This is a genomic window from Paraburkholderia tropica, assembly GCF_914484835.1.
Lineage (GTDB): Bacteria > Pseudomonadota > Gammaproteobacteria > Burkholderiales > Burkholderiaceae > Paraburkholderia > Paraburkholderia tropica_A.
The window spans coordinates 1-230,686 of the sequence record NZ_CAJZAR010000101.1; the positions used below are offsets into that span (position 1 = coordinate 1).

188 protein-coding genes, 8 pseudogenes and 1 riboswitch (1 of these 197 cut by a window edge) are annotated in these 230,686 nt (G+C 63.4%); of the genes and pseudogenes, 82 read left to right on the forward strand and 114 right to left on the reverse strand.

The annotated features are described in order from the left end of the window. Window positions 1-342 precede the first annotated feature (342 nt). From LDO54_RS35580 to LDO54_RS35635, 13 genes and pseudogenes are all read left to right on the forward strand, one after another. Entirely contained in the window at window positions 343-693 is a 351-nt protein-coding gene (locus LDO54_RS35580) for a hypothetical protein (protein WP_224017259.1), read from the forward strand. 684 nt (window positions 694-1,377) lie between these two features. After that, window positions 1,378-1,497: pseudogene (locus LDO54_RS38965) on the forward strand (hypothetical protein); the annotation flags it as partial. Window positions 1,498-1,539: 42 nt separating this feature from the next. Next, window positions 1,540-1,767 (forward strand): hypothetical protein, encoded by a 228-nt coding sequence (locus LDO54_RS35590; RefSeq protein ID WP_224017856.1) that lies wholly within the window; start codon window positions 1,540-1,542, stop codon window positions 1,765-1,767. A 139-nt stretch (window positions 1,768-1,906) separates the two neighbouring features. Further along, entirely contained in the window at window positions 1,907-4,246 is a 2,340-nt protein-coding gene (locus tag LDO54_RS35595) for an AAA family ATPase (RefSeq protein WP_224017261.1), read from the forward strand. Beyond that, complete coding sequence (locus tag LDO54_RS35600) at window positions 4,227-5,555, forward strand: McrC family protein (protein WP_224017263.1); 1,329 nt, start codon at window positions 4,227-4,229, stop codon at window positions 5,553-5,555. Before LDO54_RS35595 ends, LDO54_RS35600 begins: the two co-directional genes overlap by 20 nt. A gap of 266 nt (window positions 5,556-5,821) precedes the next feature. Then, window positions 5,822-6,322 carry a GNAT family N-acetyltransferase gene (locus LDO54_RS35605; protein ID WP_224017265.1) on the forward strand — a complete coding sequence of 167 codons (501 nt, stop codon included), beginning with the start codon at window positions 5,822-5,824 and terminating at the stop codon, window positions 6,320-6,322. A gap of 5 nt (window positions 6,323-6,327) precedes the next feature. Continuing rightward, window positions 6,328-6,555, forward strand: a pseudogene (locus tag LDO54_RS35610) (VOC family protein); the annotation flags it as partial. 254 nt (window positions 6,556-6,809) lie between these two features. Further along, window positions 6,810-8,543: a SulP family inorganic anion transporter gene (locus tag LDO54_RS35615; protein ID WP_224017267.1), complete on the forward strand. Its 1,734-nt coding sequence runs from the start codon at window positions 6,810-6,812 to the stop codon at window positions 8,541-8,543. Between the two features lie 49 nt (window positions 8,544-8,592). Continuing rightward, window positions 8,593-9,741, forward strand: coding sequence for a DUF2252 domain-containing protein (locus tag LDO54_RS35620; protein WP_253074440.1), 1,149 nt, complete (start codon window positions 8,593-8,595; stop codon window positions 9,739-9,741). Between the two features lie 7 nt (window positions 9,742-9,748). Next, window positions 9,749-10,024, forward strand: a complete 276-nt coding sequence (locus LDO54_RS38860; RefSeq protein ID WP_253074441.1) for a DUF2252 family protein — start codon at window positions 9,749-9,751, stop codon at window positions 10,022-10,024. 47 nt (window positions 10,025-10,071) lie between these two features. Then, on the forward strand, window positions 10,072-10,512 hold the full coding sequence (locus tag LDO54_RS35625) for a potassium channel family protein (RefSeq protein WP_224017295.1): 441 nt from the start codon (window positions 10,072-10,074) through the stop codon (window positions 10,510-10,512). Between the two features lie 178 nt (window positions 10,513-10,690). Further along, the gene (locus LDO54_RS35630) at window positions 10,691-11,317 is read left to right on the forward strand and encodes a DUF47 domain-containing protein (RefSeq protein ID WP_224017298.1); all 627 of its coding nucleotides are present in this window, start codon (window positions 10,691-10,693) and stop codon (window positions 11,315-11,317) included. 175 nt (window positions 11,318-11,492) lie between these two features. Continuing rightward, complete coding sequence (locus tag LDO54_RS35635) at window positions 11,493-13,160, forward strand: Na/Pi cotransporter family protein (RefSeq protein WP_224017300.1); 1,668 nt, start codon at window positions 11,493-11,495, stop codon at window positions 13,158-13,160. A gap of 81 nt (window positions 13,161-13,241) precedes the next feature. Here LDO54_RS35635 and LDO54_RS35640 read toward each other — a convergent pair whose 3' ends face one another. Further along, a complete protein-coding gene (locus LDO54_RS35640; protein ID WP_224017302.1) occupies window positions 13,242-14,141 on the reverse strand; it encodes a LysR family transcriptional regulator in 900 nt (299 codons plus the stop codon). A 206-nt stretch (window positions 14,142-14,347) separates the two neighbouring features. Between LDO54_RS35640 and LDO54_RS35645 the strand changes: the two genes are divergently transcribed. From LDO54_RS35645 to LDO54_RS35660, 4 genes are read left to right on the forward strand one after another with little or no spacing between them, the layout of a single operon-like run. Further along, the gene (locus LDO54_RS35645; RefSeq protein ID WP_224017304.1) at window positions 14,348-15,457 is read left to right on the forward strand and encodes a porin; all 1,110 of its coding nucleotides are present in this window, start codon (window positions 14,348-14,350) and stop codon (window positions 15,455-15,457) included. A 59-nt stretch (window positions 15,458-15,516) separates the two neighbouring features. After that, window positions 15,517-16,653, forward strand: coding sequence for an alpha/beta hydrolase (locus LDO54_RS35650; RefSeq protein WP_224017306.1), 1,137 nt, complete (start codon window positions 15,517-15,519; stop codon window positions 16,651-16,653). Continuing rightward, on the forward strand, window positions 16,650-18,014 hold the full coding sequence (locus LDO54_RS35655) for an MFS transporter (RefSeq protein ID WP_224017309.1): 1,365 nt from the start codon (window positions 16,650-16,652) through the stop codon (window positions 18,012-18,014). Before LDO54_RS35650 ends, LDO54_RS35655 begins: the two co-directional genes overlap by 4 nt. Further along, a complete protein-coding gene (locus LDO54_RS35660) occupies window positions 18,011-19,090 on the forward strand; it encodes an alpha/beta hydrolase (RefSeq protein ID WP_224017311.1) in 1,080 nt (359 codons plus the stop codon). The genes LDO54_RS35655 and LDO54_RS35660 overlap by 4 nt, the downstream gene beginning before the upstream one ends. Window positions 19,091-19,124: 34 nt before the next feature. Here LDO54_RS35660 and LDO54_RS35665 read toward each other — a convergent pair whose 3' ends face one another. The 13 genes from LDO54_RS35665 to LDO54_RS35725 all read right to left on the reverse strand — a co-directional run bounded on the left by LDO54_RS35665 (window position 19,125) and on the right by LDO54_RS35725 (window position 32,824). Further along, window positions 19,125-20,561, reverse strand: coding sequence for an amidohydrolase family protein (locus tag LDO54_RS35665; protein WP_224017312.1), 1,437 nt, complete (start codon window positions 20,559-20,561; stop codon window positions 19,125-19,127). Between the two features lie 59 nt (window positions 20,562-20,620). Next, window positions 20,621-21,463, reverse strand: a complete 843-nt coding sequence (locus LDO54_RS35670) for an ABC transporter permease (RefSeq protein WP_224017821.1) — start codon at window positions 21,461-21,463, stop codon at window positions 20,621-20,623. 26 nt (window positions 21,464-21,489) lie between these two features. Further along, window positions 21,490-22,293: an ABC transporter ATP-binding protein gene (locus LDO54_RS35675; RefSeq protein WP_224017314.1), complete on the reverse strand. Its 804-nt coding sequence runs from the start codon at window positions 22,291-22,293 to the stop codon at window positions 21,490-21,492. Between the two features lie 2 nt (window positions 22,294-22,295). After that, window positions 22,296-23,330 (reverse strand): aromatic ring-hydroxylating oxygenase subunit alpha, encoded by a 1,035-nt coding sequence (locus LDO54_RS35680; protein ID WP_224017316.1) that lies wholly within the window; start codon window positions 23,328-23,330, stop codon window positions 22,296-22,298. Between the two features lie 39 nt (window positions 23,331-23,369). Then, window positions 23,370-24,305, reverse strand: coding sequence for an ABC transporter substrate-binding protein (locus LDO54_RS35685; protein WP_224017823.1), 936 nt, complete (start codon window positions 24,303-24,305; stop codon window positions 23,370-23,372). A 500-nt stretch (window positions 24,306-24,805) separates the two neighbouring features. Continuing rightward, window positions 24,806-25,438 carry a glutathione S-transferase family protein gene (locus LDO54_RS35690; protein WP_224017318.1) on the reverse strand — a complete coding sequence of 211 codons (633 nt, stop codon included), beginning with the start codon at window positions 25,436-25,438 and terminating at the stop codon, window positions 24,806-24,808. An 8-nt stretch (window positions 25,439-25,446) separates the two neighbouring features. Continuing rightward, window positions 25,447-26,631 (reverse strand): Rieske 2Fe-2S domain-containing protein, encoded by a 1,185-nt coding sequence (locus LDO54_RS35695; protein WP_224017320.1) that lies wholly within the window; start codon window positions 26,629-26,631, stop codon window positions 25,447-25,449. Continuing rightward, entirely contained in the window at window positions 26,624-27,541 is a 918-nt protein-coding gene (locus LDO54_RS35700; RefSeq protein WP_224017322.1) for an aromatic ring-hydroxylating oxygenase subunit alpha, read from the reverse strand. Before LDO54_RS35700 ends, LDO54_RS35695 begins: the two co-directional genes overlap by 8 nt. Window positions 27,542-27,581: 40 nt before the next feature. After that, the gene (locus tag LDO54_RS35705) at window positions 27,582-28,787 is read right to left on the reverse strand and encodes a BMP family ABC transporter substrate-binding protein (RefSeq protein ID WP_224017324.1); all 1,206 of its coding nucleotides are present in this window, start codon (window positions 28,785-28,787) and stop codon (window positions 27,582-27,584) included. A gap of 13 nt (window positions 28,788-28,800) precedes the next feature. Beyond that, entirely contained in the window at window positions 28,801-29,616 is an 816-nt protein-coding gene (locus LDO54_RS35710) for an alpha/beta fold hydrolase (protein ID WP_224017326.1), read from the reverse strand. Beyond that, window positions 29,613-30,599 (reverse strand): isopenicillin N synthase family dioxygenase, encoded by a 987-nt coding sequence (locus tag LDO54_RS35715; RefSeq protein WP_224017328.1) that lies wholly within the window; start codon window positions 30,597-30,599, stop codon window positions 29,613-29,615. The genes LDO54_RS35710 and LDO54_RS35715 overlap by 4 nt, the downstream gene beginning before the upstream one ends. 150 nt (window positions 30,600-30,749) lie before the next feature. After that, window positions 30,750-31,703 carry a LysR family transcriptional regulator gene (locus LDO54_RS35720; RefSeq protein ID WP_224017330.1) on the reverse strand — a complete coding sequence of 318 codons (954 nt, stop codon included), beginning with the start codon at window positions 31,701-31,703 and terminating at the stop codon, window positions 30,750-30,752. 125 nt (window positions 31,704-31,828) lie between these two features. Next, window positions 31,829-32,824 (reverse strand): helix-turn-helix domain-containing protein, encoded by a 996-nt coding sequence (locus tag LDO54_RS35725; RefSeq protein ID WP_224017332.1) that lies wholly within the window; start codon window positions 32,822-32,824, stop codon window positions 31,829-31,831. Between the two features lie 205 nt (window positions 32,825-33,029). On the opposite strand from LDO54_RS35725, the gene LDO54_RS35730 reads away from it, so the two are divergent. Beyond that, window positions 33,030-34,712 carry an ATP-binding protein gene (locus LDO54_RS35730; protein ID WP_356792615.1) on the forward strand — a complete coding sequence of 561 codons (1,683 nt, stop codon included), beginning with the start codon at window positions 33,030-33,032 and terminating at the stop codon, window positions 34,710-34,712. 490 nt (window positions 34,713-35,202) lie between these two features. Here LDO54_RS35730 and LDO54_RS35735 read toward each other — a convergent pair whose 3' ends face one another. Then, window positions 35,203-36,036, reverse strand: a complete 834-nt coding sequence (locus tag LDO54_RS35735; protein WP_224017333.1) for a helix-turn-helix transcriptional regulator — start codon at window positions 36,034-36,036, stop codon at window positions 35,203-35,205. A 542-nt stretch (window positions 36,037-36,578) separates the two neighbouring features. Here LDO54_RS35735 and LDO54_RS35740 point away from each other — a divergent pair. Then, window positions 36,579-37,634, forward strand: coding sequence for a VirK/YbjX family protein (locus LDO54_RS35740; RefSeq protein WP_224017335.1), 1,056 nt, complete (start codon window positions 36,579-36,581; stop codon window positions 37,632-37,634). Between the two features lie 93 nt (window positions 37,635-37,727). Here LDO54_RS35740 and LDO54_RS35745 read toward each other — a convergent pair whose 3' ends face one another. From LDO54_RS35745 to LDO54_RS35765, 5 genes are all read right to left on the reverse strand, one after another. Further along, entirely contained in the window at window positions 37,728-39,200 is a 1,473-nt protein-coding gene (locus tag LDO54_RS35745; RefSeq protein WP_224017337.1) for an NAD-dependent succinate-semialdehyde dehydrogenase, read from the reverse strand. Between the two features lie 42 nt (window positions 39,201-39,242). Further along, complete coding sequence (locus LDO54_RS35750; RefSeq protein ID WP_224017339.1) at window positions 39,243-42,209, reverse strand: FAD-binding and (Fe-S)-binding domain-containing protein; 2,967 nt, start codon at window positions 42,207-42,209, stop codon at window positions 39,243-39,245. Between the two features lie 63 nt (window positions 42,210-42,272). After that, window positions 42,273-43,064: a 4-hydroxy-2-oxoheptanedioate aldolase gene (gene hpaI / locus LDO54_RS35755; protein ID WP_224017340.1), complete on the reverse strand. Its 792-nt coding sequence runs from the start codon at window positions 43,062-43,064 to the stop codon at window positions 42,273-42,275. Continuing rightward, window positions 43,039-44,373, reverse strand: coding sequence for an MFS transporter (locus LDO54_RS35760; protein ID WP_224017342.1), 1,335 nt, complete (start codon window positions 44,371-44,373; stop codon window positions 43,039-43,041). The genes hpaI and LDO54_RS35760 overlap by 26 nt, the downstream gene beginning before the upstream one ends. Window positions 44,374-44,435: 62 nt before the next feature. Further along, the gene (locus LDO54_RS35765) at window positions 44,436-45,983 is read right to left on the reverse strand and encodes a UxaA family hydrolase (protein ID WP_224017344.1); all 1,548 of its coding nucleotides are present in this window, start codon (window positions 45,981-45,983) and stop codon (window positions 44,436-44,438) included. A gap of 221 nt (window positions 45,984-46,204) precedes the next feature. Here LDO54_RS35765 and LDO54_RS35770 point away from each other — a divergent pair, with 221 nt between their 5' ends. Continuing rightward, window positions 46,205-47,224 carry a LacI family DNA-binding transcriptional regulator gene (locus tag LDO54_RS35770; protein ID WP_436975769.1) on the forward strand — a complete coding sequence of 340 codons (1,020 nt, stop codon included), beginning with the start codon at window positions 46,205-46,207 and terminating at the stop codon, window positions 47,222-47,224. A gap of 126 nt (window positions 47,225-47,350) precedes the next feature. On the opposite strand, the gene LDO54_RS35775 is transcribed toward LDO54_RS35770, so the two are convergent. The 3 genes from LDO54_RS35775 to LDO54_RS35785 form a co-directional block, all read right to left on the reverse strand. Then, window positions 47,351-48,535, reverse strand: a complete 1,185-nt coding sequence (locus LDO54_RS35775; protein ID WP_224017348.1) for a porin — start codon at window positions 48,533-48,535, stop codon at window positions 47,351-47,353. A 96-nt stretch (window positions 48,536-48,631) separates the two neighbouring features. Next, on the reverse strand, window positions 48,632-49,966 hold the full coding sequence (locus LDO54_RS35780) for an MFS transporter (RefSeq protein WP_224017349.1): 1,335 nt from the start codon (window positions 49,964-49,966) through the stop codon (window positions 48,632-48,634). 553 nt (window positions 49,967-50,519) lie between these two features. After that, the gene (locus LDO54_RS35785; protein ID WP_224017352.1) at window positions 50,520-51,386 is read right to left on the reverse strand and encodes a LysR substrate-binding domain-containing protein; all 867 of its coding nucleotides are present in this window, start codon (window positions 51,384-51,386) and stop codon (window positions 50,520-50,522) included. Between the two features lie 105 nt (window positions 51,387-51,491). Here LDO54_RS35785 and LDO54_RS35790 point away from each other — a divergent pair, with 105 nt between their 5' ends. The 3 genes and pseudogenes from LDO54_RS35790 to LDO54_RS35800 all read left to right on the forward strand — a co-directional run. Beyond that, complete coding sequence (locus tag LDO54_RS35790) at window positions 51,492-52,091, forward strand: LysE family translocator (RefSeq protein WP_224017354.1); 600 nt, start codon at window positions 51,492-51,494, stop codon at window positions 52,089-52,091. A gap of 368 nt (window positions 52,092-52,459) precedes the next feature. Then, on the forward strand, window positions 52,460-57,541 hold the full coding sequence (locus LDO54_RS35795; RefSeq protein WP_224017356.1) for an ATP-binding protein: 5,082 nt from the start codon (window positions 52,460-52,462) through the stop codon (window positions 57,539-57,541). Window positions 57,542-57,714: 173 nt separating this feature from the next. Continuing rightward, window positions 57,715-57,900, forward strand: a pseudogene (locus LDO54_RS35800) (helix-turn-helix domain-containing protein); the annotation flags it as partial. A 107-nt stretch (window positions 57,901-58,007) separates the two neighbouring features. Here the strand turns inward: LDO54_RS35800 and LDO54_RS35805 are convergent. Then, entirely contained in the window at window positions 58,008-58,355 is a 348-nt protein-coding gene (locus LDO54_RS35805) for an H-NS histone family protein (RefSeq protein ID WP_224017357.1), read from the reverse strand. Window positions 58,356-58,550: 195 nt separating this feature from the next. Between LDO54_RS35805 and LDO54_RS35810 the strand changes: the two genes are divergently transcribed. Beyond that, entirely contained in the window at window positions 58,551-59,180 is a 630-nt protein-coding gene (locus LDO54_RS35810; RefSeq protein WP_224017359.1) for a TetR/AcrR family transcriptional regulator, read from the forward strand. Window positions 59,181-59,411: 231 nt separating this feature from the next. Here the strand turns inward: LDO54_RS35810 and LDO54_RS35815 are convergent, their stop codons facing one another. The 10 genes from LDO54_RS35815 to LDO54_RS35860 all read right to left on the reverse strand — a co-directional run bounded on the left by LDO54_RS35815 (window position 59,412) and on the right by LDO54_RS35860 (window position 69,014). Next, entirely contained in the window at window positions 59,412-59,951 is a 540-nt protein-coding gene (locus LDO54_RS35815; protein WP_224017361.1) for a hypothetical protein, read from the reverse strand. A 348-nt stretch (window positions 59,952-60,299) separates the two neighbouring features. Then, the gene (gene scpA / locus LDO54_RS35820; RefSeq protein ID WP_224017362.1) at window positions 60,300-62,369 is read right to left on the reverse strand and encodes a methylmalonyl-CoA mutase; all 2,070 of its coding nucleotides are present in this window, start codon (window positions 62,367-62,369) and stop codon (window positions 60,300-60,302) included. Between the two features lie 6 nt (window positions 62,370-62,375). Then, complete coding sequence (locus LDO54_RS35825) at window positions 62,376-63,251, reverse strand: Pnap_2097 family protein (RefSeq protein WP_224017364.1); 876 nt, start codon at window positions 63,249-63,251, stop codon at window positions 62,376-62,378. After that, entirely contained in the window at window positions 63,235-64,533 is a 1,299-nt protein-coding gene (locus LDO54_RS35830) for an MSMEG_0569 family flavin-dependent oxidoreductase (RefSeq protein WP_224017365.1), read from the reverse strand. The genes LDO54_RS35825 and LDO54_RS35830 overlap by 17 nt, the downstream gene beginning before the upstream one ends. Window positions 64,534-64,553: 20 nt before the next feature. Next, complete coding sequence (locus LDO54_RS35835) at window positions 64,554-64,835, reverse strand: MSMEG_0570 family nitrogen starvation response protein (protein ID WP_224017367.1); 282 nt, start codon at window positions 64,833-64,835, stop codon at window positions 64,554-64,556. A gap of 28 nt (window positions 64,836-64,863) precedes the next feature. Beyond that, window positions 64,864-65,892 carry a sll0787 family AIR synthase-like protein gene (locus LDO54_RS35840; RefSeq protein ID WP_224017368.1) on the reverse strand — a complete coding sequence of 343 codons (1,029 nt, stop codon included), beginning with the start codon at window positions 65,890-65,892 and terminating at the stop codon, window positions 64,864-64,866. Further along, the gene (locus LDO54_RS35845; RefSeq protein ID WP_224017370.1) at window positions 65,892-66,419 is read right to left on the reverse strand and encodes an MSMEG_0567/Sll0786 family nitrogen starvation N-acetyltransferase; all 528 of its coding nucleotides are present in this window, start codon (window positions 66,417-66,419) and stop codon (window positions 65,892-65,894) included. Before LDO54_RS35845 ends, LDO54_RS35840 begins: the two co-directional genes overlap by 1 nt. After that, a complete protein-coding gene (locus tag LDO54_RS35850; protein WP_224017371.1) occupies window positions 66,416-67,537 on the reverse strand; it encodes an MSMEG_0568 family radical SAM protein in 1,122 nt (373 codons plus the stop codon). The genes LDO54_RS35845 and LDO54_RS35850 overlap by 4 nt, the downstream gene beginning before the upstream one ends. Then, entirely contained in the window at window positions 67,488-68,513 is a 1,026-nt protein-coding gene (locus LDO54_RS35855) for a Nit6803 family nitrilase (RefSeq protein ID WP_224017373.1), read from the reverse strand. The genes LDO54_RS35850 and LDO54_RS35855 overlap by 50 nt, the downstream gene beginning before the upstream one ends. An 18-nt stretch (window positions 68,514-68,531) precedes the next feature. Beyond that, the gene (locus LDO54_RS35860) at window positions 68,532-69,014 is read right to left on the reverse strand and encodes an MSMEG_0572/Sll0783 family nitrogen starvation response protein (RefSeq protein ID WP_224017375.1); all 483 of its coding nucleotides are present in this window, start codon (window positions 69,012-69,014) and stop codon (window positions 68,532-68,534) included. A gap of 378 nt (window positions 69,015-69,392) precedes the next feature. On the opposite strand from LDO54_RS35860, the gene LDO54_RS35865 reads away from it, so the two are divergent. Then, window positions 69,393-70,784 carry a PLP-dependent aminotransferase family protein gene (locus tag LDO54_RS35865; protein WP_224017381.1) on the forward strand — a complete coding sequence of 464 codons (1,392 nt, stop codon included), beginning with the start codon at window positions 69,393-69,395 and terminating at the stop codon, window positions 70,782-70,784. Between the two features lie 36 nt (window positions 70,785-70,820). On the opposite strand, the gene LDO54_RS35870 is transcribed toward LDO54_RS35865, so the two are convergent. Next, window positions 70,821-71,225: a DUF934 domain-containing protein gene (locus tag LDO54_RS35870; RefSeq protein ID WP_224017382.1), complete on the reverse strand. Its 405-nt coding sequence runs from the start codon at window positions 71,223-71,225 to the stop codon at window positions 70,821-70,823. Further along, the gene (locus LDO54_RS35875) at window positions 71,222-73,012 is read right to left on the reverse strand and encodes a nitrite/sulfite reductase (protein ID WP_224017384.1); all 1,791 of its coding nucleotides are present in this window, start codon (window positions 73,010-73,012) and stop codon (window positions 71,222-71,224) included. The genes LDO54_RS35870 and LDO54_RS35875 overlap by 4 nt, the downstream gene beginning before the upstream one ends. A gap of 388 nt (window positions 73,013-73,400) precedes the next feature. Here LDO54_RS35875 and LDO54_RS35880 point away from each other — a divergent pair, with 388 nt between their 5' ends. Then, complete coding sequence (locus LDO54_RS35880; RefSeq protein WP_224017385.1) at window positions 73,401-74,816, forward strand: PLP-dependent aminotransferase family protein; 1,416 nt, start codon at window positions 73,401-73,403, stop codon at window positions 74,814-74,816. A 98-nt stretch (window positions 74,817-74,914) separates the two neighbouring features. Further along, window positions 74,915-75,607, forward strand: a complete 693-nt coding sequence (locus LDO54_RS35885) for a cysteine hydrolase family protein (RefSeq protein WP_224017387.1) — start codon at window positions 74,915-74,917, stop codon at window positions 75,605-75,607. Between the two features lie 32 nt (window positions 75,608-75,639). Here LDO54_RS35885 and LDO54_RS35890 read toward each other — a convergent pair whose 3' ends face one another. The 6 genes from LDO54_RS35890 to LDO54_RS35915 all read right to left on the reverse strand — a co-directional run bounded on the left by LDO54_RS35890 (window position 75,640) and on the right by LDO54_RS35915 (window position 81,138). Continuing rightward, on the reverse strand, window positions 75,640-76,482 hold the full coding sequence (locus tag LDO54_RS35890; RefSeq protein WP_224017388.1) for an ABC transporter ATP-binding protein: 843 nt from the start codon (window positions 76,480-76,482) through the stop codon (window positions 75,640-75,642). Next, entirely contained in the window at window positions 76,479-77,336 is an 858-nt protein-coding gene (locus LDO54_RS35895; RefSeq protein ID WP_224017390.1) for an ABC transporter permease, read from the reverse strand. The genes LDO54_RS35890 and LDO54_RS35895 overlap by 4 nt, the downstream gene beginning before the upstream one ends. Then, window positions 77,323-77,967, reverse strand: a complete 645-nt coding sequence (locus tag LDO54_RS35900) for a hypothetical protein (protein ID WP_224017392.1) — start codon at window positions 77,965-77,967, stop codon at window positions 77,323-77,325. The genes LDO54_RS35895 and LDO54_RS35900 overlap by 14 nt, the downstream gene beginning before the upstream one ends. A gap of 284 nt (window positions 77,968-78,251) precedes the next feature. Continuing rightward, complete coding sequence (locus LDO54_RS35905) at window positions 78,252-79,022, reverse strand: creatininase (protein WP_224017394.1); 771 nt, start codon at window positions 79,020-79,022, stop codon at window positions 78,252-78,254. 95 nt (window positions 79,023-79,117) lie between these two features. After that, the gene (locus LDO54_RS35910; RefSeq protein WP_224017396.1) at window positions 79,118-80,128 is read right to left on the reverse strand and encodes a fatty acid desaturase family protein; all 1,011 of its coding nucleotides are present in this window, start codon (window positions 80,126-80,128) and stop codon (window positions 79,118-79,120) included. A 5-nt stretch (window positions 80,129-80,133) separates the two neighbouring features. Continuing rightward, window positions 80,134-81,138, reverse strand: a complete 1,005-nt coding sequence (locus LDO54_RS35915) for an ABC transporter substrate-binding protein (protein ID WP_224017397.1) — start codon at window positions 81,136-81,138, stop codon at window positions 80,134-80,136. Between the two features lie 55 nt (window positions 81,139-81,193). Next, a riboswitch (guanidine-I (ykkC/yxkD leader) is annotated at window positions 81,194-81,306 on the reverse strand. A 299-nt stretch (window positions 81,307-81,605) separates the two neighbouring features. Between LDO54_RS35915 and LDO54_RS35920 the strand changes: the two genes are divergently transcribed. Then, the gene (locus LDO54_RS35920) at window positions 81,606-82,370 is read left to right on the forward strand and encodes an SDR family NAD(P)-dependent oxidoreductase (RefSeq protein ID WP_224017399.1); all 765 of its coding nucleotides are present in this window, start codon (window positions 81,606-81,608) and stop codon (window positions 82,368-82,370) included. Between the two features lie 90 nt (window positions 82,371-82,460). Here the strand turns inward: LDO54_RS35920 and LDO54_RS35925 are convergent, their stop codons facing one another. After that, complete coding sequence (locus LDO54_RS35925) at window positions 82,461-82,760, reverse strand: hypothetical protein (RefSeq protein ID WP_224017400.1); 300 nt, start codon at window positions 82,758-82,760, stop codon at window positions 82,461-82,463. Between the two features lie 535 nt (window positions 82,761-83,295). Here LDO54_RS35925 and LDO54_RS35930 point away from each other — a divergent pair. Next, window positions 83,296-85,026, forward strand: a complete 1,731-nt coding sequence (locus LDO54_RS35930; protein ID WP_224017402.1) for a site-specific integrase — start codon at window positions 83,296-83,298, stop codon at window positions 85,024-85,026. A gap of 1 nt (window position 85,027) precedes the next feature. On the opposite strand, the pseudogene LDO54_RS35935 reads toward LDO54_RS35930, so the two are convergent. Together LDO54_RS35935 and LDO54_RS35940 are read right to left on the reverse strand one after the other, a co-directional pair. Beyond that, window positions 85,028-86,101, reverse strand: a pseudogene (locus tag LDO54_RS35935) (IS3 family transposase). Further along, window positions 86,043-86,432, reverse strand: a complete 390-nt coding sequence (locus tag LDO54_RS35940) for a helix-turn-helix transcriptional regulator (RefSeq protein ID WP_224017404.1) — start codon at window positions 86,430-86,432, stop codon at window positions 86,043-86,045. Before LDO54_RS35940 ends, LDO54_RS35935 begins: the two are co-directional and overlap by 59 nt. A 475-nt stretch (window positions 86,433-86,907) precedes the next feature. Between LDO54_RS35940 and LDO54_RS35945 the strand changes: the two genes are divergently transcribed. Further along, the gene (locus LDO54_RS35945; protein ID WP_224017406.1) at window positions 86,908-87,927 is read left to right on the forward strand and encodes a GlxA family transcriptional regulator; all 1,020 of its coding nucleotides are present in this window, start codon (window positions 86,908-86,910) and stop codon (window positions 87,925-87,927) included. Between the two features lie 419 nt (window positions 87,928-88,346). On the opposite strand, the gene LDO54_RS35950 is transcribed toward LDO54_RS35945, so the two are convergent. The 9 genes from LDO54_RS35950 to LDO54_RS35990 all read right to left on the reverse strand — a co-directional run bounded on the left by LDO54_RS35950 (window position 88,347) and on the right by LDO54_RS35990 (window position 100,064). Continuing rightward, window positions 88,347-89,366: a cellulase family glycosylhydrolase gene (locus LDO54_RS35950; RefSeq protein WP_224017408.1), complete on the reverse strand. Its 1,020-nt coding sequence runs from the start codon at window positions 89,364-89,366 to the stop codon at window positions 88,347-88,349. Between the two features lie 109 nt (window positions 89,367-89,475). After that, complete coding sequence (locus LDO54_RS35955) at window positions 89,476-90,576, reverse strand: hypothetical protein (protein WP_224017409.1); 1,101 nt, start codon at window positions 90,574-90,576, stop codon at window positions 89,476-89,478. Next, entirely contained in the window at window positions 90,566-91,876 is a 1,311-nt protein-coding gene (locus LDO54_RS35960) for a lipopolysaccharide biosynthesis protein (RefSeq protein ID WP_224017411.1), read from the reverse strand. Before LDO54_RS35960 ends, LDO54_RS35955 begins: the two co-directional genes overlap by 11 nt. A gap of 12 nt (window positions 91,877-91,888) precedes the next feature. Then, the gene (locus LDO54_RS35965) at window positions 91,889-93,043 is read right to left on the reverse strand and encodes a polysaccharide pyruvyl transferase family protein (protein ID WP_224017413.1); all 1,155 of its coding nucleotides are present in this window, start codon (window positions 93,041-93,043) and stop codon (window positions 91,889-91,891) included. After that, window positions 93,043-94,296: a glycosyltransferase gene (locus tag LDO54_RS35970; RefSeq protein WP_224017415.1), complete on the reverse strand. Its 1,254-nt coding sequence runs from the start codon at window positions 94,294-94,296 to the stop codon at window positions 93,043-93,045. The genes LDO54_RS35965 and LDO54_RS35970 overlap by 1 nt, the downstream gene beginning before the upstream one ends. Next, a complete protein-coding gene (locus tag LDO54_RS35975; protein ID WP_224017417.1) occupies window positions 94,296-96,584 on the reverse strand; it encodes a polysaccharide biosynthesis tyrosine autokinase in 2,289 nt (762 codons plus the stop codon). The genes LDO54_RS35970 and LDO54_RS35975 overlap by 1 nt, the downstream gene beginning before the upstream one ends. Before the next feature lie 65 nt (window positions 96,585-96,649). After that, on the reverse strand, window positions 96,650-97,129 hold the full coding sequence (locus LDO54_RS35980; RefSeq protein WP_224017419.1) for a low molecular weight protein-tyrosine-phosphatase: 480 nt from the start codon (window positions 97,127-97,129) through the stop codon (window positions 96,650-96,652). Continuing rightward, complete coding sequence (locus tag LDO54_RS35985) at window positions 97,126-98,193, reverse strand: polysaccharide biosynthesis/export family protein (protein ID WP_224017421.1); 1,068 nt, start codon at window positions 98,191-98,193, stop codon at window positions 97,126-97,128. The genes LDO54_RS35980 and LDO54_RS35985 overlap by 4 nt, the downstream gene beginning before the upstream one ends. A gap of 494 nt (window positions 98,194-98,687) precedes the next feature. Beyond that, window positions 98,688-100,064 carry an undecaprenyl-phosphate glucose phosphotransferase gene (locus LDO54_RS35990; protein ID WP_224017423.1) on the reverse strand — a complete coding sequence of 459 codons (1,377 nt, stop codon included), beginning with the start codon at window positions 100,062-100,064 and terminating at the stop codon, window positions 98,688-98,690. A gap of 1,117 nt (window positions 100,065-101,181) precedes the next feature. On the opposite strand from LDO54_RS35990, the gene LDO54_RS35995 reads away from it, so the two are divergent. Then, entirely contained in the window at window positions 101,182-101,628 is a 447-nt protein-coding gene (locus tag LDO54_RS35995; protein ID WP_224017425.1) for a hypothetical protein, read from the forward strand. A gap of 457 nt (window positions 101,629-102,085) precedes the next feature. Here the strand turns inward: LDO54_RS35995 and LDO54_RS36000 are convergent, their stop codons facing one another. From LDO54_RS36000 to LDO54_RS36010, 3 genes and pseudogenes are all read right to left on the reverse strand, one after another. Next, on the reverse strand, window positions 102,086-102,229 hold the full coding sequence (locus LDO54_RS36000) for a hypothetical protein (RefSeq protein ID WP_224017427.1): 144 nt from the start codon (window positions 102,227-102,229) through the stop codon (window positions 102,086-102,088). A 132-nt stretch (window positions 102,230-102,361) separates the two neighbouring features. Then, window positions 102,362-102,905: pseudogene (locus LDO54_RS36005) on the reverse strand (DDE-type integrase/transposase/recombinase); the annotation flags it as partial. 79 nt (window positions 102,906-102,984) lie between these two features. Continuing rightward, entirely contained in the window at window positions 102,985-103,752 is a 768-nt protein-coding gene (locus LDO54_RS36010; RefSeq protein WP_224017429.1) for a hypothetical protein, read from the reverse strand. A gap of 280 nt (window positions 103,753-104,032) precedes the next feature. Here LDO54_RS36010 and LDO54_RS36015 point away from each other — a divergent pair, with 280 nt between their 5' ends. The 3 genes from LDO54_RS36015 to LDO54_RS36025 all read left to right on the forward strand — a co-directional run bounded on the left by LDO54_RS36015 (window position 104,033) and on the right by LDO54_RS36025 (window position 106,568). Then, on the forward strand, window positions 104,033-104,785 hold the full coding sequence (locus LDO54_RS36015) for a putative quinol monooxygenase (RefSeq protein WP_224017431.1): 753 nt from the start codon (window positions 104,033-104,035) through the stop codon (window positions 104,783-104,785). A 323-nt stretch (window positions 104,786-105,108) separates the two neighbouring features. Further along, complete coding sequence (gene ssuD / locus LDO54_RS36020; protein ID WP_224017433.1) at window positions 105,109-106,236, forward strand: FMNH2-dependent alkanesulfonate monooxygenase; 1,128 nt, start codon at window positions 105,109-105,111, stop codon at window positions 106,234-106,236. 59 nt (window positions 106,237-106,295) lie between these two features. Continuing rightward, window positions 106,296-106,568 carry a hypothetical protein gene (locus LDO54_RS36025; protein WP_224017435.1) on the forward strand — a complete coding sequence of 91 codons (273 nt, stop codon included), beginning with the start codon at window positions 106,296-106,298 and terminating at the stop codon, window positions 106,566-106,568. A 69-nt stretch (window positions 106,569-106,637) separates the two neighbouring features. Here the strand turns inward: LDO54_RS36025 and fabI are convergent, their stop codons facing one another. The 10 genes from fabI to LDO54_RS36075 form a co-directional block, all read right to left on the reverse strand. Beyond that, entirely contained in the window at window positions 106,638-107,420 is a 783-nt protein-coding gene (gene fabI / locus LDO54_RS36030; RefSeq protein ID WP_224017436.1) for an enoyl-ACP reductase FabI, read from the reverse strand. A 28-nt stretch (window positions 107,421-107,448) separates the two neighbouring features. Next, entirely contained in the window at window positions 107,449-108,630 is a 1,182-nt protein-coding gene (locus LDO54_RS36035; protein WP_224017438.1) for an acetate/propionate family kinase, read from the reverse strand. 3 nt (window positions 108,631-108,633) lie between these two features. Further along, the gene (locus LDO54_RS36040; protein WP_224017440.1) at window positions 108,634-109,572 is read right to left on the reverse strand and encodes a phosphate acetyltransferase; all 939 of its coding nucleotides are present in this window, start codon (window positions 109,570-109,572) and stop codon (window positions 108,634-108,636) included. Next, window positions 109,569-111,938, reverse strand: coding sequence for a DUF3141 domain-containing protein (locus tag LDO54_RS36045; RefSeq protein WP_224017442.1), 2,370 nt, complete (start codon window positions 111,936-111,938; stop codon window positions 109,569-109,571). The genes LDO54_RS36040 and LDO54_RS36045 overlap by 4 nt, the downstream gene beginning before the upstream one ends. Before the next feature lie 434 nt (window positions 111,939-112,372). Further along, complete coding sequence (locus LDO54_RS36050) at window positions 112,373-112,579, reverse strand: DUF3562 domain-containing protein (RefSeq protein WP_224017444.1); 207 nt, start codon at window positions 112,577-112,579, stop codon at window positions 112,373-112,375. 36 nt (window positions 112,580-112,615) lie between these two features. After that, window positions 112,616-113,293: a carbonic anhydrase gene (locus LDO54_RS36055; protein ID WP_224017446.1), complete on the reverse strand. Its 678-nt coding sequence runs from the start codon at window positions 113,291-113,293 to the stop codon at window positions 112,616-112,618. A 17-nt stretch (window positions 113,294-113,310) separates the two neighbouring features. Beyond that, entirely contained in the window at window positions 113,311-114,627 is a 1,317-nt protein-coding gene (locus LDO54_RS36060) for a DUF2254 domain-containing protein (protein WP_224017448.1), read from the reverse strand. A 70-nt stretch (window positions 114,628-114,697) separates the two neighbouring features. Beyond that, complete coding sequence (locus LDO54_RS36065) at window positions 114,698-115,387, reverse strand: response regulator transcription factor (protein WP_224017450.1); 690 nt, start codon at window positions 115,385-115,387, stop codon at window positions 114,698-114,700. Between the two features lie 399 nt (window positions 115,388-115,786). Next, window positions 115,787-116,962 (reverse strand): monovalent cation:proton antiporter-2 (CPA2) family protein, encoded by a 1,176-nt coding sequence (locus LDO54_RS36070; RefSeq protein WP_224017452.1) that lies wholly within the window; start codon window positions 116,960-116,962, stop codon window positions 115,787-115,789. Between the two features lie 346 nt (window positions 116,963-117,308). After that, the gene (locus tag LDO54_RS36075) at window positions 117,309-119,669 is read right to left on the reverse strand and encodes a CHASE2 domain-containing protein (protein WP_224017454.1); all 2,361 of its coding nucleotides are present in this window, start codon (window positions 119,667-119,669) and stop codon (window positions 117,309-117,311) included. Window positions 119,670-120,175: 506 nt separating this feature from the next. On the opposite strand from LDO54_RS36075, the gene LDO54_RS36080 reads away from it, so the two are divergent. Beyond that, window positions 120,176-120,931, forward strand: a complete 756-nt coding sequence (locus LDO54_RS36080; protein WP_224017833.1) for an EAL domain-containing protein — start codon at window positions 120,176-120,178, stop codon at window positions 120,929-120,931. A 19-nt stretch (window positions 120,932-120,950) separates the two neighbouring features. Here the strand turns inward: LDO54_RS36080 and LDO54_RS36085 are convergent, their stop codons facing one another. From LDO54_RS36085 to LDO54_RS36095, 3 genes and pseudogenes are all read right to left on the reverse strand, one after another. Further along, window positions 120,951-121,163, reverse strand: a complete 213-nt coding sequence (locus LDO54_RS36085; RefSeq protein ID WP_224017456.1) for a hypothetical protein — start codon at window positions 121,161-121,163, stop codon at window positions 120,951-120,953. Window positions 121,164-121,482: 319 nt separating this feature from the next. Continuing rightward, on the reverse strand, window positions 121,483-122,283 hold the full coding sequence (locus LDO54_RS36090; protein ID WP_224017458.1) for an OmpA family protein: 801 nt from the start codon (window positions 122,281-122,283) through the stop codon (window positions 121,483-121,485). 103 nt (window positions 122,284-122,386) lie between these two features. After that, a pseudogene (locus LDO54_RS36095) lies at window positions 122,387-125,419 on the reverse strand (YadA-like family protein); the annotation flags it as partial. An 834-nt stretch (window positions 125,420-126,253) separates the two neighbouring features. Between LDO54_RS36095 and LDO54_RS36100 the strand changes: the two are divergent. Further along, on the forward strand, window positions 126,254-126,985 hold the full coding sequence (locus tag LDO54_RS36100; RefSeq protein WP_224017460.1) for a response regulator transcription factor: 732 nt from the start codon (window positions 126,254-126,256) through the stop codon (window positions 126,983-126,985). 133 nt (window positions 126,986-127,118) lie between these two features. Here the strand turns inward: LDO54_RS36100 and LDO54_RS36105 are convergent, their stop codons facing one another. Further along, a complete protein-coding gene (locus tag LDO54_RS36105) occupies window positions 127,119-127,826 on the reverse strand; it encodes a response regulator transcription factor (protein WP_224017461.1) in 708 nt (235 codons plus the stop codon). 59 nt (window positions 127,827-127,885) lie between these two features. Next, on the reverse strand, window positions 127,886-130,411 hold the full coding sequence (locus LDO54_RS36110) for a CHASE2 domain-containing protein (protein WP_224017463.1): 2,526 nt from the start codon (window positions 130,409-130,411) through the stop codon (window positions 127,886-127,888). Between the two features lie 322 nt (window positions 130,412-130,733). On the opposite strand from LDO54_RS36110, the gene LDO54_RS36115 reads away from it, so the two are divergent. Beyond that, window positions 130,734-131,594 (forward strand): EAL domain-containing protein, encoded by an 861-nt coding sequence (locus tag LDO54_RS36115; RefSeq protein WP_224017465.1) that lies wholly within the window; start codon window positions 130,734-130,736, stop codon window positions 131,592-131,594. Window positions 131,595-131,677: 83 nt separating this feature from the next. Here the strand turns inward: LDO54_RS36115 and LDO54_RS36120 are convergent, their stop codons facing one another. The 5 genes from LDO54_RS36120 to LDO54_RS36140 all read right to left on the reverse strand — a co-directional run bounded on the left by LDO54_RS36120 (window position 131,678) and on the right by LDO54_RS36140 (window position 139,108). Then, a complete protein-coding gene (locus tag LDO54_RS36120; RefSeq protein ID WP_224017467.1) occupies window positions 131,678-132,670 on the reverse strand; it encodes a beta-ketoacyl-ACP synthase III in 993 nt (330 codons plus the stop codon). Window positions 132,671-132,747: 77 nt separating this feature from the next. Then, window positions 132,748-133,077 (reverse strand): acyl carrier protein, encoded by a 330-nt coding sequence (locus LDO54_RS36125; RefSeq protein WP_224017469.1) that lies wholly within the window; start codon window positions 133,075-133,077, stop codon window positions 132,748-132,750. 18 nt (window positions 133,078-133,095) lie between these two features. After that, window positions 133,096-136,965, reverse strand: a complete 3,870-nt coding sequence (locus tag LDO54_RS36130) for a type I polyketide synthase (protein ID WP_224017471.1) — start codon at window positions 136,963-136,965, stop codon at window positions 133,096-133,098. Window positions 136,966-136,997: 32 nt separating this feature from the next. Beyond that, window positions 136,998-138,287, reverse strand: coding sequence for a crotonyl-CoA carboxylase/reductase (gene ccrA / locus LDO54_RS36135; RefSeq protein ID WP_224017473.1), 1,290 nt, complete (start codon window positions 138,285-138,287; stop codon window positions 136,998-137,000). A gap of 62 nt (window positions 138,288-138,349) precedes the next feature. Beyond that, on the reverse strand, window positions 138,350-139,108 hold the full coding sequence (locus LDO54_RS36140) for an SDR family NAD(P)-dependent oxidoreductase (RefSeq protein ID WP_224017475.1): 759 nt from the start codon (window positions 139,106-139,108) through the stop codon (window positions 138,350-138,352). Window positions 139,109-139,131: 23 nt separating this feature from the next. Here LDO54_RS36140 and LDO54_RS36145 point away from each other — a divergent pair, with 23 nt between their 5' ends. From LDO54_RS36145 to LDO54_RS36155, 3 genes are all read left to right on the forward strand, one after another. Beyond that, window positions 139,132-140,382 (forward strand): carboxymuconolactone decarboxylase family protein, encoded by a 1,251-nt coding sequence (locus LDO54_RS36145; RefSeq protein ID WP_224017477.1) that lies wholly within the window; start codon window positions 139,132-139,134, stop codon window positions 140,380-140,382. Between the two features lie 68 nt (window positions 140,383-140,450). Next, the gene (locus LDO54_RS36150; RefSeq protein WP_224017835.1) at window positions 140,451-140,921 is read left to right on the forward strand and encodes a MaoC family dehydratase; all 471 of its coding nucleotides are present in this window, start codon (window positions 140,451-140,453) and stop codon (window positions 140,919-140,921) included. Between the two features lie 174 nt (window positions 140,922-141,095). Continuing rightward, window positions 141,096-141,605 carry a hypothetical protein gene (locus LDO54_RS36155; protein ID WP_224017479.1) on the forward strand — a complete coding sequence of 170 codons (510 nt, stop codon included), beginning with the start codon at window positions 141,096-141,098 and terminating at the stop codon, window positions 141,603-141,605. Window positions 141,606-141,632: 27 nt separating this feature from the next. On the opposite strand, the gene LDO54_RS36160 is transcribed toward LDO54_RS36155, so the two are convergent. The 3 genes from LDO54_RS36160 to LDO54_RS36170 form a co-directional block, all read right to left on the reverse strand. Next, the gene (locus tag LDO54_RS36160; protein WP_356792662.1) at window positions 141,633-142,103 is read right to left on the reverse strand and encodes a Fur family transcriptional regulator; all 471 of its coding nucleotides are present in this window, start codon (window positions 142,101-142,103) and stop codon (window positions 141,633-141,635) included. Window positions 142,104-142,225: 122 nt separating this feature from the next. Further along, entirely contained in the window at window positions 142,226-143,302 is a 1,077-nt protein-coding gene (locus LDO54_RS36165) for a hemin-degrading factor (protein WP_224017483.1), read from the reverse strand. Between the two features lie 31 nt (window positions 143,303-143,333). Beyond that, window positions 143,334-145,691 carry a TonB-dependent hemoglobin/transferrin/lactoferrin family receptor gene (locus LDO54_RS36170; protein ID WP_224017485.1) on the reverse strand — a complete coding sequence of 786 codons (2,358 nt, stop codon included), beginning with the start codon at window positions 145,689-145,691 and terminating at the stop codon, window positions 143,334-143,336. A gap of 657 nt (window positions 145,692-146,348) precedes the next feature. Between LDO54_RS36170 and LDO54_RS36175 the strand changes: the two genes are divergently transcribed. The 4 genes and pseudogenes from LDO54_RS36175 (at window position 146,349) to LDO54_RS36190 (ending at window position 151,496) form a co-directional block, all read left to right on the forward strand. Further along, a complete protein-coding gene (locus LDO54_RS36175) occupies window positions 146,349-147,056 on the forward strand; it encodes a gluconate 2-dehydrogenase subunit 3 family protein (RefSeq protein WP_224017487.1) in 708 nt (235 codons plus the stop codon). 65 nt (window positions 147,057-147,121) lie between these two features. Then, window positions 147,122-148,894, forward strand: a complete 1,773-nt coding sequence (locus LDO54_RS36180) for a GMC family oxidoreductase (RefSeq protein WP_224017489.1) — start codon at window positions 147,122-147,124, stop codon at window positions 148,892-148,894. Between the two features lie 3 nt (window positions 148,895-148,897). Next, complete coding sequence (locus LDO54_RS36185; RefSeq protein ID WP_224017491.1) at window positions 148,898-150,271, forward strand: c-type cytochrome; 1,374 nt, start codon at window positions 148,898-148,900, stop codon at window positions 150,269-150,271. Between the two features lie 45 nt (window positions 150,272-150,316). Beyond that, a pseudogene (locus LDO54_RS36190) lies at window positions 150,317-151,496 on the forward strand (porin). Window positions 151,497-151,553: 57 nt separating this feature from the next. Here LDO54_RS36190 and LDO54_RS36195 read toward each other — a convergent pair. After that, a complete protein-coding gene (locus LDO54_RS36195; protein ID WP_224017493.1) occupies window positions 151,554-151,970 on the reverse strand; it encodes a nuclear transport factor 2 family protein in 417 nt (138 codons plus the stop codon). Window positions 151,971-151,975: 5 nt separating this feature from the next. Further along, window positions 151,976-152,941 (reverse strand): alpha/beta hydrolase, encoded by a 966-nt coding sequence (locus tag LDO54_RS36200; RefSeq protein WP_224017495.1) that lies wholly within the window; start codon window positions 152,939-152,941, stop codon window positions 151,976-151,978. A gap of 602 nt (window positions 152,942-153,543) precedes the next feature. Between LDO54_RS36200 and LDO54_RS36205 the strand changes: the two genes are divergently transcribed. Beyond that, window positions 153,544-154,086, forward strand: a complete 543-nt coding sequence (locus LDO54_RS36205) for a DUF2844 domain-containing protein (protein ID WP_224017497.1) — start codon at window positions 153,544-153,546, stop codon at window positions 154,084-154,086. A gap of 89 nt (window positions 154,087-154,175) precedes the next feature. Then, window positions 154,176-155,561: a DUF3443 family protein gene (locus tag LDO54_RS36210; protein ID WP_224017499.1), complete on the forward strand. Its 1,386-nt coding sequence runs from the start codon at window positions 154,176-154,178 to the stop codon at window positions 155,559-155,561. A 165-nt stretch (window positions 155,562-155,726) separates the two neighbouring features. On the opposite strand, the gene LDO54_RS36215 is transcribed toward LDO54_RS36210, so the two are convergent. Together LDO54_RS36215 and LDO54_RS36220 are read right to left on the reverse strand one after the other, a co-directional pair. Then, window positions 155,727-157,091 (reverse strand): MFS transporter, encoded by a 1,365-nt coding sequence (locus tag LDO54_RS36215; protein ID WP_224017501.1) that lies wholly within the window; start codon window positions 157,089-157,091, stop codon window positions 155,727-155,729. Between the two features lie 62 nt (window positions 157,092-157,153). Next, on the reverse strand, window positions 157,154-157,804 hold the full coding sequence (locus LDO54_RS36220; protein WP_224017503.1) for a 4-carboxy-4-hydroxy-2-oxoadipate aldolase/oxaloacetate decarboxylase: 651 nt from the start codon (window positions 157,802-157,804) through the stop codon (window positions 157,154-157,156). A gap of 90 nt (window positions 157,805-157,894) precedes the next feature. Between LDO54_RS36220 and LDO54_RS36225 the strand changes: the two genes are divergently transcribed. After that, a complete protein-coding gene (locus LDO54_RS36225; RefSeq protein ID WP_224017505.1) occupies window positions 157,895-158,788 on the forward strand; it encodes a LysR family transcriptional regulator in 894 nt (297 codons plus the stop codon). A 61-nt stretch (window positions 158,789-158,849) separates the two neighbouring features. Here the strand turns inward: LDO54_RS36225 and LDO54_RS36230 are convergent, their stop codons facing one another. From LDO54_RS36230 to LDO54_RS36245, 4 genes are all read right to left on the reverse strand, one after another. After that, window positions 158,850-160,112 (reverse strand): MFS transporter, encoded by a 1,263-nt coding sequence (locus tag LDO54_RS36230; RefSeq protein ID WP_224017506.1) that lies wholly within the window; start codon window positions 160,110-160,112, stop codon window positions 158,850-158,852. A gap of 134 nt (window positions 160,113-160,246) precedes the next feature. After that, the gene (locus LDO54_RS36235) at window positions 160,247-161,110 is read right to left on the reverse strand and encodes an amidohydrolase family protein (protein WP_224017508.1); all 864 of its coding nucleotides are present in this window, start codon (window positions 161,108-161,110) and stop codon (window positions 160,247-160,249) included. 177 nt (window positions 161,111-161,287) lie between these two features. After that, entirely contained in the window at window positions 161,288-162,502 is a 1,215-nt protein-coding gene (gene hmpA, locus LDO54_RS36240) for an NO-inducible flavohemoprotein (RefSeq protein WP_224017837.1), read from the reverse strand. Window positions 162,503-162,657: 155 nt separating this feature from the next. Next, the gene (locus tag LDO54_RS36245; RefSeq protein WP_224017510.1) at window positions 162,658-162,867 is read right to left on the reverse strand and encodes a hypothetical protein; all 210 of its coding nucleotides are present in this window, start codon (window positions 162,865-162,867) and stop codon (window positions 162,658-162,660) included. 262 nt (window positions 162,868-163,129) lie between these two features. On the opposite strand from LDO54_RS36245, the gene LDO54_RS36250 reads away from it, so the two are divergent. After that, window positions 163,130-163,543: a helix-turn-helix transcriptional regulator gene (locus tag LDO54_RS36250; RefSeq protein ID WP_224017512.1), complete on the forward strand. Its 414-nt coding sequence runs from the start codon at window positions 163,130-163,132 to the stop codon at window positions 163,541-163,543. A gap of 147 nt (window positions 163,544-163,690) precedes the next feature. Further along, entirely contained in the window at window positions 163,691-163,879 is a 189-nt protein-coding gene (locus LDO54_RS36255; RefSeq protein ID WP_224017514.1) for a hypothetical protein, read from the forward strand. 54 nt (window positions 163,880-163,933) lie between these two features. On the opposite strand, the gene LDO54_RS36260 is transcribed toward LDO54_RS36255, so the two are convergent. Further along, the gene (locus LDO54_RS36260) at window positions 163,934-164,842 is read right to left on the reverse strand and encodes a LysR family transcriptional regulator (RefSeq protein WP_224017516.1); all 909 of its coding nucleotides are present in this window, start codon (window positions 164,840-164,842) and stop codon (window positions 163,934-163,936) included. A 134-nt stretch (window positions 164,843-164,976) separates the two neighbouring features. Here LDO54_RS36260 and LDO54_RS36265 point away from each other — a divergent pair, with 134 nt between their 5' ends. The 12 genes from LDO54_RS36265 to LDO54_RS36325 all read left to right on the forward strand — a co-directional run bounded on the left by LDO54_RS36265 (window position 164,977) and on the right by LDO54_RS36325 (window position 179,267). Next, a complete protein-coding gene (locus tag LDO54_RS36265) occupies window positions 164,977-165,927 on the forward strand; it encodes a hydroxymethylglutaryl-CoA lyase (protein ID WP_224017518.1) in 951 nt (316 codons plus the stop codon). Window positions 165,928-165,937: 10 nt separating this feature from the next. Beyond that, on the forward strand, window positions 165,938-167,089 hold the full coding sequence (locus LDO54_RS36270; protein ID WP_224017520.1) for a CaiB/BaiF CoA transferase family protein: 1,152 nt from the start codon (window positions 165,938-165,940) through the stop codon (window positions 167,087-167,089). A 106-nt stretch (window positions 167,090-167,195) separates the two neighbouring features. Next, a complete protein-coding gene (locus LDO54_RS36275) occupies window positions 167,196-168,635 on the forward strand; it encodes an MFS transporter (protein WP_224017522.1) in 1,440 nt (479 codons plus the stop codon). Window positions 168,636-168,888: 253 nt separating this feature from the next. After that, window positions 168,889-170,094: an aromatic ring-hydroxylating oxygenase subunit alpha gene (locus LDO54_RS36280; RefSeq protein WP_224017524.1), complete on the forward strand. Its 1,206-nt coding sequence runs from the start codon at window positions 168,889-168,891 to the stop codon at window positions 170,092-170,094. 3 nt (window positions 170,095-170,097) lie between these two features. After that, window positions 170,098-171,546, forward strand: a complete 1,449-nt coding sequence (locus tag LDO54_RS36285; protein ID WP_224017526.1) for an aldehyde dehydrogenase family protein — start codon at window positions 170,098-170,100, stop codon at window positions 171,544-171,546. Between the two features lie 11 nt (window positions 171,547-171,557). Beyond that, complete coding sequence (locus LDO54_RS36295) at window positions 171,558-172,946, forward strand: FAD-dependent oxidoreductase (RefSeq protein ID WP_290371178.1); 1,389 nt, start codon at window positions 171,558-171,560, stop codon at window positions 172,944-172,946. A 27-nt stretch (window positions 172,947-172,973) separates the two neighbouring features. Then, on the forward strand, window positions 172,974-174,290 hold the full coding sequence (locus LDO54_RS36300) for an NAD(P)/FAD-dependent oxidoreductase (RefSeq protein ID WP_224017528.1): 1,317 nt from the start codon (window positions 172,974-172,976) through the stop codon (window positions 174,288-174,290). Between the two features lie 5 nt (window positions 174,291-174,295). Next, entirely contained in the window at window positions 174,296-174,709 is a 414-nt protein-coding gene (locus LDO54_RS36305; protein WP_224017530.1) for an ethanolamine utilization protein EutQ, read from the forward strand. Between the two features lie 166 nt (window positions 174,710-174,875). Next, entirely contained in the window at window positions 174,876-175,772 is an 897-nt protein-coding gene (locus LDO54_RS36310; RefSeq protein WP_224017532.1) for a LysR substrate-binding domain-containing protein, read from the forward strand. Window positions 175,773-176,036: 264 nt separating this feature from the next. Then, a complete protein-coding gene (locus LDO54_RS36315) occupies window positions 176,037-177,431 on the forward strand; it encodes an MFS transporter (protein ID WP_224017535.1) in 1,395 nt (464 codons plus the stop codon). A 76-nt stretch (window positions 177,432-177,507) separates the two neighbouring features. After that, on the forward strand, window positions 177,508-178,839 hold the full coding sequence (locus LDO54_RS36320; RefSeq protein WP_224017537.1) for a M24 family metallopeptidase: 1,332 nt from the start codon (window positions 177,508-177,510) through the stop codon (window positions 178,837-178,839). A 47-nt stretch (window positions 178,840-178,886) separates the two neighbouring features. Beyond that, the gene (locus tag LDO54_RS36325; protein ID WP_224017539.1) at window positions 178,887-179,267 is read left to right on the forward strand and encodes a CBU_0592 family membrane protein; all 381 of its coding nucleotides are present in this window, start codon (window positions 178,887-178,889) and stop codon (window positions 179,265-179,267) included. 134 nt (window positions 179,268-179,401) lie between these two features. Here the strand turns inward: LDO54_RS36325 and LDO54_RS36330 are convergent, their stop codons facing one another. Beyond that, a complete protein-coding gene (locus LDO54_RS36330) occupies window positions 179,402-179,866 on the reverse strand; it encodes an Lrp/AsnC family transcriptional regulator (protein ID WP_224017541.1) in 465 nt (154 codons plus the stop codon). A gap of 94 nt (window positions 179,867-179,960) precedes the next feature. Here LDO54_RS36330 and LDO54_RS36335 point away from each other — a divergent pair, with 94 nt between their 5' ends. After that, window positions 179,961-180,593, forward strand: a complete 633-nt coding sequence (locus LDO54_RS36335) for a LysE/ArgO family amino acid transporter (RefSeq protein ID WP_224017543.1) — start codon at window positions 179,961-179,963, stop codon at window positions 180,591-180,593. 26 nt (window positions 180,594-180,619) lie between these two features. On the opposite strand, the gene LDO54_RS36340 is transcribed toward LDO54_RS36335, so the two are convergent. After that, window positions 180,620-181,510 (reverse strand): LysR family transcriptional regulator, encoded by an 891-nt coding sequence (locus LDO54_RS36340; RefSeq protein ID WP_224017545.1) that lies wholly within the window; start codon window positions 181,508-181,510, stop codon window positions 180,620-180,622. 150 nt (window positions 181,511-181,660) lie between these two features. Between LDO54_RS36340 and LDO54_RS36345 the strand changes: the two genes are divergently transcribed. The 3 genes from LDO54_RS36345 to leuD are packed head-to-tail and all read left to right on the forward strand — an operon-like array spanning window position 181,661 to window position 184,657. After that, entirely contained in the window at window positions 181,661-182,563 is a 903-nt protein-coding gene (locus tag LDO54_RS36345; RefSeq protein WP_224017547.1) for an alpha/beta fold hydrolase, read from the forward strand. Between the two features lie 2 nt (window positions 182,564-182,565). Beyond that, entirely contained in the window at window positions 182,566-184,002 is a 1,437-nt protein-coding gene (leuC, locus tag LDO54_RS36350; RefSeq protein WP_224017549.1) for a 3-isopropylmalate dehydratase large subunit, read from the forward strand. Further along, window positions 183,995-184,657, forward strand: a complete 663-nt coding sequence (gene leuD, locus LDO54_RS36355) for a 3-isopropylmalate dehydratase small subunit (protein WP_224017551.1) — start codon at window positions 183,995-183,997, stop codon at window positions 184,655-184,657. Before leuC ends, leuD begins: the two co-directional genes overlap by 8 nt. Here the strand turns inward: leuD and LDO54_RS36360 are convergent. After that, entirely contained in the window at window positions 184,654-185,574 is a 921-nt protein-coding gene (locus LDO54_RS36360) for a LysR substrate-binding domain-containing protein (protein ID WP_224017560.1), read from the reverse strand. The genes leuD and LDO54_RS36360 overlap by 4 nt on opposite strands. 157 nt (window positions 185,575-185,731) lie before the next feature. Between LDO54_RS36360 and LDO54_RS36365 the strand changes: the two genes are divergently transcribed. The 10 genes from LDO54_RS36365 to LDO54_RS36410 all read left to right on the forward strand — a co-directional run bounded on the left by LDO54_RS36365 (window position 185,732) and on the right by LDO54_RS36410 (window position 199,022). Further along, window positions 185,732-186,814 carry an ABC transporter substrate-binding protein gene (locus LDO54_RS36365; protein WP_224017562.1) on the forward strand — a complete coding sequence of 361 codons (1,083 nt, stop codon included), beginning with the start codon at window positions 185,732-185,734 and terminating at the stop codon, window positions 186,812-186,814. 45 nt (window positions 186,815-186,859) lie between these two features. Then, on the forward strand, window positions 186,860-187,930 hold the full coding sequence (locus LDO54_RS36370) for an ABC transporter ATP-binding protein (protein WP_224017564.1): 1,071 nt from the start codon (window positions 186,860-186,862) through the stop codon (window positions 187,928-187,930). After that, entirely contained in the window at window positions 187,917-188,789 is an 873-nt protein-coding gene (locus tag LDO54_RS36375; protein ID WP_065062471.1) for an ABC transporter permease, read from the forward strand. The genes LDO54_RS36370 and LDO54_RS36375 overlap by 14 nt, the downstream gene beginning before the upstream one ends. 10 nt (window positions 188,790-188,799) lie before the next feature. Beyond that, window positions 188,800-189,597, forward strand: coding sequence for an ABC transporter permease (locus LDO54_RS36380; protein ID WP_224017566.1), 798 nt, complete (start codon window positions 188,800-188,802; stop codon window positions 189,595-189,597). Beyond that, entirely contained in the window at window positions 189,594-190,766 is a 1,173-nt protein-coding gene (locus LDO54_RS36385; RefSeq protein WP_224017568.1) for an NAD(P)/FAD-dependent oxidoreductase, read from the forward strand. The genes LDO54_RS36380 and LDO54_RS36385 overlap by 4 nt, the downstream gene beginning before the upstream one ends. A 40-nt stretch (window positions 190,767-190,806) precedes the next feature. Then, window positions 190,807-191,169 (forward strand): (2Fe-2S)-binding protein, encoded by a 363-nt coding sequence (locus LDO54_RS36390; protein ID WP_224017570.1) that lies wholly within the window; start codon window positions 190,807-190,809, stop codon window positions 191,167-191,169. Continuing rightward, the gene (locus tag LDO54_RS36395) at window positions 191,159-192,580 is read left to right on the forward strand and encodes an FAD-dependent oxidoreductase (protein ID WP_224017572.1); all 1,422 of its coding nucleotides are present in this window, start codon (window positions 191,159-191,161) and stop codon (window positions 192,578-192,580) included. The genes LDO54_RS36390 and LDO54_RS36395 overlap by 11 nt, the downstream gene beginning before the upstream one ends. Further along, window positions 192,573-193,763 carry an NAD(P)/FAD-dependent oxidoreductase gene (locus LDO54_RS36400; protein ID WP_224017574.1) on the forward strand — a complete coding sequence of 397 codons (1,191 nt, stop codon included), beginning with the start codon at window positions 192,573-192,575 and terminating at the stop codon, window positions 193,761-193,763. The genes LDO54_RS36395 and LDO54_RS36400 overlap by 8 nt, the downstream gene beginning before the upstream one ends. Before the next feature lie 57 nt (window positions 193,764-193,820). Beyond that, a complete protein-coding gene (locus tag LDO54_RS36405; RefSeq protein WP_224017576.1) occupies window positions 193,821-194,180 on the forward strand; it encodes a RidA family protein in 360 nt (119 codons plus the stop codon). Window positions 194,181-194,768: 588 nt separating this feature from the next. Continuing rightward, a complete protein-coding gene (locus LDO54_RS36410; RefSeq protein WP_224017578.1) occupies window positions 194,769-199,022 on the forward strand; it encodes an autotransporter domain-containing protein in 4,254 nt (1,417 codons plus the stop codon). 64 nt (window positions 199,023-199,086) lie between these two features. On the opposite strand, the gene LDO54_RS36415 is transcribed toward LDO54_RS36410, so the two are convergent. The 14 genes and pseudogenes from LDO54_RS36415 to LDO54_RS36480 form a co-directional block, all read right to left on the reverse strand. Then, on the reverse strand, window positions 199,087-199,227 hold the full coding sequence (locus LDO54_RS36415; RefSeq protein WP_224017580.1) for a hypothetical protein: 141 nt from the start codon (window positions 199,225-199,227) through the stop codon (window positions 199,087-199,089). Between the two features lie 262 nt (window positions 199,228-199,489). Further along, complete coding sequence (locus LDO54_RS36420; RefSeq protein ID WP_224017582.1) at window positions 199,490-200,815, reverse strand: histidine-type phosphatase; 1,326 nt, start codon at window positions 200,813-200,815, stop codon at window positions 199,490-199,492. Between the two features lie 39 nt (window positions 200,816-200,854). Further along, window positions 200,855-203,050, reverse strand: a complete 2,196-nt coding sequence (locus LDO54_RS36425) for a TonB-dependent siderophore receptor (protein WP_224017584.1) — start codon at window positions 203,048-203,050, stop codon at window positions 200,855-200,857. A 166-nt stretch (window positions 203,051-203,216) separates the two neighbouring features. Then, window positions 203,217-203,636: an ExbD/TolR family protein gene (locus LDO54_RS36430; protein ID WP_224017585.1), complete on the reverse strand. Its 420-nt coding sequence runs from the start codon at window positions 203,634-203,636 to the stop codon at window positions 203,217-203,219. After that, entirely contained in the window at window positions 203,636-204,400 is a 765-nt protein-coding gene (locus LDO54_RS36435) for a MotA/TolQ/ExbB proton channel family protein (RefSeq protein ID WP_224017586.1), read from the reverse strand. Before LDO54_RS36435 ends, LDO54_RS36430 begins: the two co-directional genes overlap by 1 nt. A 25-nt stretch (window positions 204,401-204,425) precedes the next feature. Further along, window positions 204,426-205,184 (reverse strand): energy transducer TonB, encoded by a 759-nt coding sequence (locus LDO54_RS36440; protein WP_224017588.1) that lies wholly within the window; start codon window positions 205,182-205,184, stop codon window positions 204,426-204,428. A 211-nt stretch (window positions 205,185-205,395) separates the two neighbouring features. Beyond that, on the reverse strand, window positions 205,396-206,244 hold the full coding sequence (locus tag LDO54_RS36445) for an inositol monophosphatase family protein (protein ID WP_224017590.1): 849 nt from the start codon (window positions 206,242-206,244) through the stop codon (window positions 205,396-205,398). Continuing rightward, entirely contained in the window at window positions 206,241-207,350 is a 1,110-nt protein-coding gene (locus LDO54_RS36450; protein WP_224017592.1) for an ABC transporter ATP-binding protein, read from the reverse strand. The genes LDO54_RS36445 and LDO54_RS36450 overlap by 4 nt, the downstream gene beginning before the upstream one ends. After that, window positions 207,347-209,128 (reverse strand): ABC transporter permease, encoded by a 1,782-nt coding sequence (locus tag LDO54_RS36455; RefSeq protein ID WP_224017594.1) that lies wholly within the window; start codon window positions 209,126-209,128, stop codon window positions 207,347-207,349. The genes LDO54_RS36450 and LDO54_RS36455 overlap by 4 nt, the downstream gene beginning before the upstream one ends. Further along, the gene (locus LDO54_RS36460) at window positions 209,118-210,200 is read right to left on the reverse strand and encodes an ABC transporter substrate-binding protein (RefSeq protein WP_224017596.1); all 1,083 of its coding nucleotides are present in this window, start codon (window positions 210,198-210,200) and stop codon (window positions 209,118-209,120) included. The genes LDO54_RS36455 and LDO54_RS36460 overlap by 11 nt, the downstream gene beginning before the upstream one ends. A 30-nt stretch (window positions 210,201-210,230) precedes the next feature. Next, window positions 210,231-211,247 carry a LacI family DNA-binding transcriptional regulator gene (locus LDO54_RS36465; protein ID WP_224017598.1) on the reverse strand — a complete coding sequence of 339 codons (1,017 nt, stop codon included), beginning with the start codon at window positions 211,245-211,247 and terminating at the stop codon, window positions 210,231-210,233. 205 nt (window positions 211,248-211,452) lie between these two features. Beyond that, window positions 211,453-211,623 (reverse strand): annotated as a pseudogene (locus tag LDO54_RS36470) (MBL fold metallo-hydrolase); the annotation flags it as partial. Between the two features lie 18 nt (window positions 211,624-211,641). Beyond that, on the reverse strand, window positions 211,642-211,968 hold the full coding sequence (locus LDO54_RS36475; RefSeq protein ID WP_224017600.1) for a hypothetical protein: 327 nt from the start codon (window positions 211,966-211,968) through the stop codon (window positions 211,642-211,644). A gap of 7 nt (window positions 211,969-211,975) precedes the next feature. Then, window positions 211,976-212,491 carry a sugar ABC transporter gene (locus LDO54_RS36480; protein WP_224017602.1) on the reverse strand — a complete coding sequence of 172 codons (516 nt, stop codon included), beginning with the start codon at window positions 212,489-212,491 and terminating at the stop codon, window positions 211,976-211,978. 165 nt (window positions 212,492-212,656) lie between these two features. Between LDO54_RS36480 and LDO54_RS36485 the strand changes: the two genes are divergently transcribed. Then, the gene (locus LDO54_RS36485; protein ID WP_224017603.1) at window positions 212,657-213,550 is read left to right on the forward strand and encodes a LysR substrate-binding domain-containing protein; all 894 of its coding nucleotides are present in this window, start codon (window positions 212,657-212,659) and stop codon (window positions 213,548-213,550) included. A 23-nt stretch (window positions 213,551-213,573) separates the two neighbouring features. Here the strand turns inward: LDO54_RS36485 and LDO54_RS36490 are convergent, their stop codons facing one another. Then, window positions 213,574-214,776 (reverse strand): MFS transporter, encoded by a 1,203-nt coding sequence (locus LDO54_RS36490; RefSeq protein ID WP_224017605.1) that lies wholly within the window; start codon window positions 214,774-214,776, stop codon window positions 213,574-213,576. A gap of 106 nt (window positions 214,777-214,882) precedes the next feature. Between LDO54_RS36490 and LDO54_RS36495 the strand changes: the two genes are divergently transcribed. Then, window positions 214,883-215,788, forward strand: a complete 906-nt coding sequence (locus tag LDO54_RS36495) for a LysR family transcriptional regulator (protein ID WP_224017607.1) — start codon at window positions 214,883-214,885, stop codon at window positions 215,786-215,788. Between the two features lie 46 nt (window positions 215,789-215,834). Here the strand turns inward: LDO54_RS36495 and LDO54_RS36500 are convergent, their stop codons facing one another. The 4 genes from LDO54_RS36500 to LDO54_RS36515 form a co-directional block, all read right to left on the reverse strand. Further along, complete coding sequence (locus LDO54_RS36500) at window positions 215,835-217,391, reverse strand: methyl-accepting chemotaxis protein (protein ID WP_224017610.1); 1,557 nt, start codon at window positions 217,389-217,391, stop codon at window positions 215,835-215,837. Between the two features lie 200 nt (window positions 217,392-217,591). Continuing rightward, entirely contained in the window at window positions 217,592-218,896 is a 1,305-nt protein-coding gene (locus LDO54_RS36505) for a c-type cytochrome (protein WP_224017612.1), read from the reverse strand. A gap of 5 nt (window positions 218,897-218,901) precedes the next feature. Then, the gene (locus tag LDO54_RS36510; RefSeq protein ID WP_224017614.1) at window positions 218,902-220,671 is read right to left on the reverse strand and encodes a GMC family oxidoreductase; all 1,770 of its coding nucleotides are present in this window, start codon (window positions 220,669-220,671) and stop codon (window positions 218,902-218,904) included. A 64-nt stretch (window positions 220,672-220,735) separates the two neighbouring features. Next, the gene (locus tag LDO54_RS36515; RefSeq protein ID WP_224017616.1) at window positions 220,736-221,737 is read right to left on the reverse strand and encodes a gluconate 2-dehydrogenase subunit 3 family protein; all 1,002 of its coding nucleotides are present in this window, start codon (window positions 221,735-221,737) and stop codon (window positions 220,736-220,738) included. Between LDO54_RS36515 and LDO54_RS36520 the strand changes: the two genes are divergently transcribed. From LDO54_RS36520 to LDO54_RS36530, 3 genes are all read left to right on the forward strand, one after another. Then, window positions 221,724-222,257: a MarR family transcriptional regulator gene (locus LDO54_RS36520; protein ID WP_224017618.1), complete on the forward strand. Its 534-nt coding sequence runs from the start codon at window positions 221,724-221,726 to the stop codon at window positions 222,255-222,257. The genes LDO54_RS36515 and LDO54_RS36520 overlap by 14 nt on opposite strands. Then, window positions 222,254-223,444: an MFS transporter gene (locus LDO54_RS36525; protein WP_224017620.1), complete on the forward strand. Its 1,191-nt coding sequence runs from the start codon at window positions 222,254-222,256 to the stop codon at window positions 223,442-223,444. The genes LDO54_RS36520 and LDO54_RS36525 overlap by 4 nt, the downstream gene beginning before the upstream one ends. A 321-nt stretch (window positions 223,445-223,765) precedes the next feature. Beyond that, entirely contained in the window at window positions 223,766-224,557 is a 792-nt protein-coding gene (locus LDO54_RS36530) for an MHYT domain-containing protein (protein WP_224017622.1), read from the forward strand. A 136-nt stretch (window positions 224,558-224,693) separates the two neighbouring features. On the opposite strand, the gene LDO54_RS36535 is transcribed toward LDO54_RS36530, so the two are convergent. The 3 genes from LDO54_RS36535 to LDO54_RS36545 all read right to left on the reverse strand — a co-directional run bounded on the left by LDO54_RS36535 (window position 224,694) and on the right by LDO54_RS36545 (window position 227,780). Then, window positions 224,694-224,999: a hypothetical protein gene (locus tag LDO54_RS36535; protein WP_224017624.1), complete on the reverse strand. Its 306-nt coding sequence runs from the start codon at window positions 224,997-224,999 to the stop codon at window positions 224,694-224,696. A 94-nt stretch (window positions 225,000-225,093) separates the two neighbouring features. After that, window positions 225,094-226,794 (reverse strand): methyl-accepting chemotaxis protein, encoded by a 1,701-nt coding sequence (locus LDO54_RS36540; RefSeq protein WP_224017626.1) that lies wholly within the window; start codon window positions 226,792-226,794, stop codon window positions 225,094-225,096. 32 nt (window positions 226,795-226,826) lie between these two features. After that, window positions 226,827-227,780: a chemotaxis protein gene (locus LDO54_RS36545; RefSeq protein ID WP_224017628.1), complete on the reverse strand. Its 954-nt coding sequence runs from the start codon at window positions 227,778-227,780 to the stop codon at window positions 226,827-226,829. Between the two features lie 823 nt (window positions 227,781-228,603). Between LDO54_RS36545 and LDO54_RS36550 the strand changes: the two genes are divergently transcribed. Beyond that, the gene (locus tag LDO54_RS36550) at window positions 228,604-229,524 is read left to right on the forward strand and encodes a proline dehydrogenase family protein (protein ID WP_224017630.1); all 921 of its coding nucleotides are present in this window, start codon (window positions 228,604-228,606) and stop codon (window positions 229,522-229,524) included. A gap of 151 nt (window positions 229,525-229,675) precedes the next feature. After that, window positions 229,676-230,686 carry the 5' portion of a lysozyme inhibitor LprI family protein gene (locus LDO54_RS36555; protein WP_224017639.1) on the forward strand. Its footprint extends 162 nt past the window's final position, so only the first 1,011 of its 1,173 coding nucleotides appear in the window; its start codon is at window positions 229,676-229,678; the stop codon falls past the right edge of the window.

Sequence of the window (230,686 nt, forward strand, 5' to 3'; positions counted from 1 at the left end):
TTCCACACGGCCTCGGCCAGGAGGAGACGATGATTCCTTGCCGCCGAACGGCCCGTTTAAGTGGCAAATCAGTCACTTACGTCGCCCGGCGATCTAAACGCAGGATGCAGGTCAACACCATCAGCTGAACACGGGCTCGACACTTTGTCGCATGGGCAGGCTTATATACTTCCGGGACTTCCGGGACTTCCGGGACTTCCGGGACTTCCGGGACTTCCGGGGGCCAGCTTGCCGGCGACGGATTGGGACACGTTCTGAAAGCATAGATTGGTCCGATGGACAGAACGAAAACGAAAAAGCAGACCAGCCCAGACTAACGCTGGGGGACAATCGAAGGGGAGCATGGAAACTGGAAACGTTTCAGCAATCATCTCAGCTACCGCGGGCATCAGTGGGGTGCTACTCGGTAACTCGTTTGTAGCGGTCAAAGAATGGCTGGTCGGCCGGTCCAAGCGTCAGAAAGACACGGCGTACCTCGCCATCATCGTCGTGTCCCACCTAGAACGGTTTGCCAGTGGTTGCCTTCATGTCGCCCTTGATGACGGCACCGAATCTGGCCGACCCGCTGGTAACAACGGTGATGGATATGTGCCGACAGTCAGGCTGCCTGAATTTCAGCCGCTGGACATTGGCGTTGAATGGAAGGTGCTACCGCAGCAACTCATGTACTCGATCCTTCTGCTTCCCGACTAGCAGGAGCAAATCCAGAACAAGCTCGCGGGGATTCAAGAGTTCGACGACGACTATCGGGACCATACCGAATACTTTTGGGCTAGACGGCGTGACTATTCCGAACTAGGGCTCCAATTCCGACCTCGCGCGGCGTCTTCGCAAGTACGCAGGGATGCCCATTGAAGAGCCGAAACTGGGCGTATGGTGTCGCGATCAAGAATTGAGAGACCAGATTGTAAGGATCGACGACAAGCGGAAAGAAGCCGAGCGTCGCATCGCCGAGTATCGGAAGAACCAGACAGGCTTGGCGGCGCCGTAACGCCTGCCAGCCGGCGGCCGGTAGAAAACGGATTTACAGTGTGGCTCGGCTGCCAATAGTCCCGGCCATAACGGGTCGCTTCCGAGCGCGCGATCGACATTTGACTGAACAGCGTCAAAAACCGCAACGGGTCGGCAAGCAATGGCAATGTCAGGCGGTAGTCAGCCAAAAGCTGGCAGTCTCTGCCTCCCCTTGGACGGCCGCTTCAAGCAGCTGGAAGCAGACATCTGGACCGGCCTACTTGATAATTGCAGGTTCTTTAGCCGAACACGAAGACCTCTGAGTTCGACGTAGACTGTCTGCCGAGACATAGCGAGGCTTTTTTTCACGGCTATCAGATAATTTCCATTTGTTAGCATTCGAAAAACTACAGGGTAGCTGGCGCCATGAGACTTAAGTCATTCCGAGTTCGTAACTACAGATCTATCAACGACAGTGGGGACGTTACTGTTTCTCGCATCACTGCTCTTCTAGGACGAAACGAGAGCGGCAAGTCCAACCTCCTTCGTGCCTTGCACAGCCTGAACCCGATTGCAGGATTCGAAGCCTTGAAACCCATCAAGGACTTCCCACGCCGCACAGAGGCAGGGTTGGCTGACCTCGGTATTCCATTTCACAAGACGCGACCGACACGCTTGTTCCTCAAGAAGATGGCGTCGGAACCCGAGAAGGTTGTTCCCGACCAAAGTCTTGAACGATTTGCAGCGCTATTCACGTTAATCAACGGGCGACTCGACAAGCTGATTGATCGAAATGCCAAGCCTTTCGAAGGTTAGATAAATCGTTGGTGAGCCGTGCCTATGCCACGCTTATTAGACGCGTTGCAACGCTTCGCCTAGTTCTCGACGATTTCAAGCACAAATCGGCCTACAAGCCCATCTGCCCTCCTACAAACCAAAGGCCACCGTATTTCCCATGTCCCTAGCGAATCTGGACCCAAGCATCTTCGCTGAGCTGCAAAAGCTGGCTCAGAGCGCCACCTCCTCCGCAGCCTTACCAGCCCAATCCTGGATCGATGAACAGACCACTCTTTTTCGCGACAACTTCGGCCCGGCGGTATTGGAGCGCACAGACGGCGAACCTCTCCTTCAACTAATGCATGGCCGCCAAAATCCCAACACGCCTTGCATGGCCTACTGGCTAGAATTCAAACAGGACGAGCAATTCAAGGGCAATGAGTTCGGAGGCATCCGTGGTGGCTCGTCATTCAAGTTCGGCATCTATCAGCGCGACGCCGACGGTGCGTGGATTACCGGCTCACCCAAAGGGCAAAACGTGCTATCGGTCGACCGCGCCATCGAAATCGCCCGCAAACAACGCAAGGAACTCATCGACGCCGCCAACGTGCTCGCTCGATTCGATCCCGCCGACGCCTCCGGCGCCGTCTACGAGCGCCTAGACATCGATATGCGTGCCGCCGCGCCCACCTTGTGCGGTGCGGTCTGGGCGCACAAATACTGGTTTCTGAATTTCCCGGATAAGATCGACGGATATCATTCACCTCGGGTTCAGCGCTACCACCTGCTCAAGTTGCTGCAGCTGCCGGCCGACAATATCGGACTTCGCAACAACGACGCGTCGTTGTTCGTTTGCGCCGGCCAGTTCGTGCAGATCGCGCGTGCGCTTGTCATTCCGGTCGCCGCGTTGTGCATTCTGTTGAATCAGCGCAACGGCGGCATACATCGCTACTGGAGAGTAGGCACGACGATCGGAACCTCGGGTGACAGCGTGTGGCCGGAAATGCGCGACGGCGGTTACGTTTCAATCGGCTGGGTTGATGAGGTGTTCGATCTGACGGCCGACCTCGCGAAGCTGTCGAAGTCCGCTCTCAAAGAAGCGATCACCAAAATGCTGCTGCCGGGCGCGACCAATGCAGGCGTCGCAAAACGCAAAGCAGGTGAGATTACCAACTTCGCGAGCAGTATCAAGGATAACGATATCGTCGTCGCGACCGAGGGCAATACGATACGGGGCATCGGACGCGTCACCGGTGCCTATCAATACGATGACAAGTTGCGCTTTCCGCATACGCGCGCGGTCGAATGGCTGTCGCTCGACGAATGGAACATGCCAGAAATCGATGGTCCGCGCACCACGGTGTTCGAGCTTGGCAAGAATCCGAACAACATCATCAAGATCGAGCGGCGTCTCTCCGAACATCCGCTTCTGGATCAGCCCACAGTGTCTGCGCCCCGAGCAGGCACCAGCGCGGAACCGAACAAGCAACTTCCTCCGCTCGATCCGTTTGAGGCGAGAATCGACGGCAATCTCCGTCGCAAGGGACAGGTCGTGCTATACGGGCCACCGGGCACGGGCAAGACGTATCGCGCGCTTCGGGTCGCCCGCGAATTGGCCGCGCGTCATGCGTTCGGCAAGACGTGGGACGCGCTCGACGATGCCGGGCGCCAGCGTATCGACGGGGAACAAGGCTTCGTGCGCATGTGCACGTTTCATCCGGGATGGGGCTACGAGGACTTCGTCGAAGGGCTGCGTCCGCGCGTCAACGAAAGCGGCACGATGGTCTTTGAGCCGGACGACGGCGTGTTCAAGCGGCTGTGCAAAGACGCCGCCCGCGCGCAGGGGCAGAACTTCTTTCTCGTCATTGACGAAATCAACCGAGGTGACCTGCCGCGAATTTTCGGCGAATTGTTGACGACCATCGAGCTTGATAAGCGTGATACCCGCGTGATCCTACCTGTAACGCGAGCGCCGTTCTCGGTGCCGCGCAATGTGTTCATCGTCGGCACGATGAACACTGCAGACCGCTCGATCTCGTTGCTCGATGTGGCATTGCGCAGGCGTTTCGGCTTTGTCGAACTGATGCCGGACAGTTCGTTGCTGAAAAATCGCCGCGTCGGCCGACTCGCGCTCGATGTATGGCTCGATGCGCTCAATAAGCGGTTGCGGCGTCACCTGAAGCGCGATGCTCGAAATCTGCAGATCGGCCAGGCTTATCTGCTGTCGTCATCGATGACATCCGTCAGCGATTTCGCCCGCGTGCTACGCGACGACATCATTCCGTTGCTCGAGGAATACTGTTACGACGATTTCTCGACGCTGAAAGACATTATCGGTCACGAGCTTGTAGACGTGGACAATAGCCGGATTCGCGAGGAACTGTTCCTGCCGAACCGCGATAACGAACTTATCGATGCGCTTTCGTTCTCCGAAATGCAGGTGGATGCGTCCATCGAAGACGACGATGAACCGGTCGACAGCGACGAGGGCGACGCCGATGCAGCAGACTCCGAGTGACGAAGCGGCGAATCTCAGCAGGCTCACGATTGAACTGAATGAATGGGATACGGTTGATCCGCGGCGTAATCCGCGGCTTGAGAAGCTGACGTTTGCTGATCGTGTGCAGTGGCGCGCCTTCGCAGAATCGCTGCGTGGAAAGATCGATATTCACGAACGCTACGACGGCATCACCATCGAGACGACGTCTTTTGTTGGACGGGTGGATGTTGGGCCGTTGCGCATCGTTGTGCGCCCAAAGCTGCCTGCTATGCCGCTTACCCATCTGCTGCGTTACGCTTATGGTCTGCGCGATCTGCGCCTAATCGAGGAAACTCGTTCACCCGTAAATCGGGACGGCATGCAGGATTTGTTAATCGTGCTGCTAATGGGCGAGATCGAAGAGCTGTTGCATCGCGGATTGGCTCGTCGGTATGTATCTACGGATGAGCGGCGTACTAGCCCGCGCGGACAGATTTTGGTGGACACGATCATTCGGCGAGGTGGCGTGATCGAAGCTGCGTTGCCGTGCCGGTACTATGAGCGTGACACGGACTGGACCCTTAACCGAATTCTTCGCACGGGTTTGGGGGTGGCAGCGAGCATGACCGGGGATCGTGAGTTGCGCCGGCGCTTACAGAAACTGTCGGTGCATTTTGGTGACGTGAGCATGATGCCACGGCTTCGCATCGAGGATATCGCTCGTGCTGAGCAGGCTCTCACGCGGTTGACCGAGGCCAGTCAGTCCGCGCTGACGTTGATACGACTCTTGCTTGAAATGCAGGGTGTCGTACTCGAACATGCTGATGGACAGAGCAAGACGCCCGGTTTCTTGTTCGATATGAATCGGTTCTTTGAGCAGTTACTGTCACGGTTTCTTGGTGAGCATTTAGTTGGTGCGACGGTGGAAGATCAACGGAGGATTCGAGGTATGTTTTCCTCGACGAGTCGTAGGACGCCATCGCCACGGCCTGATTACGCGCTTGTGCGTGGCAAACGGTTGCAAGGCTTCTACGATGCTAAATACCGTGAGCTGTGGCGGTCGAAGCTGCCTACCGAATGGCTGTATCAGTTGACTGTTTATGCGCTTGCATCGCCGTCAACGAACAGCGTGCTCTTATATGCGTCGATGGCTGCGGATCCGCGCGATGAGGAGATTCTGATTCGCCAGCCCTTGGTTGGGACGGGGAAAGCTCTTGGGGCAGTGATTTTGCGGCCGGTGCCGTTGGAACGGCTGGCGGCGCTTGTTGGGGCGGGGGCTGACGCGGAACGCGTGAATGCACGACGTCGGTTCGCGGAGCGGCTTGTTAGTTTGTCGGTCGAGAGTTAATCCTGTGGTTGAGCAGGGCAGGCGATTCAAACATCGATTCAAACGGCACGATCGGCCGAATTCACTTCGAAAGCGGACGGAGATGAATCGGGCCTGAATGACCGAGACGGCTCGCGCTGAGCCGGTCCGCCGCCGCAGCGTTCCTGCGCTACGCATGAATCAGTACCCGGCCACATCGACACATTCGTACGGACTGCATCGATTGTTGGCGATCGTCACCTTCGAAATGTCAGAATCTCGTGTTTCCGACTGATGATAGGTTCCAGATGCAACCCACCTTCGAAACCCGCCGCCTGGTGATTCGTCCCCGCACGCTGCTGGATACCGACGAGTTTCTGGCCATGGATTGCGACCCGGAGGTAACGCGTTTCGTGGACGGCCCGTGGGGTGACAGCCAACGGCATCGGGACTTCATTGAGACCCGCACGCTCGCCTCTTACCCACCGGGAATGGGCTATTGGACAATCAGGAATCGAAGTGACGCGTCCGAGTTCCTTGGGTGGATTCTTTTGATCCCCACGGACGCCCGTGACCCGGAAGTCGAAATAGGGTGGCGTTTGCCCCGCAAAGCCTGGGGATCGGGTATCGCCACTGAGGCAGCATTTCCGGTCCTTCAACACGCGACCGCAACACTCGGTTTGGCTACGGTGGTCGCAGAAATCGACATCTTGAACCTCGGATCGCTTCGAGTCGCCGAAAAGCTTGGTTTAACACGAAGGGGGGAGGTGATTGATCACGGCAGGCGAAGTGCTCGATATACGACGTAGCGGGGTTCGCCACAGAAGGAGGCTCCAGCACCCCGGTGTCGGACCTGTCGATTGAAGCGGACGATACGGACGCAGCACTTGACCGCATTAAGGCTGCGGGCATTGCCATCGAATATGGTCCGGTTGACGAACCTTGGGGCGTCTGTCGGTTCTTCGTTCGCGATCCATTCGAGAAACTGGTTTCCGCTCAGCGCCGACCACATCCGAACGAGCTAAAAAATAACCGGCCATAAGCAGCCACTTCCCCCCGCAACTGCCCGCCCACTCAGATGTCTGAAATACATCAATAAGCAGCCATCCCGTCTGTAACAACGAACGCAACACAGCGGTCGAGCAGGGCAATTTCGCCAACGCATTTCCACAACGATCGGCCATCACCCTATTGGACCTAAGTCCTATTGCGCCACGCGCAAGTCTGCCAAATATTGTTGGCACGACGACGGACCAGACGCCTGACCGGATTGCAGGCCAATACCGAGGTGAGGCAATGAAACCAGCGGCTTCTGCGGGGTCTGCCCCGCATCGACTGCCCCTTTTGCAGGGGCTTTTGCCGTTCAGTTCAGCGCAACTTCCGCACGACATCGTGGCGGGGATCACGCTTGCGGCGCTCGGCATTCCCGAGGTAATGGGCTATACGAAGATCTCGGGCACGCCCACTGTCACGGGCCTTTACACCATCCTCCTGCCGCTCGTGGCGTTCGCGATCTTTGGTGCATCGCGCCAACTGGTCGTCGCCGCGGATTCCGCCACGGCCGCCATTCTTGCGGGTACGCTAACGGCCGTCGCCGCGCTGGGCAGCAAAGAATATGTCGGCCTGACCAGTACCGTCGCCCTGACGGTGGCCGTAATGCTGGTATTTGCGCGGGTCTTCCGTTTGGGGTTTCTGGCCGACTTTCTTTCTCGCAGCGCGTTGATCGGCTTTCTGACTGGCGTGGGCATCCAGGTCGCGGCTGGCGAGCTTGCGGGGCTGATTGGACTCGCGAAACAGGGACATGGTCCGCTGATGCAGATCGTGTCCGTGGTCCAGCGCGTTGCCGAGGCGAACTATCCGACCACGATACTTTCGATTGCGGTCCTGGCCGTCATCATCGGTTGCAAACGATTTGTGCCCCGCGCGCCGGGAGCGCTGATCGCGGTTATCGGATCAATCGTGGCAAGTGGCGTATTCGACTTCGCCCGGCACGGCATTGCCATCACCGGTGAAGTGCCGGGCGGGCTTCCCTCGTTGTTTCTCCCGCCGCTGCATACGAACGAAATCAACCAGGTATTGGCGACCGCCGCCTCGTGTTTCATCGTCATCATCGCGCAGAGCGCAGCGACTGCACGCGCATACGCCAATCGCTACAACGAGAAGGGCGACGACAATGCCGACATCATCGGGCTTGCGGCGGCGAACGCCGCTGCCGCGTTCACCGGCACCTTCGTCGTCAACGGGAGTCCGACCAAAACCGAGATGGTCGACGATGCTGGGGGCCGCACTCAGGTCGCCCATCTGACCACGGCGGTCATCGTGCTGCTGGTCCTGCTGTTCCTCACGAAGCCGCTGAGTCTTTTGCCGGCGGCTGTCTTGTCGGCCATCGTGTTCATGATCGGCGTGAAGCTGATCGACGTGAAGGGCATGACCGAGCTTTATCGCATGCAGAAGGACGAATTTATCGTCGCGCTGCTCACGGTGTGCGTGGTCGTGTTCGTCGATGTGATGCACGGCATTCTCGCTGCCATCGTGATGTCGCTAATTGCCCATGCCCGAAACAGCTACCATCTGCGCACACGCGTGCTCACGCGCAGTCCGGCCGGGCAGTGGGTGGCGCATCGTGTCGAACCGAATGTGCTGGCGGCGCCTGGCATGGTCGTCTACCGGTTCGAAGCCGATCTGTTCTATGCGAACGCCGGTCGTTTCTCGGAGGAAGTGCTCAGGCTCGTCAATGAGGCAAGCGCGCCATTGCGTTGGGTGATCCTCGATGCGTCGGAAATCAACAACATCGACTACACCGCCTGCAAGACCTTGATTCAGCTCGGAGGCGAACTCGACAGGCGCGGCGTGGGGTTCGCAACCGTTGCACTTCCAACTGGCGTTCGGCACGAGCTTGAACGGTATAAGGCGCTGCGCGCGCAGGACATTCATCGCGAGATCTTTGCAACCGTCGATGCCGCGATCGCCACGCTCAGCAATCGATCAGCAACGGCTCCGCCGTCCGCGCCGGGCGCCAGTGCCGGCTGAACCCACGCCTGTCGGCAATGCGCAGGAAAGCAGGAAAGGGGAGTCACACGTGTCTGAGATCGCCGCAGCGAAGCGCAAGCAATCCGCGAAAGAACCGGCCGATCCGGGAACATGGGCGGCGCATGAAGATCCGTCCGCCTTGTTCGCGGGACGCGGCTCGTTGGCCTCGCGCATCCAGCAGGGCAAAGCGGCGCGTGCGAAAGTGCCGCGTGCGACGCTCGCTGAATGCAGGACAGATGGCCGCGATCCTCTCGTGTTGCTCGCCGCTTCCAATGTGGGGCGGGTGCCGGAGTTGATACCCATTCGCTACGGGCGCATGGTGGCGAATCCGTTCGCGTTCTATCGCGGCGCGGCGGCGGTGATGGCCTACGATCTGTCGAAACTGCCGCATTCGGACGTCAACGTCCAACTGGGCGGCGATACCCACCTGGCGAACTTCGGGCTGTTCGCGAGCCCCGAGCGGCGCATGCTGTTCGGTCCCAACGATTTCGACGAAACGCTGCCCGGCCCATTTGACTGGGATGTGCGCAGGCTCTCCGCGTCGTTTGTGATCGAAGCGCGCGAACGCGGACTCGCGATGCGTGAGCAGCGCGCGGTCGTGCGCCGGCTCTGCGAGACGTTTCGGCAACGGATCGCCGAGTTCAGCCGCATGGATACGCTCGACGTCTGGTACTACCAGTTCAGGGCAGCGAGCATGCTGGAGATTGCCGGTTCGCTGGAGGAAAGGAGAAAGGAACTCGCCGTCATTACCAAGGCTAGCCGGCAGTCGTCCCGATCGGTGATGACGCATGCGACCGAAGTCGTCAACGGCAAGCTGCGCATCAAGGACGTGCCGCCGCTCGTGTATCACATTCCCCTTGAGAGTCCGCACGATCATAAGCAATACGATGCAATGGTGAGGCGTTTTTTCGCCGACTACCGGTTGACACTGCCCGACGACAGGCGCGCGCTCTTTGATCGCTACGAGCTGGTGGATGTCGCCATTCGCGTCGTTGGCGTGGGGTCGGTCGGGACGCGCTGCTACCAGTCGCTTTTCATGGCCGATGGCGCATGCCCCTTGTTTCTGCAGTTGAAAGAGGCGCGCGCTTCGGTGCTGGAGGGATATTTGCCGCCCAGCCGTTTTCCCAATCACGGGCAGCGCGTCGTGAACGGACAGCGTCTGCTGCAATCGGCCAGCGACATTTCACACCGGCAATGACTTCTATGTGCGTCAACTGCGCGACATGAAGGGCGCATTCGATTTCTCCACATTCGATATCCATGATCTCGACGAATACGCCGTCTCGTGCGCTCACGCGCTGGCCCATGCGATGGCGAAAGCGGGCGACCCCGCGTTATTGCTCGGCTATATGGGAAAGTCGGACGCGTTCGACGAAGCCATCGAGCGATTCGCGCTCGCTTATGCCGAGCAAAACGAAGCGGATTGGACGGCTTTAAAGACGGCGGTCAAGTCGGGAGGTATCCAGGTCATTCGTGAGTGATGCGAGAGCGCACGGGCACCGGAGTCGGCTCGATTACGGAGTCAATCATGTTGCACAACGTACTGGTCGCCACCCCGGTCATGCTGCTGTGCCTGCTGCTGCAAGGCGCGGTCGTGACCATCTGCCTGCGCCGATACGCGGGGCTGCGGCATGCTTACCAGGGCAAGGAGCCGCTATGGATGGATGCGTTCCTGTTGTCCGCTGTGATGCTGCTGACCTTGCTCTGCAACTTCGCGCAGATGGCGATCTGGGCGGCGCTGTTCATGGTCCTGGGCGAGTTTTCCGACTTCGTCACGGCGCTATACCATTCCGGTGTCAACTTTTCCACGCTCGGCTATGGCGATATCGTCATGTCCAGGCACTGGCGCATGCTCGGACCTATTGAAGCTGCGAACGGCATCTTGATGTTCGGTGTCTCGACGGCTGTGATGACGGCTGTGGTCATGGACGTGATCAAGTACCACGGGGCGCGTTTGAGGCAGGAGTAGCGATGTAGAGGCTACACGGAAAATGCGCTAATTTATCTTATGTTAAATAAACCAACCGAATAACCCCCTCACCGATCCCCGGCATTTTGGCGTAACAGAACCCGGCAAAAATGACGGTAATATGTGTCACTTTTGCGACGGCGCGAGCGGCGCGCCGTCGAATCCGAGGTGATGCCCTATGTTCGGCCGGTTCATGCCCAGAGACGGTAATTTCTTCGAGATCTTCAATGCTCATGCCCGTTATATCGTCGACGGCAGTCATGCGCTCGAAAGACTGATCGAGCACATCGACGACGCGGAGCGACACCGGCGGAATATAAAAATCATCGAGAAATCCGCAGACAAACTGACGCGTGACTGCAACGACCTGTTGCACAAGACATTCATCACGCCACTGGATCGCGACCAGATCCAGCATCTGATCAATACGCTGGATGACATCATCGACGTGATTGAAGACGTCGCGAACACGATCACGCTGTACGACGTGCGAGCGCTGCCCGACGATGCGATCGAGTTTGCGCGTCTGAGCACACGAACGGCGATTCAGGTTCAGCAGGCAGTCAGCCTGCTTTCCGACATGAAACAGGCTGATCAAATCCTGCAGTGTTGCAAGCAAATCGACGAACTCGAATCGGAAGTCGACAGATTGCTGCGTATCGCGATTTCGCGGCTGTTTCGCGAGGAAGACGATGTCAAGACGCTGATTAAACTGAAAAGCGTCTATGAACTGCTCGAGACCATTACCGATAAATGCGAGGTCGCTGCCAAAATCATTCAGGGTATCGTGCTGGACAACGCCTGAACGTATTTCCAGATACCGCAAGATCAATCGCCATTCCCCCGCTTCAACCCGCCAGACGCCGATTTTTTATCCCCTCGAATAATCCCAATCTGTGTAACACTAGTGTCACATCCAGGCGCCAATCGCCAGGCGCCCTTCAACCGGGCCCATAAGTCATGCTGTAACGTCGCCTATCGTGTTGATCCTTCTGAATCTGCTTTCCGGCGTGTCGCTTCTGGTGTGGGGCACGCACATCGTCCGCACCGGCATTCTGCGCGTGCTTGGCGCCGATCTTCGTGCGATCCTCGGGCGCAGCACGGGTAGCCGGCTCAAGGCCTTCCTCGCCGGTCTGGGCGTCACCAGCCTCGTGCAAAGCAGTAACGCCACGGCGGTCATCATTTCGTCGTTCACCGCGCAAGGCATGGTGTCGCTGGCGAGCGGGCTGACCATCATGCTGGGCGCCGACGTTGGCACCGCACTCATGGCGCGGGTGCTGACACTCGATCTCTCGTGGCTGTCGCCGCTGCTGATACTCGTCGGCGTACCGCTTTTTCTCACGCGCAAGCAGACGCGCGTCGGTCAAACGGGGCGCACGCTCATCGGGCTCGGTTTGATCCTGCTGGCCCTTCATCTGATTGTGGAAGCCGCGCAGCCCATGATGCAGGGCACCGGCGTCAGGGTGATGTTCAGCGCCCTGACCGGCGACACGATGCTCGATGCGCTGGTCGGCGCGGCCTTCGCGATGCTCTCGTATTCGAGCCTCGCCGCCGTGCTTTTGACGGCGACGCTCGCCTCTTCCGGCGTCATTTCGCTGAAGGTCGCATTGTGTCTCGTGGTCGGCGCCAATCTCGGCAGCGGTCTGCTCGCGCTGATGAGCGCGTTGCCTCAAAACGCCGCTGCCCGCCGCCTCGCTGCGGGCAGCTTCGCATTCAAGCTGCTCGGCGCGGTGATTATCCTGCCGTTCGCCTCGTTGCTCGCACGCGCATTGCCGGTCCTCATTGCGAATCCGCGCGAGGCCGTCGTCGGCTTCCATCTGATCTACAACACCGTGCGATGCTGCGCCTGTCTCACCATGGTCGACCGGGTCGCCGCCATCAGCCGTCGGTTGTTGCCGGACCGCCCATTGGTCACCGGCGAACTGCGCCCGCTGCATCTCGATCCCGCCGGGCTCGCGACGCCGGGCCTCGCGCTCGCCAACGCATCGCGCGAAGTGCTGCGGATTGGCGATATCGTCAGCGTGATGCTGGAGAACGTCTCGGAACTGCTCAGAAGCAACGATCTCGCCGTCGCGCGCGAAACGATGCGGATGGACGACGACGTCGACCAGTTGTACGCCGAAGTGAAAAACTATCTGACGCTGATCTCGCGTGAACAGCTGGATGAAGCCGAGAGCCGCCGCTGGACGGACATCATTTCCCTCACGATCAATCTCGAACATGCAGGCGATATCATCGAGCGCATCGTGAGCGACATCGAAGAGAAAAAGATCTCCCAACGGCTCGCATTCTCCGAGCAAGGGTTGGGAGAACTCGACGATCTGCACGCGCGTCTGGTGAGCAATCTGCGGCTCGGACTGTCGGTGTTTCTGAATAACGATTTGCGTTGCGCGGAACAGCTTCTGGCCGAGAAGGAACGTTTTCGCGATCTGGAGCGCGTGTATTCGCACAAGCATCTGGACCGGCTTGCGGGACAGTCGCTTCGCAGCGTGGAAACCAGCGCCTTGCATCTGGATCTGATCAGCAACATGAAGCGGCTGAATTCGCTGTTCTGCTCGACGGCCTATCCCGTACTCGACGCGGCAGGCGCCCTGCATGAAACCCGGCTGCGCAAGCGTTCGCTGGACAGTCTGCACACGAAGGAGTGACGCAGCGCACAACGCAGCGACCGTGCAGCGGGTACACGCAGACGTACCTCATTCGCGTAGCACACGCGCCCTTGCGCGCGCTCACCGCGCTCGCGCAAACTCCACAAACCGGTCCGCTGCCGGGTTGTGCATCGTCGACGGATGCGCGAGATGCAGCGGCGCGCTGAGTCCATGCGCGCGGCTCAGCGGGCAAAAGACCACGTTGCCGTGATCGTAGTGCCGCATCGACGCCGGGACCAGCGTCACGCCCAAACCCGCCGCGACCATATGAATGCCCGTAAGCATGCGCGGCACCTCGCGCGCGACGTGCGGTAGAAAACCCGCGCGCTTGCAGGCGGCGAGAAAATCCGCGTACATGCCGGGCGCGCCGGGACGCCGCACGAGGATGAAATCTTCGTGCGCGAGCGCTTCCAGCGGCAGTGCGGGCGGCTCGCCCTCACCGCTCGCGAGCAGCGCATGTCCACGCGGCAGCACCACTACCATCGGCTCGTCGAGCAACTGGACGAACGACAGTTCGGCGGGCGTTTCCACGGGCTTGCGCAGAAAAGCCACGTGAATCTGGCGCGCGAGCAGACGCTCGATCAGCTCGGCGGCGTTGAGTTCCGCGAGTTCGATTTCGATGCCCGGCTGCGCCGCGCCGAAGGCGCGAATGATCTCCGTCGTGAGCGGATGAAAGCCCGCCGAACTCGTCAGGCCGATCGCGATCGTCCCCAGTTCGCCGCGCGCGATCCGGCGTGCGTGCGACACGCCCTGCTGCAAGCTCTCCAGCACGAGCGTGGCGGTCTGCGCGAACGCTTCCCCGGCTGGCGTGAGTTCGACGCCGCGCGGCATGCGCACGAACAGCTCGCAGCCCACTTCTTCCTCCAGCAGCCGGATTTGCTGCGAAAGCGGCGGCTGCTGCATCGCCAGCCGCTCGGCGGCGCGCGTGAACTGACGTTCCTCGGCGACGGCGAGGAAATACCGCAAATGGCGTAGCTCCATCGTTTCAGGCTTCCTGACTCTGTGACGGGATCGGCGGGCGGAGCCGCGGCGCGGCTCCCATATTTTTAACGTATGGGAGGGTCATCGAATCGATATTTTACATCTATCGGTCGCGCCACTACGATGCGTGGACTTCGCCCGAACGCACTCGCGATGCGGCGAAGACCAACCACGCAACGACGTCACAACAACAATCGGAGACCACCATGAAAAAGCACACCGCTGCCGCGGCCATTCTCATTTCGGGCTGGAGCGCGGCCCACGCGCAAGGCGAAATCGACGAGGCGCTGCAACTGGCGACCGGCGGCGCGGGCGCGAGCGCGGGCTCGGTCACGCTCTACGGCGTGATCGACGCGAACGTCGAATTCCTCTCCCACGCGAGCGCCACGGGCGGCTCGCTCGTGCGCGAAAACTCGGGCGGCATTCACAACTCGCGCTTCGGCGTGCGCGGCAGCGAGCCGCTCGGCGGCGGCAACAGCGCATGGTTCGTGCTGGAGTCGGGCTTCAACAGCAACGACGGCACGCAGGCGACGGCGGGCACATTGTTCAACCGCACCGCCGCCGTCGGCTTGTCGAACGACCGCTTCGGCTCGCTGTCGTTCGGCCTGCAATACACGGCGATGTACGACATTCTGTTGCGCTACGATCCGATGTCGTTTGCGCAGCAGTACACGTGGTTCCCGACGACAGGCTCGTCCGACGACTTCGCCTTTCGCGCGCGCAACAGCAATTCGGTCAAATACGTGGGCCGCCTGGGCGGTTTGACGGCCATCGCCGACTACAGCTTCGGCGGCGACGCCGACTCGTTCCAGAGCAGCGCCGCGTACGGCGGCGGACTCGACTACGATGGCGGCAGCTTCGGCGTCGCCCTCGCCTACGACTACCGCAACGGCGCGATCAATTCGAGCGGCAAGTGGACGAAGTCGCGCAACTACAGCGTGTCGGCGCGTCAGAGCATCGGCGCGATCGAACTGCTCGGCGGCTACGAACACTATCTGTACAACCCGACGAAAAGCGCATCGGAATCGCAGGCGCTGCTGTTTGCGGGCGCGCGCTATCCCGTGATGCGTCATCTCAAGTTGACGGCCGCGTATTACTACGACCTCAACAAGACGCCCGGCACCTCGAACACGTGGATGGGCGTGCTGAGCACGCAGTACGAACTGTCGAAGCGCACCTCGCTGTACGCGACCGTTGCCTACGCACAGGCGACGCGCTACGCGGATGGCACGTACACGCCGGTCGGCACCAGCGACAGCACGGCCTTCGGCCCGAACCAGACCGGCGTGACGCTCGGCATGTTTCATCGCTTTTGATGTTCGCAACGCCCGTGCAACGCGCGGATCGCACGCAACCGTTTGATGGAGTGGTACGCATGACACGAAATCCTGAGGGGCCGCCGCCGCGCGATGTGGCTGCGCAATCGCCCGCCCGCACCAAGGCGTTTGCGCGCATCGCGTTCGCCACGGCGGCGTCGGTTGCCGTGGCGCTCGCCTTCACCGGCGCGCCCGCGCACGCGGCGCTCGCCGACGCCGCGCACGTCTATTCGCCGCATCTGCGGCCCGTTGCGCACATCTCGGACACGCGCATGCGCATCGACACGCCGGGCGGCCCCGCCGAATTCGCGCTTTACGTCTCGCGCGACTGGGACCAGCCGCAGCCCGGCGTGACGCGCGCGATCATCGTGATTCACGGCAAGCTGCGCAACGCCGACACCTATTTTCACAGCGCCGAAGCCGCACGCGACGCCGCGGCGGCCCAAGGCGCGAACACGGCCGGCACGCTGCTGATCGCGCCGCAATTCCTCGCGACGCTCGACTTCGCGGGCCGCGACAAACCCGCCGATCTGCTGCGCTGGGACGCCAACGGCTGGATGGCCGGCGACGCCGCCGTCGCGCCGCAAGCCGTGAGTTCGTATGCGGTGCTCGACGCCATCGTCGCGCGGCTCGCCGACCGCACGCGCTTTCCCAACCTGCGCCACGTGATCTTTGCGGGCCACTCGGGCGGCGGCCAGGTCGTGCAGCGCTACGCCGTCGCGGCGCGCGATCTCGGCGCGCTCGCGCAGGCTGGCATCGACGTGCGTTACGTGGTGTCGAGCCCGTCGACGTATGCGTATTTCGATGCCGAACGTCCCACGCCCGTCGACGCCCGCGCCTGCCCCGATTTCGATACGTGGAAATACGGCATGCAGCAACGCCCCGCTTACCTCGCCGACCGCACGCCCGCGCAACTCGAAGCCGCGTATGCGCGGCGCCGCGTGACGTATCTGGTCGGCGGCAAGGACGACGATCCGCAGCAAAAGGCGCTCGACCGCAGTTGTCCCGCCGAGGCGCAAGGCCCGCAGCGGGTCGCGCGCGCGCAGGCGTACTTTCGCTATTTGCAGGCGCGCCATCCGCAGGGCTTCGAGCAGACGCTGCATGTCGTGCCGGGCGTCGGTCATAACGGCGCGCGCATGTTGACGTCGGCGTGCGCGCTCGCGGCGATGTTCGATACGCCGGGGTGCGCGCCATGAGTTCACTTCGTTCTTCGCCCGCTGCGCCGGCTGCACCCACTGCGCTGAACGCGCTGTCTCCCACCATGGTCCGCCGCGCGATCTTTTCCTCGGTGCTCGGCAACGGACTCGAATGGTTCGACTTTCTGATCTACGCGTACTTCTCGAAGATCATCGCGCAGGTCTTTTTCCCGGCGGGCAGCGGCTTTCTTTCGCTGATGCTCGCGCTCGCGACCTTCGCGATCGGTTTCGTGGTGCGGCCGTTCGGCGGCATTCTGCTCGGCCTCTACGCGGATCGCGCGGGCCGCAGCCGCGCGCTCTCGCTGATCATCATCTCGATGGCGGTCAGCACGCTGCTGATGGGCCTCACGCCCGGTTACGCGCATATCGGCCTCGCCGCGCCCGCGCTGATCATCTGCGCGCGGCTGCTGCAAGGGCTCTCGGTGGGCGGCCAGTTCGCGACCGCCTCGGCGATGCTCGTCGAGTACGCGCCGCCCGGACGCAAGATGTTCTACGGCAGCTTCAACATGTCGGCGCAGTCGTTCGCGCTGCTGCTTTCCTCGGGCACCGGCTATCTGCTGACGACGCAACTCACGCACGCGCAACTCGTCGCGTGGGGTTGGCGCGTGCCGTTTCTCTGCGGTGCGCTCGCGGGGCCGATTGGCTTTTATATCCGCCATCGCGTCGCCGAATCACCGGAATTCGTCGAGCTGCGCGCGCACGAAGGCAAGCCGCCGCGCGTCACGTTGCGTCAGTTCTTCCGCGACAACGGCCGCGCCGCGCTCTGCGCGATGGGCGTGATCGCCGTCGGCGCCGCGACCAACTACGTCTGGCATTCGTATATGGCCGTCTACGTCGAGCGCGAGTTGCACTTGCCGCTCGCCGTTGCCTTGCGCGGCGCGTTCTTCTGCGGCGTGCTGAACCTGTTCCTGTTTCCGATCGCCGGATGGTTGATGGACCGCTTCGGCGCGTACCGGCTGTTCTATCCGGTGACGATCGCGTGGATGGCGTGCGCGTATCCGCTGTTCGTCTACGTGGTCGCCGCGCCGTCGGCCGGACGGCTGTTCGTCGCGCAGGTGATCTCGACGGTCTTTCTCGCCGCGATGTCGGCCGGTCACCCCGGCATGCTCGCGACGCTCTTTCCGGTGCGCAGCCGCTCGTCGGGCGTCGCGCTCTCGTACAACGTCGCGGTGACGCTGTTCGGCGGACTCGCGCCGTTCACGATCACCGGACTCACGCGTCTCACGGGTTCGAGCCTCACGCCCGCGTTTTATCTGATTTTCGCGGGGCTGTTCTCGCTCGTGCTGGTGGCGGCGTCGCGACGCGGCCACCGTGGCGCCGACGACAGCCGCCTCGCCTCGCCACGGAGCCCTGCTGCATGACCTCGCCCACCGCTCACGACCGCGCCGAAGACTTCGCCACGGACAGCGCCACGGACAGCGCCACGGACAGCGCCCACGACGAACGCGCGCCGAACGAACGGCCCGTCGCCGTGATCGCGCCGCTGCATCTCGACGTCGACACCGCGCGCGGACGCGGCACGGTGCCGCTCTACGCGTCCGGCACCTGGGGCGCGCAGCGCAACGACGCCACGCGCGCCGTGATCCTGCTGCACGGCCGTTTGCGCAACGCCGACGCCTACTTCGAACTCGCGCAACGCGCGCGCGCGGGCGCGGCGGCGAGCGGCAACAGCACGGCAAGCGACACGCTGCTGCTCGTGCCGCAATTCCTCGCCGATGCCGACATCGACGCGCATCGCCTGCCGCCTTCGACGCTACGCTGGGACTGGACCAGCTGGATGGGCGGCGACGATGCGCATGGGCCCGCGCCGCTCAGTTCGTTCGACGTCGTCGATGCGCTGCTGGCCGCGCTCGCCGATCCGCTGCGCTTTCCGGCGCTGCGCGAAGTCGTGATCGCCGGGCATTCGGGCGGCGCGCAGGTCGTGCAGCGCTACGCGGTGCTCGCGGCTGGCGACGCGGCGCTTGCCGCGCGCGGCGTGGCGCTGCGTTATGTGATCGCGAATCCGTCGTCGTATGTGTATTTCGATGCGCAGCGGCCGGACGGCGCAGGCGGGTTCGCGCCGTTCGACGCCGCGCGCTGCCCCGGCTTCAATCGCTGGAAGTACGGGCTCGACGCGCTGCCGCCTTACGCGCACGCGACCCAGGCAAGCGGCGCGCCGCTCGATCCGCGCACGCTCGAAGCTCAGTACGCGCGCCGTCGCGTGACCTTGATGCTCGGCGAGCGCGATTGCGATCCGGCGCATCCCGCGCTCGACCGTTCGTGCGAAGCGATGACGCAAGGCGAGCATCGGCTTGCACGCGGCCGCGCGTGGGCGCAATACATGCGCGCGCGGCATCCTGATGCGAGCGCGCACACGACTCACGAGATCGCGGGCGCGGGCCACGACGCCGATGCGATCTTCGGCTCGCCAGCGGGACGCGCGGCGTTGTTCGGCTGAGCGTGTTCACGCCGCGCCCGCCCGCTGATTCCACTCACACCTGCGCCATGAGCGCGCGCACGGCATCGCGCGCTTCGCGGCCGAGTGCCGCCATGTCGAGATCGGGAATGGCGTCGTCGACCACCACGGCCCGGCCCGCCGCGAACAGCGCCTTCAACGCGGGCCGCCCCCCGCTCGCGACCGGACCGATCGCCGGATCGTGCAGGCCGAAGTAGCGCGGATCGTCGAGCCGGTAGATCGCGAGGTCGGCCGGCGCACCGGGCGCGATGCGGCCCAGCTCCGTCAAGCCCAGCACGTCCGCGCCGCCCGCCGTGCCCCAGTGGATCACGTCCTCCACGCTCGCCGCGTGCGCCCCGCCCTCGAAGCTGCCGCCCGCATACGCCGGGCGTGCCGCCATGCCCGCGCGGGCGCGCTGCGCGAGCCACGTCATGTGCACCTCCGAGATCATGTCGGCGGCCTCGTTCGACGCCGCGCCGTCCACGCCGATCGAGACCGGCGCGCCCGCCTCCGCCAGTTCGGTCAGCGGACAGATGCCGCTGCCGAGCCGCCCGTTGCTCTGCGGACAATGCGCCACGCCCGTGCGCGTCTGGCCGAGCATGGCGATCTCGTCGGCGTCGAGTTTGACGAGATGGGCGAACCAGACGTCGTCGCCGAGCCAGTCGTATTCGCCGCAGAACGCCACCGGCGAGCAGCCGTGCATCGACCGCGCGCTGTCCTGATACGAAACCGTCTCCGACAGATGGCTGTGCAGGCGCAAGCCCAGCCGCCGCGCGAACGCCGCGCTCTCGCGCATCTGCTGCGGCGAAATCGAATAGAGCACCGTGGTCGGCGCCATGACGACGCGCCTTGACGCGCGCGGCGACGGATCGTGATAGCGCGCGGCCAGCCGCTCGATATCGGCGAGATAGTCGTCGAAGGACTCGGGGCGCAAGGCCGTCGGCAACTCGGCCTCAAGCTGGCGCGTGCGCGTCGCGCCGCCGCGCAGCAGCACGAAGCGCAGGCCCAGCCGTTCGGCCTCTTCGAAAAGAATCGCCGAGCTGTCGAACGGCATCTGCGGGTAATAGAGGTAGTTGTGGTCCGCGACCGTCGCGCAGCCCGAGCGCGCCAGTTCGATCAAGCCGATGCGCGCCGCCAGCCGGAACCGCGCTTCGTCGAAACCGGCGCGAAAGCGGTACGGCGTGGCCGCGAGCCAGGGCGTGAGGCTCGCGTCGAGCCCCGCGCGATCGCCCTTGAGCAGCGACTGGAACAGATGATGGTGGGTGTTGACCCACGCCGGATAGATCACGCAGTCGCTTGCGTCGATCACGCGCTCGCCGGGCAGCGGCGCGAGCGCGCCAATCGATTCGATGCTGTCGCCGCGCAGGCGGATGTCGGGACCGGCGAGCCGCGTCGCTTCGCCCGCGCGCGGGTCGCCGCCCGTCATGATCGCGGCGGCATGACGGATCAGCGTGGTGGGAATCGTGGATGTCATCGGGGACGCCTCATGAAAATGCCGTTGCGTTGTTCGTTGCTTGTTCGTTGCTTGTGGGTTTACAGCTCGCTCTCGTGCCAGCCGCGCAGACACACGCGCGACAGCCACACGGTCATGCCGAACAGCAGCACGCCCGTCACGGTGATCAGCAGCAGCGCCGCGAACAGACGCGGAATGTTGAGCTGAAAGCCCGCTTGCAGGATCTGGTACGCGAGCCCCGCCCCGCTGCCGCCCGTGCCCGCGACGAACTCGGCCACCACGGCGCCGATCAGCGAAAGTCCGCTGGAAATACGCAGCCCGCCGAAGAAATACGGCAGCGCGCTCGGAATGCGCAGGCGCACGAGCGTCTGCCAGCGCGTCGCGCGATGAATCCGAAACAGATTGACGAGCCCCGGATTCACGCTGCGCAGCCCGAGCGCCGTGTTCGAGATGACCGGAAAGAGCGCCACCAGCATCGCGCAGACGACCAGCGCCGCCGTCGTGTTCTTCACCCAGATGATGATCAGCGGCGCGATGGCCACGACCGGCGTGACCTGCAACAAGACCGCATACGGGAACAGGCTCGCCTCGATCAGCGGACTCTGCACGAACAACAGCGCGATCGCCACGCCGAGCACCGTCGCCACGGCGAAGGCGAGCAGCGTGATCTTGAGCGTCGCGAGCAGGCTCGCGAACAGCATCGGCCAGTCCTGCACGAGCTGCTGCACGATCGCCGCCGGCGACGGCACGAGGTACGCCGGCACCGCGCCGAGCGTGCACCACGCCTGCCAGATGCCGAGCATCAAGAATCCCACGCACCAGGGCGCCAGCGCGCGCGCTACGCCAGGGCGACGCAGCAGCGGCACGCGCTCGCGCGCGGAGGATGTCGCGGTCGTGGCGATTTCACTGCCTGCGCGCGCCATGCGCATCGGCTGCACGGATTGTCCGCTCATGATTGCACCTCGCTGTCCTCGTCGATCTGCGACGCGGCGTGCGCGTCGGAAATGCGTTTCGAAAGCGCACACGTATGTTCGACGAACGGCGCGCTGATGCGCCAGGCGTCGTCGCGTGCGGCGGGTCCGTCGATCGGCACGTCGGCGATCACGCGGCCCGGCCGCGCCTGCATGACCACCACGCGGCTCGACAGAAATACCGCTTCCTGAATGCTGTGCGTGACGAACACCACCGTCATCGCGCGGCGCTGCCAGAGCGCGCGCAGATCGCTGTCGAGCCGGTTGCGCGTGAATTCGTCGAGCGCGCCGAAGGGTTCGTCGAGCAGCAGCAGATCGGGCTCCGTGACGAGCGCGCGGGCCAGCGACGCGCGCATCTGCATGCCGCCCGACAACTCGCGCGGCCGCGCGGCGCAGAACTTGCCGAGCCCCACGCCTTCGAGCGCCTCGCACGCGCGCGCCTGCGCCTCGCGGCGCGGCACGCCCGCGAGATCGAGCGGCAGCCGCACGTTGTCGGCGACCGTGGCCCACGGCATCAAGGTCGCTTCCTGAAACACGAACGAGAGCCGCCGCCCCGGTGCGCCCACCGTCTCGAACGGGCCGCCCCACCAGCGCAGATGGCCGTGCGTGGGCGTTTCGATGCCCGCGAACATCTTGAGCAAGGTGCTCTTGCCGCAACCCGACGGCCCCAGCAGCGAGACGAACTCGCCCGGCTCGATGTCGAGCCGCACATCATCGAGCGCGACGGTGCCGTTCGGATAGCGCTTGTCCACGCGCTGCACTGCAAGCAAGGGAATCGACATGGTCACACCTCCGTTTCGATGCGGAACACTTCGCGCTCGCCATGCGTTTCGAGCAGCTTGAGCAGCATGCGGCGCATCAGCAGGCCGGGCTGATCCGATTCCATGTGGCACTCCTGCTGACGCCGCACGTCGATGCAGGCGTCGTAATCCGTCGCTTCGAGAATGTCGCGGTCTTCGTCGGTGATCGGGCGGTCCCAGTCGATTAGCTCCTGCGTCGAGCACGCGTCCTCGGTGTCGTTGCGATAGAGCCATTGCGACAGCATGATCGTGCGGTCGTCGATCGGCGTCGCGCAGTTGTAGATGATGTGATGCACCCCGCTCGCCGGATACACGCAGCCGAAGCGCCGCGCGAACGGCATGAACCAGCGGTTCAGCAGATGGCGCTCGGTGATCTCCTCGGTCGTGCCGGTGATGCGATGGCTCGCGGCCGGATTGCGCACGGGCACGTGCGTTTCGGCTTCGAAGCCCCAGTCGTTGGGACGGAACTCGTATTTCGACGGCTTCGGGCTGCTGAACAGGCCGAAGTTCGCCTTGTGCACGAAGCTGAAATGCGAGTTGTCGAAGGAGTTTTCCATCATGCGCAGCGGGCTCGTTTCCCAGCGCTCGTAGAACTGCAGGATGCGCCGATAGCCGCCCGCAGTTTCCTCGGGAAAGTCGGGAATGGGCTGCAACGGTTCGTCGAGCGCGACCCACGCGTAGCCGTAGCGCGCCTCGCAGCGATACGCGGGTACGACGGCGCGCGAGGGAATGGCGGTGCCGTCGTTCTGCGGAATCTTCACGCAGCGGCCGCTGCAGTCGTAGGTCCAGCCGTGATAACCGCAGGCGATGTTGCCGTCGTCGTCGACGAAGCCTTTCGAGAGTTTCGCCGTGCGATGGCAGCAGCGGTCGCGCAGCGCGTGCGGCTGGCCGTCAGCGCCCTTCCAGAGCACGATCGGTTCGCCGAGCAGCGTGAACGGTTGCGGGCCCGCGTCGAGTTGCGACAGCGGCATGATGGCGTACCAGAAGCGGCGCAGAACTTTCTGTTGCGTGACGAGCATGGGGTTGTCCTCGTGTTGTTCTCTTGGTGTGCAAGACCTTCAGGGCATGACCTTGAGGGTGTCGACGAACTGGAGCGTGTAGGCGTTGCGGTAATCCGTATCGGACTTCAACAGGCCCGCGTCGACCATGTAGTCGTAGGTGCGTTTCCAGCGTGCGTCGGTCATGGCGCCGATGCCGAGCGTCGCGGCGTCGCCGCCGGTGACGAGCCGCAGCTTCTTCATCTGCGCCACGCCGTAGGCGAGTTGCGCGTCGCTCATCTGCGGGTTGTCCTTCTTGATGAGCGCGTTGCCCGGCGCGGGATCGTTGAGATAGCTTTTCCAGCCTTCCATCGACGCCTTCACGAAACGCGCGACCAGCTCGGGCTTGTGCTTGAGCGTGTCGCGCATCGTCACGATCGTGGTGTTGTACGGCGGATAGCCCGCGTCGGCGAACAGGAAGAAGTGGGTTTTCACGTGCGCCGCGTCGGCCTGAAAGGTCTCCGAGGTGGGATAGGCCTGCATGGCCACGTCGCGGTCCGCGTAGAACGGTTGCAGGTTGAACGTGTAGGGGCGCGCCTGGGCGTCGCTGTAGCCGTACTTCGCCTTGAGCCACGGCCACCAGCTCGTGCGGCCCGAGCCCGCGACGAGGATCGTCTTGCCCTTGAGATCGGCGAGCGTTTTCACGTCGTCGTGCGTGAGCATGCCCTGCGGATCGAACTGGAACGACGCGGCCACCGTCGTGACGGGAATCTTCGCTTCGACGGCCGACAGCACCTGGAAGTCGTAGCCGAGAATGAAGTCGGCCTGGCCGCCCGCCAGCAGTTGCAGCCCGTTGACCTGCGGGCCGCCCATGCGAATCGTCACGTCGAGTCCGTACTTCTTGTAGATGCCGGTCGCGACGGCCTGATAGAAGCCGCCGTGCTCCGCCTGCGCATACCAGCTTGTGAGGAGCGTGACGTGATCGTCGGCGCGGGCGATGGTCGGCAAGGTCGTCATGAAAACCGGCGCAAAAACGCCGAGAAAACGCGCGAGCCGAAGCCAGCGCGCAACGCGAAGCAGATTGCTCATGGAGGCACTCCGGGTGCTGTGGGGAATGATGGCGCGAAGCCGATCCGCGGCGCGTGCAAGCGCCGGTTCGGCAACGTCGTGGTGATGAATCGTTTGGGGCCGTTGCATCGCTCGCTCCTTGTTGGCGGAACCCGACGGTTCCGGTCAAACGCCGATCGATGATCGGCGTGGGCGCACGATGCGCCCCAAGAGCAATGCCCCACGGTGCCGGCTGCCTCGAAGGCCGTGCCGGTCGCTAGCCGCTTCTACTCTGTACCGTGTTTCAAGCGAGCTTCGTGCCAGCTATGCACGAAACGCCGCACTCCTGCAATGACGGGGCGCAAAGCGCTGCGTGCGCAACGTCGTCGCCGCTGGCGGCACCTCGGCTGGGCATCGAAGCACCAGCGGCGTGCGTCCATGCCCGCTCACCCGCGAGGCTGCCGCCGCGTTCAATGCTCCGCATACACGCCCGCCATCGTCACGAAGCCTTCGAGACGCTTGATGCGCGTACACCATGTTGCGAGCGACGGATAGTCGATCGTGTCGATCTGCGCTTCGTCGAGCAGCACGACGGGCGCGAAGCACGCGATATCGGCGATCGTCGGCGTGCGGGTCGAACAGAGGAACGGCGCGCCCATCGCCTCGTTGAACCAGCAGGTCTCGTCGAGCAGCCGCAGCAAGGGCCGCGCTTCGCGATCCGCGCGAGGCAGCGGCGCGCCCACGTCGTGGAGCACGTGCTCGCGGCGCGTGAACACGATGTGCGAGAGCCGCGTCGCCACGCCGAGCCAGCGCTGGATCGCGGCGTGCGTTCGCGCGTTGTGTTCGGGCAGCCACGTGCGGTTCGCGTCGTATCTCGCCGCCAGCCAGACGAGGATCGCGTGGGCGTCGGCGAGCGTGGTGCCGTTGTCCTGCAACACCGGCAACGCGCCGAGCGGACTCAGCTCGCGAAACGCGGGCGCATCCTGCTGGCGCGATGGATAGCGTTCGACGCGGCTGCGCTCCGCGTCCAGCCCGAGCAAGCCCAGCAGCAGTCGCGCCTTGTAGCTGTCGCCGCAGAGTTCGTCGTCGTGGAGTTTGAGCATGGGCGGCCTCACAGGTCGAGCGTCAAGGTGGGCGTGCGCGCGCGCGAGACGCACACGAGCATGCAGTCGCCGGCGGCGCGTTCGCGCGCGTCGAGCCACACGTCGCGATGCAGCGGCTCGCCGTCGAGCACGGGCGTCAGGCAGGTGCCGCAGACGCCCTGCTCGCACGACGTCGGCACTTCGACACCATGAGCGCGCAGCGCGTCGAGCAGGCTCGTACCGGCGGGCACGTCGACGCTGCCGCCGCTGCGTGCGAGATGCACGGTGAATGGGCGGTCTTCTTCGCTCGATGCGTGGCTCGATGCGCCGATGGCCGGTGAAATCGCGCTTGGTGCGGCGTCCATGCGCACGAGCGGCATCGTGACGGCGACGGGCGATGGCTGCGCGCGTGGTGGACGGTTTTGCGCGGACGCTTCGTTGGATGCATCGGCCTGCGCTTCTGCCAGCGTTTCACTCGCCGCTTCGAGCGCATCGCGCATGGCATTGAGCCGGACCTGATGTGCGCGCTGGAGCGCGAGCCGTTGCTCCACGTCGAAGTCGCCAGGCACGACGCCGTGCACGCGCGTCTTGCCCGCCCGCGCGGGTTGCAGCACGAAGATCGCCGAACACGCCGCGCCGTCGAGCGACTCGATCGTGAGCGTGCCGCGTTCGCATTCGAAGGCGGCGCATTCGGCGGCATCGGCCTGCGGCAGCACATAGGCGGACAAGGCGCGCTTCACGCTTGCGAGATCGGCGTCGATCGTCGTGCTGCGCAAGGGCACGCAGGCTGGCGGCTCGGCGGCGGCGAGCGCGTCGATGGGCGGGAACGCCGCCGTTGACGCACCCTCCGCGCCCTCCACGCTTGGGCACGTCCACACGAAACCGTAGCGCTCGATCGCGGGCCACGTCGTCACGTGAATCGGCGGCGCGCTCGCCTGCGGATGCGCGGGCACCGCGCGGCACGCGCCCTCGCCGCTCGCGAACCGCCAGCCGTGATACTGGCATTGCAGCGTATCGCCGCGATGATGACCGAGCGAAAGCCGCACGCCGCGATGCGGGCAGCGGTCTTCCCACACATTGACGCGCCCGTCGTCGGCACGCCAGACGACGAGGCCCTCGCCGTGCAGTTCGGTGCGATGAATCGCGCCATTGTCCAGCGCGCCCGCCGCGCACAGCGCGTACCAGCGCGCCGGTTCCTGCCTGCGCTCAACCATGCTGCGCTCCTTGTGACGGTGAGTCCGTCGTGCCTTCGGTCGTCCCATACGTCACGCCGCGAGCGCGCAGCCAGCGCCGATACGCCACCGACATCGCATCGGCCAGCACCGGATGTTCGCTGCCCGCCGTCAGCGGCAGGCGCTTGGGCACCTGGTTGACGAGAATCTTGATGTCCTGCGCGAAAATCGTTTGCTGAAAGCCGCGCAAGGCTTCGTCGGGGCTCGCATCGTCGAGATAGCTCATGACCGTGTGCGCCACGCACCACTCTTCGTCGAGCGGCTGCACGAACAGCGCGATGACGTCGAAGCGCTCGGGCTGCGGCGGACAGGTCTTGTACAGCACGGCGATATACGGCCGCGCCACGCGATAGACGTACTGCACGTCGAGCGCGGCATCGGCGGTCATCGCCGCGCGCGGCTGATAGAAACGGCAATCGCGCGCATAGAGTTCGTCGTTCGCCTCGTCGTGCTCGATGCGATACGGCGCGACTTCGGTGTAAGGCTCGACGCCCAGATAGCCCGTATGCACGAACGGAAAATGGCCCATGTCGAGAAAATTCTCGACCGCGCGCAGACCGCTCACATGCACGCGAAACGCACCGGCGTGCAGCAGGCGGCGATCCGGCTCGGCGGTCTCAGGAATCGCGACGATGTCCGCGCGCGGCTCGCCGAGGCATGCCCACACCACGCCATGTCGCGCACGCGCGTGACACGGCGTGCCGAGGTCGAGCCGCGTCACGCGCGGCGCATTCGACCCGTCCGGCACGTTCGACGAACCATCGCCAGGCTCGACATACAACTCGACGCCCAACAGCCGCGTGCGCCCCGCTCGCAGGCCGTCGAGCGCGGCCACCGGATGCCAGTCGTTCCAGATCAGCGCGTCGCGCGCTGCGTCGCTTAACGTATCCATCTGCGCGTCTCCCAGTTCCTTTTTCGTGGTGCGCGCAAGCTCACTGCGCGAGGCTGCCCTGCACGCCGTCGACGAACCAGTCGAGCCGGTTGGCGTCCGCCGCCGACAGCGCCGTGCCCGCCGCCACGCGCGTCTGGCCCTTCTGATCCTTGATCGGCCCGGCGAAGGGATCGAGCGTGCCCGCCACGAGCGCGGCGCGGCGTTCCGCCAGCTTGCTCAGCGCCTCGGGCGGCACGGCCTGCGCGTTGACGTGCACGAGATCGGTGATGCCCTCCTTCACGCCCCAGTACACGGGCTGATTCGTCCACGTGCCCTGGCGCACCGCCTCGATCGCCTTCACGTAATACTTGCTCCAGTCGTAGGCCACCGAGCCCAGATGCGCGTGCGGCCCCCATTGGCTCATGTCCGAGTCCCAGCCGAACGCGTGAACATGATGCGCTTCGGCCACGCTCATCGTCGCCGTCGAGTCGGTGTTCTGCATCAGCACGTCGGCGTTCATGCCGATCAGCGTTTCGGCGGCCTGGCGCTCCTTGCCCGGATCGAACCAGCTGCTGATCCACACGACCTTCACGACCGTCTGCGGCGCGACCGAACGCGCGCCGAGCGCGAAGGCGTCGATATTGCGGATGACCTCGGGAATCGGCACGGAACCGACGAAGCCCAGCACATGCGTCTTCGACGTGTAGCCCGCGAGCACGCCGGCCAGGTACGCGGATTCGTAGACCTTGCCGTTGAAGTTGCCGAGATTGCGCGCGCTCTTGTAGCCCGAGCAATGCAGGAACACGGTGTCGGGATAGTCGCGCGCGACTTTCATCATCGCGTCCATGTAGCCGAACGAGGTGCCGATCACGACCTTGTCGCCCTTCGCCGCGCGGTCGCGGAACACGCGTTCGGCATCGGCGTTTTCGGGGACGTTCTCGATCCGCTTGAGCTGCATTTCGCCGCCGAGCACCTTCTGCGCGGCGCTGATGCCGCGTTCGTGCGCATAGGTCCAGCCCGCATCGCCGGGATTGCCCAGATAGACGATCGATACGTCGAGCGGCGCGCCGGCGGCTTGAGTCGTTGGGACCGCTTGCGCGGCGCTGGCGCCGAGCGGGCCCGCGAGCGTGGCCGCGACGATCGCAACGAGCGAAGCGGACCAGCGTGCCAATGTCGGCACGGCGGCGGGCGCGGCGCGGCGCAGGGTTGACGGTGCAGCGGAAGGCGAAACGTTGAGACAGGCGTTAAGGCTGGCGGGCGTCGTCATGTGGGCGTTCCATTCAGGGCGCGAGGTGAGGAAGCGGAGCGTGCGGTGCAGACAGGTCTTGATGCGTGATACCGAGTTCGGCGAGCGTTTCGCAGACGATCCGTGCGAGCGCGTCGGGCTGCGCCAGTTGCGGAACGTGGCCGCATTCGAGCGTGCGCACGCGCGCGCCGGGCACCAGCGCCTGCATGCGGCGCTGCAAGGGCAAGAGGACGGAGCGGTCGAGCGTCGCCTCGACGTAGACGCGCGGCACGCGGCCAAAGCGCGACGCGCTGAGCGTCGCGACGAGCGCGCGGCCGCCTTCGGCCTGCGGCGTGAGCAGGCTGGCCGCGCGCCGCGCCGCGTCGGGCGGGCAATCGTGCAGAAAGATCTCCAGCGCGGCGTCGGCGGGCACACGCGACACGCGGCCGTCGTCGCTCCAGACCAGGTAAGGCGCGATGCCGCTCGCGTTCTCGACGTCGGCGCTGGCCGCATCCACCAGATCGCCGTAACCCATGCCCGACGGCAGCATCATCCCGGCGACGTAGACGATTGCCGCGACGCGTTCCGGCACGGCCTCGGCCACCTGCGAGGCGATCACGCCCGCGCCGCTGTGCGCGACGATCACGCACGGGCCGTCGAAGCCCGCGAGTTCGGCCCGCACGGCCTCGACATAGGTATCGAGCGTGATCTCGCCCAGCGCGGCGTCGCGCGCCGGATCGGCGCCGTTGCCGGGCAGATCGAGCGCGTGCGTGTGCCAGCCGCGCTCGCGCATCGGCGCGCGCCACGCGTCCCACGCCCACGCGCCCTGCCACGCGCCGTGGATCAGCAGCATGCCGGCTGCGCGCGTCATCCGTAGGTTCTCCGGTAGCAGGCCTGCAAGTGGTCGCCGACCGTGATCGGCGGCCAGGCCGCGGCTTCGCCCGGCGCGGCCGTGATGCAGGTGACGAGATAGTCCGGCCGGCCGGTGAAAAAGAACGGCATCGAGTAGCGCTCGCGCCCCGACACGTTGACGACGCGATGCAGCGTCGAGCGATAGCGGCCGTTGGTCCAGCGCGCGATCAGATCGCCGAGATTGACGACGAAGGTGCCCGGCAGCGGCGGCACGTGAATCCAGGCGTCGCCGTCCTCGACTTGCAGGCCGCCGTGCTCGTCTTGCCAGAGCAGCGTGAGGCAGCCGAAGTCGGTGTGCGCGCCGCAGCCCTTCTGCCCCGGCAGCGCGCCCGCCGGCTGCGGCGGATAGTGGAGCAGGCGCAGCGTCGCCATCGCGTCGTCGCAGAAATCGTCGAAATGGTTTTCGGCGAGGCCGAGCGCCAGCGCGAGGCCGCGCGTCAGGCGCTTCGAGAGCGCGTACAGCGCGTCGAAATACGCCTGCATGGCGGGACGAAACGCCGGCGAATGGCCGGGCCACTGATTCGGGCCGCAGTTGAACGTGCCCGCCTGCACGTGCGGATGGTCGTCGGCGAGTTCGTTGCCGATGTAGAAACCTTCCTTGAGATCGGGCGGCGTGCCCGCCTCCAGCACCTGGCCGCGCAGCGGCTCGTAACCCCGGTTGCAGGGCGAGAGCGCCTTGTCGACGCGGCGCTTGTCGGCCTCGTCGAGCGCGAAGAAGGCTTCGGCTTCGCGGCGCGCGGCGTCGACGAGCGCGGCATCGACGCCGTGGTTCGCGATGTAGAAGAAACCTTTGTCGGCGCAGGCGGCGTGCAGCGCCGCGCCGACCCGGGCGCGATCATCGGCGTGCGCCGAAAACAGGCCGCCGATATCGATGACCGGCAGCGTGGCCGTGGGGACGTTGCGCGCGGCGAACGGCGCCTCGGCGGGCGGGCAGACTGACATGCGAGTTCCTTGCAAAAGGATTTCAGGCAAGTCTAGCCGTGCCGCCGTGCTCAAAAAAGCAGAGAAAAGTGTCCATGGTGATGCCGTTTCGGCATCGGCCCGCGCGTGCGCGAATTGCGGCTGGCCGATGACCGCCGCCCACCCCCGCTTTCACACGAGCGGCTCGTCCTCTTCGCGTTGGGCGATGGCTTCGGCGAGCAGGCGCACGAAGGCGTCGAGCGCCGGGGTCATCGTGCGGCCGGCGCGCGCGTAGACGCCCAGTTCCGAGACGAGCGGGCGCGGCGAACGCAGCGGAATATGCACGAGCGAGCCCTCGGCGAAATCGTTTTCGAGGCCGAGCCGCGTCTGGAATCCGACGCCGTGGCCGCGCGCCGCGAGACGCCGCATCAGCTCGATCGAATCGCTTTCGAGCACGGTGTCGAGCGGCTTGGCATAGCGGCGGATCAGCGGTTCGAGCAGGCCGCCGATCGACAGCCGCGCGTTACCGAGCAGCAGCGGAAACCGCGCGCATTGCGCGAACGTGACGCTCGCCTCGGACGCGAGCGCGTGTCCGGCCGACACGATCGCGCCCAGCTGGAAGCGGCCGACCGCGAGCTGCTGGAGATCGCCCGTGTGAGGCAGCGAGAACGCGAGGCCGAGATCGGCGTCGCCATCGAGGATCATGCGCCGGATGGCGGCCGAGCCCGCCGTGTGCACGTGAAAGCGGATGCCCGGATAGCGCGTCAGCATGCGCTCCACCACATCGGGCAGCAGGCCCGTATTGAGCCCTTCGACGGTCACGACCGAGATCTCGCCGCGCCGGATGCCGCGCAGCGCGTCCATTTCGCTGTCGAAGCGGCGCGCGTCCTGAAGCACCGTGATGACGTGGCGCGCGAACGCCTCGCCCGCCGCCGTGAGCGCGAGCCCGCCCGGCAGACGCTCGAACAGCGGCGTGCCGACTTCGGCTTCGAGCTTCAGCAATTGCCGGTTCACCGCCGACGACGCGACGTGCAGCTGCCGCGCCGCCTCGCGGATCGAGCGGTGACGGCGGATGGCATCGAAGTAGCGCAGCGAGCGCGCGTGAATGTGCGAGGCGAGCGTGTCGGAATGGGCGGGCTTGCGCATGGGCGATCAAGTGGACGGTTCGGGCGCAAGCATCGTACCGTACCGCGCGGGGGGAATTGGCGGGGCGGTGATTGGGGATGCGGGCGGATACTATTGGCAAGCTCAAGGCGCCTCAAACGCCCGACTCAACCCTGCTTCCTGACTGAACGCGACCCAGCAGCACGCAGATCCGACGGCGAATGGCCCCCGATGCGGCGCATGGCATGCGCGAGGGCCGCGCCGCTGCCGAAGCCTACGCGAAACGCCACTTCGCCGATCGGCAGATCCGTTTCCACCAGCAACCGGCAGGCATCCCTGTAACGCGCGCGTTGCTGGAACTCGCCGATCGACAATCCGGTATGTTCGCGAAATAGCCGCGTAATGTGACGGCGCGAGATTCTGAATCGTTCGGAGAGCGCGTCGAGCGGGATCTCGCGATCGGCGTGCGCGGTGATGAAGGCTTCCAGATCGGCGACCAGCGCCATGCCGTGTTCGCCGGGAGCGTTGGCCGAGGACGTCTCGCCTGCGATGACCTCGCCAATGCACTGCATCAGCAGCGCCGACGACAAGGCCTGTCGAGTCGCGGCAAGTCCGTAGCTCGGACCTTCATTGCGCAGCGAGAGATCCTGCAACGACCGGATCGCCGCCGAGCGGTTGACCAGCACGGCCGTCCGCGTGCGGCGTCGGAATTCCTCGAGCGAACCGACACCGCTATCGAGCTTGCGCAGCGCTTCGTCGGTGACATAGAGCGCGACGTGCGCGTGAGACGCGCACGCGGCTTGCGTCTGATGCGCTCGCCCGGCCGGGATGACCACGAAGCGCTCCTGCGGCAGCCAGACTCCCGCGCGATGGTCTTCATGCTGGATCTCGACAGCGCCGTGAATCGGCAGCATGAACATCAGGCAATCGTGCCAGTGCCACGGCATGGCGTAGCCGCCGCCGCCGGTGAGCGTTGCGTGGCCATCATCGGCCGCAACGAGCAGATCCTTGTTGGCCGGTTGGCTGACTTGATCGAACGAGCGCAACATCGAGGGACTTTCAGAAAGTGGTGTGTGTCGTGAGTATGACCGGCTCACCTGCGAAACGGAAACCGATTCGTAAGACACTAGCACACCGTCGCAGAAGCGATGGCGAAGCGCCAAAGGCCCCGCCAGCCGGGCATCCGGTGGTCAGGAATCGGGGGTTTCGACCGTTCGCTGGGGCGCGCCGGGTCTGCGTCGCCTTGCGCGCCAAAGCATGGCCCGTTCGATCAAGAGAATTGGCCCGGCCACACGCGCGGCCCCCAGGTGCTCCACGTAATCTGAGCGGATGGAAACGCATCCCCCCTCAGCGGCCGCACGCTCCGCCATGTCGCCGCGCCAGACAGTCGAACTCGTCAGCGTGTTTGCCGCCGGTCCCGGAGGCGGCAACCCTGCGCCGAACCCGTTGGGACAGCCCGGCGTGACCTCCTCGCCTGCGCCTGAACCTCAGGCGACGGATGAGACGGTGGTCCAGATCGGAACCTTGCTGGTCAATTTTGAACAACGCGATCTGCGCCGCGACGGCCGTGCCTTGCGCATCGCCGCGCCCGCTCTCGATATCCTTTCCGTCCTGTTTCGTGCCGATGGCGCAGTCGTCTCGAAGAACGACATCATCGATGCAGTCTGGCCCAGGCAAATTGTCGAGGAGAATCGGCTTCAGGTGCATATTGCGGCGTTGCGTAAAGCGCTCGGCGACGACCGTGATCTCATCAAGACGGTATCCGGGCGCGGCTATCTGCTTCTCAAGCGCGTTCACGACGCACGATCCGCGAGTCGTCCGGTTGGGTCGGCTTCGCTTCCGGTCCGCGCCGGCACGTTGATTGGCCGCGACGATGAATACGCGCGCATCCTTGCCCAGCTGACCGAGCTTGAACCTGGTTCGGTGCTGACGCTGGCTGGCGAAGGCGGAGTCGGCAAGACAGCACTCGCTACCCGCGTGGCCCATGAGGTTCGCGAACGGGGGGCGAGCGTCCGCTTCGCGGCGCTCGCTTCGGCACAGACGCGCGAAGACGTCGTGACAGCGATCGCCCTCGCCTGCGAGATCAGCCCCGATGTCGACGCGGGAGAATCGAGCCTGCTTTTGCAGATTCGCGAGACGTTGCGTCGCGACAGCGCGCTCACCGTGCTCGTGCTCGATAACGCCGAACAGGTGATTGAACCCGCTGCGGCGCTGGTCGAGACGCTGAGGCCCCTGCGCGAATTGCGCATTTTGATCACGAGCCGCGAACCGCTCGCGATTCTCGCGGAAACGGTCGTTCGCATCGAGCCGCTCGCGGTTCCGCCAGAGAGCGCGAGCATGCAGACGATGCTTGCGCACGGCGCGGTCGAGCTTTTTCTGCAGCGCGCCCGCCACTTCGCGCCAGACAGCGCGACCAACGAGGTGAGCATTCGACGCATTGCCGATATCTGCCGGCGTCTCGATGGTCTGCCGCTCGCCATCGAACTGGCTGCGGCGCGCGTCGCGGTACTCGGTATCGAGGGCGTCGCTTTGAGGCTGCACAAGCAGTGCGACGACCGCCTCGATTTGCTCGGGGGCGGCCTGCGATCGGCTCCGCCGCGCCATCAAACGCTGCGCGCGACCCTGGACTGGAGCTATGCGTTGCTCGACGCCAGCGCGCGCGCATTGCTCCGCAATCTCGCGCTCTTTGCGGGCGCGTTCACCCTGGACGCGTTGTGCGCGGTCGGCGCGGAACCCGGCGCGCAAGTCGCAGACGTCATGGCCACGCTGGATGACCTGGTGGCCAAGTCCTTGCTCACGGTGGAATTTCGCGGGGCGATCGCACGATACCGGCTCGGAGAATCGACCCGTGCCTATGCGATGGAGCGGTTGCGCGAAGCCGGGGCGCTACGGCATGTTGCGGCTCGGCATCTTCGCTATCTTCACCACTTCTCGGACATCACGTATCGCTCGCGCCGTCGCATGCGCCATTCACTCGCGAAGCGGCAAAGCGCCCACGGAACCCGTCAAATACGCCGTCCGACGACGTTTTTGCTATCCGTGCTGGAGTGAGCAATACAGGTCCGGGAGGCAAAGCGCAATGTCCAGCGGTAGCGGCGCCGCTGTATCCGATGGCGCGTGCCAAGGGAAGTAGTGGGGGAAAGGTGTGGCTCCTGGATGGGGCGCGCCAGCGGCGTCTGCAAGCTCGAACTCGGTTTCGTCAGAAGCGGCAACGCATTCTCGACTTCCTGTCACCACGATTACCGCGAATGCACAGCAGGCTATAGCGATAGTGGTATGGATTTTGACTCTCATGTCGTGGCTCCCGTTCTGTTGAATCGGATTCCTTAACAATGTGCTGGGTTGGTGAAGTCGCTTACCCCTTACTCGTGACATCCGCGACGTTTATGGTTGATGGTCACCCTGCGCTGCAACAACGGCCCGTAGCTTTTACGGCATCGTAGACGAATCGCTGACGGCCGAACATAACCTGAATAGGTGGCATGCCTGCGCCCCACGCCACGTCACCCCACCCGGCTAGCGCTACGGCACCTAAAGTTCGCTATCGCAACTTGCCGAGCCAAAGCGCGGTGAGCGTCGAACGACTCCGAACATTGAATTTGGTGTAGATCGACTTGATGTGGACATGCGTCGTGTTCGGACTTTGGTCGAGTTTCTGCGCAATCTGCTTTTCCGTGAGTCCATCGAGCAGTTCAAGCAGCACCCTTCGTTCGGCGGACGTCAGCGGAGCGTCGGCGATGAGCAGGCCGTGGCTGAGCAATTGCTGCCGGCAATACCATCTGAGCCCATGTACCACGAAGGCCAGAAGTTCGAGATCCTGCGCAGAGAAACGCGGTGCCTGCACATCGCGAAACACAAAGAGGTGAATCCGCACGTCGTCGTTGAGCGAGCATCGCACCTGGATGCTGTCGCTGTGACCGACTTCGAGGTAGTGGCGGCGATAGTGCTCGCCATTAAACCATTCCGCGGGCATCGCCTCGAAAAGCAGATTGGCACGGAACGGCTCGTTCCCCGATGCGGCCACGACATGTGACGAGTCGACCTTGCCGGACCAGAGCGTGTCGAACTGCTCCTGCACGGAAGCGATCACCTCGGGGACCGGATGCAGCAGCCGAACCAGACGCGGACGCCAGCCAAATAAAGGATCCTTCGGCGCGGGCGAAGGCAATCGGACAACGACGGCCCAAAGCGCGTTTTTCGCCGAGACCATGGCACAGAGCGTGGCTAGCAGGTGGGTCAACGCGGCATCGCCCTCGCCCGCCGAAAACTCGGCCAGCCGATCCCAGAGTGCAAAGACGCCATCGTGGGGCGGTGGATTGGCGTGATCCGCGAATGGATGCATGTCGTCCCCAAAAAGAATGGGCGAATCGCCCATCTTCGGTGATCTTGGCCTCGCCTGACAAGTGGCGCCGCGCGCACGTACAGAGGTCTTCGAACATCCGGGAGTCGGCTATTTTTTCAATCTCGCGATTAACTGCAAGCGTCCTGAAAGGCGCCAGTAGTACGAGCCCGAACACGATCTCAAGAACGGTCGTGTAATGAGTCACGACGCCTCGAAACATACAACGCTCTTACATTTATTGGACTTGTTTAGAGAAGCCTTTCGTGACAATTACTACCTTCCAGACGCGGCACTCTACCCACTGGAAATGCCTGTAATATTCCGTAACTCTGTGATATGTTGGCGTCCTCGAAGGTGAGCCGAATGCGTTTTATCGCGTTCGCGTTGCCCGACAGTGGTTCGTAATGTCTGATATTTCGCCCCATGCCGGGCGTGAATCCATTAGTACTACGATGTATTTATCAGCCCAACTCAGCAATCCAGCGTCGACGCAATTTCGGCTGCAAAGCGCAACGCTGTCGCCTCTTACGCGACAGCCTCGAAGCCTGGGCCATGAATGAAATCGGATAGGGTCAATGACGTCGATCGCGGGTATTTTCCACTTGCTCTCCAGGGCTATTCCTGGGCGAAATCCCAGCGCTATCGTCCGAAGACTCCGCATCATCATGTATGCAGTGCTCCATCCGGTTGCCGCGCGCATCTGGTTGAGTACGTTGGCGTCGAACGCCCTGCTTGGCGAGATCGCCATTCGCAACCGTCGCTATCTTGAACGTCCCTTTCGACAATTCATTCAGGCAGACATGCGTGCCGGCGAGCGTGCGGCACTACTGCGCGGGCATTTTCGAGTCGTGCAGGAATGCTTCGGTGATGAATGGGTGCGCAGTCTTTATCTCGATGCCCAGGACCAGACGTTGGCCGTGTGCGGAAGGTACGCAGTCGTGCTGCGCGAGCCGGTACGCTGCTGGCGCGAAGGCCTGCTGACCGTCGCATGGCGTGACGTGGTCGAGCAGGTCGACCTCGCATGGGCGACCGTCAGTTTCGAGTGGCATGCCGAATCGGGCAAACGCGGGGCGCTGATCGGTGGTCTGCAAGGGCCCGCGAGCGAAGGTCGGGAGCAGGTGCGTGAAGCGACGCGCGCCTGTCACGGTTTGCGACCGAAGGCGGCTGTGCTGGAGGTCGTCTGCGCTTTGTGCAGGATTGCAGGCGTCGACGAACTGGCTGGCGTGACGAAGAAGACTCACGTTTCCTATGCCACGCAGTCTCAAATGAGCGCCGATTACGACGGCTTCTGGCAGGAAATCGGCGGTGTTGAAGCCAATGGGCGCTACGTGCTGCCGCTTCACCTGCATCACCGCGATATCAGCGAAGTTCCGTCGCACCGACGTGCTGCGTTCCGCAGGCGGCAGGCGCTGATTGCTGATTTGCTGGCGCAGATTGCTAGCGCCATGGAAACGGATCAGGCTGGAAAGGCGACGCCGACTCCGCTGAATCATCCAAAGGCTGACAACCCGATCGTTGATTTGGCTACGCTTCGCGCTATCGATCACTTTGGCGCGGCGCCGCGTATCGTCGTGGAGATTGGCGAACCGATGCAGAGCGATCCGGGGCGTCAGCAGAAAATCGCGGCCTGATGCCTGCGATTCAAATCGCAGTGTTGTTTCGATAAGCGTTTTTGAGGAGCGGCACCGTCCCGAAGCACGGTGCCGCTCCTCGTCTGAGCGTGCTTATTCAAGCCCGCCCTGGCACAGGTACTTGATGCTCAGGTAGTCGTCGAGACCGTACTTCGAGCCTTCGCGTCCATAGCCCGATTCCTTCACGCCGCCGAACGGCGCGGCTTCGCTCGCCACCGCCCCTTCGTTGATCCCGACGATGCCCGTTTCGAGCTTGCGCGCCACGCGGTCGATGCGGCGCACGTCGTTGGTGTAGAAGTACGCAGCGAGCCCGAACGGCGTGTCGTTGGCGATGCGGATCACCTCGTCTTCGTCGCTAAAGCGGAACAGCGGCGCGACCGGACCGAAGGTCTCTTCGCAGCAGAGCATCATGGCGTCGGTGGCATCGGCGAGCACGGTGGGCGCGTAGTAGTTCGGCCCGAGTTCCGAAAGGCGCTTGCCGCCCGCGAGCACGCGCGCGCCGTTCGCCACGGCGTCGTCCACGTGCTTGGCGATCTTGTCGATGGCGCGCTCGTTGATCATCGGGCCGATCTGCGCTTTCGCATCCGTCGCCGGGCCCACGTGCAGCGCGCTCACGCGCGTCGCGAGCAGTTCGCCGAATTGCTCGTAGACCGATTCATGCACGTAGATGCGGTTCGGGCACACGCAGGTCTGGCCGCCGTTGCGGAACTTCGCGAGCATGAGCCCCTGAACGGCCGCTTCGAGATCGGCGTCGGCGAACACGATGAACGGCGCGTTGCCGCCGAGTTCGAGCGAGAGCTTCTTGAGCGTGCCCGCCGATTCGCGCGCGAGATGCTTGCCCACCGCGGTCGAGCCCGTGAAGGTGATCTTGCGCACGCGGTCGTCGGCGAGCCAGTCGGCCACGGCGGCAATGCCTTCGTCGCGCGCCGCCGAGATCATGTTGAGCACGCCGTCGGGCACGCCCGCTTCCTGCGCCAGCGCGGCGAGCGCGAGCGCCGTGAGCGGCGTGTCTTCGGCGGGCTTGGCGACGACCGTGCAACCGGCCGCGAGCGCCGGGGCGATCTTCCGCGCGATCATCGCGAGCGGAAAATTCCACGGCGTGATTGCCGCGACCACGCCGATCGGCTCCTTGATAGCCGTCATGCGCTTGCCGCGCTGCGTCTGCGGAATGATGTCGCCGTAAATTTTGGTCGCTTCCTCGGCGAACCACGCGACGTACGACGCGCCATACGCGACTTCGCCGCGTGCTTCGGCGAGCGGCTTGCCCTGCTCCAGCGACATCAGGCGCGCGAGGTCCTCGGTGTTCGCGAGGATGAGCGCGTGCCAGCGGTTCAGCACCGCGGCGCGTTCGCGGGGCAGCTTGTCGCGCCACGCAGGCAGCGCGCGGGCGGCGGCGTCCGTGGCCGCGCGCGCGTCGGCGGCGGCGCTGTTCGCGACCTGCGCGAGCGTGGCTTGCGTGGCCGGATTCGTCACCGCGTAGCGGGCGTTACCGGCGGCGGCAATCCACTTGCCGTCGATGAAATTCTCGTGTCGAAGCAGTTCGCCTCGCGTCAACTCCAAACTCACTGCGTTCTCCTTTTCTGCAAGAGGGTTCGAGCGCCGAATGTTTTAATTCGACGCGACTTGTTCTTCCACGGCCGCTTCGGCCTTCGCTTCATCCGGCTGACGATCGAGCCACTGCGCGAGATGGAGCGCCGTGCGTCCCGTGGTATTGCGGATCTGCGATCGGCAGCTGAAGCCGTCGCTCACGATCACGGCGTCGTCCTGCAACGCATCAATCACGGGCACGAGTTCCGACTGCGCGACCTTCTTCGCGAGATCCGCGGTCTTCTTGTGATAACCATACGCGCCCGCCATGCCGCAGCAGCCCGTGGGCAGCACCGAACCCTTGCTCGTAGCCTGCTTGAGCAACTGTGTTTCGGCCTTCATGCCGCCGCACGCCTTCTGATGGCAATGACCGTGCACGTGCACGTCTTCGTCGAGCTTCGGCAGCGTGACGCCGTGTTCCTGAAGCAATTCGGCGAGCGTCTTCACCGCTTTGGCGAGCGCGTGCGCGCGTGCATCGTTCGGGAACAGCGCGCGCAATTCGTCGCGGAACACCGAGAGGCAGCTCGGTTCGAGCACGACCACGGGCAACTTCGCCTCGATCACGTTCGCCATCTCCGACATGATCGTTTCGAGGTTGCGCTTCGCTTCGTCGAGCAGACCCGCGTCGTACATCGGACGACCGCAGCACACGTGCTTGCTCAGCAGGCGCACTTCGAAGCCCTTCGATTCGAGCACGCGCACCGCCGCTTCCATCACGTCGGGCGTGAAGCCGTTGTTGAACGTGTCGGTCCACAGCAGCACGGGCGTGCGCTTCTTCGTCGTGCTCGTCGTGCTTTCAGGCTGCGCGAGCAGGCGCTTCGCGCTCGCGCCGTTACGGAAAGTCTTCGAGGCGATAGCGGGAAACTTCACGTCCTCGGCGAGACCGAATTTCGCGCTCACCTTGCGGAACGACGGATTGCGCATCAGCGCATTCGCCACGCCGCTCACATGCGTGGCGACGGGCAGCCAGTTGCCGATACGGCTCACCATCGCGTCCATCACATGACGGCGCTTGTGCTTGTGATACTCGTAAAGAAAGTGGCTCTTGTACTTCGCGATGTCCACATGCGTGGGGCAATCACTGCGGCAGCCCTTGCACGCGAGACAGTGATCGAGCGAATCCTTCACGGCTTCGCTTTGCCAGCCGTCCTCGATCACTTCGCCCTTGAGCAGTTCGAACAGCAGACGCGCGCGGCCCCGCGTCGAATACTTCTCTTCGCGCGACGCGCGATAGCTCGGACACATCGTGCCGCCGCTCAGCGAACGGCACTTGCCCATGCCGATACAGCGTTCCGTCGCGCGCGCGAACGTGTCGGGCTTCGCGAGATCGCCGAACGTGAACGGGCTCGACACATCGACGCGACGATAGGTCGGGCCGAGGCGCAGGTTGTCGTCCACCGGCATCGCATCGACCAGTTTGCCCGGATTCATGCGCCCGCGCGGGTCCCAGATCGCCTTGAAGGCGCGGAACGCTTCCATCAGTTCCGGCGAGTACATCAGGTGCAGCAGTTCGCCCTTCGCCTGGCCGTCGCCGTGTTCGCCCGACAGCGAGCCTTCGTACTTCACGACCAGCTTCGCGGCGTCGAACAGGAACTCGCGCCACGTCTTCACCCCTTGCGCGTTGCGCAGGTCGAAGGTGATGCGCGAGTGAATGCAGCCATCGCCGAAATGGCCGTACATATTCGTTTTATAGCCGTACGATTCCACGAGCGCCGAGAATTCGCGCAGGTAGGCGCCGAGATGGCGCGGCTCCACGGCGGCGTCTTCCCAGCCCACGACCGGATCGGGCTTCGACATGTCGTCGCCGATGGAGGTGGCCGACGCACCGGTTTCGCGCACCGACCACAAGCGCTTCATGAGCGCGGCATCGTCGACGAGCCGCGCCGAAGGCGTGCCCGGCAACTCGGGCGCGAGCGCCGCCGCGCGCTGCGCGAATTCCATCGCGACGGCCTTGTCGGTCGCGCCGAATTCGACCATCAGCCACGCATTGCCTTCGGGCAATTCGGCGATGTCCGCCAGCGCGAGACCGCGTTCGCGCAAGCCGCCGACGATGCCCGTGTCGAGCCCTTCCATCGCGATCGGCGACAGCGGCAGCAGTTGCGGCACGCAATCGGCGGCATCGAAAATGGTCGGGAAACCGAACACCACGAGCAGGCGATGCACGGGGTTGGTGACGAGCGTGGTTTTCGCGCGCAGCACGGAAACGCAGGTGCCTTCCGATCCCACCAGTGCACGCGCGATGTTGAAGCCGTTCTCCGGCAGCAACTGGTCGAGGCTGTAGCCCGACACGCGGCGCTTGAGCTTGGGAAAGCCTTCGCGGATGGCGTCGCCGTATTTCTCCACGAGACCGAGCAGACCCGAGACGATTTCCGCGCGTCGGCCGCCCGCCGCGAGATGCTCGCGTAGCGCGGCGTCGTCGGTCGGGCCGACCCAGAACTGCTCGCCGTCGTAGGTCAGCACTTCGAGTGCTTCGATGTTTTCCGCGGTCTTGCCCGCCATCACCGAATGCGCGCCGCACGAGTTATTGCCGATCATGCCGCCGAGCGTGCAGCGGCTGTGCGTGGCGGGATCGGGGCCGAACGTGAGGCCCTTGAGCGCGGCGGCGTCCTTGAGCTGATCGCAGATCACGCCCGGCTGTACCGTCGCCACGCGGCCCGTCGCGTCGATTTCCTCGATGGTCGTGAGGTACTTCGACGCGTCGATGATGACCGCCGCGTTGACCGACTGCCCGCACATCGACGTGCCCGCGCCGCGCGTGAGCACCGGCACGTCGGCCTCGCGGCACGCGCGCATGGTTTCCACCACGTCTTCGATGCTGCGCGGCACGACGATGCCGATCGGCACCTGCCGGTAGTTCGACGCTTCCGACGCATACGCGGCGCGCGTGCCCGAATCGAAGCGGACTTCGGCCTGCGTGTGGCTGGCAAGCCGGCGCTGGAGCGCGAGCAAGGCGTTGATATCGTGGCGGGGCAGATCTTTTGAATTCATGACATCACTAGCGTGGGGCGCTATTTTCTAAAGTGGGTGCAGCGGGTACGAACCAGGCGCGGCTCAGTCTACCGTGCGCACGTCCGCGAAGTCGCGTGCGAGCTTGCGCGCCGCGTTCGCGAACATCAGGATATCCACGCCCGTCGCCACGAACGTACAGCCGAGTTCGAGGTAGTGGCGCGCGAGCGCGGGGTCGGACGTGAGCGTGCCCGCCGCCTTGCCCGATGCGACGATCGTGCGGATGGCGTTGTCGATGGCCTGCTGCACGTCGGGATGCGTGGCCTTGCCGCGATAGCCCATCGAGGCGGCGAGATCGGCCGGGCCGATGAACACGCCATCCACGCCGTCCACTGCGCAGATCGCTTCGAGATTGCCGATCGCCGTGGTCGTTTCTGCTTGCACCAGCAGACACACTTCGTCATCCGAAACATCGAGGTAGTCGGTGCGCAGGCTCCAGCGCGACGCGCGGCCCACTGCGCTGCCCACGCCGCGAATGCCGTGCGGCGGATAACGCACGGCGGAAACCAGCGCGCGCGCTTCGTCGGCGGTATCGACCATCGGCACCAGCAGATTGCGCGCGCCGATATCGAGCAGGCGCTTGAGCAGCACGGGATCGCCGCTCGCGGGACGCACCACCGGCTCGCCCGGATACGCGGCGACGGCCTGCAATTGCGAGAGGATCGTGCGCACGTCGTTGGGCGCGTGCTCGCTGTCGATCAGGAGCCAGTCGAATCCGGCGGTCGCGCTGACTTCGGCGAGATACGGATCGGCCATCGACAGCCAGAAGCCCACTTGCTTGCGCTTCGCGGCCAGCGCCGCCTTGAAGGGATTAAGCGCCGAGGTTTGCTTGTTCATGAATGCGTGTTTCCTGTGAAGGGTCGCCGAATTGGATGGGTTCCACCTTCCCGAGGAGGAACAGATAGTTGACGATCGCGATGGCGATCAGCGCCGACGAAAACAGCAGCGCGGGCACGAACGAGCCGGTCGCGCTGACAATCGCGCCCGTGATGACCGGGCCGACCACGCCGCCCAGATTCGACACCGTGTTTTGCAGGCCCGCGACCATCGAAACGGCATTGGGCGGCGCGACATCGCCGGGCAGCGCCCACACCTGCGAAGCCGCTACGGTGGTCCCCGACTTCGCGATACACAGCAGCAGCACGGCGACCCACGCGGATTGCGCGAACGCCGCGAATCCGATGCTCGACGCCATCAACAGGCCGACCACGAGAAACAGCTTGCGCGTGGCGGTGAGCGAAAGCTTGCCGCTTGCGAACACGCGATCCGAGGCCCAGCCCGCGAGAATTTCCACGAAGATCGACGCCAGCAGCGGCAGCGACGCCATCCAGCCCATCTGCAGCACGCTCATGCCGCGCTCCTTCATCAGATACGTGGGCAGCCACGTGATGAAGAAGTACGAGTTGTAGTTGATCATGAAGAAGCCGATGCACATCGCCCAGATGTTGCGATGCGCGAGCAGCTTGCGCCATTGTGGGCGCGCGGGAAGCTTCGTGCTCTGCGCGACATTGTCGCTTTCGATATGCGCGAGTTCGGCAGCGCTCACACGCGGATGCTGCGCGGGCGAATCGGTGAAACTCACGAGCCACACCACGAACCAGCCGACGCCGAGCAGCCCCGTGAGCACGAAGGTCATCTTCCACTCGAACGCGGCGAGCATCCAGGCGATCAGCGGCAAGGCGATCGCGCCGCCGAGTTTCGAGCCGCTGTCGAAGATACCGGCCACGGTCGCGCGTTCCTTGCGCGGAAACCAGCGCGTCGCGATGCCCGCGTTGCTCGGGTACGCGCCCGCCTCGCCCACGCCGAGCGCCACGCGCAAGGCCACGAGCGAGCGGAAGCCGCTGGCGAGGCCCGTCATCGCGGTCGCGACCGACCACCAGAGCACCGCGAAGCCCAGCACCTTCTTCTGGCCGAAGCGATCGGCGAGCAGGCCCGCGGGCAATTGCAGCAGCGCATACGACCAGAAGAACGCCGACATGACGATGCCCATCTGGATCGCGTCGAGATGAAACTCCGACTGAATTTTCGGCGCGGCCGCCGAGAGCACCGTGCGATCGATGTAGTTGATCGCGATCGCGGCCCACATGAGGCCCGCGACCCACCAGCGCATGTTCGAGCGGCCCGGCCGCTGCGCAGATTGCAGCATCTGCTGTCTCCTACCTGTTTTATTGATCTGAAAGCTGTAAGCAACGCGTGAGGCTCGCGCCTTCAGCTCACGATGCCCATGTGCCAGGGCACGAATTCGTTGTCGCCGAGTCCGAGCAGTTCGCTCTTGGTGCGCTCGCCCGATGCCGCGCGCACGATCAGATCGAAGATGTCCTGACCCATTTCCTCGATGCTGCGCTCGCCGTCGATCACCAGACCGCAGTTGATGTCCATGTCCTCTTCGAGACGCGTGAACATCGGCGTGTTGCTCGCGAGCTTGAGCGTCGGCGCGGGCTTCGAGCCGAACATCGAACCGCGTCCCGTCGTGAAGCAGATGAGGTTCGCGCCGCTCGCGATCTGGCCCGTCACCGCGACCGGATCATAGCCCGGCGAGTCCATGAACACGAAGCCCGCGCGGTCGATCGGCTCCGCGTATTCATAGACCGCTTGCAGCGGCGTGGTGCCGCCTTTCATCGCCGAGCCGAGCGACTTTTCGAAGATGTTGGCGAGGCCGCCCTGCTGGTTGCCCGGCCCGACCACGCCGTTGAACTGGCCGTTATGGCCGTGCGTGTAACGCTCCCACCACGCGAGACGGTCGAGCAGCTTCTGGCCGACTTCCGGCGAGACGGCGCGGCGCGTGAGCATGTATTCGACGCCATGAATCTCGGGCGTTTCCGAAAGAATCGCCGTGCCGCCGTGGCGCACGAGCAGGTCCATCGCGGCGCCCAGTGCCGGGTTCGCAGTGATGCCCGAGAAGCCGTCCGAACCGCCGCATTCGAGACCGATCTTGAGATGGCTGACCGGCACCGGCGTGCGCACGATGTCGTTCGCGGCGGGCAGCATCTCCTGCACGGCCTTGATGCCCGCTTCGATCGTGGCGCGCGTGCCGCCCGTATTCTGCATGACGAGCGCGTGCACGGCCTTGCCCGTCTTGAGCCCTTGCGAGTCGAGCAGATCGCCGACCTGGTTGCGCTCGCAACCGAGCCCGACGATCAGCACGCCGCCGAGATTCGGATGGCGCGCATAACCGGCGATGGTGCGGCGGAGCACGTCGAAGTGCTCGCTCGGCGAGGACATGCCGCAGCCGCTCGTTTGCGCGAAGGCGACCACACCGTCAACGTTGGGATAATCGCGCAGGCGCTCGGGCGTGAAATAATCGGCGATATGACGAATCACCGTGGCCGAGCAGTTCACCGACGCCATGATGCCGATGAAGTTGCGCGTGGCGACACGGCCGTCGGGACGCACGATGCCCTGGAAGGTCGCGCGCTGGTCGGCCGGGACATAATCCACGGGCTTCACATCGAGGCCGAAGCCCGGATCGCGTTCGAAATCGACGAGCGTGATGTTGTGCGTGTGAACGTGGTCGCCGGGTTCGATATCGCGCGCGGCCACGCCGATCACGGTGTCGTACTTGCGGATGGGCTCGCCCGCCGCGATGCGGCGCGCCGCGACCTTGTGGCCCGCGGCAACCTGCGCGCGCAGACGGATCGCTTCGCCTTCGATGCTGACTTGATGGCCGATCGTCAGCGCTTCGCGTGCGATCAGGACGTTATCGTTCTGGTTGAGCCGGATGAGCGGCCCGTTATAGGTCTTGCTGGACTGGAGCATTCGCCTGTCTCCGTGCATCGAAGGGACGAGGCCGCTCCGATCACACTCATAATCATGACGCCGCGCCGGGGAATGCGCAGCCTTTTCGTTCTGGGGTCACGTTACCGGTTAATGTAACCGGTAACATTGATGCCATCGTAGTACAGTTTTGGGATAATTGCCAACACCTTTTTGCAGCAGGAAAACCCGCGCCCGTGACCAAAAACCCGACAGAAAACGCCCTGCCCGCCGCCGCCTCCGCCGCGCGGCGAGCCCGCAAGAACACCGGCCGCGTCACGCTCAGCGATCTGGCCCAGCTGATTGGCGTCACCAAGGTCACGGTGTCGCGCGCGCTCAACAATCCCGAGCTGGTGTCGGTCGAAACGCTCGAACGCGTGCGCGAGGCGGTGCGGCAGACGGGCTACACGCCCGATCTGATCGCGGGATCGCTCGCCTCCAATCGCAGCCATCTCGTCGTGGCCCTGATTCCGGCGATGGCGGGCAGCGTGTTCCAGGAAACCGTGGCTGCGCTCACCTCGGAACTGGCCGCGGCCGGCTATCAACTGCTGCTCGGCCAGAGCGGCTACGACGAATCGCGCGAAGAGGCGCTGCTCGACGCCATCATCGGACGGCGCCCGGCCGGCATCGTGCTGACCGGCGTGATCCACTCGGAAGCCTCGCGACAGAAGCTGCGCGCGGCGGGCATTCCGGTGGTGGAGACGTGGGACATCACGCGCTCGCCGCTCGACATGCTGATTGGCTTCTCGCACACGCGCGTGGGCGAAACGGCGGCTAACTATCTGCGCGAACGCGGCGCGCGTCATCCGGCCATCGTCACGCCGGGCGACCGCCGTGCGAAGCTGCGCGCCGATGCGTTCATCGAAACCTTCGGCGGCGACGTGCCCGTGGCGGCCACGCCCTCGCCCGCGCATCTCGGCGACGGCCGCCGCGCGCTGGCGAAGCTGCTCGACGAGCATCCGCAGATCGACGCCATCTTCTGCGGCGCCGACATCATGGCGCTCGGCGTGCTCATGGAAGCGCAGGTTCGCAAGCTCGACGTGCCGGGCCGCCTCAAGGTGATCGGCTACGGCGACCAGAATTTCGCGGGCGACACCGACCCGGCGCTCACCACCATCCGTATCGACGGCACGAAAATCGGCAAGCTCGCGGCGTCCATGCTGATCGAGAAGATCGAAACCGGCACGTGCAAGCGCGCGAAGATCGACGTCGGCTTTACGCTGATCGAGCGCGGATCGGCTTGAGGTTTTCGTCGTCGCTTGAATCGCCGCTTGAATCGCCGCTTCACGCTGCAAAAAAGCAAAAAGGCCTCGCAATCGCTGCGAGGCCTTTTTTACGGCGTTTTCTACGCTAGTTGCGTGAGCGCGCGATCAGAACTTCGTGCGGATGCCCGTGAACACATCGACCTGACGGTTCGTCGACGATGCGCCGCCCGCATACGCGATCGACGCGATACGGCGATACGTCGAACCCACGCGCGTCGACGCATCACCCGCCGCGAGCTGATAGGTGGCGGACACATACACGTCGGTGCGCTTCGAGAGCGCGTAATCCACGCCCAGCGTGAACTGATGCCACTTCGGATCGAGCGATGCGCCGCCCGTGCCCGGCAGATTGTTCGCGCGGCCGTCCGTGAACGTGTAGACGCCGATCAGCGTCGTGGCCGGCGTGATCAGGTAGCGCAGGTTCGCGTCGTAGTTGTTGAACTTGCGCGACGAACCATCCGTGTAATCGAGCTGCGTGTGGCTGAACGCGAAGCCCGCAATCGCCTTGCCGATCTTGTAGTTCGCACCGGCCGCCGCGATCTGCTGGCGCGCCACGCCGCCGTCGAGGTTGTAGAAGAACGCGCCGCTGTAGTCGTCGCCGTTCGTGGTCGACGTGCCGCCGATTGCGCCGCTCGTGTTGGTGCTCGTGTTCGGATGATCGAGCACCACGTAGCCGCCGCCGATCGAGAACGGGCCATGCACATAGTTCGCGGCGATACCCCACGCGCGGTTGTTGCCGAAGCCCGTGCCCGTGCCGCTCGCCTGATTGCTGAACGCGTACATGCCGTCGACGGTGAAGCCCGCGATGGGGTCGCTGCGGAACTTCACGGCGTTGTTGATGCGGAAGGTCTGATTCAGGTTGTCGTTGTCGCCCACGTGCGTGGACGGCGACCAGATGCCCGAGCCCGCGTATTGCGCCACGAGGTCCGCGAGCGGTTCGTACTGGCGGCCGAGCGTGAACGTGCCCACCCCGCTCTTTGCAATGCCGACATACGCGCTGCGGCCGAACAGACGGCCGCCTTGCGCCGACGTGCCGTCGTTGGCCTTGAAGCCGCCTTCGAGCGTGAACACCGCGCTCAGGCCGCCGCCGAGATCCTCGTTACCCCTGAAGCCCCAACGGCTGCCGCTCAGACGGCCGCTCGTGGCCTGAACCACCGAACCGCCCTTGATGTTGTTGACGTAGCCGATACCGGCATCGACGATACCGTACAGCGTGACCGAGCTTTGTGCGTGCGCGACCACGGGTGCGACGGACATCAGTCCAGCCGCTGCGAAAAGTGCTTTTTTCATCCAGGAGACCTGTGAGGTTCTATTTAATTTGGATTGCTACACATTCCGATTTCAGGAGAAGATCGGGAATTTTTCCATCGACTCAAACGGCGTCGATCAGACTGAATTGACGGAGCGGGATTGGGCTCGCGCTTGCAGCTGCGTGGCGGCGCCGTCGAATCCGATCGGCTCGACCTTGCCCAGCAGGAACAGATAGTTGACGATCGCGATGGCGATCAATGCCGCCGAGAACAGCAGCGCGGGCGCGAACGAACCCGTGGCGCCGACGATGGCGCCCGTGATGACCGGGCCGACCACGCCGCCGAAATTCGACACCATGTTTTGCAGGCCCGCGACCATCGAAACGGCATTGGGCGGAGCGACATCGCCGGGCAGCGCCCACACCTGCGAAGCCGCCACGGTGGTCCCCGACTTCGCGATGCACAGCAGCAGCACGGCAACCCACGCGGATTGCGCAAACGCCGCGAAACCGATGCTCGACGCCATCAACAGGCCGATCACGAGAAAGAGCTTGCGCGTGGCGGTGAGCGAGAGCTTGCCGCTCGCGAAGACGCGGTCCGAGGCCCAGCCCGCGAAAATTTCCACGACGATCGACACGAGCAGCGGCAGCGACGCGATCCAGCCCATTTCCATCATCGTCATGCCGCGCGCCTTCACCAGATACGTGGGCAGCCACGTGATGAAGAAGTACGAGTTGTAGTTGATCATGAAGAAGCCGATGCACATCGCCCAGATGTTGCGATGCTTGAGCAGCTGGCGCAGCGTGGGGCGCGCGCCGCCGTGCTGGCCGCTGAGCGCGTCGCTCTCGATATGCGCGATTTCCTCGGCGTTGACCCACTTGTGCTGACGCGGCGAATCGCTGAATGTGAACTGCCAGACCACGAACCAGATCAGCCCGAGCAGACCGGTCACAGCGAACGTGAGTTTCCAGTCGAATGCCGTGAGCATCGCGGCGATGAGCGGCAGCGCGATCGCACCACCGAGCTTCGAGCCGCTGTCGAAAATGCCCGCGACGGTTGCGCGTTCGCGGCGCGGAAACCACTTCGAGGCGATGCCGGCATTGCTCGGATACGCGCCCGCCTCGCCGACGCCCAGCGCCACACGCAGCGCGACGAGCGACTTGAAGCCGTTGGCGAGCCCGGTGACCGCGGTCGCCAGCGACCACCACACCACCGCGAATCCGAGCACCTTTTTCTGGCCGAAGCGATCCGCGAGAAAACCGGCCGGCAGTTGCAGCAACGCATACGACCAGAAAAATGCGGACATCACGACGCCCATTTCGACAGCCCCGAGATGGAACTCCGACTGGATGCGTGGCGCTGCCGCCGACAATACGGTGCGGTCAATGTAGTTGATTGCGATCGCCGCCCACATGAGGCCAGCAACCCACCAGCGCACCTTCGAGCGTTGACGCAAGGCGGCCTGATTCATCTGATGTCTCCTTTTCTAATATCAATATTGCGCCGCATGTGTTTTCGATGCGGCGATGGCGTCTTCGCTGGACGCTGCGGCCGTGTGCGGTTCCGCGCTGACGTTACCGGTGACTGTAACCGGTAACATTCGGCGTCATCCTAGTCTGGTTTACGAATAATTGCCAGTGCTCTTTTTCCCTGGCGTTGTGTTCGTCCAAAACGTCGTAGTCGCAGCGTGGTCGCGCGTGATTGTGCTACGCATCGAGCGCCATTTATGCGTGCGCGGCGCGTGCGGGAATGTGTGCAGGTGGGACGCACGCCTGATTATCGCGCTGCTCCAGCGACACCACGAAGGCAGCGAAATGGCTGCGGGAAGCGCGCCCTCTGCCCGCTCATCGACTACGCGCGACACGGCACGCGCTACTGATTCCCGGCGCTATAGTCAAGCGCGGTGACGCGCGCTCGTCGCTCGTCGCTCGTCGCTCACCATCGAGGCCGCGATGGCATATTGCGCGTTGCTGTAGCTAAGACGTGTCTCTCGCGCTTCGCGTATCGAAATCCATTATCGCCAGTCACACGGGCTGGCGAAGTCGAGTCAGTCCATCCCTCAAATGGCGGGCGAGTTCACTTACAGCAGGGAGATTTTGTCCCGGCGACAAGTAGAGGTTGATCCCAAATCCAGGCAGTTCGGGAAGCCCGCTATCGGACGTCAAGATATCCAGTTCGGGCGGCACGGTGGAGGCAAGCCAGGCCGTCACGGCGAGATCGGAGCGCACCGTGGCGGCCGTTGTATCGATACTTCCGTTTTCGAACACGGTACGCCATGACAGTTCGTGCTTGCGAAGTTCATCGAGCACCGTTGTCCGGAACGCACACGTCTCCGACACCATCGAGATGGGCAGAGGCCGCTTGCGATGCGCAACGCCCCCTCTTGCGCCGACCCAGACCAGGCGATCAATCGCAAGGACTTCGCCGCGGGACGACCCCGGCAACTCCTCAATCAACGCGATATCGATCTCTCCCCGCTTGAGGGCTCGCATCAGTTCTGGCGAAGCCGCGCACACGAGGGTGAGTTCCACCTGCGGGTGGGCTTGCGCGTAGCCCTTCAGAATCGGACCGAGGAGCGTTCCAATGAGATCTTGCGGCGCGCCGAGGCGAACCGTGCCTTCCATCGTACCCGCGGTCATCTCAGTCCATAACGCGTCATGAAAGGCCAATAGCCGCCGCGCGTCTCCCAGCAATCGCTCTCCCGCAGACGTGAGTCGCAGGTCGCGATGATCGCGGAAGAACAACGGACCGGACAGGGCTTCGAGCCGCGCGACTTGTTGGCTGACCGCACCTTGCGTCAGATGCAGCGCGTGACCGGCCGCGGTCATGCTGCCGTGGTCGGCGATCGTGACGAATGCGCGGAGCAGAGCGATGTCGAGATTACGTGCCATTCGTGCATTATGAACACTAATGGAAGCCATCAAAAGAATTCGCTGTTCTAATGCGTGGCGAGCGGGCAAAAATCCAGTCTTCTTGTCTGATAACCGGGAGAAGACGTGCCGCTACACGATTACCTGCCGCTGTTTCTCTTCGTTTTCGTCTCCACGGTCACGCCGGGAGGCGCAACGACCCTGGCGACGGCTTCAGGCGCCCATTTCGGCTATCAGCGATCCTTGCCCTACATCGCGGGGATAGCGGTCGCCTTGGCGTCGATGGCCGCTTGCGCAGCCGCCGGGCTCGGCGGCATCTTGCTGGCCCTGCCGGCCCTGCAACTCGGCATGAAAGCGATCGGCTCGCTTTATCTGGTGTGGCTCGCTTTGCGCATTGGACGGAGCGGTCCCCCTAATCTCGGCGCTCAACCCCGAAAGCCGACCGGATTCGCAAGTGGCGTCTGGATGTTGTGGCACAACCCAAAGGGCTGGGCGATGACGTTGGGTGCAGCAGCATCATTTGCCGCGCTTGCGCCTGATCCGCTTCGATTGGGTGCGTTGCTGGGTGTCTCGTTCGGCATTGCCGCCATGGTGTCGCTTTCGGTCTGGTGCTTTGCTGGTCTCCTGTTCGCCCGTCTGTTGCGGACTGACCTGCAATGGCGGCTACTCAACGGGGCGTTGGCGCTGCTTCTTGTGATGTCGATCATCCCGATGTGGCTCACATAGATATCGATGCGAGCCGTTTTCGAGGTGCGTCAGTTTGTGTTTGTGCTTGTGCTTGTGCTTGTGCGAACGCAGAACGCGGGTCGACGGGCGCGTGCTCTGCGTCGGTGATGGATCGAGTTGCGGTCGAAAGGTTGCACGGATCATCCGGTCGCAACGGGTCGGCCAGAGCCGATCGCATCGGGCATGGGTCGGCCAGGAGCGGACACTCAGTAGGAGCACCACCAAACCAATGACATCCAGCGTTCTTGCTACACTAATCTGCTGGCCCATCCGGCGGGCCGTGTAACCGCTCGCATGAGGTCATCAGCAAGCTAGGCTTTGAACGGCTTTCCCCGACTAGCGAAACGGTGAAACATTTGGTGGATTGAATGGATGACCAGAGCCAGAAGCGAGTTTCAAGTCCGATCTCCACCGGCGGCGAGGGTGTGTTCTTCGAGCAGCACGTCGCGGCGTACTGGCTGGCCCAACTCCTCGTCCGAAGCATCCCACCCATCCTGACTGACAGAGGCGTCACCGAAGTCCATTTCCAGACCGAGCATCTCGGCTTCAACACCGACGATTTCCTCATTGTCTGCGCGCGCGCAGGCGCACCGGCCGCACGGCTCGTCGGCCAGGTGAAGCGTAGCTTCACCATCAGTGCCGCCGACGAGGAATGCAAGAAGGCGATTGGCGATTTCTGGAAGGACTTCAAGAAGGCCGACCCGTTCAATCCCGAGCACGATCGCTTCGTCCTCGTCACTCTGCGCGGCACGAATACGCTTCTCGAAAATTTCGTCGGCCTGCTCGACTGCGCGCGGGGCGCGGCCGACGGCGAAGAGTTCCAACGGCGGCTATCTCTCGACGGGTTCATTTCGAAGAAGTCCGTCCACCAGTGCAACGAGCTCTGCCGGATCGTCAGCGCACTGGAAGGAACGCCCGTCACCGCCAAAGACCTGTGGTCCTTCCTGCGCGTACTGCACGCCCTGAGCCTCGACCTGCACACCTCTACCCGGCAGACCGAGGCGCACACAAAGACGCTGCTCGCTTTCAAGGCTACCGATCCAGATCCCGTCGCCAGCGCAACGTCTGCGTGGGACGCGCTCCTGACCTTCGCCAGCGAGGCAGCACCGGCCGCCCGGAGCCTGAAACGCGCCGACCTTCCGGCCGCCCTCGTCCAGGCGTACGGCGAAGTAGGCGCGAACGAGCAGCGCGTACTGACGGCACTGAAAAACCACACGGAATTCGTCCTGCGGAAGATCCGCGCCACAATCGGGCCTGCCTTCCACCTGCGACGCACTGGCATCGTCCAGAAGGTGCTTGCGGCCATTGACGCGAAGCAGGTGGTCCTGATCACAGGTCCGGCCGGTAGCGGCAAATCCGTCATCGGCAAGGAGGCGGTGTCTTTTCTCTCCCGCGAATTCTTCGCCTTCGGGTTCCGGGTCGAGGAATTCGCCGTCGCTCATATCGACGAGACACTACACAACAGCCAGATTCCGGCGCGCATCACCGAGCTTCAAGCCATCATCGGCGCGCAGGGCCGCAAGGTGCTCGTCATCGAGAGCGTCGAACGCCTGCTCGAAAAGCCAACGCGCGACGCCTTCAGCGACCTCGTGACGCTCGCCCAGGGCGACAACGGCCTCGGCATCATCATGACCTGCCGCGACTATTCCGTGGAGCAGGTGCAGGCCAGCTTCCTTCGACCCGCGGGCATTGATCACGCCGTCATCGAGGTTCCGCCGCTCGACGACACCGAATTGCAGGAGATCCAGGCAGCCTTTCCGTCGTTGGCAGTGCCGCTTGCCAACCCCGCACTCCGCTATATCCTGCGCAACCCGTACTTCATCGACAAGGCATTGCAGATTCCGTGGGACGCGGGACGTCCGCTACCGGAGAACGAGCGTGATTTCCGGGCCGTCTTCTGGCGACAGATCGTGCGCGCGGACCAGAATCCGGCCGATGGCATGCCGCGCCTGCGCGAAGAGGCCTTGCAGGAACTGGCGGTGCGCAGGGCGCGCGCGCTTTCAGATTATGTGCCTGCGACAGGACTCAATGCCGCGGCCATCGCCCTTCTGAAGCAAGATTCCCTCGTCGTTTCGCCGGACAGCAACGCTCTGCTCGTCGCGACGGCGCACGACGTCCTCGAGGATTGGGCCATCCTGCAATGGATCGAGGAACAGCACCTCACGGATGAGACGTCGTTCAATTCTCTGTCGTCAGCGATAGGGCCTCACCCTGCGGTGCGCCGCTCTTACCGGAAGTGGGTTGCCGAACTGGTCGACCGCGACGCACCCGCAGCAGACCGGCTGTTCAGCGCGGCCATCGCGCAAGCCGACGTGCCCGCCCAGTTCCGCGACGACACGCTGGTGTCGCTGCTGAAGGCACCGTCCGCCTCCGAATTCCTGACGCGGCACGAGGCCGAACTGCTCGCCAATGACCGCGCTATCCTCAAGCGGGTCATCCACCTCCTGCGCGTTGCTTGCGTAACGTCGCCCGCGTGGCTTGCCGACGTGCGCGGCCACAGCTCGATACTGAGTGTGCCGGAAGGCACGGTCTGGGCAACCGTCGTGGGGCTGGTTCATCGCAACATCGGCAGCTTCGGACCGGAAGACGCGCCGCTGCTTCTCGCATTGATCGAGGATGCCGTGCGCGGCGTCAGTTGGTGGGCACCGGACATCGACGGGGCCGACCATGTCGCCGGCATTGCCCATTGGCTCCTACCGCGGTTTGACCATTACAGGGGCGGAGACACGCGCAAACGAATTCTGAAGGTGATTGCGAAGATCCCGAAGGCCAACCCCGCGCGCTTCGAAGCCGTCCTGCGCGGGCAGGTCAGTGAGAGGCGCCGACGCGATCCCGTCTCCGAGGAATTCCGCGACATCCTCCTTGCGGGCCTCGACGGTGCGCCCGCCGCGCGCGACCTGCCGGACCTCTTGATCTCCGTCGCACTGGATACCTTCCTCGCCACGGAGGAATATCTACGCGCGGAACCCTATGGCCGCTCATCCATCGACGTTGACCTTTACTTCGGCATCAAGAAACACCTGCGCCATGATTTCTTCCCTGCCAGTGCCTTCCGGGGGCCGTGGATCAACCTGCTCACGCACCATCCGAGAAAGGGCCTCGACTTCCTGATTCAGGTCTTCAACCACAGTGCCGAGTGGTACGCGCATCCGCGTCTCCGTGACCCCCTTGAACCTGCCTGGGAAGTCGAGCTCACGTTCGCCAACGGGACCACTCGGAAGCAATGGGTGAACCCGCGTCTCTGGGGCCTCTATCGCGGGATGAGCGTCGGGCCTTATTCGCTCCAGTCGCTGCTGATGGCCTTCGAGAAGTGGTTGCTCGACTACGCAAAATCCCATCCCGAAGGGCTCGACGCGGTACTGCTCGAAATTCTCCAGCGCAGCGATTCCTCCGCGCTCGCAGCCGTCGTCGCAAGCGTGGCGACCGCCGATCCTCGCCGGTCAGGCGAGGCCCTTCTGGTGTTGCTGTCGGTGCAGGACTACATCGAGATCGATCGCAGCCGCATGGCCGGCGAGCACCAGACTTCGAGCCTCACGGGATTGTTCCCGACTCTCCGCGCCGAAAACAAGATCTACGAAGAGGAGCGGAAGAAGTCGAACGCGCTGCCGCACCGCAAGCACGACCTTGAAGCGGCCATCGCAAACCTGCAACTCGGTCCTCTGGCCCCGCGGGCTCACGCCATCATCGACGGCTACATCGCGGCACTGCCCGCGCCGGACAAACGCAACAAGCACGACCTCACATGGCAGCTCGCCCTTCACCGGATGGACTTCCGCCAGTACGACGTGGCCCTCGACCAGCCCGCAACGGGCGAAACATCGGCAGCGGACGGCGAGGGGCCTCCGAAGAATTGCATCCGCCTCGAACCCAAGCCTCCGGCTCCGGAAGTTCAGCAACTCATTGACGAGAGCACGAAGAAGATGGGCGAGATGAATGCCCGTCTGGGTGTTTACATGTGGGGCCTCCAGATCTTCCAGCGCGAAGCAGGCTCTGCGGACCCCGCGCGATGGGGGGAGAAGCTGGCAAGTGCCAAGGGCATGGACCACACGGCGGAACATCCCGACAACAGCCGCAACGCTCCGGGATTTGTGGCTGCCGTCTGCGTCCGCGATCATTGGGACGAGATGTTGCCGGAAGAGAAGGCGTGGTGCATCGATGTCACCTGCTCCGAAATCTCCAGACACGCGGACCAGTGGGGAACCATCGACCGCGTGCAGCGGTTTTCGATGCTGGCTGATCGCCCCTGTGCCTTCGTCGTGCCGCTGCTGCTCTCCAAGCCCCTGACGGAAGCCCAGATGCCGCGCGTGCGCCAGGCCTTTATTGCCGCGCTAACCCATCCGATCGAAGAGGTCCGCTGGTACGCTATCTGGGGCATGAACGACAAGGTATGGGCCGCGAACCCCGCTCTTGCCCTTCGCGCCGTAAATGCCATCGCAACCGAGGCCGCTCTTGCCGACCGCGATTGGAACGCCGAAGAGAAGAAGCGTTACGACAAGCGGCGCACGCCGGACACGATCTCTGCCGCCGCGGCCGAAGACGTCCGCCGGCGGTTCTGGACCGAAGGGGAAATTGCCGAAGATGCGCACGTCAGGTACGACATCACCGAGATATTCGGAGCCGAGGCGCACGCGAAGGTCCTCGCGATCCTAGGCCAGGTTCCTAACGAGCCTCTGGCCGTGGCCGCACACCGGCGCGCCAGCGAAGACCTTGTGGAGTGCTGGAACCGTGAGCACGATCGTTCTCCCGACCGGCGCGACAGGAATTTTCACAGGGAGCAGGCCATATCCGACCGCGTTCAGCAATTTGTGATGCGTGCGTCAGATGCCGATGCCGAGCAAGTCCTTCAGCCGATCCTCGAGGCCGTTGACCGGCATCCGCGCGAGGTCCACAACGTCATCCAGGGGTTCACAAGCAGCGAGGACAGCAACCCCAATACGCCGCATTACTGGTTCCTATGGAACCTGTTTGCCGAGCGGGTCAAGCGCGCCGAGTGGCTCGCGCATCTGGACAGGGAGCATCCGCACGGCAGTGAGGTGCTCTCGACGATCTTCCTGACCTCGTGGTGGAAGGACAGCGTCCGTCACTGGCGAAGCCTTGAAGGCTACGCCCACAACGTCGACGCGCTCTTCGATGCGCTGCCGCGTGTCCGGATCGTGCTGGGCAGCTACGTCCGCTTCCTCTACCACATCGGCGAGCGTTCCATGCCCGCAGCGTTCGTGCGCATCGCGGACGCGCTCAGGCGCGGAAATCCCGCCGACATGCTGCGCGAGTCCAACACCGTCTTCATGCTCGAAGTTCTTCTCCAGCGGCATGTCTACGCACGACCGCTGGAACTCAAGCGCGATCCAGCCCTGCGCGACGCGATCCTGTATGTGCTCGATGTTCTTGTCGAGAGCGGTTCTTCCGCTGCGTTCAGGATGCGGGACGATTTCGTGACGCCGGCCGTCTGACGCTCCCCAATCCGTTTGCCAACAAACTGGCTGAAAGACGCGCAGTGGGCTGACTAAGCGATGAACGCCATGCGTTCGGAACGCTGCATGTAAGCCGGTCACCCAGTGGCCGCTCCGGGTCGCCATGCGCCCCTCGTCCCATCCTCTGCCGCGCATGAAATGACGTTTAGCCAACAGGCATGACGCCGGGCGCATGGTGGCGACATACGCGCCTGCTGCTCAGCCTGCCGCGCCTCGCGGCAGGCGTGTCGATTCTCGAGCTTGCGCTGGAGCACGGTTACGACAGCCCGAGCGCGTTCGCCCCCATGCTTCACAAGGTCCCGGGCGTGCCGCCTAACGAGTATTTGCGGAAGAAATAACGTGTGCGCGCACCGACCACGAGAGATCTGAGCGAGTATCCATTATGTAGAGACTCGTTTTATATTTCTTTCGGAACAAGGACGACGCCTGCTCATCGCATGCCGCTTTATTTTCTGATATCCAGTTGAATTGAGCGCCCTTCTGCGTCTATCTCAGCGTCATCGGATTGCTTCACGAGAAAGTCGTTATAGCTTTTGTTCCGAATCCAGGACGGAGCGCGACCGCGACCGCTCCAGGTCGCGCCAGTGACGGGGTCGTGATACTTCATTCGAACGGGCTTGGTGTTATAGGTGCCTCGCCGGTCGACACGTAACTGATTCGGTACAAGGTTGAAAAAGTTCATGACCTGGCGAATGTGCTCGATTGCGGCTTCCTGTTCCTGCTGCCAGGCGGCCACAATTCGTTCATCGAGTCGCGCGAGTTGCTGCTTCAACACTCTCACCTTGCTGTTCATGCTCACTTTCCGTAGTACATGGCCTGGTTAGTGCATTCGCACACCCAGTTCTTTGCCGCTGCCAGCGCCCCGCCTTCGCTCCCACACTCCACGGCCGCGATGCACGAGACTCACATTTACATTCACATATCACTTGATATTTGAATGTAATAATATCCAGTTGAAATTTAAATATCAACTGATATCCTTCCCGCCATGAAGGCCTCTTCCTCCCCGCGGCGAAGCCGCGAAGAAAGTCGATTGCAAACTCGATCCCATTTGCTTGCAGCCGCAAAGCGGTTGATTGTTGAGCGAGGCTTCGGCGCGACCTCGCTGCGGGATATCGCGGCTGAAGCGGGTTATACGCAGGGTGCGTTCTACTCGAATTTCGCGAGCAAAGAAGCGCTATTCATGGAGTTGATGCGAGCGCGATCGACGACGCAGGTCGGCGACATTGCGCAGACGCTCGGCGACCCGTCCACTTCGACGGAGGACATATTGAATGCGCTAGAGCGCTGGGCGCAAACGCTCGACGCCGAGCCTGAGTGGTCTGTACTGGGCGTGGAGTTCAATCTTCAGCGGCGCCGCAACCCCGACTTCGCCACGGCTTCAGAAGCGCTTCTGAACGCACACCGTGATGGCCTTGCCTATTGCATCGCGCAGCTTTTTGCTCGCGTGGGAAAGGTGCCGCCCGAATCGCCAGATGTATTGGCAACGGCCTTCATGGGGCTCTCGCACGGACTCGCATTGCAGCGACCGATGCTCTCCGAAGCACCGACTGGACGCATGATTATGGTGTTTTTGCGCAGCTTGTTGGCCTCAGCAAAGCCAATGCGTGAATCCTGATTCCCGTAGACGATATTTGGAGCTTTGAATACCCGGTGAAATTTCGCAAAGGCCGGCACAAACTTCGCGCCCCCGTTTATTGAAAGGACACTTGCGAAGTGGGGCTTCAAAGCAATGGATCAATTGAAGCATCCAATGGCTTGAGCCCCAGCGTCGATATTTTCCGCGATTAAGCATCCGGCCGCGCGCCTGAAAACGCTCGGCGGATGCGTGCAGAATCCAGCCTCACATTCAGGATTTTTTCTTGTCTTTGTCCTGATGTGCCGGCGCTTTGGCGGGCGCGTGCTGCGCCGTCACCTGCGCATGTGCGGCAACACCACCACCGCCATGTTGCTGACCGCCTGCTTGAGGGCCGGCGTGCGCGGGCCCGGCCGCAATATGCGGGTTGCCCGTTGCGTGGTCCGGCAGATGGCCTTCATGATGAGCCATCACGGTATGAAGCTCGTCCCGTCGATGGAAAACATCTGCCCGATGATCGCCATGTGCATAGAGCTGGCGATGGCGCCTGCCATCCGGGCCCGTAATCCAGATGTATGTCGAGCCACCGACAAACACAACATCGCTGTCGGAAACAACGGCGATCGTCGCGTCATAAGGCATAGGGGCATAAGTCTCCTCAACCACTACGGGCGGAGGCGGCGGTGCGAGCACACTCTGGATCACCGCATCGACATTGGGATCAACGACGAGTTGCCCCTGTGGGTTCGTTACACAGCCTGCAAGTAACGTAAAAGCGGCAACAGCCGCGCAGCGCATGGTCGTTATTTTCATGGTCATCCTCGATGGAATCATTTTTGGTTTTTGATCCCGTATCAACGACCATCGCGCCAATTTCTTAAGAACTTGTTTACAAATGTTTATTTCTGATCGTTACAAACCGGCCAGCGCGAGACTGACTGTGCGATCGAATGCTTTAGCCAAGAACGGCGTGAACTCGCCGCTTTAGCTCAACGGCGTCACGAATGCCACCCATAGGCTGGGCATCGAAACGGCCGTCGATCTCGCCGACGGCATCGGGATTTCAGACCCGGCGCACAGCCGCGCGAGCAGCATCGCGCAGGCCTCAGTGCATCGGTAATACATCCTCTGCCTCGCCATGCCGATGCGCTCCCGCGCCCGTCATCGGCAAGGCGCAGACAGCGTCGCCTCACTCAACACCCGAAGCACATCGACGACGATCCGTTCCAGCGACGTATCCGGTCCAAAAATCTTCGCCACGCCGCACGCCAGCAACGCCTCGCGATGCGCTTCGGGCACGATTCCGCCGAGCACGAGCGGCGCGCGACAGCGGTGCGCCCGCAGCGCGTCGGCGAGTTTCGGCACCAGCGTGCCATGCGCGCCCGCCAGCGTGGACACGCCGATCACATCGGGCTCGCACCCGCACGCCCACGCAGCGGCCTCTTGCGGCGTCGCGAACAGCGGCCCCATGCGGACGTCGAAGCCCGCATCCGCGAGCCCGGCGGCCACCACGCGCACGCCGCGGTCGTGTCCGTCCTGTCCGAGCTTCGCGAGCGCCATTCGCGGCGGCCGCCCCTGCATCGCGGTCCAGTTCGCCACCGCGTGCCGCGCCGCGCTCCATGCAGCGTCGCCGCCACGCGCGGTCGCGTAGACCTGTGCGCCGGTTTCCAGCGCCATGTGCCAGCGCGGCCAGACACGCTCCAGCGCCGCCGTGCATTCGCCCACGGTCGCGCGGGCGCGCATCGCCTCGATCGTCATGGCCAGCAGATTGCCCGTGCCCGAGCGCGCACAGTGCGTGATCGCGTCCAGCGCCGCGCGCGTGCGTGCGGCGTCGCGGTTCGCGCGCAACTGGCGCAGCCGATCGACCTGAACGGCGCGCACCACGCGTCCGTCCACATCGAGCCAATCGCTCTCCGGGGGCGGCGCTTCGTGATCGCGGCTCACGCCCACGATCACCTGCTCGCCTGCATCGATACGTGCCTGAGTGCGCGTGGCCGCGCGATGCAGTTGCGATTGCGCCCAGCCGGACCGGATCGCGCCGATCACCCCGCCCTGCGCGTCGATTTCGCCGAGCATCGCCTTCACCGCTTCGATCGTGCGCGCGGTCAGCGCTTCGACCATATACGCGCCGCCGAGCGGATCGACCGTGTCGCACAGACCCATTTCATGCTGGAGAATCCGTTGCGTGTCCCGCGCCACGGTCGCGGCGGCCTCGCCCGGCAGCGAGAGCGCTTCGTCCCACGCGTTCGTATGCAGCGACTGCGTGCCGCCCAGCACGGCGGCCAGCGCCTCCAGCGTCGTGCGCACGATGTTGTTGTGCGCATGTTGCGCGTGCAGGCTCGATCCGGCCGTCTGGCAATGCATGCGCAACTGCATCGCCCGCGTCGAACGCGCACCGAGCGAGCGCGCCAGATCGGCCCATAACACCCGCGCCGCGCGCAGCTTCGCGATCTCGCCAAAGAAGTCGCGTCCCACCGCAAAGAAGAAGCTCATTTGCGCGCAGACGCGATCGACGTCCGCGCCGGCATCGACGAGTCTGCATACATACTCGCGCGCGTTTGCCAGCGTGAGCGCCAGTTCCAGCACACCGTCGGCACCGGCTTCCTGAAGGTGATAGCCCGACACCGAGATCGCATTGAAATGCGGCAGATGAGCGAGCACGTGCTGCACGACGTCAGTCGCGATGCGCATCGACGGTTCCGGCGCGAAAATCCACGTATTGCGCGCCATGAACTCCTTGAGGATATCGTTCTGGATGGTTCCGCGCAGGCGCGCGGCGTCGACGCCCGACTCCTCCGCCGCGACGATGAAGGCCGCTAGCACGGGCAATACCGCGCCGCTCATCGTCATCGATACGGAGACTTCGTCGAGCGCGATGCCCTCGAACAACCGCTTCATATCCTCGACCGAATCGATCGCGACGCCCGCCATTCCAACGTCGTCGGCGATTAATTCGTCATCCGAATCATAGCCGCGATGCGTGGGCAAATCGAAGGCGACGGACAAGCCGCGCGCGCCCTGCTCTATCGCACGCCGATACGCGAGATTCGTCGCGGATGCGTCGGCGTAGCCCGCATATTGGCGGATGGTCCACGGCCGCTGCGTGTACATCGTCGCGTGGATGCCGCGCACGAACGGGAACTCGCCGGGGCGCGCATCGAGCCACGGCACATCGGGCAAATCGGTACGCGTGTAGAGCGGCTTGCGCGGCACGGAAAAGGCGTCGTTCATGCGGTGTCACTCATGCGACCAGCGTTTATGAGTCACGACGTCGGCGATGCGCATACCGTCCGCCGCGCGCGAAATCGCGCACCAGTGCGAAAGCCCCGCGTGATCGGCGTGACGCGCGCCGAACGCGAGCACGAGTTTGTCGCCGACGTTCGCGTTGCCGTAGAAGGCCATCTCGCGCTCGACGAGCGAAGGCGGCGCGGAATGCTGCGTCGAACGCCAATGCCACTCGGCGCGATCGACCATCGACTGAAAACTCGCGAAGTACAGCAAATGCGCGCCGTTGAAATCGAGCGTCGGACACGGCAAATAATCGACTACGTGCTCGACGGCGTGCGCGGCCCGATCGAGCCGTCCGTGCTGCGTCCATTCGCCCGCACGCAAGCGCTTCGTCTGCTCGATCATGGCTTGCGCCGCAGCAGGCGTTTGCGCTGTCATGAGAGGCAGACGGTCGAACGAAGCCTTGCAGACCGAGCGGTTGTCTCCGCTCGACGCGCGCCGCACGAAGGTCGACAACATCTCAACCTTCGCAATCGCATTCTCAGTCGTGAACACGCGAAACTCGCTGAAGTGACGCGCGCCCGCAATGCGGCGCACGTCGGCCTCGATCGCGAAGCGCTGGTTCTCGCTCACGTCTTCCAGCCGCGCCTCGCGCACGCGAATCGCCGTGAACGCGGCGTAGGACTTGCGGCCCTCGTCGTCGTAGAAGTCGGGCGACGCGAGGCGCGCCTGATCCGCAATCGCACTCCAGTGCAATTGCCCGCAGGTCCGCAACAGCCATTGCTCGGAGAGCCCGGCAAAAGCCAGCTCGGGCATGCCCGCGAGATAGTGCGTGCGGCCAGGCACAGGCACCTTCACGGGCGGGACGTCACGCCGCGCGCGCATCGGGCCTCGCCTGTGCGACGATACGATCGGCCAGATACGCGGCGTCGCGCGCAATGCCGGAGAAGCGACCCGAGCCCCACGTATGCAGCCACGGCAGGCCGAGGAAATACAGGCCCTCTTGCGCGGTGACGCCGCGCGCGTGGCCCGGATAACCGCGTCCGTTAAAGATCGGCAGATCGACCCAGGTGAAGTCCGGACGAAAGCCGATACACCAGACGATGCTGCCGATGCCGCTCGACGCGAGATCGAGCGCCGTGCGTTCTTCCGCAGGCTCCCACACGGCGCGATAGGACTCGCCCGGCGGCGCATCGATGCCCTTCTGCGCGATGAACTTGTCGATCGACGCGTTGATGCGGTTATAGGTTTCATCGGCGCTATCGAGATTCGCGCGCAGATTCGGTTTGAAACGCAGCGCGCCATCGACGTAATCGTCGAGCACGCCGTAAAGCGCCATGCCCTCGCTCGCGAACTTGCGCAGGTCGATATCGCGGCCGCCGTCGCGGCCCGTCACATAGTGATTGGTGTTGTCGCGCACGCCTTCGCGCAACGGATGTTCTTCCACGGGCATGTCGTAATACTTCATGTCCGCGAGCCAGTCGACCACATCGCGGCCCCGATAAAAGCGTGCGCAACGCGGCGCTTCGCCGACCGCGAGCACGACCTTGCGTCCGGCCAGATGCAGATCCTCGGCGATCTGCGCGCCCGACTGCCCCGAGCCGACCACCAGCACCGCGCCTTCGGGCAGCGCGTCGGCGTTGCGATATTCCGACGACTGGATCTGCACGATCGACGACGGCAAACGCTCGGCCATGCGCGGCACAATGGGCGTGTGATAACCGCCCGCAGCCACCACGACCTGATCGGCGCTCAGCGTGCCCGCGCTCGTCTGCACGACGAAGCCGCCCTGCGCCCGCCGCGTCACGCGCGTGACGGCCACGCCTTCGCGCACCGGCGCATCGACGTGCTGCACGAAGCCGTCGAGCCACGTAATGATCTCGTCCTTCTTCATGAAGCCATGCGGATCGTCACCGCGATACGGATAATCGGGCAGCGCGCATTGCCAGTTCGGCGTGACAAGACAGAACGCGTCCCAACGCTGCTCGCGCCAGGTATGCGTGACCGTGTGCTTTTCGAGCACGACATGGTCGATGCCGTACTGCTTGAGGCCATAGCTCATCGACAGACCGGCTTGGCCGCCGCCGACGATAACGACGCTGACATGTTCGTCGCGAATGGGCGTCGACGTAGGCGCGGTTGTGGCCGCGTGCGTCTCGGTAGACATGCGTTTCTCCTTGTGAAGTTTCAGTCGATGCGCACGACAGTGACGACCTGGGCGTCCTGCGCGCGAAAGGGTTCGGCGCGGCGTTCGAGCGCCGCCCATTGATCCATCGCCGACGAGCATGCGTAGCCGAATTTCTCGCGCACGCGGTCCGAGGCCGCCGCGAGCCCGTCGCGCGCGCGCGCCAGAAAGACGTCGAGCGGATAGTCGCCGGGGCGCAGGTAATCGCGCACGATGGTCGAGGGCGAATAGCAGCGTTCTTCCTCGCCGTCGGGCCAGCGCACCACGAAATGCGTTACGGGCATGGGGTTCTCCTGATGTTCAAGCACGCGTTTAAACGCGCGGCGTATCCCACGCGCGGGTCGCGCGGCGGTCGGCGGGAACGATGAATGCGCCTTCGTCGAGCCGCCATGCCGTACGGGTTTCGCCGCGCCATTGCAGATCGATCGTGGGTTCGGCGTGCACCTCGCCGATGGTTTCGCAGGCGATGCCGCGCGCGTCGAAACACGCGCGTACCGCATCGACGTTATGCGGCGCGACGCTCAGCAAATAGCCAAAGCTCGGAAAGACCTGCATCCAGCGAGAGAGCACAACATCAGCCGGACGCGGCACCGCGTCGAGATCGATACGCACGCCCACTTGCGAGCACTCCGCGAGCATCATCGCCGTGCCCGCAATGCCGGCCATGCTGATGTCCTTGGCCGCTTCACACAACCCTGCCTCGGCGATCTGCGCCAGCACCGCGAGGTCGTCGCGAATGCGTTCGGCGGGCGCTTCCGTGGCCGCATTCCAGTACGGATACGGCTCCACGAACGCGCCGCGCAGATCGACCGCCATCATCAACCGGTCGCCCGCGCGCGCCGCGAAGCTGGAAAGCAGACGCTTCGCTTTACCCACGATCGCAACGGCAAGCTGCGTGCGTTCGCTGCGCGCGTTGCTATGGCCGCCGACGATCGGCACGCCGAGTTGCCGCGCCGCCGCTGCCATGCCTTCGAGCACCGGCGTCGCGCTCGCGAGGCCGTCGCTCCAGATCACGTCGACGACCGCGAGCGGACGGCCGCCCATCGCGCACACATCGCTGACGTTGACGAGCACCGAGCAATAGCCCGCGAACCACGGCATCGCGTCGATCAGATCGCTCACCATGCCTTCGGCCGCGAACAGCAGATAGCCGTCGCAATCGGGCAGCGCGGCGCAGTCGTCGCCCGCGCCCATCACGGCGGAGCTATCGGTATCATCAGCGCCAGCGAACGCCGCGAGCACGGGCGCGATATCGGTCTTGTGCGCGACACCCCGGCTCGCGCGCACGCTCGCGACGAGGTCGTCGAGCGTCGTTGTGTCGAGCGTCGTGTTATCGGCCATCACGCGGCCCTCCGCTGATCGACCACGAAGCCGAGATAGGGCGTCGCACACGGCGGATACTGCGCGAGGTCGGCCTGCATGCGGTGATGCTCGCGCCCGAACAGCATCGTGACGTCGAGCGTGCGCCAATGCAGGCGACGAAACAACGGCGCGTTCTGCGCCTGCACGTGCGCGAGAAACGTCTCGCAGCCGAGCGCATGCGCGCTGCTGACCGCAAGCCGGATCAAGGTCGCGCCGATGCGGCCGTGTCGGCGGAAAGCTTCGCTCACGGCGAGCCGCGAGCCATACCATGTCGTGCCGCAATCGGCCTCGTCGCGCCGATGAATGCGCACGGTGCCCACCACGCGCGCGTCGCAAACAGCCACCAGCAATTGCGCATGTGTGTCGATGGCATCGAGATCGTCATGCTCGAACAGGCCTTGCTCGGTGCAGAACACCTCGCGCCGCAACGCGTAAGCGCCTTCGATCTCCCAGCGTTCGCGCGCCCAGCGCACCACGATTTCCGAACTCGAATCGATGTCGCTCATGCCGCCACCTTTTCGAACGACGACAACGACGAGCACGCGCCGCACTTGCCGCAACCGGCCTTGATCTCGTCGGCGCGCAAACCGGCTTCACGCACCATCGCGCCGAGCGGCGCGAGAATCGCGCGCATGAATTCGGGCGTGGGCGGCGCGTGGTCTTCGAGCGGCGTGCCCGAAATCGGCACGAACGGCACCACGAACGGATAGACGCCGAGCGCGACGAGGCGCTGCGCCGTGTCGAGAATCAGCTCCGGCGTGTCGCCGAGGCCAGCGAGAATATAGGTGCTCACCTGGCCGCGTCCGAACACCTTCACCGCCGCCTCGAACGCCGTCATGTAGCGGCTCACCGGCACCGTCGCCTTGCCCGGCATGATGCGTTCGCGCAGCGCGTCGCCGAGCACCTCGAGATGCATGCCGAGCGCGTCGATACCCGACTCGCGCATGCGCGCGAACCACGCGTCGTCGTCGGGCGGCTCGCACTGCGCCTGGATCGGCAGATCGACGGCGCGCCGGATCGCACGCGCGCTATCGCACAGCACGGCCGCGCCGCGATCGGGCGTGGACGGCGTGCCGGTCGTCAGCACCATATGCTTGACCTTGTCGAGCAGCACAGCCGCGCGCGCGACTTCCGCCAGTTGCTCGGGCGTCTTGTGCGCGACCGTGCGGCCCGCCGCCAGCGACTGCCCGATCGCGCAAAACTTGCACGCCTTCTTGCGGCTCTCGTAGCGAATGCAGGTTTGCAGCACCGTGGTCGCGAGCACGTCGGTGCCGTGCAGCGTCGCGATGTGCGAGTACGGCACGCCGTCGAGCGTTTGCAGCTTGTAGAAGCGCGGCGTCTTCGCGAACGCGATCTGCGCCACCGGAATGGTGCCGCGCGCGAGCACGCTGACGCCATTCGCATCGGGCGCCTCGGCCACGAACGCCGACTGATGCGCGCCGTGCGTATGCACCGGCACCATCAGCGTGACGCCGTCGATCACCACGGCTTTGTGATCGGACGGCCCCGCGCCGCCGCGACGCGAGAGCCCGACGGCGTCCGGCGTGGCGAGCCGCAGGCCGCTCGACTGCAACTCAGTCAACAGTTGCAGTTTCGATTCCGGCAGATTGACGCTGGCATTCATGCTGAACACTCCATGAAGGGGCGACGCCCGCTTCGTCGAAAGAGACCACAGGCGTGGCGGGCCGCTCGTTGATCGCGAGACTGAGGAGTTCGGGGCGCGCGTAGTGGCCCACCGAATCCATCATGCGTTTGCGTTTGGTGATGAGCGCCATGTCGAGATCGGCGATCACCATGCCTTCTCCTTCGCGCAGCGGCGCGGCGAGATGCTGCCCTTCGGGCGAAACGATCGCGGCATTGCAGCCGCCGCGCAGCGCTTTTTGCAGCTTGGGATCGGGCGTGATCGATTCGATCTGCGCGTCAGTCAGCCACCCCGTTGCGTTCACGACGAAGCAGCCCGATTCGAGCGCGTGATGGCGAATCGTCACTTCGATCTGCTCGGCGAAGATCGGACCGACGAGCGAGCCGGGAAACTGGCTGCAATGAATCTCTTCGTGCTGCGTCATGAGCGCGTAACGCGCGAGCGGGTTGTAGTGCTCCCAGCACGCGAGCGCGCCGACGCGGCCCACCGCTGTCTGCGCGACCTTGAGACCGGCGGCGTCGCCCTGCCCCCAGATCATGCGTTCATGAAACGTCGGCGTGAGCTTGCGGCGCTTCACCTTCAACTGGCCGTCCGCGTCGAAGATCAGTTGCGTGTTGTAGAGACTGCCGTGATCGCGCTCGTTCACGCCGAGCACGATCACCATGCCGTGCTCGCGCGCCAGCGCGGCCACGGCATCGGTCACGGGGCCGGGTATCGTCACCGCTTCTTCGTAGAGCCGCAGATGTTCCGCGCCCGATTGCACCGGCGGCAGCACGAACGAGAAGTACGGGTAGTACGGCAGAAAGGTTTCGGGAAACACCGCGAGCTGCACGCCCTGACGCGCGGCTTCGACGATGGCGTCGCACACGCGCGCGAGCGTGCCGGCGCCCGAGGTGAGATCCGGCGCGATCTGCACCGCGGCGGCGCGCACAATGCGCTTCGAAGATGGAGTCGACATGGCGATACCCGTGCGTGCTCAAACAGTCCAGGTATCGATCACGAGCGCGTTCGACTTGCGATGCAGCAGCTTCAGATCGAGCACGTCGAGCGGATTGATCGGGCGCACGCCTTCGATCAGCGCCTTCTCGGTCTGACCGTAGAGCGCCTGCAACGCGAAGCGGCACGCGTAGACCTTGCCGCCTTCGGCCATGAATTTCATCAACTGGTTATTGAAGTTCAGATGACCCGGAAACGCTTCGGCGCCGAGCGTCGGAAAGCCACGCTGGACGCCGAGCATCACGCCGGGGCCGTACAGCAGGATCGACGTTTCGAAGCCCTTGCGTTGCAGACGCGTGGCCTGCAGCATGTTCACGAAGCCGATCGAGCCTTCGAAGGCAACGGTATGGAACGTGACGAGCGCTTTCTCGCCGGGTTCGGCTTTGACGTCCTCGAACACTTTCTCTTCGTAATCGACGAGAAAGTCGCCGGTCTTGTGGGCGGGCGTGTTGATGGCGGGCATTGCGTGACTCCGTTCAATGATTGAGGACTGGTCCGACCGGTGGCCGGCGTCTCTCATTTCGCAACGGCTATGCCATCAAACAGCGCGTGTCATGCGATCAATTTCCAATCATTGCCGCCTGTCGCGAATGATCCACGCGAATTTTTCTGCGCGCCTGGCGCGCGAAGGCGGGCACGGAATCGGCGGGACGATTCGCGTCATGCGATGCCCGCCCGCGCATGGGGCAGAGAATCATCGAATCGGTGCCTGCATGCATCAAATCGGATCATTCAATGCAATCACGCACGATCAATTGATTTATTTTTCGGCGTGCATCGTCACTAGAATGAAGAGGCTCATTCTCCACGCAATTCTTTACGCGATTGCTCGCGCACGTCCATGTCGAACGTTACCGCCCATTGGCTCAAGCGGCTCGCCGAAAGCGACAAGCCGGTTTATCAGACGATTCCCGATCTCATCGAGGAAGATGTCGCGAGCGGACGCCTGCGCCCGCGTGATCGTCTGCCTGCACTGCGCGATCTCTCCGACGCGCTGAAGATCAACTACACCACGCTCGCGCGCGGCTATGCGGAAGCGCGCAAGCGTGGCCTGATCGATTCGCGCGCAGGCAGCGGCTCGTATGTGCGTGGACGCCCGCCTGCCGTGCCGCTGCGTGCGGGCACGGCGCTCGAAATGACGATGAACATGCCGCCCGAGCCGCCCGACATGACGGCGCTGCTCGCGGAATCGGCGGCGCAGATTATCGGTGCCGCCGACGCGTGGTCGATGCTGCGCTATCAGGATTTTGGCGGCACGCAATTCGAGCGCGGCGTGGCGAGTCAATGGCTGCGCCATACCGTGCCTTCGCATCGCGCCGATGCCGTGCTCGTTTGTCCCGGCATTCATAACGCGCTGGTGGCGTTGCTGTTGCGGCTCGTGAAGCCCGGCGAAACGATCTGCGTCGATTGTGTGGCGTATCCGGGCCTGAAGGTGATCGCCACCCAGTTGGGCATGACGCTCGCGCCACTGCCGCGCGACGACGAAGGGCTCGACGCCAACGCCTTCGAAACGCTTTGCAAGACGCGCAAGCCCGGCGTGCTCTATTGCAATCCCACGCTACAGAATCCCACCACGCGCACGCTCTCGCAGAACCGCCGCGAGCATATCGCCGATATCGCCTTGCGCTACAACGTGCCGATCATCGAGGACGACGCCTACGGCATGCTCTGCGAGACGCCGCCTGTCGCACTCGCGACGCTCGCGCCCGAACTCACTTACTACGTGACCGGGATGTCGAAGTGTTTCGGCGCGGGTTTGCGCGTGGCCTACGTGGTCGCGCCCAGTTCACGCCATGCGGAACGGCTCTCGGGCGCGCTGCGCGCGACCACCGTGATGGCGAGTCCTTATATGTCGCATCTGGCGGCGCGATGGATCGAGAACGGCATCGCCGAGCAAATGCTCACGGCCATTCGCGACGAATGCGCGGTCCGCCAGCATATTGCCGCGCAGGTGTTCGCCTCGCGCGAGATCGAGACCTCGAAGCATTGTTTTCATCTCTGGCTCACCGTGCCGCGCGAAACGGGTTGGAGCGCCTCGGAACTCGCCTCGCATCTGCGCACGAAGCAGATCGGCGTGGTGTCGGGCGCGGCCTTCAGCACCGACGGCAATCCACCCAATGCCGTGCGTATCTGTCTGGGCGGTCCCGGCGATGCGCTCGCGATGGAAGAATCGCTGCATCTCGTGGCCGATATGCTCGATCATCCCGATCATCTGCATTCGCCGATGCTGTGAGCGAAGCACCGGCGAGTGGCCAATTCAAGCGTCGCGTTATTCGCGCACGACCGATTGAAACGGCGCATCGCCCGTGACGTCGCCCTGATAAAAACCGGCGAATCGCATCAGTTGTGCGCGCGCCTCGTCGAGCGAAGCGCCGTCTTGCAGCACGGCGCTCGAAAATCCCGTGCGCGCGATCTGGAGTACCTGATCCGGCAACACGTCGCCGCAAGCACGCAGATCGCCTTTAAAGCCGAGACGTCGGCGGATCAGATACGCCTGGCTGAATGCTCGTCCGTCGGTGAATTGCGGAAAATCCAGTTCGACGCGCTGCGCGGCGAGAATCGATTCGGCATGCTCGAAGGGATCGGCGTCGTTCGGCAACGTCACGACCCCATCGCACCGTTCTGCATCATGCTCAGCGCGATCGAGCAGTTTGAGTTCGAGATGGGACTTCATGCGAAACTCCGCTGCTGCGTTCGCGCTTCGTTCGCGGCTGCCTTGAAGGGTTCCAGTCCGACACGCCGCACGGTATCGACGAACTTCTCCGCACCGACACCCTCGATCGGCAAGCGTGTTTGTCGATAGACGCGCAGTATCGCCTCGATCGCCTCCGGTACCTCGCTCGCGGAAAACGACGGCCCGATCACCTTGCCCGCTTGCGCTACACCGCTCGCGAGCGTGCCGTCCGAGCCGCCCAGCGTGATCTGATACCACTCCGCGCCGTCCTTATCCACGCCGAGAATGCCGATGTGTCCGCTGTGATGATGCCCGCACGAATTGATGCAGCCGCTGATGTGCAAATCCACTTCGCCGATATCTTCCAGTTCGTCGAGATCCTGATAGCGTTCCATGATCGCGTCCGCGATGGGCAGCGAGCGCGCATTCGCCAGCGCGCAAAAGTCGCCGCCGGGACAAGCGATCATGTTCGTCAGCAGATCGACATTCGCGCTCGCGAGACCGGCTTGCGACGCCGCTTCCCACAACGCCAGCAAATCGTCTTCGTGAACCCACGGCAGCACGATGTTCTGCGTATGCGTCACACGCGCCTCGCCAGCGGAAAAGCGGTCGACGAGATCGGCGACGCGTTCGAGTTGCTCCGCCGAGGCGTCGCCCGGTGCCTGATTCAGGCGCTTGAACGACAGCGTGACGATCCGCAAGGACGGCACCTTGTGCGCAGCGACATTGCGTTCGAGCCAGCGAGCGTAACGCGGCGTTGCAGCAGCCGCAGCACGCGAATGCGCGGCGGCCTCGGGCGATGAAGCACGCTGCGCGAGCGCGGCCGGCGGCTCGAAGCAGGCACGCACGCGTTCGAGTTCGCCAGGCGGGATCGTATGCGGGCCGCCGTCGCGCTCCACGATCTGCCGGAACTCCTCTTCGACTTCGTCGATGTAGCGCTGCCCTTCGGCCTTGACGAGCATCTTGATGCGCGCCTTGTATTTATTGTCCCGTCTGCCGTACTGGTTGTAGACGCGCACGATCGCCTCGATGTAATTCATGATCTGATTCCACGGCAAGAACGGTCGAATCACGGTGCCGATCATCGGCGTGCGCCCCATGCCGCCGCCCACCCGCACACGAAATCCCAGTTCGCCTGCGGCGTCGCGCACGAGTTCCAGGCCCACGTCGTGCCAGGCTGTCGCGGCGCGGTCGTCATGCGCGCCAGTGATCGCGATCTTGAACTTGCGCGGCAGAAACGCGAACTCGGGATGCAGCGTCGTCCATTGACGCATGATCTCCGCAAAGGGACGCGGGTCCTCGATCTCGTCCGGCGCCACGCCCGCCCGCTCGTCGCAGGAGATGTTTCGAATGCAGTTTCCGCTCGTCTGAATGCCGTGCATATCCACAGTCGCGAGCAGATCCATGACATCCGCCGCCTTCGCGAGCGGAATCCAGTTGAACTGCACGTTGGTCCGTGTCGTAAAGTGCGCGCAGTGCGTCGGCAGACGCGTCGTGCCGAGCTGCCCCTGGGCGGCCAATGCGGCCGCATAGACGTCGGCGTGGGGATCGTCGTACTCGCGAGCGACGCGCGCGAGTACGCGCAACTGCGCACTCGACAGTTCGCCATACGGTACGGCCACGCGCAGCATGGGCGCATGCCGCTGCACGTACCAGCCGTTCTGCAGACGCAGCGGACGGAAGGCCTCTTCGCCTAGCCGTCCATCGCTCCAGCGTTCCAGTTGATCTCTGAACTGCCCGGCTCGTTGCCGAAGAAAGGCACGGTCGAATTCTGTGTAGCGGTACATGTCACGCGCGTCGAACCAAAATGGAGCCCAGAAATTACGCCGATTCGCCACGCAATGACAGTAGCAGTTGGCGACGAAATGAGCGCAGCAGATTCGTGGCGGTTCGCCGCGCACGACATGCCGCGCCCATAGAAAAAGCCCCCGGACATTGCTGTCCAGGGGCCAGGCGTTCGCCGCGCTACAGGCAAAACAGAGCCGCGAACTCTGCGGGTTTAGGTGATGAACCGGGCACTCGCGCAGTAATCCCCGCCCCGCTTGCAGAACAACCTCAATGCGTCGGAGCGCTGAACGGCATCATGCGCGCATTCGAGGTCCGCGCACAGAAGCAGTCGGCGATAAAATCGCCGTAGCAGATCGATCTCGCCCGCCTTCGCTCACACGGACACCTATGACTCGCTACGAACGCCTCGCGCAAACCATGGCGGCAGAAATACGCTCAGGCAACGTAGCCGTCGGCTCGCGCATGCCCTCGCTGCGCCAGATCATCGCCCAGCACGGCGTGAGTCAATCGACCGCCGCGCGTGCGTACCATCTGCTCGAACAATGGGGACTCGTGCTGGCCGAAGAACGCTCGGGCTACTTTGTCGCGCCGCTGCCGAAAGCCAGCAAGGCCGATACGCCCGCCGCACCCGATGAAGCCACCACGGTGGATATCAGCGAACTGGTGTTCTCCGTACTCGATGCGGCCAGGCGTCCAGGCATCGTGCCGTTGGGATCCGCGTTTCCCTCGCCAACGTTCTTTCCCATGTCCCGTCTCGCCAAGTCGCTCGGTCACGCGGCGCGCAGCGTCAGTCCGTGGAGCACGGTCGTCGACTTGCCGCCGGGTAACGAGAATCTGCGCCGGCAAATTGCGTTGCGCTACATGCGTATCGGTATCTCGCAGCCCGCCGACGAGATCGTCGTGACCAATGGCGCACTCGAAGCGCTCAATCTCTGCCTCATGGCGGTGACGCAGCCGGGCGACGTCGTCGCGGTCGAATCGCCAGGGTTTTATGCCGCGCTTCAAGCAGTTGAGCGTCTGGGCTTGCGTGCGGTCGAGATTCCCGTCGATCCGCATACCGGTCTCGATCTCGATGCGCTGGCGAGCGCGCTGCGCAAGCATCCGATACGCGCCTGCTGGTTCATGACCAACTTCCACAACCCGACTGGCGTCACGCTTAGTGATGCCAGGAAAAAGGCGCTGGTCGAACTGCTCGCCCAACACGAGGTGCCGCTCATCGAAGACGATGTCTACGGCGAGCTGCACTTTTCCCCGAACTACCCCACGCCCGCGATGGCGTTCGATCGCAACGGCCTCGTGATGCATTGCAGTTCCTTTTCGAAAACGCTTGCGCCGGGCTACCGAATCGGTTGGGTAAGCGCAGGCCGCTTCGCGGAGCGCGTGCAACGACTCAAGCTGATGACCACGCTTTCCGCAAGCATTCCTGTGCAGGCCGGCATTGCCGATTATCTGGAACATGGCGGTTACGAGCGTCATCTGAAGAAAATGCGTCTCGCGCTGCGCGAGCAGCGCGACGCCATGTCCGCCGCCATCCGCCGGTGGCTGCCTGACGATACGCAATGGACCATGCCGGAGGGCGGCTATTTTCTCTGGTTGCGCTTCGAGGAAGCGATCGACGCAATGGAATTGCATCGACGTGCGATCAGCCGCGGGATCAGTGTCGCGCCCGGCCCGATTTTTTCGGCGACGTCCGCATTCGCGCATTGCATTCGTTTGAATTTCGGCCACCCGTGGTCGCCGCGCATCGACACTGCCATTCGCACGCTTGGGGAAGTGCTCGCTGAAACGGCAAAGGGTGTTTGAAGCGGGTGGCATCGACGCGCCCTTTTGCAATTCAGTGCCTCGGTGATCACGCAATATTGTCGACCTACACTGGCAGTTCGATCGTTACGTCCACCACCATGAAGATCACCGCCCAGCCCTACGACTTTCCAATCTCCGCCGCACTGTCGGTCGCGTCGACCGCGCTCGTCATCATCGACATGCAACGGGACTTTTGCGATCCGCGTGGCTACATGGGCGCGCGCGGCGCCGATGTCGGACCTGCCCGCGCGATCGTGCCGCGCATTCAGCGCGTGCGTGAACGCGCGGCCGCGCTCGGCATGAAGATCGTGCACACGCGCGAAGGACATCGGCCCGACCTCTCCGATCTTCCGGAAAGCAAGCGCCTGAAGACCGCGAACGCGGGCGCGGAAATCGGCAGCCGAGGCCCGCTCGGCAGGCTGCTGGTGCGTGGCGAAACAGGCTGGCAGATCATCGACGAACTCCAGCCGCGTGAAACCGAATTGGTGGTCGACAAGCCCGGCACCGGTGCCTTTCACGCCACGGACCTGCATCACGTGCTCACGGTCTCCGGCATATCGAGGCTGATCCTGACCGGCGTGACGACCGGCGTTTGCGTGACCAGCACGGCGCGCGAAGCGAGCGATCGCGGCTATGAGGTGCTCGTGCTCGAAGACTGCTGCGCCGAGCCATGCGCGAGCGATCACGCCGACGCGATTCGCTTGCTGCGTATCGAGGGCGGGTATCTCGCTGCCACCGCGCATTCGGACGACCTGCTTGCCGCACTGGAAGCGATTGCGCCGCGCGCCTGAGCGTGCGGCGCACCGATGCGCCACTGCGCGGCTCAGGCCGCCGTGCGTGTCAGTTGCTCAAGCATTTCGAGGTCGGTTTTCATGCCCGAGGTCTCGCGGATGCGCGCCAGGATCTCGCGTTTGAGCGCATTGAATTCCGGGGAGAGCTTCATCTCCGGATTGCGCACGGCGGGCAACGGTACGGGATAGATCGTGTCGATGCGCCCGGGCCGCGGCGCCATCAGCACGACGCGGTGGCCGAGATAGATGGCCTCTTCCACGTCGTGCGTGACGAACACGATGGTGGACTTCTCCAGTCCGTGTACGTGGAGAATCAGATCGTGCATGACCTCACGGGTCTGCGCATCGAGCGCGCCGAACGGCTCGTCCATCAACAGGATGGACGGCTTGCCCTGCAGCGCGCGCGCGATTGCCACGCGCTGCTGCATGCCGCCCGAGAGCTGGTTGGGAAACGCGTCGGCCACGTGCGAGAGCCCCATCAGACGCAGCAGCGCATCCGCGCGGCCGCTCGCCACTTCCACGGCGCTCGAAGTCAGGTTCCGCCGATTGGTCTTGAGACGCCGCGAAAACTGGATATTCTGCCGAACCGTTAGCCACGGGTACAGGCTGTAGTGCTGGAACACCATCGCACGATCCACGCCGGGGCCTTCAATGGCTTGTCCGTCGACGCGAACCGCGCCTTCGTCGACAGTTTCGAGCCCGCCGAGAATGCGCAGCAAGGTGGATTTGCCGCAACCCGATGCCCCCACCAGCGTGACGAACTCGTTCTCCTGCACGTTGAGTTCGATGCCGGCAAGCGCACGCACCTGTTCGCTGCCGCGCCCAAAGTACTTCGATACGTGTTCGATCGAGACTTTCGAGGAAGAATTGATCATCGCTTGGCCATCCATTTTCCAAAACAAAGCCGGTGAACGAGCCGGAATAACTGATCGATCAGGAGTCCGATAAGCCCGATCAGCAGAATGCCGCCAAATATCCGGTCGGTTTGCAAATAGCGTTGCGCCTTCAGGATCGCATAGCCGAGCCCTGAGTTGGCCGCCACGAGTTCAGCGACCACGAGATAGGTCCAGGCCCATCCCATCGTGATGCGCAACGTGTCCAGGATGGCCGGACGCGACGACGGAAAGATCACGAGGCGTATCATCTCCTCGCGCGTCGCGCCCATGGTTTGCGCGGCTTCGATCTGCGTGATCGGCACCGCGCGCACATTCTCGGCGATCATCAGCACCATCTGGAAGAACGTGCCGATAAAGATAATCGCGACCTTCGATCCTTCGTCAATGCCGATCCACAGCATCACGAGCGGGATGAACGCCACAGCGGGCATGTAGCGGATAAAGTCGGTCAGCGGCTCAAGCAATGCCTGTACCGGGCGAAACGTGCCGATCAACAGGCCGAGCGGCAGCGCGAACACGACCGAAAGCGCCCAGCCGCCCACCACGCGCAAGACGCTGATGGAGATATCGTCGGCGAGACCGTCGTCGGTCCACCAGCTCACGATCCGATGCACGACGGCGCCAGGCCCTGGCATGAATGTCGGATCGACGAGCCCGGAGACGGACAAGGCCCACCACGCGAGAATCGGCACGATCAGACCCGTCAAGGCGAATCCGATATAGACGCGGCGGCTGATCTCGCCGCGCACGGCCCACAGTGGCGCAGAGCGGATTTTTGTCGCAGCGGGCGGGACCCGCATTTCGCGAGCTGTCGCGTGTTCAGTCGTCGACATGATGGCTCCTTGAGTCATGGGTTCCGGCAAGTTCGGCAGTGTCGGCTTCCTGGTCGAGCCCAAAGGGCAAACTGCACCCCTCACGCCAGGGGTGAGTCGACAGTGCAATGACAGGCTTCACGCCAGGGGATGCCGCGACATGCCCGAGCGATATTTCAAAATCGAGCAGCGCGCGGGCCTGTTCGAGCGAGACAGCGGGGTCGGCGACGACCTGCGCCAGCGTGCGTCCGCGATGTTGCGCGAGCCATGCCGTCGCCGTCGAAGAACGCGCACGTGCAAACATGAAGAGGCCGCCGGCGCGCGCCAGAAAGCACATCGGCTCGTCATCGTCGGCGTGCTCACGGGGCGATTCGCCCGGTGCATCGGCAGGCAACATCGCCGCGCGCGGCAGGCGCGCCGCCCACGTCGGGCCTGCGGATTCCGGCTCGCGTTCCCAGCGCTCGTGATAGACGGCGTCCACGCCGTCTTCGAGCAGCACGTCGGGCGACTCGAAGCACATCGTGCCGATATCGCGCGTATCGGCCGGCGGGTTGAAGTCGATTTGCCGATGCCATGTGCAAACCTCGGGCACGCCCGGCGCGATCGCGGTGAAGCCCGCGAAGCCCTGCTGTCGCGCGAGTTCGACCAGCATGTCGCGCGGCAACGCATCGAGTCCGCGCACGCCGTCGAAACCGGCGCGGTCCGCACGCACGCGCAGGTCCACGTGGACACGCGCCGTTTGCAACCAGAACACGCGCGTTGTGCGGTCTTCGTGCCCGGCTTCATCGCGCAACAACGTGCGCCGCCACACGCCACGGTAGCGCTGCGGAACACGATCGGCGGCGGCGGCCCGGTCGAGCCACGCGCTTGTCTCGACAACGGCTGCGTCCGTCTGATTCATCAGAGCAGTCATATCCGGCTCGCTCCCGTTTCAGGTCAGGACAGGTCCGAGAATTCCGCGCGCAATGCGGCGGCCACTCGCGCGGCCACCTCCTGCGCGAGCAAAGCGCCCTTTTCGCCGCTCGCGCCGCGCGCCGACGAAAGCACACCGGAGAGCGGCACCCAGCCCGTGCGTGTCGGGTAGGTGTCATAGGCGGGAAAATCGGCGGGCGGTTCGTCGGGAATCTTGTCGGTCGACACCAGGTCGGGGTGGTAATGCAGCATCATCGACGTTTCCATCACCGCCGCATGTTCGAGCGCAAAGCCGGGGAAGCCTTCGGGAAACACCTTGGCGAGCGTCGGCTCGGTCAGGAAATCCCAGTACTCCAGCCGGACGACACGCAGTGGCGGCGTGCGCGTGCCCTGCTGCGAGAGGTCGCGCATGGCCAGCTCGATGCCTTCCGTGAGGAACCACTGGTTCTCGTAGTGCCCGTCGATCAACGCAAGCCGGCGCACACCATGCCGGGCGAATTCGCGGATCACATCGCGCGTCATCTGGCTCAGGTTGTTGCCGTCGAGACTCGTCGTGCCGCAGAAGTGCTGGCCGCCGCCGCATTTCGGCTGCGAACGGTAGCCGTAATTGAATGCGGGCGCAACGATTCCATCAAGCTGGCGCGCAACGTCCAGCGCCACCGCGCTCGACAGGAGCGCATCGGTTCCAAGCGGAAGATGCGGGCCGTGCTGTTCAAGCGCGCCGCAAGGCAGCAGCACAATGGCCTCGTCCTCGAGGATGCGTTGTCGGTAGTCGACCCAGCTCAGATGCTGCATCAGGTGAGAATTCATTAAGCCATCCTGTGATCGGGTAACGCGTTGGTCGTTGTCGAAGGGGCGCGATGTTGCGCAAGCCGCGCCCCGACTGCCGGTCAAACTGCCGTGAGAAACGACACCCCCACCGCGCCGTAAAAGTCATCCACCTGCTTGCGTGTGATATCCATCGATCCATAGTCGGCCGAGAGCAGGCGCGTCACACGATGCCGGTGAAAGCCGCGCAGCAGTCGCGACATCGGAATGACCTGGCTGGCGTCCTCACCGTACAGTTGTCGATGTGCGCGCGGCAGCCGGTACCACGGCTCGATGGGCCGATCGTGATGCGCGTTGTGATACGAGAAGTTCAGCAGCAGGAGGTTGAGCGCCGGAAAGCGCACCGAAACGAGGTTCGAGTAGGTATTGCGCTGCTCGTAGGCGCGGTCGCGCACCTTGTCATCGGAAATCGCGGCGTTGCCATCGAGCACGGCAAACGCGTCGTAGGTGTGCTGATAGGCGTCCGCAAAGCGCAGGACCGTGAGGCAGATGAACCACGCCAGCAAGTACAGCAGCAACGCCTTGGGCGATACCCAGCCGAGCACGCCGAAAAGCGCCGCGCGGATCAGCGTGACAACGACGACGCGCCGCCGTTGCGCGCGCTGGTCTGCGTGCAGGAAGGGCATGGCCATCACGTAGCCGTGCATCACCAGCTCGATGGCGGGCACATAGAGCCATTCGAGCAGCACGATGGCGCGGCGCAAGCTTGCTGGCAGCTTCAACAGGAACGCCTTGGCATCGAAGGCCACGATGTCGGCCCGGTCGACATGGTGGCGCATGTGCTTGTGACGCAGCGCGCTGAACGGCGCATAGCAGGCGCCAGTCAGCCACGCCATCGCCGTACCCAGACGCGCGTTGGCCGCAGGCGTGCGAAAGAGCGCAAGATGGGCGGCATCGTGCAGCAAATAGGCGCCGATTATCATTGCGTGCGCGAGGAGAACGACGCCGGCGGCCGCGACCCAAACGACATGCGAGCACAGCATCACCACGCCGAACGCATAACCGCCTAGCGCATAGGCAATAGCGGCGCTATTGGGCACCAGCGCGTCCCGATAACGGTAGATCGCGGCCATGGCGCTTACCTCGCGAGCTGGGTGACGAACTGTGCGTCGATCGTCTTTTCGGTCGGCGGCACCGCACTGATCTGCCCTTTCTTGAGCAGCAGATTGCCAATCACCGCGCCGCTCGTGTAGTAGGACCGCGTGGTCGGCCCCTTCACGAAGCTCTGCGGCATCTCCGCCACGGGGATGTTGTAGACGCCGTCCATTTGCGCCTTCACGTCCGCCGGCGTGACGCCTAGCACCTTGGCGATGATTTTGTTGGCTTCTTCAGGGTGGCTCTTCATGTAGGCAAGGCCCTCTGCGTAGGCTTGCAGAATGCCCTTCACTTCGACCGGATGCGCGTCGATGAACGACTGGTCGAATACCAGCACGTCCGCGATCAGGCCCGGCGCATTGCGCGACGAGTAGACCACGTGAAATTTGCCCTTGCCTGAGTTGACGATCTGCGAGACGTTCGGCTCGTAGGTCACGCCGACCGGCAGGCTGCCGGAGAGCATCGCGCCCGGAATACCTTCCGGCGTCATGTTCACCGAGTGGATGTCCTTGTCGCTCAGGCCACTTGTTTGCAGCGCGTAACTGAGCAGGAAGTCAGACGGCGAGAGCGGATTGAAGGCGACCTTCTTGCCCTTGAAATCGGCCACCGACTTGATGTCTCCGGTGGCGACGATCGCGTCGGCGCCCGCGGAAAAGTCGATGGGCATCACCACCTTTTCGGAGAGCCCCTTGGCGACCGAGCCGACGACCTGATCGTAGGTGAGCATTGCCCCGTTGACCGCATGGCTGGTCAGCGCGGCAGGCAGCAAGCCGGGATCGGTGAAATACTGGAGTTTGACCGAAAGGCCGTGCTTCTTGTAGAGATCGAGGGCTTCGGCAACGTAGAACGGACCATAGCCGATCCAGACAACGGTGCCGATCTTGAGCGGCTCGGCGGCGTGAACTGCCGGCGAACCGAACAGCGTGGAAGCAACTAGAGTGCTGGCGACGGAGAGCGTGCGCAACGCTTTTTTCATACCGGACGACATACCTGAGGCTCCTGATCAAGAAGGGAATAGACACGGGAGGCGCACTGTCTTGCGCATCTCCCGGGCTTTTATCCCTCCGTGGAGCCCCTTGAAGCCGGAGCCGGAAAACTCTCGGACCAGTCATCCGCGTCGTGCATGGTGCGGACCGGAACCCTAGTTTTCCTGTCAATAGCTGAACTGAACGCTCATCCCGTGACGGCACCTGCTAAGCAGGAAGCTTGCCAGCTCACCGAAAACCTCCTGTCTGCAGGGCTTTTGCATCATTAGCGCCGCTTGAGCGGGGTGATCGACGCACGCATGATCGATCGCCGCCGCCCAACGACGGTGCGCCATGCCCTCTTGATGGGACGTGACACGCGCCAGTGCAGAGCAAGCCGCACGAATCGCGCAATCGGTCTGGAACGCTGGTCGCCAAAAAAAAGCGAACCTAGAATCGGGCACATCGCAACCTCAAACCACGGTTGATCATGCAATCTGCCGATTCATTCGACCCGGCGCACGATCGCGCCATGACGTGCCTCGTAACGGGCGCTGCAAGCGGCATCGGCCGTGCGATCGCTCTGGCCTTTGCGCGTGAGCGGGCCCATGTGATCATCAATGATCTGCACGTCGGCGCCGCGCTCGATGAACTGCGCAAGGACATCGAAGCGATGGGCGCGACATGCACGATTGCGGCCGCAGATGTGGCCGACCCAGATTGCGTCCGCAGCCTGTTCGCGGGCATCGACCGACTCGACGTCCTCGTCAACAATGCGGGCATCCTGCAAGAGTCGCCGGTGACCGACATCACCGACGATGCGTGGGACAGGATGATCAAGGTGCATCTTTACGGCACGTTCCATTTCTCGCGTGAAGCCGTGCGTTTGATGAAGCAGCAGCGGCACGGCGCAATCGTCAATATTGCGTCCGACCTCGGCCAGCTCGGTTGCGAGAACCTGAGTCATTACAGTGCCGCAAAAGGCGGCATCATCGCGTTCACTAAAAGCCTCGCGCGCGAGCTTGCATCCCATGGCGTGCGAGTGAATGCGGTCGCGCCAGGGGGCGTGCTCACGCCGATGGTCGAAGCGCTCGGCGATACATACATCAAGGAGGAATCCGCCCGCTACCCGCTCAAGCGCCTCGGCACGCCTGATGAGATTGCGCAGGTCGTACGGTTCCTGAGTTCGGGCGCAGCGAGCTTCATGACGGGGCAGATTGTTGGCGTAAACGGCGGCGGCGTGATGAACGGCTGAGCTGCACCTTTGTGCACCTTCGCCGTCACCACGCCAGCTTCCATGTCGATCGTTCCTACCCCGGAACGTCGAACACGTGGGCCGCCATGTTCAATGCAGGGTGTGGACACAGCTGATGGCCTCGCCATCAGCGTCATCGGACGAGGCTTGATCAAGGATCGCGCACCGGAAGTCGAATTTAACGCGAAGAATCGCCGACTCGATCCGTACATCGCCCCGATAACCCATCAGGCGAGTATCGATCGCCTCCTCAACGGCTAGAATCGCCTGCTCGATGCTCGCCGGATCGTCGCTATCGAATCCGACCTCGACCTCAACACTCTCCAGCAGGTCCATTGCAGTTGCAATGTCCTCGGAAGCGACAAATAGCGTCGTGGCATCTTCTCTCATTTCTCATCCCCGTTGGGTTGTCTACGGTCTTCAGACAGATGCGAGTTGCACCACTATCGTTACACAACCAGAATAAACCTGCCGGGCAACGAACGAGGCTGTTGGGCTTGAAACAACGGAAGGCTTGCGGTACGCAGCGAAACGGATAGGATTGAATGTTCCAGCTGACCCATGGTCGTTTCGATCGCCCCGAAGCCGTCGTTTAAGTCAACACAATGACAACGATTGCTTTCAGATTGACTACCCGCCATCCGCGCCAAATGCCGAAGCCGCAAGCAGCTTCGGTTCCAATGCAGTTGCCAGCTTCTTGTTTAGCCTGATTGCAAGCGGCACGGCTCTGGGCGCGCGGGTTAGACCGTCGGCGGGCCAGAGTGGCCCGTCACGCGTGGCAGGCACAAAGTGGAAAGCCGCTGGGATAGGACACCGCTTTACCTGCATGGACGGTCGAGTTATCTAAGAAAAACGACATGCTATGCGACTATTAGGATAAGTTTTCTTATCATAAGGGGCTTGTTTATCGAGTAAACTTGGTTGTATGAGAACGCGTCACACCCTGCTGCCCGCTCCCGAAACTGGTGAACCCGCCGATTTTCCCGATGCCGATGAACTCGCCGTGCTGCGAGCCTGGTATGCGGGCGTCGCGGTGCGTCAGGCGGTGGAGCGTTATCGCCCGTCCGCACTCGGCGACGGAAAATCTGCGCGTGGCGTACTCGGACGCATCCGACGCAAGCTCATCACCGTAGCCCGTGCCGCGCATCGCGACGATCTCGCCACCCTCCTCTCGCACGCGCCCGAAGAACGCGCGAGCCACGCAAAACCCGTCGCGCAGGCCATCGAACTCCTGCGCACGGCGCGCCCACCCGAACCGCAGATCGCCGATGACATCGCGCAATGGTTCGCCCCGCGCGCGGTGCGCGTGCTCCAGGCACATGGCATCGCGACACTCGCCGATCTCACCGTGCGCATTCCGCGTCGTCGTCAGTGGTGGAAAGCCGTGCCGGGGCTCGGCATGGCGAGCGCCCGCGCGATCGAAGCGTTCTTCGCTTCCTGGCCCGCGCTCACCGAAAAAGCACGCGCACTTGTGGCCGCCAGCCAGCGCAGCGAGATCGTGCCGTGGGAGGCGCTGAAACTGCCGCACGAAATCGATGGTTCCGCAGGCACGTTCCGCGCGCCGCGCGCGACCTGCACGCTCGATGCCGCCAACGATTACGAAGCGGTGCAGACCTGGCTGGCGCTCCATGAATCGGCGGCTACGCAGCGCACCTATCGCAAGGAAGCCGAGCGGCTGATTCTCTGGGCCATCGTCGAGCGTGGGCGCGCGCTGTCGTCGCTCACCACCGAGGATGCGATCGCCTATCGCGCGTTCCTGCGCCATCCATCGCCGCGTGCGCGATGGGTCGGGCCGGTGCGGCCGCGCTCGTCGGCTGAGTGGCGGCCGTTCAATGGCAGCCTTTCAGCGCGCTCGGTCGCGCACGCGCTCTCGATCATCGGCGCGCTGTTTCGCTGGCTCATCGAGCAGCGTTATGTGCTGGCGAATCCGTTTTCGGGGGTGAAGGTACGCGATGCGGGCGGCACGGACGTGATCGATACGTCGCATGCGTTCAGCGAAGGCGAATGGGCACTCGTGCGGACTATCGCGGATGGGTTGGAGTGGTCGCACGGCTGGTCGCAACCGGCCGCACAGAGGCTGCGTTTTCTGCTGGATTTTGGCTACGCGACGGGGTTGCGCGCGAGTGAACTCGTCGGCGCAACACTTGGACACGTCGAGACGGACCCGCGCGGCGATCACTGGTTGCGCGTGACAGGCAAAGGGAAGAAAGTCGCGCGGGTCGCGCTGCCACCGCTTGCGTGGGATGCGCTGGCGCGGTATCTGGCTGAGCGCGCGCTGCCGGTTACGCAGGCGCGGTGGCAGCCTGCTACACCGCTCGTCGGCAATCTCGAGGCGGACAACGAGGCAGCAATCAGCAGTGTGCGGTTGTGGATGGTGATGCGCAGGTTCTTTCTTTTAGCGGCGAAGGCCATTGAAGCCGATCACGCGCCGCTCGCCGAAAAGCTCCGCCGCGCCAGTCCGCACTGGATGCGGCACACGCACGCCACGCATGCGCTCGGGCGAGGGGCGGAGCTGACCACCGTTCGCGACAATCTGAGGCATGCATCCGTGTCGACCACGTCGATCTATCTGCATAGCGATGAAGTGAAGCGGGCACGCCAGATTGGGGATGCGTTCAAGAATAACTGGCCTTCCCCCGTTCTCCCGGACGGGTAAATTAACCCGTCATGCGCTGCTCGAACTGAATCGGGCTAAGGAAGTTGAGTGTTGAATGCCAGCGATGCGGATTGTAGAAGCGCTCGATGTAATCGAACACGTCGGCCCGCGCCGCGTCCCTCGTGCAATAGATGCTTCGGTTCACACGCTCTGTCTTGAGGGTGCTGAAGAAGCTTTCCATCGCGGCATTGTTCCAACAATCACCCCGACGACTCATGCTACAGGTAATGCCCTCCCGCCTGAGTAGCGACTGGACGTCCTCCCTGATGTATTGACTGCCCCGGTCAGTGATGTATCAATTCGGCAGGGCGCCCTCGACGCCAAAGCGCCATCAGCAACTCATCGACCAGCCGACGATACGGCGTGAGTACAGGTCCATGACGGCGGCAACGAACAGCCAGCCTTCAGCCGTCCAGATATACCTAAAGTCGGCGCCCCATTTCTGATTCGGTGCGTCAGCTTCAAACTGGCGTTGCAGGTGATTCGGCGCAATACCGTGAGCCGCCGCGGCCCCTGAATTGCCGGGGAGACGTCGGCGCCGCTTTCGAGCTTGCGATCCGGCCTGCTGCATCAGTCGGGCAACACGATTAATGCTGCAGCTTTCGCCTGCTGCGCGCAGGTCGTGCCAGATGCACGGGCCACCGTAGGTCTTGTCGCTGAACTCGAAGCTTTCCCGAACCAGCCGCGTGAGACGCACGTTCTCCTGCGAACGCTTGCTCGGTGCCCGGCCGAGCCATCCAGGCATACTTCACTCTGTGTCTTTCGCGAAGTAGCCGAGCGCTTTCTTTGGAATATCGCGCTCCATCGTGACCCGCCTCAACCCGCGCTGTAAGCGCCGCACTTCGGAACGTGCCTCGGCTCGCAGCGGCTTGCTGGTATTCATTTCAAGCGCACCGTCTCGCGCCGGCCTGACCCCTCGACGCAACAGGTTCTCGCCCATGCCGAGGTCGCGCGCTATCCAGGTTATGACAGCTCCCGGCTCGCTGCATAGCCGGACCGTTTCGCGTTTGAATTCGTCAGTGAAGTGCCTTCTTGGGGGTGGATTGATGGTCAGCGCGCGAATAATCTTGTGCATCATTACGCGCAGCCATCCGTAGCCCGCGAGGGCTCATTCCAAAATACTTCTTCATGCATGTACTCATGTAGCTTTGCGAGTTATAACCGCATTCCAGTGAGATAGCGACAAGGCTCATCGAGGTATTCTGAATTAGCCAGCGAGCACGTGTCAGCCGACGCTCAAAAATGTAGTTCACCGGTGTACGCGAGAACCGAGATCTGAAAACAGAAATGGTTTCTCGCTCGCTCATCCCAAGAAAGTTGGCAATATCGGCTAAACCAATAGGCTTCGTAAGCGCAGCATCGATGAACGCATCGAGTGTTAATTGCGATATTTCTGGAGTGTTCAAGGCCAAATGTCCATGGAAGATAGTATACAAATATTTACGCGAACAAGCGGCACGCGAGATTCAACATTTTGAGTTATGACTTAATGAAAAAATCACCGTATTTTCACTCTAATTTCGCAAATTCTACCGCCACCACTACGGCTCGCTGCGCAATGGTTCTATGCCTAATCCGACAAATTTTTCGCCATTAATTTTAGTATTGACCGTCATGTTCCAACTATCCACATTGCGAACATTCCTTCCATCGCATGCAGACGCCGCTTTCAGGCCGTGATGAGACGTCCGTCTGGACGAGTGACTGAACGTGTAATAGCGGATCAACAGAAAAATATCAAAAATTAAGTCGTTATCGCCAAGATGTTGGTAATTTCCGCCAACCAAGAGTTAGGAGTGCACAGTCATGCGGTAGCATCGATTCAGCCAACTAAATCGGCTCCGGTCAAGTCGAATTTGCATTTTGTTAGCGGAGTAACGCATGGAGTACCCAACACACAGTCAGCAAGATAGTGTGGTGCCGTCGTGTGCCAAGTTGTGCGTCACATCCGGTCCGGATGAGGTAAAGCATATTGGGTTTCTCCTCTTCAGTGGATTCTCGCTCCCGGAAGCGGCAACGGTGCTGGAAATGTTCCAGGAGGCAAATCTATTGGCCCGGTCGGAAAGGCCACTGGGTCGACGGGTGCACTATGACGTTACCTTGCTATCCATAGCAGGCGGACGCGTCGACAGCTCTTCGTCCGTTTTTGTGTGGGCGGAGCGTGCCGAAGATCGTCGCTTTGCGAACGGACTTCATGCATTGTTCATAGCCGGAGGCGCAGGTGCTCGTCATGCTCTTCGCGACGAGCGCCAGATACGCTGGCTGCGTAGAGAGGGTTTTCGTAGCAATGTAGTAGTACCGATTGGCGATGGCCGACTCCTGCTCGACGCTGCAGGGATAGAGCGTCCCATCCATGGTTGGGACGCGTCATTGCGCGAAGCGTGGGAGCAATATCAGCGTAACGAGAATTGCTTAGCCGCAGTAGCAACGGTTCCCGTGCGCAAGGCGATTGCGCTCATTGAACAGGACTTCGGTGGGAAGTTCGCCCGAGAGGTGGTCGGGCGGGTGATGACACAACATCAACCCGCCGCGCTCATCGCAAGGGTCCATGAGGACGTGTCTGGTTTTGTCAGTGAGCGCATCAGAGCAGCAGCTCGATGGATGGAAGCAAACGGCGAGCGCGCGATTTCAATCGAAGAGATCGCGAACGCGGCCTCGATGAGTGAGCGCAATTTTCTGCGCCGATTTCGAGCGGAAATGGGCATCACGCCCTCGGACTATTTGCTGCGTGTGCGTATCAAAATGAGCTGTCACTTGTTGCTCGAAACGGATCTATCAGTAGACAAGATTGCACGGCACTGTGGACTCGGCAGTGGTGGCTGGCTATCCAAGGTGTTTCGCAAGCACTTCTCAACCACTCCGACCGAATATCGTGCTCAAATGCGCCATACTGACGCTTGATTAGATAAAGGGAGAGCGGACACGGCGATGAAAACTGCCGTAGCCACCGCCAATAGTTGTTGAACGTGTGTTGTAAGCCCATGGGAGGGCACGGCTTCCCACCCAGCACCACCAGTTACAGTACAGCGTCGACCGGGCTTTGTTCCGTGCCTTGCCGCGGCGCTGTTGCGAAGATGGACGGACTCAAAGCTGAAATGTGCGACACTGGACGATAATCAATTCTCGTCAGTCGCGCGCATGATAGCCAGTCTCTCGCGTCTTCGTCAGCTCACCAAAACCGCCTGCGCCTTCGTCGCGGGAGAATTACTCGTCTGCGCCATGCTGGCAGCCGCCGCAGTATTTAGGATTGCAGCGGCCGTCGTGGGCGTGTCGAAACGGCCACGAGGCTGAATTGGCTTCAAAATCCTTTCAACACTACGTCAGCGACCCTTCAGAGTAGACCGCAACGCGTCAAGCGCCGGCTTTCGAGCACCATCCGCGTTCACCAAACCGAAATTGCGCTCCTTAGAGCTCTCCGCATTGGTCGTATTCTGCCACTCGTAAATCGAAATCAACGGCGTGTGCATGGTATTGCGTTCACGCAAAAACGCTGCGACGGCGGCGGCCTGCCCGCTCTCCGTCCCGAGCCGCCCGGACGAAACGCCCCACTCCGTAATGACCGTCGGCAGATCAAACCTCGCGCGCACTTGATCGGCCACGTGCGCGATCTCCTCGGCACTTTTGCCATAGGCGTGCCATGACACGGCATCGATGCAGCCGTTCGACGGGACACCCGCGCCTAGCAACAATTGGTCCGGCAGTGAACCTGGCAGCGGCATGGTCGCGAAGGCAAAGCCTATGATCGAGGTGGTCCCGCGAATTTGCTGGAGACCCGCGCAAACGGCTCGCATGTAGACAGGAAAGGTTTTCTCGGCATGTCCGGTTGGCCAGTACTTTTCGAACTCAGGTTCGTTCCAGAGTTCGATGGCCAGGATTTCAGAGCCGTAGTTTCGACTCAGTTCGACGATGGTGGCACTCAGGCGCGCCGCCGCCGCGCGTAACTGCTCGTCCTGCGCGCCGGGATCGCTCGTGTCGACTCGTATCAGTGGCGCCGTATCACGCACCGTGACGATCACCGGTAATTTCGCATCACGTGCCGCGTCGAATGACTTCTCGACCTGGCGGCGATACGCTGGCGTCTGCATGGCATTCGTCCATACCCCGAAACGCACGAAATCGAGCCCCGCGGCGCTAATTTGCCGTGCCATCTCCGGCGTGAAGCGCTCGATCTTGACTTGCGCGCCTACGTGTACGGTATGATTCTGCCCCGCGACCCACAGTTTGAAGGGCTGGGCCGCGCCATCGACCGCATACGTCTCACGAGTCGACACCATCGATATCATGCAGGCGGCCGCAATCGCGACCCATTGCCGGTTTATCTTCCGTGAATTCAGTTTCATGTGGCCCCCGCCTGCCCAGTACGGTGCGCCTGCCGGACAGGCGGTCGTGAAGTGCATACAACATGAACCCACTTTTGCAAGCCAGATGCTCCCCCGTTCATACGCGAACTCATGATTGGGCCATCTTCGCAGGCAACACGACTGATGCAGGCGGCACGTGCGCTTGCGGCGATGGCACCCGGCGCGTGCCAGGCACCAGCAGACTCAGCCGCCACGCCGCATAGAGCGCTGCACTCGTCAAGTGGCGCGTGTAGCTGCCGAGATCGGGCTCGAACAACATCGACACCGCCATATGGCCAATGAGCAGGCAAGCGAGCCAGTTCACCGATGACATGCGCGCGTCCGCCTGCGCGGGCTTGCCGAATATCGCGCCGAGTACGATGCCCATCAACGCTGTCATGACCAGTTCTTTCGGTCCGGGTGAAAACAAGAAGGGAACATGCAGTTTTGCGACCGCGTAAAGATAGTCCGCGCAGAACGCCCAAAAGGACTGCGGTGGCAAAGGGTTATAAAACCCCGTGCGGGCGCCGTACGGTGAGCCGGTGACGAGATAGTCGACCGCCATGTCGCGCGGATGCAGCAGCGCGTAATAGGCGATGTTGGGGAGCGAGAACAGAACCGTGAATACTGCGACCAGCAAAAGCAGTTTGCCGCGCAGTCCCACCTTGCGAAACACCCATGCCCCCGCGCCGATTGCGAGAATCAGCACAAAATAGATGCGCACCGTCGCGGCGTAGCCAACATAGAGCACGACCGATGCCGCCAAAACGTACCGCAGGCTATAGCGGCGCGCGACCAGCACCAGTAATACCGAAATGAGCACAACCAACGTGTCTTTGCTCGCGACGAACAGATTGAAGAACACGCACGGCGCCAACAGCACGGTATTGACAAGCAGCGACCCCAGGCGTGACGAATAACCAATCATCATGCCAATGAAAAGCGCGCCCACCGCCACCACAAACACTGTCGTGCCAATATCGCCAAGCGTCGAATAGAACTTCGAGACCGCGTCGAACGACGTGTCCTGGTATGTGCTGGAGCCTCCGATCTGCGACTGGATTTTGTCCGAATCGCGAAATACGAATTCGGGCAGAAATGTGCTCGCTTTCAGATAGAGCGTCGCATACATGAGAATGGCGGCCGCCGAAATGAAGCGCAAAACGCCTTTGCTCAGTTTCGGTCCCGCGAGCAATACACTACGAAGCATGCAGCACCCCTCCCTTCCTGAATTGGCTCACGGCACTGCCATGCGCCCGCGCAACGAGCCAGACGAGAATCGACACAATGCCCACGCTCGCGCACAGATGGGCGATTGCGGCGCCCAGCGTGCCGACGTGGGCAATCAGCAGCCAGCCTGCCGGGACGCACACGGCGGCCACCCCGCAGATCGCGACGGAAACGCGGCGCCCCAATCGCAGTGCGATCGCACTGCTCCACAAGACATCAGCCAACGAGCGCAACAAGAACGACACGAGCAGAATGGCGAGCAGCGCATATTCATGCGCTCCGGCCGGTTGGTGCGAGATGCTGAAAATTGGCTTGCTGGCAATCAGCACGCCTGCCGCGCATCCAGCCGAAATACCGAGACTCGCGCGCACCGAGCGATGCAACGTCGCGCCAAACTCGTGAGGCGAGACCTCCAGCGCGCGGACGAGGCGCGGCCCCGCCGTCACGACGATCGTCGCATACGCGATGGTCTGGATCGTATTGGCGATGGACCATGCAAAGACATAACGCCCCAACTCGCTCGCTGTCACCATGCCGCTCGCGACAAATCGCTCGGCATACTGGAGTCCGGAAAGCACGACGGTTGCAAAGAAGAAGGGCAATCCGTCGATCCATACGGCGCGGACACCGGCGCGATGCCCGACATATGCGCCTTGCGACACACGCGCAACGCGGACAGCCGTACGGTCCAACGCCTTGCGTGTGTGGGCAATAAACAGGCAAGCAGCAATCACGACGAGCGCATTGGTCGCCCACCACAAGACGAAAACAGTCTCGATCGAATGCACCGCACCCACCATCAACCCAAGTACCGCGACACCCGCCCACGCGCCGGTGCGCACGAACAGGAAGATCGCACCGGCACGCGCGCGGTGCAGCGAAAACACCCACGAGTTGGTTTCGAGTCCAGCATGTTCGGAGAACGCGACGAGCATCACGCCCCACAACACACCGGGCTGAATGCGGTCCAGGGCGTCAAATGCGGATAGCTCACGGGCCGATATAACCAGCAGGGCAATCAACGCATAGGCCGCGCCGTAAAGCAGCAGCACGCCCCGCGTGTCGCGGATCGCGGATCGTGGATTCGGCAAACTCAAACGACGGTTGATTTCGGCACTGAAACCTAACCCAAGCAGTTTGGAGGCCACCACAGACACTGCGAGTGCCAGCCCATAGTCGGCGACTGCCGAGAAACCGAGCGCCCGCGCAATCGCGATCGTCAGCAGGAACTTGAGTGCGAGTGCCGCAATTCTCAGGCTGAAGCGAAAAATCAAAGGCATGGCCGGCTCTGCTCAAGCATTGCGCGATGCACGGAGGCCTGCGATCACGCGCTGACGGCCCGCACGGATGCCCTCGAAGCCGGCTTTCGCGCGCGCCCAGAACCCGGGGATCGCACGCGAACCGAGCAGCGCCTGCGCAACGTCATCTGCGTCGAAATCGGCGGCGTTCTGCACCCAGTCCTCCACACCAAGATCCGCATAGGCGCCGAATCCCTTGCGCTCGTAACTCAAGTGATAGGCCGGCACGCCGTGCAAGATGGATTCGAGCGCGCCATGCAAGCGGACCGAGACGACCACGTCGGGCGGATCGTTCTCGAGCAATACCTTCAGCGACACCAGCGGACCGTCGATGCCGATACTGCGGTAATAGGCAAGATCGTCGTTGCCGCGCCCCGTGCTCTGCACGGCATACACGACTTCGCACTGCGCGCCGACCAGCGAGATCAGCTTGCGCGTGGCCGTTTCATAACGCCTGCGCTGTGCTTCGCTCCAACTCGGCGCGCGACGCAGCACGAAAGCCACGCGCTTCACCTCAGGCCGGGCACATTCGGCGCGCGCCATAATCTCTGAGCTGCGGCGCTCGAAGTCGAGCACTGCCAGGTCAGGCGCACGCTGAGTATTCGCATTGCTGGCCAGAAATTGAACCGAGCGGTCGTCGCGCACGAACACCGAACTGAACTGCCCGAGTAGGCCTGACATGTGTGCAAGCAGGGGCTGCGCCGGCATGGATGGCCCGATGCTTTGCGGCAAATAGACTGTGGGCTTTCCCACGAGGCGCGCTGCGCGCATTTGCAGCAGGTGCCCGGCTTCCAGCTTTAGCGCCTCGGCACAATTTCGCGCACGGAGATACCCGCCGCCAACGCCCGCGATCACGTCCGCCGAATCGAGCAAACGCAGCAGTTCATTCGCGCGCGTATTCAGCCGCATCGGCAGAAACAGGCTGGCCGCGCCAGCGAGGCGCGTAAGGCCGCCGTCGGCGAGCACTGGCGCCGCGTACACGTTGTCATATTGAGCGAACGATGCGGGATCAGCCGCCACGATCGATACGTGCGTGTCTTCGCCGAACGCCTGCTTGAGCAAGCCCACCGAGAGATCGACCAGCAGCCCGTCGCCGGAATTGCGCGAGCTGTAGGCGTGAATAAGCGCGACACGGGTAGTTGCGGCCATCAGACAGTTTCCTTGATCACGCGCTGGTAGAGGGCGACAGTCTTTTCGACCATCGCGGAAATGGAAAAACGTTCGACCGCGCGCTGGCAGTTCCGGCGCATGTGCGAGCGCATCGCCGGATCGGCGGCAAGTGTGGCCAGGGCATCGACGAACAACGTGACGTCGTCTTCGTTGGGAACCACAAAGCCGATCTGCTCGGCGTCCACGAGCTCGCCTGCCCCCGAAACACGCGTGGTCACGACAGGGATTTGAGCAGCCATTGCTTCGAGCAAAACGTAAGGAAAGCCTTCGTAGCGACTCGGCAACGCAAAGAGATCGAAAGCGGAAAAGTAGCGACGCGCATGAGACACGCGACCCAGCACACGCACGTTCGCTGGCACCGGCTGTCCGTCGAGCGCGGCCGCCTGCACGAAGTCACCCGGGCCGATTACCGCAAAAATGACGTTATCGACGCCCCGCTCCAGCAGCTCGTGCGCAATCCGCGCGAGCCGGTCCACACCCTTCTGGAAATCGAGCCGCCCGACGAAACCCACGACCACCGCATCGTGCGGCAGGCCCAGCGCCTCGCGTGCTTCGCGATCGGGGAGCGCGTCCGATTTCGGCACTCCGTTAAAAATAGTCTCGACGCGCGCGCCTGGAATACGCAGCGCTTCGCTCAAATGCTTCGCTTCATCGAGCGACACCGCGATGATGCGATCACTGCGCAAGCGTCCAAGCATGCTTTCAATCAGACCGTAGAAGCGACGCTGGTTCGCCGGTAGATACGGATTGAGCGTATAGACAGCGTGCGGCGTATAGACCTGCTTCCATGGACCGAAGCACAAGCGAGCCAGCGCTCCCGCTTTCGAGCTGTGGCTGTGCACGATATCGGGTTGCAACCGGTTCAGGCATCGGAACAACTGCGCGAACGCCACCGTGTCCGACTTGCCCACCGAGCGAAGCATCCGCAGCCGGTGTACCGAATCGCACTGCGCCAGCACCGCGTCGCCGAGCAGCACCTCGTCGAAACGATCACCTTGCGGCACGATCAGATGAATCTCGATGCCGCCACGCGCCCGCAGGCCTCGCACCATATCGGCAATATGAACCGCGACGCCCCCGCCCGCAGCCTCCACCACGAGCACCACGCGCAAGTGGCGGACGTCAGCCTCGCCCCGCTGCGCTTCACGGCGCGGCCCGATACCCTCCGGCCGCGCTGCGCGTGCGGTTTGGGGGCGAGCTTCTTCCGTGACACCGACGCTATGCGTGCTCATCAGGCTCTCCGTGCGAGACGCGCTATCCAGCGCCGCATGCGCGAACGCAGCGTCGTGGCCTCTGCTGCGCCATAGGTGTATTGAACGTAGCGATACGTGCCGTATTTACGGCCATAAGCCTGACGGCCGGAATTCGGATCAATGCCGTTGAGAAGCGCACCGGTCACAGACACCCCTACCTGCGCGAAGCGCTTCATGCACTCGACCAGTTCTGCACCACGCGTGCGCACGGCGCGCGCGACCAGCATGACGGTCCCGCAATACAGCGCGAGCATGGCCGCGTCTGTCACGGCGAGCACCGGCGGCGAGTCGATGATCACGCAGTCGTATTTCGCAGAGCAAGCTTCGAGCACTTCTTGCAGGCGCTGATGCGCGAGCAGTTCTGCGGCGTTCGGCGGCAGCGTACCGGTGCTGATGAAGTCAAGACTCGGCAACAGTTCGCGCTGAATGGCTTCGTCGAGCGCAATCGTACCGGCAACGACCTCGCTGAGTCCGCGCTCACGCTTTACGCCGAAATGCTTGTGCAGATAGCCGCGGCGCAAGTCCGCGTCGATCACGAGCACGCGTTTGCCGCTCTTTGCTAGCAGCACGCCAAAGTTCGCCGAAACGAAGGACTTGCCGACTCCCGGCGTCGGACCGCAGAACAGCACAATGTTGTTGCGCGCATTGAGCATTGCGAATTCAAGCGCAGTGCGCAAACTGCGCAGGCTTTCGACGGCCGGCTCGTCGGGATGCCCGTCGGCGAGCAACTTACGGTTCACGAGTCCTGTCGTGTGGTCGTGACTGATCTGCGGCTGAAGTTTCGATTCGGGAATCGTGGCGTACACACTCAATCCCGTTTGCGCCTCGATTTCGACGGCCTCCGCCACACCCGCGAAGAGGAAGTTGTGCACGAACGCGAATCCGATGCCGATCAGCAACCCGAGCAATGCGCCCACCGCGATAGTGACCGGACGATTCGGAAACGCCACGTCTTCTGGAACCACAGGGGAATCCACCACGCGCACCGTGCCCGTCTTGCCCGCCTTGATGAGTTCGAGCTGCTGCACGTTATTCAGGAGCGCAGTATAAAGATCGGTATTGATCTTCACGTCAAGCATCAGGCGCATTGCATCCTGCTGCGCATTCGGCATACGGGTGACCTGCGCATTGAACGCGCTTTGTTGGGCCTTAAGCGTGGCGATCTGGGCGTCGAGCGCAACGACATCGGGATAGGTGTCGGTGAAGCGCGACGCAAGTTGGTCGCGTTTCTGCTTGAGTTCCAGCATGCGCGTCGTGGCATCCGCTATTTGCTGGAGCACGACTTTCGCTTCCTCACTCAGATCGATCGAGCCTTCCTTTTCGCGCACTCGCGTATAGCGGGCCTCGGCGGCTTCGAGCCGTTGCTTGAGAATCGGCACCTGCGTATTCAGAAACTCGAGCGATTGCGCCGCTTCTGCGGATTTGCGGTCGAGATTCTGTTTGACGTAGTAATGACCCACCGCTTTGAGTTGATCACGCACGAAAATCGGATCGGTGCCTTTAAGCGTTGCGATCAGCACACCCGACGACTTGATCTTCTCCTCGATGTCGAGCGCGTTCTGCATCGTGTTGATCGTATCGAGCCGGGATTTGCGCACAATCTTGAACTTGACACCGGGGTTCGCGTTGATCGATTTCACTAGCAGCGTAACCGGACCGTACGACGTCGTGAATGTTTCGACTTCACCCACTCGCCCCGTCACCGGCGCATCAAGATCCCAACCAGCGAGCCGGTAGCGCCCGTCTGCCAGAGCGGTCAGCGAGAAACTGTCGTCGAGCACACGGCGCGGCACGTCGAAGCGCACGACATCCGCGCTTTCGGTTCCCCACGCCCAGCCGCCAACGCCCAGAATGCCCGCTTTACCAATCGAGTCGTTGAAGCGCGATATGAAGTCGCCAATCAACGGAAAGCGCGACGGACGCACGATAATGTAGCTGTGCAACTCGTCGACTACGCTGGTCACGACGAGACGCGAAGCCATGATCTGCTGCTCGGCGGACGTGGGGGAGTTGTAGTCGAACAGCGAAGAGACGTCGCCCAGCAGGCTTTGCGCTGCGGCCATGCCACTGCCGTCCTCCACCTGTACGGAAATATCGGCCTGATATCGTGGCGGAAAAAGAAACGCGAACGCGGTCGCAAGCAGTACACACGACAAAAAAATCTTGACGATGGTCCAGCGATATTCGACGAGCACATCGAGAACCCCAATCAGGTCCAGTTCGTCGTTATCGGCTGCCTCGCTCTTGGGAATTGGCAACGTGTTCATTTGTATTTCACTTGAGTTCTGTCACGATTTGCGGATCACGAACAGCGGCAGAAAATCTGCTTGTTTTACGCCCCCGATGCCACGCTCGCACGACCTGACATGCGCACGACCCATCCCGCCACGCCCACCTCGATCAGCCGAAGGCTGGATTCGAATGCGGCCCGATCCTGCCGATACGGGTCTGGCACGTCGAACCCAGAAGACATCCGCAACCCGGGCCGAGCATAATCGCCGAGCCTATAGACACGGCCCCGCATCGATGGATAGCGCTCTTCGACAAATTTCCGCTGTCCGTGGTCCATCACGATGACAAGATCGGCCTGTGCGCCCATCCAGCTTTCGAACTGGCGCGCGCGATGCGACCGGATGTCGAGCCCCCGCTCGCGCATCAGATCAGTGGCCAGTGGATCGGCTGCACTTCCGATCACAGCAGTGATGCCTGCCGACTCCACCGTCACGCCACTAGCTGCGTGCGCGAAGAGCGCCGCCGCCATCGGACTGCGGCAGATATTTCCGGCGCACACGACAAGGATGCGTCTAATCATTTCGTCACAACCGCCGCATAAAGCCCCGCATCGATTGCCGGCAGCAGCAAACTCAGTACGCGATTCACACGTACAAGTTCGTTGCCGTCGACGTACACCACGTCGTTGGGCTCAAGCGGAAATTTCGAGGCGAGAATCATCGACACGGGCGAATGTGCATCGATATGAAATACGTCTGGATGTCCGCTCTGCGCGTTACGCACGACGTAGAGCTGCTGCGGATCGGAAGTCGAGACGTTGAAGCTGCCAGCTTGCGCGAGTGCGTCGGCCAAGGTGAGCCGGCCGTCGGTCTTGGGGATTGCCGCCACCGGCTTGTTCACTTCGCCCATGACATAAACGCTGCTTTCGTCGCGCGATGGCACGCGCAACACGTCGCTGCGCGCAAGCATGATCTTCGCGGGGTTTTGGCCGTTCGCCAGCATCGTGGTCAGGTCCACCGAATAGGTTCGCTTGCCACGAATGATCTGCAAACGCCCCTTGTCTGCCGACGCCGTGAAACCGCCCGCGCGGCCAATGGCGTCAGTCAACGTCATCGGCACATCGTTGATCTGCAGCGAACCCGGCGAATGCACTTCCCCGTCCACGAAAATCTGCTTGGCCCGGAATGATTCGACGCGCACCGTCACCTGAGGATTCCTGAACGAATGCGACAACGCTTCTGCAACTCGGGCCTGAATGGCGGAAGTCGTCAGGCCCGCGACCTGCACGCGGCCAACATACGGAAACTGGATATAGCCATCTTCATCCACCACAATTCCTTGCGGTGCGTCGGCAGCGCGCGGCGCTGCCGACGGCTGCGAACCCAAAGCCTGGGCAAGTTCGGGATGATCCCAGACCGTGATCTGAAGCACGTCAGCGGGACCGATGGTGTAAACCGAAGGCGCCACCATCAAATCCTGTGCGCTCTCCTCCAGTTTCGAGTTCTGAGCAGCATTCTGTTCGGCGATCACGGCTGCGTTGATCTCAATGAGCGTAGCTTTCGGACTTGCCGCTTCCGTGGACTCCGCCCGTGGTTGCGTCTGCTGGCGAATATCGCCCTGCATCTGCATACCCGGTGCGAACATACATCCGCTCAACATAGACACGATCAGAAGCGGCCCAACGGCTTTCGACGCTAGCACGGTACCCGCTCCCCCCCCGTACATCCGGTTCGTGCTCGCACGACCGAACCCATCCGACCTCTTGTGAAACATTCCAGACGACCCTATGTTTTTGCGCAACGACCGCCCTTTTACGCACGCGTTGGCAGTTCGCTCAGGTTAAGGTGAGATGATCCGCGTCACGTTGCTGTGATGCGACCGCACCGCGACGGACAGGCGGATTCAAGATTGCTTTCTGGAAACTTCTCGAACCTTGCTGAATCCCCTTTTTTCTTAAAGAATTCGCATGCTTTCTTTTAGTCTCGTCGTGCATTCGCGAACATGACGTGACACATCGTATTCGACCACTCCGAACTGGGTCGATCGCTGACCGAATGGAGCAAACTCTTGGCGGAATAAGCCAATGTCAGAGTGGCGCAATACATGCATGACGCCGTATCGACTACGGCTTGTGAAGCTCAATACGCTTGCTTGCTCACGAAGCCGTGAACCATAGTCCGCAACACGATCTGTATGTCGAGTGCGAATGATCGGTTGTTGAGGTAATACAGGTCATATTCCACGCGGGACGCCATCTTCTCCAGTTGATCGGTTTCTCCTCGAAAGCCGTTCACTTGTGCCCATCCTGTAATGCCCGGCTTGGCGCGATAACGCTGGATGTAATCATCGATCTGCGGCTCGTAGAACGCATCGTGTTCAAGTGCATGCGGACGCGGACCCACGACGGACATCTCCCCGCGTAACACATTGATAAACTGCGGCAATTCATCAAGGCTTGTGCGACGCAGAAAGCGGCCAACAGTCGTAATGCGAGAATCGTTCCTGGTGGCCTGCCTGATCACTCCGTGACGTGTGTCGTGCAGGTACATTGAGCGAAATTTGTAGATCGAGAACTTCCGGCCATTCAGACCTTTTCGTTGCTGGCGAAAGAACACAGGACCTGGCGAGCTAAGCTTGATCGCTGCGGCGATGGCGATCAGCAACGGAGAAAGGGCAAGCAGCGCGAACGCCGAGAACAGGCGGTCGAATAGCTCCTTGTCAATGAGACCATCAGACGAGTAACCGCGCGAAGACATGCTGATTGACGGCACGCCGATCATCTCAAGTGGCCCACCGAAATCCCGCAAGCCTAGCGCGTGCACATCGGGCAAATAGCGCACGCGAACTGGCGTGCGTCGCAGCACTTCGATAATACGCATCGCAAAGCTCTGCGCCGTGACTGGCAATGCGATCCAGACCTCGTCGACCAACCCGGCCTCTACGGCGGGGATCAACGACGCAAGCTTACATTCGTCATCCGCCCATGATGCGGCGCCGCTGTCTGGTGCGTTAAACGTCACGACATCGGAAATTGCGTAGCCGCTGCGATTGTGCAAGCGAACCTTGTGCACCACTTCTTCGAAGTGATGCCCTTGGCCGGCGATCGTAATGCGTGTTTGATCGAGTCCGAAAAATCGCAGACGCCGCAAGCATCCGTAGGCCATAGCACGCCCCAGAACGAGCAATGCCGCAGTCACCACAGACCATAAAGCAATCCAGTCGTTGGAAATCGTGCTTGCCCCATGAACAGCCACTAATAGGAGCGCACCGCAAGTTTGCACAACGCACCATGCCAACAAAACGCGTATGTACAGCCCGATCAACGGACGCGAACGCCACGAACGATACACGCCTGCGACAGGAAAGACCAACAGAACTCCGGCAAAAATCACTACGCAATACATAAGGCGCAGGGCAATTAATGCCTCGGTGTCTCGGAAAACCACATGCGCGGCATATAGGGCGCCAACGGCGATAGCCACAATGTCGCATACTCTCGCAAGAATCTGCTTCATATTTTCCCCGATTTCGGTTGGCTGTTACGGCCATATTCGTGTCGGATTTCGACAAATTTCAAATCATCTTTTTCACTGCAGGCCTATTGAAATTGAAACGAAATAATGTCCGAGTAGAATTTGATACGTTGTGGCGCATCATAGATTTCTAATTTTTTGGAGGTACTTGCTTGACCGTTCAGGACGCGATGTTGGCGGATCCACTCCGACGCCAGCCGATGATCGCTCGATATGCCGCGTCGAGCAGGAGTGAGAGCTGGACACGCTGCAATATAAGAAGCTTCACAACGGCTCAAAGGACTCATTGCGAGAAGTGAGGAGACCATTGATCTTTATGCCCATCGAGTGGCGGATAGAGATCACTAATGGGCCTCGATTAAATGGTGATTGGCGTGTTCGGCCAGTTGCGCTACGCGATGTCGGCGTGGCACCATAATAGAGGCCTCGACAACCGTATGGTGACCCGTATGCTCGAGCGCGGAGATAGCCAAGAGTTTGCCGAAAAGGAGCATCGCTTAGATCAATGGCGTCAATCAGTACCGCTCCCCCGCAGGGCATAAGGCAAACTTCGTACTGGTGGTCTATGCGATCGTCCGGCTGAAATCCCATGAACCTACTTTTATTTCGTTCGCATTGCTCAATAGCTTGCCGATATACTTCTGCTCTCGTTCTCAACTGGCTCAGGATGCGAAGCGCGCTACGGCGTACGCGTGTTTCCACTTGATTGAAAGCCCCACTACTGCGGGTGCGAAGCAAAGTACAACGACGAGAAATCCGACTTTGGCGAGATAAAACGGCGCAAGCCATTGATTATTCGTAGCGACATAGTATGTGTTGTGTGTAACATTGCTCGAAATAATCTAGACAGCCAGATTCCCGCCCGTGGCGTCAGAAAGAAGCGTAAAGCAGCGAGCAGGTCGAAAATAGTCCGTGCATCGTAGGAAATTTAGCTCGCTAAGACTCGGTTTCGGCTGCGTCGATCTGTCTGCGCGGCGCAAGGTTCCGCTGACACTCAAGATGAATACTTCGTGGATCGAAGGGTGAGTGATGCGCGAACAACCTTTAAAAACTGAAGTGGCGCCCCAACTTTGCGCGAAGACCGATACGATCTGCCACCATGCCCAACCGCACTCGCTCCCGCGTGAACACCAGCCACGCAAAGGCCCGCCTGCTTCCCATGGCAAAGGACAAAGCAGCGGACCTCGTCCTGCACTCACGCCTACAGTTGGAACGCCTACGCAGTTGCAGCATCGACCATAGGCTGATTAACCATATGGCCCGACTCTGCATGATCTGCGAATACATAGCGCGGGCCGGATATGGCGAGCTTCCACAGGAAAGATTCGACACGGTCGAGAAAGCACTGGCGCAAACACTTTTCGACTTCGACGCGACAGGTGTATGGAGCAAGCCAGAGTCTACTTTCCTTGAAGACTTGACAGATGTCATCAACGAATACGACCGCATGCTCAGTACTGTGCGACTCGACCTCTTCGCTAAGGCAAGCGATTATCTGGATCGTCTAACGGTAACTGTTGCAAGCAGCGGCAGCTCTGAAGTGTGATCCGGAAAATCAACCACGACTGTGAGGGCTCGTGAATCGGCGGGCGGCCCCTTAGCCCCCTCCATTCGACCACAACATGTCCGCATAATTACTGCCATACATGCTTCGTCGCCATCTCAGCACTGAAGCTATCCGCCGCGGCTCGCAGGAGCTAGTCGGCTCCGAGGGGCGTTGCTTGCTGTACGCAGCCCATTCCTTTCGGGTCCAGGCTTGCATAATCGCCTCATCCGCGATCTGCTTGTATCGAACGTAGTGCCACCGTCCCATTCGAGCATGACTGGCGTGCCACCGACGGAACAGGTCGGGGTCTCTCCGTCGTAAGAATTGCCTTCGAACTTCTGCGCGCCGCGCATCTCACCATCCTTCATGGCTTGATTGATGCGTAGTTCCTGCAGCGGTTCTGCCGCTCTGCGCAAGCCGACTGCGTTCGGGCTTCACCGCGTCGGTTTTCTGCAGCTCAGTGCGGTTTGCTACCGTGTCGGCATCGCGCCGTCGCGAGCAGAGGATTGTCGTCCACCTCCTCGTCGGCACGAACTGCCTGGTTCGTCATGACGATGACCTGCACATCAAACTCAAACACCACCAGCATCCGCACCGACATTGGCGACCGCCTGCGCTGTCGCTCTCGCGGCCAAGCCAAAGCGGCCACGGCTTTATTCCCCGTGAGCCCGAGTTCGATGATCTACTCTACGAGCTTACCGACTACGGCACCGATATTCTCTCCGGTTTCGTCATTCACGCATTCGTCGGGGAACGAGCCATTAAACGTTTCGATAAGGCCGTTGTCAGTGGGCTTGCCCGGGCGGTTGAAGTCGATCTGTATCTTCTAGTGATATGGGCACTTGGTCAGCAGACGGCCAGAGAACTCGCTGCCGTAATCGGCGAACAGGAACCGTTGCGCCCGACGTTTGCGCGAGCAGCCGGCTAAGTACCGGCTCAACGTTCTCAGCGCACAGCCGCTATCCGACTTCGATGGCGAGTGCCTCGCGGCTGAAGACGTCTACGATCGTCAACGCTCGCACACGGGTACCATTGGCCAGTTAATCGGCCACGAAGCCCAGACATCAGTCGGCACGCCGGCTGCGTCGGAAGACCATAGTGATCCCCGATGTGGGTCACGGCCAGTATCTTCAGCGCGGGCGGGGTCACTTTTTTGTGGCGATATCCTGCGGGATCGCCTTGTCCAGGCTGAGCTCCGCAACCAGCTTTTTGAGCCGCGCATTCTCGTCCTGAAGCTGCTTCAGTTCGCGGACCTGATTCGATTCCAGGTCCACATACATCATTACGCGGAAGAATGTTCATCCCCCCGCTGGGTCGGCAACTTCGCTCACCATCGCCTCTCCGCCCGTAGCCCTATTATTCCGAAGCGGCCACGGGTGCCTGAGCCACCTCAGACGCACCTATAGCAACAGCCGCAGACGGAGCTTGAGCAACAGTGCCCTGGGCCGCCAGATTCTGTATCTCCTGGGCGCAGTCATCCGAGGCAACGACATGCGCTCGAGCCAATAACGTTTGAAGCCCATTGATCTTTCGCTGATCTTCAAGCAATACAGATTGGCATTGAGCCTGCACCTGCTCCAACCCCTGACGATCCAGAATCGACTGGAGATGCTGGGCCATCTGCGCGCGGTTTTCCACATTAGGCACCTGGAGACCGAGCACTCGCAAACTCTCCAGGACCGCTGGCTGGCACGCGCCCGTGTAGTTCAACACCTGATCGCACACTGGCGGCAGGACCCACGTGGGAGCGCTTCGTGTCTGGGTAGCCCACGGCTCTTGCACGGTCGCCACACGTTGAATATGGTGGACCTCGCCGTGGTGCACCGAGTGTTTGTGAAACCGCACGCGATGCAAATATCTGCGCCCTTCTGAGTGGGCCATCGCCACTCGCGTGTGTTTCGCACGTTCCTCGTGTTCAGTGCGCTCCTCGTGTTTCGAGCGCGCGACGTGCCGTACGTGCTCAGGCTTGCGGTGTTCGTGTGACCGCGCCGTGACCATCGGATGACGGGCTTGCTGGATGTGGCGCACCTCAGCGTTATGGGCTTTAGCGCCGTGCTTGACCTTGGTCTCGGTGATCGCATAGGCTGCCTGAGCCACCAACGAGCACCCCATCATCACCACCACTGCGTTGATTCCCGTTCTTTTCCTGTTGCAATCCACTGCCCGACCTCACATTCCTTGTGCACAGCCATCTGTTAACGGCAATTTTCGGCCGGCCTTTAATCCCGTTGAACGGCTCGAAGCTGGCATGACCAGGTGATCGTCGTGGCAACGTACAAAGCATGTCATCGTCGATACCCTCACGATTCATCACGTTCGTCCGCCCAACCTAAAGGATCCTTCATTTTTAATTTCCCGCTATCTGGCACCATCGGACACTCCGTCTTTTGAGTTTGCCTTTCCCATGCGCACCTCACGCCTCGCGAAACTCCGAAACACCACCGCGCAACTCGTTGTGCTTACAAGTGCTTCCCTGGCCGCCGCCTCGGCCTTTGCCGCCGCGCCCAGCGCCACGGCAAACCCGCTTCCTTATTCGAATCTCTCGACCCTGCACGTCAAAGCGGCGCAATTGCAGCCCTTCCTGCAAGCGCTGCGTCACAACGCGGCCAATGCGCGCGAAGAAGCGGGCAATCTCTCTTTCACGGTCTTTCAATCGACGACATCGCCGACTACCTTGTACGTCCTCGAACAATGGAAAGATCAGGCCGCCTATGAAGCCCATATGAAGCAGCCCGCCTTGCTCGACATGCACAAGGCCGCGAAGGCGGACCTGGACGGCGGCATTAGCCATATGCGCATCGTGCCCGCCACATCGGACGCCGGCATTCAACCCAAACAGATCGATCACGCCGACCAAACCAGCAACGTGCTGGTGTTCCTCTCCGTGAAGCCCGACGAATCGGCGAAATTTCACGCGGATGTGAACGAAGTCTCGCCGACCTTCCGCGCCGCGCCCGGCAACGTCTCTTTCGAGGTCTATCAGAACGCGGACGATAAAAACCAGATGGTCCAGCTCGAACGCTGGACGACCGAGTCGACGCATCAAGACAATCTGAAGCGCCCGGTTATCCAGACGATCCGCAGCGGCTACGCCGTCACGCTGGCCAAGCCGATGCTCGATGGCCGCGTGCTGCTCAAGGACGTCACCAACGACTAGCGCGAATCGCGCCGAAGACCGTCAACCGCTCGCTGCGGTTGGCGATGCCATGAGCCATCGACTTCAATCGCGTCGGCTGGCCAGACACCATTCCCATCCCGCACTGCGCCCGGCAACGCCCATCCACGTGCCCGCACGCGTGCGAACCCCTTGCGTCGATCCGCCGCGATCGCCCCCGCAGCGCCCGCCCCGTATGGCATACCTCGCGCAGGAATAAGCTATTGCCTGCTCATTGGTAGGGAGAGCGCGTCCCGTCTGCTGTAATGATCGCCATGGCTGCTCGAGCACACGACGCCGGCCTTTCCCAACGGAAGCGAATCCTTATGAGCCTCGACATCTTCTGGTTTTTGCCCACCTCCGGCGACACGCGCTATCTCGGCAAATCCGACTCCGGCCGCGCGCCGACCAACGCGTACATGCGTCAGATCGCGGTCGCCGCCGAAGAACTCGGCTACGACGGCCTGCTGATCCCTACCGGCAGCAGTTGCCTCGATCCGTGGGTCACGGCCGCCAGCCTCGCCCCGGTCACGCGGCGCATCAAGCTGCTCGTGGCGCTGCGCACGTCGCTCGGCAACGTGACGGCGTCCGCGCGTCAGGCCGCAACGCTCGACGAGGCGCTGGGCGGACGCCTGCTGCTGAACGTCGTGCCGGGCGGCGATGCCGCGGAACTGGCCGCCGACGGCGTGTTCCTCTCGCATAACGAGCGCTACGAGCATGCCGGCGAATTCCTCACGGTGTGGCGCCGGCTGTTCAAGGAAAAGCAGGTCGATTTCGAAGGCAAGCATATTCGCGTCGAAAAAGCGCAGAACCTCATCGCGCCGGTTCAGAAACCGCATCCGCCCTTGTATTTCGGCGGCTCATCCGCTGCGGCTCACGAGATCGCCGGCGAACATATCGACACGTATCTCACGTGGGGCGAACCGCCCGAGGCCGTGGCCGCGAAATTCGCGGACGTTCGGGCGCAGGCGGAGAAACACGGCCGCAAGGTCCGCTTCGGCGTGCGCTTGCACGTCATCGTCCGCGAAACGAATGAGGAGGCGTGGGCCGCGGCCGACGCCCTGATCAGCAAGCTCACCGACGAAGATATCGCGCGCGCGCAGCAGAATTACGCAAGCATGGATTCCGTGGGCCAGCGCCGCATGGCCGAGCTTCATCAGGGCCGCCGCGACAAGCTGGAGATCAGCCCGAATCTGTGGGCGGGCGTGGGCCTCGTGCGCGGGGGCGCGGGGACCGCGCTCGTGGGCGATCCGGCCACCGTCGCACAGCGATTGCGCGAGTATGCCGACATCGGCGCGGAGTCCTTCGTGCTCTCGGGTTATCCGCACCTCGAAGAAGCGTGGCGTTTCGCCGAACTCGTTTTCCCGCTGCTGCCCGGCAAGCAGCCGGTCACGATCGCGGACAACGTGCAGACAGGCGGCGCGTTCGACGGGCGGGCGCAAGCGGCTTCGTGAGCGGTCTCCTGAGCGGCTTCCTATGCAGATCACGCTCCGGGAAACTCGCGGCACGGCAATTGCTCTATCGTCTGCGCAATGCCACGAACCTACCGGAGCCAGCCATGCAATTCATGTTTCAGTCGTGTCTCATCAGCACCAGCGCAAGCATCGATGACGGGCGAATCGTGGCTAACGCGCGCATTTTCTCGCCGGCATCCGATGGCTCGTTCGAGGACGATGTTCACGATCTCTGCATCGATGAGAATTTCATCGACGAGCACGAAGCCCTGTCCTTCGCACGCGAGCGCGCGATGGGCTGGGTCGAGGAGCACTGCGTCAGTTCGATTTAACCGCGCCGGAATGGGCTGAAGCACTGCACGAGGGGTTGCAGAACGCCGGATGTTCGAGTTCGCACGCGTCTACGCCATGATGTGAACGCCGCCGTCGACGTACACCGTCTCGCCCGACAAGCGGCGCGCATACGGCGTCGCGAGCCAGGCACAGGTAAAACCGACATCCATTATGTCGACCAGTTCGCCGAGCGGCGCGCGTTCGGCCGCCTCGGTCAGCAGCAGATCGAAGTCCTTCAACCCGGACGCAGCACGCGTTTTCAGCGGCCCCGGCGAAATGGCGTGAACGCGAATTCGCTGCGGGCCGAGTTCATAGGCCAGATATCGCGTGCACGCTTCGAGCGCCGCCTTGACCGGCCCCATGACGTTGTAATTGGTGACCACCTTGTTCGCGCCGTAATAACTCATCGCGAACAGGGAGCCGCCGTTCTTCATCAGCGGAGCGGCAAGCCGCGCCATGCGCACAAATGAATGGCAGGAAATATCCATGGCCGCCGCAAAGCCCTCTGCCGAGCAATTGAGCAGGCCGCCCTGCAAATCGTTTTTCGGCGCCCACGCAATGGAATGCACGAGGATGTCGAGTTCGCCCCATTCGCTCGCGATCCGCTCGAATACCGCTTCCATTTCTTCATGTTTCGATACGTTCAGCGGCATGAACACCGGCGCCGCGATCGCGGTCGCGAGCGGCTCGACATAGGTTCGGGTCTTGTCGTCGGCATAGGTGATCGCGACATCGGCGCCGACTTCATGAAACGCTTTCGCGCAGCCCCATGCAATCGAAGAATCGTTGGCGATGCCCGTCACCAGCGCTTTCTTGCCCTTGAGAACGGGATGTTGAGTGCTCAGGTCCATCAGACTCCCCTATGGCCGTGATGCGGATTCACGCGATACCCGTCGCTTCGCGCGTATGACGGGCGATCATGAGTTCTTCGTTGGTCGGAATGACCCAGACCGATACCTTGCTCGACGCGGCACTGATACACGGCCCGCCCGATTCATTGGCATTCCTGTCCAATTCAACGCCGCACCAGCGCGCAAGCTCGCCAACCCGCTGCCGAATCGCCGGCGAGTGCTCGCCAATGCCCGCCGTAAAAACCAGCGCATCGAGTCCCTGCATCGCGGCCGCGAGCGATCCCAACTCGCGTCCGATCCGATACGTGTACAGGTCGATCGCAAAGCGCGCCCGCGGATCGTCGCTCGCGAGCAGCGTGCGCATGTCGCCGGAAATACCCGATACGCCGAGCAGCCCCGAGCGTCGATACAGCAAATCCTCGACGGCGCGCGTATCCATCTTCAGTTCGTCCTGAAGATAGAGAATGACGCCCGGATCGAGATTGCCGCTGCGCGTGCCCATCGGCAATCCATCGACGGCGGTGAACCCCATCGTGCTCGCGACGCTGCGACCCGCGTCCAGCGCGCACAGGCTGGCACCATTGCCGAGGTGCGCGACCACCGTGCGGCCCTTCGCGGCGGCGGGCGCGGTGTCCGGCAACGTTCGTGCGATGTACTCGTAGGAGAGGCCGTGAAAGCCATAGCGGCGCACGCCTTGCTCCGTCAACGCCGCCGGCAGCGCGAACGTCGAGGCGAGCGCGGGCTGCGTGGCATGAAATGCGGTGTCGAAGCACGCGACCTGCGGCACGTCGGGATTGCGCGCGGCAATCACGCGAATGGGCTTCAGGTTGTGAGGCTGATGCAGCGGCGCGAGCGGCGTGAGCGAATCGAGTTCGTCCAGTACCTCCGGCGTGACGATCACCGGCTTCGAGAACGTCCGGCCGCCGTGCACCACACGATGCCCCACGGCGACGACGCGATGGCCGTCGCGATGCTCGCGCAGGAACTGGCCGATATAACTGACGGCCTCGTCGTGACCGATGCCGCTCGAACCCCAATCCTTGTCGCCGGTCGGCTGGCCTTGCGCATCGAACGCGACGAAGCGCGGCATGGAACCGAGCCCGTCGATCTGACCGCGCGTCACGAGCGCCAGCTCGCCGCCATCGACACGAAACGCGCGGAACTTGATGCTCGACGAGCCCGCGTTGAGCACGAGAATAACGTCGGCCATGTTTTACCCCGTCACCCGCGCATCTTCCCTGCGCTTTTCGGCCACGAGCGACGCCACGGCGCACGAGGCGAGCCGCGTAATCACGCTATCCGCGCGGCTGGTCAGGATCACCGGCACGCGCGCGCCGAGCACGATGCCGGCGGCATCCGCGCCGGCGAGAAACGACAGGCTCTTGGCGAGCATGTTGCCCGCTTCGAGATCGGGCACCATGAGCACGTTGGCGCGACCGGCGACCGGCGAAACGATGCCCTTGATACGCGCGGCTTCGGGGTCGATCGCATTGTCGAGCGCGAGCGGGCCGTCGACGAGCGCGCCGCGGATCTGGCGGCGATCGACCATCTTGCACAAGGCCGCCGCCTCGATTGTGGACGGCACTTTCGGATTGACCGTCTCCATCGCCGAGAGCAGCGCCACGCGCACTTCAGGAAGACGCAGCGCGTGCCCCAGATCGATCGCGTTCTGCAGGATATCGCCTTTCTCGGCCAGCGTCGGCGCGATATTGATGGCGGCATCGGTGATGATCAGCGCGCTTTCGTGCCCCGGCACATCCATCACGAAGCAATGACTCACGCGGCGCGCCGTCCGCAATCCGCCCTCGCGGCTGACGACGGCGCCCATCAGTTCGTCGGTGTGCAGGCTGCCTTTCATCAGCGCCTCGGCGCGCCCCTCGCGCACCAGTTCGACTGCTCGCGCGGCGGCCGCGTGACTGTGCGGCACATCCTCGACGGCGCAGCCGGTGATGTCGAGATCTTCGCGCTCCGCAATCTCCTCGATGCGCCCTTGCGGCCCGACGAGAATCGGCGCGATCAGACCGAGCGTTTTCGCCTGCAACGCGCCTTCGAGTGAGCTTCGATCGCACGGATGCACCACGGCGGTCGCCAGCGGCGGCAGAGACCGGCAATAGTCGATCAGCCGGTCGTACTTTTCGTGTTCACGATTCACAGTGTCTCCTTGCGTCCGAGCTCCGTATGGTCGGACGACGTCTCGGTCACCGCAGGCTTCGCAGCGGTGGATCGCGAGGCGGGCGCGCGCTCGATCGGCAACAAGGCACGGATCGTATCGAGCATAGCAAGCTGCGCCGATGATGGTTCGGCATCCTGAACACGTCGATCGGCTAGCAGTTTTTCAGCCAGTTCGAGCAGCTTCTGGCGATCCTTCCTGTCCTGAAGCAGATGCGGCAGCGTCGCGAGCGCCGCGTCCGGCTCATAGCGCACGATGATTTCCTGTTCGCCGCGCACGCGTCGCCATTGATCCTCGGGCAGCGAAGGCAGATACGCGGCGTAATCCTTCGCGAGTTCGCGCTTCAACGCAAGCCGCGCGAGCGGCAGCGGTTCGCCCCGGCGCGCGAGCAGGCACGCGGCGCGGGCGAGCGCCTCCGTGTAACCGCCCTCGTTGATCGACGCCAGGGCGTCTTTTACGAAAGGCAGATCGCGCGGATTATCGGTCGATTCGGGGTGCCGCGCTGGCGCATCGCCGCCGTGATCGTCGACGGGCAGATTGCCGTAAAACGAAAAGAATGCGCTCTCGGTCATCGCGTCGCGCAGCGCGCGATAAAAGTCGAGCGACGCGCTGATCATCTGCGATCCATAGTGCTCATACGCTCTCGCTGGCGGCGCTTCATTCGCCTGTGCATCCCGCTTCGTCTTGATCGTGTGCGCCGCCGGACCGAGCCAGGCGAGCCACGGATTCATATCCGAGAACGCCCAGCGTTGCGCGCGCAGCGGGTGAAACTGCCGTTGCAGATGCGCAGTCGATTCGTTTGAGAACGCCCGCACCCACGGCTGCAACAGCATCTCGTACGCGCGCTGATTCAATTCGGACACGCGCTTCACCGCTTCGAACGGCTGTTCGTCGACCCGCTCGAAACGGTTCAGCCGCTCGGTGACTTCTTCGAGTCGATACTCGCGAAACGTCACCTCGTAGTGCGGCTTGCCCTCGCTGTCCTTCTCCTCGCCGATTTCCATGCCGTAAAGACCCGGCGGAAACGCTTCAATCGCCTCCAGCACCGAGGCGATCTGCTGGTGCTCCTTTTTCGCCACCTTGCCCGACACGAATATGCCGAGATGGCCGATGCTCTGATGCACGAGCCCGACGATGACCTGGCCGCGCGCCTTGATTTCCTCCGTGCTGCCGTAGACGTCGGCGACCCAGTTGAAGGCCTGCTGCGGCGGCGTGATGTTGTCGCCGAGCGAAGCGAACAGAATGATCGGCGACTTGATGGCCCGCAGGTCGAAGGCTGCGCCGTCGAGCCCGCGCACGTCGCCCGACCACAGCGCGTTGCCGATGAACAGATTGCGCGTGATCCACTCGATCTCCTCGCGGTTCATCAGGTAATAGCCGCCCCACCAGCGCTCGAAATCGAGGAAGCGCGGCGGCTCGGTATCGATGTTGTCGAACAGGTGATAGTACTTGTCCCAGAAGCTGTTGGCGGGATTGAGGTTCTCGAAGTTCTGCACGAGATGGGCGCCGTCGAACTTGCCGTTGCCGAGATCCGCACTCAGCGAAGCCAGCCAGCTGCCGCCCAGCATGCCGCCCGAGTAACGCATGGGATTGTCGCCCTCGCCTTCACTCCACGCGCCGCTCCAGTACGACATCGGCGCACCGTTGATGACGAGCGGCCCCGTATGGTCCGGGTCCGAACTCGCGAGCATCATCGCGGCCCAGCCGCCCTGGCAATTGCCGACGATCGCCGGCTTCGCGCTGTCCGGGTGCAGCTCGCACACCTTCGCGATGAACTGCTTTTCGGCCGCGCACACATCGAGCAGCGTCTGGCCCGGCTCCGGGTCGCGATAAAAGATCACGAAATACACGGGATGACCGGCCTTGAGCGCCACGCCCGCCTGCGAATCGTCCTTGAAGCCGCCGATGCCGGGACCGTGCCCCGCGCGTGGATCGATGATCACATAAGGACGTTTGCGAGCATCGATGACCACGCCATCGGGTGGCAGCAAACGCACGAGCGCGTAATTGACGGGCCGCGCCAGTTGCCGGCCATCGACGACGAGTTCATGGCGGAAATGTAGGACCGGCTGAAGACCTTGACGCGTTTGATCGACGAAACCATTTCCCCGCTGGCGCAAGGTGTCCCAGAAGAGGACGGAACGCTCGGCCATATCCATCGCGTAGCGATAACCGTTCCAGGGATTCCATGCGCTGTCCGGCGTGCCGGTCTCGCTGAGCCGCTGCGCCGCATCGCTGCAACGCTGATTGAATTGCGTGAGCGCCACGTCCCATCGTTTGGCGAAAAGCCTCGAAACCTTGTCGCCGACTTCCTGGCAACGCGCGTATTGATTGGCTATGTCGGTCATTGCATCACCTTCCGGGCCGCAATTGAAGGGAGGAGAACAGGGTCGCCGCATGATGGTTCGGGCGGTTGAATACGTCAGCGATACCGCGCGACGGCCGCAGATCAGCGCCTCTTTTGAATAGCGCTGAAATGAAAGGAATACTTATGAATGAATCGGGTGGAAACTTTGTTGCGATGCAGTCCCGCCCCTCATCCGCCTCGGTACACCCTGGCAGACGCATGTGACAGATTCGTTACACCAACTGGCCGAAACGGCCATTTCGGCCGTTTCGGCGCTATCTCCCCCGCCTTGTGCATTCGCACAAACTGCATCGTGCAGACCTTCGCCGCCTTTCTCTATAGGACCATCGGCCGATAGACAGCCGATGCGATCGTGGCATCATGGATCTCGGCGAGCGGCCTGGTGAAGCGCTGGACGAGCGGTGTCCGCGCGAGTCACTCGTTATGGATGCGCAATTTCGACGCGCCTCGTAGGGCCTCGCGCACGCGCTTTGCCGCAAGCAGCGGTATATAGTCGAAAACGCGCGCATCCTTGCGAAAAGCCTCGAACGCCTCGGCGTACATCTGCGCGACGACGTCCTCCGACGTTGCCGTCAAGGCGGCAATTTCGCGGATCACTTCCTGAATGTCCTGAGTCTTCATGGTCTCCCCCGTCACGCGGAGGCATGGCTCACCGCATCATCGCGCGCGCGAAGCGAGACGCGAAATCATCCGCTCACCCATTTCGCGATCGATGACCTGGAATGACCGGCTCAGTCGCTCATAGGCGTACATGTCGCCCTTCGCGATATCGAACCACCAGCCGCTCAGGACGAGCGCGCCTGCATTGACCTGCTGACGAACGATCGGATAGGTCATGAGGTGCTCGATCTGCACGAGCACGTTGAGTTGCGATAATTGATCGTGCGGCTTCAGGCTGGCGTCGAGCGGCCCTTCCTGCTCCAGACGAAACGCGGCGTTGTGCGCGTGGCACAGCCACTTATCGAGGTTCGGCGATTTGAGTTTGGCGCTGCGCGAAAACACTGATTTCATCGCACCACATTCGGAATGCCCGCACACGACGATATTCGCGACCTTCAGCACCAGCACCGCGTATTCGATCGCGCTGGCTTCCGAAAGATCGCCGGTCGAGATGCCATCGGTCGTCGCCGGGGGAATCAGGTTGCCGACGTTGCGCATCGTAAATAGCTCACCGGGAAGCGTCGAGGCCAGCAGATCGGGCACCACGCGGCTATCCGCGCAGGTGACGAACAGCGTATCCGGTGTTTGCCCCAACGCGAGTTTGCTGAATTTTTCCGCGTAATCCGGCAAACGCTTTTCCCGGAATTCGACGATGCCCGCGATGAGTTTGCGCATGGTGGCCTCGCAAATAGCTAATTCGACCCGCGCAAGCTGGCCGACCCGCCGAGCCCCTGCGAGTCGGGAATGCGCGCCAATGCGAGGTCTTCGGGAAACAGATGCTTCCCGGCAATCGCACGGTCGAGCAACGATAACTCGATGAGCAAGGCTTCGTGACGATGCTCCGGCAAGCTTTGCAGCAGATTGTCGATCGCCGCGCGCAGACGCCGCGCGATTTGAATACTGCCCGCGCCGCACTGCCGTATTTCGCGGAAAGCGATGTGCACAAAATCTTCCCAGTCCGGCGTGCGCAGAATCACGCGCGGATGCCCGGCACTGTCCGCAATTTCCTCAGTATGCAAGGAGCGCTTGCCCACTATCCGCAGCAACCGTTGCAGTTGATCGATCGCCAGCACCGCCGTGGTCGGATCGTTGATAGCCGCCGATAGCGCTTTCAGCGCAATATCCACGAGGATCCGAAACGCAAACACGGGGTCCTGCTCCATCGTGCGCTCCGACCCAAAAGCGACCTGCGCACGCAGCCGCTTTTCGTCGACGACGCCGACGTTGCTGCCATAGAGAAAGAATAGCGGCTCGTCCACGGAAACGAAATCGCCGACTTGCGGCACGAATTCGATGACCGAATCCGTGCGCCGCGCCTTGGCGACGAGGCGCTCCAGATTCACGGCCAGCACGATGCCCGGTTTGCCGCGATGAATCACGACGCGATCGGGTGTTCCGCGCGCGCTGCCGCTTTCCAACGCCATCACGCCACTCGCGGCCGGAAACGGATACACGCTGTCGATCACCTTGATGCCGTGCTGGCCCACGCGTGCGACGAGGCTCACGGGCCGCAGCGACTTCGCGGCGTAATCGATCAAGAACAGGAACGCTACGACGGAAGCGAAACCGAATAACGCGGCGAGGAACACCTGAAGCTGGTGCACCTCGTTCTCTCCCATCAAGGCCAGCGTTCTATTGGCGAACAGCAATGTGAAGACGAACAATCCAGAGACGCCGCGAATAATGTTATCGCACAGCAGCGTGGTGGCGATGATGCGCGGCGTGTATTGACCGCCGGCGACCTGGATCGCGACGAGCAGCGACCCGAACGTGAACACCAGAAACGCCATATCGGCCGACACGATGTCGCCGACCAGCGAGCGCGCGCCCGTCATCGTGAGCCCGAACAAGCCGTTCTTCGGATCGAGAATCCCTCTGGCGACCAACCATCTTCCGAGCATTTCCGTCGACGGCTTCACCACCATATAGATCGCGACCGCGATGAGCGGCACCGTCCACAGCGACGTCTTGAGATAGCTTTTCAGGCTGTACCAGCGATTCCAGTCCATGTTGCTTTCCCCTGCGCTGCGCCAGGCGATCTCTGCGGAAAATAGCAACCCTTGTGCTGGTCAGTCCAGATCAGGCGAGAGGAACCGCGCGTGCGTCGGCGGCATGCCAGGCATCGATGGCGTCCGTGCGTTGACGCGACGGTGCAGGTGGATCGATCAGATCGCAATGCGAGTGAAGATGAACCAGATTCGCCAGCGAATCCGCGCCCATCTTTTCCATCACACGCGCCCGATGAATCTTGATCGTTTTCTCCGCCGCGCCCAGTTCGCACGCGATGATCTTGTTGGCGCGACCGGACACCACGAGCGCCATGACCTCGCGTTCGCGCGGCGTCAACGTCGCGACGCGACGCTGGATTTCCTCGCTGAGTTCGCGTTGCTCGAAGCACCGCCTCGCACATTCGAGTGCGCGCTCGGTGGCCTCGAACAGCACCGACTCGTGGACGGGTTTGATGAGGAAGTCCATGGCGCCGGCCTTCATCGCCGCGATGGCGGGACCGAAATCGCCGTGCGCTGAAATGAATATGATGGGTATCCTGCCGTCGAGCTGGCGCTGCAACTCGATGCCGCTCAGATCGGGCAACTGGAGGTCGAGCAAGAGGCACGCGGGCGCGCGTCGCAAGTCCGCGCCGTGCATGAACGCACTCGCGCTTTCATAGGCCTGCACGCAATAGCCGTTCGAGCGTAGCAAACGGGACAAGGCATTGCGGACGTGCTCATCATCGTCCACGACGAAGACCACCGATGCCGGCGTATTCATGGGGACTCCCACGAGCCGCCTTCCACGCGCGCACTCATCGGATAATTGGATTGGCAGAAACGCGCCATGATCGGGAGCGCTTTAATCGTGAGTTTTTCGTTCTCGATGTCTGCTCTGAGCATACTGATCTCCGCCAGCACGACATGTCGTCAGCCCGATCTTTTCGATCAATGGCTACTTAACCCATGTGCAGGACGTTCGCCAGTTCATCTTTACATCTGGCCGCTTCTGCTTACGCAAAGGAAAGTATAGGGAAGAAATTCCGCGTGACAATCAGCTTCCTGGATTTTTTCTGGAAATTTTGACCGCCGGAATGTGCGGCAACCCACACTCGATCGCGCTCGCAGCAGATTTTCTGTTTCGCCGACCGGCGCGATGAATGGTTTGAATCAGCGCGCACTATCCGTATTCACGACTGACGAATGGCTGCAAAAGCCGACGATGCACAAGCAGCAGCAACGGCGTCGACACCATCGACAACGCGACGACCACGGTCACCAGTGACGACTGACGCTGATCGACGACACCGGCCGCCAGCGACGCAGCCATCACGACAAAAGCGAATTCGCCGCCTTGCGAAAGCAGGATGGCAAAGTAAGAGCGTTGCGAAGCCGGCACGCCGAACCGGTTGGCGAGCAGCCATTGCGCGAGCGTCTTGATGCCGACCACGGCCACCACGAGCACCGCCACGCGCACCGGCTCGCGCATCAAGATGCCGAAATCGATCGACATGCCGACGGCAATAAAAAACAAGCCGAGCAAGAGCCCCTTGAATGGGGCCATTTCGACTTCGATCCGATGCCGGTATTCCGAATCCGCGAGCAGCACGCCCGCCACGAACGCGCCCAGCGACATCGAAAGATGGACGGTCTGCATGAGCAATGCAATGCCGACGATCCACAGCAACGCAAACGCGGTGAAAATCTCGGGCACGCCGATGCTGGAGATCACCCGCAGCACGACATGCAGCAGGTAACGGCCCGACAGCGCAATGACCGCGAGCATGGCGATCGCCTTTACGGCGACCAGCCAGCCCGGCTCGGCGGAGACGGCGATGGCGGCCTTCGGCGCGAGCAACGGCAGCAGCGCGATCAGCGGAATCGCCGCCATGTCCTGAAACAGCAGAATGCCGAACCCGGCGCGGCCCGTGGGCATTTCCATGAGCTTGCGCTCCTGAAGCTCGGACATGACCATGGCGGTGGACGACAGCGAAAGCGCGAGGCCGCCTGTCAAGGCAATGCGCCACGGCAATCCCAGCATCACGAAGACGGCCAGCAGCAGCGCCGCGCAGACAGTCATCTGCATGGTGCCGTAGCCGAAGATGGTGCGCCGCATCGACCACAGCGCATCGACGCGCATTTCGAGTCCGATCACGAACATCATCAGCACGATGCCCAGTTCGGAAAAATGAAGTATCGAGTCGATGTCGGTGACGAGCTTCAGCCCCCACGGACCGATCATGACGCCCGCAACCAGATAGCCCAGCACCGAGCCAAATCCGAGACGCACGGCGAGCGGCACGGCAATCAGCGCCGAGGCCAGAAAAATCACAACGTCGATCAGTAACTTGGTCATCCGACGCCTCTAATCGATTGACTGCTTTCAGAGACTATATGGCAATTCAATTCGACGGCGTCGGATATTGCGCGGCTGCAACACAGATATCTGAAATGGCTTCAGCGTAGCGACCGGGTTCAGAGATCGTCATTAAGCGTATACATTTTTCCCCATTCTAAAGGCACGATTTGCGCTGGGCCGCCGCTGCCGTTGACCCGATACACGTTCACCTCGGGGCACTTCGTAGGACCAAAGTCCTATAGACAGCGGACACTACGCTTGATTGTTTTGCTGCCTTCTTGTTGGTTCAAAAGCAATCGCAGTGGGATCAGGCGCCTGGCTTTATCCACTCACCGATATGGGTTTAACGCGGGTTCCATTCCATCGCACTCTCGTCGTCCGCGGCAACGGATTTCAAAAGACGCACAGTAAACACACTGCCTTTCCCCAAACTCGAACGCACGAAAACCTGCCCGCCGATGGTCTCGACCACCGACTTCACGAGCGCCAGTCCCAGTCCGTGTCCCGACTGCGCCACGCAGTTGCCGAACTGCGCGAACTCGCGGAACAGCCGTCGCCGGTCGAGCGCCGAAATGCCCTCGCCTTCATCGACGAACGAAGCGAATAAATAACGCGCAGTCTCCGTGAGACGAATCGTGATCGTCGCGCCGCGAGCGCTATGCCGGATCGCATTCGAAAGCAGATTGCCGTAGGCGCGCCGCAACATCTGCACGTCCGCGATCACGCTGCATCCGGGCTCCGCGATCAATTCGACAGCAATCGATTTCGCGCTCGCCTGCGGCCAGAAATCGTCGACGACATCGCCGAGCACCAACGCCGGATCCACCCAGACGAGTGTTGGCCCGACGCACTCCGCACGCGCCAGAAACAGGAAATCGTCGGAAAGACTCAATGCGGTTCTCGCATAGTGCTCGACGAGTTCGATGAAGTGGCGCACAGTCAGGCGCGGCGCCGCCTCGCGCATCTGCTCGACGAGCGCCAGCACGGCCGCCTGCGGCGAGCGCATATCGTGAGACATGAATCGCAACGCCATATCGCGCTGCCGCTCCGCACGACGAATCGACGACACATCGGCCACATGAAAAATCAGCGCGCGGCGCGAACCGTCCTCGTCCCGGATCAGCGCGCATTTGATCAACAAGGCGCGGCCGTCGAGTCCGCTGGTCACTTCGATGCCTTGCGAGCGCGCCACTTCCGCGCGCGCGAAGGCCGCGTCATCGTCGACGGCATGCGCAAGCAGCGCCAACGCCTGCCCTGCGAATTCGACCGCGCGATGAGACGCCGTGATGTCGAATAGCACATCGGCAACGATACGGCCCACCGGCGACGGCATCGTTGCTTGCGTGCCCGATGGCGATGCGAGCGCCGTGACCTGCGCGTTCGCAAGCAGAATGACGCCCTCGCGATCGGCGACGAAGGTCGCCTCGGGCAACGAGTCCACCCACTGCGCAACCAGATCGCGGTAACGATTGACGCGGCCGACCAGCGACGTCATTACGTCGAGCCGATGCTGAACCGGGTCCGCCATGGTCGGACGCGACGCCGCATCGGCGCGCATCGCCGGATCGCGCAGCGAGCGCTGCGCTTCGCGCGCGAGATACGCGAGCAGCGCCTCCTGGCGCCGCCACGCCCAAAGCGGCGAAGCCGCGAGCGCGGTGGTGAGCGCGACGCCAGGCGGCACGAGCACATGCCCGCACACGAGGCAAAGATAAGCGGCCAATACCATCGCGAGCGCGATCCCCACCGAAGCGACGAGGCCCGCGCGCGGGCTAAGCAGATAGAGCGCGAGACAGACGATCGGCACGACGCTCACGCTGAACAGCATCTGCACCCAGGCACTGGCGGGACGAATCAGCGTTGAGGTTTCGAGCGCGTTGGTCGCCTCGGCGAGAAACTCGATATTGCTCAGCGACTCGCCGCCCACCAGCGGCGTCGCCAGCCGTGTGTCGTAGCCATACGCCGTCACGCCGATCAGCACGATACGCCCGCGAAAGAAGTCGGGCGGCACATTCGCGCGCAGTGCATCGACATAGGAAATGCGCTCGAACGACGGCTTCGCGCCGAGCGGTACATAACGCCGACACCCCGCGCCTTCCGTGGCCACGCGCCGCATTTCACCCACCGAGCAAGGCGCGGGCGACGCGCCGCTCGCGCGCAGCAGTTGTGTCGCCACCAGTTCGTCGTAGCGGCCCTCGCCGGAGAGCATGAACACGCTGCGATACAGGCCGTCGAAATCCTGCACGGCCTCGAAGCGTGCGCGTGCGAAATCGGCGCTCGACTGCGAGTGCGCCGCGAGCGATGCTTCCGTTCGACGCAGCACAGAAGGCGGAATCACCACCTTGCCATTGCGCCGAATCGCAGCCACGAGCGGCATGAGACGCTCAGGCGGAAAACTGCCGATCGCGCGGTTCCAGGGTGCGAACGCGACGGCGGCCGCGCCGCTATCGGTAAGCTGGTCGATCAGCGTGGCGTGCGTCGTCGGCGCGAACGGCAATCGGCCCATGGCGTCGATCGTATGATCGTCGATGGCGATCACCACAACGGGCTTGGCCGCCACGCGGTGCACCGTGTGAGACGCGATATCGAGAAAAGCCAGATCGGCGCGTTGCAGCGCCTTCGTGCACGACAGGACTGCGCACAGCAAGACGAGTACGGCGACTAACGCAGGCCACTCGCGCGCGAGATCAGGATTTCTCGCACCCATCAACGACCTCGGTTTCATGACCCGGCACGCGCAACGGCGGCGATAACGCCAGAAACAAACGCCGTGGCCGAAGCCTTCGAAAAAATCGGGTGAAACGCTGACACAAGCATCGGACGATAGAAACGCGATAATCGTGAGGCGTGCGTGCCTCACTGGCGACGTCGAATTATCCAAATCGTTAACATTCAGTCAATCTATATATTTGCGATCGACTATTTTTTATTATTCGTATGATAATTACCGCTGAGAACTGAGCGATAAACAACAATCACTATCATCGAATACCGCATGTTTCTGAGCTTTTTCTCTTCAGTCGATCAGTTGCCAGCGTGGCAGCGCCGTTTTCGTCCACCTGCTGTGTTACGCTTTTCTCTCAGCGTTGTTGACGCTTATCCACGTGTTCGAGAAATAAGGTCAGATAAATGAAGCCCCGTTTCCTGGCGCGTCGCTCGACTGCGGCTCGCCTGCCCGAGGCGGCCACAGAAGCGCATCCTCACGCGGGACATCTGGGAGCGGCCCGGCGCGGTCTCGAACGCAATGAATTTTCCTTCGCGTTTCAGCCTAAATTCCGGCTTCGCGAAATCGGCCTCGTGGGATTCGAGTGTTTGATCCGATGGCGGCACAATGGCGACGTGCTGCTGCCCGCGCATTTTCTCAGCATCGTCGACGACTCGTCGCTTTCGCCCTCGTTCACCGAGCTGATTTTCGAACGCGCGGGCCAGATGCTTCAACGCTGGAAAGCGGCGGGCCATGCGCAACTGAATCTCGCGATCAATATGAGCGCAAAAGAAATGACACACGGCGATATGGCGCAGCGAATCAGCCACGTGTGCCGCGCTTACGATATCGCGCCCGAGCGCCTCGAAATCGAATTGACCAATGCGGGACAGGCCGATCTGCTGGATCAGCTCGACAAGGCCATTCGCGCGGTTCAGGCGACGGGCGCGCGTGTCGCGATCGACGATCTCGGCGGCGCCTTCAATTCGCTGATGCTGTTACAGCAATTGCCCGCCGATATCGCCAAGTTTGATCGATCTTTTCTGGCCGATGTGCCGGCGAATGGTGTCGCCACGAAGAAAATTGAAACGCTCGTGCAATTCGCGAGCGGCAATGGAAAGGAAATCGTGCTGTCCGGCATCGAGACGCAAGCGCAACTCGCGTGGGCGAAAACCTTGCAAGGCGTCGATGTGCAGGGATTTCTGCTGGGCAAGCCCGCCGACGAAGTCCAAACCGACGATCTGATTCAGCAATATCGCAAGTGACGATGCATGCGGCGGCGACTCAGATCGCCACCTCCGCCTCGAATTCGCGAAGCACCACGGCTGCGTCCTTGCTGGCTGCGGCCTCATCCGCGTAAGTCTGCTCGCTATAGGTGAGCACGCGAAATCCGCTGCCCGCTTCGCGCGGAACCGTAATGGCCCAGTGCCATCCGTTGTCCTGTTCGAACACGTGCATCGTCGGGTCTTGCTGCACGCGGCGTTCAGCGGCGCTCATGCTGATACCGCTCCCCAAACTCGCTTGCCGCGCCGGTCTTCCGTCATGGGTCGATTCATCATTTTTTCTGGATGCAGGCTGTCTCAGGCCCGCGCGTCTGCATTATTCGATCTGACCATCATTATGCTCACGGCATGAACCACTCGATGCGTGAACAACGTATGCACTGGTTTACGGTCGATTCGGCAAACTCTTTATATCGTTCACGCGTCCAGAGTCCAGAAATAAAATAACCCCGGGTTCAGTTTCACCGAACACCGGGGTTTGACTGCCGACGATGACATAGACGATCGCTACGGCATCGCCAATCCGCACCGTTTTAGTGCTGCGCCGTGACAGCGATCGTGACCCGCCGATCCGGCTTCAGGCAGGCAATCACTGCGCGGCCCTCGCCCGCCGGGCAATGCGTCACGGATTGACTCGCGCCCACGCCCTCGGCGTGAATGACATCGGCATGAACACCGTGCGCAAGCAGATAATCCCGCACCGTATTCGCACGCGCGAGCGAGAGGCGCTGATTGAGCGAATCGGCGCCGATGCGGTCGGTGTGTCCCACCACGCGCACGGCGCTCACGGCCTGATGCTTGCCGATGCGCGCCACCGCGCCGTCGAGCGCCTTGCGGCCTTCAGGCTGAAGCGAGCCGAGATCCGACTTGCCGAATGCGAACAGCGCGTCGGTTTGCAGCGAGAATTCATCGACGGTCGCGTCTTTCTGCACGACGGGCGCGGCAACCGGTTCGGCCGCTGCACCACTCACCCACGCAGCACACGCCGGATCACGCCAGAACGTTGCACTCACCTGCATATGGCGATCGAACTGCACCTGATATTGGCACGACACGATTTCATCGCCACGGTGGAAATCGAACAGATAATTCCACACGTGATTGCCGACGAACCATTCGTTGAAATGCGGCGGCCCGATCAGATCGCGCACCTGATCCTTGTTCAGACCGATGCCCATATTGCGCAGATTGGCGGCATTCACAAAGGTGCCGCCCGCAGGCGACGCGGCGTGCTGATCGGGGAAACGCGGCGGATTCTGCGGAGCGGCGCAGCCCGCAATCATGGCAGTCGTTGCTAGCGCAACAATCTGGGCGGCAATAGAAATGTTTTTCATGGTCGGTATCGCTTTCGATGTCGAAGAACCGGTTGGCCGCGAGCGGCAACGGCATCAATGCAGACGCCGCTCGCGCGCACCGGCTGAAATTACCTGCGCCGGATTACCACTGATAGCCCGCGCCCACCACCGCGCCGTAATAGCTGCGCGTGTTCGTGGTCACAGCGGCCTTGTAGACCCAGTGGTTGTTCTCCGAGATCGTCGAGATCCCGATCGCCTGGCCCGATTGCCCGTGGTAATAGCTGCCCGCAATCGCGACCATGCTCTTGCCCGGACCCGACGGCTGCGGCAGACCGGCCACCGCCATCGCGGCCGCGGTGCCCGCGTCGGCATCGTGACGCAACTGCTGGATCTGGCCGTCCGTGTAGCTGTTCGCCTGCGAGATCGCGCTGTTCAACTGCTGCACGTTGACGGCATCGGTCGACGCCGTGCCGGCGGCCACGTTGGTGATCTGGCGTGCCGATTCGGCGCTGCCGACCGACACGACATTCGTGCGGCCATCGTCCGTGCTGCCCGCGCCGATGGCGACCGAGTTGTTGCCCGTCGAGGTCGCGCCCGAACCGATCGCCGTCGAGCTCGTGCCCGAGGCCGTCGACGACGTGCCGACTGCCGTGCTGTTCGCGCCGGACGCCACCGCGCCCGAGCCGCCCGCCGACGAGTTCGAACCCGTCGCGGCAGCGCTGGTCGTCGTGCTCGTGGTGTTCGACGGGAACGTGCCGCTGCTCGACGAACTGCCCGACTGATTGGCGATGAGCGTCTGCAGTTCCTCGTTGACGGCCTGCAACTGGCTCACGTTGACCGCGTCGGTCGCCGCCACGCCCGCCGCCACGCCCGTGATCTGGCGATTGCCGACGTTCACTTCGCCCACCGACGAACTCGGCGTGCTCAGTCCATAGCCGATGTAATTGCTGAGCGCGCCGACCGTCGTGATCGAGCCCGCGCCAATCGCCACGCTGTTCGCATAGGTCGATTCCGCGCCCGCGCCGATCGCCACCGCGTTGAGCGCCGTGCTTTGCGCGCCCGAACCGATCGCGACACCGGCCGCGCTGGTGGCGAGCGCGTTCGCGCCTTGTGCGATCGATTGCGCGCCGCCTGCCGTCGCGCCACTGCCGAGCGCGAGCGCATCGGCCTGCGCCGACTCCGCCTTCTCGCCGATGGCGATGCCGCCCGGCGCCGTCGAATCGACGATCGCGCCGTTGCCGATGCCCACGCCGCTATCGCCGTTGACCACCGTGGTCGGGCCGACCGCGATCGACTGATCGCCCACGGCCAGCGAATCCGCCGCCGTGGAATTGGCGTGGAAATACATCGTGGTCGTGGTCGCGAACGCCTGCAGCGCGCCGCTCAACTGGCGCACCGTGACGGCGTCCTGCGCTTGCGTGCCGTCCGCGACGTTGATGATCTGGCGATAGGTGTTGGTCGACGCGTCGCCCACCGAGACCGCGCCGAGCAGCGTGCGGTCCGAGGTGTTGTATGGAATCGCGGCGCTGCCCGCCGTGATCGAGCCGATGCCCGAGAGCACCGCGCGATCGGAGACCGAACCCGAGCCGAGCGCCACGCCGTCCGCGACCGACACGACCGTTTGCGCGCCGAGGCTCGTCGCGTTGGTGGCCGTGGCCTGCGCACCGTCGCCCGCCGCGAGGCTGCTCGTACCCGACGCGACCGCGACCGGCCCAATGGCGATGCTGTCGGTGCCGGTGGCCTGCGAATCGGCGAGCGTCGAGTTCGCGTGGAAGTATTTGATGCCGCTGCCGTTCACGGCGGCATCGATGGTGTTTTCGATGTTGGTCAGCGCCGTATCGACGCCGCCGAACGCATCGCCCACGCTGTTGTACGTCGTGCCCTGAATCGTGTAGCTCGGTGCGGAAACGCCGCTGCCTGCCGTATAGGTCGAGCCGCCGCCGAGCGCCGCCGCAACAGACGAACCCGTTGCGTTGCCCGCTTCGGCCACCGAGAACAGTTGCGAGCCGTTCACGGCATCGGTCGACGTCGCCGAGACCACGCCTGCCGCCACGTTCTGGATTTGACGCTCTGCGCCCGCCGCGCCCACGGAGACGACCGAGGTCGGCGAGGTCGCCGCCGCCGTGCCGCCCGTGAGATCGAACGTGCCCGTATGCGGCGCTGCCGTGGTCGAGTTCGAACCGAGCGCGACATCCGAGGCGTTGTTGGCCACGGCGTTCGAGCCGAGCGCGACGCCGTTGGTCGCCGCGGCCACCACCGTTGCGCCGTTGCCGATCGCAACGCCGCCCGCCGAATTGGCCGCCGATGCGTTGCCGAGCGCGACGGCGCCGATGCCGGTGGCGATCGTGCTGTCGCCGATGGCCACCGCGCCCTGGCCGGTCGCGGTGTTGTTCGCGCCGATCGCCACTGCGCCGTCGCCCGTTGCCGTGTTCGGATCGCCGATGGCGACCGCGCCGTTGCCGCTGGCCGTCTGGCCTTCGCCGAGCGCGACTGCGCCCGTGCCGCTCGTCACCTGCGAGTTGTGGCCGCCGGCGATCGAGCCGGTTCCTGCCGCCGCCGCGACAGTGACGGCATTGCCGAACGCCACGGTCTCCGCGGCGAGTGCTTGTGCCAACGGACCCATTGCGGTCGCGCCCGCTGCTGCCGCGACGGCTGCGTAGCCGAAGGCCGCCGAAGTCGTGCCGCTCGCAGTGGCGGTGCCCCCGAGTGCAGTGCTGAATTGTCCGGTCGCGCTCGCGTTGATGCCGAGTGCCGCCGCGTTGAGCGCGCTTGCGATTGCGCCGGCGCCGAGTGCGGTCGTGGAGACGTCGGTCGCCTGGGCGGCGTTGCCGATGGCGATGCCGTATTGGGCCGATGCCGTCGCACCATTACCTATTGCGATCGAACTGTCCGCGCTCGCCGTTGACATTGCGCCTAGCACGGTCGAATAGTCTCCAGATGCATTTGACCGGGGACCGACGGCTGTACCGTATTGAGCAGTGGCCGTCGAATGTTCGCCGAGCGCCACACTATTAAAACCTTCCGCATCAGCCGCAAAGCCCAAGGCCGTACCACCGCTCCCAGCGACCGTCTGACAACCAATACTGGTTCCATTGTCGGACGCGGTACTGGCTGAGCAATTCGTTGCATTGACGATGACGTCACCGGTAGTTGCAGCCATAGCAACGCCCGGAGCAGCCGCGAGCACAAGACCCACGACAGATACGATCGGACGCAGCTTGAGCGGCGTCGCCTTTCTCTTCCGGCTTTGTTCGAGATTCTGTTGATATATGCCAGTCATGAAAACCACACTCCAGATGGTCTGGTCACCCGATTAATTTGGCTATTAGTTAGTAACGCTATCTAAATGAGATGCTCGATGAATTCCCTTCAACTCATCTGTCCATCAGTGGCAAGCGGTCAAACCACAACTAGCGCGCGGTCGAATTTATTTTTTTGATGTCAGCGCTTGAGGCGCGTGAGCCGTCGTGACTCCGATGCGCGTTATATGCGCTTCGAGTCATACAAAGTGATCGAAGATGTACTTTCCAATCCCTACAACAACTTCCGGCAGCGAATCTTATTGGGAGAGCCGGGAAATAAAAACTGAACTTTTGTCACATTCAGAAAGGATTCAGAGAGCGCCAACTGACGGAATCAAAAAACGGGGGGAAGCGGGAAATTGGCGTAACTACCGCGCATCACCGGCGTTAGAACCCGTTTTCGCGCGAATAACGCATTCCTTCCACCCGCGCAACCGCGTGGTGTTGTTCAGAAAACACAAATATCTGGGAAGTTTTTGGAATGCGTTTTCTGATTGGGAAAAAACACACTAAAACAGCGCAGAAACGAGCGAATAAGCGGATTAACCGAACGGACGATCGTCGCAATAAGGCAGGCCAAAACAATCAATCCGCATGCGCCGCCCACAATGTCACCCAAAAGTTCACAATTGTTCACAAACGAATATCCGCCCCGCCAATATGATTTCGTCGCGTGCATTAGCGCATCACGACAAGGAGATGATCCGGTGCACATTCTGGTGGTGGAGGATGATCCCGTTCAGGCCGACGGAGTCGCGGATGTCCTGTCGCGGCTGGGTTATGCCGTGCACTTCGCGCGAGATGGTGAAAGCGCGATCAAGGCATTGCGGACGCAACCGATCGATGCCGTCGTACTCGACTGGCATTTGCCGAAAATGTCGGGAATCGATGTGCTTAACTGGATCAGAAACGGCGTAGGCGGTAATTACGGCGTGCTGTTATTGACGAGCCGCGTGGAGGAATGCGATGTGGTCAGCGCGCTTGACGCGGGCGCCGACGATTATCTGACCAAGCCCTTCCGCCCCGACGAACTGGCGGCGCGAATGAAGGCATTAACCCGTCGCTCAGCGCGCAATGGCACGCCGCAGAATTTGATCAAGGCTGGCGAGTATGTGCTCGATCGGCAAAGCCGAACCGTGTCGCTGCACGGTCAGGCGATCGACTTCACGCCGAAGGAATACGACGTGGCGGCCGCGCTGTTCAACAATCTCGGCAAGGTCATGTCGCGCGACATGCTGGCCATGTCGGCGTGGGGGCGGGAAATGGACTCGCGTTCACTCGATACGCATGTCTACCGTATTCGCCAGAAGTTGCAATTGCGTCCGGAAAATCGTCTGCGATTGTCCTCGGTTTATACCGTTGGATATCGGCTCGATGAAACCATGGCAACTGCCGCGAACCTCAGTGCAGATCGGGTTATTGTCGGCGAATGCGTTTAATGCGGCTGCACTAGCGCATTCAATATCGATGGAGATTTAATCACTTTCTCTCGGCGTAGCGAACCCCGTCGCTGCGTCTTTCCGGCCGGAACGCCATACTCCGGCCGTCTTTTTCCCTCTTTATTCCCGCCTTTTACGTCTCAGACCCGGCCACCGGCTGCGCGACTGATTCAAGACGATAACCCGCCGTATAGACCGAACTCAGCCGCACGCCATTCTCAGGACGAAGCTTCAACTTCTGCCTGATGCGATAAATATGCGTGTCGAGCGAGCGCGATTCCGCACCGAGTTCGCGTCCCCATGCCGTCATGGCAAGCAATTCACGCGAAAGGATTTTGCCGAGGTTATTGAACAGCGTCGCGGCAAGCTGAAATTCCTTTGTCGTCAGCGAGACTTCACTACCGCGCAGTGCAATGCTTCTCGACTGTTGATCCACGACGTATTCGCCCGCCCGTATGATTTTGTTGTTCGCGTTCCGCACGACGCGGCGCACCAGTGCATGCACGCGCGCCACGAGTTCATCGGAACGGAACGGCTTGGCGAGATAATCGTCGGCGCCCTCCTCCAGCGCACGAACGACATCGAGTTCCTGAACGCGACTGGTCAAAAACAGCACACCATATTCCGCGCACGCGACATGGCGTATCCAGTGCAAGACTTCGACGCCGCTCATGCCGGGCAAATGCCAGTCGAGCAACACCGCATCGACCGTTTCGGTTTTCAGAAAACCAATCGCCGCTTCGCCGTCGTTCACCACACTGACGCTGAAGTTATGTCGCGACAGCACGCCCGAAACGGCCTGCGCCTGAATCGGATCGTCTTCGACAATTAAAATATGCATGCTTTGAATCCCAGACTTCCGTTCAAACCAAAAAACCTTTGCGCTGCAACGGCAAACATCTAATCGAACCTCGGCAGACGCACCGTGAATACCGTGCCTTTTCCTGCGGTCGACCGCACAAAAACACTGCCGCCCAGAGCGTCGACCACGGACTTCACAAATGCCAGCCCCAACCCGTGTCCGGAATGCGGCCTCGCTGTATCGAGTTGGCCGAATTCGAGAAATAGCCGCTGCCTGTCGAGTTCCGCGATGCCGATTCCCTGATCGACCACCGAGACCTTGAAGTGATTGCCCGCCACCGACAAACGCACGCGGATCGCCGACGACGCCGGGCTGTACTTGATGGCGTTGCCAATCAGATTGCCGAACGCGCGACGCAGCAATTGGGCGTCGGCAATCGTGTTGATGCCCGGCTCGGCGATCAGATTGACATCGATCGATTTGGCGCTGGCCTGCGGCCAGAAATCGTCGACCGCATCGCCCAACGCCAGAGCCGGGTCCACCCGGCTCAGATTCGGCGCGACCGATTCGGCGCGCGCGAGGAACAAGAAGTCGTCCGAGAGGCTCAAGGCCGTCGTCGCATAGTGCTCGACGAGTTCGACGAACTGCCTTTGCGTGAGGCGCGGCGGGTCTTGCCGTACCTGCTCGACAAGCGCCAGCACGGCCGCTTGAGGCGCGCGCATATCGTGCGACATGAAGCGCAAGGCCATGTCGCGCTGGCGTTCGGCGCGGCGAATCGACGACAGGTCGGTGACATAGAAAATCAGCGCACTGCTTCGGCCCGCGCCGGGACGAATCGGCGCGCATTTGATCAGCAACGAGCGCCCGTCGCGCGCGCTGGTAATTTCGATGCCCTGCGACAGCACGCTCGCGGCGCTCACCGGCCAGGGCCGGCCCGCGCGCTGCAAGTCGAGCAGCGACAAGGCTTGCTGCGCGAAATCGACGGCACGATGCGACGCGGTAATCTCGAACAGCACATCGGCGGCCTGACGCCCGGTCGGCAATGCTTTGACATCCTTATCATCGGAATGGGTCGACAAGGCGATGACCTGGGCGTTGGCGAGCAGCACGACGCCCTCTCGATCGGCGACAAGCGTGGCTTCCGGCAGCGTATCCACCCAGTCCGCGACCAGTTCACGATAACGATGCACGCGCTCCACCAGCGAGGTCATCAGCTCCAGCCTATGCTGGATCGGATCGACAAAGCGGCGAATGCGCGTCGAGCCCTCCGGCAAGGTGGATTCGCGCAGCGACCTCGCCGTTTCGCGCGACAGATAGCTGAGCAATGCCTCCTGACGCCGCCACGCCCAGAGTGGCCACGCGACCAGCGCGGTCACGGCGCCGGCCGCCGGTGCGAGGAAGACATGCCCGAATCGCATGCCGAGCCACGCCGCGAACAGGTTCATGCACGCGAGCCCAGCCGAAACGCACAGGCTCCAGCGCGGCCCGAGCAAGTACAGCGCAATCCAGAGCAGCGGCACGACGCCGAGATCGAATAAAAGCTGCTGCCAGAAACGCGCGGGCTTGACGAGCGTGGACGTCGCCAGCGCATTGGTGGCTTCCGCGAGGAATTCGACCACGCTCAGCGATGTCCCATCGATCAGCGGCGTTGGCAGCCGCTCGTCATAACCACTGGCCGTCACGCCGATCAATACGACCCGGCCGCGCAGAACACTGGCAGGAATGCGCCCTTGCAGCACGTCGCGATACGACACCCTGTCGAACGACGGCGCAGCGCCCAATGGCACGTAGCGCACGCAACCTCGGCCTCCAACACGCTCGTTCGCTTTATCGTCCGCGCTGCAATCCGGCACCGTTTCGCCCGCCGCGCGCAGCACGAGTGCCGCGAGATGAGCGTGCCCCTCTTGCGCGCCCGACCAGAGCTGCACGCTGCGATACAGACCGTCGCTGTCCTGCCGCACCTGAGCAAATGCCTCGCCATAACTCGCGCTGACCAGCAATTGGTCGCCGCGCGTGTGCGGTTCTGGAATGGGAATGACCACTTTGCCGTTGCGCCGAACCGCGGCGACGAGCGGCATCAGATCGGCCGTCGATGCGCTGCCAATGGCGCGCCCCCAAGGCACGATCGCCACCGCCGCGACGCCGCTTTCAGTGAGGCGATCAAGCAGGCGCGCATGCACGCTCGGGGAAACAGGCAGATGCCCGAGCGCGGCCACGGTCGGGTCGTCGATCGCAACGACCAGCACGCGCGTCGGCGCAATCTGATGAATGGAACGCGAAGCGAGATCGAAAAACGCGAGGTCCGCGCGATGAAGCACCCGCGTGCACGACAGCGCGAAACACGCCACGACCAGCGCAAGCAGCAAGCCGGGCCATTCGCGCGCGAGATCGGGACAGGCACGCTCGGCGAAACCGGGCGCTTCGCGAAAGCGGGAACGCGAATCGAGAAAGAACCGGCCTCTCATATCAGCGCAGCGACGGCAAATATCTGCCGCAGTGGCGCGAGGCATTGACCAGGTTTCGTCGCGAAGTACCTGCTGGGCGAATGCGGCAAAATTCTGACACGGGTGAATTTGAATTGAATGGACGACGGGTGCCGCATCGTCGGTGACGCATTGGCCCAAGCCTGAATTATCCAAATAGTTAAGCGAGCGTCAGCATTTGTCACAAAATGAAACAAAATGTCTATTCGTCAGACATTTAAGTTCATAAGCACGAAAATTCCAAGTCTCTTTTAAGTCAACAGGATTAAACCTTCTGGAAAAGGCAGCCGAAATGCGGCAGCCGCCTGCGAGTTTCATCGATGGCAAAGTGCTTTTGCGATCAGATTCAATGTGTTAGGCTCGACGGCCAACACCCGTTGCGCATAAACGCACGCCCCGCAAGAATACGTGCCGCACCGTTCACGCCCGCCATCCGCCTATGCGATTTCCGGTCAAACCCAGGTTGAGTTCGCTCTGGCGCCCCGCTCGCACTGCGCTCGATGAGCCACGGCCGTCCGCGCGGATACAAACTGCACAGCCTCGATGCCTGATCAGCGATGCGCGGCTTGGGCTGGAACGCGGCGAATTCTTTTTCGTCGCCCAACCCATATTGCGTTTGCATGAGAAACGTCTCTCAGGATTTGAATACCTGATGCGATGGCGGCATCCCGACGATGGAATACTCGCGCCCGCGCGCTTTATCAGCCTCGTCGAAGATTCCATTCTGGCGCGCCGCTTTACGGAATTGCTGATCGAGCGGGCCGCCGACACGTTGCAACGCTGGCAGCAATCCGGCCACGGCGATCTTTCTCTGGCCATCAATCTCGGCGCGGCGGAATTGGCGAGCGCCGACCTGCCGCAACGCATCCAGTCGATTTTCGCCGCGCGCGAAATCCTGCCGGGCCGGCTCGAAATCGAATTGACGGGCGCGGTTCAACCGGATCGGCTCGACGGCCTGGCCGAGGCCATGCGCGCGGTTCAAGCCATCGGCGCGCAAGTCGCGCTCGACGATCTGGGCGGCGGCTACAACTCGTTGACGCTGCTCCAGCAGTTGCCCGCCGACATCGTCAAATTCGATCGTTCCTACCTCGCGAATGTGCCTGCGGACGGCGAGGCCACGCGCACAATTGAAATGCTCGTTAAATTCGCGCGCGGCCATGGAAAACAGATCGTGCTATCGGGTGTGGAAACACACGCGCAATTTGCTTGGGCCCAATCGTTGCAAGACGTGAATGTGCAAGGGTTCTATATCGACAAGCCGCACGACGAGACCCGCGTCGGCGAATTGATCAATCGATATGGCAACCCTTCGACGTGCTTTTAAACGAAGCGCGCGGCGGCCCGATAACCCGAGCCGCCGCGCGCGAAGTCAAATCATGATGTCCGGCATGGCGGACCTGCCGGACGCTACCAGCGAATCAAGGCCGCGCCCCACGTAAAGCCCGATCCCATCGTGGGCGTGAGCACCAGATCGTTCTCCTTGATGCGTCCGTCGGCGACCGCTTCGCTGAGCGCAAGCGGAATCGACGCGGCGGACGTATTACCGTGATGATCGACGGTAAGGACGACTTTCTCCTTCGGCAAATGCAGTTTCTCGCCGAGCGTCTGCACGATGCGCTGATTCGCCTGATGCGGCACGACCCAGTCGAGATCGTCCTGCGTCATGCCGTTCGCAGCGAGCGCCTGCTGCGAGGCCTCCGCGAGATTGACCACCGCGTGCAAAAACACTTCGCGCCCCGCGAGATGCATCACGCCAGCGGTCTGCGTGGAAGAGACGCCGCCGTCCGTGTGAATCTTGTCCTGGTGCCGCCCGTCCGAATGCAGGTGAGTGGAAAGGACGCCGCGCGGCGCGCCCTCCACGTGACGCTCGGCGCGCAGGACCAGCGCGCCCGCGCCGTCGCCGAACAGCACGCAACTATTGCGGTCGTGCCAGTCCACGACGCGCGACATCGTTTCCGCGCCGATCACGAGCGCCGTGCGCGCCTGACCGAGCCGGATCATATTGTCGGCGACCGAGAGCGCGAACACGAAGCCCGAGCACACCGCCTGCACGTCGAACGCAACGCCGCCCTGCATGCCGATCGCCGCCTGCACGCGCACGGCCGTTGCGGGCATCGTGCGATCCGGTGTGCAGGTCGCGAGCACGATGAGATCGACATCGTCGCCGCGAAGACCCGCATGCCTGAGCGCCGCATTCGCCGCGCCGATCGCGAGATCGGACGTATTCTCGCCACGGGCCGCGATGCGCCGCTCCTTGATGCCCGTGCGTTGCGTGATCCACTCGTCCGTCGTGTCCACCATGCGCGCGATGTCGAGATTCGTCATGCGCCGCTCCGGCAGCGCCGAGCCGCAGCCGACCACGCGCGACATCCAGGTGCCAGCCCGGTTTATTTCTGCCATCTCCAGTACTCCGATAAGGATCGAACGAAACCGAAATGCGCCGCGCGCGCCCGACGGCACGCGCCAGCGCGCACGCCTTACCAGCTTCCCGCCTCCATTGATTCGCTTTCCTTATCATCTTCATCCGTATGAGGCTGAATCAGCGAAACAAGATGATCGGCAAGCGAGGCAAAAGTCGGATAGTCGAACAGCACGGTCTCGTCGATCTTGATCTTGAGCCGCTCCTCAAGGAAGAACGCGAGTTCGACCGAATGCATCGAATCGAAGCCCGCATCGGCGAACGTCTGATCGAGATCGGTCGGCACCTGGAGATGATTCGCTTCGGTCCACTCCTGAATCCACGCGAGGATGGCCTGCGCGGTCACTTTGGACCCGTTGACGGTTGCAGCTTGAAGTTGAGCGCTCATGACATCGATTCCTTAAAGTCAGATGGTGGAAAATGAAGGTGTGGCAATGGCCGCGTCGACGTGATCGCTGAATAAACCGGCGAGTCGCCGTGCAGCGGGCTCGCGCACGATGGATTGATGGTCGTCGTCGAATACGCTTACGGTGATGCCGCCGCGCGTTAGCATGCGCAGTTGCTGCGCCGCGTGCGTTCCCGATACGGCGCTCTCGTTACGCGCTGCGAGCGCATAGTCGATACGCGCCCCGACCTGCTGCGGACGATGACGCGCCAGCGCTGCCGCGCTCGCTGCGTGCAACCGCGCGAGATGCGCGAACGTGTCGGCGTGCGCGCGGCGTCGCACCTGGGCGAGATGGAAGTCGTGGTCGAGCATCGCGTCGAAGCGCGCGTCCGCGAGCCAACGATCGACCAGCTGCGCGTCGTCCAACGTTTCGAATTCGCGCGCAAGCTCGCTCAAACGCGTCGCAAAAGCCCCTTCGAATAGCGGGCTGTCGACGATCAGCAGCGGCGGCGACGTCGCGCCTTGCGCTTCCCATTGCGCGGCCATCTCGTGCGCGACGATGCCGCCGAACGACCAGCCGCCGAGCAGATCGGGCAGCTTGCCGTACGTGGCGATTAATGCCGCGCGATAGCGTGCCGCGAGTTGCCCGATCGAGAGATACGCGGGCGTGCGATCCTGATCCGCATAGGGATGCCGAAACGCGACGATCGTCGCATCGCCTGGCCACGCGGCAGCGAGTTCCTCGTAGCAGAGCACGTCGCCGCCAACCGGATGCACGAGCGCGACGAGCGGGCCGCGGCCCTCGCGCAACGTCACGACGAGCGCACGATCGTCGCGTGTTTCAGGCGCTTTCGCCGCTTCGTGCGTCGCGACGGCGCTCGCCACCGTACTGGACGATGTGCCATACCACGCGGCGAGCGTGTCGATCGACGCGCCGCGCGCGAGCATCGACATCGGCGGCATCTTCCCGAAGCGCTGATGCAGACGCACGCGCAATTCCGTCAACGCCAGCGAATCGAGCCCCTGACTGACGAACGAGCGTTCATCGGCGAGGCTGACGCCCGCAGCGGCAACCGAGGCCGCGATCGTGCGCAGCGTCGCGAGCAGGTCGTCGGCGTTCGCGGACGCGGCGGCTTGTGCTAGCGCCGGCTCCATCCCCTGGCCCGCAACCGCATCGCCCGCGTGCTGCGCGATCCGTCGCGTGGCGGCGCTGCGCGCGACATCCGCGAACGGCAGTTCGAATCGCTCGCCGTCGAAGCAATAACTCGGCACGTCGGCAGGCCGCGGTGCGTTGCCGTAGAGCTTGCCCCATGCGATCGTCTGGCCCGCGCTGTAGAGATGCGCGCAGGCGTGCGCAAAGCCGGTGTTCTCGCCTTCATCGTCGGCTTCCGGGCCATCTGCTAGCGACGAGACTGCGCACTGCCAGTCACCACCGGACTGCGCGCGTGCAAGCCTTGCCAGCGCCGCGCCCGGACCGACTTCGAGAAAGAGCGTCTTGCCGTCGCACGCCGCGACCAGCGCCTCGTGAAAACGCACGGGCTGCTCGACGAGATCGAGCCAATGCTCGACCGTGGCGATCGACTCGCCCGCCAACGCGCCGGTGAGCGTGGACACGATGGGAATCGCGGCGGGCTTGAGCGTCAGCGCTTCGAGTGCCTGTTTGAAGGCTCCGCGCATCGAACGCAGCATCGGCGAATGACCCGGCGTGCCGTAGGTCTTGAGCAGCGAGACCCGTTTGCCCGCCGCCACCATCGTGTCCCGCACCTTCAGGACGGCCTCTTCTGCGCCGCTTACGACGGTCTGCTCCGGTCCATTGAACCCTGCCACGAACAGGTCCGTGCCGAATGCGCATTGCGCGCGCAATTCGTCGGCGCTCGCCGCGACCGCGAGCATGGCGCCCGCAGGCGTGGCGCTATCGAACAGACGGCCGCGCGCCTCGACGGCCTGGATGCCGTGTTCGAGCGACATGACACCGCCGATCACAGCCGCCACATGCTCGCCCAGCGAATGCCCAATCAGCAGATCGGGCTGCACGCCCAGCTCCATCCACGTCCGCGCGAGCGCGTAGCAAACACTGAAGTGCGCGAGCTGGCCCGGATGATGGCGCACCGAGTGCGCGTCGCGGCCGAAGATCGCGTCGAGCACGGCACGCGCCGTGTCCGCATCGAGGTGACGCAGGCACGCGTCCACATGCTTGCGGAAAAAGCCGTTGCCTTCGTAGAGCTCGCCGCCTACGCCCGGCTGCCACGCGCCCTGACCCGGCACGAGGAACGCGAGACGCGGCTTGCGGGTCTGCTCGCCCGCGTGCCATTGACCGGTGGGATTCGCCGCGAGAAAGGCGTCGAGCCCCGCGATGAAGTCCTCGTGCGTCGTACCAATCAACGCGACGCGATGATCGAAGTGATCGCGCCGCACGCTCGCCGTATGGCATGCATCGCGCAGCGCGGCAGTGGGATGCGCGAACCACGCGCGCCATGCCGACGCAAGACGCTGACGCGCACGCGGCGACCGCGCCGAAAGCGTCAGCACCCGCTCACGCGCGACGTTGGCAGCGGCGTTGGCAGCAACCTCACTCGCATTCGCAGACTCCGGCGCGGCGAGAATCATATGCACGTTAGTGCCCGTGATGCCGAATCCGCTCACGCCAACCAGCGCATGACCGTCGTCGAGCACCGCGCCTTCTTGCGCCACTTCGAGTCGCGAACCCTCCCAGTGAAAGCGCGGATTCGGCGTCGTAAAGTTCACCTGCGCGGGCACGCGGCGGTGACGCAATATCAGCATCGCCTTGATGAAACCGGCCATGCCCGCCGCGCCTTCGAGGTGACCTAGCTGCGATTTCACCGAGCCGACGAGAATCGGCTTGTCGCGCACGACATCACGCGCATAAACACTTCGGAGTGCGGATAATTCGATCGGATCGCCGAGCGCGGTGCCGGTGCCGTGCGCTTCCACGTAGGCGACCGCTTCAGCGCCCACGCCCGCGCGCGCCAGGGCGCGCCGGATCACCGCTTCCTGGGCCGCGCCGTTGGGCGCGGTCAGCCCATTGCTCGCGCCATCGCTGTTGAGCGCGGAACCGGCCAGCACCGCTTCGATGCGTTCGCCGTGCGCCACGGCATCGTCGAGGCGCTTCATCACGATCACGCCACCGCCTTCGCCGCGAATATAGCCATCGGCGCGCGCGTCGAACGGACGGCATTGCCCCGATGGCGACATCGCCTGAAGCCGCGCAACGCCGATGGTTTCCTCGGGTCCGAGAATCAGGTTCACGCCGCCCGCGATCGCCACATCGCAGTCGCCGGCCTGCAGACTTTGCGCGGCAAGATGAATCGCCACGAGCGACGACGAGCAGGTCGTATCGACAAAGATCGCCGGCCCGCTCAACCCGAGCACGTGCGCCACGCGGCCCGGCGCCATCGCGCGCAGATTGCCGAGCTTCGAATAGGTCGTGATGCCCGCCGGATCGCCCGACCAGACAGTGCGCCGACCATAATCGGCTTCGCCCGTCGTCATGAAAACGCCGACGCTCTTGCCGCGCAATTTGCCCGGCGCCAGGCCCGCATTTTCCAGTGCCGACCACGCGAGTTCGAGCATCCAGCGCTGCTGCGGATCCATCTCCACGGCTTCGGCCGCCGACGTGCGAAAGAACGTGTGGTCGAAGAAAAACGGATCGTCGACATAACCGGCGACACGCGAATACGTGGTACCCGGTTCGTCCGGGTCGCTCGAATAAAACGCGTCGATATCGAAGCGCTCGCGCGGCGTGTCGCGAATTGCGCTGCGCCCCGAATTGAGCAATGCCCAGTAGCTCGCCGCGCAAGTCGCGCCGCCCGGAAAACGGCACGCCATGCCGATGACGGCGACGCGCCCCGAGGCTGCGTTTGACTGATCCATTCGATTCTCGCTGCTAAAAGATTTCTGCATGTCTAGTGGCGGCGCGCCGCGTCGAGATCGTCGCTGCTGCTCGCCTGCACCAGCACGGCCATGTTGCCGGGCAGATGCTGATTGGCGCGAATCTTCGCGTGCGCTTCGGGCAGGCGGTTCCAGGCGAACACCTCCGAAAGACACGGGTCGATCTTGCCGCTCATGACGAGCCGGTTCGCCTGCGCGGCTTCCTTGAGGCTCGCGAAGTGGCTGCCCTGAATGCGCTTCTGGCGCATCCACACATAGCGCGCGTCACAGGTCAGGTCGTAGCCGCTCGTCGCGGCGCAGAACACGACCATGCCGCCGCGCTTGACCACATAGCAGGACGGCGCGAAGGTGTTGCGGCCCGGATGTTCGAACACCATGTCGACATCGCGCTTCTCGCCGAGCGCGTCCCAGATCGCCTTGCCGAATCGCTTCACGCTGTCGATATAGGCCGTGTAGGCCGCGGTTTCGTCGACCGGCGGCGGCGCGCCCCAGCATGAAAACTGCGAGCGATTGATGACGCCGACCGCGCCGAGGCTCTTGACGAATTCGGCCTTCGAATCGTCGGATACCACGGCGACGGGGCGCGCGCCCGCGAGCGCCGCGAGCTGGATTGCCATCGTTCCCAGACCGCCCGCCGCGCCCCATACGAGCACCGATTGACCCGGCGACAGCGCATGCGGCTTGTGGCCGAACAGCATGCGAAACGCAGTGGCGAGCGTGAGCGTGTAGCAGGCGCTCGCGGCCCACGTGAGATGCTTCGGACGCGGCATGAGCTGCGTGGCCTGCACGCGCGCGAATTGCGCGAACGAGCCATGCGTCGTCTCGTAGCCCCAGATGCGCTGCGAAGGCGACAGCATGGGATCGCCGCCGTTGCATTCCTCGTCTTCGCCATCGACCTGCGAGCAGTGCGCGACCACCTCGTCGCCCACCTTCCACTTGCGCACATTCGCGCCCACGGCCCACACGATGCCCGCCGCGTCGGAACCCGTGATGTGATACGGATCGTCGTGCAGATCAAGCACCGAGAACGGCTGGCCCAGCGCGGCCCACACACCGTTGTAATTGACGCCGGCCGCCATGACGAGAATCAGCACCTCGTTGGCGCCGATCGACGGCACCGGCACAACTTCCTTCGTGAACGCGCCTTGCGGTTCGCCGTGATTCTCGCGACGAATCGTCCACGCGTGCATGCGCTTCGGCACCACGCCGAGCGGCACCGGACGGCCGATTTCGAACAATTCCGGCTGGCCGACACCTGCATCGGCGACACAATCCAATACTTCGGTATCCATATCGATATCCATGAAAGATCTGCTTCGAAAGGCGTAGCGCCCGCGCTACGAAACGACTGACAAGCTCGACCGGGTCAGGCCGCGATCATGCCGCCGTCTACCGACAACGCGGTGCCGGTCATAAAGGAAGAAGCGCTGCTCGCGAGGAACAGCACGCCTTGCGCGATTTCCTCTTCCGTACCCAAACGCCCCACAGGATGGAAAGATTTGATCTGGTCGGTCATCTGCGTTTCGTCGAGGAATTTCTCGACCATGGCAGTCGCGACAAATGCCGGGCAGATCGCGTTGACGCGAATATTCTGTTTCGCATATTCGAGCGCCGCTGCTTTCGTCAAACCGATGATGCCCGCCTTCGAGGCGTGATAGGCGCAACCGCCAAACGCGGACGCCACCAGACCGTAGGTGGACGACATATTGACGATCGAGCCACCGCCCGATTTCAGCATCTCGGGAATTTCATATTTCATCGCGAGAAACATCCCTTTGAGATTGATGTCCACGACGAAATCCCAGCTTGATTCATCGGTCTGCGCAACAGGCTTGCCGAATTGCTCGACGCCAGCATTGTTGAAAGCAATATCGAGCTTGCCGAATGCCTTGACGGTCTGCTCCACTGCATTCGCGCAATCATCGGCTTTCGACACGTCGGTCTTCACGAAGATCGCTTCACCGCCTGCGCGCCGAATTTCCTCGACAACGGCCAGCCCTTCCTCATGGCGACGCGATGCAATCGCGATCTTCGCGCCCTCTCTGGCAAACAGCATTGCCGTGGTCCGGCCGATCCCCGAACTTCCACCTGTTACGAGGGCCACCTTCTGTTGAAGCTTCAGCACTGCGTTCTCCCGGTTACGTTGACGTGACAGAGCATCCATTCGGCATCGGCCGCAATGATCAGCAGCGCGATTCGAGGACGATTCTAGGCGGCAAAAAACGCAAGCCGATCGATTTTCACAAAAGTTCAGAATTGCAAAACATCCTCGCGAATATGATGCAGAACGTCATTGACCTCCACGCTCATTCGAATTGTATTTATATGCATGCACAACGAATATCCCGTCACGATCTGGGCATGTCGACGATCCTCGCGATCGGCGATGAAGGCTTTAACAGCCTGAGTGCCGCGCTGGATAAACTCGACCCTGATTTCAAAAAATTACTCGTCGAAGGGGCTTATGCGGATATCATCGCGCGCCCCAATCTCTCGCTCAACTATCGCGAACTGATTACGGTCGCGGTCCTGACTTCGATTGGCAATGCCGAATCCGCGCTCAAATATCATGCGGGCGGCATGTTGAATACTGGCTGGACTCCTGAAGCCGTGCTCGAAACCGCGATGCATACGCTCGCCTATTCCGGCGCGCCCGTGGCGATGGCGGGCGTGCGGCTCGTCGTGATGCTGCTGCATGAGCGTGGTCTCGCCGTTCGAAACGATGCGTATCGTCATCTGCGCGATGCATCGTCGATTGTTCGTCTGCTTCAGTCCGGTCACGCGCCATCGGAAGCCCTCACGCAAAAGGACCGTCAACTGGCGACGCTGGCCATTGTCATGGCGCGAGGGAATCAACACAGTGCGGTTCGGCAGCATTTGAAGGACTGCCTGCGCCTCGGCTGGACGCGCAGCGAATTGACCGAGGTATTGATTCAACTCACCGGCTATATCGGCTGGCCAGTCGTGTTGCCGTTGACGCGCATCGCGCTAGAGGTGTTCGAAAGCGTCGGCACGGACGCGCCGGAGGACGTCATCAACTCCGCGCAAAGCATCGCGGATATTTCTGCGGAAATCGAGCGGAGCATGGTGGAACTGGACGTCGGCAATGCGCCGTTTGAATCACCCGGACACGCAAAGACGCGGCACCTCACGGATATCGCCTGCCTGACCTGTCTTTCGCGCAACGCCGATGCGGAAACGCTCGCCGCTCACGTGCACGAAGCGCGCTCTCTTGGCGCGACGCGGCGCGAGATCGTCGGCGCGATCATGCAAGCGCTGCCCCATGCAGGCGCGCTCGCCGTGGGATCGGCATTGCGCGTTGCGGAGCCCCTGTTCGCGCTGCCTGGCGTGAACGACACCACGCAGCACGACAACGCAGCAGCGCTTCAATCGGCTTGAATTCGCTCGCACCGTTTTCCGTGCCTCACCGAAAATACTATGCAGTACCAACCACACAGGAACTGACCATGAATGATGCAGGCGGATTCGACCTCGAAGATCTGATGCCCGGCATGAGCGCGCGCTTCACGAAAACGCTGTCCGAGCGCGACGTCTTTCTGTTTGCGAGCGCGTCCGGCGATCGCAACCCCGTGCACCTCGACGAGGAGTATGCGAAGCAAACCCAATTCGGTGGGCGCATCGCGCACGGTATGCTCTCCGCCTCCGTGATTTCGGCGGCGATTGCCTCTCGCCTGCCCGGTCCCGGTTCGATCTATCTTTCGCAGGACCTGAAGTTCCGGCGGCCGGTCAAGCTCGGCGAAACGGTGTGTGCGACGGTATCGGTCAAGGAGATCCTCGTGGCGCGCCGCCGCGTCGTGCTGGAGACGCACTGCGAAGTGAACGGGTTTGTCGTCGTGGAAGGCACCGCCGTGGTGATGCCGTCTTGCGCCGCGGATCGCAGGAAGGAAATAGAAAAGGTTGAGAGCGCAGCGATATAGCATGGATCGCCGCCGGAATATCGCACGTAGATAACAGAATTGTCAGCGTAGCAACATCTCGATGACAGGTGCGTTCGTGTATGCTTTTACGCGACTTTCCATGGCACCCGCAAGCGCACGATATGCGGGTTCGCCGTCACGTTCGCCACGTTTCGCGCATAATGGCGGCGAAATTTGTTTGCCTTCGGATTCGCACCCATCCTTCGTTGCACCCACTTCGTATCAATGTCACGTAGCAAAAAAGCCCACTCCGCACCGCTCCCCTCTGCTTCTTCCCGCTTCATGCAGCGCCCGTTGGACGAAAAAACGGCCACCGAAATGGCGCTCGCGCATCACCTCACGTTCGCCGCTTGCCAGGGCTGGGCGGGCACAACACGGCTCGTCAGCGAGCTCGTGCGCATGGTCTATCTCACCTTCTATGTGCAGTGCGAAGGCTATGGCAATACCGACATCGCGCGGTTCGCCGATGCCGAAGCCGCGCTGGAGAATTGCATTCTGCGCGCGGGCGAGGATGACGTCTGCCGCATTTCTCCCGGCGAGCGCGCGCTGGTCGAGCCCATTCTGCGCCAAGCCGATACGCAATTGTTTCTCGCGCCACGGCTCGCGCTGATCGAAGCCTATAAGCAGCTGGACCGCTTTTTGCGGAACTCGAATGAGTCGCCGCTACCGCAGGCGGCGATCTAAGCCGCCATCGGCATGCTGGAGCATGCGTCACTCACAATCTGCACAAACAATCACGATGCTGATCGGCTTATCCCGCGAACCGAATATCTCGGACTGAGCGGCGGCCTTGATCGTATCGAAGAGATCCGGGTTCTTGAATCTCACGCGACACCCGCATTTCCTGCACGACACCACGTGCATCTTTTCGGCTTCGTACGGGCATTGAAGAAAGAATGTGGCGCGCGCGCCGGTATTGCCCGACACCCATTGTCTCGAGACGATACCGGCGCTCTCGAAATCGACGAGCGCCCGATAAATCGACGCTTTACTCAGGCCGATCTTCTTCCTGATCGCGAACTTGTAGATCTCGTCGGCTTTAACGCCGCGCTCGATTTCGAACATCGTGGTCAAGACACCGATCCGCGTGGGCGTAACACGAACGCCCATCTCGTTCATGTACTTGACGACAGAATCACGGTGAGCAAAGTACTTCGAACCAACAGGCTCAGTTTTTCCCATAGCGTCAATACCGGGAAAGCGGCATCCAGCACGGATGCCGTCCCCGGTTTCCTAAGCTCCGACCGATGGCCGGGAAATAGTCAAAGTGTGAAGACGTCAGCCTGAAATCCAGCGTTGCTGAGTCAAGCGATTGCCAACGCAGCGTGCGGCGGCAACGCACCGGCCAGATCACGCCACGAGGCCAATTCAGGCGCACCGGGTTTGCGCGCGCCAAACAACATCGCGATGTTTTCGCCCTGCGCGTCGAACAATTCCACCGACGTCACGATGCCGTCGACGGTCGGCTTGCGCACGAGCCACGCACTCGCGACCAGATCCGCACGCAAATGCAGATTGAAGCGCTCGTCGAGCACGTTGACCCAGTTGCCCATGGTGCGGATATTCGTCACCTCGCCGGTATGAATCTGGATCATGCCGGCGTTGCCCACGAACACCATGATGGGAATCTGCGCGCGGGCGGCCTCGACCAGCAACGCCTCGGTGACATCGTCGGCGAGTCGCGTCACATAACGCGGCTCGGCCAAGCGCAACGCCTGCGTGCGCGTCAGGCCGAACTTGCGCAGCAGCGGGAAGAACTCGTGCGTGTCCTTCATCACGTCCCACGCGGCATGGAATCCGGCGACGTCGATGTCCTTATCGGCGCGCGGCAGCGGCGCGGGTTGCGCGGGCTTCAAGGCGAGCACCGCCGATTGCTCGGCATCGGCCCATTCCGTCGCGATTGCGTCGAATGCCGCGTGATCGCTATGGGCACGCAGAAACACCTTGAATACCGCTTCGCCCTGCGCGTCGTAGAACTGGAAACTCTTCATTTCACCGTTGGGCGACGTCTCGCGAACCGCGAACGCAAAGGCCCAGCTACGGTGAAAAACGCGCAGATCGATATCCGCGCCGAGCACCAACCCGACATGACCTTCCGCGCTCACCGTTTCGAATACGCCGTCCTTCTCGTGGACGGCGGCTTCGTTGCGGGTCAGCGTCATCACCGCGCCCAGACGCGGCATCTGGGCGATCAAGCCCATGAAATCCGGCTTCAGGCGCACGACGTTGAGGCCAACGAATGCGGCCACCGCCTGCGCTTCGCTCACTTGCATCGCGGCAGCGGCGTCGCGCTGACGCAGCTTTTGCGCGGCCTTATGCGCGAGATACGAATCCCGCCATTGCGCACATGCCTGGGTGTCCGAAAAATCGATTTGAGTCATGGTAATCCTTTGTATGTGTGAGTGACGATCCTCAGAAGTCGATCTTCATGCCGACGTTGAAGTTTCGTCCGGGTGCGGTATAGGAATTGAGCGTCGCGTAGCTCGAACTTGCCGAGAGATCGCGAACATCGCTCCAACGCCAGTACTTGCGGTTAAACAGATTGTTGATACCGGCGGTCAGGCTCACGTGCTGCGTGATCTTGTAGCCCGCATGCAGGTCGACGATCGTGTACGACGGCGTCGAGAAATACTTGGTGCTCGACGTATTCACGTCGCTGGTATCGCGGCGCGAGTTGTAGGTCACGTCGGCGCCCACGAACCAGCGATCGTCCGCGCGATAAGTGATGCCCATTACGGCGGCGATAGGCGGAATCGACATGATGCCGCTGCTCGTGCCGTCGGTGTTCTGCTCGGTGCCATCGGTATAGGCGACGCCGCCCTTGACCTCGACCGAATCGCCCGCGAACCAGTCGAATTTCGCTTCGACGCCCTTGATCGTGGCCTTGCTGAAATTGATGTACTGGAACTTCTCGGGATCGCTCGCCGAGGTCAGGCTGCCGCCCACGACTTCCGAATCGATGAAGTTCTTGTAGCGGCCATAAAATGCCGACGTGCTATACGACACGCGATTCGTTCCGAATGCGAGTTTGCCGCGCATACCCGCTTCGAACGAGTTGCTGGTTTCCGGCTTCAGGTTCGGATTGCCGACCTGCTCGTAATAGGTGTGATACATCGAGGCCGCGACGCCGCCACCGTAATAGCTGTTGACCTGGTTGGCCGAGGGGGCACGGAAGCCCCGCGCGTATTGCACATACGGCACCATGGCCGGGCTGATTTCATACAGAAACGCCAGGCGCGGTGACAGCGCATTGCCGCTCGAATTCGAAAGCGGTTGGGTCGAAGCGCTCGCCGCCGACGTATAGGTGCTGTCGGCATCGGGCGTCATATGGTAGTAGTCGAAGCGCAAGCCCGGCACGAACGTCAGCTTGTTCCAGCTGATGCTGTCCTGCATGTATGCGCCCAGATTGAGCGTTTGCGTCTTCGGGAAAGTCTCAAGATAACCGGAGGTGGTATCGACCGTATTGCCGTTCGAATTGGTGTTGTATTGCGACACGCTCAGGTCGAAACCGTACACGAGCTTATGGGAAAACGGCCCCGTCTTGAACGAGCTTTCCGCCACCGTATTGCCGCCGACGATGCTCTCGCCATAGTGGTTGTAACGCGTGACGTCAGTCGTCGTTTCGCCGATCAGCAACGATTGGTCGGTCGCCGCATTACGATAGAAAACCGAACTCTTGACGTGTTGCACCCAACGATTCGTTTCGTCGTCGTGATCCCATTCGAGCTTGACGCGATTGCTCGTGACATTGTTGGTCGTGTTGTACGAAGTGGTATTGGCGGTGTAATTGCCAATTTCGTACAAGCTGTCGACTTCATTGCTGTTGTTGAGCGTTTCGGCGGTCAGCTTGAGCTTGTCGGTCGACGAGAGGCGGAACACCAGTTTCGCCAATGCCGAGCGGTTGTTGTAGGTCGCCGGATCCGCTTCGTCGCGGCTCGCGCCGGTGCCGCCCGTGCTGCCGTGATTGTCGAGTTCGTGGCCGTGTCGGCCCGAGAGCATCAGCAAACCCTGCACCGCGCCATTCGCAGTGCTAAACGCCGTGGTCGCAGTGCCACCCCAGCTGCGATCGCTCGAGTCATAGCCCGTGCGCACCGAAAAATACGTCTTCTTGCCGTAGATATTCAGCAGATCGGACGGGTCTTTCGTCACGAAGTTGACCGCGCCGGTCAGACCATCGCTGCCGTACAAAACCGATGCAGGCCCGCGCAAAACTTCGACGCGTTCGTACAGGTCCGTATTCAGATAGTCGCCGCGGCCCGCCGAACCGGAGCCAAAGGAGAAGGATTGCGGCAGAGGAATGCCGTCTTCGAGCAGCAGAACCTGATTGCCTTCGAGACCGCGAATATTGATCCCGTCGTTACCCGCCCGGCCCGTTGAGCTGCCGATGCCGCTTGGGCGATAAGCCTGGCGGTTGACAGCCACGCCGGGCTCGTATTTCAGCGCGTCCTTGATGTCCTTGGCGTTGTTCTCTTCCATGTCGTCGGACGTGATCACCGAGACCGTCGCCGCCGATTTGGTCGGATCGGTCGTGCCGATCCGGTTCGCCGTCACCGACAAGACATTCAATTGGCTTTCAACGCGTGCGTTCGCGCTTGTTGCCGCGCGCTTCGCCGACGATGAAGCTGCCGTTGAAACGCCCGAGGCAGCCGATGCTGCCGACGCGGCGTCAGCCGCCGACGTTGCCGTTTGAGCCCATGCGCCTTGCGCGCCCGCCAATTCCGCGAGCGCCATCGGAATCAGGATTGCCAGAATTCTTCGCTGAAACAACATCTTCCCCTATTGATACGCTTACGTTTGTGCTGCGCAAGCCGACAGAATCATTAAGGTTCGTGAATATACATGAGAAGCATTCTCATTTAAATTTTTCGAACATTACGGGATGTTTCGGGGATCAGGAGACGGCCAACGCCCGGCCGCCCTCACTGTGGCAGCCGAAAAGGCCCGCAAAACGGGGCTGGGAGTGGCCGGCAGGCGGCGTTTAGGAGCGAACAGTCGCTCCCGCCCATTGATGTGACACCATTTAATTCGAGTCGGACGGCGCTGACGCACCTGTCGAGCGGCGCGGGGGGAAATGACCGGAGGGAGATCGCCTGGCCTCGCCCGCTTCTATCGCGCGCAAACCCCGCCAGACGAAGTCGCGATCAAACCCGCGAGAGCCGATCAATTGACCAGGCGGAACCCGGCGGCGCAGTTCATCCAGTCGCCGCTTCATTCGCCGAACAATGACAGGACACCTTACGATGTCGCGCGAGCGACGCGCGAACTTCACTCACCCGCCGCCGATGACCCCCTATCGCAACTCCCCGCATCGGTAAATCCCTCGCTTGCACATGCAGACGTTCGCAACTATCGTAATTCGATGTGGGCTACGCCCCGCGCGATCGTCTTTTGCGCGTGGCTTCCAGTCACTTTCGTCTGAGGTTCACCATGCGAAGACGTGGCGTCCTGATATCGCTGGTTCTGCTCGTCGGTAGTCTGGCCGTCGCGAAAGCGAAGGTGATCTGGGGTGGCATGCCGTGGACCGGCGAGGCATCGCCGCCGCCTCAACCGGTCGTCGCCAATGGCTGGAAATTCTTCACCGCCGACGAAGCGGCCCTGACCGAAGCCCTCGCCGATCGCCTCATTCCCGCCGATGACCTGAGCATCGGCGGCAAGGAAGCCGGCTGCGCGGTGTTCATCGATGCGCAACTCGCCGGGCCTTACGGCAAAGGCACTTACCTCTATCTCGACGGCCCGCTCAAACAGGGCCTGCCGCAAGCCGGTCCGCAGTTCGATCGCGGCCCCGCCGCGCGATGGCGTGCGGGACTGGCCGCGTTCGATAGCGCGGTAAAAGCGCAGCCCGCCGGCAAACGTTTCGTCGATCTCGCGCCCGACGCGCAGGACGCCATGATCCGCGAATGGGAAGCTGGCACGTTGTCGATGCCCGGCGTCGACGCGAAACAGTTCTTCTCGCTGGTGCTCTGGAACGTGCGCGAAGGCTTTTTCTCCGATCCCATCTACGGCGGCAACAAGGACATGGCCGGCTGGAAGATGGTCGGTTTTCCCGGCGCGCAGTATGACTTCCGCGACTATCTCGACAAACCGGGCCAGCCGCTCGGCATTCAGCCCGTGAGCTTCATTCGCAAGCAAACCTGATTCGCGCGTCGTCGCGGCGCGAGTGAGGCCGCGCGATTGCGCGAACGAGAACAAGGAGCGCCCACATGGCACAAAAGCGGCCCAAGGCGGATGCCGTCATCGTCGGTCTCGGATGGGCCGGCTCGCTGATGGCGAATGAACTCACGCAAGCCGGTTTGAATGTGGTCGCGATCGAACGCGGCAACTGGCGCGACACGAGCACGGATTTCCCCACCACGATCGACACCGACGAATTGCGCTACGCGCGACGGCGCGAATTGCTGCAACCGCTCAGCGTGGAAACGATGACGTTCCGCAATCGCCCCGACCAGGAAGCGCTGCCCTTGCGCGACCTGAACACGTATCAGTTCGGCTGGGGCGTGGGCGGCGCGGGCACACACTGGAACGGCATGACGTGGCGCTTCCTGCCGACCGATTTCGTCACCTATACGAACACGGTCGAGAAATACGGCAAGAACCGTTTTGTCGACGGATTGCAGGTGCAGGATTGGGGCGTCACCTACGACGATCTCGAACCGTTCTACGACAAGTTCGAGCGCATCGCAGGCACCTCGGGCAAGGCCGGCAATCTTCAAGGCCAGAAAGTCGATGGCGGCAACGTGTTCGAAGGGCCGCGCAATCGCGACTATCCGCTGCCGCCGCTCGCGCGCACGCAGGCGGCCTTGCTGTTCGATAAGGCGGCGCGCGATCTCGGCTATCATCCGTTTCCGGTTCCCGCTGGAAATACTTCGGGGGCCTACACAAATACGCTCGGCGTGAAAATGGCGCCCTGTACGTATTGCGGCTATTGCGAGTTCTTCGGTTGCGGCAACTGGTCGAAAAGCAGCCCACAGGCCTGCGTCGTTCCCGCGCTGATGGCAAGAAAAAACTTCAGCGTGATTCCGAATGCCGAAGTCCTGCGCGTCAATCTCACGCCCGACAAGAAAATGGCGACGGGCGTCACCTTTATCGACAACGACGGGCAGCAATGGGAGCAGCCCGCCGATATCGTCGTGCTGTCGGCGTATCAGTTCGACAACGTGCGGCTCATGCTGCTGTCCGGCATCGGCAAGCCTTACGACCGCGATGCGGGCCAGGGCGTGGTCGGCCGCAATTATGCCTATCAGACGATTTCGGGCGCGGCGATCTGGCTGAAGGATCAAAATCTCAATCCGTTTATCGGCGCGGGCGCACTCGCGCAGGCCATCGACGATTTCAACGGCGATAACTTCGACCATTCGAATGTCGACTTTATCGGCGGCGGCGTAGCCTTGATTCATTCGACGAACGGAAGGCCCATCAGCCTGTCGTCGGGCGTACCGAAAGGCACGCCGACGTGGGGCTCGGCGTGGAAACTGGCCTATCGCAAGGCTTATCAGAATTACAACTCGATCTATGTGATGGGCAATAGCTACCCCCATCGCGACGTGTTTCTCGATCTCGATCCGACTTACCGCGACCGGCATGGTCAGCCGTTGCTGCGCGTGACCTTCGACTGGAACGAGAACGACAAGCGCTCGGCGAAATTCATGGCCGACAAATCGGAGGAGATCGCCCGCGCGATGAACGCGGAAACCATCGAGCGCTCCGAGCCCACCGCCCAGCCCTATACGCCGATGACGAATCTCTCGTCGCATACGACCGGCGGTGCGTGCATGGGCGCCGATCCGGCCACGAGCGCCGTCAATAAATACCTGCAAAGCTGGGACGTGCCGAATACGTTTGTCTGCGGCGCATCGGCGTTCGCGAACAATGGCGGCTATAACCCTACGGGCACGGTTGCCGCGCTCACCTTGCACGCGGCGCAGGCGATTCGCGATCACTATTTGAAAGCGCCTGGCGCGCTGGTGCAGGTGTAAGCCATGGCGCGTACTCCCGACACTCCCACGCCGCGTGATGGTACACGCGGGCGGCGCATCGTGATGCTACTGATCGCGCTCGTCGTACTCGCGTTGATCGTGCTCGGCGGCCTGCTCGCGTGGCGCAGCTCGCAGCGCCACGCGCAACCCGCCGACTCGGATCTGCTGCAACGCGTGCTCCATTACGGCGATGAAAACGGCAGTGCCGCCACCGATCCCGTCAAACGCGGCATGTACCTCGCGCGCGCGGGCGATTGCATCGCCTGCCATACCGCGCAAGGCGGCAAGCCTTTCGCGGGCGGCCTGGGATTGAACACGCCATTCGGCGTGATCGTGTCGAGCAATATCACGCCCGATCCGCAATACGGCATCGGCAACTGGACCGACGCACAGTTTCTCGCGGCGGTGAAAGAAGGCGTCGCGCCGCATCACAAGCTGCTCTATCCCGCGATGCCGTACAACCTCTACGCGCGCGTGAGCGACCGCGATCTGCTCGACATTCTCGCGTATCTGAAGACCGTGCCCGCCGTCGCCGAAGCGCCGCCCGCCAATCAATTGCCGTTTCCATTCAATATCCGGCTGATGATGTTCGGCTGGAATCTGCTGTTTTTCAATCCCACGCCGTTTCACCCGAATCCCTCGCAATCGGTCGAATGGAATCGCGGCGCCTATCTGGTCGACGGACTCGGCCATTGCACCGCGTGCCACAGCGGCAAGAACGCGCTCGGCGGCGATACCGACTATTTGCAGGGCTACGATCTGGAAGGCTGGCATGCGCCGGAAATCACGGGCAATCGCTATGTCGGCATCGGCACCTGGAGCGACGACGATTTCGTCGCTTATCTCAAGACCGGCGGCAATCGGTTCAGCGTCGCGGCGGGGTCGATGGGCGAAGCCGTTTCGAATTCCACCCAGTATTTGAGCGCCGCCGATCTGAAAGCGATCGGCCTTTACCTCAAGAGCCTGCCCGGATCGGGCCGCGCCGCGCCGCAAGCGATTGCCGAGAGCGATCCGGCGATGAAACTCGGTAGCGACCTGTACCGCACCAACTGTATCGCCTGTCACAAGAGCAATGGCGACGGCGTGGACGCGATGGTGCCTTCGCTCGCGAACAATCCCGGCGTGCGCGCGCCCGGCGCCAATAACGTGCTGCGCACGATACTGGTTGGCGGTCGCGGCGCGGCCACGTCGAGCAATCCGACCAGCGCGCAGATGCCGGCGTTCGCGTGGAAACTCTCGGATGCCGATGTCGCCGCCATCGCGACGTTCATCCGCAATAGCTGGGGCAACGCCGCGCCCGCCGTGGACGCCACGCAAGTGGGCTCGCTGCGCAAGAGCCTGAAGGCCCAGTCGTTCGCGGGCGCGCACGCGCCATGAGACCGCCGGCTTGATTGCGTGGCGCGAGAATCGAGGTGAACAGCCATGAGTTCGAGACCTGCGTGTGCGATCCAGTCAGCGCTTTGCGTGATGGCTTGCGCGGCTCAGCCGGCGTTCGCGCAAGGCAGCGTGACTGCTATACGGCAACGTCGACGAAGCGATGGTCTATGCGAATAACCAGAAAGGCAATTCGAATGTGTATATGCGCAACGGCAATCTGTACGCGTCGAAATTCGGTTTCAAGGGTAGCGAGCCATTAAGCACCGATCTAAAGGCGATATTCGATCTTCAACAGGGCTTCGATCCGGGAACGGGCGCGCAGCAATCGGCGGGGTTGGCCTTCAATCGTTATGCGTTTGTCGGGCTTCAGGATACGCGCGCCGGCACGCTGACACTGGGCCGCCAATACACGCCCTACTACCTGCTGGCTGGCACGCTCGGGCCGGTGACGTATCTCACGGGCGCCACCGGCGCGCATCCCGGCGACATCGACGGTTTCGACACGGATATCCGCGCCAACAGTTCCGTCACCTACACGTCGCCGACCATTTCAGGCTTTCGCGGCAGCGTGCAATACGGATTTGGCGGCGTGGCGGGCAGCATGAAAAGCGGCAGTATGTTCAGCGCAGCGATTCGATACGACGGCGGGCCGCTCTCGATTGGCGCGGGTTATCTGCGCATGAACAATACGGAATACAGCGGCGGTTTCGATCCGGCCGCGAGTGCGTCGTTTCCGCACTCGGAGTTGAACAACGGCTATCTTTCCGCGCGCAACGTGCAGCATGCCGCGGCGCTCGCGACCTACGCCATCGGCAATCTTCTGCTCGGCGTGAACTATTCGAATGTCGTGTATCGCCCGGGCGGCCATTCGCTTTTCACCGATACCGCCGTGTTCAATACCTATGGCGCGCTGGCGAGCTATCGGATCAGTACGCCGTTTGAAATTTCTGGCGGATATAGCTACACGCGCGCATCGACGGCGAATGGCATTCACGATGCGGCTCGTTATCAGCAGATTTCTTTACGCGAGTTGTATCACCTGTCGAAGCGCACGACGCTGTACACCTTGCAGGCGTATCAGCACGCTTCGGGTCAGACGCTCGGCGTTAAAGGCGCGGGCGATATCATCGACGCGCTGCCTATCGTGGGCGATTCGCAAAACACGACGCCGTCTTCAACGAGCAATCAGTTTGTCGCGATGTTTGGTATTGCGATTTCATTTTGAATACAGGGCGTGAAATTCGGCCGGCCGTTTCAGGCCGGCCGCATCCACCAGCCTGGATCACCGAAACGCCTCGGCCGCCGCCACCGTATCCAGCGCTTCGCGCAGCAGCGCGATCTTGCCGTTACGCGCCACAAGCCGCCCCGCGTACATTTGCCGATAGATTTTTCCCGTCGATGGCACGAGCGCTTCCACCTCGTATTCGGCAAACACCTGCTCCGGCGTTTCAATCAGCCAGCGCACGTTTTTAAACGCGAATTCCGGCACTTTCGCAATCAACGACGCGATAAAACCTTCAATCGCTTCCGGTCCCTGCGCGCGTCCGTCGATACCCAGCGACTTCAGATAGGGCAATTCCAGCACGCCATCGTCGGCAAACAATGCAGCGGCTGCACGCGGGTCGCGAATCGATTCGAGGTAAGCGGCAAGCAGTTCTTTAGCGTGGTTCATGATTGGCTCGATAAAAGTGGAATTCATGTGCTTTATTGCAGACGCGTCTTCAAAGCGGTCGCCATTTGCTGCATGGCGGCGCGCGTCGGCGCGTCGGCGGCGAGCACGTTGAGCAAGCCGAAGTCGTGGATCGTCCCCTTGTACTGCGTGGTCGTCACCTCGTTGCCTGCCTGATCGAGCCGATGTCCGTAGGCTTCGCCTTCGTCGCGCAGCACGTCGAATTGCGCCGTCTGAATCAGTGCGGGCGGCAAGTCCTTCAACTCGTCGAGCGTGGCGCGCAGCGGCGATGCGTAGCGTTCGTTGCGCTCGCCCGCGTCGGTCGTGTACGCGTTCCAGAACCACTTCATCATCGCGCGGCTCAGGAAGTAGCCGTTTTCGAAGGCCTCGTACGAAGCGTTGTCGAACGCGTGATCCGTCACCGGCCACATGAGCCCCTGGAAGCGGATGGCCGGGCCGTTGCGGTCCTTCGCCATCTGGCTCACGACCGCGGCCATATTGCCGCCCACGCTGTTGCCGACGACCGCCAGCCGCGCGCCATCGACGCCGATTTCCGCACCATGCGCGGCGACCCACTTCGTCGCGGCAAAGGCTTCGTTGATGGCGACCGGATAACGCGCTTCGGGCGAAGGCGTGTATTCGACGAACACCGCCGCCGCGCCGGACTGCACGACGAGATCGCGAACGAGACGCTCATGCGTCGGGTAATCGCCGAGAATCCAGCCGCCGCCGTGGAAGAACATGAAGACGGGCAGCACGCCGCGCGCGCCCTGCGGCTTGACGATGACGAGCGGCACGACGCGGCCATCCTGTTCGATCGTGCGGCGCGTGACGTCGATGCCGGAAACGTCGACTTCGACGCTGCGCTGCGCGCCTGCGAGGACTTCGCGCGCGTCGGCGGGCGTGAGCGTTTCGATCGCCGGGCCGGTGCCGCTGTTGAGCGCGTCGAGGAACGCGGCGGTGGCAGTATCGGGCGTGTTCGGCGTGGTTTGCGTGTTCATCGTGATGCTCCTTTCCGTTGGGTTGAGTGGCTGGCGACTTCATGTCGTGCAGCGATGGAAAGGAGAATACGGATCGGGAGATATTTGCGAAATAGAAGTGTTTGAAACCTATCGTTGCACAAATGCAATGATAGGCCGAGGCCTGATACGCGCATGGCCCAAATAAAACGCGAATAGCGGGCCTATATGCGGTTTTATTTGAATTGCATGCGTGAAGACTATGCGCCGGCAGTGATTATCGGCACGTTAAAGAGAATTCTTTAGGGTAATGAATCGATTTTTATTCGCGCCACGCGGCGATACGCCGATTGATCGGCGATATCCGAGTATTTCAGCATTAAGACAACAGCCTCTATTCGACGCTTAACGAGCGATTCTTCTTGTGTAGAATCACGCGACTCGTTGGTTTATTGATTATATTTCTGCGCAATGCCTCTCTCTTCGGCTGCACACAGCCAGAAAAAAGTCATTGTCGGCATTGATAATCTGAATTTGCGCGAGATATTCCGGTCTGGCTTATCGTCAGTTGGCCCTGGCCACTGCGATGAGCGCGCGAACCCAAAACATCGTATCCATCATCCCGATCGTCAGGAGAGCTTTTCGTGAATCGCTTGCGTTGTGCGTCTGTGTCCGCCGTTCTGCCCGCCGCCACCCGTGCCACCGCACGGGCCATCGTGCTGGCAATCGGCAGCGTCTTCTGCATCGCTGCCCATGCGGAGCTCGGCGGCCTGCCGACACTGCCCGCGACCAGCGCCCAGACGTCCAGCGCGCTTTCGCTGCAGGCAACGTCCAGCGCCTCGACCACCAGCACGTCCACGAGCACATCCACCACCTACACGGTGCGCGAATCGACGCTCGAAAACGGCGTCACGGAACGCGAATATCTGAACGTCGACGGCACCGTGTTCGCGCTGGCGTGGGACGGTCCTTACATGCCCGATCTGCGCAGCTTCATGGGCAGCACGATCTTCTCCGAATACGTGAGCGCGCTGCAGAATCAGACCCGCCTGCAGCGCAACGGCGGCGTGAATATCAGCACCGATGACTTCGTCGTGCAGGTGCAAGGCCATCAACGGCACTTCCATGGCCGGGCCTGGCTGCCCTCGCTGCTGCCGTCCGGCGTCAGTTCGACCGTGATTCAGTGATCGCCGCATCGTTGCCGCGCGGCATTCATGCGATGCCGCGCCATGCGTGTGTCTTCTTTCGCTCTCGTTTTTTTCGCCCTATTCCAGTCATGACGACCCTGTTTTCTCTCGCGGTGCTCGCCGGCGGTGTCGCGCGCCTCACGAATCTCTTTCCTGCCGACGGCGCTTCGCTTCAACGCGTGTTCCGGTTTGCGCCGCGCCGTGCGGCAGCCGGCCTGACCGCGTGCGGCCTGATGCTTGCTCTGGCGGCATGTGGCGGCGGCGGTTCGTCGAGCGACGATAGCTCGACCACGACATCGACGACCACGAGTTCGACGCAATCGCCGGTTACCGTCAGCGCCTCCAACACCATGACCGTCACCGTGGAGCAGAGCCTCAGCACCTATCCGAACCTGCCCTTCGTCTCGGTGACCGTTTGCGCGCCCGGGAGCACGACCCTTTGCAACACCATCGATCATGTGTTGCTCGATACCGGCTCCACGGGTCTGCGCGTGCTGTCGTCGGCGCTGAGCAGCACGACGCTGGCCGGTATGCCGCGCGAGCAATTGGCATCGTCGGGCAATTACATCGACGCCTGCGGCCAGTTCGTCAGCGGCTATACCTGGGGCGCCGTGCGCACCGGCGACGTGCAGTTGGGAAGTCAGACCGCGTCGAGCGTGCCGCTCGAGGTGATCGGCGACTCGGCAGCGGGCACGGCGCCGACGGCGTGCTCCAACCGCGGCTCGGACATGGGCACCGTCAGCCAATTGGGCGCGAACGGCATTCTGGGCCTGCAGGGGCAGATACGCGATTGCGGGACAAACTGTGTGACCAGCACGGCGTCGAAGTACTATTTCGCCTGTGCGAGCGGCGCGAGTTGTTCGACGGCGAGCACGGTGCCGCTGAGCCAGCAGGTGACGAATCCGGTCAGCATGCTGGGCAGCGGCTACAACAACGGCATCGTGCTCTCGATGCCGACCGTGTCGGACAGCGGCCAGGCGACGGCCTCGGGCACGCTTTATCTCGGCGTCGGCACGCAGACGAACAATACGATTGCTTCACTCAGCCAGATTCCGCTCGACGCGAACTTCGAGTTCCAGGCGACGTATGGCGGCACCGCCAACCAGTACAGCTTCATCGACTCGGGCACGAACTTCCTGTACTTCCAGGACAGCTCGATCACCCAATGCACTGGCTCGACGTATAGCGGCTATTACTGTCCCTCGTCGGTTCAGACGGAATCGGTGACGTTCGCGCCGAACAGCAGCGCGAGCAGTTCCAGCGGCTCCTATACCGGTACGTTCAAGGTCGGCAATGTGAGCTCACTGCTCAGCAGCAGCGTGTTTGCGTTCAACGACATCGCGGTGTACGGCCTGGTCGAAGGCGGCCTCGATTTCGGCATGCCGTTCTTCTATGGCCGCTACGTGGTGATCAAGAACGAAAGCTCGTCCGGTGCTGGCGACGCTTACGCGGCGTTTGCTTCGAACGGCGCGTAACGATGTGCGTCGGGTGACTTTTAAGCTGCACATTGCAGCGAAGCTGCCAATCGATACGCCCTTACATTGACTATCGTTTCAGCGCTTGATGCAACGAGCGCTTTTTCAAACGCCCTCCCGGTCCGCCGGGAGGGCGTTTCGTTTTGGCTCCTGCAATCACGGCAATCAACGCGACGCGTCGCGCGCCACTGTATCGAGCGGCTCCGTGATTGTCAGCAAAATAAGGAACGTCAGTGCGGAAATCGCCGACATGAAGACGAACACAGAGTCCCATCCAAAGTGATCGAGCAGCAAGCCCGCGATGAATGGCGTCGCCGCGCCGCCGAGCTGTCCGCCCATATTGACGATCGCATTCGCCAGCGGGAATTTCGCCTTGGCGACAAACGACGTCGGATAGACCATGTATGCGGAGAATCCGATGCTCAGCGCCACGCCCGCCATAAAGATCAGGAATCCGTACAATATCGGCGAAGCAGGCGATTGAATCAGCACGACCATCATCAGCGCGGTCGCCACGGCGGAGAACATCATGCCGGGCTTGCGGCGCTTGCCGAGCGCGCGATCCGAAAGCCAACCGCCGAGAATATTGCCGACTACCGCGCCCACCCAGGGCGCCGCCGCCACCAGTCCCGTCCCTGCCACGCTGAACTTTTTCACGTTGAGCAGGTAAGTCGGAATCCACGCGAGCATCACGCTCGAAATGCCGAGCTGGCAGCAATAGCCGAGTGCGCAGCCATAGATGTTCCAGGAGCTGACCACCGCGCGCGTCGTTTCGAGCGGCTTCTCTTTGCGCACGCGCGTCAGCCGGTCGAGCCACGGCATCGCTTTCGTGCGTTCGATGCGCATGGCGGCGCCCGCCTGCGGACTCGCCTTGTCGATGAGTTCGAGCTCCGCCTCGTTCACGCCACGGCTGTCGGCCGGTTTGTCGGCCACCATCAGATACCAGACGATCGAAAACAGCACGCCCGGCACCGCGAACACGAGGAAAATCGCCTGCCAGCCCCACACCGAAATAATCGCCACACCGAGAATCGGCGTGATGACCGGGCCGAATTTCACGGACGACAGGAACAGCCCCGAAGCGGTGCCCTTCTCCTTCGCGGGAAACCAGCTATTGATCGTGGCCGCAATGCCGAGCGGCAGCGGACCTTCGGCGAAACCCAGCGCGAGGCGGCAGAGCTTGAGCGAAAAGAGCGACCCCGCCACGCCGGTCAGCGCCGTGGCGATGGAGGTCAGGATCATCGAAATGGGCAGCGCGCGGCGCACGCCGAAGCGCGAAATGATCAGCGCCGACGGCAATTGCGCGAGCGCATACGCAATCAGGAACACGCTGACGAGCGCACCGGCTTCGGTGTTCGTCATCGCGAACTCTTTGCGCAGGAATGGCAGCGCGATGCCGAGATTCGCGCGATCGGCGGCGGCCACCGTATAAATCAGGAAAAAGAGGGTCGCGACAACCCAACGATAGCGCGTGGGACGCGCCGAAGCCGCAAGGGCGTTCGACGCCTGCAACGCAGTGTCTTTTCTCATGTGTCTCGCTCCATTTTTTCTATTCTGCGTGACCCTGTCGGGTCCGGGTGATGCGGTTCTTGCTACGTCAAATCGAAACGGCGCAGCGTCGCTTCGAGCCCGAGCAGTTCGACTGTCGTCGCGCCCTCGCGGATCTTCGCGCGGAACGCCTGCTCTTTTTCCTCTCGCGCGCGGCTCACCTGCACGACGCGCTCGACATCGTGCTGCGGCACCACCACCACGCCGTCGATATCGCCGACAACGATGTCGCCCGGTTGAATCCGCACATCGCCGATCGTGACGGGCACATTGAGCTTGCCCGGCTGATTCTTGCCCGTGCCCTTGATGCAAAGGCCGCGCGCAAAGACCGGAAAGCCCTGTTCGATGATCGTGCGTGCATCGCGCACCGCGCCGTGAATCACGAGCCCGGCCAAGCCCTTCTGCAGCGCGAGTTCGGTGAACACGTCGCCCCACGGGCCGGCTTCGAGAAAGCCCTTCGCATCGACGACGAGCACGTCGCCCGGTTTCACCTTCAGCATGGCGTAGTGCAGCATCAGGTTGTCGCCGGGACGCGTGTCCACGGTGACGGCCGGACCGGCCACGCACATCGACGGATGAATGGGTTTGATGCCGCTGTCGAGCGCTCCATGGGCGCCCTGGGCTTCGTAAACGGTCGCGCTGCCCAGTGCGCGCAGCGCCGCGATGAGGTCGCCAGGTGTCTCGTAACTGCTCATGTTTGTCTTTTGAAATTTGATCGTGCCGCTAGTTTTAGATAAAGTTTCAGCAACATCAAACATCGTTTTCTGAGCCTAAGTTCAATAAAAATGAATCTTCGTCAGGTTCGCTACTTTTGTGCGGTGGTCGAAGCGGGCAGCGCGTCGGCCGCCGCCGACGCGTTGTATGTTGCGCCGACCGCCATCAGCATGCAGTTGTCCCAACTCGAAGCGCACCTGGGCGGCGAGTTGTTCGACCGCTCGCGCAGGCCGATGGAACTCACGTCGCTCGGCAAATACTTCTATCCGCGCGCGAAAGAACTGCTGTCGCATTTCGGACGGCTCGACGACGAGGCGCGCGGCATCGCATCGGGCCAGCGCGGCTGGCTCGGCATCGGCTTCGTGCGTTCGGTCGCGTATTCGATCCTGCCCGCCGCGGTGCGTCGGTTCCGCGAAACGTGTCCCGATGTACATCTCGACCTCGTTGAAGCGCTCTCCGAATATCAGCCCGAGCGCTTGCGGCAGGGCCGGATCGATCTCGGCATTTCGCGCTTTATCGGCCCGCTCGATCCTCACACCGATCTCGACTACACGGTCATGCTCAACGAGCCCTTCGTCGCCGTCGTGCCGGTCGGCGATCCGCTCGCCAAACAGCGCTCGGTCACGGCGGCCGAGCTCTCGCGCCTGCCGTTCATCCACTATCCGAAAGACTCGCGCAGCCCGTTCGGCCAGCAACTGCTCACCGCGCTCAAGGCGGCCGGCGGCGAGCCGCGCGTCGCCCATGAGGCGATCGAGATCCACACGGCGCTCGCGCTGGTGGGTGCGGGGCTAGGCGCCACGCTGGTCGGCCGCTCGACCGCGAAGAACAATCGGCGCGACGTGCGCTTCATTCCCGTCAAGGATCTCGATCTGCATACGAAGCTCGTGATGATCACGCGCGCGAGCGACGATAACCGGCTGATCGCCACGTTCCGCGAAGCGATGGCGTCCACGCGCATGGGCTAAGCGGGCGCTCGTCCGCTTACGCCGCGCGCGCCATGTCTTCATGCAGCCTGTTTTTATTTAGTTATGCTGCTGAACTTTCCGCTTCAGCCCGCTTGCGCGCGACTCGTCCGAGGACAGTGGCGAGCCCCGCCGTCACCGCGAGTGCGACGGCCAGGGCAATCAGTCCCGCGGTAAACGATCCGGTCATTTCCTTCACGACACCCACCATCGCCGGACCGGCAAAGCCCGCGCAATTGGCAACGGCGTTGATGAACGCGATGCAACCCGCCGCCGCCGCGCCCGAGAGAAACGTCGACGGAATGGCCCAGAGCGCGGTGCGCGCAATGTTCACGCCGATCATCGCGATCGTGATGCCCACGAGCGCGACGCCGACCGACTCCGACACAGCCGAGACCACGAAGCCCGCAGCCGCCACCGCCGCGCTCAGGGTCAGGCTCGCGGCATAATCGCGGCCCTTGTCCATCCACCGCGCCGCGACGATCATCGCCAAACCGGCGCACGCATAGGGAATGGTCGAGAGCATGCCCGTTCTGAACAGGCCCAGTCCTTCGCGGCTAATGATCTGCGGAAGCCACATGCCGATCCCGGTGATGCCCGTCGACAGCGTGAACAACGCGAGCGTGAGCAGGAGCACGCGCGGATCGGCGACCGCGCTGCGAAAGCTGCGCGTGCTGCCCGCCTTGACTTCGCTTTCCAGTTGGCGCACCAGCGCGGCGCGCTCCGCGTGGCTGAGCCACGTGGCGTCCTTCGGCGAATCGGAGAGCACGGCCCACGCCCAGATGCCCAGCACCGCGGCGGGCAAGCCCTGAGCGATGAACAGCCATTGCCAGCCCGCCAGCCCCATGAACGTGTCGATGCTCAGCAACGCGCCTGAAAGCGGTCCGCCGATCACGGAAGCCAGCGGAATTCCGAGCGTGAACCACGCGAGCACGCGCACGCGATAAGCGCGCGGAAACCACGAAGTGAGGTAGAACGCCACGCCGGGAAAAAATCCGGCTTCGGCCACGCCGAGTATCAGGCGCAGCCCGTAGAACGAGTGCGGACCGACCGCGAACGCGGTGGCGGCAGAAAGCACGCCCCACGACACCATGATGCGCGAGAGCCAGATCCGCGCGCCGAAGCGATGCAAGGCCAGATTGCTCGGCACTTCGCACACCGCATAGCTGAGAAAGAACAGCCCCGCGCCCCATCCGAATTGCGCCGACGTGAGCCCGAGCGCGTGGTTCATCGTCAAGGCGGCAAAGCCCACATTGATGCGGTCGAGATAGCTGAAAATATAGCCCAGCAAAAGCACCGGAAGCAGGCGAATCGAGGCCTTTCGCACGGCGCGCTCGCACAATTCAAGCTGCTCTTGCGCGCCTGGCGCAGACACGCCCAGGTTCGTATTCCCGGCTCCGGGAAGTGCATAAGACGAAGTCGGCTTCATCCTGTCTCCTCTATATAAATTTGTTTTGACGGCTAGAAGCGATAGAGGCGTGCCGCGTTATCGACGAGGATCTGGTGGCGCGTGGCCTCGTCGCGTGTCCATTCCAGCAGATAGTCGAACTGCTCGGCGTCGTCCGGTAACGATCTCGCTGCCGGGTGCGGCCAGTCGCTGCCCCATACGAGACGATCCGCACGATGTTCGACCAGCGCGCGGCCGATTTGCACGATGCTGTCGCGCGTCGCGTCGGTATCGTGATACGCGCCGCTGAGTTTCACCCAGGCGCGCCCGTTGTCCAGCAACGCGCAAAGCGAGCGCAACGCGGGCTGAGATGGGCCTTCGTTGAAACGTAGTCGTCCGAAATGATCGATCGTGACATCGCACGGCATGCGCGCAAGCGTCGGTGCGATCTCGGGCAGTTGCGCCCCGCCGACATGAATCTCCAGATGCCATCCGCGCTCGGCGAGCGCTGGCGCAAACGACACCGCATCGCGCAACGCGTCCTTGCCCGAACGCACGAGATTGAAGCGCAGGCCCACGATGCCGCCCGCGTCGAGTGCATCGAGGTGCGTCTCGCGCACAGGGCCGCTGGCGACCGCGATGCCTCTGGCCGACGTGCCCGCGCTCGCGATGGCGTCCAGCACGCAGGCGTTGTCGTTGCCGTAGGTCGAAGGCTGCACGAAGACGTTGCGCGTCGTGCCGAGTCGACGCTGCAAGGATCGATAGTCCTGGAGCGAAGCGGCGGGCGGCTTCAACTGCGCATCGGCGGCGACCGCGAAACGCGGCGAATAGACATGCATGTGGCAGTCGCACGCGAGATCCGGCGCCGCGACGCGCGCCGTGGCCGTTCCCGCCGAAAACGGCACGGCGCCGGGGCGTAATGCTTCTTGCTCGATCATGGTGCGATCGATTCGGTCGCAAGAACTCGGTGCGTCATCGGTGTCTCCGTGGTGTGTTTGCCGCCATTGTTCCGCCACGGATTCATAATGTCTATTGTTTAATTTTCAACAAAACATTCCCGATGGTTATACATTCGAAATCGCGCTCCGGCTGCCATCGTCCCTTTCCATCACAGACTATTCGGCGAACAGATCGGGACCGAACACCTCGTAATGGATTTTCGATTCATGAATGTCGAGCGCTTTCAATGCGTCGTGCTGAATGCGCATGAACGGAATGGGACCGCAAATGTAATAGTCCGCTTCGGGCAGCAAAATCTCATTGCGCAATGCGTTGAGGTCGATAAATCCCGGGTAATCGTAGTCGCTGCCTTGCACATCGGTATCGAGCGGCGCGTCATAGAAAATGATCGCCTTAAAGTTATTATGCGTGGCCGCCGTTCGACGCAGCCGGTCGCGCATCGCATGCACGGCGCTATTGCGCGCGCCGTGGATAAAGACGACTTGCCGCTGCGGGTCCTGAATCGCGCGCTTGAGCATGCTGACCATCGGCGTAAGACCGACGCCGCCGCTAATCAACACGATGGGCGTAGTGGCGTGAACATCGATAAAGAACGTGCCATACGGCGCGGCCAGTTTCACCTCGTCGCCGACATTGACATGATCGTGCAGCAACGACGACACATAACCCGGCCGTCGCGCGGCATCGCCGTCTTCGCGCTTAACCGATATCCGGTAGGTATGGCCGTTCGGAACATCGGAAAGACTGTATTGGCGAATCTGTTGCAGGCCGAGATCCGCAACATTCACCGCGATACTGATGTATTGGCCGGGTTCGAAATCGGCAACCGGCTTCCCGTCTTTCGGTTCGAGAATAAACGAGGTAATGACGCTGCTTTCCGGCCGCTTTTCCTTGACCACGAATGTCCGCCAGCCATTCCATCCGCCTGCTTGTGCGCTCCGTGATTCGCGTAATTCGCTTTCCATGCCCATCAGCACGTCGGCGAGATTGCCGTAAGCCTGCGCCCATGCGGAAATAATGTCCTCGGTCGCGGCGTCGCCGAGCACGTCTTTGATCGCGCCAAGCAAATGCTCGCCGACGATCGGATAATGCTCCGCCTTCACATCGAGACTCGCGTGCTTGTTGGCGATATTGCCGAGCACGGCCGCAAGACTGCTGGGGTCTTCGATATTCTCCGCGTAGGCATAGACTGCGCGCGCGAGCGCTTCCTGCTGCTGCCCCTGTTCCTGATGCGCCATATTGAACACATTCTTCAGTTCAGGATGCGCTTCGAATAGCCGCGTATAAAAACGGGTAATGATGGCTTTGCCGTGCTGGGCCAGCACCGGCGCGGTGGCCTTGACAATATCCTTCGTCTTTTGCGTGAGCATCCTGTTTCTCCTGGGTGGCGACAGGGTTCCGGGTTCGGCTTCGGCGCGGGAGGCCTGGCGATACGGCATTGCCCGCATCGCGCGCAGCCCCTCATGATCTCGCCATCGCGGCGCTTCGCCAAGGGCGTCCCGAGCACGCTCGACGTAAGGCGGCACTATTGGCGCGCCGATGCCGCCGATACCGCCGAAGCAATCACCGCCGACGCCACCGTCTTCCCCGCGTCGGGCGGCGACAGCGCGCCCGCACTGATGCCGCCGTGTCCAGCGCTCATGCTGTCGTTGCCGGCATCGTTTGCTTTCTTGCAGGCGCCGAGGGCCAGCCCGCACACGACGATCACCACCGCCCGTCGCACGATTCCGTCCATTTTCCACTCCCCATCGTCCAGGCGAAACGCGCCTGTTCCCTGCTTCACACGCCATTGCGCGCAGCCTGCGTTCCCGAATCGCGCAGCGAGACAGGTACGCAGCATGTGCATACATCACGGCATCCACCGCGCGCGCGACTAGCGAAGCGAGGCTCGATTGGGCTTTCTTGACTGCTGAGCAAGTGTGTTTTGATTGACCGTCTATTTACGCGTGACGGCCGGTCGGGCAGAGTCTCCCGGCTCACAAGAAAAACCAGACACCGTGAAATCACCGACCTTCCCTGACGACCGCGCGCCCTTACGCTCACCGACGCCAGACGCCTGGGTCACGCTCGCCTTGCATCTTCTCGGTGCCGACCTGTCCGGCGAACTCGCGATCGCCGATGTCGCAAAGTGCGTGCAAATGTCCAAGGCCCATTTCTTCGGCGCCTTCAGGGAGAAAGTGGGACACACGCCGCATCAATGGCGACTGAGGCAACGCATCGCCGCGGCGCAAAGCGATCTGGTCACGCTGCCGCTGAAAATGTCGGAAGTCGCGCAGAAATATGGCTTCAGCGATCAGGCGCACTTCAGTCGCGTGTTCAAGCAATTCGTCGGCGAATCGCCGTGCTCCTGGCGCTCGCGAATGAAGGCCACGCTTGCGGAACTGTCCTGCGAGCCGTTGGGCCTGCTTTAGTCCACAAAAAAATTCAGCGCGGTGACGACGACGCCACCGCGCGCCGTTTTCACGCCCTGGCATCGAACGGTCGAAAAGCTCAAAATGGTCGAAGCGCGGCCGAACTGGCTCCGGTCGCCAACCTTCGTTTCAGGACAGGAGGACGCTATGAAGACCGTCTATGTGATCAAGACCGGTGCGCAGTATCTCTACCACGCGGAAGATGGCGATATCGGCATGGCGCCGGAAATTGAAGGGGCCATGTCGTTTCCCTCGTACAAAGAAGCGGAACTGGCGGCGAGCCAGCACGCCGACCCGGGGTTCGAGATCGTGACCGTGAACGTCGACGAGCGCTAACACCGCGCGCGCGCCCGACGCCCGGCGACGTTTCCGAAAAACCCGCCCGAAAAATCACCGAGCCTCCCCCGCCCGCCGCGCGAGATGATCGACGACTCGCTGCGCTGCCGGTTGTAGCTGGTCGAAATTTCTGAAACACACGACAAAGCGGCGCTCCGCCCACGCATCGACGAGCGGGATCGTCTTCACCTTGAACACCTTCGTGTACGTCGTCGCCACTTCTTCCGGCACGACGCTGATGCCGAGCCCCGCCGCGACCACCCGGAATCCCGCATCGAAACTCGACACGATCACGCGATACGACAACGTCGTCCCTTCGCTGGCCGCCGCGCGTTGCAGCATCGAATGCACGGCGGTCGTCGGCGGCAGCCCCACGTGTTCATACGCGAAGGTTTCCCGAAACGCGATCGAGCGCTTGTTCGCAAGCGGATGGTCGGGATGCACCGCCAGCGCAAGACGATCACGACGGTAAGCGCGATGCTGCAATCCCTGCAGATCGACGTTGTCCCAACACACGCCGATGCTGGCGACGCCTTCGCGCAACTGCCGCACGAGATCGTGCGACTGGCGCTCCTCGACATCCACGCGGATGTTCGCATTGGCCGGCTCGCGCATGAATGACGCGACGTCGTCGAGCAGCGTTTCGGCGATCGCCGAGGCCGACGCGCACATGCTCACGCGGCCGCGCAATCCGCCGCCGAACGCCGCGACGTCGGTGCCGATCCGCTCGACCGTGAACAGCACCGTCCGCGCGTGTTCGAGCACCGCGAGGCCCGCGCCGGTCGGCGAGACGCCGCGCCGCGAACGTTCGAGCAGCGGCACGCCGAGGTCCGCTTCGAGTTGCGCGATCCGCTTGCTGATCGCCGAAGGCTCGATATGCGCCTCGTCGGCGGCCCGCGCGATGTTGTGGTGATCGCAGACGGCCACGAAAAGCCGCAAGGATTTCAGGTCGAGATCGCGCACCTTTTTGTCTCCTGTGACATTCCGGTTCGGAAGCACAACGCTTCCAGAATGCCGCTTTACTAGTTTTCGGGAATGTCTAAAGTTAGCACGACGCTGGCGATTCGACGACCGGCGAGTTTCCCGGAGACAGCTTTATGCCCCCTCTTCCTGTGCACGCCGTGATCCGCGAAGTCGGCCTTCGCGACGGCCTGCAAAGCCTTCAGCGCATCGTTCCGACCGAACAAAAAATCGAGTGGATTCGCGACGCGCACGCGGCCGGTCAACGCGAGATCGAAGTCGGCTCGTTCGTGCCCGCCCGCCTCCTGCCCCAACTCGCCGATACCGCCGAACTGGTCGCCTTCGCGAAGACGCTGCCGGACCTGTCGGTGTCGGTGCTCGTGCCGAATCTGAAAGGCGCCGAAAAGGCGTTCGAATCGCAAGCCGATCTGCTGCTCGTGCCGCTCTCCGCGAGTCGCGAACACAGTCTCGCGAATCTGCGCAAAACGCCCGACGAAGTGGTCGCCGAAGTCGCCCGCATCCGCGCCGTGCGCGACGCCTCGGGATCGAAGACGCTGATCGAAGGCGGCATCGGCACCGCGTTCGGCTGCACGCTTCAGGGCCACGTCGCGCCCGACGAGGTGCTGCGCTGCATGCAGGCGCTGCTCGATGCGGGCGCCGATCGCGTGAGCCTCGCCGATACGGTCGGCTACGCCGGGCCGCACGCCGTGCGCGACCTGTTCGCGAAGGCGCGCCGGATCGCGGGCGATCGTCTGTGGTGCGGGCACTTTCACGACACGCGCGGCCTCGCGCTCGCCAATGTCTACGCGGCGCTCGAAACCGGCGTGAACCGCTTCGACGCGACGCTCGCCGGTATCGGCGGCTGCCCGCATGCGCCGGGCGCGAGCGGCAACGCGTCGACCGAAGACCTCGCCTTCATGCTCGCCGACATGGGCATCGAAACGGGCCTCGACCTGCCCGCGCTGCTCGATCTGCGCGCGAAAGTGGCGCGCTGGCTCGACGGCGAAACCCTGCACGGCACGCTCTGGCGCGCCGGCCTGCCCAAAACTTTTGCGCGCGCGTCGACTCGCGCCGCGCTGACCGCCTGAGGAAACCGACATGGCCAACACCACGCGATTGCCGCTCGACGGCGTACGGGTGATCGAGTTCACGCACATGGTGATGGGACCGACGTGCGGCATGATCCTCGCCGATCTCGGCGCCGAAGTCATCAAGATCGAGCCGCCCGATGGCGACAAGACGCGCACGCTGCCGGGCCTCGGCATCGGCTTTTTCCGCTCGTTCAACCGCAACAAGAAAAGCGTCGTGATCGATCTCACCACGCCGGAGGGCCGCGAAACGGCCGCCGAACTGGCCGGGACCTGCGACGTGATGATCGAGAACTTCCGCCCCGGCCTGATGCAGAAAATGGGCCTCGACTACGACACGCTTTCGGCGCGCAATCCGCGCCTGATCTACGTCTCGCACAAGGGCTTCCTGCCGGGGCCGTACGAGAAGCGGCTCGCGCTCGACGAGGTCGTGCAGATGATGGGCGGCCTGTCGTACATGACCGGCCCCGCCGGGCGGCCGCTGCGCGCGGGCACGTCGGTCAACGACATCATGGGCGGCATGTTCGGCGCGATCGGCGTGCTGGCCGCGCTGCGCGAACGCGAATCGACGGGGCTCGGCCAGGAAGTGCAGAGCGCGCTGTTCGAGAACTGCGTGTTTCTCTCGTCGCAACACATGCAGCAGTTCGCGATGACGAACGAAGCGCCGCCGCCGATGCCGTCGCGCGTCTCGGCGTGGAGCGTCTACGACGTGTTCACGCTCGCCGGTGACGAGCAGCTTTTTATCGGCGCGGTGAGCGACAAGCAGTTCGTCACGCTGTGCGATGTGCTGCACTGTCCGCAACTCGCGCAGGAACCGCGGTTCGCGACCAACGCGCTGCGCGTCGCCGTGCGCGCGGAACTGCTGGCCCGTCTCGGCGACATCCTCAAGCATCGCCGCGTCGATGAACTCGCGCCCAGGCTCGAAGCCGCCGGCATTCCCTATGCGCCGATCGTGCGTCCCGATCAGCTGATGAACGATCCGCATCTGAAGGCGAGCGGCGGTCTCGTGCCGATGCAAACCGACGACGGCGGCACGACCGACGTCGTGCTGCTGCCGATCACGATGGGCGGCCGCCGTCCGGGCGTGCGCCAGGCGCTCGCGCGCGTCGGCGAACACACGCAGGAAATCCTTTCGCGGCTCAAGGCGCGGGTCAGCGCATGAGCCGCGCCGCGCGCAAAAACAGTCAGCCGCCATGACGGACTGACGCCTCACGCCATCCATGAGCATTCGTCAGAAATGCCATTTCTTGGAACATCAGGAGACATTCATGCAGCAGACCGTCCCCGCGGGCGCCGTCCCGCTCGTCCCGTCGTCCGTGCGCGTCGGCGTTCAGCCCGGCGCGGAAATCTCGGCGCGCATCGATCGCCTACCCATGACGCGGCATCTCTGGATGCTCGTCCTGCTGATTTCGCTCGGCGGCTTCTTCGAAATCTACGATCTGATTTTCACCGGCTATATCGCGCCCGGCATGGCGAAAAGCGGCGTGCTCGCCACGACGACGCACACGTTTTTCGGCTGGAACGGCATCGCGGGTTTCATCGCGGCGACCTTTGCCGGACTCTTTGTCGGGACGTTCTGCTTCGGCTGGCTGCCGGACCGCTTCGGGCGGCGCAGCGTGTTCACGATTTCGCTGCTCTGGTATTCGGTCGGCTCGGCGATCATGGCGTTCCAGACCTCGCCGGAAGCGCTGCTGTTCTGGCGCTTCGTCACTGGCATCGGCGTGGGCGTCGAGATCATCACGATCGACAGTTACGTCACGGAGCTGGTGCCGCAACACATACGCGGACGCGCGATGGCGTTCAACCAGATGGTGATGTTCGCCGCCGCGCCGGTCTCCGCGATCCTCTCGTACTGGCTCGTGCCGACCGCGCTGTTCGACATCGACGGCTGGCGCATTGTCGTGCTGGCGGGCTCGGCGGGCGCGCTCGTCGTCTGGTTCGTGCGGCGCGCGGTGCCCGAAAGTCCGCGCTGGCTCGCGTCGCATGGACGGCCCGAAGCGGCGGAGACGATCGTTGCGCGCATCGAGTCCGTCGTCGCCAGGCAATCGCGCGCGCCGCTGCCGACGCCGCATCCGGTCGTCGTGCAGCCCGAACATCGACGCGCGTCGTTCGCCGAACTGCTTCAGCCGCCGTATCGATCGCGTTTCCTGATGCTCGTCGTGTTCAATCTGTGCCAGGCGATCGGCTATTACGGCTTCGCGAACTGGGTGCCGACGCTGCTGATCGGGCAAGGCATCACGATCACGAAAAGCCTGCTTTATTCGTTCATCATCGCATTCGCGCTGCCGGTCGGGCCGATGCTCTCGATGCTCTACGCCGATCGCGTGCAGCGAAAGTGGCTGATCGTCGGCGGCGCGCTGGTCGTGATCGTGTGCGGGCTCGCGTTCGCGCAAACGCGCAACGTGACGATGCTGATCGCGCTCGGCGTGCTGATCAGCTTCGCGGGGCAGACGATTTCGGTGTGCTATCACGCCTATCAGGCCGAACTCTTTCCGACCGCGATCCGCTGCCGCGCGAACGGACTCGTCTATTCGGCGAGCCGCATCGGCGCGATGTTCTCCGGCTTCTTTATCGCGGCGCTGCTGCGGGACTTCGGCGTGGCCGGGGCGTTCACGGGCATCACGGGCTGCATGTGCGTGGTGGCCTTGTCGATCGGCCTGTTCGGTCCGCGCACGAACGGTATGCGGCTCGATGAACTGAATCATTGAAGGCGCGCCGCCAGCTAAGCTCGCCGGCGTGGGGCCGCGCGCGAACAGCGCGGCCAACGTGCCCCATCCGTCCGACAAAATCGCGCGGTTGGACGACGCCCCACAGGGGCTCGTCCATGAGTTTTTCTAATTAATCCACCGCCAAAGAATCGTTTGTTGTCCCCGTTTCCCGCTTCGATAATTTTCACCAATCCCAGCCCTCCGAGGGCCAAGGTGAAACGAGTCACGCGAACGTGCAACGGAGACAAAGACGATGAACGCCCCCACCGAAATCAAGTACTTCCCTCTCGCCCAGCTCCAGACGGTGCTCAATCCGATCGAGCAGGCCACCGGCCTCGGCAACGAGTTCTACACCAGCGATCAATACTTCCAGGTCGAGCGCGACGCCGTGCTCAGTCAGGACTGGGTGTGCGTCGGTTTCGCGGACGATCTCAAGACGCCGTCGAGCGTGCAGCCCGTCGACTTCATGGGTCTGCCGCTGCTCATCACGCGCAACCGCGAAGGCGCGCTGCAGGTGTTCCATAACGTCTGCAGCCATCGCGGCATGAAGCTGGTGCAGGAAGCCGGGGAAATTCAGGGCGTCATCCGTTGCCCGTATCACTCGTGGACCTACGACCTGAACGGCACGCTCAAGGGCACGCCGCACGTGGGCGGCATCAATCAGCACAAAGACGAGCGCGTGCCCTGCGAGAAGCACGGCCTGAAGGCGCTGCGCAGCCATGTCTGGATGGGCATGGTGTTCGTGAACCTCTCGGGCACCGCGCCCGATTTCGAGGAAGTCCTGCGTCCGCTGACCGAGCGCTGGTCCCAGTTTCTCGGCGACGACGGCAACGCGCTCATGCACGTGCCGCGCGAAGGCGGCGCCTGGCAGGTCGAGGTCAAGTGCAACTGGAAGCTCGCGGTCGAGAACTACTGCGAGGCGTACCACCTGCCCTGGGTGCATCCGTCGCTGAACTCGTATTCGCGCCTCGAGGATCACTACAACATCGCCTTCGCCGACCAGTTCGCCGGTCAGGGCAGCTACGCCTATAACCTCGCCGATGTCGAAGGCACGTCGCTGCCCACGTTCCCGTCCTGGCCCGCCGACCGCCTGCGCAACGCCGAATACGTCGCGCTGTTCCCGAACGTGCTGCTCGGCATCCAGGCCGACCACGCGTTCGCGATGATGCTGCAGCCGCTCGCCGCCAACCGCACGGTCGAGCATCTGCGTCTGCTGTTCGTCGGCCAGGATGCCGCCGACGCGCGGCAATACGAAGCCAGCCGACAGGCCGTGCTCAATGCGTGGCGCGTGGTGTTCTCGGAAGACATCGGCGCGGTGGAAGGCATGCAGGCGGGCCGCCAGTCGCCGGGCTTCAAGGGCGGCGTGTTCTCGCCCGAGATGGATCAGCCGACGCACTACTTCCATCAGTGGATGGCGCGCCGCGTGCTGGCCAACGGTCAGAACCAGGTGCAGGGGTAAGCCATGGAACGCTCGATCGGTCATCACTGGCTCAACTACATCGATGGCGAATGGGTCGATAGCCCGAACCGTCTGGACGTCGCCAATCCGGCCAACGGCGAGCCGTTCGCGAGCATCGCGCTCGCGAGCGCCGACGACGCCCAGCGCGCGCTCGACGCCGCCACACGCTGCGCCGCCAGCGGCGAACTCACCCGGCCGCGCCCCGCCGAGCGCGTGCGCTGGCTGCTGCGCATCGCCGACGAAATCCGCGCAGTGACGGAAGAAGGCGCGCGCATTCTGTGCCTCGAAAACGGCAAGCGTCTCGCCGACGCCCGCGACGAATTCGTCGAAGCCGCACGCTACTTCGAGTACTACGCAGGTCTCGCCGACAAGCTCGAAGGCATCTCGGTGCCGCTCGGCGACGCCTACGTCGACTTCACGCGCTACGAGCCGATGGGCGTCTCGGTGCAGATCGTGCCGTGGAATTTCCCGGTGTCGATCTGCGCGCGCTCGCTCGCCCCGGCGCTCGCGGCAGGCAACGCCGTCGTCGTGAAATCGCCCGAGCTTTCGCCGCTCGGCCTGTGCGTGCTGTTCGAAGCCATCGCGCGGGCCGGACTGCCGCGCGGCGCGGCGCAACTGCTGTGCGGTCTGGGCCGCGAGGTCGGCGCGCATCTGGCCGCCAGCCCGCAGACGAAGCAGATCGTCTTCACGGGCTCGGTCGCGACGGGCCGCTCGATCCTCGCCGCCGCCGCGCAATGGGCCACGCCCAGCGTGATGGAACTCGGCGGCAAATCGGCGGCCATCGTCTTCCCCGACTCGGACCGCGCGCAACTGCTCGCGAGCGTCAAGAGCGGCATCTTCTTCAATTCGGGGCAGGTCTGCTCGGCGATGTCGCGTCTCGTCGTGCATCGCGATATCTACGACGACGTCGTCGCCGACGTCGCGGAACTCGCGCGCGGCCTCGCCATCGGTCCCGGCGAACAGGACCCCGATCACACGCCGCTCATCAGCGGACAGCAGCTCGAACGTGTGGTCGCCATGTGCGAGGAGGCCATCGCCTCGGGCGCGCGCGCGGTCACGGGCGGCGCGCGCGTCGCCAACCGTTCGGGCTTCTATATGCAGCCGACCGTGTTCGCGGGCGTGAATCCCGGGATGACGATCGCCTGCGAGGAAGTGTTCGGCCCGGTGCTCAGCGTGATCCCCTTCGACACCGAAGAGGAAGCCGTCGCCATCGCCAACGGCACGCCTTACGGCCTCGTCGCGGGCGTGTTCACGCGCGACGTGAATCGCGCGCTGCGCTTCGCACGGCGTCTGCGTGCGGGCCAGGTGTTCGTCAACGAGTGGTACGCGGGCGGGATCGAAACGCCGTTCGGCGGCGTGGGCCTGTCCGGCTTCGGCCGCGAGAAAGGCCAGGAAGCGATCTACAGCTATGTGCAGACGAAAAACGTCGCGATCCGGGTTGCCGAAGGCTGAGAGGTGGGACGATGAAAAAGTGGCTCTGTATCATTTGCGGGCTCATTTACGATGAGGCCGAAGGCTGGCCCAAGGACGGCATCGCCGCCGGCACGCGCTGGGAAGACGTGCCCGAGGACTGGAAATGCCCGGATTGCGGCGTCGGCAAATCGGACTTCGAGATGATCGAGATTCGCGTGGCAGCGCCTGCCGTTGCGCCGGTTTCGCTTCAAGCCGCGGTTCAAGCCGCGCCCTCACCCGCGCCGGCCGCGCCCCGCCGCGATGGCCCGATCGTCATCATCGGTTCGGGACATGCGGGTTACAGCCTCGCGCAAGCGATCCGCAAACGCGATGCGAACGCTGAAATCGTGGTGCTCACGCGCGAATCGGGCGACCTGTATTCGAAGCCCGCGCTTTCGATCGCGACCTCGCAGGATCGCAGCGCCGAGGCGCTCATCAGCGAAACGCCGTTCGATATCGAGCGACGCCTGAAGATACGCATCTATCCACGCTGCGAAGTCGAGTCGATCGATGCCGGGGCACACGTGCTGCGCACCCGTTACGGTGCGATGCCGTATGCGAAGCTTGTGCTCGCGCTCGGCGCAAGCCCGATCAAGCTCGATGTCGCGGGCCGCAGCGACGCGCTGCTGAGCGTCAACAACCTCGACGATTACCGCCTGCTGCGCAGCCGGCTCGACGGCGTCTCGCGCGTCGCCATCATCGGCGACGGTCTGATCGGCTGCGAGTTCGCCAACGATCTCGCCAAACGCGGCCTGAACGTGAGCGTGATCGGCATCGGCAAATGGCCGCTCGAACGGCTCATGCCGAAGGAAGCGGGCAGCCATCTGCAAGACGCGCTCGCCGCGCTCGGCGTGACGTGGCATCTGCAGAACTCGGTGAAGGCCATCGAGGGCGCGCCCGGCGCGTGGTCGCTCCTGCTCGCCGACGGCGCGCGCGTCGAAGCGGACGTGGTGATCTCCGCCGTGGGCCTCGCGCCGAACGTCGCGCTGGCGGCGGCGTGCGGCGTCGATGTCGGACGCGGCATCCGCACCGACGCGCAACTGCGCACCAATGTGCCCGACATCTACGCGCTGGGCGACTGCGTCGAGATCGATGGCCGCCCCGCGCCCTATCTCGCGCCGATCAATCACGGCGTGGACGCGCTCGCGCGCACCTTGACCGGCCAGCCGACCGACGTGCTGTATCCACCGATGCCCGTGCAGGTGAAAACGCCCGCCGCGCCGCTGATGCTGTTGCCGCCTGCCGCGCCGGAAGGCGAATGGCGCATCGACGCCACCGAAGACGGCTTTAGCTGCGGCCACTTCGACAGCGCCGGCCAGATGCGCGGCTTCGCGCTGATCGGCCAGCACGCGCAAGCCCTGCGCGGCCGCTGGGTGGAACAGTGCCGCCCGGCTAACTAACGACCGAAATACGACAGAGCGCACATCATGAATCTGCCCCATGACGACAAGACCTGTGGCTGGTACGCCGCATTGCCGCCGCCGCAACCCGCGCGCCGCCTGAGCGGCCGCCAGAACGCCGATTACGCGGTGATCGGCGCGGGTTTCGCCGGACTCGCGGCCGCGCGCCGCCTCGCCGAACACGAACCCGACGCGCGCATCGTGCTGGTGGACGCGCAGCGCGTCGGCGAAGGTGCCTCGGGCCGCAATTCCGGCTTCGTGATCGACCTGCCGCACAAGTTCGCGCTCGAAAATCCCGATCCGCAATTCAAGCAGCGCCTGCTGCGCCTGAACCGCACGGCCATCGCGCAACTGCAATCGCTCGTGGACGAGCACGGCATCGCCTGCCAGTGGTCGCACGCGGGCAAGTACCAGGGCGCGGTCGGCGAACGCGGCCTCGCCTATCTCGCGCACTTCGAAAAGCTGATGACGGCGCTCGGCGAACCGTTCCACGCGGTCGAAGGCAAGGAGCTGGCGAAGGTGCTCGGCAGCACGCACTACAGCCGCGCGGTGTTCACGCCCGGCTGCTATCTGATGCAGCCCGCCGCGCTGGTGCGCGGTCTCGCACGCTCGCTGCCCGAGAACGTCGAACTGCTCGAAAACTCGGCGATCCAGCGCGTGGAGCGCGACGGCGCGGGCGGCTACGTGCTGCATGGCGCGGACGGCGAAATCCGCACGCCGCGCCTGCTGCTCGGCACGAGCATCTTCACGCGCGAATTCGGCTATCTGCACAACCGCCTGCTGCCGGTGATGACCTTCGCGAGCTGGACCGCGCCGCTCGACGCCGCGCAATGCAAGCGCTACAGCGGCACGTTCGACTGGGGTTTGACGCCCGCCGATCACGCGGGCACGACGGTTCGCATGACCCAGGATCGCCGCATCATCATCCGCAATACCTATAAGCACGTGCCGAAGTACGGCCGCAGCATCGACGACAGCACGCGCGACAGCATCCGCGCGGACCATCGCAAGGCCTTTCTCGCGCGCTTCCCCGATCTCGCCGATGTGCCGTTCACGCACACCTGGGGCGGCGTCTACGCCATCTCGCGCAACTTCACGAACTTCTTCGGCCAGCTCGAAGACGGCGTGTTCGCCTCGGCGTGCGATAACGGCGTGGGCGCGGCATGGGGCACGATCTCCGGCACGCTGCTCGCGGACCAAGCCGTGGGCGCGACGTCCTCGCTGCTCGACGACATTCGCTCGGTCACCGGCATGCCCTCGCTCAATCCGCCCGAGCCGTTCCTCGGCATCGGCGTGCGCACGCGGATTCGCCTCGCGGCCTGGAACAGCCGGGCGGAAGTATGAGCGCCATGCGCGAGGAAGCCGAAGCGCAGGCGGCGACCGGCGTGCGGCTCGTCGATCACGCCGATCTGGGCTTCGTCGTGCGCGGCGGCCCGCCCGGCGCCGCGTACGTCGCGCGAGCCTTGAGCGATGAGGTTTCGCCGAATCTGGGCGTCGGCTTCGCGCGCTGGGAGGGCGCGCAAGTCAGCTGGACGACGCTCTACGAAGAGGTGATCTTCACGATCGAAGGCTGCCTGGAAGTCACCGTGAATGACGAGTTGCACCGGGTGAAACCGGGCCAGATGTTGTGGATCCCGAAGTGCACCGCGCTGGTCTACTCGGGCTTCGCGCTGTTCGGCTACGTCGTCTATCCCGGCGACTGGAAAAAGCGTTGCGACGAGGCCTGCCCGGACAACCGGGCGGACTGCGCGCAGCCCCGCTGAACGCACGACACGCGGGGCGTTCGCCGCCCCGCCGTGACTTGACGCCGCATGGCGTTAAGGCACAATTTCAGGTCTGAAGACACGCTCGACAGAGCCGCTCAGACCTGAAAGCGCGATCAATCGCGCATAGAGATATATAAAGCAGTCCCCGGAGACAAGTTTTCCCATGAGGATCCAGCCACTGCCACCCTTCAAGGCACTGGTCGCGTTCGAAGCGACCGCACGCCTTGGCAGTTTCACACGCGCCGCCGACGAGCTCAATGTCACGCAGGGCGCGATCAGCCGGCAGATTGGTCTGCTCGAAGACCTCCTTGGCGCTCACCTGCTCGACCGCACGACGCGCTCGGTGCGGCTCACGCCCACGGGCGAACAGTATTTCCAGTCGTGCAGGGAAGCCCTGCTCTCGCTCGCAGACGCCACGCAACTGATCAAACGCTGGCACGGCGATCAGCAGGTGACGGTCGCGACCAGCACCGCGCTCGCGTCGATGTGGCTGCTGCCGCGAATTCCCGAATTCAACGAAAGCCATGAAGGCATCGACCTGCGCATCGTCGCCTACGATCACGTCAAGGACTACCGCAAGCTCGAATGCGATCTCGCGGTGTACTACTGCAAGAGCCCGCCCGAATACATCAAGTACACGCCCATCTGCAACGAGGAAATCTTCCCCGTATGCAGTCCAGCCTATCTCGCGCGCCACGGCGCGCTCAATCGCCCGGAAGATCTCGCCTCATGCACGTGGCTCTGGCTCGACGACTCCGAACGCGACTGGGTCACCTGGGGCGAGTGGTTCCGCCGCAGCGGCCTCGCACCCGTCACGCCCCGCAACAAGATCAACCTCAACAACTACTCGATGGTGATTCAGGCCGCGCTGAGCGGCCAGGGCGTGGCGCTGGGCTGGCGCAACCTCATCGATCCCTATCTGAAAGACGGCACGCTCGTGCGCCCCATCGCCGAAACGCTGCAGACGGAGGGGCAATTTCTCGTGCTCGAACCGACCGGCCCGCACGAGCGGCGCAAGAGCGTCGGAAGCTTCCGGGAGTGGCTGCTTTCGTTACGCTAGGCGATTAAAAAAGCCCTCTAAAACAGGCAACTTTCATCGAATTTCGCATTCTGGACGCCCGCTTGCCGGGCGCGCTTCGTCACGTCTGGACGACGTGTCTTCTATGATAAAAATTGATGAATTCACGCACGAAATATCGTTTGTCCAGGCGCGCCGACTTCCACACACTGCTTCATGAAGTTCACGCGGATCGAGGCTAAAAGAACCGGCTAATACTCAAACCGGACCGGCCTCACTTCCCACAAAACATCAGGAGACAGCATCGTGCCCAAAAGCATTCCTCATACTTCATCGGTCGCCGGACAGAAAGCGCCCGCGCTCGCCGGCAAGCATCGCCGCTTCATCGCCAGACTGACGCTGCTGATCGGCGGCGGCATGTTTATCGACGGCTTCATTCTCGGCTGCATCGGCATCGTCATGCCGGCCATTACCGCCGACCTGCATCTCTCGCTTGCGTGGCAAGGGCTGATCGGCGCATCGGCGCTGATCGGCATCTTCGTCGGCGGGCCGCTCGGCGGCTGGCTCGCCGACCGCGTCGGCCGCAAGCCGATGTTCACGATCGACCTCGCGATCTTCCTGGTCGGCTCCGTGGCGCAGTTCTTCGTCAACGAGCCGTGGCAACTGTTCGTCGTACGGATACTGATGGGTATCGCGATCGGCGCGGACTATTCGATCGGCTGGCCGCTGCTCGCGGAATTCGCACCGGCGCGCCTGCGCGGCAAGCTGCTCGCGCTGCTCGAACTCGCATGGTACGTGGGCTATCTCGTGTCGTATGCGCTGGGCTGGATGCTGACCGAATCGAACGCGGCAGGTTGGCACGTGATTCTGGGGCTGAGCACGATTCCCACGGTCATCGTGTGCCTGATGCGTCTGGGCACGCCCGAATCGCCGCGCTGGCTGATGAGCCGTGGCCGCCGCGAAGAAGCCAAGGCCCTGGCCGCTGAACATATGGGGCACGAGGAACAGCTCGACCTGCATGCGCAAACCGCGACCGGCGCGCAAAGCTTCAGCCGCCTGTTCTCCGCCGACTACATCAAGACGACGATGTTCGTGTCGATCTTCTGGGTCTGCAACGTGACGCCCTACTTCGCCATCGGCGCGTTCGCCCCGGTCGTACTGCAAAAGCTCGGGCTCAAGGAAGGTTTGACGGGCGGCCTCGCGCTCAATGGCGTCGCGGTGCTCGGCACGCTCATCGCGGTCGTGCTGATCGAGCGTGTGGGCCGCCGCAAGCTGGGCGTGCCGCCGTTCTTCATCTCGGCGCTGGCGCTCGTATGCGTGGCCCTGTTCTCGCATGCTTCCTCGACGCTGATCCTCGTGTGCTTCTTCACCTTCTCGCTGTTCAACGCGATCTCGACGACGCTGTGCGGCGTATATCCGGGCGAAGTGTTTCCGACGGAGATTCGCGGCATCGGTGTGGGCTTCGCGACGGCCTTCTCGCGCATCGGCGCAGCGGCGGGCACCTTTCTGCTGCCGCTTATCATTGGCTCGTATGGCGTGGGCACCGCGATGATGATCGCCGCGGGTATCAGCCTCTTTGGCGGTCTCGTGTCGTATGTGCTGGCGCCGGAAACGCGCGGCAAGCTGCTCAGTGAAGCATCGGCGCCTGCTCGCAAGATGAATTCGCTCGCAACGCCGGGCGAACTGAAATCGGCGCGATAGGCATCTGTTTGTGGCGGCGATGCATCGGTATCGCCGCCATTTTTCCAAATGCACGATCCATCAGGATGCCGAATCAATGAGTCTTTCGTCTATGCACGCCGTCGCCCCTCGCAAGATCGGCCCTGCTCTCTCGCTCGCCCGCTCGCCCGTCGAGCAGGCTGGCGCGATGAGCATGCTCGCCCTCGGCCCCGACAAGGACACACTCGACGCCTGGCAAGCGGCCGGCCTCGCGCTGCCGGATCTGCCCGAGATGCGCCGCTACCGGCTCGCGCGCGTGCGCGAGCAGCTGATCGCGCACGACTATGCGGGCATCGTGCTCTACGACCCCGTGAACATCCGCTATGCCACCGACAGCAGCAACATGCAGGTCTGGACACTGCACAACGCCTGCCGATATGCGTTCGTCCCCGCGCAAGGCCCGGTCATCCTCTGGGAATTCGACCATTGCGATTTCCTCAGCGATCACACCGACTCCGTCGACGAAGTTCGCCCCTGCGTGCCGTGGTTTCACTTTTCCGCAGGCAATCGCGTCCACGAACAGGTGGCGCGCTGGGCCGATGAAATCGCCGCGGTCGTGCGGCAGCATGGCGGCGGCAACCGGCGGCTCGCGTTCGACCACTGCGACGCCGAAGGCGTGGCGGCGCTGGAGCGGCACGGCATCGACATCCAGAGTGGCGAAGCGTTGATGGAAGAAGCGCGGCGCATCAAATGCGAGGACGAAATCCGCGCAATGCGCTGCGCGATCCACGCTTGCGAAGCCGGTATCGACGTCATGCGCGGACATCTGAAGCCTGGCATCACGGAACAGCGCCTCTGGAGCTATCTGCATGCCGAGAACATCGCGCGCGGCGGCGAGTGGATCGAGACGCGCCTGCTGGCCTCGGGGCCGCGCTGCAACCCGTGGTATCAGGAGTGCAGCAGCCGCTTGATCGAAGAAGGCGACCTCGTGGCCTTCGATACCGATCTGGTCGGCAGCTATGGCTTCTGCGTGGATACCTCGCGGACCTGGTTGTGCGGCGACGCGGCGCCGACTGCGCAGCAGCGCGACATTTACCGGCTCGCGTACGACCAGGTGCAGGCGAATATCGACTTGCTGCGCCCCGGCTTGACGCATCACGATTTGAGCCATCGCGCCGTGTGCTATCCGTCCGAAGCGTTTCGCCATTACTCGTGTCTTTATCACGGCGTCGGGCTGTGCGACGAAGCGCCGAATATCTATTTTCCCGAGTCGTGGGACGCCTGGGGTTATGACGGCGTGATCGAGCCCGGAATGGTGCTGTGCGTCGAGAGCTACGTAGGGCGCGTCGAAGGCGGGCCGGGCGTGAAGCTGGAGGAACAGGTGCTGATCACCGAAACCGGTCACGAGGTGCTCACCCGTTATCCATTCGAGGAGCGGCTGCTGGGCTAATGGATGCGCGACTTCAATACTAAAAACCATCGTCAATCGACATCATCATGACCACCGCTGATTTGATCGGGATTTTCGGCGTCATCTGCTATCAGATCGCCTACGCGGGTTTGCAACTTGGATTTCTGCACAGCGAGGATCGCAGGTATCTCGCCCTCAATCTATTGGGTCCTTGTTGCCTGCTTTATTCGCTGCTGTTTCACTTCAATCTCGCAGCGGCCGTCAGTCAGATACTTTGGCTGGTCTGGAGTGTGATTGGAACCCGGAAAATCGTGCTCGCGCAGCGCCGGGCGTCCGTTACGGTGGTCCGCAATGCGCTTGCCACGGCGGAGTGCGCCGTGCCCGTGGCGGGCGCGGACCTGCAGATCGCTCCAGCGTTAAAGGCTGCCGACGATACGCTTGAGGAGGCGACACGCAGGTTCCCCTAGCGAACGCAGCGGCTGACACGCGCCGGTCGGACTTTCAAGCCCAACCGCACGATTCACGTGCAGCCCTGCGATTCGCCGCATTCCCACCGCGAAGTCCCGCCGTTACCTCCGCTCCATCAACCGCCGATCCAGGTTCATCGCGCCGATCCCGGCGCGACCAGACCGCGACGCGGAATCGGCGTGGAGAACACAATCGACGTGCGGGTTTCGCCATAGCCGTTGATCGTGGCGAGAAAGCGTTCGAGCTGTTCGAGGCTGCGGGACACCACGGTCACGACATAGGAATCGGCGCCCGCGACATGATGACATTCGAGCACTTCGGGCGCGCGGCGCAACTTGTCGAGAAAGGCTTTCTTGCCGGGCTGCTGCACCGTGATGCCGACGATGGCCCGAACCGGATAACCCGCCAGCGCTGGATCCACTTCCGCGCCCACCGAACGGATTACGCCGGCTTCCTGCAGGCGTTTGAGCCGCTCCACCGTGGCGGGCACCGACAGGCCCGCCGCGAGCGCCAGCGTCTTGAGCGGCGCGCGGCCATCTTCCTGAAGCGCCATCAGCAGCGCCCAGGCCTTGGTATCGAGTTGCAGGGATTCGGACATAACGGGCTTTGACCTGAAAAATCGAAAGTGAAATCGATTTTCGCTTCACCTTTTATTCTGTGCAAGCCAGCGGCTTGAGCCGAAAATTTCCGGCATGGAAACCCTGCTCCCCACCTCGCTCCCCCTCCTCTTCGGCCAATCGCTGCTGCTTGGGCTGTCGATTGCCGCGCCTGTCGGCCAGATCGGCTTGCTGGCCATCCAGCGCACACTCGACCACGGCCGCCTCGCGGGACTCGCCACCGGGCTCGGCGCCGCATGCGCCGATGCCGTCTACGGCGCCATCGGCGCGTATGGCATCACCGGTCTGATTGCCTGGCTGCTCGGCCTGAAGCTCTGGTTGAGCCTGTTCGGCGGCGGCTTTCTGCTGTGGCTGGCCTGGCGCATCGCGACCCAAAGCGCGGCGCGCAGCAGCAGCGTCCACGCACCGGCGGGCAAGCTCATGCGCTACGTGGCCGGCACGTTCATGCTGACGCTCTCGAACCCGACCACCATCCTCTCGTTCATGGCGCTGTTCGCGGCGCTCGCGGGGCACGCGCCTTCGTCGTCGCCGTGGGTCATGGTCGCCGGCGTGCTGATGGGCTCGGCGCTCTGGTGGCTGATCCTGTCCATCGGCGTGGGCTATTTGCGCGATCGTTTCGACGCGCGCTGGCAACGCGCCGTCAATCTCAGCTCGGCCGCGCTGCTGGGCGCGCTCGGACTGTGGCAGCTAGGTCAACTGATCATCTGATGCATCGCCCCTCTGCACGCGGCCATTCAACTTGCACGCAGATAGTCCCCCAGAAAATCGATAAACGTCCGCAGCTTCGCCGAAAGCCGATGCCGTTCGAGATAAATCGCATGAATATCGGCGTTGGGCAGCGTCCACGCGCCGAGCAAAGGCACGAGCGCACCGCTCTCGATCGGCCCGCGCAACTCCCACTCTGAACGCACGACGATGCCGCGTCCGTCGAGCGCCCATTGCAGCGCCGCGCCGCCGTCGTTCGTCGACAGCGCGCCGTTCACCTTCACCGTTTCCGTGCGCTTGCCGCGCGAGAAATGCCAGGTGCCATACGCCGATTCGTTCTCGCGCAGCACGATGCACGCATGCCGCGCGAGGTCGTGCGGCGTCGCGGGCGTTCCATTGCGCTGTAAATAAGCGGGCGACGCGCAGGCCATGCGCCGGTTCGCCAGCAGCAGACGCGCATTCACGCGTGCATCGGGCGCCTCGCCGAAGCGGATGCCCACATCGAAACCCTCCTCCTGAAGATTCAGCGGCCGGTCGGTCAGATGAAGCTGAATCTGCATCGCCGGATAACGCTCGACGAATGCCGAAATGGCCGGCGCGATATACGCGCGCCCGAAACCGAACGACGCATTCACGCGCAGCATGCCAGTCGGCTCGCCGCGTCCGCGCCCGACGAGTTGTTCGAGTTCGGAAAGCTCATCGAGTATGCGCGAGCCGTTCGCGAGATACAGCTCGCCCTCCGGCGTCAGGCTCAAACGGCGCGTGGTGCGGTTCATCAGACGCACGCCGAGCCGCCGTTCGAGTTGCGCGAGGCGCTTGCTCACAGCAGGCGGCGTCACGCCGATTTCGCGCGCCGCCGCCGCGAGATTGCGATGCCGCGCGACGAGCGCGAAAAGATTCAGGTCGGAAAAACCGTCCATGACTCACGAGTCCTTTGTGCAATTACGCGGCCCCGAATCGCGTGAGACAGGCTCGGCGATTCGTTCCGTCAGGTTACGACCGGATTGCCTTTTCGGAAACCCAATCGATCAGGTTATCAATTAGACTCGATTCGCACTTGGGAGACAACGATGTTCGAAGGTTTCAGCGATGTGTCGATGCCGGTCGACGGCATCGACATTCATGCGATCCGTGGCGGCAGCGGCCCCGCGCTGCTCTTGCTGCACGGTCATCCGCAAACGCATGCGATCTGGCACAAGGTGGCGCCCGCGCTCGCGGAACGCTTCACGGTCGTCTGCGCCGATCTGCGCGGCTACGGCGACAGCGCCAAACCCATAGGCGACGCCGATCACGCGAACTACGCCAAGCGCGCCATGGCGCTCGATCAGGTTGCGTTGATGCAGCGGCTCGGTTTCGACTCGTTCGCGGTAATCGGACACGATCGCGGCGGACGCGTCGCCGCGCGCATGGCGCTCGATCATCCGCACGCGGTCACGCGGCTCGTCACGCTCGACGTCGCGCCGACGCTCGCGATGTACGAGCAGACCTCGTTCGCATTCGCGCGCGCCTATTGGCACTGGTTCTTTCTCGTGCGCCCCGCGCCGTTCCCCGAAACGCTGATCCGCGCCGATCCCGACCTGTACCTGAAGCAGACCATCGGCGCGCGCAGCGCGGGCCTCGCGCCGTTCACGCCCGAGGCCTACGCCGAATATCTGCGCTGCCTCTCCGACCCGGCCACCGCGCACGGCATCTGCGAGGACTATCGCGCGTCGATCACGATCGACCTCGAACACGACCGCGCCGATCTCGCGGCGGGCAAGCGCATCGCGTGTCCGTTTCTCGCGCTCTGGGGCGCGCAAGGCGTGGTCGGCCAATGCTTCGATCCGCTCGCGGAATGGCGCAAGTGGAGCCCGACCGTCGAAGGCGGCGCGCTGCCTTGCGGCCACTACATTCCCGAGGAAGCGCCCGATCGGCTGCTCGAACGCGTGCTGCCGTTTCTCACCGATACGACCGCGACTCACGTCGCCGCCTGACCATGTCCGCCCAAACGCTCTACCAAAAACTCGTCGGGACGCACACCGTTTCGACGCTCGATGCCGATCACGTGCTGCTCTACGCCGATCTGCACATCATGAACGAATACACCAGCCCGCAAGCGTTCACGGGACTGCGCGAGAAGCAGTTGCGCGTGCGCCGTCCGCGTCAGCAAATGGGCGTGGTCGATCACGTCATTCCCACGCGGCCGGTGGCCGTCGCCGCGCGCACGATCGAGATCGTCGATGCAGCGAAGCAGGCGGCCAATTTCACGCGCAACTGCGCGGAACAAGGCATTCATCTGTTCGATGTCGACGATCCGATGCAGGGCATCGAACACGTGGTCGCGCCCGAGATCGGCCTGATCCGTCCCGGCATGGTCGTGCTCTGCGGCGACAGCCACACGACGACTTATGGCGCGCTCGGCGCGCTGGGTTTCGGCATCGGCACCTCGGAAGTCGAGCACGTGCTGGCCACGCAAACGCTCGTCTATCGCGTGGCGAAAGACATGCGTATCACCGTGGACGGCGTGCTGCCTCTGGGCACGACGGCGAAGGATCTCGTGCTCGGCATCATCGCGACGATCGGCGCGCAAGGCGCGCGCGGCTACGCGGTCGAATATGCGGGCGAGGCCATCGCCGCGCTGAGCGCCGAAGCGCGCATGACCCTGTGCAACATGACGGTCGAAGCCGGCGCGCGCGCCGCGCTGATCGCGCCGGACAACACGACGCTCGACTACGTGCGCCGCGCGATTCGCGAGCACGATGCGCTCGATGCGGCCACGCTCGACGCCGCGTGCGAGGCGTGGGCGCAACTACGCTCGGACCCGCAGGCCGGATTCGATATCGAGCATCGCTTCGACGCGAGCACGGTCGCGCCGTTCGTCACCTGGGGCACGAGTCCCGACCAGGCGATTCCCGTCGATGGCCGCCTGCCGCGACTGGGCGAAAGCGAAGCCGACACGGGCCTCGACGCCTCCACGCTGAAAAAAGCGCTCGACTACATCGCGTTGCCCGCGGGCGCGCCGATCGAAGGCACGCCGATCGATCGCGTGTTCATCGGCTCGTGCACGAACGCGCGTATCGAGGACTTGCGCGAGGTCGCGAGCGTCGTGCGCGGCCGCAAGGTGGCGCCCACGGTGCGCGCGATGGTCGTGCCGGGCTCCGGGATGGTGCGCGATCAGGCCGAGCGCGAAGGCCTCGCGCAGGTGCTGATCGACGCGGGCTTCGAATGGCGTCAGCCCGGCTGCTCGATGTGCCTCGCGATGAACGACGACGTGCTCGCGCCCGGCGAACGCTGCGCCTCGACGACCAACCGCAACTTCGAAGGCCGCCAGGGACGTGGCAGTCAAACCCATCTGATGAGTCCCGCGATGGCCGCCGCCGCCGCGCTCGCGGGACGCATCGTCGACATTCGCAAGGAGTTCGCGCATGGCTAAGGCGCACGACATCACCGGCGTGGCCGCGCCGCTGCCGATCAACAATCTCGACACCGACCAGATCATGCCCAAGCAGTTTCTGCTCGGCATCGACAAAACGGGGCTCGCGCGTGGTCTGCTGTACGACTTGCGTTTCGATTCCGAGGGCCGCGCGCGCGATCGATTCGTGCTGAACCAGGACGCGTATCGCGACGCGAAAATCCTGATCGGCGGCGCGAACTTCGGCTGCGGATCGAGCCGCGAACATGCCGTCTGGGGCTTGCAGCAAGCCGGTTTCGAAGCCGTGATCGCGCCGAGCTATGGCGAGATTTTCTACTTCAACGCGGCCAACAATCGTCTGCTGCTCGTGGTGCTGCCGCCCGATCAGATCGAAGCGCTCGTGCGCGAGATCGAGCACGGCGAGAACAAGCCATTGACGATCGACGTCGACGGGCAAGTGGTGCATTCGCCATCGGGCCAGCGCTACGCATTCGACCTGCCCGCGCGCCAGAAACAGATGCTTGTGGAAGGACTCGACATGATCGGCATGACCTTGCGCGACGCCGATGCCATCGACGCCTTCGAGCAACGCCATTGGGCCGCGAATCCGTGGAGCCGCATCGATCTGCCCGCGCAGCGGGCACGCATGGCGCAACGCGAAGCGCAGGAACGCTAGCCGCGCGTCCGCGCTTTCTCCGAGGGTTTGCTGACGAGCGCATCGTGCGTCTCCGCCAGCACTTCCACGAACGCCGACGCGAGCCGCTCACGCGGCCGGTTCGGCGGAAACAGTAGATACATCGGGAACATGATGGCGGGCGCGAACGGCCGGATCGCGATATCCGGTCCGGCGAAATCGCGCGCGACGATCGGATGCGCGAGCGTCACGCCCATGCCGCTGCGGACCATCTCGCAACAAATCGCCGTGTACTGCGCCTCGATCGCGAGCACGCGCTCGACGCCCGCGCGCAGGAACACTTCGTCCATCTGCGCGCGCGTGCCGTCGCCGTGACATAGCGAAATGAACGATTCGCCTTCGAGATCCTCGGGGCGGATCGACTTCTTCTTCGCGAGCCGGTGATGCGCGGGCATCACGCACACAGCCGCCACCTTCGAGAGCAATTCGACCTCGCAATTCGACGCCTCGCTCACATAGACCGCCACGCCCAGATCGCAAAACTGCGAAGCGGTCCAGTGATTGACCGTGCCCGACGTATTCACGTGCAGCGAAACCGTCACGCCCGGATAGCGGTCCTGAAAGCGCTTGAGCGCGTGCGGCACGAGCGTGAGACCCGCCGACGGCATCGCCGCGATACGCAGACGCCCGCTGCCCAGATTGCGGATCTGCGCCGCCGCGTTCGCGAGCCCTTGCAGACCCACATACGCGCGCTCGACTTCGCGAAAGAACGCCTCGCCCTCGCTCGTCGGAATGAGCCGCACGCCCACGCGCTGAAACAGCTTGAGACCGGTATCGCGTTCGAGCTGCGAGATGAGGCGGCTCACGTTGGGCTGCGAGGTGAACAGCGCCTTCGCGGCGGCCGTCATCGAGCCCGAGACCATCACCGCGCGGAACGCCTCGACGTGTTTCAGATTCATTGCCAACCCTCCTGGGCTTAACCCTGATCCATATCATCTGTGCATAGATGGCTATTTTATTCGTATTGGACGATATGAATAACGCGGGCGAGACTGCAATCCATCGGCGCACCAGTCCTACGCCGCCGGCCCCCACAATCGAATGGAGTTCGTCGTCATGGATCACGCCTTGCGCCGCCGCTCGCTTCGTTTCACCCTGCCCCGCGCCGCCGCGCTTCTTGCCTTCAGCGCCACCTTCGGCGCCGCACTCGGTTCCGCCCAGCTCGCCCACGCCGAAACCACGCTCTACGTCGCGAACGTGGGCGGCTCGAACGAGCAGCTTTATCGTCAGAAGGTGATTCCGCCGTTCGAGAAGGCGCACGACGTAAAAATCGTCTACGTCGCGGGCAATTCCAGCGACACGCTCGCCAAATTGCAGGCGCAGAAAGGCCATCAGCAGATCAACGTCGCCGTGATGGACGACGGCCCCATGTACCAGGCGATGCAGCTCGGCCTGTGCGCCAAGGTCGACGACGCGCCCGTCATGAAGGACCTCTACCCGCTCGCGCGGCTCGGCCCGAACGCCGTGGGCGTCGGCATGGTGGCGACCGGCATCGGCTATAACGCGGACGCGTTCAAGAAACTCGGCCTGCCCGCGCCCGATTCGTGGAAGTCGCTCGAAGACCCGCGCCTGAAGGGCAAGCTCGGTGTGCCGCCGATCACCAACACCTACGGCCTGCACACGCTCGTGATGCTCGCGCGCCTGAACGGCGGCGGCGAGAAGAACATCGACCCCGGCTTCACGGCGATGACGAAGCAGGTCGCGCCGAACGTGCTGTCGTGGGCGCCCACGCCCGGCGAGATGGACGGACTCATGCAGGGCGGCGACGTGATCGCCGCGCCCTATGGCAGCGGCCGCGCCGTGGCGCTGCAAAACACCGGCTTCCCGCTCAAGTTCATCTACCCGAAGGAAGGCGGCGTGGCGCTCCAGGTGGCCGCGTGCGCGCTCGCCGAAAATGCCCAGCCGCAACTCTCGCAGCAGTTCATCCAGTATCTGCTGAGCCCCGAGGTGCAGGCGATGCAGGCGCAGGCCATCGGGCTCGGCCCCGTCAACAAGACCGTCAAGCTCACGCCGGACGTCGCCGCGCGCGTGCCCTACGGCCCCGACCAGATCGGAAAGCTCACGGCGATGGACTGGACCACCATCAACCAGCATCGCACCGAGTGGACCGAACGCTGGAACCGCTCGGTCGAGCGCTGAGCCCGCAACGATTCGTCTGGCCACGGCTTTTCAAGGACTGCGCGCATGAGCTTTCTCACCCTGCAAGGCATCTCGAAGCGCTACGGCGACTTCACGGCGATCGAGCAACTCGACCTCTCGGTGGAACGCGGCGAGTTTCTTTCGCTGCTCGGTCCCTCGGGCTGCGGCAAGACCACCACGTTGCAGATGATCGCGGGCTTCGTCGCGCCGAGCACCGGACGCGTGACGCTCGACGGCCGCGACATCACGCAACTGCGGCCCGAAAAACGCGGCATCGGCGTGGTGTTCCAGAGCTACGCGCTGTTTCCTCATATGACGGTGGCGGCCAACGTGGGCTTCGGCCTCGAAATGCGCAAGATGCCGCGTGCGCAGCGTGCCGAACGCATCAGCGAAGCGCTCGCGCTCGTGCGTCTCTCGGGCCTTGACGCGCGCTATCCGAAGGAACTCTCCGGCGGCCAGCGTCAGCGCGTGGCCATCGCGCGCGCCATCGCCATGCAGCCCGAACTGCTGCTGCTCGACGAACCGATGTCGAATCTCGACGCCAAGCTGCGCGAAGAGATGCACATCGAACTGCGCGCGATCCAGAAGCGGCTCGGCATCACGACGATCCTCGTCACGCACGATCAGGTCGAAGCGATGACGATGAGCGACCGCATCGCCGTCATGCATCGCGGCACCATCGCGCAACTGAGCACGCCGTTCGACGCCTACGAGCGTCCCGCGACGCCGTTCGCGTCCACCTTCCTCGGCCGCACCAACTCGCTCGCGGGCGAGGTGCTGCGCCGCAATCCGCGTTGCGCCGAAGTGGCCGTGGCGACCACGACGCTGCACGTGCCGCACGAAGGCCGCGAGGTCGCCGGTTCGGTGCATGTTTATATCCGCCCGGAGAAGATGCGCCTGGCGAATGGTGACGCGCGCGTGCACGGCCGCATCGCCACGCGCGTGTTCGTCGGCAACCAGTGGCTGCTCGTGGTCGATACGGAACTGGGCAGGCTGCACGTGGCGCAGTCGAATATCGGCGCGCCACCGCCGGAAGAAGGCCACGAAGTCGGCCTTGCCTGGACCGACGACGATCTGCGCGTGCTCACGCGGGAGGGCGCTCATGGCCACGCTTGACGATCCGCGCGGCGGCGCCGCGCCCTGGCTGCTCTCCGCGCCCGCGCTCGTGCTGTTCCTCACGCTGCTGCTCGCACCGCTGCTGCTCACGCTGGTGCTGTCGTTTCACACCTTCAACGATCTCGCGGGCGTGCAGCGCGGCTGGACGATTTCCAACTATCTCGAAGTCGTCAGCGATCCTTACTATGGCGTGATCTTCCTGCGCACGGCCGGGCTCGCTTTCGCGGTCACGCTGCTTTCCATCGTGCTCGGCGTGCCGGAAACCATCGTGCTCGCGCGCATGCGCAAACCGTGGCAATCGATCTGCCTGCTGATCGTGCTCGGCCCGCTGCTGATCTCCGTGGTCGTGCGCACGCTGGGCTGGCAGATTCTGCTCGGCAACAACGGCGTGCTCAACAACGCGCTGCAAGCGCTGCACATCACCGACGAACCCGTGCGCCTCGTCTTCACGATGACCGGCACGATCATCGCGCTCACGCACGTGCTGGTGCCGTTCATGGTGATGTCGGTCTGGGCCACGCTGCAAAAGCTCGATCCGCAAGTCGAATGGGCGGGCCTCTCGCTCGGCGCTTCGCGCTGGCGTGTGTTCCGCCGCGTGGTGCTGCCGCAGATCCTGCCGGGCGTGCTCTCGGGTTCGATCATCGTGTTCGCGCTCTCGGCCTCGGCGTTCGCCACGCCCGCGCTGATCGGCGGCCGCCGTCTCAAGGTGGTCGCCACCGCCGCCTACGACGAATTCCTCGGCACGCTGAACTGGCCGCTGGGCGCGAGCATCGCGGTGCTGCTGCTGATCGCCAACGTGGCGATCGTGATGGGTTGCAGCCGTCTCGCCGAACGCCGCTTCAAGCACATTTTCGATTGAAGGAGACGCCATGCAACGCAACGGTTTTCTCGGCCTTGCCTTCAACGCGCTGTTTCTCACCTTCATCGTCGCGCCGCTCGCGGTCGTGATGCTGGTCGCGTTCACGGACAAGGGCTATATCTCGATGCCGTTCGACGGCGCGTCGCTGCGCTGGTTTCGCGCGATTCTCGACAACGCCGACATCGTCTCGGCATTCTGGCTCTCGACGCGCCTCGCGTTCGCGGCGGCCACCATCGGCGTCGTGCTCGCGGTGCCCGCCGCGCTCGCCATCGCGCGCTACCGCTTTCCGGGACGCGGCGCGCTCACGAGCTTCTTTCTCTCGCCGATGATGATCCCCGCCGTCGTGCTCGGCATCGCGTTCCTGCGCTTTCTCTCGCTGCTGCATCTGAGCGGCTCGTTCTGGGCGCTGGTCGCGGCGCACGTAGTGATCGTGCTGCCCTACGCGCTGCGCCTCGCGCTCTCCTCCGCCATCGGTCTCGATCGCGACGCCGAACGCGCGGCGCTCTCGTGCGGCGCGAGCCGCCTCACCGCGTTCCGGCGCGTGGTGCTGCCGATGATCCGCACCGGCGTGGCGGGCGGCTGGGTGCTCTCGTTCATCCAAAGTTTCGACGAGCTGACCATGACCATTTTCGTCGCGACGCCCGGCACGACCACGCTGCCTGTCGCCATGTACAACCAGATCGCGCAGACGATCGATCCGCTCGTCACCTCGGTGTCGGCGGTGCTGATCGTCGGCACGGTCGCGCTGATGCTGGTGCTCGACCGCATGGTCGGGCTGGACCGCATCCTGATCGGAGAAGCCCGATGACTCACACCCCCAGCCCCGACGTGCTCGTGATCGGCGGCGGCCTCGTGGGCTCCGCCGTCGCCTGGGGACTCGCGCGCGAGGGCGCACGCGTGACCGTGCTCGACGAGGACGACGGCGGTTTTCGCGCCTCGCGCGGCAATTTCGGCCTCGTCTGGATTCAGGGCAAGGGTTACGGCCGCACGCCCTACGCGCGCTGGTCGCGCAGTTCGGCGGTGCGCTGGCCGCAACTCGCCGCCAGCCTGCTCGAAGAAAGCGGCGTCGATGTCGCGCTGCGTCAGCCCGGTGGTTTTCACATCTGCTTTTCGGATTCCGAACTAATCGAACGCCAGACGCGGCTCGCCGCGCTGCAAGCTGAGATCGGCGACTATCCGTTCGAATTGCTCGATCATCGCGAACTGCGCGAGCGGCTGCCCGGCATCGGTCCCGCTGTCGTGGGCGCGAGCTATTCGCCGATGGACGGCCACGTCAATCCGCTCAAGCTGCTGCGCGCGCTGCATACGTCGATGCAGCGGCGCGGCGTGCGGCTCGTGTCCGGCGCGCGCGCGCAGCGCATCGTGCCGGAGCGCGGCGGCTTCGCGGTCGAGAGCGCGGCGGGCACGTTTCACGCGGGCCGCATCGTGCTCGCGGCGGGCCTCGGCAACCGCGTGCTCGCGCCGCAAGCGGGCTTGTACGCGCCGGTCGCGCCCAATCGCGGCCAGGTGCTGGTGAGCGAGCGCGTCGCGCCGTTTCTGCGCTATCCGACCATCAACGTGCGCCAGACCGACGAAGGCACCGTGCAATTCGGCGACTCGATGGAGGAAGCGGGCTTCGACGATCTCACGACCACGCCCGTGCTCGCCGACATCGCGCGGCGCGGCGTGCGCGCGTTCCCGATGCTGCAACACGTGCGGCTCGTGCGCATGTGGGCGGCGCTGCGCGTTTATAGCCCCGATGGCTTTCCGATCTACGACGAATCGCCCGTGCATCCTGGCGCGTTCGTCGTGACCTGCCACAGCGGCGTGACGCTCGCCGCCGCGCACGCGCTGCGCATCGCGCCGTGGATCACGGGCGCGCCGATGCCCGAGGAAGTGCCCGCGCTCTCGGCGCAGCGCTTTCCCGATGCGCCGCCCGAGTGGGCCGCGGCCTTCGATGCGGCCGCTCGGGCCGCGCAGCCCGCCGCCGCGCTCTGACGCTTGCCAACGCTCTCTGAAATCGCTCACCGGATCCGCCATGACCGTCCAACCGACCTCGTCCCTCTTCAAACCGCTCGCGGGCACCGAAGCGCCCGTCGACATCTGGTTCAACGACGCGCCGCTGCGCGTGCCGGGCGGCCGCTCCGTGGCCGCCGCGCTGCTGGCCGCGGGCGTGTCGCGCTTTCGTTCGACGCCGGTCTCCGGCGCGCCGCGCGCGCCCTACTGCATGATGGGCGCGTGCTTCGAATGCCTCGTGGAAATCGACGGCGTGCCCGCGCGCCAGAGCTGCATGGTCGAGGTGCGCGACGGCATGCGCATCCGTTCGCAGGAAGGCGCGCGCGATCTGCCGCCGGAAATCATGCAGGACGCCCCCGCACTGGAGAACGCTCATGGCCGTTGACCACGCCGCATCGAACGATCACATCGAACCCGTCGACCTCGTCGTGGTCGGCGCCGGACCGGCAGGCATGAGCGCCGCCACGCGCGCGGCGCGCGCGGGCCTCTCGGTCGTGATGATCGACGAACAGAACGCCGTGGGCGGCCAGATCTACCGCGCCATCGAACGCGCCGACGCCCGCCGCAAGGAGATCCTCGGCCCGGACTACGCGGCGGGCGCGGCGCTCGCCGAAGACTTCGTCCGCTCGGGCGCGCGCCATCTGCCCGGCGCGACGGTCTGGCAGGTCACGCGCGAGCGCTCGGTCCACTACCTCAAGGACGGCAAGGTCGGCAGCTTCGCGGCGCAGCGCGTGATCCTCGCGAGCGGCGCGCTCGAACGGCCCTTTCCGATTCCAGGCTGGACGCTGCCCGGCGTGCTCACGGCGGGCGCGGCGCAAATCCTCCTGAAAAGCGCGGGCGAAGTGCCCGCCGCGCCGCCCGTGCTCGCGGGCTGCGGCCCGCTGCTCTATCTGCTCGGCTGGCAGTATGTGCGCGCGGGCGTGCCGATCCGCGCGCTCGTCGACACCACGCGTCACGAAGACCGCTGGCGCGCGAAGTCGCATCTCGTGTCGGCGCTGCGCGCGTGGCCGTTCCTGAGCAAAGGCCTGCAATTGCTGCGCACGCTGCGCGACGCGCGCGTGCCGATCTACGAAGGCGCCGACGATCTCGCGATCGAAGGCACGCAGGGCGCGGACGGCACGCAGCGCGCCGCCGCGCTCACCTTCACCTCGCAAGGCCGCGCGCAACGCATCGAAGCCGAGGTGATCCTGCTGCATCAAGGCGTCGTGCCGAACACGCAGTTCACCCAGGCGCTGCGCGCGGCGCATCGCTGGGACGCCGCGCAACTCTGCTTCACGCCGCAAACCGACGCCTGGGGCGAACTCGACGTGCCCGGCATCTTCGTGGCCGGCGACGGCGCGGGCATCGGCGGCGCGCAGGCCGCGGCGCAACAGGGCACGCTCGCCGCGCTCGCGGTGGCTTCGCAACTGGGCAGGCTCGACACGGCCACGCGCGAGCGCGAAGCACAAACGCATCGCGCGGCGCTCGCGCGCGTGATGCGCATCCGGCCGTTTCTCGACAGCCTCTATCGTCCGCGCGACGCCAACCGCATTCCCGCCGACAGCACCATCGTCTGCCGCTGCGAGGAAGTCACCGCGGGCGAGTTGCGCGGCTTCGTCGCGCTCGGCTGCGTCGGCCCGAATCAGGCGAAATCGTTTGGACGCTGCGGCATGGGACCGTGCCAGGGGCGTCTGTGCGGACTGACCGTGACCGAAGTGATCGCCGACGCCCGCCAGGTCCAGCCGGACGAAGTCGGCTACTACCGCATTCGTCCGCCGATCAAACCGATCACGCTGGGAGAACTCGCCGGTGAATGAACAACCCGCCAGCGCGCAGCAGGAAGCCGATGTGCTCGTGATCGGCGGCGGCCTGCACGGCACCAGCAGCGCGTTCCATCTCGCGCGGCGCGGCGCGAGCGTGATCGTGCTCGAAGCCGATTACGTCGCGCGCCATTCTTCGGGCGTGAACGCGGGCGGCGTGCGCACGCTCGGCCGGCCGCTGCCCGAAATTCCGCTCGCGCTGCGTTCGCGCGAACTCTGGCACACGCTGCCCGACCTGATCGGCGACGACGGCGGCTTCGTGCCGTCGGGCCAACTGAAGATCGCCGAAACGGACGCGGAACTCGACGAATGCCGCGAGCGCGTCGCGCTGCTGAACGCGCACGGCTTCACGCACGAAACGCTGATCGACCGCGAACGCGTGCTCGAACTCGAACCCGCGCTCGCGCGTCACGTGACGGGCGGCATCTGGGTCGAGCGCGACGGCTACGCGCTGCCCTATCGCACCACCACGGCGTTCCGGCTCGCGGCGCAACGGCTGGGCGCGCGTTTCATCGAAGGCACGCCGGTCACGCGCATCGAGCCGCGCGGCGAACGCTGGCTCGCGCACACGCCGCGCGGCACCTTCGCGGCGCGCAAGCTGCTCGTGGCGGCGGGCGCGTGGTCGGGCGAACTTGCTCGCCAGGCGGGCGAGCCCGTGCCCGTGCATCCCGAAGGGCTGATGCTGATGGTCACGCAGCGCGTCGCGCCGTTCTGCCGCGCGACGCTCGGCGCGACCGGGCGGCCGCTTTCGTTCAAACAGTTCGACAACGGCACGGTCGTGATCGGCGGCAAGCTGATCGGTCACGCCGATTTGCCGGGTCGTCACGGCGAAGTCGATTTCATGCGCCTCGTGAAAAGCGCGCGCACGGTCGTCGATCTGTTTCCGCATCTGCGCGATCTGGGCATCAACCGCGCATGGGCAGGCGTCGAAGCCTTCACGGAAGACGCGCTACCCGTAATTTCCGCGAGCCGCACCGCCAGCGGCCTTTACTACTCGTTCGGCTATTGTGGCAGCGGATTTCAGCTCGGCCCGGCCTGCGGCGAGGCCGTGAGCGAGTTGATGCTCGACGGCGCGCCATCGGTGTCGCTCGACGCGTTCGCCATCGACCGGTTCGGGCGCGTCGACCCGGCGGCGCGCGAGGCCACATCCGCGACTGCTGTCCACGCCGCAACGCACTAGCCGGCGCTTTCCCAACATTCAACCGCGCTCACGCAGCGCACAGGAGTCATTGCACCCATGTCCGATACCGAAATCGTCCGCATCGAAACCAGTCAGCGCATGAGCCGCGTCGTGAAGGCGGCGGGTCTCGTGTTCGTCGGCGGCCAGACGTCCGCCGATCCCACCGTCGACGTCAAGATTCAGACCGCGAGCGTGCTCGCGAAGATCGACGGCTTTCTCGCCCAGGCGGGCATCGACAAGTCGCGGCTCGTGTCCGCGCAAGTCTGGCTCGCCGATATCGGCCGCGATTTCGCAGGCATGAACGAAGTCTGGGACGCGTGGGTGACGCCGGGCCAGGCGCCCACGCGCGCGACCGTCGAGGCGAAGCTCGCCGCGCCGCATCTGCTCGTCGAAATCGCGGTGATCGCGGCGCAGTAACGCGCTTCGTTGCTTTCTCATCGATCGGCTTCGCCACGGGGCCGATCCGCTTCTACGCTTCAGATCCGGCGCGCGCAAACGCTTGCCTCCGCCGAAAAACGCAGCCGCCTCTCTCCCGCGAGTGTGCAACGCACTCACGCGGCGGCTGTCACGAATCCTTCCCGCACCCTCATCGCACCTTCCCGCTCGCACCCGAAACTTTCTCGCGCGTAATACGTTGTAATCACAACCTTTCACATTACGTCATGGATCGGTCACATCCGCGTGGCTGAATAGCGCCCCAACGCGCTGCGCCTGGCTTTCACGCCTTACCGCCGACCACGCCGCGCGTGCTTACAAGAAATATCTTCGAATCGAGAACCCGTGCCTCCGGCTGCAAGGAAGCTTGCACGGCCACGCCATCGACCAGCAGAGACGCAAAAGAGGATCGGCCCCGACGACGCGCGCCATGACGGCGCCGCCTGCGCCGAGTGCCCGCCTGTGTTTTTCCACTGCCTGACTCGTGACCTGGCCGCAACGCCCGGACCGGCCTGTCCACCACGGCGACGCGTTACGCGCGGCGTCGGCAGAACGAGAAAAAAGGCTGCGATGAATCACCTCTACCGTGTCGTGTTCAACCGCGCGCTGGGCGTCATGCAAGCGATCTCCGAGAACGACAGCACACGCGGCGGCACACGCGCCAGCGCGGGCGGCCCGTCCTCGGCCCGCGTCGGCCGCCGCGCGTTCGACCTCACTACGCCGCGCGCGCCCATCGGCTTGCGCAAACAGCGCATCGCGCAGATCGTTGCGCTCGCCACGGCCCTGCTCGCGCAAGGCCACGCCCACGCCGCCAGCACGACCGTCGTCATCTCCACCGATACGACCAGCTCGCAGAATCTCGCCGCCAACGGCACGGTCACCGTCAACGCGGGCGTCACGCTCAACGTGAGCGACGGCAGCAACGCCATCGCCGTGAAGGGCACGGGCACGATCACGAACAACGGCACGATCGAGGAAACCGGCACGGCCGCCAACGGCACGGACGGCCGCGCGATCCGCGACAAGTCGGATCCGCTCACGCTCACGATCGTCAACAACGGCACGATCACGGCTGCCGACGACGACGCGATCCAGATGCAGTACAGCGACAACAGCGTCAAGCTCAGCAACTACGGCAAGATCATTTCGTACAACGCGAGCGAAGGCGGCGCGCAGGCGATCGACTTCAACGCGATCACGACCGGCACGAACTCGGTCTACAACGCACCCAATGCGCTGATCCAGGCCTACGAGGCCGACGCCGTGCGCCCCGGCGTGAACGGCACCATCGACAACGCGGGCACGATCTATTCGTACAACGCGGCGGCCACCATCGACGACGGCAGCGACGGCATCGACGCGCAAACCAACACGGGCGTCGTCGTCACCAATGAAGCGACGGGCCTGATCGAAGGCGCGCGTCACGGCATCACGGGCGGCAACACCGACGTGACGACGTCCGGCGCGTACACGCTCTCGGTCACCAACGCGAAAGGCGGCGTGATCCAGGGCGACGACGGCTCGGGCATCAACATCGACGGCTTCAACGCGAACGAAGTCGTCACCGTCAAGAACGACGGCACGATCACGGGCAACGGCCGCACCGCCGACGGCGACGGCGTGGACGTCGACGGCATCGTCAACATCACGAACACCGGTACGATCCAGTCGCTGCACGCGAACGGCGACACCAGCGAAGGCGTGACCGTGGGCGGCGGCACGATCGTCAACTCGGGGACGATCGCGGGCTACAACTCGGCGACCAACGATATCGACGGCTCGGCCAACACGGGCCTCGGGCGCGGCATCACGCTCGCCGGTCTCGACAAGGACCCGACCACGGGCGACGCGATCCCCACGCAAGGCATCTACACCGACACGACGATCGACAACAGCGGTCTGATCTACGGCCAGAGCGCGGGCGCGATTGCGGTCACGGGCGCGGCCAACGCGTACACGGTCACGATCACGAACGAGGCGACGGGCACGCTCGAATCGGGCGGCACGGAAGCGGTGGTCTCGACCGGCGGCAACGACGCGACGATCATCAACTGCGGCACGATCCGCGCCGACGACTCGGGCAAGGCCATCGACCTCGGCAGCGGCGACAGCACCGTGCAGATCCTCGGCGGCGTGGCCTCGGTCACGGGCGACATGGACGGCGGCACCGGCACGAGCACGCTGACGATGTCGCCGGGCTCGGGCAACGCCTTCAGCTACCGCGGCGCGATTTCGAATTTCTCGGCGGTCACGGTCGGCGCCGGCACGGTCTCGCTCTCGGGCACGAACACCTACACGGGCGCGACCACCATCGCGAGCGGCGCGACGCTCGCGCTCACCGGCTCGGGCAGCCTCGCGCAATCGGCGGTCACCGCGAACGGCACGCTCGACATTTCCGGCACGACCTCGGGTTCGTCGATCGCGAGCCTCTCGGGCAGCGGCACGGTCAACCTCGGCGGCCAGACGCTCACGCTGACCAACGCGAGCGGCGTGTTCAGCGGCTCGATCTCGGGCACGGGCGGCCTCACGATCGCGAGCGGCACGCAAACGCTCACGGGCGTGAGCACCTACACGGGCACGACGCTGATCCAGACGGGCGCGACGCTGATCCTTTCCGATTCCGGCGACATCATCCTCGCCAACGTGGTCAACAACGGCACGCTGGAGGTCGAAGGCACGCTCGGCAATCTCTCGGGGACCGGCACGGTGTCGGTCGGCAGCGGCGGCGTGACGCTCTCGGGCGGCAGCTTCGGCGGCACAGTCGCGGGCAGCGGCGCGGTCACGGTGACGGGCAGCGAAACGCTCTCGGGCGCGAGCACCTACACGGGCGCGACGTCGATCACGAACGGCTCCACGCTCGCGCTCACGGGCAGCGGCAGCATCGCGGCATCGAGCGGCGTGGCCAACGCGGGCACGCTCGATATCTCGGGCACGACGTCGGGCGCGTCGATCACGACGCTCTCCGGCAACGGCACGGTCGCGCTCGGCGCGAAGACGCTCACGCTCTCGAACGCCGCCGACACGTACAGCGGCACCATCGGCGGCACGGGCGGCGTGAGCGTGAACGGCGGCACCGAAACGCTCACGGCCGCGAACACCTACAGCGGCGGCACCGTGATCGGCACGGGCGCGACGCTCGCGCTCAGCGGCGCGGGCAGCATCGCGGCATCGAGCGGCGTGACCGCGAACGGCACGCTCGACATCTCGTCGACGACGTCGGGCGCCACACTGAAAAATATTTCGGGGTCCGGAACAGTGAACCTCGGCGCACGCACGCTTACGCTCGCCAACGCGAACGGCACGTATGCGGGCACCTTCACCGGCAGCGGCGCGATCGTCAAACAAGGCAGCGGCTCGCTGATCCTCAACGGCAACAGCAGCGCCTTCACGGGCACGACCGAAGTCAGTGCGGGCCTGCTCGAAGTGGGCGATATCGACAACGCCACGGCCGTGCTTGGCGGCGATGCAAGCGTCGATGCCTCAGGCACGCTGCGCGGCCACGGCACGGTCGCGGGCAACGTGACGAACGACGGCACGGTCGAACCGGGCGGCTCGATCGGCACGCTCACGATCGGCGGCAACTACACGCAGGCGTCGAGCGCGACGCTCGCCATCGAAGTGAGCCCGACCGCCGCCTCGCAACTCGCGGTCAACGGCAAGGCCACGCTCAACGGCGTGCTGGCCATCACCTACGATCCGGGCACCTACACGGCGCGCACCTATACGCTGGTCTCGGCGACGGGCGGCGTGAGCGGCACGTTCAGCAGCGTGACGAGCACGGGCCAGTCGAACATCGGCACGCTCGCTTCGGCGGTGACCTACGGCGCGAACGACGTCGAACTCGTGCTCTCGGGGACCAACACGGGCACGACCGTCGTCGCGCCGACCAACACGAGCATCTACACGGCGACCGGCACGTCGGCGATTCTCGGCGCGCAGGCGCAGAGCGCGGCGCTGCTTGCGCGGCTCGGCAATGTGTCGATGAATGGGTCCACGGCAGGCGCAGGCAACCCGGCGGGCTGGATCACCGCCACGGGCATCCAGACGAAGGTGGGCGGCACCAACGGCGAGCCGGGTTTCCAGGCCGACCGCTACGGCTTCCTCGCGGGCCTCGAACAGCAGCTCGGCGCGTACACGGCGGGCGTCGCGCTCGGCTACGACCACACCGACATCGACGAATCGAATACGGGCGACTCCGGCACCGCCGACACGCTGCGCGCCGCGCTCTACGGCGGCCGCGCGTATGGTCCGGTGAATCTGGGCGCGACGCTCGGCTTCGGGCTCGACTTCCTCTCGCAGAAGCGTCCGTTCGGCTCGATCGGCACGGCCGAAGGCGATCACATGGGCGAGGAATTCAACGTGGGCGGCCAGGCGAGCCTGCCGATGACGCTCGGCAGCTTCACGGTGACGCCGCGCGTGGGCCTGCGCTACGCGTACTTCCATGCGAACGACTTCAGCGAAAGCGGCGCGGGCGGCCAGGATCTGGCCGTGGGCAGCGACAACGTGCGCAGCCTGCAACCGTATGTGGGCGTGACCGTCGATCGCGCGTTCGGCGACGCGCTGCGGCCCGTGAATGCGCAGCTGCGCATCGGCTACGCGCACGAACTGCTCGACGCGAACCGTGCGGTGAGCGTGGCGGCCAGCGACGGCACGCTCTTTACCGCGCCCGGCACGAGCCTGCCGCGCGGCTATTTCACGGCGGGCGCGGGCGTGACGCTGCATCCGCGCAAGCACCTGTCCGTGTCGCTGAGCTACGACGCGCTGATCAACACGACGCACGCCTCGGCGCAGCAAGGCGAGGTGCGCGTGGGCTATCAGTTCTGATGCGCTGACGGCTTAGGGCACAGCGACGTCCGCGTGCGAGCGCGGGCGTCGCGAACGGCACGGCTCATCGCCAGCCGGTCAGGCGCAGCAGGCGGCTCATCAAGTTGCGCTCACGGGGCTGATCGGCGCTGCCCGCGTCGGCCCCCTGAGCGTCATCGGACAGAAGCAGCAGCACTTCGGGCGTGGTCAAAAACGAACGAAACATGATTCCCTCCTTCTGGCTTCGCCAACATTCCGCCAGAAAGTAAGGCAAAAAGCGCGCCACGCGCGGATGCCCCGGTGCGTGCCCGTCTGCGCGGCGCGACTCGAACGGCCCTCCTCCCGAATGCACCATCGGCGTGCATCACGCACCACCGCCGCCGCGAAATAACCGCATCAACGGCTCCGCGCGGCGGCCATCCCTATTTGCAAACATTTGACCGCGTGGACGCGCGTACGCCGCTCGTCCTCGTCACCGCTTTACCGCACTACGGCTTCAACGCCGCTTTCACTCGCGCATCGAACGCATCGAGCGGAATCAGCGTGCGCCCATCCGCATCGCGCAGCACCGCTTTCAGCGGCCCATTCCGGCCCTTCAACACCGTAATCGCGCGCATCTGATCGAGACTCTGCGCGAGATACGACACGCGCACGAACACCGCGCCTTCGCGCTCGCGCACGAAACGTTCGAACAGCAGCGTGCCGCCTGGCACCGCGTCGTTCTCGCGATACTCGCCGAGCTTCCAGTCGAAATTCAGCAAGGTCCGCAGTTGCGCGATATTCGTATCGTGACCCACAAGCACTTGCAGACGCGCATCGCCTTCGCCCGTTTCACCGCGATCGTCGTCGTTCAGCGCGCGCGTGACGCGCTCCAGCAACGGCGCACCGCCGCGACGCGCGATCAACGGCACATGATTCGTGTACGCATATTTCGCGCTGCGCAAGCCCATCAGCCCGATCACATCCGCACTGCTGCGCACGTGGCCGAATGCAATGCGTTCGAGCGGCCAGCCATCGGCGTATTGCATGCGGATGGTCTCGCTCATCGCCGCGCCCACGGCCACCGGGCCGGTCAATTTCGCCGCGTTGCCCACGACTTTCACGCCCCACGGCGCGGCATAGAGCCCGCAGTGCGAAGCGCCTTTTTCCTCGACGCAGGCACGCGGCGCGCCCACCACGCGCGCCATCGCCGCGACGTCGGCGGCATAGCGGCGGCTCGCGGCTTGCGGCGAACCCATCGCGGCGAGCATGGCCGCTTGCGCCTGCTCCGCTTCGTGAGGATCGGCGCTATCGGCATCGGCTTCGTCGGCGTGAAAAAGCGTGTCCTGATTCTCCGCCGCGTGCCCCGCTTCCACGCCGCAACGCGGCAGCACGCCATCGAGCCACGCCCGCGCCGTGGCCTGCGTGCGCGAGGCAGGACTCGACCAGACGAACACGTCGTGCGCGCTCGCACACGTGCCGGGATCGAGCAGCCCTTGATGCACGAAGTATTCGCGCTCCCAGCGCCCCAACACGACGATCGCGCGATAACCGTGCGGCGTGAGTTCGCCGTCCGGCACCTCGAACGCGGGCCAGGCCTGCGCCGACGACGCGTTCATCTTGCGCGTATCCGTGGCCGCTCGCACGCCGTGGCGCATCACGATCACCGCGCGATCGAGCTGCATGCCCGCGGGCGCGCTTTCTTCGGCGCGCGCGATCTGTGCGTGTTGCGGTTGCACTTCGGCGAACGACACACCACACGTCGTCGCGAGCGCGCCGCCGATCATCCACGACGCGCACACGAACGCGCGCCGCATTCCCTTGAATTGATTCATCGATTTATTCCATCCGACGCGCGTTTCTGAATCGCACATTTAGAAATCCACACGCGCGTTAAGGCTCAACGTGCGCGGCGCGCCCACCTGCAAATAATTTTCCTGGTAATAAGTCCAGTAATGATGATTCGTCAGGTTCGTGATATTCGCGCGCAGCGTAACGAGCTTACCGGCGACGATCGTACGATAGCCGATACCCGCATCGAACAGCATGGTCGGATTGATGTAATGCACGTTGCCCGAGTCGATCGCCATGCCGCCGAGATAACGCCCGCCCGCCTGCACGTAGAGCCCATGCACGGCCGGCACGCGCCACACGGCCTGCAACGCCGCCTGATAGTTCGGCGCGCCGACCGCGCGATTACCGCTCACGCCATCGGCGGCGTCGCGATAATGCGCGCTGAGCGCCATCAGGCTCGCGTCGATCGTGAGGCTGCGCAGCACGTCCACCGAAGCGTTCAACTCCGCGCCCTGATAGACGATCTTGCCGTCTTCGACATAGACGTTCGCGCTATTCGTGTACTCCGCGCCGCGTTCGATGCGGAACAGCGCGGCCGTCGCGCGCCAGCGGCCATGATCGGTTTTCGCGCCGATTTCATATTGACGGCTCTTGATCGGCGCCATCACCTGATACGCGTTCGCCGTCGAACTGTCCGCCGTGCCGCCCGACTCCAGCGCCTCGACATAGCTCGCGTAAAACGTCAGGTCGCTGCGCGGCGCGAACATCAGCGCGAGCGTCGGCGTGACCGGCGACTTGTGATAGTTGGTCGCGCCAGACGTCGCGGAATCGTGGCCCACTTCGTCGTACGACTCGTAACGCACGCCCGCGAGCAGCGACCACGGACCGTAGGTGATGCGGTCGCTCGCGAACAGCGCCTGCTGCGTGATCTTGTCGTCGCCGAAGGTGCCGCCGCTATACGCAATGCCGTCCGCCGAGAAAATCGTCGGGTCGTAGATATTGCCGGTGCCCACCACGGTTTTCGGCGTCTTCACCGACTTGTTCGACAGCAGCACCATCGACGACGCGCCGAGCACGATCTCGTGCTGCAACGGGCCCGTGTTGAATTTCCCTTCGACGGTCGCCTGCACGTCGTCGAATTCATAGCTGTGATATTCCGAGCTGATGCGGTCGGAGTAATCGCCCGCATTGCTCGAAATATAGTATTGATCCTTCGCGTAGCGGCGCACCGAATCCGAATAACGATAGGCGATTTTCGCCTGCCATTCCGGCGCGATCTTGTAAGCCACGCCGAGCGTCGCGAGTTTGTAATCGACGTCGGTATACGAGCCGTCGCTATAAAGACGCGTGCCGCCGGAGAGCGGTTTCGGCACCGCGTATTTCGTGCTGGTGATGATATCGACGCCGCCCGACGTGCGGCGCTGCTGATAGATCGTATCGAACGTGACGGACAGATCCTTCGTGAGCTGCGCGTCGAGGCTCAAGCCCACCGCCGTGCGATTGATCGTCGCGTCGCCCTCGCCCGCATTGCCCTCTTCGTGCACGACGTTGAAGCGAAAACCGAACATCTTGTCCTTGCCGAATCGCCCGCCCGTGTCGATGTGCTCCTTGAAGACGCTATCGGTCGAATAGCCCTGGTCGTAGCTGAACGTGAAGGTGTCGGTCGCGCGTTTCGTCACGTAATTGACGATCCCGCCGGGACTGCCGAAGCCATACATGAAACCCGCGAGCCCTTTGAGCACTTCGATGCGGTCGAACATTTCGAGCGGCATTTCCACGCCGCGATTCACGTTCGCCATGCCATCGACCTTGTAACCGTTGAGGTCGTCGAGCGGCAGGCCGCGCACCGCGAGCGTCGCCGGGTGCGTGCCGTAGCTCGAACTGATCGACGTCACCGACGCATCGTATTTCACGGCCTCGGAGAGAATCTTCGCCTGACGATCCTCGATCTCCTCGCCGCTCACCGACTGGATCGAAAACGGCGTGTCGATCTCCGCATGGCTGCCGAGCGCACCCGCGTTCGCGCGCTGCTTGAGGCTTTCGGGCTTGTCCGGCGCAGCGCTGACCTGCACTTCGGGCATGGTCGTTTCCGATGCGCTCGTTGTCGTGCTCGTTGTGGTGCTCGTTGCGCTTGCGGTGCTCGATGCGCCCGTGGCCGCCGCGGCGGTTTGCGCCGAGGCGAACGGCGCGAAGCCGGCCAGACACAGGCCCGCGGCCATCAATTGCGCCTGCAGACGCGAGACGCGGGGCGGCAGGAACGAACTCGTGATCTTCATGATATTTGGGTGATCGGTACAGATGCGTGGGTTCGCGGAAAGCGGTCTATCCGCTTTCCGTACGTGTTCTTGCTTTCGGAATCCTGATTAACTGACGCTGATCGACTTCGTTGATTGGGTCGATCAGGTCGATTACGTCGACTACGCGCGTTCGCTCACTATCAGATCAGTGCGCGTTCTCGTCGCTGACGAAACCGATCCGGCTCAGGCCGCCGTGCTGCGCTGCGGCCATCACCTGCATCACTTCTTCGTAAGGCGTTCGGCGGTCGGCGCGCAGATGCAGTTCGGTCTGCGGATCGTGCTGTGCCGCGTCGGCGGCCAATTGTTCGAGCGTCGCGACATCGACGCTGCGGTCGTTCCAGTGAATCACGCCGCCCGCGTCGATGGCCACGTCGACAGTTGCGGGCTTCGCCTGAATCTGCGCCGAAGAAACACGCGGCAATTCCACCTTCACGGCATGCTGCAAGGCGGGCATCGTGATGATGAACACCACCAGCAACACGAGCATGACGTCAACGAGCGGGGTCGTGTTGATCTCGGGGTTGAAGCCGTCTTCGAGATCGTCGCGCAACGAGCGGCCGGCCATTACGCGGCCTCCGCCTGCAGGCCGCGAGCATCCGCACGCGCTGCATGGCGCGGCGCAGCGGCGTGCAGCGACGCGTGCTGGCCGTCGAGACGCTCGCCCGCCACGATCGCGTCGAGCACGTCGAAGCCGAAACCGGACAGCGCGCCGATCGTCGTCTTGTTACCGCGCAGCAGCGTGTTATAGGCGAGCGAAGCGGGAATCGCGACCGCGAGACCGAAGGCGGTCATCACCAGCGTTTCGCCGACCGGACCGGCCACTTCGCCGATGCTCGCCTGCCCCGCTGCGCCGATGGTCATCAGCGCGTGATAGATGCCCCACACCGTGCCGAACAGGCCGATGAACGGCGCGCTCGAACTGATGGTCGCGAGCAGCGGCAGACCGCTTTGCACACGCGCCTGGCGGCGTGCGATGCATTCGTGCAGCGCGCGCGTGAGCCAGTCGGTCAGCGCGGGCGGCGTGCGGCCCGCCTGCGCCGCGCGTTCGTGCTGCGCGCTCGCGTCGAGCGCCGTGCGGGCGAGATCGGCGTACGCGTTGTCACGCACATTGCCGCCGATGGCGTGCGCGCCTTCCGCGAGTGTGCGCGCTTGCCAGAATACGCGCGCCGCGCGGTTTGCCAGCGCGCGCTCGCGCCATTGCGCGAAAGCGCGCGTGACGATCACGTACCACGATGCGACCGACATCGCGAGCAGTCCTGCCGCGACGCACTTGATGACGAGATCGGATTGCGCCCAGAGCGCGCCGATACCAAGGGAAGCCGTTGCCATAAATTGCCTCTCGAGAAGATTGAATTCAGTCGCCGAGCGAAAAACGCAGCGGCACGATGACGTAGACGGGAATGGCGCGGCCATCCTCGACATAAGGTTTGAAACGCGCGCCGCGCACTGCGTCGAGCGCGGCCTGATCGAGCGCCGCCGAGCCGGACGAAGCGCGCAATACGACTTCGCGCGGCTGACCGTTTTCATCGACGAGCACGCGCACCTGCGCCACGCCTTCCTCGCCCATGCGTCGCGAAGCATCGGGATAAACCGGGACCGGCGCGCGCAGATATTGCACGCCGTGCGTCACGGTTTTCGGCGTGGCGGGCGCGCTGGTTTGCGCGGGCGCGGCGGGCTGCGCCGCGGTTTGCGTGGGCGCGGCTTGCTGCGTTGGCGGTGCGGATTGCGCGGGCGGTGCGGGTTGTGCGGGCGCCGGCGTGGGTTCGGGCTGCGCGGCCACGCGCTCTGTCGTGCGCGTGCGCACCACCGCGCGATGCGTGACGGGCTTTTGCACTTGCGGCGGCAGCGGATGCGCGGGCGCAGGTTGCGTAGCTGGCTGAGGCGCGGGCGCCTGCACGAGCGTGGCGTAGATCGGCGCCACCGCTGCGTGCGTCGGCGGCGTCGAATGCACGCCGCTCAACAGCGCGATGCCACCCACGTGCACGCCAACGAGCGCCGCCAGCAACACCGTCCGCCCCACGCGGCGCGGCTGCGCGGAGCCGCGTTGTTGCGCCGACGTTGCGAACGTCGGCGTCTGCATAAACGGCGTGAACGAGCCGTGTGCGCCGGACATGTTTTCTCCTTGCTGAAGCGCGTGCCGCGAGGCCCGCGCCTGAACGAATTACGATTGCACACGTGTGCAATTCAAGGCCGCCTACTCTGTGTCGTACAACGATGCGTAATGTAGTTGCCGAGCGTTACGTGGGCATGACATCCGCCTTACTCGTCATTTCACGCAGCTTGAATCGCGACGTTGCGCACGCCACAAATGCACACGTGTGCATCTACACCGATAAAAAAGCGGCCGCCTCGATGTCGGCGTTCAATTCGCCAAAAACGCGCACGTTCGCGGCGATCACGGCATTGCCGCGAACGAGGCCGTCGTCGGCGAGAAAGGCGTTGGTCGCGCCGCCCGCTTCCGTCACCAGCACGATGCCCGCGACCGCGTCCCACGCATGCATATGCGGCTCGTAATAGCCGATCAGCCGCCCCGCCGCCGTGTACGCGAGCATCAACGCGCCCGAGCCGTTGCGCACGAACATGCCGCCGCGCGCGAGCCAGCGCTCGACGAAAGCGAGAAACGGCGTGCTGCTCACGCGATGCGAAATGCCCACGCCCAGCACGCCATCGGCGGCGCTCGCCGCCTGCGCGACCTGCAATGCACGGCGTTCGGGATGCGCCTGCGCCGCGTGCAGATCGATCCACGCGCCACCGTTTTTCTCGGCATGAAAGAGCTCATCGGCGTTCGGATCGTAGACCACGCCGATGGCTGCCTCGCCGTCGATCACCACGGCAATCGACACGCACCACGCGTACATGCCGTGCAAAAAGCAGCTCGTGCCGTCGATCGGATCGACGACCCATTGCGCGCGCGCCGTGCGCTCCGTTGTCGTCTCCTGGACTAGCGCCGCGCTTTCTTCGCCGAGAAAACGATCATCGGGAAAGCGGCTTGCGACGCGCGCACGCACCAGCGCCTCGACATCGCGATCGGCGATGCTCACGACATCCTGCACGCCCTTGTATTCGATAACGAGCTGTTCGCGCTGCTCGAAGCACGCGCGCGCATGGCGGCCCGCTTCGAGCGCGATCGCACGCGCCGCCGCATAACGGGCGGACTGAAACGCGCTGCTCATGGCGCCTCCCCGAGCAGATGCGCGCCGCGCGCGTCGAGCGTCACGGCCACGCGCGCGCCTTCGGGCAGCGGTCGATCGAACGAATGCGATACCACAGTGAGTTCTCCTGCCGTCGTGTCGACGGTGTAGTGCGTGCTCCGTCCGAGCCACGTCGCGCGGCGGATCACGCCGGCCAGGCCCAGGTGCGGAGCAAAGTTATCGATGACTTCCAGCGCAAGCGCCTCGGGCCGCACGGCAATGCGCGCGCGCACGATACGCGGCCCGTGCCACGCGAAATGCAGCGGCTTGCCGAGCAGATCGCAATGCGCGCGGCCCGCCTCGCAGGCGAGCACCGGAAGGTCCAGAAAATTCGCGTTGCCGATGAAGGACGCGACAAACGCATTGGCGGGCCGCTCGACCAGCGTGCGCGGATCGGCGTGCTGCGCGACCGCGCCCGCTTCCATCACGACGATCTCGTCGGCAATCGCGAGCGCCTCTTCCTGATCGTGCGTGACGTACACCACGCTCAGATTCAGTTCGCGCTGCAACTCGCGAATTTCTTCGCGCACCTGCACGCGCAAGCGCGCATCGAGATTCGAAAGCGGTTCGTCGAACAGCATCACATCCGGTTCGAGCACGAGCGCACGCGCCACGGCCACGCGCTGCTGCTGGCCGCCCGACAGTTCGTGCGGCATGCGCCGCCCGTGCGCGCTGAGTCCCACGCGCGCGAGCGCCGCATCCACGCGCGCTTCCGCATCGCGCTTCGGTACACGCGCCACGCTCAGTCCGTACGCGATGTTTTCCTCCACGCTCAGATGCGGAAACAGCGCATACGACTGAAACACCATGCTGACGTTGCGCGCCTGCGCGCCGAGCCGCGTCACGTCACGCCCGCCGATGACGATGCGCCCCGCGTCCGCGAGATCGAGCCCGGCGATCAGACGCAGCATCGTGGTCTTGCCGCAGCCGCTCGGGCCAAGCAAGGTCGTGAGCTTGCCGCGCGCGATCGTCAGCGACAGTTCGTCGAGGACGGCGCGTCCGCCCCATTTCTTGCGCACGCGCTCGAACACGACGGCGGCCTGCGCCTCGTCGGCGCGCGTGCGGGCTTGCTGCGCGATGGCGCTCATGACGTGCACTCCGTGGTCGTGCGCGTGCCGACGGCCTGCACGCGCGTGTTGCGAACATACCCTGTTTCAAGCACTTTTCTCGCGGATCGGGCCGCTCGCGCGAGCACTCGCGCCACGGCCAGCAGCGCGAACAGCACGACGACGAGCGTGCCCGCGAGCGCGAGCGCCGGGCCGTCGTTGCCGTTCGACACGAGACCCATCAGATACGTCGTGGCGAGATCGTGATCGGCGCTGACGAGAAAAATCACCGCGCTGACCGTGGTCGCCGCGCGCACGAAACCGTGAATCAGCGCAGCACCGAGCGCGGGCAGCATCAGCGGCAGATGAAGGCGGCGCAGCGTCGTCCACGAACCGGCGCGCAAGCTCGCCGACGCTTCGTCGAGCACGGGGTCGATCTGCGCGAAGGCCGCCGAGATCGCTCGCAATCCGAGCGGCATGTTTCGGAATACGAACGACATCACGAGGATCGATGCGCCGCCTGCGAGCATCAGCGGCGGCGCATCGAATGCGCGCGCCCACGCGAGGCCCATCACCGTGCCGGGCACGGCGAGCGAGACGGCGAACACGCCGTCGAGCACGCCGCGTCCGGGAAAGCGTCGGCGCGCAAGCAGCCAGCCCGCCAGCAACGCGGCGGCGGCGGTCAACGGCGCGGCGATCGCGGACAGGCGCAACGTTTCGAGCACCGCGTCCCACGCCGTGCCCGTCAGCACGAAGCGGCCATCGTCGAAGGCGATGCCCAGCACATCGGCGAAATGCGCGGCGGTCAGCGTGAAATCCACGCCCCACAGGCGCACGAAACCGCCCAACAGCAGCGTGCCGTAGACCGCAAGCGCGAGCCCGCACCACGGCACGCAGACGAGCGCGAGTGCGCCCTGCACGCCTGCGCCGAGCGGCGTGCCCTGCGCCGCCACGGGCTTGCCGCTCACGCTCGCGTAGCGCGCGCGGCCGAGCCACGCACGCTGCAACACGAACGCGCCGAGCGCGATCGCCAGCAGCCAGACGCCGAGCACCGCGGCGCGCGCGGCGTTCTGCTCCGCGCCGACCACGGCGAAATAGAGGTCCGTCGACAGCACGCGGAAATTGCCGCCGACCACGAGCGGATCGCCGAAATCGGCGACGCTCTCGATGAAGCACAGCAGCCACGCGTTCGCCACGCCGGGGCGCAGCATCGGCCAGGTCACCGTGCGCAGGATCGTCCAGTTCGACGCGCGCAAGGTCGCCGCCGCCTCTTCGAGCGATGCGGGCACGCGCGCGACCACGGTGCGCAGCGTGAGATACGCGAGCGGCGCGAAGGCGAGACTTTGCGCGAGCACGATGCCCGGCACGCCGTAGAGCCAACGCCCCGGCGCAACATCGAACAGATCGGCGGCCTCGCGCGTGACGAGACCGTTGCGGCCGAACAGCAGGATCAGCGCGAGGCCGACCGCGAACGGCGGCGTGATCGCGGGCAGCACGGCGATGGCGCGTAACGCGGCGCGCGCGATGGGCGAACGCGCGGGCGCGCCGCGTTGCGCGAGCATCGCGAGCGCGCCGCCGATCAGCGTCGCCAGCGTGGCGCTCACGACGCCGAGCGCGAGCGTATGCCAGCCGCTGCCGCACGCGCCGCCGCTCACGCACGCGAGCGACCATACGCTGGCGTCGAACCAGTTGTGCCACGCCAGGGCTGCGGGCAGCAGCACGCTGCGCGCGAGCGGCGCGATCACGAACACGCCGAGCGCCGCGCACACGGCGATCAGCACCGCGCGCGCGAAGCCATCGAAAGCGCCATCAGTGCGCATGGGCGTAAATCTCCGTCGTCCAGCGTTCGAGCAGATGCTTGCGCACCGCCGGATCGCCGAAGCGTGCGAAGTCGTAGTCGATCAGACGAATGCCTTCGGGACGCGGCGCGTTCGCGGGAATCGCGGCGGCGCGGTTCGACGGAATCTGATAGGCATGCGCCTTGTCGGCGAGCGATTGCACATCGGCGCGCAAGGCGAATTCGTAGAAGCGCTGCGCGAGCGCGGCATGCGCGGCGCCCGCGATCAGGCTCATGCCGCCGATTTCGTAGCCCGTGCCTTCGCAGGGCGTGACCGTCGCGATATCGAAGCCCGCCACGCGCTGCTTGACGAGGTCGTGCAGGAATTCGACGGCCACGTCGGCTTCGCCGCGCGACACGGCTTCACCCGGGCCGACGCCCGTCGAGGTGTACTGGCTCACGTTCGCATTCAGGCGGCGCAGATAGTCGAACGCACCGTCCTCGCCTTTAAGCTGCACGAGCGTCGCGAGCGCGACATAGGCCGTGCCCGACGCGTTCGGATTGGCAATCTGGATCTCGCCGCGCCACGACTTCGCGAGCAGATCGCTCCAGCAACGCGGCGGCGTCTGCTGGCGACGGCGCAGCGCGTCCGCGTCGTAGCCGATGCCGAGCACGCCCTGATAGATGCCCACCGTGCGGCTCCGTCCAACCTGCGCGAAACGCTGCGCCCACGGCTGCAATTGCGCGAGTTGCGGCGAACGATAATCTTGCGTGAGGCCTTCGAACGCCGCCTGCAAATGGGCGTCGCCGGAACCGGCCCACCAGATATCGAATTGCGGATGCGCGCGTTGCGCGGCCACGAGCGCGAGCGCCTCGCCCGCGCTCTTGCGAATCATCGCGACATGCACGCCGGTCTCCTGCTCGAAGCGGTTTTTCATCAACTGGCACCACTCCAGATCGGCGGAACACAGCAGATTCAGGCGTTCGTCGGCATGCGCGGACGGCGTCGCGAGGCACAGCGCCGAGGCGAGCGCCGTCGCGACCATGCGCAGCGAATTCTTGCACTCGATTGCAAAACGACGCGGCGGCTTGCGAAGTCGGGAGAACAGGGACATGGAATGGAACCGTGGCGAAGAGAGAACGCGTCAGCCGGTCGTGGCGCGGCGGACGAACGAAACAGAAATCACGCGCGCCTGCGTGGGCCGCGAGAAATCGCCGATACGCTCGGCGAGCAGATCGACCGCGCCTTGCGCGAGCGCGTCGGTGTTCTGGGCGATGGTCGAAAGGCGATAGCTGTCGAGCGAGGCGTGCTGAATATCGTCGAAGCCGACGACGCGCACGTCTTCGGGAATGCGCAGGTTGAACGCGCGCCGCGCTTCGTCCATGAAACCGAGCGCGATCATGTCGGTCGCGCAGAACACGCCGTCGGGCACATTGCCGCCCGCGAGCAGTTCGCGCGCCGCAAGTTGCCCCGCTTCATACGACACGATCGTGGTGTTGCATACGGTCACGCGCGCGCGGCGCACGCCGCAATTCGCGAGGCCGGCGAGAAAGCCTTCGCAGCGCTGACGCGCGCCGTGGTGCGTGGCCTGCGGCCCGATAAACGCAAAGCGCAGCGCGCCGGAGTCGAACAACGCGCGCGCGGCCAGTGCGCCGCCCGCTGCGTTATCGCTGTTGACGAGGTCGGCGCCTTCGAGTTCGGCGGCGCGGTTGATCATCGCGACGGGTACGTGGCGGTCGAGATATTCGCGCGCGAGGGCGAGCGGCGGCGCGCCCGAGGTCATGATCACGCCCGCGATACGGTAGCTCAGCAGCACGTGCAGCGCGTAGCCGATCTGGTCGGGATCGTCGGCGTTCATGAGGATCGGCAGCATGCCGCGCGTGCCGAGATGATGCGCGATCGGCGTGAGCAGCTGCGCACGAAACGGGCTCGCGAGCGCCGACGTCACCACGCCGACGAAATTGCTGCGCCCCTGGATCGTGTTGCGCGCATTGATATCGACGTGATAATTCAGCGTGCGCGCGGCTTCGAGCACGCGTGCGCGCGTTTTCGCCGATACGCTCGCGCCCGGCGTGAACGTGCGCGAGACGGCCGAGCGCGAAACGCCCGCCATGCGCGCGACGTCTTCGGCCACGGCCCAGCTTTTCTCCTTGAGGCTCATCGGATGGATTCGGGTGGGCCGTCGCGCGGCCCATGGCTGCCAATGATGACCGCGGAGCTTAAGGGGCGTATGTGTCTGTCGCGTGACAAAGCGCCGGATGGCGGCGCGCGGATGCGCCGCGGAGCGTGCTCGCGATCAGGTTTCGCGCTCGTAGCGCAGACGATATTCGCCTTGGCTGCGCTCGATTCGCGCGAAGCCCGGTTCAATTGATATGCATGGCGGAAGGTGATTGCTCGCCTGCGTCGCGCTGCATCTTCGTCGCCTCGCTGGCGTCGATGTTCGCCAGGAAATCGAGGCTGGCGTTCAGATAACCGTCGCTGATCGCATGGATCGTGAAATCCCCCACTTGCTGACCCGGAAAAGATTGCGTGGACATCGTGATTCTCCAGATGCGCTAATTGCGTGCGTATATCGTCGCGGCGGCATAGCCAAAACAACGAATGCGCGAGGTCAGGCCTGTGCGGCGCTCAATGACATGGTCGAGGTCTACCATAAACGTGTTCATGACCTCGGCCGTGCGAAACGCAGTGAGCCGATATTGAATCTCGGCGAAGACGGGATGCCCATAACCCTGCCGAACCGCCACATAAATCACGTGGACGTTTTTGAGTTCCGCGTCGAGCACATCGGTGCAAAGCTCGACGCAATCGCTGGACAGTCCGGCCAAATGCTCATCGGGCGGCATGTGCTCCGCGCGAATATAGAACGTCACGTTTGGCATCGTTGGCCTAATCCGTCAGTTGCCCGGTTATCGGCGCATAGAAATGGACGCCTTCGGGCGCATTCCCGGCAAGCGGCACACGGCTTTGCGGCCATACCGCGAGCCATCGAGATTCGGGAAACTTCTCCAGTGCAACGGCTTGCATGGCCAGCGGTTTCAGGCCCATCTGGATCAGCGCCTCGGGGCCGCTCGCACTCAGCACGAGGAGTTCGTCGGCCTTGACCTCGGGCGCAAGACCGATATCGCTATAGAGATTGCGGTGCCAGTCGGTAATGTGCTGCTGCCATTTGGCGAAATTGCCGCCGCCTTTCTGGCGATATTCCTCGCCCGTCAACACATCGAGACTATCGACCGTGTGAACCGCGAGATAAACCGGGCAACCCGCGCTGATCGCCTTGAAGCGCTGCGATGTGTGAAAGCCCGTTACGGAAATCAACGCGGGCAATTTTTCGAGGCTATAAAAGTCGTTCCATTCAGCTTCGCTATGGGGATCGGCGAAACTGCATTCGACGGTGTAGATCATTGGATTGTCCTTCATGACGGATAAACGCATTTCGCATTCGGATGGCACTCATTGCGTTGATGTAATGGTAATCTCCAATTTTCGGCACCGATAACGATATAAAGTCAGCCTTCAGTGACATTCACTCAAGCTGGCGTCAAACTGGCCTTGATCGGAGAGCTTCCAGTGCGTCGCAAGATTCCCAGCAATTCCGCGCTGCTCGCGTTCGAGGCGGCGGCTCGGCATGGCAGCTTCGCCCGCGCCGCCGAGGAACTGTCACTGACCGAGGGCGCCATCAGCCGCCAGATCGGGCGGCTCGAAACGTTCCTGGGCGTGACGCTGTTCAAACGCGTCGGTAATCGCGTGCGTCTCGCACCCAATGGCATGCGCTACGCGGAGCAGGTGCGCGAGACTCTGGATCGGCTGGAACGCGACAGCCTGTATCTGATGGGACAGCCTCTTGAGGGCGCGAGCATCGATATCGCGGCCATTCCCACTTTCGCCACGCGTTGGCTCATTCCGCGCCTGAAGCATTTTCAGCGGCGGCATCCGAATGTGACCGTGCATATCGCCGAGCGCATGGAGCCTTTTCTGCTGGCCGGCAGCGGTTTCGACGCCGCGATTCATTTCGAGCATCCGGCGTGGGCCGGGATGCATCGGCATCATTTGCTGGAGGAAGTGCTGGTGCCCGTTTGCAGCCCCGCGCTGCTAGCGGAGGCTGGCGCCGATGCGTCGCTCGATGACTTGCCGCGCCTTCATCGGCGGCAAAATCCCGACGCGTGGCAGATCTACGCGCAAGAGACGGGCATCGCGTTGAGCAATTCGGCCGTTGGCGCGCGCTACGACCTGCATGCCATGCTGATCGAGGCGGCGCTCGCGGGCCTCGGCGTGGCGCTGGTGCCGCGTCTTTATGTCGGCGCGGAGCTTGAGCAAGGGCGTCTGGTCACGCCCTGGCCCGACGGGAAAGGTGTGGCGAAAAACTTTTGCCTCGTGCTGCCCGAGCCGATCGAATCGAGTGAAGGACCGATCCAGGCATTCGCGCAATGGCTGCTCGAAGAAGCACGCGGCTCGGCGAACTAAAGCCGGTTTAATTCCGCGCAGTTTCAATCGGATTGATCATTGGATAATCGGGCGATCAACGGAACCAGCAAAACCGCGACGATCGCCATGGCCGCAGCCACATAACCGATCTGGCCAATCCCCAGCTTTTCAATCGTCATGCCGCCGATGATCGCGCCCAGTCCAATACCGGCATTCGCCATCGACACATTGAGCGTGCCGGCCAGCGCCTGCGAATGCGCGGCGGCCCGCATCACGCGCACCTGACAAATCGGATAAAGCGCGGTGTTCGCGAGTCCCCAGACGCCGAGTGCAATCGCGAGTCCGAACGCGTTGCCGACCGCCAGCGTCGTCGCCGCCATGCCGACCGCGAGCACCGCCGACGCAATCAGCGTCGCGCGCAGCGGATGCGTTCCGACCAGGTGTCCGCCGAGCCAATTGCCCGCGAGCCCCACTACGCCGAAGCCCATCAGCCACCAGCCCACGGCGTCGGTGGGAATATGCGCGAGCCGTTCGAGCAGATCGGCGAGATAGGTGTACGACGTGAACATCGCCGTGAACACGACCACGGACAGCACGAGATTACCAAGAAACATCGGATTCCTGAGAATCTGCATCTGATGACCGAGTTCTAGCCGCGCGGGCTTGTGAAGAACGGGCATGACGAGCAGCAGAAGCAGCGCCATCGCCAGCGAAAGCGCGGCGAGTATCCAGAACGTGCCGCGCCAGCCCACCGCGTTGCCCACGAGCGTGCCGACCGGAATGCCGAACACCATGGCGGCGGCAATGCCCATATAAACGTTCGACACCGCCCTGCCGCTGCGCTCGGGTCCGGCGAGCTGCGCCGCCGTCTCGCTCGACGTGCCCCAGAACACCGGCAGCGCGAGCGCGGGCAGCACGCGGCCAATGGCGACGATCCAGACGTTCGACGCCATCGCCACGAGCGCATTCGAAAACGCAAAAAGAAACAGCAGCGCGACGAATAGTTTTTTACGGTCGACATGCGAAACCAGCCCGGTCAAAAGAGGGCCGAATGACATGACCGTAAAGGCGAATAGCGTGACCAGCCGGCCAGCACTGGCGATCGACATGCCGAGATCGCGCGCCATACTGGGCAGCAAACCCACAATAATGAATTCCGTGGTGACGATCACGAAAGCGGAAATAGCGAGCAGCAGCACAGCCAGCGCGCCATTGGCCGGCGTGGTCGGATAACCGGCCGATGCAGCACGGGACGTAGACGACACGAGAACCTCCATTTCAAGGCCTCGAAATCTATCATTGACGCTTCAGAAAGTCGTGCGGCATTATTTCAAGCCATTGTTTCCATTCAGTCCAGAATAAGGGGCCATTTTGCTCCCATCCGAGCGCCTGAAAGGCATTGAGGCTTTTGTCGCCGCCGCCGAACTCGGCAGTTTCACCGCCGCTGCGGAGCGCCTGAATCTCACGACATCGGCGATCAGCAAATCCGTGGCTCGCCTGGAGTCGCGGCTCGACTGCAAGTTGTTCGAACGCACCACGCGCCGCCTGGCGCTGACCGACGAAGGCAGCGCGTTCTACGCGACCTGTTCGAGCGTGCTCAAGGAACTGGCCGACGCCGAAGCCGTTCTCGCGGCGCACGGTTCGGAGCCGATCGGACGCTTACGCGTCGATCTGCCCGTCGCCTTTGGCCGCTCGCGCGTGATGCCGCTGTTGCTGCGCTACGCGGAGCAGCACCCTGCCGTCACGCCGCGCGTGAGCTTCACCGATCGTTTCGTCGACGTGCTTGAAGAAAGCATCGACGTGGCGGTGCGTATCGGCATCGTGCAGAGTTGGCCCGATGGTCTCGCGCGGCGTCATCTCGGCACGGAGCGGCTGATCTTTTGCGCGTCGCCTTCGTATTTGAAGCGTCGCGGCGTGCCGCGCGATATCCACGCGTTGATGAAACTCGACCGCGTGTTATATGGCCGCGCCGATGGCGGCACGTCGCCGTGGCGCTTTGCCGAAGGCACGAATGTCGAGCTACGCGACGCGCCTGAACGGCTCGTGCTCGGCAGCGCGGAGGCGCAGGTCGAGGCGGTGAAATCGGGTTTCGGCGTAGCGCAACTGGCTACATGGTTGATACGGCGTGAGCTGGACAGCGGCGAACTGGTCGAGATGCTGCCCGACCAGGCCACCGAGGGTTTGCCGCTGCATCTCGTCTGGCCGACGAGCCGGCAACTCATTCCGAAAGTGGACGCCCTGTTGAGTCTTCTGACACGCGAATTGCGTATCGACTAAAGCGGGCGTCCAGCAAAGCGAACAGGCAAAACGCTGCAAACGCGGCTTACGCGCGCGCGAGTTGAAACACCGACACCGCCTCGCGCATGCGCTGCGACTGCGCTTCGAGCGCGCCCGCCGCAGCGGCCGCTTCTTCGACCAGCGCCGCATTCTGCTGCGTCACCTGATCCATCTGGCTCACCGCGTGGCCGACCTGCTCGATGCCGTCGCTCTGCTCGGACGTGGCCGTCGTGATTTCGCCCATCAGCGTCGCGACGTTGCGCACCGCGCCGACGATCTCGCCCATCGTGCTGCCGGCCTGCGTCACGAGCGCGTTACCGCTCTCCACTCGCTCGATCGACTGGCTGATCAGTTCCTTGATATCGCGCGCCGCGCCCGCGCTACGCTGCGCGAGCGTACGCACCTCGCCCGCGACCACGGCGAAGCCGCGCCCTTGTTCGCCCGCGCGCGCCGATTCGACCGCTGCATTCAGCGCGAGAATATTCGTTTGAAACGCGATGCTGTCGATCATGCCGGTAATTTCAGCAATCTTTTTGGAGCTTGCGCTGATCTCCGCCATCGTGCGCACGGCGCGATCGACCACGTCGCCGCCCTGCTGCGCGAGATCGGCTGCGCCGCCCGCGAGCGAGCTGGCTTCGCGCGCGTGTTCGGCGTTCTGGCGCACCGTCGACGTCAGTTGCTCCATGCTCGCCGCCGTTTCTTCGAGCGAGGCCGATTGTTCTTCGGTGCGGCTCGACAGATCGAGATTGCCCGCCGCGATTTCGCGCGCGGCGGTATGGATCGCTTCGCAGCTGTCGCGCACGCCGGACACCGTCTGCGTGAGGCCCGACTTCATGCGCTGCATCGCCGCGAACAGCAGGCCGATTTCGTTGCCGCTCGCGGGCGGCACATGCACCGTGAGATCGTTAGAAGCGATGCGGTCGAGCACGTTCGCGGCGAGCGCGAGCGGTTGCGAGACCACGCGGCGCAGCGCGAAATGCGTCGCCACGATCAGCGCCAGCGCGAGGCTCACGCCCAGCACGACCATGCCGACGATCCATTGATACTGCGTGTTGGCGCTCGCGAGTCCCGATTCGGAAAGCTGATTCGCGAGTTGCTGGAATTTTTCGACGTTCGTCGAATAAGCCGCGCCCGAAGACGTGATCGCGCTGTCGTTGAGCGTGGCGTAAGCGGAGGTGTCGCCGTTCGCGAGCGCGTCGCGTGCGCGAGCCAGACTCGACGCGAGCTGCCCCGACGAATCGACGAGACTCGCCTTGAGCGCGGCATCCATGCCTTCGAACGGCGCGGCCTTTTCGAACGCCTGCGTCTCGCTTGCCGAAAGATCGAGCGTGCGTTGCGCGCTCTTGAGCGCAGCATCGCGCCCGGCGGTATCGTTGCGCTCCTTGAGTGCGGTGTAGGCGCGCATCAGCGCCGAGCGCGTGCGCGCGGTGTCCTTGTAAGCGTCGTTGACGAGAATGGTCTGACGCGCCATTTCGCGCAGCGACTGGGTATTGCCATTCGCGCTATGGAGCGCGGTGATGCCCATCAGCCCGCCCAGCAGAATCATTGTCGAGAAAATGGCGAGGACAGCCAGCAGGCTGGCCCGTACGGTTACATTGCGCATGCTGCTGGTGCCGGCGGAAGCCGATTAGTCGTTGAGATACTTGCGATAACGGCAATAATCTCGCCCTGCTTTAGAGGCTAATTAAAAAGTCTTTTCGTCAGATCTTTAAAGCGAATTGACGCCCTGAAACGGTGCGTAAAACCATAAAAAAAGCGGCGCCACGCATCGCGCGGCGCCGCTTTTCGCGGAATGCTCAACCGTCACTCGTGATGCATCGCGCTACGCACTTTCGCAACCTGCCCTGCGTCCACCGCGCCCGCGTGATTCGACCAGCCGCCGCGCACGAAAGTCGCCAATGCGGCCACTTCGTCGTCGTTCAAGCGGTAGGCGAAGCCCGGCATCGGCAGCACCGAAGGCGCCTTCGCCGTCGAAGGCGTTTGCGCGCCCGCGAGAATCACGTTGACGAGACCGGTCGGGTCCGCCGCGTTCACGACCGTCGCGCCGTCGATATGCGGGAACACGCGCGGCGCGCCCTGCCCGTTGACGGAGTGACACGCGCTGCAATTGTCGAGATACAGACGCTCGCCGAGCGTGAGATTCTGCGCCGCCGTCAGCTTCGCCACCGTCGAACTCGCGCCGCTCGGTGCCGCGGCTTCAGACGTGCCCGAAACCGAAAGCGTCTTCAGATACGCGGCAATCGCGTTGAGATCGGCGTCGCTCAGATGCGAGGTGCTGTTGTAGACCACCGAGGTCATCTCGCCCGCCACCGCAGCCTGGCTGTTACGGCCCGTCTGCAGATAATCGACGATGTCCTGCTGGCTCCAGCGCGACATGCCACGCAGCGCGGGCACGTTCCAGCCGTTGAGCTTGCCGCCCGCGAGGAACAGCGCGTCGCTGCTGTCGAGCGCCTTCTCGTTCATCGCAAAGCCCCGCGGCGTGTGGCAGCTTCCGCAATGGCCGAGGCTCTCCACCAGATACGCGCCGCGGCGCACCTGTTCGCTCGCGCCGTCCGGGCCGCTGAACGGCTTGTCCGACGTGAACGCCCAGTTCCACAGCGCCATGCCCCAGCGCTGGTTGAACGGGAAGCTCAGCGACGTCACCGGCGCGGCATCGTCGCTCGGCGCGACGCCCTGCATGAAGTACGTGTAGAGCGCGTGGATATCGGCGTCCGAGATCTTCGCGTACGACGGATACGGCATCGCCGGATACAGATGCGAGCCGTCGGCGCGAATGCCCTTGCGCACGGCGGCGCCGAACTGCGCCTCGGTGTAGTTGCCGATCCCGCTCTGCTTGCTCGGCGTGATGTTGGTCGAATAGATCGTGCCGATATTGCTCACGATCGCCAGCCCGCCCGTATACGGCTTGCGGCCCACCGCGCTATGACACGCCATGCAGTCGCCCGCACGCGCCAGATATTCGCCCTGCTTGATGAGCGCGGCCTGCGGATTTTGCGCGTTCTGCGTGGCCGCGCCGGTTTGCGCCAATGCGGAATCAGCGGCAAACGATGCGCCGAGCGCCACGGCCGTCACGAGCGCCGCGGACGTAAAGGTCTTGAGGAAATTCATGACGATCATGCCTGCACGAGAGGACCGGGGTTCTTGAGGTACTGTTCCTTGATCGCGCGAGCGGCGAACAGCGTGATCGCGCCGATGGTCGCGGTCGGATTGGCCTGGAAATTCTGCGGAAACGCATTGCCGCCCGGCACGAACACGTTGTGCACGTCCCAGCTTTGCAGATAGCGGTTCAGCGCGCTCGTTTCCGGCGAATCGCCCATCACCGCGCCGCCGACGTTGTGCGTCGACACATACTTGGTGATGTCCCAGTGCGAGTCCATCGAGAGGAAGCTTTCCGAATAGCTGTCCGGCTTCAGTTCCTTCGTGACGTCGAGCACGATCTTGCGCAGATACTGCTGCAGCTTCAGTTCGTTCTGTTTCCAGTCGAACGTGATGCGCAGCAGCGGCTGCCCCCACGGGTCCTTGTAGTTCGGGTCCAGATCGACGTAATGATCGCGATACGACATGCAGCTCGTCGTGATGCTGATCTTCATCGAATGGCCGTACCAGTCCTGCATGCCTTCCTTCCAGCCCTTGCCCCACGCGGGCGTGCCGTGCGGCAGCGCGGTGCCGATCGGCGCGCCGCTCGATTGCGAGCTGTGAATCTTCGCGCCGCCGAGAATGCCGAGCGACGGGCCGTCGAAATTACCCGGCGAGACGTCGTTGAACATCTGGCCGGTCGCGCCCGCCGTGGCGAACGGATTGAAATTCTTGTCCTTGAAGAACAGCGTTGCGCCGCCATTGCTCAGGAATGCATAGTTTCTGCCGACGGTGCCCTTGCCGCTCACCGGGTCATACGGCTTGCCGATGCCCGAGAGCAGCATCAGACGCACGTTGACGAACTGGAAGCCCGCCAGCACGACGATCTTCGCGGGCTGGAACACTTCGTTGCCGTGCGCGTCGGCGTAAGTCACGCCCTTCGCGGTCTTGCCGTCGGCGTGCATGTCCACGCGCAGCACGTTCGCGTTCACGCGGTACGAGAAGTTGTCCATGCGCTTGAGCGCGTCGAGCACCGCCGTCTGCGGCGAGGCCTTCGAGAAGTTCAGGCACGGATACTTGCTGCAATAGCCGCAGTAATTGCACGGCGCGATCTGGTTGCCGTACGGATTGGTCCACGCGCGCGACACGTTCGCCGAAGGATTCGGGAACGGGTGATAGCCGAGCTTGCGTGCCGCGTCGGCGAACATCGTGTTGTTCAGCGTGTCTTCGAGCGCGGGCAGCGGCGCCGGATTCGAACGCGGACCTTCGAACGGATCGCCGCCCGGCACGATCTTGCCGCGCAGATTGCCGGTCTTCGCCGAGAGGCCGCAGACCTTGTCGAAGAAGTCGTAGTACGGCTCGATCTCGTCCCACGTGAAGGGGAAATCCTGCGGCTGCATGCCCTCTTCGAGCTGGCCTTTTTTGTAGGCCTGATCGGCGTAGGTCTTGAGCTTGAGGTCGGTCGGCGTCGGGCGGATCAGCACGCCGGTCCAGTGCAGACCCGAACCGCCCACGCCCGTGCCCGGCACGAAAGCGCCCCACTTGCGCGTGGGGAGCGCGGTGTCCTGCGCCGAATGGCGCACGGTGAGCGCGCCGTCGCGCGGCGCGACCATGATCTTGTTGCGCACGCCATAGGCGTATTGATCGGCCGGCTTCGGATACGCGAAGTCGGCATTCGTGCGGTCCTCGCCGCGTTCGAGCGCGCGCACTTTCAGGCCTGCCTGCGCGAGTTCGATGCTCATGAGCGAGCCGGCCCAGCCCAGTCCGACGACGACGACGTCGACTGCGTCATTGGTTATTTTTGCCACGGTTTTCCTCGTTGATTCTGAATACGCGATGTGTCGCGCGACGTAATGCGCGTCGGGTCTGCGCTCAAGCGCGAAGTCCGTTCAGGCTCACCGGCCCGAGCGGATATTTCACGTTGTGCTGCGAGACCCATTCGAGGAAGCTCGCCCGGGCTCCGGGAAAACCAATGGCGATCCAGGCTTTCATGCCTTTATTGCCGCCGTACATCGGATCGGAGAGATAGCCGTTTTTCGAATCGGAGATCATTTCGCCGAAAAACTGGCTGGCCTTGAGCGCGCTTTCGCCGCCGTCGGCAAAGTGAATCTCGTTGTCTTGCAGCGCTTTCAGCACGACGTCCTGAGTGGCGGCGTCGAGTGCGCTGAAACGCTTTTGATATTTCTGGCGGCAATACGCGTCGGTCAGCTTGATACCGCGCTGATAAATCTGCTGCGGCGTATACGGCAGCTGATAACCGAGTTCTTTCGGCGCCTGCGTATTGAACGGCCCTTGCAGATAAATCTCGTGGCCGAAATCGCCATGCATCTGCTGATCGATAAACACCGGCACATTGGTTTCGAGCGCGCCGGGACCGCGTCCGTCGGCGGGAATCAGCCGGTCGCAGGCCGCGAGCATGAACGCCCATTCATCGGCGGAAAAGAACACCGGGCGATAGGTTTTCAGATCCGGCGCGGCCATTTCGGCGGCTTCGGCGGCGCTCATGGTGTTGACGAACACGCCCATGGTCGGCAGCGCGAGCACGGCCGTCATGAGGAATTTACGTCTTGAGGTCGAAATGTCAGACAACATGGTCGATTGATTCAACTGTCGCGAGAGTCGGGGGTGGTCTGGGCGGATTGCCGACGCTCGAAAGCCGCTACACAGCAGGGCATCGGTCATCGCCTCAGTATTTGGGATCGCGACCATACCACAAAGTTGTCGTACATCAATACGAAATGTGCAAATCTGGTCATACCCCTTTTGCAGACGGGCATTTGCGGGTTTTGCGTTGCCGCTTGCATTCCGCTTCGAACATGTGCAGACTGCATATGTGCAATCTGCATGTATCGGGAGGCGTATGACCCAGCGCACGGAAAATCTGCTCGGCGCGCTCGCCGTGCTCGTGATGGACGAGATGCACGCGCTCGACACCGTGCCGGCGCTCGCCGGCCCGACCGCGCGGGCGATGCTGAACGCCATCGGCCAATATCCCGACGCGTCGATCGAACTGCTGCGCGACGCCGTCGCGCTCTCGCATCCGGCGGCCGTGCGCGCCGTCGCCGCGCTGGCCGACGCCGATCTCGTGGAAAAGCGTCCCGGCATCGACAAACGCTCCGTCGCCCTCGCGCTCACCGACGCCGGACAGCGCGAAGTCGCGCGCCTTCAGCACGCGCGCGACGCCATGCTCACGCGCATCGTCGGCCATCTCGACGAAGGCGAGCGCAAGGTGCTCGAAGCGCTGCTGATCAAGCTGCTCTGGCACGAGACGCGCGACGCGGCGCAGGCGATGCAGCTCTGCCGTTTCTGCGACGACGGGCCGTGCCTCGAAGCGGGTTGCCCGATCGAATGCCGCGAAAACGGCCTGCCGATGCCCGCCAGGAGCGCGCAGTGAAAGCCGCGCCCGCGGTGCGCTGGCCCGCGATTGCGGCGCTGACCGCCGTCTCGACGCTCGCGCAGATCGGCCAGTTCGGCGTGGGCTTCATCGTGCTGCCGGTCTGGCTCGCGCATCAGGGGCTCGACGCGCAGCGCGCCGGGTTGTTCGCGGCGTCGCAATGGGCCGGCATGCTCGCGGGATTGATGGCCGCGCCCGCGCTGGTCGCGCGCCTCGGCGCAAAACGCACGGTCTCGCTCGGCCTCGCGGCGAGCCTGGCCGCGTTCGCGTCGGTGCCCTGGCTCGCGTGGCCGCTCTGGATCGTGCCCGGCATGCTGATGGGACTCGGCATCGGCCTGCGCTGGATCGCCAACGAATCCTGGCTTTACGGCCTCGTGCCCGAAGCGCTGAGCGGCCGCGTGGTCGGCGTGCACGAGACCCTGATCGCGGCGGCGGGCGTCGTGGCGCCCGCACTGGCCGCGTGGTGCGGCGCGGACGGCCGCGTGACCATCGTCGCGGGTCTCGGCTTCACCTTGGCCGCGGCGATTCCGCTGTGGCTGACCGCGTCCGGCGCGCCCGCCACGGCGGCGGTGTGCGAGACGCCCGCGCACAACGAGACGCGCTTCGCCCCGATCAGCGCGCTCGTCGCGCTCGGCATGGTGGTGGTCGCCGTGGGCGGCATCAGCGACGGCGCGCTCTACGGCCTCTTTCCGCTCTACGCCGCCGCGCGCGGCATGAACAGCACGCAGACCACCGTGCTGCTGTCGTGTCTCGGTCTCGGCGGCATGGCGCTGCAATTTCCGGTCGGATGGCTGGCCGATCGCGCGGGTCTCGGCAAGACCGTCGTCCTCTGCGCGATGACAAGCACGCTCGCGCTGGCCGCGTTCGCGCTCGCCGCGCCGACAACGTGGCTGTTTCCGGCGAGCGCCTTTCTCGCGGGCGGCATGAACAGCGCCTTCATCACGCTCGGCATGTACGCGGCCGCGCGCGGCGAAAAGGCCGCGCTGATCCGCAACATGCGCCGGGTGTCGCTCGCGTTCACGGGCAGTTCGATCGCCGGGCCGATGATCGCGGGCGCGGCGATGGAACGCCTCGGCAACGACGTGCTGCTCTGGCCGCTCGCCATCGCGAGCGGAATGCTGGCCGTTTTCACGCTCGGCATTTTCGAAGGCCGGCGGCAGAGCAACGCGCCTTCGCCCGCGAACTAGCACGGCTTCATCGCTTCGCGCAGCATCGCGGCATTCATGCTTCACGCATTCTTTTAATGCGATTCACATATCGCCGCATTGAAATTTTCCGACCCTCGATTAAACGAGGCAATCAAGCGCTCATTGCGCATTCTTTTCCAGCCGCTTCAAATCATTCCCAATCGTTTCGAACAGGCTCTATTCGGGTTCTGCCCCGGTATTGCGCGCAAACGTTTCTCGCTATACTCGACGCCATTCTTAAAGCGAAACGGACGCCCGGGGAAGCCATATTCGCGTCCTGATCAGGTCTCGCCACCTGTCGTTCTCACGAGTCGAAACCAAATGACCGGCTACTACGATCCCTCGCTTGTCGTGCTCTCCTGCCTGCTCGCGATCTTTGCGTCGTTCACGGCATTGGATATCTCCGATCGCCTCGATGTCATCGGCAAGCGCCCGCTTTTACCGTGGATCGCGTTCGGCGGCTGCATCATGGGGCTCGGCATCTGGTCGATGCATTTCATCGCCATGCTCGCGTTTCATTTGCCGATTGCCGTCGGCTACAACCTTCCCATTACGTTCGCCTCGCTGCTGATTGCCATCGTTGCATCCGCCATCGGCTTTCTGCCGTTGTGCCGATACGAACTGAGCTGGCCGCTATTGACGGGCGCCGCCGTGGCGATGGGCATCGGCGTGGCGGGCATGCATTATCTCGGCATGCAGGCCATGGATATCTGCCCGGCCATTCACTACACGATCGGCCTGGTGATCGCTTCGGTAATCATCGCCATTATCGCGAGCGGCACGGCGCTGTTGCTCGCGTTCGACCTGCGCCGCCGCAGCGCGATGCGGCGCGCGCGACAGGCCGGTTCGGCGGTCGTGATGGGTGTCGCCGTCTGCGGCATGCACTATTGCGGCATGGCCGCCGCGCATTTCGAAGCCGGAAGCTATTCGGTTTCCGATCTGCGCAATATGCCGGTGCCGTGGCTCGCGGGCATCGTCGTGACGTTCAGTTTGCTGATCTTCGCGGCGTCCATCGTCATTGCGATGCTCGACGCGCGGCAGAGCGCGAAAGCGCGCGCGCTGGCCGATGCGATTATCGACAGCCACGTCAATCGGCGTCATCCGGCTCGCTGATTACGCGCTCATTGCGCGCAGTTCGCCGCGTCGAAGTGATAAAGACCGACGCGTATAGCAAGAGGCGCGGATAAGCGAAAGAAAAAAGCAAAGCCCGCCGCGTCTGCACAACGCGGCGGGCTTCACCCGAGGCCCATCAGGCGGCGTCGCCGCCGATCGGCTTCATCTTCCATTGCTTGCTCGCCGCGCCGTCGACCGACGTGTCGAAGCCCGTGTCGAGCACCCACTCCCAATCGGGCGCCGGCATCTTGCCGCCCGCGACGCGCGCCACCTGAGACTCGACCTGCTCGCGGCTCGCGAGAAACTTCAGCGGCCCGCACACCACATTGAAAAGCGGCACCGTGGCATCGACCATGAACACATGGGCGACGGCGCCGTCGGCACACGCAATGCGCGTGGAAGCGCCGACTGAACGGGGAAACGACACTGCGGGGGTAACCATGAAACTCCTTATACGTCGGAACAAAAACCGCCGGTCAACAGCAGGGATCCAGGAGGGATCGTGCCTCCGATTAACGGCAGCGCGCGATCGAACTTTAGAAAGTCTCCCACTCCTTGTCATTGCGCTCGGCGGCGCGCTCGACAACCGGTTGCGGCGTGGGGCGCACGGCGCGCTTCGGCGCGGGCGTTCGCGCGACCGGCGCGGCCCGGCGCTGGGCGATCTGCACCGGCGCAGCCTCCTGTTGAGCCGACGAAACGCGGAAGAAACTTACGAGTTCTTTCAACGTGGCCGCCTGCCCCGCCATGGACTGCGCCGCCGCGGCCGCCTGCTCGACGAGCGCCGCATTTTGCTGCGTGACTTCGTCCATCTGCGTGACCGCCTGGTTCACCTGCTCGATGCCCTTATGCTGCTCATTCGACGCCGACGAAATCTCGCCCATGAGATCGGTGACGCGACGCACCGACGTCACCACTTCGCGGATCGTCGATCCAGCTTCCGAGACCAGTTCGCCGCCGCGCTTGACGGTGCCGACGGAGTCGTCGATCAATCCCTTGATTTCGCGCGCGGCGGCCGCGCTGCGCTGCGCGAGCGAGCGCACCTCGCCCGCCACCACCGCGAAACCGCGGCCTTGCTCGCCCGCACGCGCGGCCTCGACCGCCGCGTTCAGCGCGAGAATATTGGTCTGAAACGCAATGCCTTCGATGACCGAAATAATGTCGGCCATTTTCTCGGCGCTGTTCGTGATATGGCCCATCGTTTCGACCACGCGGCCCACGACTTCGCCGCCCTTGATCGCGACTTCCGATGCACCCGCCGCGAGACGATCGCCTTGCGCCGCATTTTCGGCGTTCTGCCGCACGGTGGAAGTCAGTTCTTCCATGCTCGCCGCGGATTCCTGCAACGAAGCGGCCTGCTCCTCGGTGCGCTGGCTCAAGTCGATATTGCCGGCGGCGATTTCGCCGGACGCGGTGGCAATGCCGTCCGCGCTTTCCCGCACACGCGTGACGATCGAGCCCAGCTTGCGGTTCATTTCGCTGAGCGCCTGCAGCAGTCGCGCCGCCTCGTCGCGGCCTTCCACTGCGAGTTCACCGGTCAGATCTCCTTGCGCAACGGTCTCCGCCATATGCACGGCCTTCGCCACCGGAATCGTGATCGAGCGCGTGATGAGCCACGCAGCGCTCGCCCCGCAGATCAGCGCGACGATGACCGTCACCCACGTCGTTAGCAGCGCGAAATGATAATCGGCCTGCGCCGACGCGCGTGCGTCCTGGCCGCCTTGAGCATTCAACGCCTTGTCGTCGCTGATCGCCTTGCCGAGCGCCGTGAACGCGACGGAAGCCGGTCCCAGCGCCAGCGCGCGCGCGTCAGCCGACGCGCCCGCACCGTTCATCGCGTAGTCGATCAAACGATTATCGGCATCGAGATACGTTTTCCATTGCGCGTCGATGTCTCGTGCAAGCGCCGCTTCCTGATCCGACGAGATCATCTTCCGGTAGTCGTCGAGGCGTTTCGAGAACTGCGCGACGGCTTCGTCGTGCAGACGCTTTTGTTCGCGCACACCGCTATCGCTTGTTTCGATCAGCGCGCGCAGCGACAGACGGCGCACGCTGTTGGCCGCCATATCGACAGCCCCGAGCGCCTGCACGCTCGGCAGCCAGTTTTCCGCCAGGTCCTCGGCCCCGGCATAGACGTGTTTCATCTGCCACAGCGACACCACGCCAAGCAGGAAAACCAGCAGCATGGACAAGCCAAATCCGAGCGCGAGCCGGGAACCAATTCGAAGATTGTTCAACATGATGAGTCGATTGCTAAATCAGTGAGTAATGCTCAGGCTGCGAGTGCCTTGCGAATCGCCGCGGAGAGTTCGGCGGGGGCGAACTTCGCGATATAGCCGTTGGCGCCGGCCTTGTGCGCGTGCGCCTCGTTGGCGCTGCCGGACAGCGACGAATGGATGATGACCGGCACGTGCTTGAGGCGCGCGTCGCCCTTGATCTTGCGGGTCAGCATGAAGCCGTCCATCTCCGGCATTTCCAGATCGGTGATGACGAGCGAGACCTTGTCCCTGACCGGCACGCCTTCGCTTTGCGCCTCGTCCGCCATCCGTTGCAGCAGATCCCACGCGGCCTGGCCGTTGTTGGCGAGCATGTGCGGCACTTCCAGCGCCGTGAGCGCCTGCCCGATCAGCGCGCGCGCGAAGCCCGAATCGTCGGCTGCGAGAATCCGGCCGCCCGCAAGCTGCACCGCGCCGCCGACCGCGTCCGAGGTCACGTCCGTATGCTGCTGAGGGAACGCGTCGCGCATGATCTGCTCCACGTCGAGCAACTGCGCGAGACGCGTGCTCCCATCGCTGGCTTCGATGCGCGCGACGCCCGTGACATAACCGGTCGTTCCGCTCGACTCCGCGCTGAGCACGTTCGACCATTCGAGCCGGACGATGTCCTCGACTTCGTCGACGGCAAAAGCCTGCGTGCCGCGCGAAAACTCGGTCACCAGCAGAATGCCCGGCGGGCGGTCGCTCACCGAACCGATGATCGAAGCAATGTCGACAACGGGAATGATCTGGCCGCGAACATCGACGGCGCCTGCGAGATGACTCGGAGAGCCCGCGATGGGCGTCAGTTCCGGCATCGTTGCGATTTCGCGAATCTTGAACACGTTGATCGCATAGAGGCCGCGGACGTTGCCACGTTGCGGCGCGCCCAGCCTGAACAGCAGAAGTTCGAGGCGGTTGCTGCTCGTGAGGGTCGTTCGTTCGTCGATACCGAGCTGGTCGCCCTTCATTTTGTAATCCTGACTATATGAATCGATTATGCAGCGCTGTTCTCGGACCAGGAATGTCTCCGTTAATCCTCTGATCAATGGCGCATCTGAATCGCCGCACGTGGAGCTTGGGCTCCGTTTAACGTTGCGTCCGATCTCTGCAAGTTAACGGCAGCTTTCTTGCCGACTTTACCCACTATTTGCGCTTGTTTTAACGGCAAAACATCACGAACGTGCGGTCATTTTTTCAGCGCGACGGTCCGCGTGACGGCGTCGCGCGCTCAAAAAAAAGGCCGCCCAGAGCGGCAGCCGAAGTTCTGCGAAAGTTATGGCTTCATGTCTGCTGATCGACATGCAAGCGCGATAAGAGGCACTGGATGCTAGCCAGCACAAGCCGTGAATTTTCGCGGATGAAAACGACGGCGGGGAATGTGAGGGACGACGTGATTAACCAATTGGTACAACCCGGTACAAATCGGCGCGTAATGTATTACGACCAACCTTAAGGGAACCTTAAGCCGACTTTCTGCGGCGCCCGATTTAGCGCCCTGCTCACGCGCGATCCAACCCTTGTTCCTGTTCTTTCCACACGCGTTCATGCTAGGATTCGCGCTGCTGTAAAACGTACTCGTCGTCAGCCGACAACTCACACAACACCTCACGCGAACCATGTACGCAGCTGCCTGGCCTCCCGCGAAAGCGCACTGAAAGCCTGAGTCGATGCAGTGACTGCATCCACCAGGGCATTCGTCCCGGACCTGTCGTGAACGACAGTCCGGTGATATCGCTTGAATGAATCGTTCGTATCGAGATTCAAGCGATTGCGTTTTCACGAGACCACAACATGCGTATTCTCAATACGATGGCGGCCCGCGCCATCCCGCTCGTTCCGCGTTCGCTGATTCAGAAGATTTCGCGCCGCTATATCGCCGGCGCGTCGCTCGACGATGCGCGCACGCGCATCCACGCGCTCCACGCAGAGGGCTTTCGCACCACCATCGACGTGCTGGGCGAAACCGCAACGTCCACCGCTCAGGCGGAGTCGATGGCCCGCGATTATCTTCATCTGATCGAGGCGCTGTGCGCCGACAATGAAACCGCCGAACTGTCGATCAAACTGACCGCGCTCGGACTACATCTCGACGAACCCGCGTGCATGGCGCGCGTTGCCCTGATTCTGCGCGCGGCGGCAACGCACGGAATCCGTGCCTGCATCGACATGGAAGACATTCGCTGCACACAGAAAGCGCTCGACGCTTTCGCGGCATTCGAAGCAAACGGCTATCCAGTCGGCATCGCGCTGCAAGCCTATTTGAAACGTACCGACGACGATATTGTTACGCTACAGGCGCGCCAGAGCCGCATGCGGATTTGCAAAGGGATTTACGCCGAGGCCGCCGAACATCTTGTGGATGGCGCATCGAAAAATCGAGCCGCGATCAATCCGCATTTCATCCGGCATGTATCGAATGCCCTGCGAGCCGGATGTTTCGTGGGTATTGCCACGCACGATGCGCCATTGATCGACATGCTGACGCGTTGGCTGGAAGACGAGCGCATTGACCGCTCGCGATTCGAATTTCAGATGTTGCTGGGTGTATGCGAAAAGCAGCGCGACGCGTTGCTGGCGCAGGGATTCAATGTCCGCGTCTACGTGCCTTACGGTCAGGATTGGTATGGCTATAGCACGCGGCGAATCAAGGAAAATCCGCGTATTGCCGGCTATATTCTCTCGGCGTTGCTTTCCAGCAGGCGGGCGCGCTAACCGTTAAAGCCGTACTTGTGGAAGTGGCCGGCTCAACGTCGGCCACTTCGAATCGCGCCCTGCCGTGAATTAAACTACCCCATTCCTATCGCCCGGCGATGTTCCTTGCATGACACGGCTCCATCGCCTCATTAACACGGGATTGTTCGACATGAAATACCCGATCGCCGCGATGGCGATGCTGCTGTGCACGACTCACACTTACGCCGCGTCGTTCGATTGCGAAAAGGCCGCGTCGAGCGTTGAAAAAGCGATCTGCGCGGATTCCTCGTTGAACGCGCTCGATGAACAACTCGCGCAGCAATACCGAGAAACGCTCGGCAACCTGCCCGCCGATGAAGCGGCGACTGCACGCAGCGTGCAACGCAACTGGTTGCGCGAGCGCGATGCGTGCGCGGCGCAGGCTGCGGGAGCACGCGATTGCCTCAAGAGCAGCATGGAGCGCCGCATGACGGCACTGCAGGCGCTTGGCAACGGCGGATCGAAGGCGCTCGACAGCGCGATTGCCGAGATCCCGTCGAAGCCAGCCGACGCCGCCACGCGTCTTCGCGCGTATCGCGGCGGTCTCGCCTCCGCGTGGCTTGTTTATCTTCATCAGTTCGAGCCGTCGTCGGGCGTATCGGCGGCGGAAGCGCAGGCGCGCCAGAAATTGGCCGTCGCAGCATTGTCCGATGACGAATTCTCGCAATCGGTGCTCGCGGATGTCGAAAAAGATCCGAAGACCAGTCGCGACCAAAAGGTGTTGACGCTGCTGCGCATGCAGATCGAGCGCGCGGACTATGGCGGCGACCGTCCCTACGTGCATTGCTTCGTCTTCGCACGTCAGGGCGATGCGGCTTACGACGCGATGGGCCCGCTGTACGGATCGACCCGCGACGGCAGCGCGCCGGTCTGCCAGCCGACCGGCAATCTGTTCGAGCAGCCCGCCTGGAAGCGTCTCGACGACGCGTTCGGTCCCTTGATGGAAGCCATCGGCACACAAGGCGGCACGATCCGTTACGCGTCGTACGCGAGCTTCGCCGTGCTGAGGCTGCGCGCGACGCTGTCGCCACGCGACTTCCTCAAGCCCGCCCTGCGCAAAGACGCGAACGATCCCAGCAACGAGCTGCGTCGATGGACCGACAACAAAGACTGGCCCAATGCGCAGCGCCAGGCCGCGTTG

Coding starts and splice junctions, on each gene's coding strand:
- LDO54_RS35580 (WP_224017259.1), top strand. CDS start 343: ATGGAAACTGGAAACGTTTCAGCAATCATCTCAGCTACCGCGGGCATC.
- LDO54_RS35595 (WP_224017261.1), top strand. CDS start 1,907: ATGTCCCTAGCGAATCTGGACCCAAGCATCTTCGCTGAGCTGCAAAAG.
- LDO54_RS35600 (WP_224017263.1), top strand. CDS start 4,227: ATGCAGCAGACTCCGAGTGACGAAGCGGCGAATCTCAGCAGGCTCACG.
- LDO54_RS35605 (WP_224017265.1), top strand. CDS start 5,822: ATGCAACCCACCTTCGAAACCCGCCGCCTGGTGATTCGTCCCCGCACG.
- LDO54_RS35615 (WP_224017267.1), top strand. CDS start 6,810: ATGAAACCAGCGGCTTCTGCGGGGTCTGCCCCGCATCGACTGCCCCTT.
- LDO54_RS35625 (WP_224017295.1), top strand. CDS start 10,072: ATGTTGCACAACGTACTGGTCGCCACCCCGGTCATGCTGCTGTGCCTG.
- LDO54_RS35630 (WP_224017298.1), top strand. CDS start 10,691: ATGTTCGGCCGGTTCATGCCCAGAGACGGTAATTTCTTCGAGATCTTC.
- LDO54_RS35640 (WP_224017302.1), bottom strand. CDS start 14,141: ATGGAGCTACGCCATTTGCGGTATTTCCTCGCCGTCGCCGAGGAACGT.
- LDO54_RS35645 (WP_224017304.1), top strand. CDS start 14,348: ATGAAAAAGCACACCGCTGCCGCGGCCATTCTCATTTCGGGCTGGAGC.
- LDO54_RS35650 (WP_224017306.1), top strand. CDS start 15,517: ATGACACGAAATCCTGAGGGGCCGCCGCCGCGCGATGTGGCTGCGCAA.
- LDO54_RS35655 (WP_224017309.1), top strand. CDS start 16,650: ATGAGTTCACTTCGTTCTTCGCCCGCTGCGCCGGCTGCACCCACTGCG.
- LDO54_RS35660 (WP_224017311.1), top strand. CDS start 18,011: ATGACCTCGCCCACCGCTCACGACCGCGCCGAAGACTTCGCCACGGAC.
- LDO54_RS35665 (WP_224017312.1), bottom strand. CDS start 20,561: ATGACATCCACGATTCCCACCACGCTGATCCGTCATGCCGCCGCGATC.
- LDO54_RS35670 (WP_224017821.1), bottom strand. CDS start 21,463: ATGGCGCGCGCAGGCAGTGAAATCGCCACGACCGCGACATCCTCCGCG.
- LDO54_RS35675 (WP_224017314.1), bottom strand. CDS start 22,293: ATGTCGATTCCCTTGCTTGCAGTGCAGCGCGTGGACAAGCGCTATCCG.
- LDO54_RS35680 (WP_224017316.1), bottom strand. CDS start 23,330: ATGCTCGTCACGCAACAGAAAGTTCTGCGCCGCTTCTGGTACGCCATC.
- LDO54_RS35685 (WP_224017823.1), bottom strand. CDS start 24,305: ATGACGACCTTGCCGACCATCGCCCGCGCCGACGATCACGTCACGCTC.
- LDO54_RS35690 (WP_224017318.1), bottom strand. CDS start 25,438: ATGCTCAAACTCCACGACGACGAACTCTGCGGCGACAGCTACAAGGCG.
- LDO54_RS35695 (WP_224017320.1), bottom strand. CDS start 26,631: ATGGTTGAGCGCAGGCAGGAACCGGCGCGCTGGTACGCGCTGTGCGCG.
- LDO54_RS35700 (WP_224017322.1), bottom strand. CDS start 27,541: ATGGATACGTTAAGCGACGCAGCGCGCGACGCGCTGATCTGGAACGAC.
- LDO54_RS35705 (WP_224017324.1), bottom strand. CDS start 28,787: ATGACGACGCCCGCCAGCCTTAACGCCTGTCTCAACGTTTCGCCTTCC.
- LDO54_RS35710 (WP_224017326.1), bottom strand. CDS start 29,616: ATGACGCGCGCAGCCGGCATGCTGCTGATCCACGGCGCGTGGCAGGGC.
- LDO54_RS35715 (WP_224017328.1), bottom strand. CDS start 30,599: ATGTCAGTCTGCCCGCCCGCCGAGGCGCCGTTCGCCGCGCGCAACGTC.
- LDO54_RS35720 (WP_224017330.1), bottom strand. CDS start 31,703: ATGCGCAAGCCCGCCCATTCCGACACGCTCGCCTCGCACATTCACGCG.
- LDO54_RS35730 (WP_356792615.1), top strand. CDS start 33,030: ATGTCGCCGCGCCAGACAGTCGAACTCGTCAGCGTGTTTGCCGCCGGT.
- LDO54_RS35735 (WP_224017333.1), bottom strand. CDS start 36,036: ATGGGCGATTCGCCCATTCTTTTTGGGGACGACATGCATCCATTCGCG.
- LDO54_RS35740 (WP_224017335.1), top strand. CDS start 36,579: ATGACGTCGATCGCGGGTATTTTCCACTTGCTCTCCAGGGCTATTCCT.
- LDO54_RS35750 (WP_224017339.1), bottom strand. CDS start 42,209: ATGAATTCAAAAGATCTGCCCCGCCACGATATCAACGCCTTGCTCGCG.
- hpaI (WP_224017340.1), bottom strand. CDS start 43,064: ATGAACAAGCAAACCTCGGCGCTTAATCCCTTCAAGGCGGCGCTGGCC.
- LDO54_RS35760 (WP_224017342.1), bottom strand. CDS start 44,373: ATGCTGCAATCTGCGCAGCGGCCGGGCCGCTCGAACATGCGCTGGTGG.
- LDO54_RS35765 (WP_224017344.1), bottom strand. CDS start 45,983: ATGCTCCAGTCCAGCAAGACCTATAACGGGCCGCTCATCCGGCTCAAC.
- LDO54_RS35775 (WP_224017348.1), bottom strand. CDS start 48,535: ATGAAAAAAGCACTTTTCGCAGCGGCTGGACTGATGTCCGTCGCACCC.
- LDO54_RS35780 (WP_224017349.1), bottom strand. CDS start 49,966: ATGAATCAGGCCGCCTTGCGTCAACGCTCGAAGGTGCGCTGGTGGGTT.
- LDO54_RS35785 (WP_224017352.1), bottom strand. CDS start 51,386: ATGGCACGTAATCTCGACATCGCTCTGCTCCGCGCATTCGTCACGATC.
- LDO54_RS35795 (WP_224017356.1), top strand. CDS start 52,460: ATGGATGACCAGAGCCAGAAGCGAGTTTCAAGTCCGATCTCCACCGGC.
- LDO54_RS35805 (WP_224017357.1), bottom strand. CDS start 58,355: ATGAACAGCAAGGTGAGAGTGTTGAAGCAGCAACTCGCGCGACTCGAT.
- LDO54_RS35810 (WP_224017359.1), top strand. CDS start 58,551: ATGAAGGCCTCTTCCTCCCCGCGGCGAAGCCGCGAAGAAAGTCGATTG.
- LDO54_RS35815 (WP_224017361.1), bottom strand. CDS start 59,951: ATGAAAATAACGACCATGCGCTGCGCGGCTGTTGCCGCTTTTACGTTA.
- scpA (WP_224017362.1), bottom strand. CDS start 62,369: ATGAACGACGCCTTTTCCGTGCCGCGCAAGCCGCTCTACACGCGTACC.
- LDO54_RS35825 (WP_224017364.1), bottom strand. CDS start 63,251: ATGCGCGCGCGGCGTGACGTCCCGCCCGTGAAGGTGCCTGTGCCTGGC.
- LDO54_RS35830 (WP_224017365.1), bottom strand. CDS start 64,533: ATGTCTACCGAGACGCACGCGGCCACAACCGCGCCTACGTCGACGCCC.
- LDO54_RS35835 (WP_224017367.1), bottom strand. CDS start 64,835: ATGCCCGTAACGCATTTCGTGGTGCGCTGGCCCGACGGCGAGGAAGAA.
- LDO54_RS35840 (WP_224017368.1), bottom strand. CDS start 65,892: ATGGCCGATAACACGACGCTCGACACAACGACGCTCGACGACCTCGTC.
- LDO54_RS35845 (WP_224017370.1), bottom strand. CDS start 66,419: ATGAGCGACATCGATTCGAGTTCGGAAATCGTGGTGCGCTGGGCGCGC.
- LDO54_RS35850 (WP_224017371.1), bottom strand. CDS start 67,537: ATGAATGCCAGCGTCAATCTGCCGGAATCGAAACTGCAACTGTTGACT.
- LDO54_RS35855 (WP_224017373.1), bottom strand. CDS start 68,513: ATGTCGACTCCATCTTCGAAGCGCATTGTGCGCGCCGCCGCGGTGCAG.
- LDO54_RS35860 (WP_224017375.1), bottom strand. CDS start 69,014: ATGCCCGCCATCAACACGCCCGCCCACAAGACCGGCGACTTTCTCGTC.
- LDO54_RS35865 (WP_224017381.1), top strand. CDS start 69,393: ATGTCGAACGTTACCGCCCATTGGCTCAAGCGGCTCGCCGAAAGCGAC.
- LDO54_RS35870 (WP_224017382.1), bottom strand. CDS start 71,225: ATGAAGTCCCATCTCGAACTCAAACTGCTCGATCGCGCTGAGCATGAT.
- LDO54_RS35875 (WP_224017384.1), bottom strand. CDS start 73,012: ATGTACCGCTACACAGAATTCGACCGTGCCTTTCTTCGGCAACGAGCC.
- LDO54_RS35880 (WP_224017385.1), top strand. CDS start 73,401: ATGACTCGCTACGAACGCCTCGCGCAAACCATGGCGGCAGAAATACGC.
- LDO54_RS35885 (WP_224017387.1), top strand. CDS start 74,915: ATGAAGATCACCGCCCAGCCCTACGACTTTCCAATCTCCGCCGCACTG.
- LDO54_RS35890 (WP_224017388.1), bottom strand. CDS start 76,482: ATGATCAATTCTTCCTCGAAAGTCTCGATCGAACACGTATCGAAGTAC.
- LDO54_RS35895 (WP_224017390.1), bottom strand. CDS start 77,336: ATGTCGACGACTGAACACGCGACAGCTCGCGAAATGCGGGTCCCGCCC.
- LDO54_RS35900 (WP_224017392.1), bottom strand. CDS start 77,967: ATGCTGGTCGAACTCGCGCGACAGCAGGGCTTCGCGGGCTTCACCGCG.
- LDO54_RS35905 (WP_224017394.1), bottom strand. CDS start 79,022: ATGCAGCATCTGAGCTGGGTCGACTACCGACAACGCATCCTCGAGGAC.
- LDO54_RS35910 (WP_224017396.1), bottom strand. CDS start 80,128: ATGGCCGCGATCTACCGTTATCGGGACGCGCTGGTGCCCAATAGCGCC.
- LDO54_RS35915 (WP_224017397.1), bottom strand. CDS start 81,138: ATGTCGTCCGGTATGAAAAAAGCGTTGCGCACGCTCTCCGTCGCCAGC.
- LDO54_RS35920 (WP_224017399.1), top strand. CDS start 81,606: ATGCAATCTGCCGATTCATTCGACCCGGCGCACGATCGCGCCATGACG.
- LDO54_RS35925 (WP_224017400.1), bottom strand. CDS start 82,760: ATGAGAGAAGATGCCACGACGCTATTTGTCGCTTCCGAGGACATTGCA.
- LDO54_RS35930 (WP_224017402.1), top strand. CDS start 83,296: ATGAGAACGCGTCACACCCTGCTGCCCGCTCCCGAAACTGGTGAACCC.
- LDO54_RS35945 (WP_224017406.1), top strand. CDS start 86,908: ATGGAGTACCCAACACACAGTCAGCAAGATAGTGTGGTGCCGTCGTGT.
- LDO54_RS35950 (WP_224017408.1), bottom strand. CDS start 89,366: ATGAAACTGAATTCACGGAAGATAAACCGGCAATGGGTCGCGATTGCG.
- LDO54_RS35955 (WP_224017409.1), bottom strand. CDS start 90,576: ATGCTTCGTAGTGTATTGCTCGCGGGACCGAAACTGAGCAAAGGCGTT.
- LDO54_RS35960 (WP_224017411.1), bottom strand. CDS start 91,876: ATGCCTTTGATTTTTCGCTTCAGCCTGAGAATTGCGGCACTCGCACTC.
- LDO54_RS35965 (WP_224017413.1), bottom strand. CDS start 93,043: ATGGCCGCAACTACCCGTGTCGCGCTTATTCACGCCTACAGCTCGCGC.
- LDO54_RS35970 (WP_224017415.1), bottom strand. CDS start 94,296: ATGAGCACGCATAGCGTCGGTGTCACGGAAGAAGCTCGCCCCCAAACC.
- LDO54_RS35975 (WP_224017417.1), bottom strand. CDS start 96,584: ATGAACACGTTGCCAATTCCCAAGAGCGAGGCAGCCGATAACGACGAA.
- LDO54_RS35980 (WP_224017419.1), bottom strand. CDS start 97,129: ATGATTAGACGCATCCTTGTCGTGTGCGCCGGAAATATCTGCCGCAGT.
- LDO54_RS35985 (WP_224017421.1), bottom strand. CDS start 98,193: ATGTTCGCACCGGGTATGCAGATGCAGGGCGATATTCGCCAGCAGACG.
- LDO54_RS35990 (WP_224017423.1), bottom strand. CDS start 100,064: ATGAAGCAGATTCTTGCGAGAGTATGCGACATTGTGGCTATCGCCGTT.
- LDO54_RS35995 (WP_224017425.1), top strand. CDS start 101,182: ATGCCCAACCGCACTCGCTCCCGCGTGAACACCAGCCACGCAAAGGCC.
- LDO54_RS36000 (WP_224017427.1), bottom strand. CDS start 102,229: ATGTCGGTGCGGATGCTGGTGGTGTTTGAGTTTGATGTGCAGGTCATC.
- LDO54_RS36015 (WP_224017431.1), top strand. CDS start 104,033: ATGCGCACCTCACGCCTCGCGAAACTCCGAAACACCACCGCGCAACTC.
- ssuD (WP_224017433.1), top strand. CDS start 105,109: ATGAGCCTCGACATCTTCTGGTTTTTGCCCACCTCCGGCGACACGCGC.
- fabI (WP_224017436.1), bottom strand. CDS start 107,420: ATGGACCTGAGCACTCAACATCCCGTTCTCAAGGGCAAGAAAGCGCTG.
- LDO54_RS36035 (WP_224017438.1), bottom strand. CDS start 108,630: ATGGCCGACGTTATTCTCGTGCTCAACGCGGGCTCGTCGAGCATCAAG.
- LDO54_RS36045 (WP_224017442.1), bottom strand. CDS start 111,938: ATGACCGACATAGCCAATCAATACGCGCGTTGCCAGGAAGTCGGCGAC.
- LDO54_RS36050 (WP_224017444.1), bottom strand. CDS start 112,579: ATGAAGACTCAGGACATTCAGGAAGTGATCCGCGAAATTGCCGCCTTG.
- LDO54_RS36055 (WP_224017446.1), bottom strand. CDS start 113,293: ATGCGCAAACTCATCGCGGGCATCGTCGAATTCCGGGAAAAGCGTTTG.
- LDO54_RS36060 (WP_224017448.1), bottom strand. CDS start 114,627: ATGGACTGGAATCGCTGGTACAGCCTGAAAAGCTATCTCAAGACGTCG.
- LDO54_RS36065 (WP_224017450.1), bottom strand. CDS start 115,387: ATGAATACGCCGGCATCGGTGGTCTTCGTCGTGGACGATGATGAGCAC.
- LDO54_RS36070 (WP_224017452.1), bottom strand. CDS start 116,962: ATGACCAAGTTACTGATCGACGTTGTGATTTTTCTGGCCTCGGCGCTG.
- LDO54_RS36075 (WP_224017454.1), bottom strand. CDS start 119,669: ATGGGTGCGAGAAATCCTGATCTCGCGCGCGAGTGGCCTGCGTTAGTC.
- LDO54_RS36085 (WP_224017456.1), bottom strand. CDS start 121,163: ATGAGCGCCGCTGAACGCCGCGTGCAGCAAGACCCGACGATGCACGTG.
- LDO54_RS36090 (WP_224017458.1), bottom strand. CDS start 122,283: ATGAAAAACATTTCTATTGCCGCCCAGATTGTTGCGCTAGCAACGACT.
- LDO54_RS36105 (WP_224017461.1), bottom strand. CDS start 127,826: ATGCATATTTTAATTGTCGAAGACGATCCGATTCAGGCGCAGGCCGTT.
- LDO54_RS36120 (WP_224017467.1), bottom strand. CDS start 132,670: ATGGCAGAAATAAACCGGGCTGGCACCTGGATGTCGCGCGTGGTCGGC.
- LDO54_RS36125 (WP_224017469.1), bottom strand. CDS start 133,077: ATGAGCGCTCAACTTCAAGCTGCAACCGTCAACGGGTCCAAAGTGACC.
- LDO54_RS36130 (WP_224017471.1), bottom strand. CDS start 136,965: ATGGATCAGTCAAACGCAGCCTCGGGGCGCGTCGCCGTCATCGGCATG.
- ccrA (WP_224017473.1), bottom strand. CDS start 138,287: ATGGATATCGATATGGATACCGAAGTATTGGATTGTGTCGCCGATGCA.
- LDO54_RS36150 (WP_224017835.1), top strand. CDS start 140,451: ATGAATGATGCAGGCGGATTCGACCTCGAAGATCTGATGCCCGGCATG.
- LDO54_RS36160 (WP_356792662.1), bottom strand. CDS start 142,103: ATGGGAAAAACTGAGCCTGTTGGTTCGAAGTACTTTGCTCACCGTGAT.
- LDO54_RS36165 (WP_224017483.1), bottom strand. CDS start 143,302: ATGACTCAAATCGATTTTTCGGACACCCAGGCATGTGCGCAATGGCGG.
- LDO54_RS36170 (WP_224017485.1), bottom strand. CDS start 145,691: ATGTTGTTTCAGCGAAGAATTCTGGCAATCCTGATTCCGATGGCGCTC.
- LDO54_RS36175 (WP_224017487.1), top strand. CDS start 146,349: ATGCGAAGACGTGGCGTCCTGATATCGCTGGTTCTGCTCGTCGGTAGT.
- LDO54_RS36180 (WP_224017489.1), top strand. CDS start 147,122: ATGGCACAAAAGCGGCCCAAGGCGGATGCCGTCATCGTCGGTCTCGGA.
- LDO54_RS36185 (WP_224017491.1), top strand. CDS start 148,898: ATGGCGCGTACTCCCGACACTCCCACGCCGCGTGATGGTACACGCGGG.
- LDO54_RS36195 (WP_224017493.1), bottom strand. CDS start 151,970: ATGAATTCCACTTTTATCGAGCCAATCATGAACCACGCTAAAGAACTG.
- LDO54_RS36200 (WP_224017495.1), bottom strand. CDS start 152,941: ATGAACACGCAAACCACGCCGAACACGCCCGATACTGCCACCGCCGCG.
- LDO54_RS36210 (WP_224017499.1), top strand. CDS start 154,176: ATGACGACCCTGTTTTCTCTCGCGGTGCTCGCCGGCGGTGTCGCGCGC.
- LDO54_RS36215 (WP_224017501.1), bottom strand. CDS start 157,091: ATGAGAAAAGACACTGCGTTGCAGGCGTCGAACGCCCTTGCGGCTTCG.
- LDO54_RS36220 (WP_224017503.1), bottom strand. CDS start 157,804: ATGAGCAGTTACGAGACACCTGGCGACCTCATCGCGGCGCTGCGCGCA.
- LDO54_RS36225 (WP_224017505.1), top strand. CDS start 157,895: ATGAATCTTCGTCAGGTTCGCTACTTTTGTGCGGTGGTCGAAGCGGGC.
- LDO54_RS36235 (WP_224017508.1), bottom strand. CDS start 161,110: ATGATCGAGCAAGAAGCATTACGCCCCGGCGCCGTGCCGTTTTCGGCG.
- hmpA (WP_224017837.1), bottom strand. CDS start 162,502: ATGCTCACGCAAAAGACGAAGGATATTGTCAAGGCCACCGCGCCGGTG.
- LDO54_RS36245 (WP_224017510.1), bottom strand. CDS start 162,867: ATGGACGGAATCGTGCGACGGGCGGTGGTGATCGTCGTGTGCGGGCTG.
- LDO54_RS36255 (WP_224017514.1), top strand. CDS start 163,691: ATGAAGACCGTCTATGTGATCAAGACCGGTGCGCAGTATCTCTACCAC.
- LDO54_RS36265 (WP_224017518.1), top strand. CDS start 164,977: ATGCCCCCTCTTCCTGTGCACGCCGTGATCCGCGAAGTCGGCCTTCGC.
- LDO54_RS36270 (WP_224017520.1), top strand. CDS start 165,938: ATGGCCAACACCACGCGATTGCCGCTCGACGGCGTACGGGTGATCGAG.
- LDO54_RS36275 (WP_224017522.1), top strand. CDS start 167,196: ATGCAGCAGACCGTCCCCGCGGGCGCCGTCCCGCTCGTCCCGTCGTCC.
- LDO54_RS36280 (WP_224017524.1), top strand. CDS start 168,889: ATGAACGCCCCCACCGAAATCAAGTACTTCCCTCTCGCCCAGCTCCAG.
- LDO54_RS36285 (WP_224017526.1), top strand. CDS start 170,098: ATGGAACGCTCGATCGGTCATCACTGGCTCAACTACATCGATGGCGAA.
- LDO54_RS36295 (WP_290371178.1), top strand. CDS start 171,558: ATGAAAAAGTGGCTCTGTATCATTTGCGGGCTCATTTACGATGAGGCC.
- LDO54_RS36300 (WP_224017528.1), top strand. CDS start 172,974: ATGAATCTGCCCCATGACGACAAGACCTGTGGCTGGTACGCCGCATTG.
- LDO54_RS36305 (WP_224017530.1), top strand. CDS start 174,296: ATGCGCGAGGAAGCCGAAGCGCAGGCGGCGACCGGCGTGCGGCTCGTC.
- LDO54_RS36310 (WP_224017532.1), top strand. CDS start 174,876: ATGAGGATCCAGCCACTGCCACCCTTCAAGGCACTGGTCGCGTTCGAA.
- LDO54_RS36320 (WP_224017537.1), top strand. CDS start 177,508: ATGAGTCTTTCGTCTATGCACGCCGTCGCCCCTCGCAAGATCGGCCCT.
- LDO54_RS36325 (WP_224017539.1), top strand. CDS start 178,887: ATGACCACCGCTGATTTGATCGGGATTTTCGGCGTCATCTGCTATCAG.
- LDO54_RS36330 (WP_224017541.1), bottom strand. CDS start 179,866: ATGTCCGAATCCCTGCAACTCGATACCAAGGCCTGGGCGCTGCTGATG.
- LDO54_RS36335 (WP_224017543.1), top strand. CDS start 179,961: ATGGAAACCCTGCTCCCCACCTCGCTCCCCCTCCTCTTCGGCCAATCG.
- LDO54_RS36340 (WP_224017545.1), bottom strand. CDS start 181,510: ATGGACGGTTTTTCCGACCTGAATCTTTTCGCGCTCGTCGCGCGGCAT.
- LDO54_RS36345 (WP_224017547.1), top strand. CDS start 181,661: ATGTTCGAAGGTTTCAGCGATGTGTCGATGCCGGTCGACGGCATCGAC.
- leuC (WP_224017549.1), top strand. CDS start 182,566: ATGTCCGCCCAAACGCTCTACCAAAAACTCGTCGGGACGCACACCGTT.
- leuD (WP_224017551.1), top strand. CDS start 183,995: ATGGCTAAGGCGCACGACATCACCGGCGTGGCCGCGCCGCTGCCGATC.
- LDO54_RS36360 (WP_224017560.1), bottom strand. CDS start 185,574: ATGAATCTGAAACACGTCGAGGCGTTCCGCGCGGTGATGGTCTCGGGC.
- LDO54_RS36365 (WP_224017562.1), top strand. CDS start 185,732: ATGGATCACGCCTTGCGCCGCCGCTCGCTTCGTTTCACCCTGCCCCGC.
- LDO54_RS36370 (WP_224017564.1), top strand. CDS start 186,860: ATGAGCTTTCTCACCCTGCAAGGCATCTCGAAGCGCTACGGCGACTTC.
- LDO54_RS36375 (WP_065062471.1), top strand. CDS start 187,917: ATGGCCACGCTTGACGATCCGCGCGGCGGCGCCGCGCCCTGGCTGCTC.
- LDO54_RS36380 (WP_224017566.1), top strand. CDS start 188,800: ATGCAACGCAACGGTTTTCTCGGCCTTGCCTTCAACGCGCTGTTTCTC.
- LDO54_RS36385 (WP_224017568.1), top strand. CDS start 189,594: ATGACTCACACCCCCAGCCCCGACGTGCTCGTGATCGGCGGCGGCCTC.
- LDO54_RS36390 (WP_224017570.1), top strand. CDS start 190,807: ATGACCGTCCAACCGACCTCGTCCCTCTTCAAACCGCTCGCGGGCACC.
- LDO54_RS36395 (WP_224017572.1), top strand. CDS start 191,159: ATGGCCGTTGACCACGCCGCATCGAACGATCACATCGAACCCGTCGAC.
- LDO54_RS36405 (WP_224017576.1), top strand. CDS start 193,821: ATGTCCGATACCGAAATCGTCCGCATCGAAACCAGTCAGCGCATGAGC.
- LDO54_RS36410 (WP_224017578.1), top strand. CDS start 194,769: ATGAATCACCTCTACCGTGTCGTGTTCAACCGCGCGCTGGGCGTCATG.
- LDO54_RS36415 (WP_224017580.1), bottom strand. CDS start 199,227: ATGTTTCGTTCGTTTTTGACCACGCCCGAAGTGCTGCTGCTTCTGTCC.
- LDO54_RS36420 (WP_224017582.1), bottom strand. CDS start 200,815: ATGAATCAATTCAAGGGAATGCGGCGCGCGTTCGTGTGCGCGTCGTGG.
- LDO54_RS36425 (WP_224017584.1), bottom strand. CDS start 203,050: ATGAAGATCACGAGTTCGTTCCTGCCGCCCCGCGTCTCGCGTCTGCAG.
- LDO54_RS36430 (WP_224017585.1), bottom strand. CDS start 203,636: ATGGCCGGCCGCTCGTTGCGCGACGATCTCGAAGACGGCTTCAACCCC.
- LDO54_RS36435 (WP_224017586.1), bottom strand. CDS start 204,400: ATGGCAACGGCTTCCCTTGGTATCGGCGCGCTCTGGGCGCAATCCGAT.
- LDO54_RS36440 (WP_224017588.1), bottom strand. CDS start 205,184: ATGTCCGGCGCACACGGCTCGTTCACGCCGTTTATGCAGACGCCGACG.
- LDO54_RS36445 (WP_224017590.1), bottom strand. CDS start 206,244: ATGAGCAGCGCGTTTCAGTCCGCCCGTTATGCGGCGGCGCGTGCGATC.
- LDO54_RS36450 (WP_224017592.1), bottom strand. CDS start 207,350: ATGAGCGCCATCGCGCAGCAAGCCCGCACGCGCGCCGACGAGGCGCAG.
- LDO54_RS36455 (WP_224017594.1), bottom strand. CDS start 209,128: ATGCGCACTGATGGCGCTTTCGATGGCTTCGCGCGCGCGGTGCTGATC.
- LDO54_RS36460 (WP_224017596.1), bottom strand. CDS start 210,200: ATGTCCCTGTTCTCCCGACTTCGCAAGCCGCCGCGTCGTTTTGCAATC.
- LDO54_RS36465 (WP_224017598.1), bottom strand. CDS start 211,247: ATGAGCCTCAAGGAGAAAAGCTGGGCCGTGGCCGAAGACGTCGCGCGC.
- LDO54_RS36475 (WP_224017600.1), bottom strand. CDS start 211,968: ATGCCAAACGTGACGTTCTATATTCGCGCGGAGCACATGCCGCCCGAT.
- LDO54_RS36480 (WP_224017602.1), bottom strand. CDS start 212,491: ATGATCTACACCGTCGAATGCAGTTTCGCCGATCCCCATAGCGAAGCT.
- LDO54_RS36500 (WP_224017610.1), bottom strand. CDS start 217,391: ATGCGCAATGTAACCGTACGGGCCAGCCTGCTGGCTGTCCTCGCCATT.
- LDO54_RS36505 (WP_224017612.1), bottom strand. CDS start 218,896: ATGAATTTCCTCAAGACCTTTACGTCCGCGGCGCTCGTGACGGCCGTG.
- LDO54_RS36520 (WP_224017618.1), top strand. CDS start 221,724: ATGACCCAGCGCACGGAAAATCTGCTCGGCGCGCTCGCCGTGCTCGTG.
- LDO54_RS36530 (WP_224017622.1), top strand. CDS start 223,766: ATGACCGGCTACTACGATCCCTCGCTTGTCGTGCTCTCCTGCCTGCTC.
- LDO54_RS36535 (WP_224017624.1), bottom strand. CDS start 224,999: ATGGTTACCCCCGCAGTGTCGTTTCCCCGTTCAGTCGGCGCTTCCACG.
- LDO54_RS36540 (WP_224017626.1), bottom strand. CDS start 226,794: ATGTTGAACAATCTTCGAATTGGTTCCCGGCTCGCGCTCGGATTTGGC.
- LDO54_RS36545 (WP_224017628.1), bottom strand. CDS start 227,780: ATGAAGGGCGACCAGCTCGGTATCGACGAACGAACGACCCTCACGAGC.
- LDO54_RS36550 (WP_224017630.1), top strand. CDS start 228,604: ATGCGTATTCTCAATACGATGGCGGCCCGCGCCATCCCGCTCGTTCCG.